This window comes from Paenibacillus sp. JT22N1 (assembly GCF_059692155.1).
This window is the reverse complement of sequence record NZ_JCAUAW010000001.1, coordinates 519042-749727: the sequence shown is the minus strand read 5'-3', so window position 1 is coordinate 749727 and position 230686 is coordinate 519042. Positions and strand designations below refer to the sequence as shown.

General features: G+C 45.3%; 159 protein-coding genes, 8 pseudogenes and 1 riboswitch (2 of these 168 only partly in view). Of the genes and pseudogenes, 23 read left to right on the top strand and 144 right to left on the bottom strand.

Annotated features, from left to right (window positions below; translation table 11 throughout):
• The 9 genes from AC58UU_RS03255 to AC58UU_RS03215 all read right to left on the bottom strand — a co-directional run.
• A protein-coding gene (locus AC58UU_RS03255) for an SGNH/GDSL hydrolase family protein (protein WP_497312908.1) crosses the window boundary here: on the bottom strand, positions 1-640 show its 5' portion. 470 nt of this gene lie to the left of the window's left edge; 640 of the gene's 1110 nt are visible here — the first part of the coding sequence; its start codon is at positions 638-640; its stop codon lies off the left edge, out of view.
• A 164-nt stretch (positions 641-804) separates the two neighbouring features.
• Positions 805-1572, bottom strand: a complete 768-nt coding sequence (locus AC58UU_RS03250; protein WP_497312906.1) for a Cof-type HAD-IIB family hydrolase — start codon at positions 1570-1572, stop codon at positions 805-807.
• 169 nt (positions 1573-1741) lie between these two features.
• Entirely contained in the window at positions 1742-2068 is a 327-nt protein-coding gene (locus AC58UU_RS03245; protein ID WP_497312904.1) for an ROK family protein, read from the bottom strand.
• Positions 2069-2328: 260 nt separating this feature from the next.
• Positions 2329-3381 (bottom strand): Gfo/Idh/MocA family protein, encoded by a 1053-nt coding sequence (locus AC58UU_RS03240; protein ID WP_497312902.1) that lies wholly within the window; start codon positions 3379-3381, stop codon positions 2329-2331.
• On the bottom strand, positions 3381-4361 hold the full coding sequence (locus AC58UU_RS03235; protein ID WP_497312900.1) for a Gfo/Idh/MocA family protein: 981 nt from the start codon (positions 4359-4361) through the stop codon (positions 3381-3383). Before AC58UU_RS03235 ends, AC58UU_RS03240 begins: the two co-directional genes overlap by 1 nt.
• 38 nt (positions 4362-4399) lie before the next feature.
• Positions 4400-5572 carry an ROK family protein gene (locus AC58UU_RS03230; protein ID WP_497312898.1) on the bottom strand — a complete coding sequence of 391 codons (1173 nt, stop codon included), beginning with the start codon at positions 5570-5572 and terminating at the stop codon, positions 4400-4402.
• Between the two features lie 47 nt (positions 5573-5619).
• Complete coding sequence (locus tag AC58UU_RS03225; RefSeq protein ID WP_497312897.1) at positions 5620-6462, bottom strand: carbohydrate ABC transporter permease; 843 nt, start codon at positions 6460-6462, stop codon at positions 5620-5622.
• Between the two features lie 27 nt (positions 6463-6489).
• Complete coding sequence (locus AC58UU_RS03220; RefSeq protein WP_497312895.1) at positions 6490-7437, bottom strand: carbohydrate ABC transporter permease; 948 nt, start codon at positions 7435-7437, stop codon at positions 6490-6492.
• A gap of 63 nt (positions 7438-7500) precedes the next feature.
• A complete protein-coding gene (locus tag AC58UU_RS03215; RefSeq protein WP_497312893.1) occupies positions 7501-8952 on the bottom strand; it encodes an ABC transporter substrate-binding protein in 1452 nt (483 codons plus the stop codon).
• Between the two features lie 310 nt (positions 8953-9262).
• On the opposite strand from AC58UU_RS03215, the gene AC58UU_RS03210 reads away from it, so the two are divergent.
• Positions 9263-10435, top strand: a complete 1173-nt coding sequence (locus AC58UU_RS03210; RefSeq protein ID WP_497312891.1) for an ROK family transcriptional regulator — start codon at positions 9263-9265, stop codon at positions 10433-10435.
• Between the two features lie 125 nt (positions 10436-10560).
• Here AC58UU_RS03210 and AC58UU_RS03205 read toward each other — a convergent pair whose 3' ends face one another.
• From AC58UU_RS03205 to AC58UU_RS03195, 3 genes and pseudogenes are all read right to left on the bottom strand, one after another.
• Positions 10561-14607 carry an FIMAH domain-containing protein gene (locus tag AC58UU_RS03205; protein ID WP_497312889.1) on the bottom strand — a complete coding sequence of 1349 codons (4047 nt, stop codon included), beginning with the start codon at positions 14605-14607 and terminating at the stop codon, positions 10561-10563.
• A 605-nt stretch (positions 14608-15212) separates the two neighbouring features.
• A complete protein-coding gene (locus AC58UU_RS03200) occupies positions 15213-16376 on the bottom strand; it encodes a DUF4317 domain-containing protein (protein ID WP_497312887.1) in 1164 nt (387 codons plus the stop codon).
• 421 nt (positions 16377-16797) lie between these two features.
• A pseudogene (locus tag AC58UU_RS03195) lies at positions 16798-17004 on the bottom strand (transcriptional regulator); the annotation flags it as partial.
• Between the two features lie 502 nt (positions 17005-17506).
• Positions 17507-17606, top strand: a riboswitch (cyclic di-GMP riboswitch).
• Positions 17607-17797: 191 nt separating this feature from the next.
• Here AC58UU_RS03195 and AC58UU_RS03190 point away from each other — a divergent pair.
• Complete coding sequence (locus AC58UU_RS03190; RefSeq protein ID WP_497312885.1) at positions 17798-20875, top strand: polysaccharide lyase family protein; 3078 nt, start codon at positions 17798-17800, stop codon at positions 20873-20875.
• 535 nt (positions 20876-21410) lie between these two features.
• Here AC58UU_RS03190 and AC58UU_RS03185 read toward each other — a convergent pair.
• Positions 21411-21890 (bottom strand): hypothetical protein, encoded by a 480-nt coding sequence (locus AC58UU_RS03185; RefSeq protein WP_497312883.1) that lies wholly within the window; start codon positions 21888-21890, stop codon positions 21411-21413.
• Positions 21891-22238: 348 nt separating this feature from the next.
• Between AC58UU_RS03185 and AC58UU_RS03180 the strand changes: the two genes are divergently transcribed.
• The 3 genes from AC58UU_RS03180 to AC58UU_RS03170 all read left to right on the top strand — a co-directional run bounded on the left by AC58UU_RS03180 (position 22239) and on the right by AC58UU_RS03170 (position 24539).
• Entirely contained in the window at positions 22239-22547 is a 309-nt protein-coding gene (locus AC58UU_RS03180) for a cytochrome P450 (RefSeq protein ID WP_497312882.1), read from the top strand.
• A gap of 352 nt (positions 22548-22899) precedes the next feature.
• Positions 22900-23658, top strand: coding sequence for a phytanoyl-CoA dioxygenase family protein (locus AC58UU_RS03175; RefSeq protein ID WP_497312880.1), 759 nt, complete (start codon positions 22900-22902; stop codon positions 23656-23658).
• Positions 23659-23696: 38 nt separating this feature from the next.
• The gene (locus tag AC58UU_RS03170; protein WP_497312878.1) at positions 23697-24539 is read left to right on the top strand and encodes a helix-turn-helix domain-containing protein; all 843 of its coding nucleotides are present in this window, start codon (positions 23697-23699) and stop codon (positions 24537-24539) included.
• Between the two features lie 62 nt (positions 24540-24601).
• On the opposite strand, the gene AC58UU_RS03165 is transcribed toward AC58UU_RS03170, so the two are convergent.
• The 19 genes from AC58UU_RS03165 to AC58UU_RS03075 form a co-directional block, all read right to left on the bottom strand.
• Complete coding sequence (locus AC58UU_RS03165) at positions 24602-25429, bottom strand: carbohydrate ABC transporter permease (protein ID WP_497312876.1); 828 nt, start codon at positions 25427-25429, stop codon at positions 24602-24604.
• A gap of 15 nt (positions 25430-25444) precedes the next feature.
• Entirely contained in the window at positions 25445-26326 is an 882-nt protein-coding gene (locus tag AC58UU_RS03160) for a carbohydrate ABC transporter permease (protein WP_497312874.1), read from the bottom strand.
• A gap of 101 nt (positions 26327-26427) precedes the next feature.
• Positions 26428-27777, bottom strand: coding sequence for an ABC transporter substrate-binding protein (locus AC58UU_RS03155; protein ID WP_497312873.1), 1350 nt, complete (start codon positions 27775-27777; stop codon positions 26428-26430).
• Positions 27778-28584: 807 nt separating this feature from the next.
• The gene (locus AC58UU_RS03150) at positions 28585-31383 is read right to left on the bottom strand and encodes a glycoside hydrolase domain-containing protein (RefSeq protein WP_497313150.1); all 2799 of its coding nucleotides are present in this window, start codon (positions 31381-31383) and stop codon (positions 28585-28587) included.
• 230 nt (positions 31384-31613) lie between these two features.
• Entirely contained in the window at positions 31614-32957 is a 1344-nt protein-coding gene (locus tag AC58UU_RS03145; RefSeq protein ID WP_497312871.1) for a sialidase family protein, read from the bottom strand.
• Positions 32958-32975: 18 nt separating this feature from the next.
• Positions 32976-34697, bottom strand: coding sequence for a type 2 periplasmic-binding domain-containing protein (locus AC58UU_RS03140; protein WP_497312869.1), 1722 nt, complete (start codon positions 34695-34697; stop codon positions 32976-32978).
• A gap of 45 nt (positions 34698-34742) precedes the next feature.
• Positions 34743-35615, bottom strand: coding sequence for a carbohydrate ABC transporter permease (locus AC58UU_RS03135; protein WP_497312867.1), 873 nt, complete (start codon positions 35613-35615; stop codon positions 34743-34745).
• 18 nt (positions 35616-35633) lie between these two features.
• Positions 35634-36590: an ABC transporter permease gene (locus AC58UU_RS03130; protein ID WP_497312865.1), complete on the bottom strand. Its 957-nt coding sequence runs from the start codon at positions 36588-36590 to the stop codon at positions 35634-35636.
• A gap of 128 nt (positions 36591-36718) precedes the next feature.
• Positions 36719-39433, bottom strand: coding sequence for a sensor histidine kinase (locus AC58UU_RS03125; protein WP_497312863.1), 2715 nt, complete (start codon positions 39431-39433; stop codon positions 36719-36721).
• Between the two features lie 70 nt (positions 39434-39503).
• The gene (locus AC58UU_RS03120) at positions 39504-41072 is read right to left on the bottom strand and encodes a response regulator (protein WP_497312861.1); all 1569 of its coding nucleotides are present in this window, start codon (positions 41070-41072) and stop codon (positions 39504-39506) included.
• A 294-nt stretch (positions 41073-41366) separates the two neighbouring features.
• On the bottom strand, positions 41367-41837 hold the full coding sequence (locus AC58UU_RS03115; protein ID WP_497312859.1) for a NanQ anomerase/TabA/YiaL family protein: 471 nt from the start codon (positions 41835-41837) through the stop codon (positions 41367-41369).
• Between the two features lie 33 nt (positions 41838-41870).
• Positions 41871-42725, bottom strand: a complete 855-nt coding sequence (locus tag AC58UU_RS03110; RefSeq protein ID WP_497312857.1) for a MurR/RpiR family transcriptional regulator — start codon at positions 42723-42725, stop codon at positions 41871-41873.
• A gap of 65 nt (positions 42726-42790) precedes the next feature.
• A complete protein-coding gene (locus AC58UU_RS03105; protein WP_497312855.1) occupies positions 42791-43675 on the bottom strand; it encodes an ROK family protein in 885 nt (294 codons plus the stop codon).
• Positions 43676-43678: 3 nt separating this feature from the next.
• Positions 43679-44368, bottom strand: a complete 690-nt coding sequence (locus AC58UU_RS03100) for an N-acetylmannosamine-6-phosphate 2-epimerase (RefSeq protein WP_497312853.1) — start codon at positions 44366-44368, stop codon at positions 43679-43681.
• Between the two features lie 26 nt (positions 44369-44394).
• Positions 44395-45237 (bottom strand): carbohydrate ABC transporter permease, encoded by an 843-nt coding sequence (locus tag AC58UU_RS03095; RefSeq protein WP_497312851.1) that lies wholly within the window; start codon positions 45235-45237, stop codon positions 44395-44397.
• A gap of 13 nt (positions 45238-45250) precedes the next feature.
• Complete coding sequence (locus AC58UU_RS03090; RefSeq protein WP_464645915.1) at positions 45251-46126, bottom strand: carbohydrate ABC transporter permease; 876 nt, start codon at positions 46124-46126, stop codon at positions 45251-45253.
• A gap of 75 nt (positions 46127-46201) precedes the next feature.
• Positions 46202-47617, bottom strand: coding sequence for an ABC transporter substrate-binding protein (locus tag AC58UU_RS03085; protein ID WP_497312848.1), 1416 nt, complete (start codon positions 47615-47617; stop codon positions 46202-46204).
• 203 nt (positions 47618-47820) lie between these two features.
• Entirely contained in the window at positions 47821-48732 is a 912-nt protein-coding gene (locus AC58UU_RS03080) for a dihydrodipicolinate synthase family protein (RefSeq protein WP_171645633.1), read from the bottom strand.
• A 138-nt stretch (positions 48733-48870) separates the two neighbouring features.
• Complete coding sequence (locus AC58UU_RS03075) at positions 48871-49143, bottom strand: NAD(P)-binding domain-containing protein (protein WP_497312846.1); 273 nt, start codon at positions 49141-49143, stop codon at positions 48871-48873.
• Between the two features lie 575 nt (positions 49144-49718).
• Here AC58UU_RS03075 and AC58UU_RS03070 point away from each other — a divergent pair.
• A complete protein-coding gene (locus AC58UU_RS03070) occupies positions 49719-50063 on the top strand; it encodes a helix-turn-helix domain-containing protein (RefSeq protein WP_497312844.1) in 345 nt (114 codons plus the stop codon).
• A gap of 300 nt (positions 50064-50363) precedes the next feature.
• Here the strand turns inward: AC58UU_RS03070 and AC58UU_RS03065 are convergent, their stop codons facing one another.
• The 23 genes and pseudogenes from AC58UU_RS03065 to AC58UU_RS02955 form a co-directional block, all read right to left on the bottom strand.
• The gene (locus tag AC58UU_RS03065; RefSeq protein WP_497312842.1) at positions 50364-51884 is read right to left on the bottom strand and encodes a glycoside hydrolase family 43 protein; all 1521 of its coding nucleotides are present in this window, start codon (positions 51882-51884) and stop codon (positions 50364-50366) included.
• A gap of 78 nt (positions 51885-51962) precedes the next feature.
• Positions 51963-52613 carry a helix-turn-helix transcriptional regulator gene (locus tag AC58UU_RS03060; protein WP_497312840.1) on the bottom strand — a complete coding sequence of 217 codons (651 nt, stop codon included), beginning with the start codon at positions 52611-52613 and terminating at the stop codon, positions 51963-51965.
• A 221-nt stretch (positions 52614-52834) separates the two neighbouring features.
• A complete protein-coding gene (locus tag AC58UU_RS03055; protein ID WP_497312838.1) occupies positions 52835-53905 on the bottom strand; it encodes an alpha/beta hydrolase in 1071 nt (356 codons plus the stop codon).
• A gap of 176 nt (positions 53906-54081) precedes the next feature.
• Positions 54082-58239 carry an endo-1,4-beta-xylanase gene (locus AC58UU_RS03050; RefSeq protein ID WP_497312836.1) on the bottom strand — a complete coding sequence of 1386 codons (4158 nt, stop codon included), beginning with the start codon at positions 58237-58239 and terminating at the stop codon, positions 54082-54084.
• A gap of 314 nt (positions 58240-58553) precedes the next feature.
• A complete protein-coding gene (locus AC58UU_RS03045) occupies positions 58554-59546 on the bottom strand; it encodes an endo-1,4-beta-xylanase (protein ID WP_497312834.1) in 993 nt (330 codons plus the stop codon).
• 334 nt (positions 59547-59880) lie between these two features.
• On the bottom strand, positions 59881-61386 hold the full coding sequence (locus AC58UU_RS03040; protein WP_497312832.1) for a response regulator transcription factor: 1506 nt from the start codon (positions 61384-61386) through the stop codon (positions 59881-59883).
• A complete protein-coding gene (locus AC58UU_RS03035; protein ID WP_497312830.1) occupies positions 61379-63202 on the bottom strand; it encodes a sensor histidine kinase in 1824 nt (607 codons plus the stop codon). The genes AC58UU_RS03040 and AC58UU_RS03035 overlap by 8 nt, the downstream gene beginning before the upstream one ends.
• A 25-nt stretch (positions 63203-63227) precedes the next feature.
• Complete coding sequence (locus AC58UU_RS03030; protein WP_497312828.1) at positions 63228-64745, bottom strand: response regulator transcription factor; 1518 nt, start codon at positions 64743-64745, stop codon at positions 63228-63230.
• 126 nt (positions 64746-64871) lie between these two features.
• Complete coding sequence (locus AC58UU_RS03025; protein WP_497312826.1) at positions 64872-65783, bottom strand: carbohydrate ABC transporter permease; 912 nt, start codon at positions 65781-65783, stop codon at positions 64872-64874.
• Between the two features lie 13 nt (positions 65784-65796).
• Positions 65797-66771: an ABC transporter permease gene (locus AC58UU_RS03020; protein ID WP_497312824.1), complete on the bottom strand. Its 975-nt coding sequence runs from the start codon at positions 66769-66771 to the stop codon at positions 65797-65799.
• Positions 66772-66843: 72 nt separating this feature from the next.
• Positions 66844-68520 carry an ABC transporter substrate-binding protein gene (locus AC58UU_RS03015; RefSeq protein WP_497312822.1) on the bottom strand — a complete coding sequence of 559 codons (1677 nt, stop codon included), beginning with the start codon at positions 68518-68520 and terminating at the stop codon, positions 66844-66846.
• 334 nt (positions 68521-68854) lie between these two features.
• The gene (locus tag AC58UU_RS03010) at positions 68855-69118 is read right to left on the bottom strand and encodes a hypothetical protein (RefSeq protein ID WP_497312820.1); all 264 of its coding nucleotides are present in this window, start codon (positions 69116-69118) and stop codon (positions 68855-68857) included.
• A 219-nt stretch (positions 69119-69337) separates the two neighbouring features.
• Entirely contained in the window at positions 69338-69466 is a 129-nt protein-coding gene (locus tag AC58UU_RS03005; RefSeq protein WP_497312818.1) for a hypothetical protein, read from the bottom strand.
• A 136-nt stretch (positions 69467-69602) separates the two neighbouring features.
• Positions 69603-71927 carry a glycoside hydrolase family 95 protein gene (locus tag AC58UU_RS03000; protein ID WP_497312816.1) on the bottom strand — a complete coding sequence of 775 codons (2325 nt, stop codon included), beginning with the start codon at positions 71925-71927 and terminating at the stop codon, positions 69603-69605.
• A gap of 31 nt (positions 71928-71958) precedes the next feature.
• Positions 71959-72300: pseudogene (locus AC58UU_RS02995) on the bottom strand (beta-xylosidase family glycoside hydrolase); the annotation flags it as partial.
• Between the two features lie 280 nt (positions 72301-72580).
• On the bottom strand, positions 72581-73378 hold the full coding sequence (locus AC58UU_RS02990; RefSeq protein WP_497312814.1) for a helix-turn-helix transcriptional regulator: 798 nt from the start codon (positions 73376-73378) through the stop codon (positions 72581-72583).
• Positions 73379-73535: 157 nt separating this feature from the next.
• The gene (locus AC58UU_RS02985) at positions 73536-73730 is read right to left on the bottom strand and encodes a hypothetical protein (RefSeq protein ID WP_497312812.1); all 195 of its coding nucleotides are present in this window, start codon (positions 73728-73730) and stop codon (positions 73536-73538) included.
• Positions 73699-74088, bottom strand: coding sequence for a hypothetical protein (locus AC58UU_RS02980; protein ID WP_497312810.1), 390 nt, complete (start codon positions 74086-74088; stop codon positions 73699-73701). The genes AC58UU_RS02985 and AC58UU_RS02980 overlap by 32 nt, the downstream gene beginning before the upstream one ends.
• 17 nt (positions 74089-74105) lie before the next feature.
• Complete coding sequence (locus AC58UU_RS02975; protein ID WP_497312809.1) at positions 74106-75656, bottom strand: carboxylesterase/lipase family protein; 1551 nt, start codon at positions 75654-75656, stop codon at positions 74106-74108.
• Between the two features lie 150 nt (positions 75657-75806).
• Positions 75807-77606, bottom strand: coding sequence for a type 2 periplasmic-binding domain-containing protein (locus AC58UU_RS02970; protein ID WP_497312807.1), 1800 nt, complete (start codon positions 77604-77606; stop codon positions 75807-75809).
• 42 nt (positions 77607-77648) lie between these two features.
• Complete coding sequence (locus AC58UU_RS02965) at positions 77649-78617, bottom strand: carbohydrate ABC transporter permease (protein ID WP_497312806.1); 969 nt, start codon at positions 78615-78617, stop codon at positions 77649-77651.
• Positions 78614-79537 (bottom strand): ABC transporter permease subunit, encoded by a 924-nt coding sequence (locus AC58UU_RS02960; RefSeq protein ID WP_497312804.1) that lies wholly within the window; start codon positions 79535-79537, stop codon positions 78614-78616. Before AC58UU_RS02960 ends, AC58UU_RS02965 begins: the two co-directional genes overlap by 4 nt.
• A 664-nt stretch (positions 79538-80201) precedes the next feature.
• Positions 80202-80336: a hypothetical protein gene (locus tag AC58UU_RS02955; RefSeq protein ID WP_497312802.1), complete on the bottom strand. Its 135-nt coding sequence runs from the start codon at positions 80334-80336 to the stop codon at positions 80202-80204.
• A gap of 38 nt (positions 80337-80374) precedes the next feature.
• On the opposite strand from AC58UU_RS02955, the pseudogene AC58UU_RS02950 reads away from it, so the two are divergent.
• Positions 80375-80653 (top strand): annotated as a pseudogene (locus AC58UU_RS02950) (DDE-type integrase/transposase/recombinase); the annotation flags it as partial.
• A gap of 284 nt (positions 80654-80937) precedes the next feature.
• On the opposite strand, the gene AC58UU_RS02945 reads toward AC58UU_RS02950, so the two are convergent.
• Complete coding sequence (locus AC58UU_RS02945; protein ID WP_497312801.1) at positions 80938-81081, bottom strand: hypothetical protein; 144 nt, start codon at positions 81079-81081, stop codon at positions 80938-80940.
• Between the two features lie 113 nt (positions 81082-81194).
• Positions 81195-82172 carry a glycoside hydrolase family 43 protein gene (locus AC58UU_RS02940; protein WP_497312799.1) on the bottom strand — a complete coding sequence of 326 codons (978 nt, stop codon included), beginning with the start codon at positions 82170-82172 and terminating at the stop codon, positions 81195-81197.
• A 404-nt stretch (positions 82173-82576) separates the two neighbouring features.
• Between AC58UU_RS02940 and AC58UU_RS02935 the strand changes: the two genes are divergently transcribed.
• Entirely contained in the window at positions 82577-82702 is a 126-nt protein-coding gene (locus tag AC58UU_RS02935) for a hypothetical protein (RefSeq protein WP_497313165.1), read from the top strand.
• Positions 82653-82817 carry a helix-turn-helix domain-containing protein gene (locus AC58UU_RS02930; RefSeq protein WP_497312797.1) on the top strand — a complete coding sequence of 55 codons (165 nt, stop codon included), beginning with the start codon at positions 82653-82655 and terminating at the stop codon, positions 82815-82817. Before AC58UU_RS02935 ends, AC58UU_RS02930 begins: the two co-directional genes overlap by 50 nt.
• 167 nt (positions 82818-82984) lie before the next feature.
• Here the strand turns inward: AC58UU_RS02930 and AC58UU_RS02925 are convergent.
• From AC58UU_RS02925 to AC58UU_RS02915, 3 genes and pseudogenes are all read right to left on the bottom strand, one after another.
• Positions 82985-83056, bottom strand: a pseudogene (locus tag AC58UU_RS02925) (RNA polymerase subunit sigma); the annotation flags it as partial.
• Positions 83057-83369: 313 nt separating this feature from the next.
• Positions 83370-84713 carry a NosD domain-containing protein gene (locus AC58UU_RS02920; protein WP_497312796.1) on the bottom strand — a complete coding sequence of 448 codons (1344 nt, stop codon included), beginning with the start codon at positions 84711-84713 and terminating at the stop codon, positions 83370-83372.
• A gap of 322 nt (positions 84714-85035) precedes the next feature.
• Complete coding sequence (locus AC58UU_RS02915; protein ID WP_497313148.1) at positions 85036-85266, bottom strand: ROK family protein; 231 nt, start codon at positions 85264-85266, stop codon at positions 85036-85038.
• A gap of 225 nt (positions 85267-85491) precedes the next feature.
• Between AC58UU_RS02915 and AC58UU_RS02910 the strand changes: the two genes are divergently transcribed.
• Entirely contained in the window at positions 85492-85596 is a 105-nt protein-coding gene (locus tag AC58UU_RS02910) for a helix-turn-helix domain-containing protein (RefSeq protein ID WP_497313146.1), read from the top strand.
• Positions 85597-85671: 75 nt separating this feature from the next.
• Here the strand turns inward: AC58UU_RS02910 and AC58UU_RS02905 are convergent, their stop codons facing one another.
• The 4 genes from AC58UU_RS02905 to AC58UU_RS02890 form a co-directional block, all read right to left on the bottom strand.
• Entirely contained in the window at positions 85672-87171 is a 1500-nt protein-coding gene (locus AC58UU_RS02905) for a glycoside hydrolase family 32 protein (protein ID WP_497312794.1), read from the bottom strand.
• Between the two features lie 39 nt (positions 87172-87210).
• Entirely contained in the window at positions 87211-88056 is an 846-nt protein-coding gene (locus AC58UU_RS02900) for a carbohydrate ABC transporter permease (RefSeq protein WP_497312792.1), read from the bottom strand.
• A gap of 16 nt (positions 88057-88072) precedes the next feature.
• Positions 88073-88954, bottom strand: coding sequence for a carbohydrate ABC transporter permease (locus tag AC58UU_RS02895; RefSeq protein WP_497312790.1), 882 nt, complete (start codon positions 88952-88954; stop codon positions 88073-88075).
• Between the two features lie 68 nt (positions 88955-89022).
• Positions 89023-90402, bottom strand: coding sequence for an ABC transporter substrate-binding protein (locus tag AC58UU_RS02890; RefSeq protein WP_497312788.1), 1380 nt, complete (start codon positions 90400-90402; stop codon positions 89023-89025).
• Positions 90403-90733: 331 nt separating this feature from the next.
• Between AC58UU_RS02890 and AC58UU_RS02885 the strand changes: the two genes are divergently transcribed.
• Entirely contained in the window at positions 90734-91615 is an 882-nt protein-coding gene (locus AC58UU_RS02885; protein ID WP_497312787.1) for a helix-turn-helix domain-containing protein, read from the top strand.
• Positions 91616-91954: 339 nt separating this feature from the next.
• Here AC58UU_RS02885 and AC58UU_RS02880 read toward each other — a convergent pair whose 3' ends face one another.
• The 19 genes and pseudogenes from AC58UU_RS02880 to AC58UU_RS02790 all read right to left on the bottom strand — a co-directional run bounded on the left by AC58UU_RS02880 (position 91955) and on the right by AC58UU_RS02790 (position 120646).
• On the bottom strand, positions 91955-94012 hold the full coding sequence (locus tag AC58UU_RS02880) for a methyl-accepting chemotaxis protein (protein ID WP_497312785.1): 2058 nt from the start codon (positions 94010-94012) through the stop codon (positions 91955-91957).
• 17 nt (positions 94013-94029) lie between these two features.
• The gene (locus AC58UU_RS02875) at positions 94030-94995 is read right to left on the bottom strand and encodes an ABC transporter permease (RefSeq protein WP_497313144.1); all 966 of its coding nucleotides are present in this window, start codon (positions 94993-94995) and stop codon (positions 94030-94032) included.
• Between the two features lie 8 nt (positions 94996-95003).
• Entirely contained in the window at positions 95004-96560 is a 1557-nt protein-coding gene (locus tag AC58UU_RS02870) for a sugar ABC transporter ATP-binding protein (protein WP_497312783.1), read from the bottom strand.
• Positions 96561-96661: 101 nt separating this feature from the next.
• On the bottom strand, positions 96662-97660 hold the full coding sequence (locus AC58UU_RS02865; protein WP_497312782.1) for a substrate-binding domain-containing protein: 999 nt from the start codon (positions 97658-97660) through the stop codon (positions 96662-96664).
• Positions 97661-98250: 590 nt separating this feature from the next.
• On the bottom strand, positions 98251-98802 hold the full coding sequence (locus AC58UU_RS02860) for a hypothetical protein (protein WP_497312780.1): 552 nt from the start codon (positions 98800-98802) through the stop codon (positions 98251-98253).
• 174 nt (positions 98803-98976) lie between these two features.
• Complete coding sequence (locus AC58UU_RS02855; protein WP_497312778.1) at positions 98977-100194, bottom strand: LamG domain-containing protein; 1218 nt, start codon at positions 100192-100194, stop codon at positions 98977-98979.
• Positions 100195-100604: 410 nt separating this feature from the next.
• The gene (locus AC58UU_RS02850; protein WP_497312777.1) at positions 100605-107573 is read right to left on the bottom strand and encodes a GH32 C-terminal domain-containing protein; all 6969 of its coding nucleotides are present in this window, start codon (positions 107571-107573) and stop codon (positions 100605-100607) included.
• 118 nt (positions 107574-107691) lie between these two features.
• The gene (locus AC58UU_RS02845) at positions 107692-108690 is read right to left on the bottom strand and encodes a substrate-binding domain-containing protein (protein WP_497312775.1); all 999 of its coding nucleotides are present in this window, start codon (positions 108688-108690) and stop codon (positions 107692-107694) included.
• Positions 108691-108959: 269 nt separating this feature from the next.
• Positions 108960-110738, bottom strand: a complete 1779-nt coding sequence (locus tag AC58UU_RS02840) for a sensor histidine kinase (RefSeq protein WP_497312773.1) — start codon at positions 110736-110738, stop codon at positions 108960-108962.
• Between the two features lie 12 nt (positions 110739-110750).
• Positions 110751-112355: a response regulator transcription factor gene (locus tag AC58UU_RS02835; protein ID WP_497312771.1), complete on the bottom strand. Its 1605-nt coding sequence runs from the start codon at positions 112353-112355 to the stop codon at positions 110751-110753.
• A gap of 39 nt (positions 112356-112394) precedes the next feature.
• Positions 112395-113402 carry a substrate-binding domain-containing protein gene (locus tag AC58UU_RS02830; RefSeq protein WP_497312769.1) on the bottom strand — a complete coding sequence of 336 codons (1008 nt, stop codon included), beginning with the start codon at positions 113400-113402 and terminating at the stop codon, positions 112395-112397.
• A gap of 460 nt (positions 113403-113862) precedes the next feature.
• A pseudogene (locus tag AC58UU_RS02825) lies at positions 113863-113970 on the bottom strand (sugar ABC transporter permease); the annotation flags it as partial.
• A gap of 130 nt (positions 113971-114100) precedes the next feature.
• Complete coding sequence (locus AC58UU_RS02820; protein ID WP_497312767.1) at positions 114101-115105, bottom strand: LacI family DNA-binding transcriptional regulator; 1005 nt, start codon at positions 115103-115105, stop codon at positions 114101-114103.
• 456 nt (positions 115106-115561) lie between these two features.
• Positions 115562-116230, bottom strand: a complete 669-nt coding sequence (locus AC58UU_RS02815; RefSeq protein WP_497312766.1) for an ABC transporter ATP-binding protein — start codon at positions 116228-116230, stop codon at positions 115562-115564.
• A gap of 59 nt (positions 116231-116289) precedes the next feature.
• A pseudogene (locus tag AC58UU_RS02810) lies at positions 116290-116646 on the bottom strand (sigma-70 family RNA polymerase sigma factor); the annotation flags it as partial.
• A gap of 2 nt (positions 116647-116648) precedes the next feature.
• Positions 116649-116885: pseudogene (locus AC58UU_RS02805) on the bottom strand (heterodisulfide reductase-related iron-sulfur binding cluster); the annotation flags it as partial.
• 154 nt (positions 116886-117039) lie between these two features.
• Entirely contained in the window at positions 117040-117237 is a 198-nt protein-coding gene (locus AC58UU_RS02800; RefSeq protein ID WP_497312764.1) for a hypothetical protein, read from the bottom strand.
• 22 nt (positions 117238-117259) lie between these two features.
• Positions 117260-119320 carry a hypothetical protein gene (locus AC58UU_RS02795; protein ID WP_497312762.1) on the bottom strand — a complete coding sequence of 687 codons (2061 nt, stop codon included), beginning with the start codon at positions 119318-119320 and terminating at the stop codon, positions 117260-117262.
• Between the two features lie 78 nt (positions 119321-119398).
• Positions 119399-120646 (bottom strand): hypothetical protein, encoded by a 1248-nt coding sequence (locus AC58UU_RS02790; protein WP_497312760.1) that lies wholly within the window; start codon positions 120644-120646, stop codon positions 119399-119401.
• A gap of 135 nt (positions 120647-120781) precedes the next feature.
• On the opposite strand from AC58UU_RS02790, the gene AC58UU_RS02785 reads away from it, so the two are divergent.
• Positions 120782-121591 carry a helix-turn-helix domain-containing protein gene (locus AC58UU_RS02785; protein WP_497312758.1) on the top strand — a complete coding sequence of 270 codons (810 nt, stop codon included), beginning with the start codon at positions 120782-120784 and terminating at the stop codon, positions 121589-121591.
• Between the two features lie 405 nt (positions 121592-121996).
• On the opposite strand, the gene AC58UU_RS02780 is transcribed toward AC58UU_RS02785, so the two are convergent.
• The 5 genes from AC58UU_RS02780 to AC58UU_RS02760 are packed head-to-tail and all read right to left on the bottom strand — an operon-like array spanning position 121997 to position 127622.
• Positions 121997-122668 carry a hypothetical protein gene (locus AC58UU_RS02780; RefSeq protein WP_497312757.1) on the bottom strand — a complete coding sequence of 224 codons (672 nt, stop codon included), beginning with the start codon at positions 122666-122668 and terminating at the stop codon, positions 121997-121999.
• The gene (locus AC58UU_RS02775) at positions 122665-123549 is read right to left on the bottom strand and encodes an amidohydrolase family protein (protein ID WP_497312755.1); all 885 of its coding nucleotides are present in this window, start codon (positions 123547-123549) and stop codon (positions 122665-122667) included. Before AC58UU_RS02775 ends, AC58UU_RS02780 begins: the two co-directional genes overlap by 4 nt.
• A 29-nt stretch (positions 123550-123578) precedes the next feature.
• On the bottom strand, positions 123579-125513 hold the full coding sequence (locus AC58UU_RS02770; protein ID WP_497312753.1) for a DUF8034 domain-containing protein: 1935 nt from the start codon (positions 125511-125513) through the stop codon (positions 123579-123581).
• A gap of 13 nt (positions 125514-125526) precedes the next feature.
• Entirely contained in the window at positions 125527-126672 is a 1146-nt protein-coding gene (locus AC58UU_RS02765) for a glycoside hydrolase family 88 protein (protein WP_497312751.1), read from the bottom strand.
• A 17-nt stretch (positions 126673-126689) separates the two neighbouring features.
• Positions 126690-127622: an aldo/keto reductase gene (locus tag AC58UU_RS02760; protein ID WP_497312749.1), complete on the bottom strand. Its 933-nt coding sequence runs from the start codon at positions 127620-127622 to the stop codon at positions 126690-126692.
• Between the two features lie 429 nt (positions 127623-128051).
• Between AC58UU_RS02760 and AC58UU_RS02755 the strand changes: the two genes are divergently transcribed.
• Entirely contained in the window at positions 128052-128942 is an 891-nt protein-coding gene (locus AC58UU_RS02755) for a helix-turn-helix domain-containing protein (protein ID WP_497312747.1), read from the top strand.
• A gap of 360 nt (positions 128943-129302) precedes the next feature.
• Here AC58UU_RS02755 and AC58UU_RS02750 read toward each other — a convergent pair whose 3' ends face one another.
• From AC58UU_RS02750 to AC58UU_RS02725, 6 genes are all read right to left on the bottom strand, one after another.
• A complete protein-coding gene (locus AC58UU_RS02750; RefSeq protein ID WP_497312745.1) occupies positions 129303-130439 on the bottom strand; it encodes a glycoside hydrolase family 88 protein in 1137 nt (378 codons plus the stop codon).
• Positions 130440-130469: 30 nt separating this feature from the next.
• Entirely contained in the window at positions 130470-132248 is a 1779-nt protein-coding gene (locus tag AC58UU_RS02745) for a hypothetical protein (protein WP_497312743.1), read from the bottom strand.
• A 79-nt stretch (positions 132249-132327) separates the two neighbouring features.
• On the bottom strand, positions 132328-135189 hold the full coding sequence (locus AC58UU_RS02740) for a right-handed parallel beta-helix repeat-containing protein (protein WP_497312741.1): 2862 nt from the start codon (positions 135187-135189) through the stop codon (positions 132328-132330).
• Between the two features lie 190 nt (positions 135190-135379).
• A complete protein-coding gene (locus AC58UU_RS02735; protein WP_497312739.1) occupies positions 135380-136879 on the bottom strand; it encodes an ABC transporter substrate-binding protein in 1500 nt (499 codons plus the stop codon).
• 73 nt (positions 136880-136952) lie between these two features.
• Complete coding sequence (locus AC58UU_RS02730; RefSeq protein ID WP_497312738.1) at positions 136953-137846, bottom strand: carbohydrate ABC transporter permease; 894 nt, start codon at positions 137844-137846, stop codon at positions 136953-136955.
• A gap of 21 nt (positions 137847-137867) precedes the next feature.
• Positions 137868-138788: an ABC transporter permease gene (locus AC58UU_RS02725; RefSeq protein ID WP_497312736.1), complete on the bottom strand. Its 921-nt coding sequence runs from the start codon at positions 138786-138788 to the stop codon at positions 137868-137870.
• Between the two features lie 200 nt (positions 138789-138988).
• Here AC58UU_RS02725 and AC58UU_RS02720 point away from each other — a divergent pair, with 200 nt between their 5' ends.
• Positions 138989-141364: an AraC family transcriptional regulator gene (locus tag AC58UU_RS02720; RefSeq protein ID WP_497312733.1), complete on the top strand. Its 2376-nt coding sequence runs from the start codon at positions 138989-138991 to the stop codon at positions 141362-141364.
• 95 nt (positions 141365-141459) lie between these two features.
• Here AC58UU_RS02720 and AC58UU_RS02715 read toward each other — a convergent pair whose 3' ends face one another.
• Positions 141460-142914 (bottom strand): hypothetical protein, encoded by a 1455-nt coding sequence (locus tag AC58UU_RS02715; RefSeq protein WP_497312731.1) that lies wholly within the window; start codon positions 142912-142914, stop codon positions 141460-141462.
• Positions 142915-143089: 175 nt separating this feature from the next.
• Between AC58UU_RS02715 and AC58UU_RS02710 the strand changes: the two genes are divergently transcribed.
• Positions 143090-143959 carry a helix-turn-helix domain-containing protein gene (locus AC58UU_RS02710; RefSeq protein WP_497312729.1) on the top strand — a complete coding sequence of 290 codons (870 nt, stop codon included), beginning with the start codon at positions 143090-143092 and terminating at the stop codon, positions 143957-143959.
• A 117-nt stretch (positions 143960-144076) separates the two neighbouring features.
• Here the strand turns inward: AC58UU_RS02710 and AC58UU_RS02705 are convergent, their stop codons facing one another.
• From AC58UU_RS02705 to AC58UU_RS02610, 20 genes are all read right to left on the bottom strand, one after another.
• Positions 144077-145513: an ATP-binding protein gene (locus AC58UU_RS02705; protein ID WP_497312727.1), complete on the bottom strand. Its 1437-nt coding sequence runs from the start codon at positions 145511-145513 to the stop codon at positions 144077-144079.
• Between the two features lie 49 nt (positions 145514-145562).
• Complete coding sequence (locus AC58UU_RS02700; protein WP_497312725.1) at positions 145563-146330, bottom strand: sugar phosphate isomerase/epimerase family protein; 768 nt, start codon at positions 146328-146330, stop codon at positions 145563-145565.
• A gap of 14 nt (positions 146331-146344) precedes the next feature.
• Positions 146345-146545 (bottom strand): hypothetical protein, encoded by a 201-nt coding sequence (locus AC58UU_RS02695; RefSeq protein WP_497312723.1) that lies wholly within the window; start codon positions 146543-146545, stop codon positions 146345-146347.
• A gap of 25 nt (positions 146546-146570) precedes the next feature.
• The gene (locus AC58UU_RS02690; RefSeq protein ID WP_497312721.1) at positions 146571-149984 is read right to left on the bottom strand and encodes a type 1 glutamine amidotransferase family protein; all 3414 of its coding nucleotides are present in this window, start codon (positions 149982-149984) and stop codon (positions 146571-146573) included.
• Positions 149981-151246 (bottom strand): Gfo/Idh/MocA family protein, encoded by a 1266-nt coding sequence (locus AC58UU_RS02685; RefSeq protein ID WP_497312719.1) that lies wholly within the window; start codon positions 151244-151246, stop codon positions 149981-149983. The genes AC58UU_RS02690 and AC58UU_RS02685 overlap by 4 nt, the downstream gene beginning before the upstream one ends.
• A 55-nt stretch (positions 151247-151301) precedes the next feature.
• Positions 151302-152492 (bottom strand): glycoside hydrolase family 88 protein, encoded by a 1191-nt coding sequence (locus tag AC58UU_RS02680; protein WP_497312717.1) that lies wholly within the window; start codon positions 152490-152492, stop codon positions 151302-151304.
• A 179-nt stretch (positions 152493-152671) separates the two neighbouring features.
• On the bottom strand, positions 152672-153547 hold the full coding sequence (locus AC58UU_RS02675; RefSeq protein ID WP_497312715.1) for a carbohydrate ABC transporter permease: 876 nt from the start codon (positions 153545-153547) through the stop codon (positions 152672-152674).
• A gap of 41 nt (positions 153548-153588) precedes the next feature.
• Complete coding sequence (locus AC58UU_RS02670; protein WP_497312713.1) at positions 153589-154560, bottom strand: ABC transporter permease; 972 nt, start codon at positions 154558-154560, stop codon at positions 153589-153591.
• 81 nt (positions 154561-154641) lie between these two features.
• Positions 154642-156273 carry a type 2 periplasmic-binding domain-containing protein gene (locus AC58UU_RS02665; RefSeq protein ID WP_497312711.1) on the bottom strand — a complete coding sequence of 544 codons (1632 nt, stop codon included), beginning with the start codon at positions 156271-156273 and terminating at the stop codon, positions 154642-154644.
• 241 nt (positions 156274-156514) lie between these two features.
• The gene (locus AC58UU_RS02660; protein ID WP_497312709.1) at positions 156515-158893 is read right to left on the bottom strand and encodes a helix-turn-helix domain-containing protein; all 2379 of its coding nucleotides are present in this window, start codon (positions 158891-158893) and stop codon (positions 156515-156517) included.
• Positions 158894-159363: 470 nt separating this feature from the next.
• Positions 159364-165060: an endo-alpha-N-acetylgalactosaminidase family protein gene (locus AC58UU_RS02655; RefSeq protein WP_497312707.1), complete on the bottom strand. Its 5697-nt coding sequence runs from the start codon at positions 165058-165060 to the stop codon at positions 159364-159366.
• A gap of 1074 nt (positions 165061-166134) precedes the next feature.
• Positions 166135-167004: a metallophosphoesterase family protein gene (locus AC58UU_RS02650; protein WP_497312706.1), complete on the bottom strand. Its 870-nt coding sequence runs from the start codon at positions 167002-167004 to the stop codon at positions 166135-166137.
• A gap of 216 nt (positions 167005-167220) precedes the next feature.
• Positions 167221-168015, bottom strand: coding sequence for a response regulator transcription factor (locus tag AC58UU_RS02645; protein ID WP_497312703.1), 795 nt, complete (start codon positions 168013-168015; stop codon positions 167221-167223).
• Entirely contained in the window at positions 168002-169804 is a 1803-nt protein-coding gene (locus AC58UU_RS02640; RefSeq protein WP_497312701.1) for a cache domain-containing sensor histidine kinase, read from the bottom strand. The genes AC58UU_RS02645 and AC58UU_RS02640 overlap by 14 nt, the downstream gene beginning before the upstream one ends.
• Before the next feature lie 55 nt (positions 169805-169859).
• On the bottom strand, positions 169860-170732 hold the full coding sequence (locus tag AC58UU_RS02635; RefSeq protein WP_497312699.1) for a carbohydrate ABC transporter permease: 873 nt from the start codon (positions 170730-170732) through the stop codon (positions 169860-169862).
• Between the two features lie 21 nt (positions 170733-170753).
• On the bottom strand, positions 170754-171722 hold the full coding sequence (locus tag AC58UU_RS02630; protein ID WP_497312696.1) for an ABC transporter permease: 969 nt from the start codon (positions 171720-171722) through the stop codon (positions 170754-170756).
• A gap of 77 nt (positions 171723-171799) precedes the next feature.
• Complete coding sequence (locus AC58UU_RS02625; protein ID WP_497312694.1) at positions 171800-173326, bottom strand: extracellular solute-binding protein; 1527 nt, start codon at positions 173324-173326, stop codon at positions 171800-171802.
• Positions 173327-173708: 382 nt separating this feature from the next.
• Positions 173709-174587, bottom strand: coding sequence for a sugar phosphate isomerase/epimerase family protein (locus AC58UU_RS02620; RefSeq protein WP_497312692.1), 879 nt, complete (start codon positions 174585-174587; stop codon positions 173709-173711).
• A gap of 1 nt (position 174588) precedes the next feature.
• Positions 174589-175446: a sugar phosphate isomerase/epimerase family protein gene (locus tag AC58UU_RS02615; protein ID WP_497312690.1), complete on the bottom strand. Its 858-nt coding sequence runs from the start codon at positions 175444-175446 to the stop codon at positions 174589-174591.
• Positions 175447-175480: 34 nt separating this feature from the next.
• On the bottom strand, positions 175481-176545 hold the full coding sequence (locus tag AC58UU_RS02610; RefSeq protein ID WP_497312688.1) for a Gfo/Idh/MocA family protein: 1065 nt from the start codon (positions 176543-176545) through the stop codon (positions 175481-175483).
• A 125-nt stretch (positions 176546-176670) separates the two neighbouring features.
• Between AC58UU_RS02610 and AC58UU_RS02605 the strand changes: the two genes are divergently transcribed.
• Positions 176671-177525, top strand: coding sequence for a helix-turn-helix domain-containing protein (locus AC58UU_RS02605; protein WP_497312687.1), 855 nt, complete (start codon positions 176671-176673; stop codon positions 177523-177525).
• A 543-nt stretch (positions 177526-178068) separates the two neighbouring features.
• On the opposite strand, the gene AC58UU_RS02600 is transcribed toward AC58UU_RS02605, so the two are convergent.
• The 14 genes from AC58UU_RS02600 to AC58UU_RS02535 all read right to left on the bottom strand — a co-directional run bounded on the left by AC58UU_RS02600 (position 178069) and on the right by AC58UU_RS02535 (position 207009).
• A complete protein-coding gene (locus AC58UU_RS02600; protein WP_497312685.1) occupies positions 178069-179841 on the bottom strand; it encodes an S-layer homology domain-containing protein in 1773 nt (590 codons plus the stop codon).
• A gap of 102 nt (positions 179842-179943) precedes the next feature.
• The gene (locus AC58UU_RS02595; RefSeq protein WP_497312683.1) at positions 179944-184725 is read right to left on the bottom strand and encodes an Ig-like domain-containing protein; all 4782 of its coding nucleotides are present in this window, start codon (positions 184723-184725) and stop codon (positions 179944-179946) included.
• Between the two features lie 104 nt (positions 184726-184829).
• Entirely contained in the window at positions 184830-187916 is a 3087-nt protein-coding gene (locus AC58UU_RS02590; protein ID WP_497312681.1) for an efflux RND transporter permease subunit, read from the bottom strand.
• 98 nt (positions 187917-188014) lie between these two features.
• Positions 188015-190603: a beta-propeller fold lactonase family protein gene (locus AC58UU_RS02585; RefSeq protein ID WP_497312679.1), complete on the bottom strand. Its 2589-nt coding sequence runs from the start codon at positions 190601-190603 to the stop codon at positions 188015-188017.
• Positions 190604-190872: 269 nt separating this feature from the next.
• Positions 190873-190959, bottom strand: a complete 87-nt coding sequence (locus AC58UU_RS02580) for an SMR family transporter (RefSeq protein WP_497313142.1) — start codon at positions 190957-190959, stop codon at positions 190873-190875.
• Positions 190960-191068: 109 nt separating this feature from the next.
• On the bottom strand, positions 191069-194554 hold the full coding sequence (locus AC58UU_RS02575) for an S-layer homology domain-containing protein (protein ID WP_497312678.1): 3486 nt from the start codon (positions 194552-194554) through the stop codon (positions 191069-191071).
• A 407-nt stretch (positions 194555-194961) separates the two neighbouring features.
• A complete protein-coding gene (locus AC58UU_RS02570; protein WP_497312676.1) occupies positions 194962-196068 on the bottom strand; it encodes a HupE/UreJ family protein in 1107 nt (368 codons plus the stop codon).
• Positions 196069-196213: 145 nt separating this feature from the next.
• A complete protein-coding gene (locus tag AC58UU_RS02565; RefSeq protein WP_497312674.1) occupies positions 196214-197272 on the bottom strand; it encodes an Ig-like domain-containing protein in 1059 nt (352 codons plus the stop codon).
• Positions 197273-197298: 26 nt separating this feature from the next.
• Positions 197299-201648 (bottom strand): S-layer homology domain-containing protein, encoded by a 4350-nt coding sequence (locus tag AC58UU_RS02560; protein WP_497312672.1) that lies wholly within the window; start codon positions 201646-201648, stop codon positions 197299-197301.
• 263 nt (positions 201649-201911) lie between these two features.
• Positions 201912-202253: a DMT family transporter gene (locus AC58UU_RS02555; RefSeq protein WP_497312670.1), complete on the bottom strand. Its 342-nt coding sequence runs from the start codon at positions 202251-202253 to the stop codon at positions 201912-201914.
• A complete protein-coding gene (locus AC58UU_RS02550; RefSeq protein WP_497312668.1) occupies positions 202243-203037 on the bottom strand; it encodes an HAD family hydrolase in 795 nt (264 codons plus the stop codon). Before AC58UU_RS02550 ends, AC58UU_RS02555 begins: the two co-directional genes overlap by 11 nt.
• Positions 203038-203072: 35 nt before the next feature.
• On the bottom strand, positions 203073-204773 hold the full coding sequence (locus tag AC58UU_RS02545; RefSeq protein WP_497312666.1) for a putative 2-aminoethylphosphonate ABC transporter permease subunit: 1701 nt from the start codon (positions 204771-204773) through the stop codon (positions 203073-203075).
• A gap of 14 nt (positions 204774-204787) precedes the next feature.
• Entirely contained in the window at positions 204788-205822 is a 1035-nt protein-coding gene (locus AC58UU_RS02540; protein WP_497312664.1) for an ABC transporter ATP-binding protein, read from the bottom strand.
• Between the two features lie 92 nt (positions 205823-205914).
• Positions 205915-207009: a putative 2-aminoethylphosphonate ABC transporter substrate-binding protein gene (locus AC58UU_RS02535; RefSeq protein ID WP_497312662.1), complete on the bottom strand. Its 1095-nt coding sequence runs from the start codon at positions 207007-207009 to the stop codon at positions 205915-205917.
• A 355-nt stretch (positions 207010-207364) separates the two neighbouring features.
• Between AC58UU_RS02535 and AC58UU_RS02530 the strand changes: the two genes are divergently transcribed.
• On the top strand, positions 207365-207865 hold the full coding sequence (locus AC58UU_RS02530) for a GbsR/MarR family transcriptional regulator (RefSeq protein ID WP_497312660.1): 501 nt from the start codon (positions 207365-207367) through the stop codon (positions 207863-207865).
• A gap of 464 nt (positions 207866-208329) precedes the next feature.
• On the opposite strand, the gene AC58UU_RS02525 is transcribed toward AC58UU_RS02530, so the two are convergent.
• Genes AC58UU_RS02525 through AC58UU_RS02515 form a run of 3 tightly spaced genes read right to left on the bottom strand, consistent with a single transcriptional unit; the run spans position 208330 to position 212133 of the window.
• A complete protein-coding gene (locus tag AC58UU_RS02525) occupies positions 208330-209442 on the bottom strand; it encodes a GerAB/ArcD/ProY family transporter (RefSeq protein ID WP_497312658.1) in 1113 nt (370 codons plus the stop codon).
• Between the two features lie 17 nt (positions 209443-209459).
• On the bottom strand, positions 209460-210599 hold the full coding sequence (locus AC58UU_RS02520; RefSeq protein WP_497312656.1) for a Ger(x)C family spore germination protein: 1140 nt from the start codon (positions 210597-210599) through the stop codon (positions 209460-209462).
• A 25-nt stretch (positions 210600-210624) separates the two neighbouring features.
• The gene (locus AC58UU_RS02515; RefSeq protein WP_497312654.1) at positions 210625-212133 is read right to left on the bottom strand and encodes a spore germination protein; all 1509 of its coding nucleotides are present in this window, start codon (positions 212131-212133) and stop codon (positions 210625-210627) included.
• Positions 212134-212432: 299 nt separating this feature from the next.
• Here AC58UU_RS02515 and AC58UU_RS02510 point away from each other — a divergent pair.
• Positions 212433-212594, top strand: a pseudogene (locus tag AC58UU_RS02510) (D-alanine--(R)-lactate ligase); the annotation flags it as partial.
• A gap of 219 nt (positions 212595-212813) precedes the next feature.
• On the opposite strand, the gene AC58UU_RS02505 reads toward AC58UU_RS02510, so the two are convergent.
• The 10 genes from AC58UU_RS02505 to AC58UU_RS02460 all read right to left on the bottom strand — a co-directional run bounded on the left by AC58UU_RS02505 (position 212814) and on the right by AC58UU_RS02460 (position 222327).
• Positions 212814-213062 carry a hypothetical protein gene (locus tag AC58UU_RS02505; RefSeq protein ID WP_497312652.1) on the bottom strand — a complete coding sequence of 83 codons (249 nt, stop codon included), beginning with the start codon at positions 213060-213062 and terminating at the stop codon, positions 212814-212816.
• Between the two features lie 472 nt (positions 213063-213534).
• Complete coding sequence (locus tag AC58UU_RS02500; RefSeq protein WP_497312650.1) at positions 213535-214257, bottom strand: hypothetical protein; 723 nt, start codon at positions 214255-214257, stop codon at positions 213535-213537.
• 349 nt (positions 214258-214606) lie between these two features.
• On the bottom strand, positions 214607-215119 hold the full coding sequence (locus AC58UU_RS02495; RefSeq protein WP_497312648.1) for a CBO0543 family protein: 513 nt from the start codon (positions 215117-215119) through the stop codon (positions 214607-214609).
• Positions 215120-215716: 597 nt separating this feature from the next.
• The gene (locus AC58UU_RS02490; RefSeq protein ID WP_497312646.1) at positions 215717-216550 is read right to left on the bottom strand and encodes a sulfurtransferase; all 834 of its coding nucleotides are present in this window, start codon (positions 216548-216550) and stop codon (positions 215717-215719) included.
• The gene (locus tag AC58UU_RS02485) at positions 216543-217391 is read right to left on the bottom strand and encodes a MerR family transcriptional regulator (RefSeq protein WP_497312644.1); all 849 of its coding nucleotides are present in this window, start codon (positions 217389-217391) and stop codon (positions 216543-216545) included. Before AC58UU_RS02485 ends, AC58UU_RS02490 begins: the two co-directional genes overlap by 8 nt.
• Positions 217392-217422: 31 nt before the next feature.
• On the bottom strand, positions 217423-218184 hold the full coding sequence (locus AC58UU_RS02480) for an ABC transporter ATP-binding protein (protein ID WP_497312642.1): 762 nt from the start codon (positions 218182-218184) through the stop codon (positions 217423-217425).
• Positions 218185-218195: 11 nt separating this feature from the next.
• Entirely contained in the window at positions 218196-218948 is a 753-nt protein-coding gene (locus tag AC58UU_RS02475) for an ABC transporter permease (RefSeq protein ID WP_497312640.1), read from the bottom strand.
• A gap of 232 nt (positions 218949-219180) precedes the next feature.
• Entirely contained in the window at positions 219181-220332 is a 1152-nt protein-coding gene (locus AC58UU_RS02470) for a phosphotransferase enzyme family protein (RefSeq protein WP_497312638.1), read from the bottom strand.
• Positions 220329-221252, bottom strand: a complete 924-nt coding sequence (locus AC58UU_RS02465) for an ABC transporter substrate-binding protein (protein WP_497312636.1) — start codon at positions 221250-221252, stop codon at positions 220329-220331. Before AC58UU_RS02465 ends, AC58UU_RS02470 begins: the two co-directional genes overlap by 4 nt.
• Positions 221253-221316: 64 nt before the next feature.
• On the bottom strand, positions 221317-222327 hold the full coding sequence (locus AC58UU_RS02460; protein WP_497312634.1) for an ABC transporter substrate-binding protein: 1011 nt from the start codon (positions 222325-222327) through the stop codon (positions 221317-221319).
• A 202-nt stretch (positions 222328-222529) separates the two neighbouring features.
• Between AC58UU_RS02460 and AC58UU_RS02455 the strand changes: the two genes are divergently transcribed.
• The 3 genes from AC58UU_RS02455 (at position 222530) to AC58UU_RS02445 (ending at position 223977) form a co-directional block, all read left to right on the top strand.
• The gene (locus AC58UU_RS02455) at positions 222530-222742 is read left to right on the top strand and encodes a hypothetical protein (protein ID WP_497312632.1); all 213 of its coding nucleotides are present in this window, start codon (positions 222530-222532) and stop codon (positions 222740-222742) included.
• Between the two features lie 334 nt (positions 222743-223076).
• Complete coding sequence (locus AC58UU_RS02450) at positions 223077-223250, top strand: hypothetical protein (protein ID WP_497312630.1); 174 nt, start codon at positions 223077-223079, stop codon at positions 223248-223250.
• Positions 223251-223284: 34 nt separating this feature from the next.
• A complete protein-coding gene (locus AC58UU_RS02445) occupies positions 223285-223977 on the top strand; it encodes a helix-turn-helix domain-containing protein (RefSeq protein WP_497312628.1) in 693 nt (230 codons plus the stop codon).
• Between the two features lie 215 nt (positions 223978-224192).
• Here the strand turns inward: AC58UU_RS02445 and AC58UU_RS02440 are convergent, their stop codons facing one another.
• Complete coding sequence (locus AC58UU_RS02440) at positions 224193-226817, bottom strand: adenosylcobalamin-dependent ribonucleoside-diphosphate reductase (RefSeq protein WP_497312626.1); 2625 nt, start codon at positions 226815-226817, stop codon at positions 224193-224195.
• A 420-nt stretch (positions 226818-227237) separates the two neighbouring features.
• On the opposite strand from AC58UU_RS02440, the gene dat reads away from it, so the two are divergent.
• Positions 227238-228068 carry a D-amino-acid transaminase gene (gene dat, locus AC58UU_RS02435; RefSeq protein ID WP_497312624.1) on the top strand — a complete coding sequence of 277 codons (831 nt, stop codon included), beginning with the start codon at positions 227238-227240 and terminating at the stop codon, positions 228066-228068.
• Between the two features lie 101 nt (positions 228069-228169).
• Here the strand turns inward: dat and AC58UU_RS02430 are convergent, their stop codons facing one another.
• The gene (locus AC58UU_RS02430) at positions 228170-229009 is read right to left on the bottom strand and encodes a lipoate--protein ligase family protein (RefSeq protein WP_497312622.1); all 840 of its coding nucleotides are present in this window, start codon (positions 229007-229009) and stop codon (positions 228170-228172) included.
• A 717-nt stretch (positions 229010-229726) separates the two neighbouring features.
• Between AC58UU_RS02430 and AC58UU_RS02425 the strand changes: the two genes are divergently transcribed.
• A protein-coding gene (locus AC58UU_RS02425) for a DEAD/DEAH box helicase (protein ID WP_171691787.1) crosses the window boundary here: on the top strand, positions 229727-230686 show its 5' portion. It continues 831 nt past the right edge of the window; 960 of the gene's 1791 nt are visible here — the first part of the coding sequence; the start codon lies at positions 229727-229729; its stop codon lies beyond the right edge, outside the window.

Sequence of the window (230686 nt, the reverse complement as noted above, 5' to 3'; positions counted from 1 at the left end):
TTCGGCTCAAAATGTTCGTATAAGCCATGCCAGGCCGCGAGGCGCAGCCGCCTTGCGTAATCGAAGTACCATAGATGACTACTTTCTTCCCGGAAGCGTAGCTGGGGGGAGCGGTTACGGTTGCGCTCTCATCCAAACCGATCCATATCTCCTCCACCCCCTGATAGAGCGGCATGTTTAGGACGATATTACGCATCGAGGCATTCCAATTGGTAAATAACGCACATTCGTACTCGGTGAGAGTGAGGTCATATTTCGTTGTGTTGACGTACCGCAGGGGAAGGAGGGTGTCGGGAGAACCCACGTAGCAATCGACGCCGCATTGTCCGGTTGCCGGCATATGGACCATATTGGCTTTGCCTTTCAGCTTCACCTTTACCGATAGAGAAGAGGAATCCGACTGAAACCGGATTTGTCCTCCTGCAGTATGATTGGCTAAGCGATCGACGGCTTCCGGAGTAGCTCCGGATGGCAAAGTCGGCAATCTGCGATAAATTTTTTCTTGCGCAAACCAAGCCAACCCGGAAATTTGAAAAGGCTGCTCCATAGGGGAATACCAATGAATCGAGCCATCGAACGTTTCATTGGGACGCATTCCGGGATCGTATAGCTCTATCGGATTCTTCTCTTTTTTTTCCACATTACCATTCCTTCCATAAATATGACCCCAATTTTCACTACAGGAATCAGTGTATGCAAGTTTCAGCTGTACTTTGATTCCTTGAAGGGAGCGGTGAAGTTTACGACTCTGTTTTAGACCCTACCTTTATGCCGGCACCAACCCCCGGCTCGCGGGGCCAAGCCTTATACAATCGATCGGCACTCGGCTATGTCCAGGCCGAAAATAAATTTTTGCACCGCCTTGGCGACGCCTTCCTCGTTGTTGGACGCCGTGACGGCATCAGCAATCGCCTTAACCTGCTCCTCGGCGTTGCCCATCGCCACGCCAAGCCCGGCCGACCGCAGCATCGAAATATCGTTCTCGCTGTCGCCGACCGCCAAGACCTGCGCCATCTCGACGCCGAGCAACCGGCAAACCTCCCGCACGCCGCTTTCCTTCGTGATCCCCTCGACAGAGATCTCCACATTGACCGGAGCGGAAGAGGTAATCTCCAGCTCACCCCAGCCGAGCAGCTCCTCACGGATACGCGCCACTACCCCCAAATCGTCATGCTTCATGCCGAATTTCATCCAATCCTTTTCGAACAGCTCTTCGCTCCAATTGCCCTGACCGGACAGGCTCTCCACGGAATAGCCCCAGAAATGCGCATCTTCCCGGAGAGCCAGCTCATGCAGCCTTCGAACCGTTTCGCGGGGCAAATAGGTGCGAGCCATCAACTGGTTCGGACCTTCCCAAATCTCCGCTCCGTTCAACAGAACCATAGGCGAATCGAGCTCCAGCTCCTCCCAAAAAGAGCTTGCGGTCTGCATCCCCCGGCCTGTAGCGAACATCACGGTTACCCCATGATCCACAGCTTTCCGGAGCCACTTCTTCGTTTCTTCCGTCACCTGCTTATCGTCGGTAAGCAGCGTACCGTCCATATCCAAAGCCAGCAATTTATATTCAGGCATTCCCTTGATCTCCTCCACGCTCTCTTTCCGATTACAACGACAGACTCGCGCTTCAACACCAAGCCTGCGGCCAGAGCTGATTCGTCCTGTTTCTGCCGCATGTAACTTAGCCGCACTCCACGGCACGTTTCCGGCATGTTCGCTATAATCCACTCGTCAATGATCGGGATCAGCCGATCACCCAAAAGCCGGCGCGAACGCCTTCAGCGAACTCATCCAGCGTCAAGCCGACATTGTTCGACAAGCCCACAAGGCTGCCGTGATTATTTTCATTGATCGCCAATAAATTAACGTCGTTCTCCAGGTAGAAGGGCATATCGTACTTATTCTCCAACCGCTCCTGCAAAGGAAACTGGCCCCACCCTAATCCGGCAAGCCACATGGCGATCCACTGTATGCTCAAGCCAATCCCCTTGATCCTGCTTCGTTCCGGCGCTAGCTCCAAAAGCTCCTCGATTACCTCGCACACAGTCGGAAGAATGTGATCTTCGTTCAAGTAGCGGTCGCCTGGCTTCGCCTACAAGATCGTAGCGGAAATTGTGCAAAGCCCCCTGACATACAGAGAGCTCAGATTCGTAACATTGACGGTCAGCGGAACCGACTTGCGGCCTTCGCTGCTGGGTCAATCCCGTTAATTCGGCCAATTCCACCCGGGATATCGGTTCTTCGTTAAAAATAAGGTGCAGCACCTTTTGCTGATACCCACTAAATCCAATAATTTCTGCTAAAATGATTCCTGCGACAGCTTATTTCCAGCTAAGCCTTCACTCGTCCACTTTCATCCAAAGTAACCGGCTCACCCCGGCGAACAGACTCGTAAGCCGCTGCAGCGACAGCAGCCGACCGAAGGCCGTCCTTGCCGGTAATCGGCACTTCCCTGTTGTTTCTTATCGCATCGATGAAAGCCTTCACCAGACTGCGGTTCATATCGTCTCCCCAGTGGCTCCACTGGGCTTTCATTCTCTCGTCGCTGTAGACCTCGCTCTTCTGGCCAAAGGCATCGACGGTAAGCAGACCGTTCGTTCCTACAATCTCCATCGTAACATCGCCCCAGTAAGGAAAGGACTTCGTGCGCGACCAGCTGGTATCGATCGAAGCAAAAGCTCCGTTCGCGAACTTCACGTGCAGTATCCCGGCGTCATCCACTGGAATCTCATGAAACAGGGTCGCAGCTTCAGCGTACACCTCCGTTACAGGACTGTCCAACATCCAGTTGAGCAGATCCATGACATGAACGGAATGGTCCAGTAGGGCGCCTCCACCCGACAGCGCAGGATCAATGAACCAACCTCCTGGCATAGTGCCCCGGTTCGAGCCTTTTACCGCAACGACCTCACCAATCTCGCCACGGTCGATCGCGGCCTTGGCCTGCACGACTGCAGGAAGGAAGCGGCACGGAAACGCCGTCATCAGCCGGACTCCGTTCTTCTCGCAGGCAGCTACCATCTGTTCCATTTCTTCCACGTTCAAGCCGAGCGGTTTCTCGCACAGCACATGCTTTCCCGCCTCCGCTGCGGAAATCGTGAGCTCCGCATGATGAACGTTCTCCGAGCAGATGACCACGGCATCACAGCCGCTGCTCAGCAGCTCACGGTAATCCGCAAAATAACGGATTTCGGCATCCTGCTGCAAATACGGCTCCACCCGGGCACGGTTCTCATCCGCTATGCCCGTTACCTTCACTCCCGGCAGCCGCCGGAGCTGGTGATAGAAGCCGGCCGCATGGCCATGGGCGAAACTGATCATACCTATCTTTACAACATTCGTTAACTCAGTCAATACGTCTCTCCCCTTCCTGTCCAACTTCATCACTGTATACGTACCGGACGACCTGTGGCGGCGGATTCAATCGCGGCAAGGCCCGTCTGCAGCGCACTTCGGGCGTCAGCGATCGTTATGTCCGGCTCGGCGCCGGTCTGCAGACATTCCACGAAATGAGCGAGCTCCAAGTAATACGGATTATACATAGAAGGGCTTTTGGGAAGCGGGAGAGCAGGGGTCTCAGGCAAATCGTTATTTACTTTGAACATCTTGAGCGAAACGGCTTCCTCACTATTAAAGCGGATGACACCTCCACTGCCGGCCAGTTCCACGCTCGTCGTGAAAGGGCCCGGAAATCCCCAATAGCCCTCGAGATGCGCAATCCCGCCATTCTCAAAACGCAGGGTAGCCAGGGCATAGTCGAGACCCTCGTGCCTACGGTTCATTGCATACACGGATACGGCCTTCCCGAAGATGCTTTGAGCAAAATCAATATCGTGAATCATTAGGTCGAGGATCACTCCGCCGCTGATCTCACTATTGGTGTACCAAGTCTTCGCAACACCCGGATTACCGCCCATACGTCTTGTATGCAGCACTCCGGGCTTCCCGACTACTCCATCTGCAGCCTTGCGGCGAATATCGGTATAGCTTGGGAAGAAGCGTACCACATGACCGATGAACAGCCTTACTCCCTGCTGCTCGCAGACAGCAGTCATCTCATCCGCTTCCTCGAGCGACAAGGCGAATGGCTTCTCGCAAATGATATGCTTCCCGAGACGGGCGGCCCTGAGAACAAATTCCTTATGCATGTGCGTTGGTAAGCAGATATCTAAAACCTCCGGACACGCCTCCGACACCATTTGATCGAAATCCGAAAAAGCCTTTGTCTCCAACCTCCCGGCAAGCGCCCGAGCTGCTTCTTCCTGCATATCACACACACCGACAAGCTCAATACCGGGCATTCTAATCCATTCGGCCCCATGGGTACGGCCCATTGTACCGCAGCCGATTACAGCAATCTTCATGCAGGATTCTCCTTTTCGCAAAACAGCCTTAACCCCCGTTAAATGACGGATAAATGTATCGTCGGAACGTCGAAGAACCGGTTCATGACTAGCCCAGCCGCCAGAACCGAATCGTCCGGTGTCTGCTCCAGCCGAAGAAGTCGGACCTTACGGCAGGATTCCGGAATGTTCTCCAGAATACGCTTTCTAAGCGGGTCCATCAGATAATTTCCCGTATGGTCCAGCACCTTGCCGGTAAACAATACATGATCTGGGTTCAAGAAGGTAATCAAGTTACTTAAGGCGGAGCTTACCGCCTCGGCCATCTTTGCAAGCCACTCCCGCGCAACTGGATCCCCTTCCCGAATCCGATGCCCGAACTCCTCCAGCGTAAATCCCAGGTTGCGTTTCATTCCGCTTCCAGAGACCAGCGTAGTCAGGCAGCCCTTGGCTCCGCAGTGGCACGGCATGGCTTCGATGCCGAAGAACGTTTTACAATGCCCGAGCTCGCCCGCCACATGTCCAGCCCCCGAATTCAGTTGCTTGTTCATCACATGAGCTCCGCCGATGCCGTAATCCAATTTTACTGTCACGTTATGATTCGATGCAGCCAGGCTTCCATTCAAATTTTCCACAAGCGCAAGCAGGTTCGCATCATTCTCCAGATAGACCGGCAGGTTGTAATGCTGCTCCAGCCTTTCCCTTAGCGGGAAATTCCGCCAATGCAGACCGGAAGAAAGCAGCACGACGCCGTCCGTGGAATCGACCAGCCCCTGGATACTACATCCGATGCCTTTGAGCTGGTTCATCTTCGGCACCCGTTTTAGCAACTGGTCGATCACCTTAACGATGCACTCGACCTTATTCTCATCATGGTCTTCATTAGTGTCGGAAGACATCGTTTCCGTGACTTCACTGATGGGTACATTCCGGAAATCCACCAGTGTGCCCCGCACATATTTCACCGCAACCTCAATGCCTAGTGCGTACAGCTCCTCGCTCTTGACCACCAACGGAACGGGCTTGCGGCCCACCCCGTTTTCCAACGGCACATTTTCGTGCAAAATCTCTTCTCCAAGCAGCCTGTTTACAATGTTCGTAATCGTCTGCGCGGTCAGTCCCGTTTTCTCCGCCAGCTTTACCCGGGAGATTGGCCCTTCTGCATAAATCAGTCGAAGCACCTTTTGTTGATTTACCGACTTCAGCCATTTACTGCTTGTGTTCTCGTTCATTTGTGCACAAGACAGCTCCTTCCTATCGCTATCCCTTATCTCTCTACTTAGCCCTTAACCGCACCTAAAGTGGCGCCCTGCATAATCATCCGCTGGAACAGCATGAACACAATGATCGAAGGCACCATCGCAATCATCACCCCTGCAAACAACGTAACCCAATCCGCCGTAAACTCCATCATTTTATTGGCTTGGTACATCTGCACCGCAATCGTGTATTTCTCGGGATCGCTCAAATAGATGAACGGCCCCATAAAGTTGTTATAGTAGCCCAGGAATTTAAAAATCGCAACCGTAACAATGCCCGGAGTGGACAAGGGAACGATCACCCGCCAGAACACCTGGAAGATCGAAGCGCCGTCGATATGAGCACTTTCCTCCATGTCCTTGGGCAGCGACTTCATAAAGCCTCCGAGCAACATTAGATAGAACACGCTCTCCCCCAGGGAGGACAATAAGATTAACCCCGTTAAGCTGTTCGTCAAATGCAGCTCCCTCATGATCACGTACTGCGGCACCAGGGCGTTAATCCCAGGCAGGAACAAGGAAAGCATAATAAGGCCCCAGATCAGCTGCCGTCCCTTAAACTCCATCCGGGTCAAGGCATAAGCGTTAAGTGTAGTAAAGAACAAGCTGACTACAAGGCTTCCGCCTACATAATAAAGCGTATTTAGCAGCGAACGACCGAAGCCATATTCCGTCCAGGCTGTAGTGTAATTGGACCACTGCAGCTTTTTGGGAAGGCTCCAGATGTCCTTGAAAAATTCCGGATTGGACTTCAGAGACTCATAGAACACCCACACCAGCGGAAACAGGATTGACAAAGCCCACACATACAGTACCAAACGCCACACAACGTCCATAAACGTCATTTTTTCCTTCAATTTCATCTTCTCCCCTCTTAAAAAAATATGTTCCTAATACTCTACGCCCCGGTTCGGAAGAAACTTATCCATCAGCAGTTTGGCCGTGATCAAGATGACAAACAGAATCATACCGACAGCGGATGCGTAACCGTAGTTGATGTACTCTTTACCGAAAGCAAGGTTGAACATATAGAGACCGATTACATCCGTGGAGCCGGATGGGCCTCCATTAGTCATAATCAGAATAAGCTCGAAAGTCTTGAGCGTGCTGATCACGAGGAACAGCGCGCTGACCCGGACGACGGGCAGAATGAGCGGCAGCGTAATCTTGAATAACCTCGTCATATGTCCTGCGCCTTCGATAATAGCCGATTCATACAGCGACTTGGGAATGCCCGACATAGCATTTACGAAAATGATGACATAGAGCCCGACGCCTCCCCAAACCCATGGTGGAATCAGCGCCCACAGTGCCGTACTATCGTTGCCCAGCCAATAAAAATGGTTCATATCGATCCCGAGCAGCTTCAGGCCGCTGTTAAGCAGGCCGTATGTGCCGTCATATATGAACGCCCATAATAAAGCAACGACGACAATCGATAAAACGTTCGGAAAAAAGAACAGGATTTTCAGGAACTCATTTTCCACATAACTCTTGTATGTAACCAGATAAGCAAGCAGTAAGGAAATGAGCACGACCAGCGCCGGTACCGTCGCCATAAAAATAAGATTGTGCTTAAGCGCCCGCCATACATACTCGTCCTGAATCGCGGTAACAAAGTTGCTGAGCCCTACAAACTTGGAATCCGTGAGTCCGTCCCAATCCAATAACGCATAGTAAACGGATAAAACATTCGGAAACAGCGTGAACAGCAGATAGCCCCCGAACGGCGGCACGACAGCCAGGATGAGAAAAATCCACTTCTGAGTCCGCGCTTTATCCAGTCCCATGCGGCCGGAATAAGAGGGTTTAACTTTCACTACATTAGGTTCGGACAAGGGAAGTCAACTCCTATCAAGGGAAATGGAAAAGCGGAGAGGATCCCCTCCCCGCCTATAAACTTATTTCTTCTGAGCTTCTACGGCTTTCTTGAGCAAAGCGTCTGCTTCTTCGAGAATCGGCTTCGGATCCTGCTTGCCTAATACGATCTTCACCGTGGCTTCTTCCATCATCTTATTGGCTTTGGCCAGGTTCGGATCGGAGATGCTAACGGTTCTGTGCGGCTTATACGACCGGGCATCGTTATCCTTAATATACTTTAGAATCGCCTGCGCAGAGGTGGAAAGCTTAACGACTTTACTCGCATCGTCAATCAAGTCTTTTCTCATCGGGAGGGCGCCCGCTTTTTCTGCGGCAAACTGCTGGTTATCCAGCGTCATCAGCCACAGAATGAACTCCTTGGACCACTTCTTGTTCAGATCAGGCTTGCCGGCCCACATGTATTGGAAGTTGGTGATTCCGCTTCGGATCCAAAGCTTTTGTTCCACCTTATCCCTGAACGGCACCGCCATAAAGCCCCATTTGAAGTCTTCCGGAGTGGTCTTCTTCATTTCGTTCTCCACATGGCTTCCTGTGGAAACCATCGCGGCCTGGCCTTGAATCACCTGCATCTGGGACTGGGTATGGTTTAACGCCGGCAATCCTTCCGGGAAGTATCCCTTCTTGCCAAGCTGATACAGGCGGTTCCAGTGTTCCAAGCTTTCCTCGCTGGTAAATTGAGGACCATTGTACGTTTTATAGTTCTCGATTACCTTATCTGCGTTTCCTTTGATATCGGCCAGCTCAAACAGCTTTGCAGGTCCAAAGGCCCAGTCATAGTAATTAGGGTAAACTCCCGGGAAAGTAATCGGAGCAAGGCCGTCCGCCTTAATTTTGGCAAGCATGTCGTTAAACTCGGCCCATGTCTTCGGATTCTGGTTCCAACCCTTCTGCTCGAATAGCGTCTTATTGAAGAACAATCCGCCGTAAGAGCTCGAGGTGGCAAACTCGTATACCTTTCCGTTCACCTTGGTGAACGATTCGGCGAGGCCCGGCATCATGAGTTCTTTCATTGCTTTGCCCGGTACGTCCGGAAGCTTTTTGTCGAACATGTCATCGAAAGGCTCGAGCTTACCGGCTTCCGCCAGGGAAATGATGCCCTGTGCTCCGGACGGCGGCGTGGTGTTGAAAATGTCGAACATGTCGTTATCGTTGCCTGCGGAAACTTTCGTTTGAATCATGTTCTTCATGTCCGCAGATGCTGTAACGTCGAAGGAAACGTTCGGGTATTTGGCCTGGAAGGATTTTACGGCATAATCGAACCATTCCCTTCCATAGCCTCCCATGAAGAAGCCGATCTTCAGCGTCACTTTTTCCGTCTTCGACAGCCCGTTTTCGTAGACATCTTCTTTAGTCTGATTCTGAGGCTGACTCGCGGAAGGCTTTTCCGTTTTTCCTGTACACCCTGCAAGCAGAGAACCTGACATAGCAACTGCCAAGCTTAAAGCCGTCAGCTTTGCAAAATTCTTTCTCATACTTAAACCCCCTCGAATTAATAAAGAAAATTGATTTATTAAATCAAATAATACAGTGTAATTGTTTGGCGATGATTATCGTTTTGTAAGGGATCTGTTAAAAATCGCTGATTAACGAGGTATGAACACGTTTACAATTTACACCCAATTAATAAATCAATTTTATTTATTATTATCCTACCTCTTTTTTCTTTTTGATACAACAGAAATCTTTCGACAAAATCGCTGTCTTTACCCAGTAATGACCTGCGTGGTAAACTAATTTCTACTAAGAGTATAAACGTGTTCAGTTCAAGGAAGAGGTCGACTTATGTCCACATTGAAACATGCAAGCCACACGCTGCTTAAATCCATAAATCAGCAGAAGGTGCTGCATCTGATCTATTCGGAATGTCCGATCTCCCGTGTAGAGTTAGCTAGTAAAACCGGACTTAGTCAGCAAACCGTCACCAACATCGTCAACCGGCTTCTCGAGGATCAAGTGATCGTCGAAGGCGAACCGCAATCTCTTGAGAGCGGCAGCGGCCGTAAGCGCGTTCCCCTGCTGCTTAACGGTTCCCGATTCAGTGCGATTGGCATTGAATTGTCAGGCACATCGGCACGGGGAGCAGTATATAATTTTCAGCATGTCCGCTTGGCGGAAGCTGAAGTGAAGGCAGACCGTTACGAGTCCGAAGAGGACTTGCTCCGGGTGATCCGCAGCGTGATCGACAAACTCATGGGCCAGATCCCTGACCCTACCTGCCTGAAAGGAATCGGCTTCAGCGTCCATGGACTCGTTGACTCCTCCGAAGGCATTCTGCTTCGCTCGCCGGGGCTCGGCTGGAAGCGGATACCGCTGGCGAAGCTGCTCGAGGATGAGTACGGGCTGCCCGTCTTTCTGGAGAATGACACCAATCTGCTTGCGCTCAACGAAAATATGGGCGGAAGTCTGATTTCCTCCAAAAACAATGTGACGCTTAGATTAGCCAGAGGCATCGGGGGCGCCATCGTCGTAGAGAAGCTGCTGGTCACCGGCTCCTCCTTCGTAGCAGGCGAGGTTGGCCACTATAAGGCGTTTATGCCGCCCTACGATTATGAGTGCTACTGCGGCGGCAGAGGGTGCCTAACCACATTGGCTTCCTCCAGGGGCTTGCTGCGGACGCTCGGTCGGAGTTGGGAGCAGTTCAACGAAGCTGTCCGCGCTGGAGACCCCGAAACCGTTCGGCTGAGCGAGGTGGTGAGAACGGCGATCGTTTACTCCGTTGCCAATATCGTCACCCTGCTCAATCCGGACCGGGTTTTGCTCACCGGGTTTATGCTACCAGTATGGGGGGACTCGTTCGTCGACGAACTCAAAGTTCGAGTGATGGCCCAAGTGCCGGAAACGTGCCGGAATGTAGAGTTCCTACATCTCACCGATGTGGAGGACGAGACTGCACTGGCCGTCGGGCTTGTCCTGCAGAGCGTGTTCAAGATCCCGCTCGACAGCTTGTCGCTGTAACTCGCAGTCACCCTTCAGAAAACTGGAAATACAGGGTTATGGACGATATTTTCACAACGAAAAGCCCCTGGAAGGGATGAGAAATCTTCCAGGGGCTTTTCGTTTATTAGCGCATTGCAGGCAGGTTATCGGCCCCAGATGCGAAGTAGGGCCTCAGCTTTATCATTCAGCCACTGCTGAGCGTCCGCAGCAACCAAATCTTGATGTGCTTTATTAGAGAGGTGCATCAAAAAGTCCTCGATCTTCTTGGCTGCCTGATCCCGCTGTCCCTTCTGCATATGGTTCTCCGCCTGGCTTAGTACATTCTCCAGCTGTTTGGAGAGCGGATGGCTAACCTTGCCGGAAGCAATGAAGCGCTGCAGGCCGTTCTGCAGAGTAGGCAGGTCGATCGATGTCTTAAAACTTACCGGCTCGCTATGCACAGATACCGCTCCCGACGAGTGTACAGCCTTGACCTGGAACGTATACACCGTATCCGGCTCCAGTCCCGTCAAATTGTACACCGTGCCGGTCACCGTGGAGATGGCCCCATGACTACCATACACCTGGTAGGTCACGCTGCTTCCGTCGGATGCCGTTATCGGGGACCAGCTCAGCTGCGCCGAACTCGCAGTCACGTTTGCCACCTTCACGCCTTGCGGCGCTTCAACGGTAACCCGGGTGCGGAAGGACCAAATATCCGAGTACGTCCGTCCGCCGAAGCTATCCTCCGCCAGTGCGTACCATTCGTAATCCGTGCTTCCTTTCAGGTTGTTCCAGTTGACCATGGCTGTGGAACCGCTGGCCGCCTGCGCCAATCCAATCGCATCGTTAGCGTATACTTTTACCGTCATCGCGTCGGTCGCCACTCTTTTCACCATCGGCTTCAGGTCCACCGAAAGCTTAAACTCGTCCTTGCTCGGATCGTAATAATTGTAATCGTCCAAATACGGCGAATACGTATTAACATAGACGGTATCCGTCTCCGTATCGAAATGCAAAAGCTTCAAATATCCATTTCCGCCGTTCGGAATGCCCTGATAATCATTAAGAATCTGGTACACTTTGCGATCCGGCTGTCCGTCTTTGTTATCGTCAAGCTGGTCGGTACGCAGTGCACTTCCGGTGAAATGACCGCTCATGACCATCCATACGTTAGGATTCGGAACTACTACTTTCTGGTAAATCTCGTTGCCAGTTGCGGATCTCGTTGCGTTATTTTGCAAATAATTATGAACCACAATGGCCGCTTTACGATCCGGATACTGCTTCAGAACGCTGTTCATCCAGTCCATATCCTCATCATTCATACCCCAGCCCATGTAGACGAAAATAAAATCGTTGCCGCTTGCTGATATCAGGTCATAGTGACCTTTGTTATCTTTGTAAGACTCTCCGTAGTAAGGCTTATCCTTAAAGCGGTTCTCTCCGAAATACTTCGAGAATTCCGAGTAATCCGGCACTGACGTCGCTCCTCCGTCGAACACGTCATGGTTGCCCGCGACTAAACCCCAAGGAATTTGGGCGTCTTCCACCACCTTCATAAACTTATCCGCACGTTCCCACTGTCCTTTGATGCCTGCGGAGTTTACAATGTCCCCCACTTGCATCACATATTGAATATTCATCGATTCTTTGGCATCGCGCAGGAAATTGACTTGGGACTCAAAATACTCCGGTTGAATTTCCGCGTAGATCTGTGTGTCCGGGATAGAGGCAATGGTAAAATCGTACTGCTCACGGCGCGGAATCTCGTCCTGAATCAGGACTTGGACTTTGCCGTTTCTTGCATAATTGCCGCCGTCCACCGCCGCTGAGAGGTTAAAGTCTTCCTCGGAAATGGCCACTGTGGACGCTAGGGAATCCCACTTTGCCGCAGGATAATTCCATGCGTACAAACCTACTTTACGACCCTTGAGCGAATGCCCTTCCCAACTTAGCTCGAGACGATCGCCGGCGCCTGTTTCCGCCATCACTTCCACTTCAAAGCGCTGATAAGGAAACTGTTCAGTAGAGTCATTAGTGACGTAACGGTCATCGGAGGCTCCGGCGGCTGTTTGTTCTTCGGCGGTCAGCTGCGTTTCTCCCGGACTCGTCAAGGTCAAAGGAGGCTCTACATCAGCCGCATGCTTGTAAGCGGTCACTCCCGCGTCCGCGGCGGTGATCTTTTGCCCTTTAAAGAACTTCACGTTCAGCGGGTCGCCGGTCGGATCGGAAACCGATACCTGCAGGCTCACATTCGTGTCCGTATCCTGTGCACCGTCCGCCGGCGCCGCTAGGAGCGGCTTACCCGGAAGCTCTGCAGGCGTTGTGAACTTGATTGTTTTCTCCGTCGATTTGCCCCCGGCGTCTACAGCCTTAAGCACAAGATTATGCTCCCCCGGAGTGAGAGCTGCAGAGGAGGTGGAATACGGAACCTCAATAAGCTTACCATCCAGATTCACCTTGAAGGATTTGACGGAGGAAGCCGCATCCGATGCGGAAGCTTGTATCTCAAAAGCCCCTTTGTAAGTACTGCCTTCCGTAATATTCGCAGTTACAACCGGACCTTGATTGTCTACCATCACGCTCGCTGTGTCCTTGCTGCCGTCAGGCAGAGTCACCTCGACCCGATGAGGTCCGTCAACGGCTGCTGCGGTGTTCCATCGGTAGGAGATCCCGTCCCAATAGCGCTCGGGAATCGTGAAGTTGAAGTACACAACCGGAAGGAAGCGTCCGTTATCTCCCATGTCCAGTATGGTGGCCGGATTCGCATATTTCGGGTCGCGGATGACCGTACCGTCCGCCAAAACAAGCCGGACATTGCGGATATTGAAATCATCCAGGCCGGGCTCCGGCTGGTTCTCATAATAAGGTCGGGTTGATGAACCCGCTCGCAGGGCAATCGGATTCGCCTGACCGTACTTGAACAAATCGGGCCGTACCGGCACTACCATGGTTTTGTAATCATTGGTTTGGAACGGAATCAAGTACAGCGTCTCGCTGCCCATGGTGGTCACGTTCTGCCCTACATTTATGTCGTCCGCTTCAAATACAAAATAAGCCGTTTTCTCCATGGCTCGTTCCGTTGGACTGACCGGCTGGCCGTCGATCGACAGCGACATGGACCCTGCGGTGTTAGACGAACCGATCAGAACCCGCTCACCAGACAGAACATCGCCATCAAGAACGTTCAGCGCAGGGCTTTTCTCATTCCCGGCCAGGCTGATCGTTTTCGGAGCCGTTGACGTTGTGTTGAAGGTATCGGATGCTTGGAAATAGTAGTCGAGTGTCGGGCTCCCGAACCATTCCATCATCTCCAACGAGTAGCGGAAGCGTCCGTCGGCGCCGCGCGGCGAGGTTACCATTTTATAATTCGTCGTCTTGTTGGATTTATAGTATAGATTAACGGACGCAAGAAGACGATCATCTGCCGCTTCGGCCATCAGCTCAATCGGCTTGATCAGGTCAATGCCGGAGTGATCCGAAAGATCCTTTACCGACGGCGGGACAGGGTCGTTCACAGTGAGGACAGGTTCCGCGGGTACGTTAGCCGGGTTGAAGGTTCCCGGGGAGGCCGGCAACGTCTTGGAGCTGAGCTTCTTCATATCGAGACTGCCGGCGTCTGGAACGCCGTACTCGATACTCATATCCGCAGCTGTATCGATCACGCCTGGATTAAAGCTCGCACGTACAATGTCGGTTCCTGTATTAGTAGCTACCACGAGGGTTCTTTCCCTCAGGTTGTTAAGACCGCCGGGAATCCGGACAATGTCTTTATTTTCAACGAGCGAGGTTTGAAAATGCTGATTAAAGTCAGCCACCGTCTTGGGCTCCCCTGACGCCGTAACCGCCCAGAAAACCATAGCCTGCTTAGGCTGGATGATAATCTGTTTATCGGTGTAAGGCCGCCAGAATAAATCCTGGCCAGGCTCCCCCGGGTACCTGTATAAAATAGAGTAGTCCTTGAAGTCAATCGATTGGTCGCTGTTGTTATAAACCTCCAGGTACTCGAAGGGATCCTCTCCCAGCGCATCGTCTCCACCGGAGTCAGGGACCATTTCAGTAATGAGCATGCGGGGGATTCCAGCTGCCGCTTCGATGGCGGCTGCGCTTTCTGCAGCTGCAGGGCTGCTAAGATTCAGCAGAGAGCCGGCGACAAGCTGTGTGACCATTAGGCAGGTGAAGCAGCGGGTTAACAGTTTCTTTTTCACTTGTTAGTCATCTCCTTGTTATCAATTTACACAATGATTTCGAAGTACAGGAAACATCTCCATCCTAGTAATTAATTTATAAAACTATTTGATTTATTAATTACTGATAAATATCATTCGCTATCAAGGCCACGTTTCCTCTTTGTTTTTGTAAAGGTTTTTTTAAGATATGGCGATGGGTTTTAAGTGAGGGGTGTAAGCAGAGCCATAGCATTCTTTGACAGCGGAGATTTCAGTTAAAGCTGCGTTGACCGCAAATGGGGTACAATAGTTTATTCTTCATAGATTACTACCTTGCAAAAAAGAAGCCGACAACTGAGAATCATCAGAAGTCCGCTTCTTTTTGTATATTTATTTAATTGTATAAAAATGTTTTCAAAGTATTTCTAAAACAAAACAACAATTGTTGTTCCAGAATGATTAGAATTTTCTATGCACCGTGGCGAAATTGACGGTTTGTTGCATCTGGCATGCCGTAAATTTCATGCATATAAGCATGGGCTGAGTTTCACTTCTTTACCAGAGCGGACTTGTCGGTGTGACACCCGCCCAATTTAACAAAACTGAGCACGCCAATTGCGCCGTCTGCGTAAACGTTCCCTACTCTACAACGTCTCCGTACTGAGCGTAAATCCTTCGATCACGACGTCTTCGTCGACCTCGATCAAGATACATCGTTTTCCTTGATAATTTACCTGTCTCACGTACTTTAAATCTTGAGGACTGACCGAAATCGTGGCTATCTTCGTATCAATTTTAATCGATTTAGAAGTGAACTTCGGCATGACGCTGCTTGCTTTGAGTTCATAGTTTTTGTCGTCGACGACATTTTGGAACGCTCGTTCCACCTTTTCCATCGTCACGCCCTCTACACCACTGACCGACAGCATGTGTTCCACATCTTTATAGTCCAGCTTTGGAGGTTCTTCATCCTCGTTGGACTCGATGACCCGATGAATTTCCTCATACACATGAGCGATCGTAGCGGCATCAAGTTGATCGCCCGCCACTTCCTTCACGATGTCCTCAAAAATGGCTCTCTCTTCTAACGCTGTCACGGTCTTCTCTGCATTTAAGACTTGATCGATGAAATGCCAATTCGGTTCATGCGCTCTCCCCGAGCAATACAGAATGCGATTCACGTCGGAATAGTTGTCTGTCACACTAGGGTAGAAAAAACCTTGTTCCGGCGTGTTCAATTTGATGATCGGATCTACGAAAACGTTATACTTAAATTCTCTCTCCACATAGTCAAACATGAGCGTTTTCTTCTGTTGTTCCGTAGAATTCACGCTGCACAGAATGAATAGATTCGCGAACATCTCGTTTTTTTCGCTCTCCATGGCATCTTCGTTCCTACTCTTAGTCGGCCGTGAATATTGTCCGCGAACGAAAGTAATCACTGTATCCTGTTCGTATGTGGTATCCACCAACATTTTTTCCACCAACAAAAGCATTAGATCTTGCCATTCTTCCGCATTACCAGTCACTAAACCTTGATGGAGAAGCACCTGTGTAGGCTGCTCCGCTTCCTCCTGAAACTTTAACTCATACATCTTCTGATCTAATTCGCCGGTCAGCAGTTTTTTGAAATTGAGCATATATAGTTCCTGCTTTTCCCTGTCTACTAGGGCGAACGGTTGGCGCTCATAATGGTAGATCTCGTTGCTTTCCTTCATGATATACACGTTAAAAATATCGTGGATTTTAAGCATTTCGTTATCCAATTTAAAATGCTTGCGAATATGCGCGATTTCTTTCTTTATCATGGTCCTTCAGACGCTCCTATGAAGTAAAATGGCCTTACTAGTACTAATGATTGAATTAGAAATTTGTAACGGATGATTTGCCTTCCTGCCTGCTGGATTAGGATCTCTACTTCGGCTACGGCACTTTAAAGGGTAAAGTTACCGAGTGGATTTGAACCACTTAGATTGTGCGACTGTGAGGCACACAAACAAAAGCCCTTCATGAGAAGGGCTTCCACCGTTACTTCCCTTTATTTCCGTTCCAAACTTAGAGTGAATAGCACTCCACAGGTCTCGTAATTGGTTTAATAACTCTACTTTTGAAGACTTGGATAAACTACTTCCTGTATGTTAATGCATTATTATAGATTTCTCAACTATTTTGAGAATCTATCCTCACTAATTCTGAAAATTTTCTCAAAAATTATGACAACACATCGCCACGCCTTGTCGGGGTAATGAAATCGACCCGGTCCTTCATGCCGTCGATCCGGTCCCGGACGTCTTCAGGCATATGAAGATAGAACTTATTCAGCGCTGAGGCGGATTCCGCTTCGAACGGCAGCGAGGAGTAATGGCGCAAAGCATGCACCGCAAAAATAATCGCTACAGCCTCTACCTCAGTGAATGCGATTGGAGGAAGCACCCTCCTACCATTCGCACCATGAAACCATCACCGGGTTGTTTTGTTATTTAGGCTGCTTGTCCTGATTTACAATCAAATCCGCTGCAACATTTTGTAACTTTATGTCAAAATTTGAAGTAACTTCTACTCCAAATCATCTCCGTTACCGTTCATGCTCCGGGATCTGGCAATCATGTTTTGACTATTCGGATCCTTCGCCTGTCTTTCAGCCCAGTGAAACGAGAGATTAATAGGCATTTAAACCCACTATATCTATTTCGACCCAGTCAATAAGGACCATTCCTTCTTACATACTAACAAATCATCCCGGCCGAGACGATACTATTATTAAACCGCTGTAAGTTTTATATATAGGTTGACTTGGCTATCATCATTCCAAAAAAACACAACTTTTTACCTACCATTCTTTTTCTCACGCCAAGCAACCGCAGCAGTTTTTGTATAAATTTGTCGACCGTCACTCTGGTCCCAATTTCCCATCTTATGCTTCAAACAGCTTCACCCATTGTGACAAAGGCAAACTTGTCGAAAGGCAAGGACGCAAAGCCATAGGGCCTTCTTCGTCTCTGCATTCGGAGAACGAGGGTGGCAGCCGTGCTGCCGGAAAAAAGAATGTCCTTTGAACGCTACGCTCTATACGGAGCGCGGCACTCAGACGTTCCGGGGGAAGAGCTTTTTGAACGATTGCCGCCGTTTATGAAAAGTTGTTCCTCCTCCGCCCAAGCCGGGCGCCGGTTTGCCTACCCAAGCAAACCCGCGGCGTAAAGGGGTATTTTAAACCGGAGGAGAATTTACTATGATCAGCAAATGCAAAAAAAACGATCGAACCGTCCCCGAATTACCTGGAAAGACCGCAAGAAAGGCTTCACATTCCCTTTACCGTTTCCTCGCCAAAATCATCGCCTCTCTCATGGCGTTGTTGCTTGCCATCGGCAGCCTGTCCATCCCGGCCGACTCCACCATTGCCGAAGCCGCTATGCAGCCGCCTGCCGGAACCGTCTGGACCATCGGCGTCCATGACGGAAGCTCCGCCGAATTCTCCGATTTCAAAGCCATGACCGTTTCTTACGCCGTCTACTTGCCGTATGCTGCACCAAGCGACTGGAAGGTATTCCCGAAAGGCATGAAAGCTAGCGTCAACAAAACGCTTAGCATCGATTACACACTGTCCGCGCTGCCAGCATACGGCGTGGAATTCGACGTTCACATCCTGAATGCCTATATTTCCGTTCCTCAGATAGCGGTTTATTCGAACGGCAGGATGGCGGGGCTCCTGCAGATTGCCGGAACCGCCGGCAGCGGCGGAGCCTATGCCTACCGCGACCTCTACCGACTGTATATACCGAACGAGCTGCTGATGGCCGGGGAAAATACGCTAAAGCTGGAGGTGTACGCTGGGTCCTATTCCAATACTTCGGGGGATGCAAACCTGTGGTACGAGTGGGACGAGTTGTCGATGACCGCGCTCTCCGCCCCGGCGTCCGAGCCGATCCATGGCCGGTATGTGCATCTGGGCACCGCCGTCACCAATTCATTTGCAATCAACGACGATGTAACCCGGCTCCTGCCCGATTTGATGGAATGGCTCGGCATTGCCTACAGCAGGAATATGATGCGGACGGGCTTCTATTCTGACACGAGGAAAATGTGGCAGGACGGCATCGTCTCCTACCTGAAGACCATGAAGGACCTGAATCTGCAGCCGGTGGGAGGGATCTTCGGCACGGACTTTATGAACGGCCCAGACATGACCGCCGGCCACATGCCTGACAGCATGAAGACCTATTACCGCCAGTTCATGGCCGATTATGGCTCCTATTTCACCTATCTGGAAATGGACAATGAACCCGGCGTGTTCAATCATAACCAATCCTCGCTCGTGGAGCTGGCTCAGTTCCTGAAGTCGGAACAGCAAAGCACCCCTTGGGTCAAGATCGTCGCTCCCGGCTGGGCCTACTGGCCAACCAAAGGAACGCCGTACGGCTGGGAGCGGGATCCCGCGCAGCGGCGGCCGATCGAAGCCCTGTCGGACCTGACGAACGGCCACAGCTACGGGCTGTCCGGACTTGCGCAGGCGCGCGGAGGCGCCCTGAACGAGAATCTGCTGACCTATAACGGCGGCACGGAAGAAGGATTGCCGAAGGAAATGGTCATGACCGAAACGGGAGCGAACGATATGCACGCCGACCAGAGCAAGTTCGGTGCTTCAGCGTATAAATTCGCCGCTGTCTTCGACCGGGAATTGCGCGGGGACATCGGCTACGCGGACCATATCATGCAGCATACCGCATTCGATTCGTCCTCCCCGAACTATGCGCTCTTTGTTCGTTCCGCCAATTGGAGTACGCACCGGGCGGCCGACACGGCGGCTTGGGCGGCCAATTCGGCGGAAGGCGGCGAAACCCGACTGCGGACCTTCCGCCGACTGGCGGCAGCCTATGCGACGCATGGTGCGCCGCTGCCCTACACATTCCTCAGCGGCGACGAATCGGCCGGCCGTAAGATCTATGTCCGCGCCGTCGATACGCGCGCACTTGGAACGTCTTTGGTCGGTGCCTCGTCCGACAAGCGGATCATCAGTGTAGTGAACTTCGAACCGGTCGGCACCCCGGCACGCCATGTAAGTGTCCGGGTCACGCTGCCGGAGAGCGGCATGTACCGGGTGGAGCAGTACAGAGACGGCAGCACCCTGAACGCTTCCTATTCGGTCGATGACCGAAGCGTGTCCCCCAACCTGGATCTCGACCTGACCATAGCCGCAGGAGAAGCGGTTCAGCTCTATTTGACGCTAAAGGAAAACCAGGCGCCGGAGAAGCCGGTCATGGTTGGCGCGGCCATGGCGACATGGAATTCCGCATCGGTTGACTGGAACGAAGCAGCCGACAACCGGAAGACTACCGGCTACCGCCTTTACCGCGATGGAGAAGAAATCGCGGTGCTGCCGTCTTCAGTGACGAAGTACACCGATACGACTATCGCCTACGATCGCACTTACTCCTATACGGTTCAAGCGCTCGACGATTCGGGCAACATCTCCGCGCCGAGCGACCCTGTTCTGCTGACCGTGCAGGATATGCCGGTTACTCCTGGGGGCCCGCTGTATGAGGCCGAGAAGGGCCAGCTTGGCGGCATCGCTAAGAAGGCCGCAGACTACGCCGCCTCCGGTGGCAGCTATGTTCGCGACATGCACGGCAGCGGATCGAGTATCAGCATCATTAACATCATGCCGGGCTCCGGCGATTATTCACTTCGCATCGGTTACGCCACTTCGGCGGACGCCACGTTAAATCTTTATGTGGGCGCTAAGATGATTAAGAAGCTGACCTTCGTTTCAACCGGCAAGAACACGGGCACCGGCGCCTACAAAAGCATAACGGCCGATATCACGCTTGTAGAAGGGCCAAACACGGTAATGCTTCGGCATGACGGCAGCAATACAGGAGGCGTAAATATCGACTATGCCGAGCTCATTCCCAAACAGTCGTTAACGACGGAGTCAGGCTGGCACGATTACGCCTTTAACGATCCGGGCGTCTATTATTCTCCGGGCATCCAGACCAATGACAACGGAAGCTGGAACGAAACCGAATCGCCGGGAGAGGTGGCCTCCTTCGGTTTCACGGGAACCGGCGTCCGCTGGCTGTCGAACGTGCAGAGCAATCTGGGCAGAGCGGATGTATATATCGACAACGTGCTGCAGGGCACGATTGACCTGACCAGCGCCGAACTCGAAGGCTACAATAAAGTTGTATTTGAGAAAAACAATCTGCCGGACGGCGACCATACCCTTCGGATCGTCAACGTGGAAGGCAAAGTGACCTTTAACCGCTACAGCGTAAACGGTCCGCAGCAGACCCTGCGACAAACGAACTAGACGTTTGTAATCACAGCTTTGGCGGGCCGCTTCGCGACATCTTTATATTGATAGCACCTTTTCGAATCCCGCCAGTTAACAACAAATAACCCCGGTCCGATACTTATTCGGGTCGGGGTTATGAATATCTTGCCTTATTCGACCATGTCCTCAACGCCTCGACCATGCAGTGATCAAAACGTAGCCCGAAAACCCGCGTCTATATACAGTACATGTATAAATATGCAATACATGAGGAGGTGGAAGGAAGATCAATAACGGTCTCTAAATGATAAAAACTACATTGAGAAGAAACTCAATTTAGCTCTTTGAATTATTGATGTAGGTTATTGTTCTAATTTAACCGTCCAGGTTCTTTATTCACTTAAAACTTAGTTGTGCCACTGTAACTTTCACCCATTGCCTGATAGTGGGACGCCTCCTGTTAAATATCATAAACGCATTATGTCATTATTTTACAGCATAAAAAAAAGAGTAAGCCATATGATTGGCCTACTCTATTCAGACTACAGCTACTGATTTAAGGGTGTCTAATCTAGCCGCAGACTTTGCCCTTGATGGCAGCTTCCGCTTTCAATCCCGGTTTAATGTTCTTCATATCCCAGCTTGGGCCTCCTTTTAGACCATCCAGTTTAAATTTCCTGCCGGATTTACTTGGATTCAATAGATCAACACTGTAAGGGCCAACATCGGCTTTCAAAATACCGCCAAATTGAGGGCAGTTCCCGTCAAAATTTTGCTTATACTTGATCCCTCCGCTAATGCCTCCCGCAGGCGTTTTAAGTTTCGCTGTCGCTTCTACCGATACGCCGTCATCCGCTATATTCTCGAACGGATCTACTTCCAATCCGCCGCCGATCCCAAACCCGGCTTCACCGCAAGCGGATACCCCTTTTTCATCGACACAAAGTTTGGCGCCGGCACCCAAGCCAGCGTAAGCCGAGAAACCGACGCAGAACAGGCCGGCCATCCAATCCGGCAGAATAGTTCGCGATTGCTCAAACCATGCATCCAAGTCGTCTCCCCCATAGCGGATGTCATTCCCTATGATGCGGCTGTAGATATCTGCTGTCGCATTTCCTGTCAGCGGATCCGGACCGTAAATCGGGTATTCTTTCCCTTCATAACCATCCCGAAGGATCGCATTACCGCAGCATCCGCAATATCCCTTACTGCTACGCGATTCAACCCGTTAGAACCAATCGGCTGCGGATAAATTTGGTGATGGAGTACCGCCTCCTGATACCAGTAATCGTTCTGAAAGAAGTTGTTAGGACGGAGAATGGTGTATGCTACCCTTGACTGACGAATAGCCTCTTCAACCGGAACCCCATTAATAAAAAAGTCCGCGGTTTACGGGGACATGATTCGGACAATGTTCTTGTCATCCGACAATGTTGTTTGTTTGTTCGACGAGCAAACTGTAGATGAGCGGCAGTATACGCAGTCGGAGGAGCTGGATATTACTCGTAAAATCAATCGTCATCTCGCCTTTGGACAGGGTATCCATATGTGCTTGGGGGCGCCGCTGGCCCGCGTGGAGGCAGATATTGCGTTTACCACTCTGCTAAGGCGAATGCCCAACCTGCGACTGCGCATTCCAAGGGACAGTGTCAACTGGCAGTTTACGTTGAGCTCACAGGGGCTAGCTGACCTGCCCGTCGCTTTTTAGATTGAGAATGACCTGTGTATCTCGCGTAAAAAAGACTACTTCCTTCTAATTAGGTAGTAGTCTTTTTGTAATTACGGGGGCTATATAAAACCTTATTTTTACACCCATTAATATTTCTCAATCATATTAGGTAATGATCTCATTTAAATCAACTCATTTCTATAACAAACAAGGTAATACCCACAATAGTGTGATACATAACTTTTAGCGACATGAAAATCATTTTAATATTATCAATTACAGACACAAAATTTTGAATCCGCGTGCATTTTATTCCCCTTTTAAATCAACTAATATATAGATATGAAATGGAGTTACACATCAGTTTAATACTAAAAAAGGAGGCTTTTTTATGAGCATTCAAGTTCAATCGGAGAGAGTAAATCCGCTAACACCAGAACAGATCAAGCAGTACCACGATGACGGATATATTATCATTAAAAACGGCTGCAGCGACGATCTGATCGATGTCTTTAATTCGCATATTCATTCTATCCGTTCCTCCGATTCTATGCCCGAATGGGCAAAACCAAGAAAAGGCGGAACCGTGGTGGACGACAAGGACCGCTTTTCCCTCCGGTTGTTCAATCCTCATCTGCATGACGGTTTTTCTCTGCAAATGATGAAGTTGCCGATTGTACGCGGCGCGCTGGCCCAAGTTCTGGGCGATGAAGCTACCGGCGTGCAAAGCATGTACTTTTACAAAGAACCCGGTTCCCCCGGACAAGCGGCGCATCAAGACTATTACTATATCAAGAACGATCCGAATACGTTGACCGCCGCATGGGTTGCCATGGAATATACGAATGAAGAAAACGGTTGCCTATATGTTATCCCCGGCTCGCAGAAGCTCGGAATTCTGCCCCATGGAGATGTGAAAAATTTACAGGAACATGAGGCTTGGACCCATGAGGTGGAAGACATCGACTTGAGCAGGGAAATTCCGGTTATTTTGGATAAGGGGGATATATTAATTTTTGACAGCAACCTTATTCACTCTTCTACACGGAACCGTTCTAACCGTTGGAGACGATCCTATGTATGCCACTACATCCGTCATGACTCAACAATCGAAAGAGAAGATTTGAAAAAGAAAATCCCTCTAGTATAATGAAGGAAAAGGCTGTCCGAGAGGGATGGAAAGATCGTATGGAAACAGAATCCAAGGTGGAAGTCATTCCACCTTCTTTTGTTGTAACCAGTGCCTACGCAGGTACCGTGGTCTATGGCCCCGGAGGGAAATACGGACCGCGCATTCAGATGGATCTGCAACTTGTCCTGTTACATAGCGGATCCATGATTGTAGAAATTGACGGCGTCCCCCACTCAGTTCCTCCTGAGAGCATTGCGCTGCTCAAACCGGGACATGAGGAGCTTTTTCATTTTAATGAAAAACGTGACACGTGGCACCGCTGGATTGCTGTGAGTGTCGAGCCACTATTACCGGATGCATCGGCTTATTTCGAGTCGCTACCGCTATACATCCCTTTGACGGCGCGACTAAATCAATTAACGAATATGCTAATGTCATTGCAAAACGACGGATGCACTTCTGGGGATGAAGTCGCAAAAGCCCTGGGCCGGTCCGCTGTGTGGTTGTATGCGACGGAGCATTTGCATTTGGGACTGAATCATCTGAAACATCCGGCTGTTCTCCTTGCAGTGAAAACCATACACGAAAGATTTGGTGAAGAGCTCAGCCTGAGCGAATTATCCAAAATTACCGGAAAAACGCCCGAGCATATGATCCGCATGTTCCATCGCGATGAGGGGGTAACGCCGATCCAATACTTATGGCAATACCGGGTAAAAAAAGGCTTGGAATTACTGCGCAGTACAGGCCTGAATATCGGTGAAATAGCCGAACAGTCCGGCTTTAAAACCTCCTACCATTTCGCCCGCACCATAAAGCGCCATACCGGTCTGACACCCAGCGAAATTCGTAAGGAGCACTACAACAAGCCCTTTCGCTCTGAAGAATCGAAATATTAAACTTTTTATTATGCATTTAAAGCCCGGTTAGCGCTTACTAAGCGCAATGCCGGGCTTTTTTATTATCCTTTTACCGCTCCTGCCGCAACTCCGTTGATAAAATATTTCCTGCCCACAACACTCAGAAGAATCAAAACGGGAACCGCCATTAGAAACGCTCCAGTAATCGGCGTAGCATAATCCTCTTTATAGGGATTGTTCATGGTCGAAATGCCTACGGAAAGCGTCATTTTGTGCTCGGAGGTTAAAAATATCAACGGGCTTAAATAGTCGTTCCACGAATTCATAAAGTTGAGAAGCCCTACAATTCCGATACCGCTCATGGACAATGGAACTGCGATGCTCAGGAACGTCCGCCATTCCGTACTGCCGTCCACCCGTGCGCTTTCATACAGCTCTGTTGGTATCGCCATCATCACTTGGCGTATCAAGAAGATGTTAATAGCCGATATGGCTCCCGGTAATATTAGAGGAAAGAACGTATCCAACCAGCCCCACTGTTTGAACATAATGAAGCTTGGAACCAGCGTCATCTGCGACGGAATCAGAATTGTTGCAATCACAATGGTAAACAATACATTTTTCCCTTTAAAGTCATACCGGGAGAAGCCATAAGCAACCAGTGCATTACCAACCATTGAGAGCACAGAGACCGCTACGGCAATAAAAACTCCGTTGAAAAATTGTGTCCAGAAGGGTATTTTTTCAAACAACAAAATAAAGTTGTCCAGAGTCGGATGAAGCGGGAACGGATTCAACGGGGAAGCAACGATATCATCATAGGTTTTAAATGACATCCCTATCATATAAAGAAAAGGGAGACTGAATAATAAGCTCAATATAGCCAAGGCAGCATATACAGCTATACGGTGAACTCGGTTTGCTGTCATTGTAGCATTCCCCCTTTACTTTTTTTCCTGAAACAACCGGATTTGAATAATGCCTACGATCAGTAATATGACAGTAAACACATAACCTACTGCAGACGAATAACCGAAGTTTTGCAACCGGAAGGCTTGCTGGTAAATATACATGGTCGGGAATAGCAGCGATTGCTCCGGTCCGGACTGACCGGGTCCGGCAAGCACAAACGGCTCGGCAAACATGGTAAATGACCCGATAATCGCCTGAAAGACGATAAAAGTCATAATAGGTCTCAATAGCGGCAATGTCACATACCACACCCTTTGAAACGCGTTGGCCCCGTCTATTTTGGCTGCCTCAATAAGCTCTCGAGGAATATTTTGAAGGCCTGCCATAAAATAAAGGATGTTAATGCCCAAATATCTCCATGTTAATAAAATGATCAATGCGGGAAGAGTCCACTTCGGATTTTCCAGCCAACCGATTGGATCGATGCCAGCAAAAGCAAGCAACGTATTTAGAAAGCCGAAAGATTTGTTGAAGATGAATCCGAAGATGATCGCTACCGCAACAGACGATGTAATATTGGGAGTAAAAAAGAAGGTCGCAAACCACCCCTTCTTCCTTTCTACGAAAGGCTGGTTAATTAGCAACGCAACCATAAGAGCAATGGGTAATATGATAAAGACACTGCCCCCTGACGCTTTCAGCCCGTTCCACATCGATTTCCAGAAAACATCATCATTCATAACGAGCAAGTAATTTTTAAATCCTGAGTAGGTCAGCTTACTGACACCTTGGTATAAGCTGAGCCAGAAGCCGTACAGAGTCGGATATAAGCTAAACACGGCGAAGTGAATGAAAAAAGGACTAATGAACAGATACGGTGCAAGCTTAAACCACTTTGACTGTTTGATTTGCAATGTTCAGCCCTCCTTAAGCCCAATGTCCAAACCTTATAACAAGAAGAAAGGAGAAGCAGGTTCCCCCTCATCTCCTTTGTAGAGTTTAGTCCGCCTACCGTTTAACCGGCAGTTTCATTTTTCTTAATCAGTTGCTTCAGCTCATCATCAACCTTTTGCAGAAACTGCTCGGGAGTCAGCTTGCCTTCCTCCAATTCAAATCTATACTTATTCCAAGCATCCGCGAACAAGGTCCGCCACCACGCCTGGTTCTGGTTCGGGGCTACAGCTACCAGCTTACCGTACAGATCTCCCAGATCCTGACCGCCGAAGTACTTCGTATATTTGCTTTGCTCATGCAAGCCCTTCTCCTTGACGGAAGTGAGAAGCGCAGGGAACAGGTTAACAACTTGGAAGCGTTTGACCGAGTTTTCCGGAGTTAATTGAGCAAGCTTCAGAAACTCCCAGGCCAATTCTTTATTTTTGGAAAACTTGGAAATCATCAGCCCTGTTCCGCCCCATACGGTAGTCGGAACTGATTTGGGGCCGCCCAAAGGCATTGGAACAGCCGCCCATTTTCCCTCCAGCTCCGGTGTGTTATCCGCTAGCAGATTGACCCACCAATCCGGACCAAAAGCAGCTATGTAATTCCCTTTCTTGAATTGATCCCAATATGCCGGGCCGTCGTAATAGTTTTTATCCATGATGCCGTCTTTTTTCCATGCGTACATCCGCTTCAAAGCTATTTGGCCTTCTTGTGTATTAAATCCGGGGTGGCCGTCTTTGGTGACAATATCTCCGCCCTCTTGTTTAATGAACAGCTCGAAATACGTTTGGTCTCCTCCGGTTTTCGTTGATGAGTTTCCGGGGAAGATATATTTTTTATCGCTGACTAATTTTTTGGCTTGCTCCGTAAATTGATCCCACGTCTTTAGCTCGGCTACGTTAATTCCTGCTTTATCAAATAAATCCTTACGATAATAAAGAGCAGAGGCGGTTGCAGCATGCTCGATCCCGTACTGCTTGTCGTTAATGGTATACAGCGCCTGCCGTCCTTTGGACATCACTTCGGTCAGGTTGTTGCTTTTTAAATAGTCGTTCAAAGGCACGAAGGGGATATCACTGCGAATAAATTTAGGAAACTGTGATTGCTCGATATCGATAAGATCCGGTGCGCCATCTCCGCCAGACTTGGAAATAACTAAGTATTTATCGACAAGAGCTGTACCTTCCATTAAATTAATCTCAACCGTAACCTCGGGCTGTTTTTTCTTAAATTCTTCCTTTATGGCCTCAAAAAACCGTTTATGGGGCTCTGCAAACACCCATAATGTTAACTTTTTCCCGTCAGTATTTGTTTGCTCCGCTTTTTTATTTTCGACAGAAGCAGGTTCTCCGACATTAGGCGTACAAGCAGTTAACGTAAATGTTAAAGCAATTGCTGCAGAAATCGATGACCACTTTTTTCTCACTATTTATACACCCTTTCCAATTTCAATAATTAGTAAGACTGTCTATAATTCAAATCATAATGTATGCGTTTACAATTGGGAATGCACGAACATCCATTAAATTGTGTCTGAGATTGATATCTAGCGAATGATTGAAGCAGCATGCTCTGATTACTTTATGGGCTTAATAGCTAGTGTCTCGAAGCTACCTTCCCCCGCATTCTCCGTTCGAATGCATCTGCGATCAGGTAATCCATCTTACAGGTCTCCAAAACCACTCTCGGATAAACGGTGTAGAGCTTCCTTTTTGTGTTTGTGGTGTAGTTGTCATTGGCCGGGGATGGGAGCAGGAGCAGCCGAGGTGTGGAAGTTCTCGTCGCAAAAGAACGACAAGAATATCCACACAAAAGCAAACAAACCTCGATTTATCAGGGTTTGTTTGGAGATATTTTCATGTCGTTAGACTCTGCACTTGCAAATTCTTTGACCATTATTCCGCAGCCTTTAACGCCAAAGCGAATGATTACAATAAAAAACACGAGCTCCTAGAATCAAATCTAGAGCCCGCATCATTTCAATTAGTCTATGCTTTTAACCTTCGATATCAATCAATCTCGAGTAATGATGCTTCGGTCAAAATTCCACTAGCTGTGTTCAACCGCAGCGTATTGATTGGATAAAAGTGTTGCTTGCCCAGCCCCCCCAAAGTCGCCCTTTATTTCAGGCTTTTGAATGGTACAGTGTTTGTGTCGCCGAACGCTTGCTCGAATTTTCATCAAGGGTAATGTATTGTGGAGAGCGATCGTAATCGATCGGCGGAAAGTTGGGCTAATTGTTCATACGTTGATCTAGTTCACTTAGTTTTACGCGAACCGTCATAATATAAGGCGCTCTCGTATCCTGTGAATCAAAATAACCATACGATGTCAGCACATAAGTGCCATCAGCCAACGCGACATTTCCGGCGTACCCGGTATCTCCACTTCTGATTGAAGGCGTATAATCCTCCATTAACCTCACACGATACTGGCCTTCCCTGAAATGAACGAGGTCATCATAGGTGCCGACCCATGCAACCCAATCTCCTGCTACCCAATCATCCAAATTAGTAGCACTTCTTCTAATGATTTCGCGGAAAGTGATTAAGAGTCTACCTGACACCGGATCATACTCTGCTTTGTGTCTCTCGCCCATTAATGCACCTTGCATTTCCTTCGGCTCGGTCCAAGTATTTCCTTCATCATTGGAGAATACTATCATCGAATTGGTCTTTTTAAACTGTGCCCTTGCCAGCAACGCGAGCTGCTTTCCGTCAGGCGACCTGATCACTTCAATTTCGCAAAGCCCCGCATACTTCTCAATCGCGTCATGCTCGGCCAGTAGCCTCACAGGAGTACTCCACTGTTCATTTCCATTCGCATCGAACGTAAGATATGTTTTCCAGTTGTTATACGAAAAGTCGTGGAATATGCCCATCCAACGATAGGCCCAACTATCGTCTGGGTTTTTAAGCCTTGTTAGGCTTGCCAGTGCAACAATTCCCGCTTTACCTTGATCTTGAAAATAAGGCTTAAGCTCACTCCATGTTGCTCCATTGTCTTCAGAGTAAGCGGTTTGAAAGCCCACATTTCCATCTCTAACTAAACCGCTAATCAATTCGAGTCTTATTTTTCCGTCCGGTTTTTCAATTTTATAAACCGTAGGTGTTTCCTGACTCGTTGCCCAACTTGCAGTTGTGCTAAGACGTTCACTCCAAGTAAGGCCACCATCGCTGCTCTTTTTCAAGATAAGCGGTCCAATACCATGACCTTTCGGATACACGGTGTATATGGTTCCGTCATTTAAAAGCACAGAATCCGGTTGTCCCAGATATTGGCCGGGTTCTCTGTCCGTAAGTACCTGCTTTTCTTTCTCGGTTGACAGATCAATAAAAGGTATTGTATATCCTAAACGAATATATGGAACTCCGCTACAGGACTCGGCAATTTTACGGTTGATTTGCTCCCTTTTCCCAAGAAGCCAGTCGGCATCGTTCGGATAATCGCTGAACGTGATCGGCTTCTCCAAGCCTTCTTCCAGAAGTAGGAGTACAGCATCCCGGCCGATTTGGCTTTCCAGCAGTTCAAGTGCACGTAAATCCTGAATGGCTTCGTAAAATACTTCCAGGCGAAGCGATTCAACGGGTCCCTGCTCCCTAGGATAAACGAGGAAGGCATCTCCGGATGGGAACCCTTGACCGGCATCGGTTACGCGGAACGGATCGATCGCTTTTTTGGAATACTGTGAATACCAGAAATTGTATCCCCAATGCAGGAAACCGGCGATTTGGAATTTATACAATTGTAAGCCGAGCACCCGATTCCGGACCGACGGGAATACGAAAAAGCGGTTCGCAACATCACGATACTGCACGCAGCAGTAGTACGTCCACAAGTTCGGCACGTTGTTCTCGAGGAACGGCTCGATGTGATTGTTGGCCGGTATTGGATATTCCACAAGATCTTTATCATAAAAGTCGTAATCTGACAAAGCGTCGATCATCGGGAAGCCTTCCAGAAAACCTTTTATTGTCTCGCTAGCGCTTCGGTACGACTCCAAATGATCCAAATTGGGTTCGTCGGATACGTGGAAATAGCTGCGTTCATTCAACCCGTTTGCCCGAATAAAGTCGACGAGCGCCGGCAAAAATTGGCCGAGAAACGATTTGTACGCCTCGCCGTGAGCATCCGTTTCCCAACCGAATATGCGTTTGTATTCGCCGTTCTCGATCGCCATAATTTTTGGCGCGTTCTTCGCCCCCCATTGAGTAAACAGATGAGAAAACTCAAAATATTGAATGCCGGCGACAGTTGCCATATCGACCCAACGTTTGAGCCTATCGAAGCCGAATCGGTACGTTCCTCCGTCCTTCTCTACGTCGACGAGTTGCACCGTCGGGCGCTCCCCGCCTACTGCGGTGTCAAGCGGAGGAGTAAACAGCGGGGTCAGCAGCATGTTCATCCCGTGACAGGCCGCCGTTTGCACGAATTGCCCGATACGATGCCAATGTTCCTCGCTAAACACCTCAACGCCATAGTAAGTGGCGATACAGTCCGTATGAAACCATTCCGTATGAACCAATCGCTGCTTCGGCAGCGATACCGGCACGACGTCCAGCTCGAACGTTTCACTTCCGAGTAAATCGCCATTTTCTAGCGCAAAACGGATTTGAATCGAATGGATGCCGGAGGCTATCTGCTGCGAAATGTCCAAGCTCACCCATACCGAACGCCATTGATTCGGCAGTGCATTTACGCCATCCCGGTCAATCGGAAAAAGCGGGTCCGGGTACAGCCCCGGCGTCGAACGCAGTAAATTGCCGTCATGGTCCGCATACATCGGAAATTCCGAAGGAACAAGACCGACCGTGCGAATCATGATGGAATCCGAAAGATCGGATGCGGCAGATACTTGTATATTTTTGTATGCAGCATTCGTGCGGTATGCAACCTGGAACGCATACGTTTCATTATGCAAAACAGTAGCGCGTGAAAACGGCGATTCGTTCAACTCGGTATCGGCAAACACTTTCACAAGCGAATGCAAACATCTGGTTTCAAACTTCGGTTCATAAGTTGGATTGGACATCGGTCTCTCCTCTCGTTCTGTAAAGCGGCTGTACGCGAACAGCAGGCGGTCATCCAGCAGCTCCAAGAAAGCTCCTTCGCTATTTCTGGGATTCCACTTGCCTGGAGGCAACAACATTTCTACTCCTCCTAACGAATTGAACAGCAAATGTAAAGGAAAAAGCGAGGACCGTCTGATCCCCGCCGAAATTTGATCAGCTCTCAACAATGGACGTTCCAGTTGGGCTCTTGTCAGGATGACGAGATCCAATCCAATGTGAACTTTGTGAATTTAACCGTTATCGGTTTATTTTCTGAAAAATCAAAATCACTTTCATATAGCAGCGCAATGTCCCCATTAACCAAAACCGTCAAACAACAATAGGAGAACGTATACTCATCGATCTGCTTGGCATACTTCCAGGTGCTTCCCCCATCCTCGCTCAGTCGAATCGTTCCGCTAGTCCGCTTGCGGGGATCCGCAGGGTTTGCAAACAAAACCCTTGTTTTCCCGTCTCTCAAATCCGGGTATGTCATCACGCTGGATTGGCATGTCGGGTCGGGCAGATCCTGATCATACTCCGGCTCATTCCAGGACTCTCCGCCATCCTTGCTCACTGACACTGCGGTCCGCTGTAAACCGGCGTGGTTTCTCAAATAAACTCGCAGCTCGCCATTCGGAAGCTCAATCAGCTGCGATTCGGTCAAATCCGCACCATCCGCGCTTAACGTCTCGGCGGAAAGAATCTGTCCGTTGAAACGTCTTCCGTCATTAGGAGAGGTGCCCCTACGCCAGCTTTTCCCATGATCATCGCTGAAAATGACGGCACATGACATTTTTCCATTGGGATTCGAAAAATAAATCGGGAACACAAGCCTTCCCCGGTAAGCGCCATACTTGAGCTGAACCCCTCTTCCAGGGCCCGACCCGATAAATTTCATCCATGCTTCTTTAACCTCGGGGTTTAACTCGATCGGCCTGGACCATGTCAACCCGTCATCATCACTTTTGATGATTTGCAAGAAGGATGTTCTCGACTCCAACAAAGTTTCTTCGGGATCTACGCCTTTTTTCAAAATGATATTGCCCTTTCTTACCCCGTCAAAATGGACGTTCCCCTCTTCATCAACCGTGTATGGGGTTAAATTTCCTTGACTGTTGGCAACATGACCATTCGGAAGCAGGATATAGACGTTCCCGAGGCCGTCAAACAAAAGCCTGTTTGCATGCTCATCGAACCCTGTGCCTTCTTCGGACGCCCATAAGCCGATGCCGCCGGGAGTATGTGAAAACAGCATCCAAATCGTTCCCGTTTCTTCGTCCTGAAGCAGGGCGGTATCGATCGCCGCCGCCCCATCCAGTCCTTCTCCCGGATAAGACACAAGCTCCTGCACAAAGCCCCATGTTTCTCCGTTATCAACACTACGGCGAATTACGGTATTAATCTTGTTGGGATTATCCTGCATGTGGCTTATTCTCGCATCGATGCCGGCGATAATCGTTCCTTTAGCAGTCGTAATCATGGATGGGATTCGATATGTCGCCGATCCGGCCAAACCCGGATAGAACAACGTAATGGCTTCGCTTTTTTTCATGAGATACACACCCTGTTTTTATTTTTGATTCAACAAATCGGCTACTTTCGGCGCTTTGTCAAGTTCGGCCAAAATTTCTTTTCCGCCGCTATTCAAATAGTTTTGCACGTATTTATCCCATTCCTTATCGATATCGATTTGCCCGGCAATGGCCTTCAACCGGAATTCATTCACAATCGTATCCAATTGGCCTTTATATTGTTTGTTCAGATCGGCATATTTCGTTTGGTTCATCAAATCCCATTTGAAAGGTCTGATTTCCATCTTCTTCAACACGTCCGGTTTGCCGAAGAAATCACTCTTCAACTTCGTAGTTGCTTCGGAGGTCTGATATGACGCCCGTTTGTCATCGTACGATCTGAAGTTATATGCCCAGAAGCCCATATTCCCTTCGTTCTCCGGATACTCCGGCTTGACTTTTATCTCCGACTTCTCCGGAGTTCCCTGCCATGTGGATTGGGTACCGACTTCTCCGTAAAGTGTCCAGCGGGAATCGTCATCAAAGTTGATATAATCGAAGATTTGCAGAATACGCGCCAGCTGCTCATCCGTCACCTTCTTGGAAATGTAGAAAGCATCGCCCAGCCTGTTGACTGGGGTGAAGGCGCCTTCCCCTTGCTGCCCGTTCGGGCCTATCTCGGGCGCGGTCACGAGCAATTTAACGGCGGGGTCCTTCTCCACAATGTTCGCCGGAGCGCGTCCCTTCGTCCAAGCGTCCATACCGACATAAGCAGGTTGCGCCGGATAATAACCGGCCTTGCCAAGCTTGTATTTCTCCCAGCTCTTGTTCACGTCGATCGTCGTCCACTCCGGATCGATCAAGCCTTCTTTATTCCATCTCGCCATCATCTTCAAGAACTCTTTGTACTTAACGGAAATTTCAGCGGCCGTCAGCTTGCCGTTCTCTTCCAGGTTGTAGCCGCTAGCTACCCCGTATGCCCCGAGCAGGGTGCTTCCCCAGGAAGTAAATGCGTTGTTGAACGGCAGCATGCCATACGTATCGTTTTTGCCGTTGCCGTCCGGGTCCTTCTGGGTGAAGGCCTTTAGGATTTCTTCCGTCTGCTCCAGCGTATACGCCTTATCCGTGAAGTAGATCCGTTCCAGGCCGCCGCTTGTTCCAATAGGCTTAATGTCGCCCGGCGGCTTGATCCCCAGTTTCTCAAGCCAATCGAGCCGGAAGGTCGGAGCCCAAATTAAATTTTTGGTATGTCCCTGATACCCGACGAGAGTCAAATATTCGTCTTTCTTGCCCGGCGCCAAATTCATATCCCAGCCTGGAACATTCTCATCCAGCATTTTGGAATAACGGGGCGCGTATTTCTTCAACATTTCTTTCGGGACCGTTCTCGTCAGGCCGTTTTCGTAAAATTCCGATGCCGACAGGGACTGAGCCGTAAAGGCAAACGTATCCGGCAAATCTCCAGATGCGACCATCAGCTGCACCTGGTCTTTGTTAAACGTGTCCACCTTCACGTTATTGATTTTGATGTTGTACTTTTCCTCGAGCTTTTTCTGCACCCAGTTCCCGTCTTCGATTTTCCCTCTTGTAAATGACCCGGATAGCTTCAAGTCCAGCTTCTTGGAGAAGTCCCCCGGCGCGGGCAGCCCCGAAGCTTTGTCCCCTTGAGCCGGGCTTGTGGAATTAACGTCGGATGCATCCTTCTGACTGCAGCCTGCCGCCCCAAGAACTAAGGATCCGGCTAGCAACGCCGAATATAAAACCTTTAAGCGAATTTTCATATGAACTGCCTCCCCTATATTTGTCATATCTGTAAACAAATGAAATCAACCTTTTAACGAGCCGATCATAATTCCCTTGATGAAATATTTCTGCGCGAACGGGTAAATGAGAATGATGGGACCTATGGAAATCATGACCGTCGCAGCGCGGACATTGCTGAGAAGCAAATTCGTGTTCGACATTCCGCCGCCGCCCATTTGTGTCTGCGACAGATCCAGGGCGACCATCATTTCCCTGACCACCATCTGCAGAACTGTCTTCTGAGGATCACGGATATAAATCATGGCATCGAACCATGCGTTCCAATGCCCCACCGCCGCCCAAAGCGCAACAGTCGCAATAACCGGTTTGGATAAAGGGACGATGATCTTGGTCAAAATTTTAAAATAACCGGCTCCATCTATTAGCGCTGACTCCTCAAGTCCTTTATCGATCGTCATCAAGAAATTACGCATAATGATAATCGAAAACACATTAACAACTCCAGGTAAAATTAACGCAAGGCGATTATCGAGGAGACCTAAACTTTTAATTAATAAGTAATTGGGAATCAATCCCCCCGAGAAGAACATGGTGATGAGGAAAAAGGCTGTGAAATAATTACGGTAAGGCAAATCCTTCTTGGAAAGCGGATAGGCAACCAGCAAGGTGAAGAACACAATGAGCGCGGTGCCGATTACGGTTCGTAAGATCGTATTGAGATAGGCGGAAATAATATTTTGATAGCTAAACACAAACCGGTAAGCAACCGCCACCCATTGTTCCGGCCATAGATGAAAGCCAAGCGTTGACGCGCCATTAGCATCCGAGAAAGAAAGAACAAGTGTTTGCCAGAACGGATATAGGACTGCAAGCGAAAATAAGCTGATAAAAAATACAATCAACGTATCAAAAATGGACAATCGTGTTTTGAGCATTTCCCTGTTTCCTCCTTCCTACCAAATGCCATGTTCGCTTCGTTTGCGGATTATCGCATTCGCCCCCAAAATGAGGATCACGCCCACTACATTTTTGAATAAACCGACCGCGGTCGCATAGTCCAACTGAAACTGTTCAAGGCCTTTCCGGTACACGTACGTATCGATGATGTCGGCGACCTCGTAAACGACCGGATTGTAAAGGTTTAGAATCTGATCGAAACCCGCATTCAAAATATTACCCAGGTTTAGTATAAACAAGATGACGATCATCGGAACGAGCGACGGAACTGTAATATGCAACATCTTCTTGAACCGTCCGGCCCCGTCTACATCTGCCGCTTCGTAGAGATCAGGATTGATCGAAGAAATGGCCGCCAGATAAATGATTGCCCCCCAACCGATCTCTTTCCATACATCCGTCAAAATTAACATGGGAACAAAGTAATGGGTGTCAGATAAAAAATTGACCGGAGTTCCCCCGAGCGCATGGATGAAATAATTGATGATCCCCCTTTGAGGGGAAAGCACCTCCCCCACCATGGACCCTAGGATGACCCAAGACATAAAATGCGGCAAATAGGAGACGGATTGCGCCACTTTTTTAAACAGTACACTCTTGACTTCGTTCAGCAGCACAGCCAAAACAATGGGAGCCGGAAAAGCCACGACCAGCTTTAACAAACTGATAACCAAGGTATTTTTAAAAGCTCGGATAAAGAGGGAATCATGAAACAAGTTCTTGAAGTGCGCAAAATCATTCCATGGGCTCTTCCAAATCCCCAAACCCGGTGAAAACTTCTTGAAAGCCACCAGAATACCGTAAAGCGGAACATAATGAAAAATGAATAACAAAATCATCGGAAGCAGCATCATGAGATAGAGCGCTTTCATTTTCTTTGCTCTTATCCAGTTTATATTTTTTTTTCGGACAGATCGAATTTCGATTTCGGCTTGCTGAAGGGCGGTTTCCATGGTTAAGCTGCCCCTCCTTTCCTTGGTAGTTTGGTAACGCTTACACCCCAATTATAAGGAAGAGCAGCTTCGATTAGTGGTACGATCTTTAGATGTTGTACCACAATCTTTATATGTTTCCGCTGCTGTTATAGATTTGCCGGAAAGAGGATGGTTACAGTCGTACCTTCTCCGTAACTGCTGTCGATGTTCAATCCGTAAGCTTCTCCGAAATTCAATTTGATCCGTGCATTCACATTATAAATGCCCGCCTTCTTCACCCCAGGGTCCGCAAGCTGTTTGCGAACCTCCAATAATTGTTCCTCCTGCATACCTAATGCGTTATCCTTTACGACAACACGAATGGTTTCCTCTTGCAGCAGGCAGTAAATTTCAATCGTCACATGTTTTCTTATGTTCCGCGCCCCATGATGAATGGCGTTTTCAATAATCGGCTGCAGGATCAGCTTCATGGTGCCGCACGCCAGCACGCCATCATCGATGTGCCACATACATTGAAAATTATCATACCGACATGACATGATGCCTAGATAGGTTTTGGAATACTTGATTTCATCGTTCATTCGAATCATCTGTTCGCGGTTCGTAATATAACGAAATAACCGGCTAAGCGAGTTGATCATTTCGACTGCTTTGTCCACATCTTTCGTCTCGACAAGATAAATGAGATTATCCAATGTATTGTACAGAAAATGCGGATTGATTTGTGATTGTAAGGCGATCATTTGAATTTCTTTCTTCTCGTATTCCAGTTTGACTCGTTCTTGGCCCGCAACAAGCGTCTCATGAACCAGATCATCTATTCTTCTGACCATTTGGTTGAAATTGCGGCTCAGCAGGTCCACTTCGTCAATTCCGGATACGCGTTCCAAAACGATGCGATGGCTTTCTCCCAACTCGTAATCATTCAACATCTGGTTCAGTCTACCGAGCGGTTTCAGCATGCGCTGCGACATATAAAATGAAAACAGCAGCATGAGAAGGAAAATGAGGAAGAATAGATACGAATTGCTTAAAAACAAGTCGATGACCTGCTGCTCCACATCCGAATAGTTGTACCTGGAAATGAATGTCCAAGGAACACCGCTGATTTCCTTCGTGAAGTCATAATATTTTCCCCCGTAGGATCCCTGCTGCATATGGCTTCCACTCGAAATCGGCATATCCAACACCCTTCCGATCTGCCCGGTAACAGGATGGGATACAACCCGGTATTCCCGGTCGACGATAAACATCTCACTACCGTTTTGCTTAAATTCGCCATAAAGATTGGAAAGGTATCCGCTATCCAAGTCCACCGTAATATAACCTACAATTTCCGGATATTTCTCCAGCGATATAATCGGCATTCCCAAGACAATTGAAGCATTACCGAAGTCGTCTTTGGTCAGATGATAACTGATTACCCTGCCTGATGTTTTCATTTTATTGTAAAAAGCAGGGTCCAGCTCCCCGATTTGTTTATATCGATTTGAAAATATCAAGCTGTTGGAGCGGTCATAAATACTGATGACATCCCGATTCAATCCCAAATCATGATTCTCATAAAGCAGTTCTTTTTCCAACGTTTTGGTATCCTTCGCCACGATATCATCCTGAACTGCCGTATCCAACGAAATCCGGGCCATCAGCACTTCTTTTTGATTGATATCATGTTCTAAATAACTGGCCGTTTTCTCAAACAACGAATAATGGCTCTTTTTCAAATCTTCAACCGCAATTTTGGAGGATTGCCAATAAAAGATAACCATATAGACAATAAGCGGCAGCAATATGGTGATGATAAAATAAAGCAAAAAGCGGTCTCTAAGATTTAAGTAGCTTTTGTTCGTCGTTAATTCCCCGTATTCATTCCATTTGTCTTTGGTAAAATCATAGGTCTTGAATAATTTGATGACCTGATAAACCGGTTTCAGGATTTTGATTGAAATCACCCTGGAGGACACTAGAGCAACGAATAAGGCCAACAAACAAGTGGCGGCCGTTAATTTTACCATTAAGATGAGCTGTTCATGATAAAAGTCCATCCGGTCCACATAGACCAGCTGAAACTCATTAAAAGGGATGGTCGTATAATGAGCTTCAAGACCTTTTTCAGTGAGAAATACGAAGCCTTCTTTGGGGGCCTTTACACCTTTCAACTCATCAACAACAGATGGCCCAACCTCACCTCCAGTGAAAATCAACTGGCGGTTGGCGTCAAACAGCGATATGTTCTCGTTGTAAGGAATGGCGTCCTTCAAATAATGAGGGTTAAGCAGAATCAATATAACCCCATTATTGACCCCATCTCTATCCATAATATTTGCGGCAAAAAACATTTGCTTATCCAACTCTTTTATCGCATTCGTCAGTCCATTTCTAGGTTCGGCCCCAGTGGGTGGGATGAGGCTTTCGGCGGCTTTCTTCAGAAGCACCAAATTACGCTCCTTCTCCAACTGGCTTCCCACTTGGATCCCGTTAAGATCGAAATCCAAATATTTGTGGTCGGAACTGAATTGACTTTGGGAAGTAATCACTAATATAGAGTCGATGAACTCGTTTTCTTGTCTGCTGTTATACAAATATTTTTCAAAATCCTTGGAAAGACGGTACTTATCGATGGAATTTGTCTCGTGATTGCTCAATTCATGAATATAGTCAGTAAGCCGCTCATTCGTCGTTAAATGGTTTAACATAAAATAAGTGTTGCTAAGGCTCGTGTTTAACTCAAAGGAAATTTGGTTCATTCGAGTGCTGATGACAAACTGCTTTTTTTCCTCAATAAAATGTTTGATTTTAACAAAAAAAACACTGCTGAGTAACAATAATAAAATGAGCATAGCGCCTAAAGAAAACAACATAAGAAAATTCCGAAACGAAATCCTCCGAAATCCATTCATCATCCGATACATAATAAGCCCCCCCGTGATGTTAGCAAGTATGGTTGGACCGAAATACAAGAGGTTTGACGCCCATCACTTTCTTAAAAATCTTATTAAAATAAGAATGGGTAGGGAAACCGACCATAACGGAAATATCCTTTATCTTACAATCATTGTGTTTCAACAATTCCACGGCCTTACGAACCCTGACTTCATTTACATAATCGATAAAATTATGTCCGGTTTCTTTTTTGAAAATCGAACTGAAATAGGCCGGATGAATAAATAATTGCCCAGCCATCTCTTCTAGGGTGATTTTTTCGGAATAGCGGTTGTGGACGTGTTGTTTGGCAAGCTGTACGTAACGATTTTTATCACTCTCCTCGACAGGAGCGTCCAAAATTCTTTCGATTGTTTGTTTCAGCCATTTTTTCAAATCACCGAGGGAATGGGCGGCGTGTATAAACTCTAATGCCTGCTTCTTATCCAAAGAAGGCATCGGCAGCCCTTTTTCTTTGGCTTTCAATGGAAGAGACAGGATAACTTCCGAAAAGGCAATTCTGATTTCTTCTATTTTTAAACGTTTGCCTTGCTCCACAGCATCAAAAAAATCCCGAAGACTGGAAGAAATTTCATTATTTTGGCGGGAAAGGACGGATTGCATCAATCGATCCATGATGATGTTTAAATGCTCATTTGCTTGCTCCTTGGCGTGTTCATCTGAACCTGCTACTAATAAATCCTGGTAAAAAAGAATCGAATGATGATCATCGAAGTATCTATAACTATTGGCATAGACCGCTTGATTGAAGGAAGTAGAGATCTGATCCGGTTCCTTGATCATATTGCCTACACTGATCGACAGCTCGCACTCTTTTCCAAAGCCCGACATGATCGACGCTTTCAGCAATTCGAAATAATCTTCAAGTTTCCCCTTTAGATCATATTTGCTGATCGGCCGTGTATCGTGTGCAAACAGAACTAATTGGTTACCGTAAAATAAGACCGAGGTATGGCTTTCCTTCCAATATACCATCGTCCTTTCAGTGATAAAACTCCGAATGAACAACCCTAAGTCTTTTTCAAACCATTTTCCGAACGAACAAACGATGATCCTCATATAATCCCGAAGCCAAGGTTCATCGTACTGATTGACGTTTTCGCCTTTGACCAGGTCAATCAACATCGATTCTTCTCGTGCACCCGGAATCCCTATCTTTTTTCCGTACTCTATTTCTTCATCTTTCTTTAACTCGATGGCGAGGCCACTCATAACGTCAACAATCTCGTCTTTCATGACAGGCTTCAATAAATACCCTTTTACTCCGAAACGTATGGCATCCTGGGCGTATTTGAAATCATCATAGGCCGAAAGGATAAGAACTTTAATATGTGGATACGTTTCCTGGATGGCTTTGGTAAGCTCCAGACCATTCATTTCCGGCATCCGAATATCCGTCAAAACCACATGAGGAACATGCTGTTCAATAAGCTCAAGCGCTTCCTGACCATCACCGGCGGAGCCGACGACTTGAAATCCGGTTTCATTCCATGGAAACGATGTGACCAATCTTTCCCTGATGTTTTTTTCATCATCTACTATTAGAACTTTATACATAGGCTCGCCCCCGTGTCATTACAGAAAATATCGTACATTTTTCCTTATTCCTGATAGACATACAAGCGTACAATAAAGAAACCGCACAAGCCGATCCTGCTGCGGCGCGTACGGTTCTCCCTGATCTAATTTTTTATGGCTTGACTCGTAACCAGGATTGCTCCTTAAGCGAGTCCATTGCGGCCTCTGCGGCCGCGATCGAAGAACGCGCTGCGGTCCCGTTCTCCGTAATGGCTGATTAGCGGCAAGTGGCATCTTTGCCGATGGTCTCGTTTCGTTAGCAAAGGGTGCGCACTATGGATGTAACAGCCCCACATGAACTTTGACTACTGCTTTCTTGATTTTCGATGATTGCCCCATGCCAGGTCTGTGAATATCGTTAGGGAAAAAGACGGCGAACATGCCAGGCTTGAGATGAAGTAAAATCTCGTCTGACGAAGGATCATACAACGCATAATCCTGTTCACTATCATAGGCTCTAACCGCTTGGACATCTTCCCGCTGCGAAGACCAACCGATCGTCTCTTCGCCTTCGATCAGGTAGTGGATATCAATATATGACTCGTGCTTCTCCGCAAGTTGCTCATCCATCGGTTTAGCATCGAATTCCATAAACGATACGTACATCTTATCATCGTTGATCTCAACTCGACCTTCAGGTGAGTTTCCTTTAAACAGTAGATTAAGTTCCTCTAAGGCCGTTGCGATAACTGTATGCTCAAATTTACATTGCTTTTCCCACAATGACATAGTACCTAAAATCATGGTCCATTCCCCCAGTTGTACATGTGTAATACCTCAAAGCAATTTCACGACCACGGACTCCGCCGTACTTTCCTTGTTCCTAATCGATTCCTCGTAGGATCTTTTGAAATATTCAACATATAAGACATCTAACAAATAGAGCTGCGAAATTTTCGCCGACAAGGAACCACCTTGCAGAGGACCTTCATTTGCGCCGCATAACAGCGTAAGATCAGAATACGAAGTTAATGGAGACTTTACAAAGCGTGTAATCGAAATTACGGTTGCCCCGCATTCCTTTGCCTTTTTCGCCACCTCAATCGAATCCTTGGTTGAACCGGAGTACGAGATGATCACAGCGACATCCCGTTTCGTCATCAATGCCGCCGACATCATCTGAAGATGTGAATCGATTGTGCATTCCGTTTTGTTCGTGATGCGCATGAACTTAATTTTCGCTTCCATAGCCGTCATTAATGATGAGCCTACACCGAAAAATATAACTTTTTCTGCTTGGAGTAAAAAGTTAATGGCTTCATCGATTTTGGAGCTATCAATTAAATTAAACGTTTCGTTCAACGCACTGATGTTGGTTGACAACACCTTGGAAGCAACTTGTCCGATTGAATCATTCATCAAAACCTTCTCAGTCAGCTGCGGAATTTCATTTTCCACAGTGATGCTATGCGCCAGAGCAATTTTGAAATCTTGGTAGCCCTTATAACTCAAGGACTTGCAAAACCTGAATATGCTGGATTCGCCAACTCCACAAATATCTGCGAGGTCCGTAATCGACATATAGACAACACTGTTCAAGTTCTCCAGGACATAGTCCGCCACTTTTTTTTCCGTATTTGTCAGGTTGTTATATTTAGAATGAATGGTTGTAAAAATATTGATTGCGCGCAAACTGTCACCCTCTTTAACCCCAAGATTCAGACATGATGCGCAGTAGTGATGCTAATGCGCCTCTTTCAGCGTAAGAATAATGAGGCCGCGCCCAATAAACCAGCCTTATTTCCCAGGGAAGCTTTAAGAATTTTCACGTCTGCAAAACTTTCCATGATCAACTCTTGCGTTTTTACCTCGACTAACCTAACTAGCTCATCTTGCTCCATCACACCGCCCCCTACAATGATCGCCGAGGGATTAAAAATATGAATGAGAGAAGCTAGACCTATGGCTACCTCAGCCGTCCAAGCATGTAAGATTTGTTGTAATGGTTCGTTTCCTAATCTTATTTTACCAAAAAAAACCTTCCCGTCCACACATTCCGGATCCACTTGTTGAGCCATTCGAACCAATGCTGTCGCTGAGGCGTAGGTTTCATAATAAGGCTTTCCTTCCCCATCGCTCTTTCCCGATAACGGATGAGTAACGATATGGCCGAATTCCGCCGCCACCCCGTTAGCTCCTCGATATATTTGACGATCGATGACGATAGATCCGCCGATACCGGTCCCGAACGTAAGACATAAGAAATCCTGAAACAATTCCCCTACGCCAAAATAGGCCTCGCCCAATGCTGCCGCGTTGACATCATTTTCAACCATAACAGGCTTATGGAAGCGATTTTCAACAATCTCCCTAATTTTCATTCCTGTGTAATTGGGAATATTGTCATTCGCATACACAATATACCCTTCATCGGAATTGACTTGTCCGGCTGTGCTAATCGCGATGGCATCGTAATCCGCATATGCCGCCAGCTCGCTAAGCAATTTTTCGATGACATGTGGGCCTCCCATCAGGCTTTCCGTGGGATATTCCTTGAATTGTTCGATATTTCCTCGTTCATCGCAAATGCCCATCTTGGTGTTGGTACCGCCAATATCCGCCGCTAAGATTTTCATTGTCATGGGTTATAGGATAGCCCTTACGAATTTTTTGGTAATTTCCATCGGTCTCGTAATGATTGATCCCACAACAGCCGAATAGATTCCTAGATCAAATAATTTTCTCAATTCCTCGGGTGTCGATATGCCACCCTCTGCGATGACGGGAATGGATAACATGGTCACGAGTTTCTCAACCAATTCGAAATTAGGCAATGATTTGTCTTTCGTCGCTTTGGTATAACCACATAACGTTGTACCCACACAGTCAAACCCAAGCTCAGCAGCCCTGACAGCTTCTTCATAGGTGGAGCAATCCGCCATAAAAAGCTGATCCTTGTACTTCGCTCTTAGCCCAGGAAATAGCTCCGATATCGTAGAACCATCCGGCCTTATGCGATCGGTCGCATCCATCGCGATCATATCTACGCCTTCCTGATAAAGCGCTTCTACTTCCTTCAGGGTAGGCGTGATAAAGACATCGGAGCCTTTGTACACTTGTTTGATGATCCCGATAATCGGTAAATTCACATGTTTCTTGATTTCTTGAATATCCTCTACGCTATTTGCACGAATCCCCGAGGCTCCACCTAAATATGCCGCATAGGACATTCTCCCCATAATAAAAGGACTATGCAGCGGTTCTTCCGGCAAAGCTTGGCAAGAAACGACCAATTTTCTTTTTATCATATCCAGAATAGTTTTATTTGTATCCATCCGGTTCCAACTCCACACTTAAATTTTTATTCCTTAACTGCACCGGCCGTCATTCCTTGGGTAAAGTAACGCTGGAATAATACGAAGATTAACAGCATTGGAATTGCAGCGACCGTAGCTCCCGCCATTTTATATGCGAAATTCGGATTAAGATCCTGCATTAAGGTTGCAGTACCGACCATTAACGTTTTCATGTTTTTCTCTTGTCCAACGACGGACTGCCATAAGTAATCGTTCCATACTTGAACGAAGTTTAAGATAAATAACGCACCAATACCTGGTTTAACAATAGGAAGCATGATTTGAACGAAAGTCTTCCATTCCCCTGCTCCGTCAATTCTAGCTGCTTCTCTTAACGCATTTGGAGTCGCATCGAAAAAGCCTTTTAACAAAAACACACCAAATGCAGTGGCCACGTTCGGCCAGATCATGCCGCTGTAACTGTTAACCATCCCGAATTGCTGCGTGATTCGGAATAAAGGGACAATCATGATTTCTTTAGGAATCATCAAGCTCGAAACAAAAATGATGAAGATGATATTGCTGCCTTTGAACGTAATTTTCGAAAAGGCGTAAGCAGCCATCGCTCCGACAGCGATCACAAGGACCGTGGTGACGCCAGAAACAAACACACTGTTGAATACCCATCTTAAAGCCGGTTGACTTTGAAACACGTCCGCATAGTTGGAGAAAGTGATCGTGGTCGGCCACCAGTCAGGCGGCATTTTCACAACATCCGAGCTGTTCTTAAGTGAACTTGTAAACAACCAATATAATGGAAACAAGTTAAAAATCGCGAAGATGAAGATGATCACATTCGATATGAGATCAAATCGCTCCATTTTCTTCTTGTTGTTAGACTTCGACATGCTGAATACCCCCTCACTTCTCCTTGATTAAGCTTCTTAACTGAGGCACGGACAACAATAGCGTAATCACGAACATAATAACCCCAACAGCAGAAGCCATGCCGAGTTGATTATATTTAAATGCGTTATTATAGAGATAGTACATCAGCGTCACGGAAGAATTATTCGGCCCCCCGCCTGTTAAGAGCTGAATAACAACGAATATTTTCAAAACAGCAATGATGTTGATGATCACAATATACACCGTTGTGGATTGGACAGAAGGAATTAATATTTTGAAAATAACCTGCCATCTGCTCGCGCCATCCACTTCTGCCGCTTCAAACAAATCCTTAGGTACACCTAGCATCGCGGCGATATAGAGAATGATCGCTTGCCCAACGTTTGTAGCGAATGTTACGAATATAATAACCGGCATAACCGTTGTTGTTTTCCCCAGTAAATTAACAGTGCCTAGACCCATTTCCTGCGAGAAATAAGAAATTAGCCCATTAGCAGGATTCAGTAAGAAACTCCATACCATACTCATGACAACCATAGAAACCATTACGGGTACATAGTAGCTACCTCGAATGAATGAAACATACTTGGCATTCTTGTCAAATACAGCGGAAGCTACAAACAACGCGAATCCGACCGTAAGAATAACGATAAAAACAACGAACACAACCGTGTTGATGAGCGCTTTAAAAAATACAGGATCGTTAAACAGCGCCACGTAATTGTCCAGTCCAACAAACTTTTCAGATTGATAATTGATCCTATACAAGCTAAGTCTAATACCTTCAATAATCGGATATACCAAGAAAACTAAGAAAATCAGCATCTGAGGAGAAATAAACAAGTAACCGGTGATACTATCTTTGATGGATTGACTACGTATTCTCATATCGGTTTTCCTTTCTAATTATTAGCCTTAGGATCGCGTTGATCCTAAGGCCGTTAATCGTTTATTGATTATTCATTACTTCGTTTGATAAATAACCGAGTTTTCTTTATTGGATTGAATGACCTTGTTGCCTTTGGTTTGATAATCCTTCACCACTTGCTCAGGTGTTTTGGCACCTGTATATAGGGCTTGAAGCTCTGGATAAAGAACTTCTCTTAACTGACTGTAACCTGGAACGTTGCCGCTGAAATTAAACACATACTTGGAGTTTGCATCGTATGCAGCAAAGAGTGGGTTTACGTCCTTAAGTTCTTTGGAAACAGAACTTCTTACAGGGATACCATTCTTGGACGCCTTGACCAATTCCGGATCCGTGGAGAAGAATTTAACAAAATCTTTGGCTACTTCGACTTTCGCTTTGTCTTTATTTTGGAAAACGCTCGCTCCTACTACGTACGTAAAGGATAAAGGATCTCCGCTTTCGGACGGAATGTTAGCCAGACGTGCATCGAACTTGGTGCTTTTGCCGCTAGCCATATCCGCTTTGGTGTTGTTGAACAAGACCGGATTCGTGAAGCTAATCGCTAGCTGCTGATTGCGGAACATGCCGTTCGCATCATTGGATGATACCGATTCAGGTCCCGGATTCGTGTAACCTGCATCCCTGATTTTCTTCAACCAAGACGCAGCCTTAACACCGTTCGCATCATCTAGCACGATATTCCCTTTATCATCAAAAAATTTATTGCCAAACATTCTCATATACGCAAGGTTCCATGTATCCCCTTGATTATTGACAGCATAAAGTGACATCGGATAAGCATTGGAGTATTTGTCTTTCGGCAGGTTGTCTTTCAGACCTTTCAGAATTTGCTCATACTCCGCTAATGTCCATGTCTTAATATCGTTCGGTCCACCGATGAACTTCTCTAGTCCAGCTGCTTTGAGCATGTCCGCGTTATAGACCAAAGTTCCTGGATTATGTTGGAACGGATAGAAGTAAACATCTTTACCGAAGGTCACCGCATCCCAAAAGTTTTTGGAAATATCGGCTTTGGATGCATCATCCACAATATCAGTTAACGGTACCAAGGCACCGCGGTGAACATAATCGCCCATTGCAAAAACGCTTTCAAAAAATACATCTGGCGCCGTGCCGCTGCTTAAGTTGACATTGAGAAGCTGATCGCGTTGGTCGCCTGCAATAACTTCTACTTTAATTTTGGCATCATACTTTTTGTATTGCGCCGTGAATTTGTCAGCCGCGGCTTTCAAGAAGCTGTCATAGTCAGCGCCTGGTTCTGTGGAATCCATAACACCTTTCCACTGTGGTGTCAGCCACACTTTCAGCTCCACCTTTTTACCGGTAGATTGTTGTCCTGCATTGCTAGTATTAGTAGCTTCTTTATTACCGCTTGTACAGCCTGCAACAATCGAAGCCAACATCGTCAAAGCCAAAACAGCTATAGGAAAGCGTTTGTTTTTCATCATAGATCTACCCCTTGTCTAATATATTTGTGATGTGTCTCTGTATAAATTTCGCCATCTTTCGATGACCAGCCGCATCCAGATGCATATAGTCAATGTGAGGCGAGAAGGCTCGTCCATCTCGTCTCCTCATCGAATCTTGCATCCGTTTCCGCGTTGTAGCCCCACGTATTGGAGTCCCCAAAGCATACAATGGTTTTTTTTCATCATTTGCAGAATTGTTGAGTCGCTTCATCGATCATAGTAATAATGTTATCGATTCGTCCCATATCTTCGTTGCTAATTCCTTCGAGCGGCCCTCTAACGCTGCCAATGTTTACGCCTCTACGATTCAGGACTTCTTTAATAACGGCATACATGGACCCATTCAGCGAGCATAGCGCGATAATGATGTCATTAATATGGCTTTGAATACGTTTCGCTTCTTCAAACTTGCCTTGAAGGAAGAATTCATTCGCCTGCAAAAATAGTTCCGGCATAGCCGCGTAGGTGCCTCCGATTCCGCCATCAGCGCCCATAATTCTTCCTGCGACGTACTGTTCATCCGGGCCATTAAATACGACGACATTGTCTCCGCCGACTCTTTTGAATCGTTCGATGTCCATCGTTGGCATCGATGAGTTTTTAACTCCAATAACTTTAGGATTGGCAAGAAGTTTCTCGAATAGCGATGTCGTCAACGTATAACCTGTCGTTTGAGGGATGTTATATATAATAAAATCTAGTGGAGTTGCTTCGATAATTTCATTCCAATATTTATAAACCGAGCTGTCCGGCAGCTTAAAATAAATAGGCGGAATTGCAGATAAGGCATCATATCCCAAAGCTGCTGCATGTTTCGCCAATTCAATGCTGTCTCTTGTAGAAGGTGCCCCCACATGGGCGATTAACGTCATTTTGCCTTTCAAACGGTTGGCTACATAGCTAAGCACCGCTTTACGTTCGTCTAGGTTTTGGTAGATACACTCACCAGAACTTCCTCCGACATAGACGCCGTTAACCTTTTTTTCATACAAATAATCACATAATGCGTTGGTTCGGGCTTCTGAGATATCTCCTTGATCGTCATAGCATGCATAAAAAGCCGGTATGATTCCACGGAACTTTTCTAATCTCAATGAATTCCCCTCCTAATGTTTATAATGTTTGGCAAGATCAAGAGTATCACATAAATTAAATACTGTAAATTAATTTCACCAAATTCTAATTTATAAAAAAAATTTCCACCAAGTACTTCCTCCAACAACTGACGATAATTAACTATACTTCTTGCTAAAGAGAGGCAATTCTTCAACAGCATAATCTGAATTTTCAGCTACTTCTTTAATGGAATCACAACAGATAATACCTTGTTGTTGTAATTTTTCATAAATGCCTTGATTAAGATCGTATGCAAATACCTGGAAACCTGACTTTTGTAAATTTAAAGCCATAGGTAATCCCATTTCACCTAAGCCTACAAAACCGATTTTATTAGCTGCCCCAGTAATTACAGACTCCTTGTTGTTCCCATTGAGTACACACCTCAAATTAGTATGAGTATAATGAATGAAAGGAATACAAATTATATATATATTTCATAGATTGGAGATTACATTGATGGACATACGTCACCTCACTTCTTAATTACTAATTGTTCAAAAAAATTTAGTTTTATCTCCAAATTAAGCACGATTGTCCTCCCCATTAACTAAAAATACCTAGTCTTGGTTAGGTACCAGACTAGGTATAAATGAATTATTATACATTGCACAAAAAAAAAAAAAAAAAAAAAAAAAAAAAAAAAAAAAGAATGTGATGTTTCATAAATAACTATAAAACGGAGCCCGCAAACCCGCGTGGCTCCATTTGTTTTGTTTCACAATAAATTGAATTTTGCCTTTTCTCCTCTTCTAACAATCCCTTAGTTTCAAAATTATTTGGAACAGAGAAAATGCATTTATACAGTATATGCATAAATATTCATGTGAATATATCTAAAAGTCACAGAAGTGATAATAGCATAAAAAGTTCATCGTAACTGCACCAATTTCAGATTCTGATATAAAACAACGTATGTCTCTTCTTTTTTTCTTTGTCTACACTTCTTATAAGAGGTGTATAAATGTCTGATCACATTTTGAAATATATTGGATCTCGGATACGGGATTATCGGAAGGAAAAAGGACTTTCCCAAGAGCAACTTGGTGAAATTGCAGGGTTCCATTTCTCTTATATCGGTGGTATTGAAAGAGCTGAGAAAAATATTTCCATGCTTAATTTAGCAAAGATCGCAGATGCGTTAGATATCGAAATCCACGAGTTATTCAGTTATTCTAAAAATATCAAAACCAAATTAAGTGAAAAAGAAGAGGAAATTCAAGAAATTGTAGATATCCTCTTGCGGCATAATATACGTGATGTGAAGAAAGCGAAAGTTATTATTAAAGAAGTATTTAAAGAAAAATAACCCCATCCTCAAATTGAGAATGGGGTTATTTTTTATTTAGAATTTTCAGTACTTTCTTGGTAAAATTCTATTCAACTTTATAGACGGCGTTGCTTGTTGTACACAACCTCTTGACATTGTGGACACGAAGCAACGTAGATTTCTATCGATAGAGCGACTTCCTTTAATTAAAAACGACAGCTCATAAATTGCTGCCAGTAGACAGCACAAAGCCCCAATCCTGCTAAAGCAGAATCAGAGGCTTGATTAGCTAGTATACCAATACCCTGCTTAGCATGTGCATGGGACATGGTCATCTCACTATACGCTACTATCCACCTTTGTAAATCGAAAAAAATCAAAGTCAGCATACCCACCAACATGTTTGGTTGCATAGTTAAACAACCCGATCCGGTAGCCCATAAAATGATCCAGCGTATACTTCATCTTCAAAGGACTTCCGATTTGCTTCCATTCTTCACCATCAGCTGAATAGTAAAAACTTGTAAGATCAATGCTATTTGCAAAATTGAAGTGAATTTTCAAATAAATCAGGCTCTCCTCATATTGAAGCCGCTCGACCGTTTCTTCACCGCCATCTCCTCGATTGATACACATCGCAACATAGCGGATGCCGTTTGCTGCAACTTGAATACCGACAGTCCCGAAATGATTTTGCAATGCAACTAATCCTGCGTAATCACCCGACTTCATATGTGAAACATCCATCGCCGTAATTCCGATGCATACCGGACCTTCCGTCCGTTGCGTCAATGTATTGCGGGCCAATAAGACACTACTGGTAATATATCCTGTCTCTAATCGCAACCAGCCCGGGCGCGCGGTCACAGACCAAAGCCGGTTATCCGGATTATGATTCCACTGCCAATTAAGCAGCAATTTATTTTCGTTATACTCGAACTCATCGCTAATTACCAATGGGGTAGGTGCCGCGCTTGGCAATTGCGCTTTGAATACCAATTGCGCTTTTCCATCCATCCCAATGACCGGCCAATCATTCACCCAAGAAACTGGAAGCACAATAGGAATTCTCCCCACAGCATCATGATCTTGAAATAATACGGCATACCACTCATTCGCCGGCGTGTCGACAATGCCTCCTTGAGCGATGCCGTTATTACGGTAGCCCATGTCGTCATCGAGAATTACTTTATGTTCGTAAGGACCCAGCAGCTCCCTTGAACGATAGCAAAGTTGTCTGCGACGGCCGTTTCCGGTACTAGGCCATTCAATGAAAAACAAATAATAATAATCGTTCAGCTTATACGCATGGCATCCCTCGCATCGCAGCATGATACCGTCACGCTCCGTCTCGAAAAGCAGTTGATGGATGCCGCCAGATTTTACGGTCATCACATCAGGCGTCAACTCTGTAATACGAATACTCCCGTTGCCGTAAATGACATAAACGCGGCCTTCGTCAAACAGGAGACTCGGATCATGATGAATTCCTGCAATTACAGAGCGTTCCCAACTCCCGTTCTCGATATCTGCCGTCCAGTAAAAGTAAAACTGGTTCATATCATTACTTGAGAAGCACACATAAAACTTGCCATTATGATGGCGTAAACTTGCGGCCCATGCCCCTTTGCCGTAAATGCCTCTCCCATCCAGCAAATTGTGTGCGTCATTATTCTCTAAGATATCGTAAACGTAGTTCACGATTCTCCAATGCATCAAATCCTCGGACTTCATGATCGGGCACCCGGGCATCGAATGCATGCTTGTGCTAACCATATAGTAAGCAGTTCCTACTCTAATAACACAAGGGTCCGGAACATCAGCCCAGATGATCGGATTCGTTATCGTCACATTTCCCATCGCTATCTCTCCTTTTACCCAGAAGCAGATGATGCCTAAATCCTTATTTCCTTACAATCTCACGATATTCCACAGGAGTCACGCCGGTAGATTTCTTAAAAATCGAGTAAAAGAGTGCGGGGTTTCATAACCTACCTGCGCGCCCACTTCCGCAATCTTCAGCTCGTCTCTCTTTAGCAAATTTTTGGCTTTTTCCATTCTAACTTCATCAATATATTCAGATAGATTGACTCCACTTTCCTGTTTAAAAAGCCGCGATAAATAGGACGGGTTGAAGTGAATCATACTAGCTAAACGTACGAGAGACAAATCCTCGCCCAGATGATCCTCAATATACGACCGGACTTTCTCTATCACTGCAGCTGCCCTATTCCGTTCTACACTCAATCGCAGATCGAATAAGGACTCTGCGATTTGTTTCAAAAACTCGAAACTATTTTGCCAAGAAGAATGCCTATCTCTTTGCATAAGCCCGGTTGTTCCAACTTTTTCGTGCAGCTCCCAACGGTTAATGTAAGATAAGAAGAATAGCGCAATCGTATAATACAGCTCCAAGGCAAAAGGTCCCCCATTTCCGCGTTCATCGAAAGCCGTTTCCGTCAGTTCGTTGAACAGATGGAGAAATCCCTCTCTATTTCCACCTTCAAGATGAATCGCCAAAGACTCCGCCTTTTCTCTCAGCGTCCTTGAGTTGGCCGCGGTTTCAATCGTTTCAAAGACATAGAACAACGAATATTAGCAAGACTCCTTAAACAGAAATAGCCGGTTACACCCTTAGCGTGGTGAAAACTGGCTATTTTTATGCCAGAACTCCTTAGCGTTGTAAATCCACGTTTTGCTAGCGTTACCCCTAGCATGAAAAACGCCAAGCCTTGGACAAGACCCAGGACTGGCATTTTTTCAAGAGCATTACACGGAGCTCGCCCGTTCGTGTTGCTCTGCTAACCTCATTAAAGTGTTTTCCTTACAACATGGGACCTTACAGGATCATCACAATTTCTGAATATCAATTGACTAAAATTGTAGGCACCGTTATTCCAAACATGGAAATCATGCAAACCATCCTTAATCCGAATTTGATAAAAATGATTAAGATGATTCCCCGATTGATGTATAAGCCCATCTATAGATTTAATAAAGCTGCCATTTGCTACTCCGTCTGCATCGCCGCAGGTGGTATATAGCAAATGAAGATTATGGACGCATGATGTGAGACTGACTCCAAGAGTTTTGCCATCACTCGACGTAGGAGCGTTTGAAAAAGCTCCGACATAAGCGAACAAATCTATCATGCCTGGCGCGAGCACAGTCTTATCCAACCCATTGTTCCAGGGACTCTCTGTGCCAGTGATTCGCGTCGAATCATGTCGGTAACCGCCGAGGATCAGATTCAAGGCTTGCATTCCCCCCATCGAAAGCCCGGCGATCGCTCTGCGCGTGCGGTTATATATTATTCCCTCATGTGAAGTGACTGTTATATCTGCGTAAGTTTTGTAGTTTGATTCTATAAATGGAATCAGATCGTATCTCAACTCATAATCGAAGTAATAGAATCCCAGCATATTGGTTCCTTCGGAATTGAAGGAGCTATCCGTCCAGTCGTACGCGCTTCTTCCGTTGGGAAATACGACGATCAGCGGATCGATATCGCCGTTTACAATAAGATTGTCAAATATATTGCAAATGATAAATCGTCCATCAACCTTACCGTTGCTGCTTAACCACTCATGTTGATCCCCGCCTACTCCATGAAGCAAATACAATACATTGTATCTGACAGTAGTGTCGTTTGGGTCATAACCCGCAGGCAAGTAGACGTTGCATTTCTTCAATATGGCATCTCCCGCAACGGTTTCTCTTCCTGCTTCACTGATCTCGATGTTCCGATCCGTTACAAGCTGTCGAGACAAATGAATATAGTTGCCTAGCTTATAGGAAACCTCCTGAACCGTACCTTGAAGCTCTTCATTAACTGACCTAAGATATTCGGCAGGCACAGACGTCACATTTATGCTTCTCATAGATCATTATTGTCCCTTCGGATATATTTTTCCACATTAAGATTAAGGAATCCCTTAGAATTATAAACACGGCTTAATTTACGCCACAAGGTTAACCCCTCTCCGGAAGCCCCAAAACAAAGCTGCCGCACATGAAATCCACGTGCGGACAGCCTTCCTTCTATTCCTTGCTGGCGTTATTGCACCTGTTGAGCATCCAAAATCCTAATGATGATAACAGCCGCTTCTGCGCGGGTGCTGAATGCCTTCGGCTTCAGCGTACCGTCTTCGTAGCCCTTCAGCACACCCTTGGCGGTCAAAGCCATAAGCGGTCCTTGAGCCCAGGCGGAGACGTCGCCGCTGTCCTTATAGTCCAGTCCACTGTTGGCAGGTGCCAAATGTGCGGCACGAGCCAGGATTGCGGCCATTTGTTCCCGGGTGATGTTGTCATACGGGCCGAAGGTTCCGTCCTCATAGCCGACTACAATCCCTAGTGCGGATGCTATTGCAATTGCATCCTTCGCCCAGTGGCTGCCGGTATCGGAGAACCCAGCTCCGCCTGTTGCCGTCAGGTGGAAAGCTCTGACGATCATGGATACGAACTCGGCTCTTGTTACAGCTGCTTCAGGCCGGAATGAACCGTCTTGGTAACCGTCGATCACACCGGCCTTCACAAGGGCTTGGATCCCTGCTTCGGCCCAGTGTCCTTTAATATCAGTTAAGGCCGGAACCTCGACAGGCGCGGACTTTTCTGCCGCCAATACCGCAAACTTGGTGAAGTGCGTCACACTGCCGGAAACGGTACCTTTCTCCCGGTCGACCTTAATGTCGTCCAGTTTGACCCACTTGCCGATCTCTTCATTGTACCAGTACAGTGCCACCTCATGCTCATCATCCAAAAAGCTAGTGTTGAACGGAAGGGTAATCGTGACTGATTTCTGGAACGGTCCTGCCACGTCCTTGGTAATCTCATACACATCTCCGGCCAGCTTCAAATTCGGGTCGGTATTCAGCTTTGAGGGATCGCTCAGCTTTTTGACGACCACGATAATATCTTTGCCACTTGCTCCGGCCGGCAAATCAATGATCGCCCCATTTTGTTCGACCTTGCCGCCCTTTTGGTCGTCCATTTTAAAGAATCCGTCCGGTGTGGGGGTCGAGGTAGAACCGCTCTGGGACGGTGCAGGCTTCGGCTCAAGCGTCAGAACGCCGAATCTCGAGGTATTCTGATAGGATTGACCTGTCGGGTCGTTCCATGAAAATACGCTTTCCCGGCTTCCACTGTCCTGAGCATTATTGACTTGGAGGTCGAATCCGATCATGGTTCCTGCAGTAGGAGTGATCGTATCCAGCGCGATTGCCGTTTCTAAAACGTAGCCTCCATCAATGAGTTTGGTGGCCGATGTATAGTTGTCTTGGGTTGCATGACCGCCAACGGTCTTCACGTTCTTGAAGTTGATTCGGTATTGGCCGTCGTCGATTTGGTAGCTATCCGTTTTTCCGTTGTTTTGGTCAACGAAGATTTCAATCGAATCCTGCTCCCATGGGTTCGCGTTAGCATCGTTCAATTTGCTATCTTGCACGACGGCATAAACATAAAGTTTATGTTCATCCCACATCGTACGGATTTGAGCTTTGGCGACTGCGTTGTTATGTTGTTCTACCATGACGTCGGTGGAATAAACCGGTGCGTCCGCCCACGTGCTGTCCAGTTCACCGTCGATGGTGGGGGTTCCGTAAACAGCTTTTCCCGCCTTGGTAGCATCGATATAAGTCAAGACCCCGTAACCTGCTGTATCGCTGTCTTGGACGTTCCGAGGATCGCTCCAGGAAACGATGACGCCGTTGCTGCCATGCTCTGTACCGTCATTAGTTCCCATGTCGGTCACTCTTACGTCAAACTTCACTTGCTTTCCTAAGGTGCCTGCCAATGGGATCGATGCTTGCAGTACATAACCGTCGATGGTTTCGGTAATATGAGCATCATTTCGTGCGAATGTATACTTCTGGATTCCATTGTTATCTACGAAGAGATCGATTTTATCCGTTGCGGTTTTGGTACTGTCTTTGACCGCTACACGGGCATATAGGTTATGGTCATCCCACAACGTTTTCACTTGAGCCTGCAGCGTACCTGCTTGTTGGGTCTTGATTGTCGGAATCGTATTCCAAACCGAATCCGAAGCATTTGCAGGTGTGCCTTGAGCCGTAAGTGCTGTTTGTAGAGTTATGGGAAGATGGGTAGGCGTCAGCGTCTTTACTGCCTCAATCATTCCCCAATAAGCATATTTGGCTTGATACTGTACGTCGAACGGAAGTGGGGCATCTTTACGGATGATATTATTGAAGTTGTCCAGCCAGGTATGATCGTCTGCAATCCCCCATAGCGTAACATTGCTGATCCATCCGTCAGGATTATATGCTGAAGTGTTCGGGTCGGCATGTTTGCCCTCGTTGTCCAGTCGAACCAGCTCTTGGAACAATTGTTTGTAGCGGTACCCTTGTTTAATAAGCATGTTCTCATCAAAGCTGGTTGTTGAGCTATCCGTATAAACGGAAACGTCAAGCTCTGTGATCTGATTGTCGAATCCGGCTTCTCCGAATTTCCGGATGGAATCGGAAACTTGTTCGATAGAGGGGCCGCCGATGCTGATGTGCGTTTGATGGCCTACACCGTCAATCGGAACTCCTTCGCCTTTCAGCTTCGTCGCCAAATTAAACAAGAAATCGCGTTTGACTGGATCCTGTGTACCGTAATCGTTGATATACAGCTTTGCGTTCGGGAACTCTTGCCGAGCAACTATGAAGGCTGTACGGATGAAGTCCAGGCCGGTCAGATTATACCACTCGCTCTTCCGCATGCCGTCCCGCTGTCCTGGGTCGATGACTTCGTTGACGACGTCGATGGCATTGATCGGTACTCCCATGTCAGTGAAGTGACGCGCAACGGTTTGGATATAAGTCGTGAGACGCTCAAGCACCAGCTGTTTATTCTCCGGTGTTGCTGCAAGCGGCTGGCCTTGGGCGTCCTTAAACATCCATTCCGCAGCCTGTGAATGCCAAGCAAGAGTATGCAACCGGAAATTCATATTGTGATCCTTGGCATACTGTGCAGTCTTGTCTGCTTCCGTCCAGTTCCATTGCCCTTCTGTCGGTTCCAGAGAGCCCGGCTTTGTGGCGTTCTCGGCGACGATGGAACTGTAGTGATAATCCAGAAGTGTGTGGACATCGGAAGTAAGCTGGTCGCCAGCCACCGCAGCACCGATCTTGAAGTTATCCGCATAGACGTCCTTCAAATGATCAATATCCGTTTGAATCGGCTTTGGTCGGGCTACTTGGCCCACATTGGACAAATCGAAATCGTCCATATAGAAGGATCTTGCATCGCTATACTGGTCGGCTACTTCCACGTATGCATTTAAAACAGTCGGAGTGCTTGTTAATGTGAACGTGCCGGTCAACTGTACCCATTGATCAGATGTCACCGTCACGTTAGATGAAACATTGGCATAAGAACTGTCACCGCTTTGTACAGAGAGCCGCAATGCAGTGGGGGACTGCCCCGAAGCCATTTTTACCCATGTGGACAAATTGTATTTGTTGCCCACAGACATTTCCCCCAGGACGTTAAGCAAAGGTCCGTCATATCGTTCTGTTACCATGGTCAGCAAGCTCGTGGAGCCGCCGACGGTGTGATTGTCAACCGACGATATGCCGATATTGCCGGATCCGTTCCTACGTACCCATTCCCCCTGCCCGTCTTCAAAAGTAGATTGGATCCCCGGCTGATCAATCGACGTGGCGTCCGTTAGCGACACTTCATCAATATAGAGATCCTCCGTCGTGGTGGAATTATTCGACTCAACCCATATTTTGAACCCCGTGGTATCGCTCGGGAGCTGGTACCCCTTCAATTCAAAGGTGGTCCATTCTGTGGAACTAACCGATTTATCCCCTACCAGCCAAGGATATTGGTTAGTCAGTGAGGCGGCGGCGACATTAGAAGCGATATGAAAGGTGTCGGTTCCTGCTCCGAGTTTAAGCTTCAGTGATAAATCGTACGTATGGCCGGGTTTCGTCAACGAAGTCAAATCCAAGAACGGGCTGCTGTTAATTGCAGCACGGTTCGTCATCGCCAAGGACTTGGATCCTTCGGAATATGTTGCAGACGTTACGGCAATGCTTCCGTCCCCCATCCAAGGCACCTTTACCCAGCCGCCTGTTTGGCCATCTTCAAAGCTTTGGGACAAAACCACCGATCCGCTGGCTGCTGCCTCCAAAGGCGCTAGCAGCTGGGGGGCGATCATCCCAAACAGCAGCACGATTGCCATCCATACATTAATTTTCTTTCTCACAAGCATCCTCCTCTTTCTTGCAATCGCTTACAATCTTATTTCAATTTCATTTTACAACTTAGGTAATTGGCTTCACATACTCAAAATAAAGAATAATCCCCCCTCAATTATGGCGTAGAATGTATTAAAAATTAGTTCTCTTACTAATAAAAAGAAATCGTCCCAAAAGGTCATAAATTGACCTACGGGACGCCCCCTTTGTCGATGACTTACTGCTCCGCCTTGCTTAATTCCAACAGCCGGCTGACCGTCACAAGCTCATAGCCCTGGCCTTGGCCCCCGGAGCGGCGATGACGCTCCAGATCCAAAATTGCTTATCCGATTACACGCCAGAATGCTTGTTTAGGCTGAAACTCCCCATCGAACAGAAACGGCCAATTCTTTCGGCCACGAACTGGGAAGTTGTCCAACCAGGTATAGTTGTCAGCCGCTCCCCAGAACGTTACCGACGTAATGACATCCCGATATTCCTTAAAAAGCCCGAAGATTTCCTCGTACCGCTGCTGCTGCAGCTCCAACATTTGCTCGGTGGGCACCGTCAGATCGGTCCGTCTATCGTCAAAGTGGAACATGGAAAGATCCAACTCAGTGATGTGAAGCTCCAGATCGAGGGATGCGTAAAGCTCGATCGCTTGCCGGATTTCATCCAGGGAAGGACCATGGATGTTCCAATGTCCCTGCATGCCGATTCCGTGGATCGGAACCCCCTTCTCCTTCAAGGAACGGACGAGATTATAAATCTTATCCCGCTTGACCGGCTCTGTTTCGTTGTAGTCGTTATAGAACAGAAGCGCATTCGGATCGGCTTCATGTGCTGCCTCGAAGGCATGGCGGATATAATCCTCACCGAGAATCTCCAGCCATTTGGTACTTCGCATCACCAGTTCCGCCTTATCTTCGATCGCCTCATTGACCACGTCCCACGCATAAACCCTCCCCTTGTAACGACTGGCTACCGTACGGATATGCTCCTGCATCCGTAAGAGAACCAGTTCTCTGCTGGCTGGACCGCCGGAAGGGCTTTCAAACACCCAATCGGAGGTTTGATTATGCCAGACCATCGTATGCCCCCGGACGGCAATCCTGTTCTGCAAAGCAAAATCCATTATTTCATCCGCCGCCTCAAACGTATACCGATCTTCCTCAGGATGGATCTCCTCGAACTTCATCTGGTTCTCCGCGGTAATGCTGTTATAATGCCGGGCGATGAAATCCCCCTCGGATCGGATGGTCTTCGTGCTAACGGCGGCCCCGATTCTGAATATTCCGTTAAAAGCATCGTGCAAATTCGGTACCTTGTTGTTCATGGATTGGCAAGCCTCCTCATCATATCCTGTTTAAACAGGCCATCTATGTTATATGATATAGAATCTGAATACACTTACCATTCACAGATTAAAGGTCTCTCCCCCCTATTCTTAAAAAGCATTAAAAATTGGATGCAATGTTTCCAGTCACACTCATACAAGGATAAACGACTCCGTCGTCCTTCTAGGACGAGCGCGTTTGTCAAGGTAGATGCGAAGCAAAAGTATAAAACTTATACTTTCTTATCTACGCAAATAGACGTGTATCTCTTAGAAAAGAAATACACGTCCTTCGTAGAAGCGGTACAGACTATAGGATTCACTCCCTGTTCTTTTAGGCTTTGCTTAATTGTCTATACACGGCGGGCTTGTCGGACACACGTTTTTCAAACTCTTTGAGGAAATGATGATAGTTAGCGTATCCGATCTGCTCCGCGATCACGCGAATCGTTTCATCCGATTCATACAACTTTCGCTTCGCCTCATGAATGCGCAGGTCATGAATATACTCAATTATGCCTACGCCGCACCTCTTCATGAACGCTTGGCCTAAGTAAACCGGGTTCATAAAGAACCGTTCTCCGATATCTTTAATCGTTAGCGTTTCCCGATAATGTTCTTGGATATAACGCTCAATAACCCGAAGGGGATGGCCCGAGAATTTGTCTTTATGCTGCTTCAACTGGCTCAAATACTGCTGCATATATACCTGCAGGGATTCCTCCACTTCTTTTAAGGAACGATGCTCCCTTCTCAAAAAATCGCGAACACGAGGCAGTGCCTCTGAATCGATGCCCATCTCCCGCATGACGGCAGCGCTCTTCAGAACAATGCGGATGACCAACAAATGGACGACTTCCCGAGCCGTTTTGTTAGCAGACAGCATCACAAACATTTGTTTAATCAGCTCGCCAATCCGTTTCACCTGAAGCGCCTCGATCGCAATGTGAATGTCGTCTACGATAGAAACCGCATGGAGGTCATAGCTAATTTGCGTGAGATGAATCGTTTCGTAATCGAGTGGACCCCCTGATACATGAAAGAAATGATGCACGGATGCCTCTAGAGCACCTGTATACGAATCTGCAATATGTCGGAGGGAGTCCACGTGTGGTCCTATCGAAAGACAGCATTCGATACCGCGCTGACGAAGATCTTCATATACATGTTGAGCCCACTCCTTGATATCAGGGACAGACGGCATGACAAGCCCCTCCTGATTCCCAAATAAGTCAATGGGATAAACTTTCTGCGACTGTAAGTACCTCGCATCCAGTTCCTGCTCTGTGCCGCTCAACCATTCGAAATGGATATACCTCCATCCCTGATCTCCTATTACCAAAGGATTCAGTATCTCACCTACGGTCTCGTCCGTTGCCGAAATTTCTCCCCTAATTATCTGAGCAAGCATAGTCGGTACAAGACGATTAGCAACAAGGTCATTTCGTACCTTTTGCTGTTCTCGGTGCTGCAGCTCCTGAATAACAAGTTGAATGATAGCATCCCATTCCCTATCTAAAGCTGGTTTAAGCAAATAATGCTTAACCCCGTACCTTAGGGCAGATCGAGCGTATTCGAAATCGTTGTACCCGCTTAAAATAATGAATACCGGATCACTGCCTGCTTTTTGCACCCTTTCAATCAATTCTAAACCGTCAATCACCGGCATCCGAATATCTGTTACCACGAGATCGGGCTTGCAGGCTTCAATACAGGCCAATGCTTCTTCGCCATTCTCGCACATTCCCACAATTTCAAAGCCAAGCTCTTCCCACTCCATCATGAGCCTTATCCCTTCCAAGGCAAAAGGCTCGTCATCAGCAAAAATAACTTTATACATGTCCAATAGCCTCCTCCTGGTTCTTGATGAGACTCAAAGGGATTTGAATCGTAACACTTGTCTTTTCGAAGGGGATACTTTCAATATGGAAGAGAGAACGTTCTGCGTAAAACAGATTTAAGCGGCGGTACACGTTGCGAAGTCCGATGTTCTTGCCGTTGTCTTCTCCCTTAAATAGACTCTGAACAATCTCATCCAGCTTCGCACTGTTCATACCGATTCCGTTATCTTCGACCTTCATGAGCAAGTTCATTCCTGCTCTCTCTACAGATATTCGAATCCTGCGATTCCCTTTAACCGATTGAAGACCATGTTTGCAAGAGTTCTCTACGAGCGATTGAATACTCATCTTTGGGATCCGATACGCGAGAACAGATTCGTCAACGGACAATTCATAGTGAAACCGATCTTGGAATCGGAATTTCTCGATCTGGAGGTACATTTCGGTAAAGCTTAACTCTTCTTCTACAGTTACCAAGTCCTCTTTCCAGCTTAGCAGCCTTCTCAGAATTTGGGACAAGTTTTGTATGATTTCCGTCACATGCTCATAGCGATATTTCTTACAGACGACGAGAATCGCGTTTAACGTATTGAACAGGAAATGAGGATCTACCTGACTTTGCAAATATTTCAGCTCTGCCTGCACGCGTTCGAGCTCCAAATCTTTTTTTTGAATTTCGAGTTTGTATACGTCATTGATTAAATTGCGTATTTTCCCTGTCATCAGATTAAAGCTGCGAAGAAGATTGCCGATCTCATCTTTCCCTTCATACATCGTGATGGGTTCAAACCTCTCGTTTTTCACCAATTGCATATGTTTGGAGAGCTTTCTTACCCGGAAATTAAAGGAATGCATAATGATATAAATCAATATCGTCGGAATAATCGTAGAGATGAGTGTCAGCCATATAAAAAAGTGGATAACCCCTTTCCTCTCCTCCGCGATTCGACTTCCCTCCGGAATCCCGATCAGCCGCCAGTTAAGCATGTAACTGGCGGTACTGAGAGGACTGACGAAGCTATTCCCAGGTAAGCCTGCCAGCTGATTATCGCTAGATACAGGCAGGATCTGCAACAGAGGGTCAACACCTTTAAATGTACCTGCTGATTCCAAAACAAGCTGATTTTCCTCATCCACGAGCTTGATTTGCAAGTAATCGTGTTCTTTATCAAACAGCTCCAGCAGCTTATCCATCCGAATATCGATGCGCAGATATTTGGAGAATGCCATAAGGTCAGGGAAATTGTCCAGCTTCCGACTAATGCTGACATATACCAATTTCTCCTCGGGATTCATGGGATTCGTATCCAAATAAGCGGTCACTGTCACCTTATCTTTCTTTTCGTTCATCTTCTGGTACCATTTACTCTGCAGATCACTGGGCTTAAGCACAAAGTAACTTCCACCATTGGATAGTGTTGGGTTAGAGGTATACACGCCAATCCAAGATATATATGGGTAAATATTCGGATACTGACCCAATTTATCTCGGAGGTAACGATCGTATTCTTCGTAATAGGCGACACTATCAGAGTACGTATACTCAAGCATTTCATTAAAGACACGGTCAGCGGCTACGGCGTTGCCAATCACGACACCTTCGTTCACCATCTGCATGATTTCACTTCCGACCCGATTCAGGGAAATTCGCAAGTTATCTATCTCTCTACGTTCCGTGTTTTTGCTATCCTGCATGTAAAATAAACCGTTTATACACAAAATGGGAAGCAGCACACACATCAAGTAAATGATCAGAAACTTGAATTTCAGCGGAATATCATTAACTATACTTAACAGCTTCCATCTCCGGCTCATATGCGATCTCCTTGTCAGTTGTAGGTCATCCCTTTTTGTAGGCAGAGGGTAACAGGCCGGTAAGTGCCTTGAACTTGGTTACGAACTGTTCAGAATCTGAGTAGCCGACACGATCAGCGACATCGGATATTTTCAGTTCTTCACGACGAAGTAATTTTTTAGCCTCGTCAATTCGTACGACATGTAAATATTCATTGAAGGTGAGGCCAACTTGTTTCTTGAACCTCTGGCCAAAGTAGGCCGGATTCAGCCGAAAATGCTCTGCGACATGCTGGAGTTGCAGTTTTTCGCTGTAATGCGATTTGACGTAGTCTTCCGCTGCGGATATGACCGCATCTTGCCCTATGCCTTTCTTCTGGCCAATCCACTCTGCAGCTTGCAGGAATTCCTGCATGACCTTGCGTTCCAAGAGGCCAAGATCTGTTGGCACGTATGATGCAAACCAATTCGGCGCTAACACATGCTCACCTCCGGATTGGGTAACAACCTTAAGAATTTCAAGCTTAATGTTGCCTAAATAAGCGCTCACCCAAGATCCGGAGACGGACTGCCTCGAAAGAGCGATGAATAGGTGGTGCACGTGGGTTCGCACCGTTTCTGGACACCCACTCCCGACGGCAGCTAGGATGGATTCCGTCATTCCAACAAAGGCAGGCAGCGTCTCCGCTGACCACTCTCCTTGATAGATGTAAATCCCTTCCGTTCCAGAAGGGAACTTGCACATTTCGGCCAAAAGTCCCTCACGGAATGCTTCTTTTAACGCATGCGGTCCCTTGTGTTCGCCGCTTACTGAAAACGAGAGCGCTCTGCCCCAATTATTTCGTACACTGGCAATTAGCTCTGTAATCATTGCGGGAGAAAGATCGCGCTCCTCTGGCCCCGAGACCAGCAAGAATCCATGTCGTTCTTTGCCTACCCCAAATGGAAGTAAAGTCGCTTGAGGAAGCTTGATCCTATCCACAATAACCTGTATCAGGTCCGATTGGACATGAGCCTGAAAGTCAGGTTCAAGTAAGATGCAGCGGAAGCTTGAATATTCATGAAGATCTAACAAAGCATTCGCTTGCTCAATCCATTTCTGCCTGATTTCTCCCTGCAATAACCTTGAAATCGTTTCCAATCGTAAGCAATCCAAGGCAGCGCTTTCGTACTGGCTGTGAGCTTCACGCTCCTGGATCGTATTCGCGACCGCTTCCACCGCAGCTATAAGCTCATCTTCAATTAAAGGCTTCATCAAATAATTGGCCACACCATGTCGCATAGCTCTTTTGGCATATTCGAAATCCGCGTATCCGCTCAAAATAATAAATTTCATTTCAGGATACAGGCAGGAAGCTTGTTCAATCAATTCCAAACCATCTATGACAGGCATTCGAACATCCGTCAGCACCAAATGAGGCAGGGTCGACGCCATCATGGCCAATGCGTCTTCGCCATCCGGCGCTTCCCCGCATATTTCAAAGCCTAGCTTATTCCAATCAATCATTGACCGCAATCCCTCTAGCATATAGGGCTCGTCATCGGCAAACATGACCCTTAACATGGGAAACACCTCATTTCAGGGAGTAGATATGTCTATTATAAAGGAAAGGATCGGCCTAAATAAAGCAAAAACCGCCCCAGCTCCGAGCTGAAACGGGAAATGATTATCCTCATAGTTTATTCCTTCCTACTCTTTGACGCTTCCAAGGTTCATGCCGACGATAAAATACTTTTGCAGAAAAGGATATACGAATAGAATCGGAACCGCCGCCACAATCGTGATCGCCGAACGTATGGAAGCAGGCGTAACCATGGCCTTCGTTTGATTTGTGTTTGCCCCTGCCATCAGACCGGGATCGTTGTTGCTGCTCATCGTTGATCCAAGCAGCTTCATCATTTCGTACTGAAGTGTACTCAGCTTCAAATCAGACGAAGCATATAGGAACGTATCGAACCAGGAATTCCAAGAGCCAACTGCAATAAACAAGGCGATGGTCGCTAGTACAGGCGTACATAGCGGGAATATGATGCGTATAAATATGGTGAAATCACCGGCTCCGTCCATTTTCGCAGACTCAACCAAGCCTGATGGAAGCGTTCGAATATACGTCCGAATGACAATGAGATTAAACGCATTCACCATTCCTGGGAGCACATACACCCAGAAGTTATTCAGAAGTCCCAGGCTTTTGATCAGAAAGTAGTTAGGAATAAGTCCTGCATTAAAATACATCGTCAACACAAAAATTAAACCGATGATTTTACGAAAGATATAGTGAGGCTGTGCTAGTGTATACGCTAACATGGTGGTAAGGAATACACCTATCACCGTCATTGTAATCGTACGAGCGACTGAAATCCACGCCGCATGGTAAATCGTACCGGAAAGGAAAATCGCCTTATAATTTTGCAATGACCATGAACGTGGCCATATATAGATGCCTCCCCGAAGCGCATCATTGCCCTCATTGAATGAAATCGTTAGTGTATGGAGGAACGGATATAAGGTTACTATAGCAAGAACGAGCATGAAGATGCCGTTAATCGTATGGAACAGAATCGGCTCCATCCGAATTCTGCGTGCAGTCGTTGTTCCCATCGTCATCTCTCCTTTATATCAACCGCTCTTCACCAAGGCGCTTGGCGGTAGAATTTGCAATTAGAATAAGGATTATGCTTACAACTGTTTTGAAAATACCTGCCGCAGTGGCCAGCGAATAGTTGCCTTGAGCAATCCCGTACTTTAGAACGAAAATATCAATCGTTTGCGACCAGTCGACGACCAATCCATTGCCGAGCAGGTACTGAATTTCAAAGCCTGCATCCAGAATATGTCCGATGTTCATGATTAATAGAATGATAAATGTCGACTTGATCCCAGGCAGTGTGACGTAAAGGATCTTCTGGTAACGGTTTGCACCGTCGATCCCAGCAGACTCATACAGCGACGGATCGATCGAGGTGATAGCTGCAAGGTAAATGATGGTATTCCATCCCACCTCTTTCCACACATTAGACAAGCCCACAATCCCCCAAAAATATTTGCCCTGACTAAGCCACATCACAGGTTCATTAATGAGGTGCAGCTTCATCAACAACTGATTAATGATACCATCGTCGACGGATAGCGAAGTCGCTACAATACCCGCAGCAATGATCCATGACAGAAAATGAGGCAGATAAGAAATCGTTTGGATGGACCGTTTCCAGAAACGAACTTTAATTTCATTCAGTAAAAGAGCTAAAATAATGGCTGTTGCAAAGCTAAGAACCAAATTGATCATACTCATGGCAAGCGTGTTGCGAAGCACGGTCAAGAACGTATCATCTTGAAAGAGAAATTTAAACTGCTTCAACCCCACCCACTGCTGTTTGGAAAATTTCAAAGCCGGACGATAATTCTGGAACGCCATCAACCAGCCCCAAATCGGTACATAATTGAAAATCAGAATATAAATCACGATGGGAAACGACATCAGCATTAACTGCTTCTGATTTTTGAGCGTCTTCCAACTTAAACCGACGCCGATTTCCGGATCAATTTTTTGCTTTTTCGTTGGTCTTTTGGACAGTATGGTCTCGGCCATCGACATTCCCTCCTAGGAAGTAAAGCGGAGAAGACCCTGAATCTCCCCCACTCTACTACATGTTCTATTTTCTTATTTGCTGCCCCAATTCTGAATACGCCAGTTAATTTGTTCATTAATACGATCTTCGTAGGCTTTGAAATTGCTTTTGGAAATCTGTTCCACATATTCCTTCCATACACCTTCAAAGTCATCCGGTTTGGCCATAATAGCTTTCGGCAAATATTTTATGGCAAGGTCATTCAGCTTCGTATTGGCCACTTTGGCTGGTGAACCATCCACCAAATCAATGCTCCACGCTGGGTAGTATACGGGATTTTCTACAGGTGATTTGAAGAACTCTGCCCATGTCTTATGGTTGTATGCTTTCAGCACTTCCTGATCCTGCGGCTTTAAGCTGTCAAAGAATTCCTGTGGCTGTGATCCCGGATCTGTTGCATTTCCGTCACTATACGTCCCTTGCATCTTAGGCAGGCCACCAAAGAACCCATCCGCTTTATTCGCTAGCTTCCATGTATTATCGTCTGCTTTCGCGCGCTGTTCAGGCGTACGGTAGAACTTGCCATCCTTTACCTCATAATCCTCGCCTTGAATACCCCATTGGAGTGTCTTCTGCCAATCTTCGGTCATTAGTGAGTCAAGGAATTTGATGATTTGAACCGGATCCTTGGCTTTCGTCGAAATCCCGAATCCGCGGTTGATGTTCAAAACTGGACGGTCACGATAGTACTCTTTGGCACCTGGATATAAGAGCGGGAACCCTACGTATGTGCTGCCGAATTTACCTTGTGATTTCAAAGAATTTTCTCCATCGCCAAAGTTCCAGTGCTGGTCGAACATCCCAATGACGCGGCCACTGGCAATTTTAGCTAAGTACTGATCGTAGTTCTGTACCAGTGCCTCTCTATCCATCAAACCTTGCGCATTGATCTCATTCAGCTTCTTGTAATAGGTCTTGGCAATATCCTTGTCCGCAAAAATTTGCGCTTTCCCGTTTTCGACGATAACACCACCGTCATTTGGGTGACCAGCTAAATGCTCAGGCGGATTAAGCAGCGGGAAGTTTCTCCAGTCGAAGCTCAACGTCTCGAACCCGATCATATCTGGATGTTTCGCTTTGTATTTCGCAATGATATCGAAATAATCGTCCAACGTTTTAGGAGTTGGATAACCCATTTCCTTCAGGACATCCTTTTGCAGGTAAAAGCCTGGTCCTTCATACGAAGTATCGTTAACTTGACCACTGAACACGCCGTAAGCTGGCAGAACATAAAGGTGACCGCTTGCAGGATCCTTGGCCTGATTCAACACGGAGGCATAGTGCTTCTTCAGATTCGGTGCGTACTTGTCAATCAGGTCCTCGAGGGGAATAAAAGCACCGGCCGCAATTAGTTTATCATCCCCAGACATAATATCCGCATAATCACCGCCGGCAATCATAACGCCCATCTTCTGCTGCAGGTCACCGACCAGAAACTCCATTTTTAGGCTAACGCCAGTTTTATCTTTTATCATCTTGTAGATCTTGTTGTCAGGAGTCGGCTGTTGACCAGGTCCACCAATGAACACAGATAATGTAACTGGCTTGACCGCGTCGGTTTTCGTTGCTGCCGGACTTGTCTGACTACCGTTAGGTGAAGCGGTGCTGCTTGCCGCATCCTTCGAGTCGCTGCAGCCTGTCAGCGTTAATCCTAGAGCCAGAACGGGTACCATTGCAGCTAAAGCAGGTCGTTTTATTTTCTTAACCATTTTTCTAGTCCTCCCTTATTGTCTCCATGAAGATGCATGATCCTATAGGCCAAACACTTATTTACTTACACTATTTATTATACCTCTCAAGAATACGCTTACAATTCACAAAATATAGGTCTTACCCCTACGAATTACAGTCATGTAAATCTAATGTTCGACTAAATAAGTCAACCCATCTACTGGCTGTTTACTTCAAGCAAGGTTGTCCGTCTGCACCTACAAGGATCGGCCTCCCACCATTTTGAGCCTATTTAAATCATTCGTCAACAAAGGCAATGATTGAGCATTTCCCTACAGCATCGACGAAGTTATTGGCAAGAACAAAATTACCCTACGGGTGAATAAACACTTCTAGCCGACGATTCATCCAACCCTTGGCTTTTCCTTTCTTACCCGTTCCATTACATTCTGGGCAAAAGAACTTCGGTTCCTCACCGTCCTCATCTCCCCATGTACATTCATACACAATGAAATCAGGAACCTGGTCTATGCACCCACATTCTAGACACACATAATCAATAAAAACTTTTGGATCATTCATTCCGAGCCAATCTTCTATCGTACCTTTCATCCCTTTGGCTGGCTCATCCTGCATGCCAAATAACCACCAGTTGCATCCTTTGCTTGCAACAAGGTCACCCCAGGGGGTTGCTGATCCCACGCGGGTTTTAGAATTACAAAATCGGTAGCCTTCTATAAAATAAGATTTAGACTGACTCCAATAAAAGAAACAGCGACAGCCATGGACGAGAAAATAAAGTCCTAGACTATCGCTGTTTGAAGAGTGGAGGACAGGTCCCCCTGTCCCCCCTCATCAAATAGCACGAGCGGTTTTCCCGCATACGGCTTTCCGATGTTCTTCACCTTGTGCAATATTGAACGTATTGAGCGTTTCTTCTTCGAATGCGCCCAGATAACCGTTTGGCTTGGCACACCTCACCATGATATCGACGATCTCATCCGCCTTGGTTTTCCTACGAAATGTCCTCGGTCAACCTTACTTCATTCATTTTAAAATTGGCAAACACTCCGAACACCTCTATTCTAAGGAGTATTGGTTAAACGATAATACCGAAATCTCAATTCGCGGGCTTGGATTCGGGCTTAGCAAGTACATGAACCGCAGTCCCTGCCTCCGTCTCAAACGAATAATTTGATGCGTCGAGTTGCGTTGGCTCGTAAATCTCCCCTTCAATCCATAATTGGATGGGCAGATTGCAACGAATACGATACACCCCTTTATAATCTGGCTTCAGTACAGCATGCTGTAATTGACCATCCTTCCATGCCATATCTACCGTTACCGCACCGCGGGCGCGAAGCCCCGTTACTTCACCATTGGACCAAGCTTTAGGGAGAGCTGGTAACAAATGAATGGCGTCAGCATGGCTTTGTAGCAGCATTTCCGCGATACCCGCAGTCCCGCCAAAATTGCCGTCTATTTGAAATGGTGGATGGTTATCGAGCAGGTTGGGCAATGTGGAGTGCGTCAATAGGGCAGTTACATTTTTGTATGCTTCTTCCGCATCTCCAAGCCGAGCCCAAAAATTCACAATCCAGGCGCGACTCCAGCCTGTATGTCCGCCTCCGTTTGCAAGTCGTCTCTCAAGTGTCCGGCGAGCAGCAGCACTTAGGCTTGGTGTCTTCTCTGGGGTGATCTGTGTTCCCGGGTGCAAGGCGAACAAGTGTGAGATATGACGATGTCCTGGCTCCACTTCCTCATAATCTTCAATCCACTCCTGTATTTGTCCATGACGCCCAATCTGAGGCTGTGGCAGCTTATCCATTGTAAGTTTAAGCGTTGTCAAGAAGTCCATATCCGTCTCTAACTGTTCACCTGCCGCTAGACATGCGAGAAACAATTCACGAGCAATCTGGGTATCCATGGATGGCCCATAGCAAAGCACGCCCGTTTCCCCATTCGGCAATCTATATGTGTTTTCAGGTGAGACAGAGGGGCAAGTGACAAGCTCTCCACTAGGAAGTTCGACCATATAACCAACAAGAAAAGCAGCCGCTTCTTTCATCATCGGGTAAGCACGTTTCAGAAAAGCCTCATTCCGCTCGAATTGATAATGTTCCCAAAGATGCAGACATAACCATGCTAGACCAAGGGGCCAATATGTCGAGGGTAGATAAAGATCCTGCGGTGCGGTATCCGCCCAAATATCAGTATTGTGATGGGCAGAACTGCCACCACACCCATACATGACTTGAGCGGTTCGGCGACCGTTTGGAATCATCCGTTCGATCAATTCAAAAAGAGGCTCATGGCATTCGGGTAAATTGCAGATCTCAGCCGGCCAATAGTTCATTTGCGCATTAATGTTAATGGTAAATTTGCTGTCCCAGGCCGGCAACATATCCTTATTCCAAATCCCTTGCAAATTCGCAGGTAAAGATCCTGGTCTGCTTGAAGCAATAAGCAGATAACGGCCATATTGAAAATATAAAGCTAGAAGTCCGGGGTCTTCAGTTCCAGCTTTCATCCGTTCCAATCGTTTGGAGGTGTCTTGTTCCACAGCATTGAATGCAGCATCAAGCCTTAACGATGTCCGCTCAAACAGTTTACAATAATCCTCATTGTGGGCCGTTAATAAATCGGTATACGCCCGTGATGCAGCACACTTGGCATTCGCAAACGCTGCGGATTCAGGGTCGGACTCTCGAAAATCCGTGGCGGCGGAAATGACCAATGTGACAGCATCGGCATTGGTCACGACCAAGTGCTCCCCAATCGTACGCATTTGGCCTCCCTCTGGTTTGCACATCAACACACCGCAATAGTTAACACCTCCGCCACTATTGCCGCTCATCATGATCGAATTACCTTCTTCTGTGCGGATACGGTCAACGTATCGGAACCTTTCCCTTCCCATTCTTGCCGTAAAGGAAATTTGGCCCGGCGTATCAGCCGTCAATCGAATCACAATCGCGCCGTCCGGATAGCTCGCAAAGATCTTGCGACGATAATGAACCTTACCCGCCTTAAAGGAAATACTGACCACTGCTTCTGATAAATCGAGCTCCCGTTCATAATCGATGACTTGATTATCGTCTAATGTTTGGAAATGAAGAAACAGATCGCCGAGCGGCACATAATGACGCTGGGTTTCAGGGATCGCAGTTAAGGCAAGCGAAGCGAGGGACTCGGCTTCTTTGAGCTTTCCTTCAAAAATGAGGCGGCGAATTTCCGGAAGATGTGCCAAAGCATCCGGGTTATGCCGATCCCTCGGCCCTCCATACCATAAGGAATCTTCATTAAGCTGCAATCGTTCGGAGCATGGCCCTCCGAAAATCATAGCTCCCAGCCGTCCATTGCCAATCGGAAAAGCTTCGTCCCAATGCTTGGCTGCGGAGCGAAAAAATAGTCTTTCTTTGTACTCTAAACGTGCTTCACTCATGATGATTGCTCCCTCACTTTACAATCGTATTCTATTTATAATCAGCAGGCTTGTATTCGAACCAATCAAATGCCGCAGGTACGATATGTTGTGGAGGCTTCGATTCGAAGCCGCACACATGCAGAGGTCCTAGCGATGGAGGAAGTTTCATCATGGATGGATCCCACTTGCTTGCGAAGAAATAATTCATTTCGACCCTGACGTGTTTCCGCATGCCCAAGGCATAATGATGACGTTCATTCATAAACACGGAAATCCCGGCTTCTTCGCCATCCGTAACCGGCATAAAGTCGAGAACCGTCTTCACCGAACAAGTGAAATGTTGATGGCGTCCCACGAAAGCTGGGCTGTCCGTATCGTTGAGCGTGACAGCTGAACCGTTTAATAGTCATGAACCTTGCATCTCAGAAAGAGACCTGTCAGAACATTTTTGTTACTATAATATTCTCTTGCCCGCCATCAAGCCCGTCTGATGACTGTTGCCGTCATGTCCACTACGATTAATTGGAACAACTTCAAGTCTTCATTGATAAACTTAAACAGCGATCAGAACTTTATGCTGACTTCGTCCAGGGGATCACCGTTTCGGGATTCAATGGTTCATGCAACCACGTAGGACGTTTGACGAAGAGTCTCCTGTTTTGTTGTGTAAGTTACGGTTTGGCGGCCCTCTCAACAGACGCGCCTTCCATCTGCTTGTGAAACTTTCTTGGTGTAAAGCCCGTAATCTGCTTGAATTGACGGCAGAAGTGCTCCACGTTGTTATACCCGCAGCGTAAAGCGACCTCCGCGATGGATAGAGAGCCGTGCAACAAATATTCCTTGGCTTGGCGGATGCGGCTTGTAATCACGTCATCCATACAAGAAATCCCGAAAGTCTTCTTGTAAATTGTCTGCAAATACCCAGGACTGATGCGGATAGAGTCGGCCATTCTCGGAACCGCCCAGTCCTGGCTAGGATTACTGTAAATGGCGGTCCGAAGCGATAACAAGTTGTAGTATTTGGGCGTAATTACTTCTTGAAAGTAAGATTCCAGCAGCTTGTTAAACAGGGTTCTCAGTAAGCAGTCAATGGATGATTCTTTATAATCTTTTTGAAAAGAGTGTTCGCTGACGAGGAGTTGGAATATTTTGTGGCAGTATTCAGGGTCATTCAATGAAAATGGCACTCCGAATGGAAGCGATGTTTCCGTTACGTACGATTCGTTAGATTCGAAACGAATCCAGTCGTTCTTATATTGTTCCGCGCAGGCCCGGTAATAAATTTTTTGATGGGGATGGTATAAAACTCCACTGTGTGCTGGGTACTCCTTCAATTCTTCATTGACCCAGAACAGGGCAGGTGTATGGGTCACGACGAGCAGCCAACAGTTATGGCCCTCAGGGATATCGAACACAAAATTGCTTGCGTGAGCGGCATCATACTCAACATAGAAAATGTTGGTCATCATGATCCTCCAGTATCAAAAAAATGACAATACATCAATTATTTAATAGCATATATTACTGTATGAAGACAGTCAACGAAGCAAAGGAACGACGGCTCGTTTGGCACTCTTGTCTAGATCGAAAACTAGATGTTCATCGAAATGGTAAAGGCGCAGCTGATTATGGTGATAGCACTCGATAAGAACAGGCGAGGTTTGCATATTCCCTGCGCTTTAAGTCACCATCATGAATGATAACCTGTTTCTCTTTCAACTCTTGCATGGCTAAATCTCCTCCCTGCAGCCTACGCTCTGGTTGTTCGATGTCATCAAAATGAACACCATCATCGTGAGCGTCCGAAGCAGTGATAGTCATGGACGTCATCCGATTCCGCAATCGTCAAAGAGACCTTGGTTGAAAAACCAAGGTCGTCTCCCGCTTTCAGCACCTTGACATTCCTGCTTACCTTGAACCCTGCGTCGGCAGCTTCATATACGTCAGTGAAGGAAAATCCCGAGCCTGTCGGCACGGTTAACGTACCTTCAGCCACGATTTTATCACCGGAAGCGGTGATGTCGGCGTAAGCTTGGTCGTAAAACTCGTTGACGGCAAAGGCGGTCTTTACCGTCACGAACATCGGCCGCTTGTTGAAATAGAGAAGTTTGCCGTTTTTTTGAACCTCAATGCCACCCTCTTTGGAGATCAGGATATAGTTGCCGAATTCCAGTTTCATGGAACTTCCTCCCCTTGTCAATCTAACCTTCCGCATACGAATTCAACGGATATTCTCTTGAAATATTGTCTCACGAGGAGCTGCATCATATCGCTGGGTTGTTCTCTGGAAAACTCGGCTTGATCCACGAATCGCATGCCGTACGGTGCCTTTGGCGTATAGGGCTCCCACCACGGCAAGTCCTCTCCCGTAGAATCTTTGCCGTTCGGATCTCCACAACGAATGAAGTTCGCCCAGTAATTGCACATTTGGCGGGCAAGATCGTAATGTTTGCCGACGAACGGCCTCCAGCATTTGGCGAGGGTCTCGAAGAAGAACCAGAGATCCACCGAGTGGAACGTACCAGGGTTATCCCAACCTGGGATTTCCGCATCGAAATTGTAATAGTACAGCGGGAGATTGGCGCCGGTATCCGCATTGGCCTGCCCGGCAATCCTTATTGCGTATTCGATGCCACTTACCGAAGCTTTTTTCAAGACCTCATCGAAGTTGCCTGACGAAAATCCGCAAATTTCAAGAAATTCATTGGCATCATCGCCGAATAGGTCGACGGCCAAGTTCTTGATTTCGTCCAGCGAACCGGCCTCCGGAGCGCTGAAAAACTCGGATGACGTATGGCCGAACATCACCGGTACCTGCAAGCGCTTGTTTTGAAGGAACAATTCGAACGCGTTGCCAACACTGAACTTATTGTCGACGACGGTGCCCCAGAACGCATTGTATTCCAGCATCTTGTCTCGGAGAGAAACCGCATCAAGCTTCCGCGCTTCCACAAGCGAGGAAATGCCGAGAAATTCGAAGAATTGAACGCCTTCCTGTTCGGCTTCCCTTATATCGCGCAGAAACCTGGGCGTGCGGGCTCCCGGGTAGAGCTCCGTGAATACCCCGCTCTGCACGATCGCTCTCTGAAAGAGGCCGTTGTTCTGTGGTGAAGTGAGCTGGCTCATGACGCTGCCGCCGCCGGCAGATTGTCCGCCGATGGTGATGTTGTCCGGATCACCGCCGAAAGCAGCGATATTGCGTTTGACCCATCTTGAAGCAGCTTGTTGGTCAAGGTGGCCGAAGTTCGTGGGAGCTTCCGGCGATTCCGCCGTGATTTCAGGGTGGCATAGAAATCCGAACACGTTCAGACGATAGTTGATCGTGACTACGACGATGCCTCTTCGGGCGATGCGTTCCCCGTCGAACTCCATCTCGGCCGTACGACCGACCTGCAGACCTCCTCCGAAATACCATACGTACACCGGCAGCTTTTCATCGGTACGGTTAGCTGGGGTCCAAACGTTAAGGTAGAGACAGTCCTCGTCCATGGCGATGTCTGGTTCCACGGCCCATTCCCGGGTATAAATATTGTTGTCGTCGATTTCTTGTCTGACCTGCATCGAGACCGGCGCGAATTCGTATGCTTTGAGCACGCCCTCCCAATCATTGACGGGCTGGGGAGCACGCCAGCGGTTCTCTCCTATGGGCGGAGCCGCAAATGGAATCCCTTTGAAGCTCGTGATGCGGGGATCAGCTGCTGATTGCCCTTGCACTAATCCGTTTTCTACGTTAACGACTCTAAGCATGCTTGATTTCTCCTTTCATCAGGCGAACTATTTCGACGAAAGTGCCTTTGCCAGAACTGAGGAATATCAACGAAGGATGGTGTATTCGCCTAGAATTAGAAAATGAATAAGGGATATATAAGAACATACATATCCCTCATTCATTAAAATTTACTTTTTAGCTAGTGCATCGGCACGCATTTTAACAATCTTTTGCGCTTTTTCCGTATCCGAGGCAAAGACATCATTCCAACCTAGGCCTATCACATCTTTCTTCATCATTTCCCAAAGCTTGTCGAACTCTGCTTGATTCTTTGCAAATACTATTTTCCAGGACGTGTTCTTTACATAGTCAGAAATCTGGCTGCGTTTGTTTTTAATATCTGATGAATCGCTTCCTAAACTTGTATTGATATTGGGGACGATATCGATCATCTTATGTTTCATGTAGTAATCTGTTGCGTTTTCTGCATTATAGGTGTTCTGCCAATCCGTCGTTAGCGCTGTCTTGTTCGCTTCAATTGTTGCGGCCCAGTAATTGCTGTTATAGAACTCCCCTGTCTTTGGATCTTTGGCAAAATCGCTTATGATCATCGTGTTCAGTTTGCTTTGTCCGTCCTGGTATCCGCCGCCTCCGTACTCATCTGGAACAGGTGTATTTTTCTGGAATGCGGTTTGACCCACCTCGGTCAGCTTAAATTTACCGTCTGCCGTCTTTTCGTAGTTGAAGCCTTCAAATCCATTCACATAGTAGCGCAGGCCTTCAGGAGAAGCCAGCCAATCCATGAATTCCATGATCCGATCGGGATCATTGGCTTTGGAACCGATAGCAAATACTCTTCCATTGCCGTAATAGGCATCGCTTGCCTGAATGATGTGCGTGTCAGCGATCGGAATAGCAACATTCCCGTCACCCTTTTTACCTCTTTCAATCGTATTGTAGAACCCTGTTTCCCATGAGTACCACAAGAGGAGTACCTGCTTGTTAGTCAGCTTTTCCGATACTTTGTTCCAATCCTGGGTTGGTGAGTCAGGGTCAACCAAACCCATCTGATTTGCTTTAAAATAAAATTGCAGAATTTTCTTATACATACTGTTGTCATCGATGAGTGGAACGATGTCGCCTTTTGCATTCAACTGGATGGTCGTGGTACCTTCTGGCTGCTCATAACCGTACCAATTGCTCAACCAACGTGCATTTTCCATAGTGCCTCTGCTGTCCCAATCCTTCCACAAGGTGATCGGAGCTATCGGTTTACCATCCGGCGTCTTCGGATATTTCTCATGCATAAGTTTCAGCACATTCAAAAGATCATCCAGATTGTTCAGCTTGGGAGCCCCAACTCCCTTGAAATAATCCCAAGGCATTATTGGGCTTGAGTAAGGGATTTGCTCCGAGTATGTCGTTGGTGAAGTATCTGCCTCAAAAGTCGGCAAAGCATAAATCTTGCCATCCGGATTTACTTTTTGGAATGCTGCATTGAAAGGTTTGAAATGATTGTCCACATATTTGGACAGGTTCTGGGTATTTTTGATCTTACCCGTGAGATCCATAATCAGACCGGCTGGAATTAATTCTTCCAACTGATTGTTATTGACGATCAGGAGATCGCCCAAATTTCCTGCTGCCGATCTTGTCTTGTATAGCTGATCGCCGGCAACCTGCGGAGCAAGAATGTTCAATGTGATATTGAACTTATCCTTAATAAGCTTTCCATACCACCCTTTCTGCTCGCCTTGATAATTTGCTGCATTGTCAAAAACGGTAATGGTCAACGGTTTACTGTGATCTATTGCTGTACTAGCCTTGGATGTAGCTTCAGTACCGGAGTCTGGTGACTTACTTGGTTCCGTTGATGCAGCCTTATTGTTAGATTCGTCTCCACAGCCGGTCAATGCTACCGAAACCATGAAGAGGCTAGCAAACAATAACAACATCGGTTTTTTTACTGCTTTACTAGATTTACTCATACTCAACCCCCATATTCTTTCAATTTATTAAACCGGTGCAAGTTATCCTTTCACTGCACCGATCATAATCCCCTTAACAAAAAACCTTTGGAAAATCGGATAAACCAGCAAAATAGGCGCTACAACAATGATGGTCACCGTCATTCGAATTGACGTAGTGGTTTGCTTTGTTGCCAGACTTGCGATCGCTGTCGAACCGGCATTCTGCAGGTTTACCATGCTGGATATGGAACTTGCCTGATTAATATAGTTATATAGAATAAACTGTAAGCTATAAAGCTTGCTCTCCGTGACCAACAACAACGTGTCCTGGAAGGAGTTCCACTGATCCACTGCAGCAAATATGGCAACTGTTGCCAATATGGGCTTACAGATGGGCAACATGATTTTGAAAAAAAGGGTCATGGTCCCGGCCCCGTCGATACTTGCCGCATGTTGCAATTCCTTCGGCGTTGATTCCACGAAAGTCTTTACAAGAATGATGAAAAACGGAGCTACGATTGTCGGCAGAATATAGGCCAAAAAATTGTTTGTCAGATGCAAAGACCTCATTGTCAAATACCACGGAATAACCCCGGCATTAAAAAACATGGTTAAAACCGTATAGCGATACCATAATTTTCGCCTCCACATATCCTCCTGGGTAAACATGAATCCCAGGAAGGCGGAAGCCCCTACCGTCAAAGCGGTTCCAATCACGGTCCTTCCTACAGATACAATGGCTGCATCCCACAAACCCGGTATTTTAAACGCATCCACGTAGTTATGAAATTGGATATTTATCGGGTAAAAGATAACATCACCTTTGGCACTGATATCGTTTGCGCTTATGGTATTAATAATGATGGAGTAAAAGGGATATACACATATAAGCGCATACAGGGAAAACAGCCCATATATTAATACAGTACTCATTTTGTCTGTTAGGCTAACTTGGACTTTCATTTTTCTGGTGAGATGGCTGCCGGGCACTTTATCATTCGGCGCCAGCCCTGCTGCTGTATCACTCATACAATACTCTCTCCCCTTAATCTTTTTGATAGTCCGTTCACAGAAAAGAGAAGCACAACACTAATCAAACTCTTTAGCATACTGATCGCGACGGACACTGAATAGCTGCCGCCCCCCATTGCAAGGTTGTAAACATATAAGTCTAAAACCTGTATGGAATCCTTGTTAAATGCATTTTGAAATACGAAATATTGCTCCAAGCCATTATTCAGAAAACTCGCAATTTGCAGCATCAACAAAACAAAATAGGTCGGCACCATACTCGGCAATACGACATGCCAGATTACGCGCATTCTTGTCGCGCCATCTACATAAGCCGCTTCGTATAGAGAATTATCTATCCCCATAATCGCAGCTATATACAATATGGCTGACCAGCCCAATGTTTTCCAGGTCGTCCAAATCCACATCATAATCCAAACATGGTCGGAGTTTTGAAGAAGTAATATAGGGGAATCGATAAATCCAAGTTGTTTCAAAAGTCCGTTGACTATACCTTCACTAGAGAACATTGAAAATGCCAATGAGTAGACCAATACCCAACTGATGAAGTTCGGCAAGGTTGTTACCGTCTGTATAAACCTCCGGAAACGTACGGATTTGATCTCAGTTAGGAATATGGCGAAAATCATTGGAAGCCAGGAGAATAGCAGATTCAAGCCACTCATCCCAAACGTGTTCTTAAGTATTTGAAGGGTTTGATCGATCTTTACTTGGTTTTCGACCAAGGTATGAAACCACTTCAGACCAACAAACGGCGATTGGGACAGCGGAATTGGCGGCGTGTAGTCAAAGAATGCATAAACCCAACCATATAGCGGGTAATATGCAAAGATACCAAGTAAAATCATAAAAGGAAGTATATAGAGAAATTTTCTTATTGAACTGCTTGTCATGCTGTTTTTTTGTATTTGCACCATGTAACGCTCCCTTTTTAATGGTATATTCAACGTATTTATTGACACATAACGATATCCAAAAAAAATATGGAGTGCCGAAATGGCAATTTCACTCTACTCCAGCGCAAAAGGTCATCGATGAATTTGAGGACGCACCTTGTGTTGATAGCGTTTTCATTCGGTTTCATTAAAGTTATTATAAGATATCATTTTTTTCAAAACAATGACCTATTCTCATCGATTATTGATCTATTCTCATATAGCTCGGTGAATCACAATGATGGCATCTATGAACAGTGGAGAAAAGAACAAATATCCATATACAAGCAACCACAAGCTATAGCTGAAGAAAGCCACATATGGTTTAATACGTGAAAAAAGCCCAGATTTCTAACATAGGAACTCCGGGATTCTAGAAAGGATTGGAGTTGTGTCCCTTTTTGTTCTTGTACCTTCCACAGAAAATCGCCATCAGCAAATACAGTACCTTGATGCATTATTGAGGTGTATTGCTTCTCCCGAGCATCCAATCGTACTAACTAAAAGCCATATTCCTCATCGCACAACCCATATTCGTAAATATTAAGTCTAAATGACTGAGATGGACTAAACCCAACCATCAGATGTCTAACCACTTCCGAATTTGGAGACATGGCTAATTTAAAATCAGCACGGACAAATTCGTTTAGACCAAAAACAGGATGTTTAGTAATCCGTTCGACTTGCTGATCTCGAATATTCCCTTTATTTCTTTTCCTTCTGGTCGATCCTTTACTCCAACAATAATGAATTTATCCCCTTCATAGCGTGAATTGGCCATAGCCCTAATATCTGTAATCAAGTCCGCATTTTTTTCTTTTAATACGAGCAAACGGGATCCGCTCGAAAGTGGTAAAGAAATATAAAGCAACAACAAATTCAAGCCACCACAATCTGCCTGTCGCTGATAACATCGTGAACCAGAACTTTACAACGAGTAAACCCAATGAGAAATGGTTGAGTGACATTACCTACATAGCGACTGCAGAAGGCTGGCTCTATCTTGCCGGCGTGCTGGATTTACATGGCCGAAAACTTGTAGGTTGGGCGATTTATAGTCGTATGAAAACGGAGCTTGTCTGTACTGCTCTAAATTTGCACACCTTGTACAGGTCCCATTACTACAATCCTCACCTTTTTTTATTATTAATTTGTAAGTAAGGATGAAATAATCTATTCTTCTTAGCTAATCTCCCGTTAGCGTAGTTCCCGCTCTTCTTCCCCTACAAAAGGGTCAAGTTCTCGCGTCCACAATAGGGTCAAATTCTTGCCGTCCGACAAAATAGGTGCACCCTGTTTCGGCAGAATCATAGAATACCATGGTCAGTCATGAAAAAGAGGTGTATTTGAAATGATATTTAACAGAGTAAAACGGAGAAAAATCATCGAAGCACGTTATGGTCAAAAAACGGTCGGACCCGATTACGTGTTTTGTACTCCATGTTTCTGCAGCCGACCAGCTGCGATTTCGCCAGGTCTTTAATCGACTCCCAGTTGTCTTGTATATCTCCCGTTGACCGGCACATGTGGGCACCCGATTCGCGGATCCATTGGTATACGTTGTCGGCTCCCCAATTGCAGGCGGAGAACAGGATGTCCCGCCCGCAGTTTTTAAGAGCCAAGGCCAAATTTTTTTTCGTTAATAAGGAGCGATCGCCCGAATCGTACCATCTTCGTTATAGTATAACTCCGTATATTTGACGCAACGCTTGTGGTTAACGCCTTCGGATAAAGAACTGTCGTGGTAAAATAAGTACCATTTGTCTTCGAACTGGACAATGGAGTGATGAGTTGTCCAGCCGATAACCGGAGTTAAGATCGTGCCCTTGAAGGTATACGGTCCCAACGGATTCCGGCTGACGGCGTATACTAATTTATGGGTGGTGCCCGTGGAGTAGGACAAGTAGTACCAGCCGTTATATTTGTGTACCCACGGTCCTTCAAAATAGCGCCTATCCTCGTCTCCAGAGAGAATCGGGCCGCCGTTTTCGTCAACAATCGAAATTTCTAATGGAGCGGTTTGAAATGACAGCATGTCCTCGCTCAGCAGAGCGACCCGAGGACCTATCGCAGGCGCCTCCGCCGCCGGCCCCACCGCTTCCGGCTCGAAAGTACTGGTCTGCCATTTTTCCAATTGGCCACCCCAAAGACCGCCGAAATAAATGTAAGCCCGATTGTCGTCATCAACAAGCACGGCTGGGTCGATACTGAAGCTTTCCTCGATATAAGACGGTTGAGGAAGAAAAGGACCGGCCGGCGATGAGCTGGTCGCCACACCGATTCGAAAAATCCCATCATGATCCCGGGCAGGAAAGTACAAGAAATAGGTGCCGGCCTTAAAAGCAGCATCAGGAGCCCAGAGTTGTTTGGAAGCCCAGGGAATATCTTTTAGATGAAGGACCTGGCCGTGGTCGATAACGGGGGACTCGAAGCCATCCATGGATAGAACATGATAATCTTCCATTGCATATTGATCCCCATTGTCATTATCAGTGCCGTCATGATCGAGATCGTGTGACGGGTAGATGAAAATTTTCCCCTCAAATACGTGCGCCGAAGGATCGGCAGTAAAGATATGGGTGACAAGCGGGTGATGAGGTTTCGGTAGATTGTACATACTTGCGCTCCTCTATTTTATTTATTATGGTTGTTCATTTACTTTTTGGTTGGTTAACATGCGGCTGATGCAAGCGACATGGATCCTCACAACTTCTTTTTCGTGCCCCCCCCATTTTTGCTTCTCCTTATAGATTTGATTTTCTCTTACACCTTTATTATGAGACCTTGTATGCGATTACAAAATAAATAGATTAAAGATCTATCCCCCCTTTAATAAAGATGCGGGATAACGTTTTAGAACAACTTGCATAAAATAGCACCTCATTGTCAGTTAATTACCATCCGACAAGGAGGCGCTGCTCTTTTAATATTAGTTCACATGTATGTGATTTGGCTTCCGTTGGACCAGCTTTTAATCCGCCATTTAAATTTGATTGTTCATGCTGTCCTCGGATCCGATTAATGTCGAAAGCGGAAAACAGCCACTTCTCCCGCGTCTTTAAGCAACTGACAGGAATGGATGTGACCGACTATGTGAATGCTAAACGACTTATCCGAGCCAAAGAGGTTGCTTCTATCGACGGATGACAACGTCGAAACTATAGCGCTAGCCTGCGGCTTCCAAGGAATGCGCCATTTTTATCAAACTTTTAAAAAGCTGACGGGATTAACGCCAAGAGCCTACCGTCTTCAAATGAAATAGTGAATGTTTCCCTTAGCTTTAAAATCTTGCTCTGAAAGTGATCATAATAAAAAAAGGAGCTGTCTACAAGGTTTACACAGCTCCGTTTCAACACGAATACGTTATACGTTAATAATTCATAGTAATTACTTGATCTCATAATAAATGAAATATGCGATTCCTGATCCTCACCGCTTCGCCTTATAAAACTCATGATACAACTTCATGAGCGCCCGCTTCTCAATCCGCGACACATCGCTTATTACCATAAAGGTCCACCCTTTTTGCTCACAAAACATTTCACCTACTTTGAACTTAATCAGATTTTCTTCATCATGCAATCTGTTCGAAGGTTTAACTTGACATTTTCTGGCAGTCTTCCTAAAGAAACATTCCTTTTTTCTGTCTACTTTATTGGCATTTATCCAAATATGGGAACCACTATAAAAAGAGGCACTTCCATCGCTAGGAAGCACCCCAAAAATTAAATGACAAACGAAATAATTCAAGTGTCCGACTTGCAATTGAAACTTTGGAACAAAAACTACACAAAAACATAGTTGAATATATTATTTATGCTCCTGGCGTTGGAGTGGCTCTGAATGCATTTACAATCTTGTCCATAACAACCTGTGCATCACTTCCCGAATCAAGAATCGTATTTTGAAGCGATTCTTTTTCTACCATTACTGTTGTTACGGTAAGCGGCTCTGATGCTTCGGTAGTCAACAAAGCGTCTACTTGCGCAGAGAAACAAGAATCACTTATCTTGGCATGAACCTCCGTGGCAACAACATGATTATTAGAAATATAATTTCCATTACCCGAAACAATACGTATGATTACAGGTGTTGCACCTACCGGCTTGATGTTCTGAGTATTAATTCCTTCAGAAAAGTGATTAGCAATTACAGAATTATTATTGCCACTGATATATAGGAGACCATACAAATCATCTAAACCATTGTCTATTCCCAGAAAAGGGGTCCAAGGTTCATGGTCACGTAAAAAGTGATTTGAAGAAACCAAGTTTTCCGAACAATTTTCCCTGAATACCACCATTCCTGGATAAAATGAATGAAGTCTATTATTTGTGATACTGGAACGTGTCACACCATCAAAATAGACACTGCTCGCACCTCGTGGAAAAACATTATTCGTTGTAATCAAAAGTCCACCAAAATTTTGAGCGTAAATTGAATATCCTTTAAAACCGGCTCCTATCAAGTTATCGGTTATTTTTGAAGCCTGTCCCCAACCTCGTAGTTCTATACAGTTACCACATTCAGCTATGAAATTATCATGTATAGTCAGTGCATCTGCATGATAAATAGTAATTCCATGCTCTAAATACACAAACCCCATGCCTGTAATCCGAAATGAGTCACAAGCACTTGCAACATAAATACCCGTTTTCCCGTTAGTGTATGTGTTTTCCGGATTTGTTTCTCCTGAACCATCTTCAATAAAATGCAAACCATCAATACAAAAGTCAGAAAACTCTACCGAACTTATTCGGGGATTTCCACTTCGTTCAACATAAAATGCAGCTCCTTTATATTCCTCGTCATTTACTTCTAGGGGAATATCTACGAGTATGCGACTTCCTCCCGGCCACAATTCATGCAAATCCGCCCATTCATTCTCAGAAGTATTAAAACGAATACTCGAAGATGTAAACCCGTGTCCAGAACCCATAATTTTAAGATAACTGATGTCTATAACTACTTGACTGCCAAGATGATAATCTCCCGGTGGAATATAGATAACCGCACCCGGCTTTCCGCCTTTATTCACATCAGTGTCCGTTTGCCTACTTTTAATATCTGCTATAATGCTATTGATTACCTCACCAATATCCTCATACGGATTACCGACAGGCCACTCTGTTACGTCGTAATAATTTTTACTAGCCATAAATAAATTCTCCTATCAATTTAGTGTGTTTGTTCATAAACTACTTTTTCCTTGATATAGCTGGAAGTAAAGCCTTACGAATTCGTGCTTTTCCTGCCTACGCAAACTGCGCTTGCAGGGCCTAGCCGACGCTTACTTACGGCAGCTTCAAGATCCACGAATGAATGAACTATCCTTTGAAGAACGTTTCGGTTTATTGGTCGATTCCGTAGACTCGGAAAGTTATAAATCCTTATATGGTCAAAAAGATCGCTAATATCCTTGCCAAGAAGGCAGGATGAGGCGATTTTCTTACTTTCACAGAAACAATAGGCCATTCGGTTTATTCGTTAGATGTTTTCAACGCCTTCAAACCAAGCGCCAACGCCCCGCACAGTCCGGCATTATCCCCTAATCCCGGAGGAACGATGTATTTATCGATATTCGTAAGAATGGCTTCCGCACTAACGTATCCGTTTAAATTTCTCTGCACCTCGGTTCGTATCATCGGAAGCAGTTGCTTCTGTTGCATAACGCCGCCGCCCAAATGTGTAAGTATTTTTCTTCGGTGCATCAATGGCCGTTCGAAGCAGACGAAAATCCGGGTTTGAACGCCTTCGGCTTGCAGCTTTATTAAATCCGGCTGTAACCAGTTTCCACAAAGATTACACGGCCATCTAAATTAGCAAACATTACTTGGTTCGTCTCTTTCAAAAAGCGTTTAGTATGAGTCCGATTCAATACCATGCGTGTGCATGCAGCACGCCATTTGATCCAATTTACCACCGACCCGCTTACCATTATCGCCGAGAAGATGGGCTTTCCAAGCATTCATGCATTCAGCAGCAGATTTTTTAAAATGGTAGAAGGAACAACCCCATCCTTCTACCGTAGAAAAAGTTAGGTGTTCGCTAACATCCCATAAAAGCTGTCTCACATTGGGATCAGAAGAATTCCATACACATCATACTACTTAGGATCACCGCCAAATCGATTCGAGTTTCCAAACGTTTAATGAAAGCATTTTAACCTTTCCTCCACGGCAAAAAATATCAATCCCCGTACTCGCTGGATCAGGATAGATATTGTTTGACATCACGGAGCGCCCTTCATTTGCATAGATTTCTATACATGTAGTATCAACAAAAATTTGCAATGCTACCAAACCATTAGCCGTTGTCTCGAGCGTGCACGTTCGTACGCCTTCACTAAACGAATCTGAACGGGATCTATCAAACCGGAGTACCTTGGAGTTGACATCGTAGGATATCAAGGTTTCTTTACCGTCTTCAGAACATCTCAATCGCAATCCGAATTCTTCCGCATCGCAATCTTCCAATGAAAACTTCACCATGATCTCCAAACAATCGCCATTCATTTCTTTGGGAACGGGTCTTCGTCCTTCCTCAACCAACACATTCTCTACTACGTAATGCTCTTTACGCAAAGTTTGCAATTGTTCAACCGGAAGAAACTTCAAACGTCCGCCTGTATCCAATTCAACCGTTCTCGGAAGAGACATGGCCCCGCACCAATAGTTTGCTTTTGTCGGACCGAACGACTTAAACCACGGCATCCAATCCCAAGCGTTCAACCAACCTATAATAATTCGTCTTCCATTATCATCAAGGAAGGATTGAGGAGCATAGTACTCGAACCCGCAATCCACTTCTCCACAATAATCCCAAGTAAATTTCCCACTACTATAATCTAATGAACCAGTTAAATAACTCGCTTTTTTTTCACCCATTCCCATTGGGGAGAACATTAGTACATAACGATCGCCAAGCTGAAAAATATCTGGACATTCCCACATCGTACCCATCGTACCGTCACTCTCAGCCAATACACTTACATACTCCCATACATACAGGTCATTCGAGCGATAAAGCAAAGCTCTTCCTTTTCCATCTTTACTTGAACCTACGACCATATACCATTTATCTTCGTGTTTCCATACTTTCGGATCCCTGAAATCAGAGGAACTCCCTTCTGGAGGAACAGAGATAACCGGATTTCCTACATATTTTTGAAATGTCACGCTATCGGTACTGGAAGCTATACATTGGGATTGAATGACACGCCCTTCCTTTATAGTCGTGCCGGTGTAGATCAAAGTCAATATCCCGTTGTCATCGACGGCGCTTCCGGAAAAACATCCGCCTTTTTGGTCAAGATCATAGACTTCACTTGGCGCAAGTGCAATAGGAAGGTGTTCCCAGTGAACCAAATCTTTACTTTTTGCATGGCCCCAATGCATCGGACCCCACTCGGCTGAATAGGGGTGAAACTGGTAAAACATATGATATTCTCCTTGATAGTATATAAGCCCGTTAGGATCGTTCATCCAATAGGCGGGAGGCATAAAATGAAACTTTAAGCGCATAGGGTCTTTACCCACATGGTCCTTTATAGTTGCAGCCGATTGTTCTGCTTTACCTAACATGAGATTATGGAACGTATGGTGATCATATTGCATCAATATTTCCTCCACTCTTTATTTCATCATTCAAATTCTCTATTCTTTAACAGCACCCATTGTCATTCCGCGAACAATGTATTTTTGCATTACAAACGAAAACAGCATGACAGGCACGCTAAATATGGTTGCCGCAGCCGTCATGGGGCCTAGATCCAAACCGTAAGCTGTTAAAAACTCTGAAATTCCTACTGGCACCGTTCTGGCTGAAGTGCTTGTTAAAAGTAATGCGAACAAGAAATCATTCCAGGAAAGCATAAAGCTAAAAATTGAGGTAGTTGCGATTCCAGGCAGCGAGATCGGTAAGATAATACGCATAAAAGTTCCAAACATCCCGCATCCGTCGACACGCGCAGATTCATCAAGCTCTTTTGGCAAATTGTCAAAAAAACCAATCATCATCCAGATAACAAAGGGAATGTTTATGCTGGTATAGACTAAAACTAATGCTAATTTTGTATCCATTAAACCTAATTGCCCAATAATACGATACATCGGTATTGCAACACTAATCAGAGGCGTCATACGAACACCCAAAGTAAAAAGTAGAAATAAATTCCCTAACTTTGATGCAAATCTGGTTAAGCCATAAGCAGCTAATGAACCCAGAAAAACACTCAATAGTGTACCTGACATTGCAGTTATAAGACTGTTAACAAAATATTTGCCGATTGCCAGTTGATGAAACAAGGCATTATAATTGGCTAAAGTAAAAACAGAAGGCAACAACGTAGGGTTTGTGGAAATCACTTCCCTTGGCGGTTTAAGTGAAGATAACACAAGGTACGCATATGGAAATAAAGTAACAATCAAAAAAATACATGAGATGACGAATACAAATAAACCGGCAACTCTAGATTTTTGTTTACTCATGGTAATAACCATCTTGCTGATCTCCTTCCTATCGAACCGCTTTCTTATTTGGGTTCCAGAATTGTTTAAAAAAGAATGAACAGATTGCCAGCAAGATAATCATAAAGATTACAGCCATTGCGCTTGCATATCCTTCTTGATTGTATCTGGCCACCGATTTATAAATTAATGTACTTACTAACGAAGAGGATCCGCTAGGACCACCTTGTGTCATAACCCAAATAATATCAAATGATTTAGCTGCATCAATCATACGTATGACAACTGCAACTACAATGACGGGTTTTAAACTTGGCAGTGTGATATGCAAGAAGTTCTGAAACTTATTTGCTCCGTCAATGCGGGCAGCTTCATATAAACTTTCAGGTATACCTTGTATGCCCGCTAATAATATCAACATCATAAATGGCGTTGTAAGCCATACATCGGCAATCATACAGGACAATAACGCGAACTTGCTGTCAGATAACCACAAAATACTTTGTGGGTTCTTGATCAAACCCATTTTGTAAATAATGACATTTAAAATACCAAATTGGTCGTTCAGCATAAATTTCCATATTAAACCGCAAACCAAAGGAGAAATCATTAACGGACTCAAAAGCAAAGTACGAATGATATTGGCGCCTTTAAACCCTGTACTTAGCAGAAGTGCAAGAAACATGCCCAATATTAACTCAATTGCAACTGCCCCTATCACATACACAATTGTATTGTTTAAGGATTGGTAGAATGTGTCCGAAGTTAAAGCGTGAGAATAATGCCGAAGACCAATAAATTTTGAAGGATCTTCATCGTCAAAAAAACTATCTTTAAAGAGCAATATCATTGGGTAAACAAAAAACAAGATCATGAAGACGAAAGCCGGAAGAAAAAATAGGAAAGAAAGCTTCTGATCTCTTAGGGACATAACCATCATCCTTCTGCGTGAATTAAATTCGGTTAAAAAGGGGCTCGAACCTGAGCCCCCTTTTCCATTTATTTCCCTTGTATCTCATTAATTTTTGCTGCAGCTCTGTTTAATGCTTCTTGCGGCGTTTCCTTTCCGGCGAGAGCTACTTGAATTGCAATGACTAATGCTTCATTTTCGATTTCGTTCCAATGGGGCAATATTGGACGATTCTGTGTTTGACTGGCAGCCAGTGTAGTTTCAAGCGCTTTCAGGTGTGCATATTCAGGTTTTTGGCCGTATTTGTCAAAGACCGATTTTCGTGCAGCCACTCCTAATGCTTTCATAAACAATTCATTTTTTTCATAAATAAATTTCACGTATTGTTTTGCGATATCTTGTTTTTTGGAAGTGCTCGGGATCACTTGATACCAAGGTCCTGGTACAACCCCTACCCCGGATTCTCCGGCAATCATTGGCGCCGCCCCCACTTTCCCCGCTACTTTCGATTTGGCTGGATCGTTAGAAGGGACAAAGAAATGAGCCCACTCAAGCATCATAGCCATTTTTCCATTCCAAAACATTTCAGAAATTTCAGAAGACGCCATGTTTAGTGCACCTTCTGGCGCAGACTTATCTTCACGTAAAATCTTTGTTTCAAATTCCAGAGCTTTTACATATGGTGCCGAGTTGACTAAGGCTTTATTATCTTTGCCCACAACCAACGGTTTGGCTCCTGCTTGCGCGGCATGATCCAACCAACTGGCAACTGAATCCCCGTTATTCATTCCTAATACGCCTGTACCATATAGATCAGTTGCCCCATCATTATTCGTATCACGAGTAAAGAACTTGGCGACATCCCTGTATTGCTGCCAATTCGTAGGCGGCTTCAAATCATATCCATATTTAGCCTTAAATGCATCTTGTTCCTTCGGATCATTAAACAAATCGGTTCGATACAATAAAATTTTTGAGTTCGTCCAAACCGGCATGCCCAAAATTTTACCGTTCACTTTACCGCCATCGACTACATTAGGTACAAAATCATTTTTGACCTCATCCGTCATTAAGTCATCCATAGCTACCAAGTTTTTTGCCAAAGCAGGAAACCACAAGATATCGATCGTGGCAACATCGTATGCTCCTGAGTTAGCTTTCATTTCTACATTCAATTTGTCATAGACACCGATGTAGGGAACCGTTTCAATATTCACTTCATAGCCAGTCTTTTGCTTAAATTCTTCCGCCGTTTGGGTAGCGACCGTGTTCGCCGGACTTCCGCCCTCAACCAGAACCGTGATGGATTTATCCGACGAGCCAGATGCTCCTTTCTCAGAAGTTTGTTGTCCTTTATTGGACGCAGAGCTTTCAGGGTTCTGTTCATTACTAGAACATCCAACCAAAATCGCTGAAAAAGACATGCATAGTACAAGAACACCAGATAATAATTTACCTTTTAATTTCATAAAAAGTTACCCCCTCATTATTATTTAACAAATGGCAGTCCCCCTAAAGGACTATTAGGTTGTCAAGCGTTCATAGTAAGTTCCTCCATCATTTTCATTTGTTTTGTCATTATGCTTTCCAATACCCTCAAACCAGGAATCCCCCCAAGTAAATAGAAAAGATTATCAAAAATTGTGTTTCTCGAAAACCGTTTGATTTTCTCAGAAAACGTTTTCTTTTCTCAGTTAAACGTTTTCTTTTCCACAAAACCAATGATATACTAATAATGAAACATTGTCGTTGGCTTAAATTTTGATTAATTTGTCAAATATTTTGGTTGGAGGTTAATACTTGAACTTACACAATCTGTCTCCTTATTTACGAATTGCTATGGATAGCTACGTCTCATTTCCTTGGTTTTTGGAGGAAAGGGTATTATTTGACTATGAAATCCTTTATCTCAAAGAAGGCAGATTAAAAGTTACTGTAGAGGATGATGTTTATTTTGGAGAACCAGGTGACATATTTTTCTTTCGCCCCAAACAAAGGCATTCGATTAGTAAAATTGGAACTGATTTAGTTCGACAGCCCCATTTGCATTTTGATTTGTTCTATCAAGAAGATAGTCCCGATGTTAAAGTTTCTTTTAAAACATTAGAAAATATGACGAACGATGAAATGAAGTGGTTCCGAAGCGACGAGATTGACAGATTAACTATTCCTCTAGCTAGTCATATACGGTTGCGGTATCATTTAGCTATAGAAAAATTACTTTATGAAATTATAAGAGAATTTCAAATGAAGCTGCCATTTTATGAATTAAATATTAAGGGATTATTTATTCAATTATTCACCGCATTATTGCGCGAAAACTATTGGAACAGAAATCCTCACTTATTTTCCAATATCAATGAGTTGGAGCAAGTCAGAATTTTCTTAAAGCATAACATTGGTCAAAGGGTGACTTTAGATGAACTTGCCAAAATATCTGGAATCAGCAAGTACTATTTGATCACCCTGTTTAATCAAACATTTGGAATGAGTCCTATCCACTATCACCAATTAATGAGAATAGAAAAAGCAAGAGAGATGATCCAATTCACTGATGAACCTTTAAAACGAATTGCGGAACTTATCGGATTTCCGGATATTCATTCTTTCAGTAAAGCGTTCAAAAAAATAGAAGGCGTTAATCCTTCTTTTTATCGGAAAAAGAAACCATCTCGCTCATAATTACATGTCCTCACGGCATTACCACCTACGATATTGCAACGGGTTGGGAGTAGGTGCTGAACTGACCCCTTGTGAGGGGAAGTGCCTACGATATCTCTTAGAATAAAGGAAATAACCTATCCAGCTGGTAGATCTGTTTTCTTCGCAGTATGCCGCATCCCAACCCATTATTAATGTAAACGCTTACATCTAATGACAAAAGAAGGTCTGAATAGCTATTCCTAGGTTATTTGAGATTTCCCCAAATTGCCTATCAGCTGAAAGCAGACCACCTGATGTTACTATTATCACGTAAAGTCAATTAGTCTATGTATCGCTTAATCACATCCGATTTACAAATCACTTGAGTTTAAATGAAGCTACAGATTGCTGTAAGACCTTAGCCATATGGGCTAATTCGTTGGAATAAGAAGCAACTTCTTGGATTGCCGCTGTCTGTTCCTCTGTCGTTGCCGAGATGTGATTGGTTGAACTTGCTGAACTTCCGTAGAGATTAGAGACTACCTCCATGTTTTCAACCATTTTATGCATATTCATTTGAATCATTCTAATCTCATTGGTCATTTCGCCCGCTTGCCCAGATACCCCATCGACTAAGTTAAGAATCGTAGTGAAGGAATCTCCAGCATTTTTCGTAAGCAGCTTCCCTTCTTGAATTGATGAATCTCCATTTTCCATCGCTTTCACTACTTGCGAGATATCCTCCTGGATCTCTGTTATTAATGTTTCGATCTCACTATTTGATTTACTAGAATTTTCAGCAAGAAGGCGAATTTCACGAGAAATCACCGAAAATGTTTTTCCATTTGATCCAGCTTCGGCGGCAATAATACCTGCATTTAAAGCAAGCATTTTCGTTTGCTTGGCGATAGTGGATAGTAGGGTCATAATATGATTGATCCTTCTGGACTTATCTTCTAACTGTCGGACTATCCCAACCGAATCGAGAGAGTTTCTTGAAATCAAATTGATCTGATTTATTGCTTCCACAATATCCGCTTTCCCTTCAATGGCCGTTTGCAGCGCATCCTTTGCTGATTGGCTTGCAAGTTCAATTCGTTGCGTAATTTTTTTGATATTCACAAACATGTCTGTTGTTTCTTCAACAGCTTCATCCGTTAATGAAAGTTGTGTATGCGTACCACTCGCTACTTCTTGAATCGATTGTGCAATTTCTTCTGTTGCTTTCGCGGATTGTTCTGCATTACCAGATAAAAGAACAGAAGTTTCAGATACGCTTTTCGCACTTGCAGATACTTGTAATAAAATGGACTTCAAGTTACTTGCCATTGTATTTAGATTTGTGCCCATTTGTCCAAATTCATCGACCGTTCTTACAGGTATAGTCTGTGTTAAATCTCCGCTTGACATCGATTGAGAAAAAACATTTACTCTCTTAATGTTATTAGTAATATATAAACTGTAGAAATAAATCACCATGATAAGAAAACATATCAACACAATGATAATCATAAGCGAGATGATAAAATAATCGTTTAGCTTCTGATAAAGCTCCTCCTGCGATATGACGATTGCCAGTTTCCAAGATGTATCCGGAACTGTCTGAAAATACACGGTATTGGAACCTCTATCGTCGCTAAAAATGGCATTTCCTTTGTTATTCGACAGTATATGTTGGCCAATTTGCGCCAAACTGACATTAAAGTCATCCATGATTTGATGATTGGTGGAGTTCTGGTTATCTTTATTAGCAATAAAGTTCCCATTACGATCCAACAAAAATGCCCATCCACTTTTTCCAACATGAATGTCTGAAATCTTCTGCTGCAAGCTAGTCAAATTGATGTTGGCTGTAACTACCCCTTGAAATTTATTGTTATTATAAAAGGGAACCGCCGTTGTTAAAATCATAGCGCCCGATGTTTTATCAAAAAATGGATCCGTCCATACCATGGTTTCTTTTGTGTTTTTACCAAGCAGATACCAATCTTTTTCAGGATAGTTATATTCCTTCGTATCATAATCATTGGAAAATAAAATGCGACCGTTATCCCGATAAGCATAGGAACTGTAATATTGCAAATAGTTTTTATATTGATAGGGCTCATACCATATTCCAACTCCAAAGGTATCCGGGTTTGTGGACAACAAACCTTGAATAATTTGAAAATATTTACCCTTATCAATCTTGTCACCTACAGGTTCAATCGTGCGTGCTAAGCTTTCAGGTATTTTACTGTGTGCTGTTAATATGGTTTGCATATTGTTGATCGTTGCATTTAATTGATATTCCATTTTATCTTGAATTTCTGCATTGATGATATTTTTAGAGTAGTTGTAACTTAACGCAGACAACATAAACATGGATAAAATTAACCATGGTAGAATCGTGACTAGTGTGCGGGTACGTAATCTTTTGAAACGAAATATCACCATATTAACAGCCCTTCCTCTTACTTATCGCTGCGGAGACGATCCAAAAGTACCGCAAGTACGATAACAACACCTGTAATAACGGTTTGCCAAAAGAAGCTAACATTTAAAAGTGTCAACCCATTTCTAATTACGCCTAAGATTAACACACCAATAATAGTCATCTGAATTCGCCCAATTCCCCCTGCTAGGCTCGTGCCTCCGAGAACAACGGCAGCAATAGCATCAAGCTCGGCCATGCTTCCAGCATTCGGCTGACCGGAAATTAAACGCCCTGCAAGAACTACACCAGCTAATCCCGCACATAAACCACTAATGGCATACACATTAATTAATGTCTTTTCAACCTTAATACCTGTTAATCTCGCTGCCTCTTCATTTCCCCCAATCGCATAAATATGTCTGCCAAACATCGTGTATTTAAGTACGATAAACATAACAATATACACACTGAGCATAATGTATATGGGGGTTGGAACCGATAGTATCTTCCCTGATCCAATAAACTTAAACGGTTCCGAAGCCAGTATGGTAGGTAATCCCCCGCTAATCACAAAAGCAGCGCCTCTTATATAAGTCATACTGCCTAATGTAACAATAAAGGATGGAAGTTTGGTTCTTGCAGTTAGAAAACCATTGATCCAGCCTGCTGCATATCCCACCGCAATCCCAGCGAACATGGCAATAATAGGGTTAATTCCTTGTTTTGAAAGCATGACGGAAATAACGCCCGAAAGTGCGATCGTAGATCCCACAGATAAATCAATCCCGCCAGTCAGAATAACTAATGTCATACCCGCCGCAAGAATTCCGTTAACGGATGATTGTTTTAATATATTGAGAATATTCCCCGTATCCGTGAAATTAGGTGCAAAAATGGCGAGTATGATACAAATAGCAACTAACACAATTAACATGCCTAGTTGATTCCAAATTTTTCTCATGGATAATCCAACATTATGTTTTTTATTAACGATTGCTTCCATTGCAGTGCTCATTTGATCTCCCCCGTTGCATAATACATGATTTTTTCTTGCGTCGCGTCTTCGCGTTGTAGGTTTGCCCGTAATTTACCCTCATGCATAACAAGTATACGATCACTCAGCGCTAATATTTCTGGCAGCTCAGAGGAAATAACTAACACAGCAAGACCGTTTTTGGCTAATTTACAAATAACTTTATGAATTTCAGTTTTGGCGCCAATGTCGACACCTCTTGTCGGTTCATCTAACAAAAGCACTTTAGGCTGGATGGATAACCAACGTGCAAGCAGCGCTTTTTGCTGATTTCCTCCGCTTAAGCTGACCACCTTTTGTTCTTTGTTTGCCGTTTTAATGCCTAATTCTCTTATATACCTGTCAGCTTCATTGCTTATTTGCGACCAATCTAAGAGGGCCGCCTTTCGATATTTATACATTTCAGCCATCATAATATTTTCTTTGACAGACATATTCAGGAATAATCCCTGTTCCTTACGACTTTCCGGAACATGAGCAATACCATATCGTATAGCATCCTCAGGAGAAGAGATTCTCACTGGTTGACCGTTAATCAGAATTTCACCTGATGATATGTCCGATAAACCAAAGATCGCTCTGACTAATTCTGTTCTTCCAGCCCCTACCAATCCTGAAATCCCAACAATTTCTCCTGAATGCACCTCTAGCGAAATATCCTTTACATTTTTGTTATCAGATAAACCTTTAACCTCTAAAACCGGCGTTTTATCTTTAATCCAGCTCGTATGTGAAGGCGGTTTTTGAAATAAATCGTTTAATTCACGGCCAACCATTGTCTTAACCAGATGCTCTGGATTGGTTTCGGCGATAGGAATCGTTGTAATCCACTCTCCATCACGCAAAATGGTACAACGATCAGAAATTCCGAAAATTTCATCCATACGATGTGAAATGTAAACAATCGCAACACCTTTTTGTTTTAGTTCATTAATAATAATAAACAGCTTATCTATTTCTTTATGTGTTAACGAAGCAGTTGGTTCATCCATCACTAGAACTTCTGCTTCTATAGATAGGGCTCTCGCGATTTCCACCATTTGTTGTTGGGCAACACTTAAGGTTGAGACATATGATCTAGGATCTAAATCAGATCCGATTGATTTTAATAGCGAATGGGCTCGTTCGTGAACTTTCTTCCAGTCCACCATACCGAACTTATTTTTCGGGAATTTGGTTCCCATTAATACGTTTTCACCTATGGTTATATTCGGGGATAGATTCAGCTCTTGATGAATGACACTAATGCCTTTCTCGCGCGCTTCCATGGCATTATGCCATGTAATCAATTTGCCTCGATACAATATTTCGCCTTTATCTGGACGATATATCCCTGCCATAATCTTCATAAGTGTTGACTTGCCGGCACCGTTCTCTCCCATTAAAGCATGTACTTCACCTTTATGCAGATCGATATTTATGTTTTTTAATACGGTAACCCCTGAGAAAGACTTGTAAATCGCTCGCATGCTTAACACTTGTGACGACGATTCAGAGGAACTGTTTTTTTCAATTTCCGCTTGCACAGCTTCCATATTCTCACTCCAACCAATTTAATAATAAATATCATTTATTGACGATTGAATGAATACGATGTGACACCCGGGTAGAGAGTAACCACATCGCAAGAATAAAACTACCAGCCTTTATAGTCTTTAACGTTTTCTGTCGTAATGAAGTCAGTTGGAAGTTTAATTAATGGTTCCACTTTTTCATCAGCAAGAACTTTAAATGCCGTTTCAACCGCAATTGTAATCATATTAAATGGATTTTGTGCTGAGCTCCCAACATAGCTTTTGTTTTCTTTAAGTGTCGTCACTGCATCCGGAGATCCATCCACACCAACGATAAACATTTCCTTGTCGCGACCAGCTTGCTCTGCAGCAATTTTGGCGCCAATACCTGTTGGATCATTAATAGCAAATACGGCGTCGATTTGTCCTTTACCGTTTGCTTGTAAGATGGTCTCCATCTTAGCAAGCGATGTTTCACGATTACCGTTACCGTTTTGATTAGCAACTATCTTAATTCCCGGAGATGCTTTGATCGCCTCCTTAAATCCTGCAATACGATCTGTTACAGCGGATACTGGAGGACCATCTAATACGGCAATATTTCCTTTTCCATTCAACCGTTTAACCAAGTATTCACCTGCTATTCTTCCTGCTTGAACGTTATCAGAAGTTACACTCGCATTAACGCCTCCTTCAGAAATAGTATCAACAGAAATGATTGGGATACCAGCTGCTTTAGCTTGACCGACTGCTGCTGCAATACCTTTGGTATCTACGGAACTTAGAATAATCATACTTACTTTTTTGGTAATAAAATCTTCGATTTGAGCGGTTTGTGTAGCCAAATTATCTTCTGCGCTAACTGCGATTACTTCACCACCATGTTTCTTAGCAGCTTCAGCTGCACCTTTGGACATCGCTACGAAGAAAGGATTGCTTAAGTTTTGCACGGTCAAACCGATAACTACTTTTTTTCCGGGTGTCGGATCTGCTGCTTTAGCAGCTTTAGCTGTTTCCGCTGGCGCCCCAGTTGCTGCTGCGGGTTTGGTTTCCGCTGCTTTACCACAAGCCGAAAGTGCAAATACAACAAAAAGCAATAAGATCATTTTCATGTTTTTCATATTCAAATTCCTCCGAATTATTATATTTTTTTTATTAAATAGGTTTGGCGAACAATAGGAAGATATGTGATAATTAAAGTGTAATTGGTTTTTCTATGAACATGTTTTAGAGTCCAATTGTCTATCACGTTTAGCGACACAAATAACCAATTGTAAAACTCTTTAGCATGTTCTTTTCTCCCTCCTTTTTTTTGGATACAACCAAATCCCCCAAATGAAGTCAAGCATGATTGACACTAATCACTTACCTAAAAGAAACCTCACCTCCCTAAAAGAGTGGATGGTTGTTTTCTGTGTCTTCATCATACCTGTGATAAATACAAAAAATAATAGAAAATTTTCTCGCAACTGTTGAAAATTTTCTATTATCTTCGTTCAGATATGAGAAAACCTCTATCGAGGCCATTCAAAGATGAGCGATCGCGTTTAGAGGTAGGTTTTATCGCCAATAAGAAAGCGGTTTTCGGGAACCGAAAACTTATACTTTCTTATGTGGTAAAAAAGACCTAGCATGATATGGAATCAGGCTAAGTCTTTAAGTCTTGTTTGCTTCTATCGGAATAGAGTCAGACGGTCTTGATCAAAATCATTTAAGGGATTCTAATTGGAACATTCACATCATCAACATTGATATGGCCAAAGCCACCCATCGCATTGTCGACCATCTTAATGTAGCATGTCGTTCCTATATATGCGGATGCATCCCAATTCTTTCGAGTATACGCCTCATTATTTAGTCCAGTTTCTTTGAATAAGATAGCGTTGTCGGAAGCCCGGACAAGAGCAACGTACAAGTTATTCAAGTCTTGCCCTCCCCCTACGAGAAGGTCGATCTGTCCGTCCCCTCCAAGCACAAAATTGGTGGATTGCATCGAGCCGACCCGACCATCATCTCCATTATTGAAGCCCCAATAGTGATACGTACCTTGTTTGTTGAAAGATTGCGGCGGATTCCAAAAAGTCGATGCGGAGCTCACGTCGCCGTCGGTGAATGCATTGCCGTTTGTCACGTTCCAACCGCTTAAGTTGCCGAATTCAAAATCGTGGTTCGCCAACTGGCCTATCAGAGAACCGGGTTGAACAGGAACATTCACGGCATCGAGATTGATATGACCAAAACCTCCTGTCGAATTATCGACCACTCTAATTCAATAATGGAGGCGATGATCGAGTTGGTGCGATGAGATCCGTAAGCTTTGTGCTTGGAGGGAACGGATTAATCAACCTTCGCGTAGGGGGAGGGCAAGACATTAATAACTTGTACGTTGTTCTTGTTCGAGCTTCCGACAACGCTATATTGTTCAAAGAAACGGGACTTAACAACGAGGGATATACAGTAAGTAACTGGGATGCTTCAGCTTATATTGGTACAAGATCGCATCGTTACCCGCCGTGAAAAACAGCGCTGGATTCCCACTGTCATCGATAACCGAACTGCCCGTCCAATCGCCGTCCGGATCAACTTGGAAAAGTGAAGGCGCGAGCGCAGGGGGAAGATCCCTCCAATGCACCATATCCATGCTGACCCAATGGCCCCAATGCATATTGTGCCAGTAAGGCCCTTGCTGATTAAATTGGTAGAACAAATGATATTGCCCGTTAAAAAAAAAGTGTGCATGTGGCTCATTCATCCAATGCTGGGGCGCAATGGCATGGTAGGTCGGTCGGTAATTATCCCCGTTATAAACGCTCCGATCAAAAGACAAATCGGGTGTTGGCAAGTTGCTACCAAGGTTGGTCAAATACGAGTTGTACGAATTTTGGACTTCAGTTGCTGTCAAAGCGCCGTTATAAATTTTCAACTCATCAATTAGTCCGTTAAATGTATGATACGGAAACAAGGATGGACTAGCGCCGTATGTACTTTCGTTATTAGTCCCAATCAACAAATTGTTCGCGGATGAAGTAATCAACGTATTGAGTGGCGTTCTTTTCGAAGCTACCTGCTTGCCGTTCAAGTAAAGCACAGCCAACCCTCCCGTACTATCGTAAGCGCTGTCATAAGTAGCTACGATATGGGACCATTCGAATTTAGGCAAGGACTCATAGGACCATACATCGTACCAGGTACCGTTCGAACCGAATTGGAAGGACCATGTCCCATAACGATACATACCTAATAAAAACCCTTGATTTGCGCTTTTGGATTGCTGATTGACAATAGCATCTAGCTTGAAATCATCACCCCATGTATAAGCCCGCGGAGCAACCCAGGTTTCAACGCTTATTTTGCTCTGTGGAATGGAAATGGCAGGATGCGATACCCATGTTGAATAGCCGTCAAAAAGCAGAGCGCTACTGCTAATGCCATCTGTTTTCCATTCCGGAATAGCAGGTGCAGGTTTAAAATAATGGATCGGATCATTTATCTGGGAAATTTGCTCCTTCGTCACATTCCCCGTCCCTTCATTGAAGCTCCATTGAGCGACAACGCTTGAAACCGCTTTTGAAACCGGGGAATTAATGACTATACTTGAAGTAAAAATAACCATTGTGAAAAACAGGACCCGCAAATGTAGCCATTTAATTTTCATGTATCAGCTCTCCTTATATTTTCTGATTGTTAGTACAGCAATTCATTATTTCACCTTCTCTCCACAAGCTATTTCATTCACGACATGATATCACCCCCTTAACAGATTATTGATGGCAAGTGGCAAACACGAAAAAAACAACCTTTGGCTCCGAATGATACAAGAATAAGTCTGTTCCCGTAACGTTGCCACATGTTGTCATGTTGTCGATTTGCCTCGCACTCCCTAAAAGAGTGGATTGTTGTTTTTTTCACCTTAATCATACCTGTGATATATACAAAAAATAATAGAAAATTCTCTCTCAACTGTTGAAATTTTCTCACTTAACAAAATAGCCCTAGCCTGTTATGACAGGCTAGGGCTATATCTTGTTACTTCTCTTCACACCAACACATTCGTCTTAGCTGCGCTTATTCCTGTAACAATAATCGGTAAAGCACTACAGCCGTCTCAGCCCTCGTCGTATGATCGAATGGATGAATCTTCCCATTATTTCCTTCAATAATATGGGATTTAACAAGAGAAGAAACACTGTCAATCGCATATGACGAAATATCATTACTATCCTGGAATACATTCAAATCCGATTTTGCACCTTTGGCAGCATCGCGTTTCGCTGTAGCCATCGCTCTATTCAGCATAACTATCATATCCTGCCTTGTAACGGAAGCATTCGGGTTAAAATGACTTCCATCTATGCCATTGGTAATACCTAGCTTTTTGGCGATGCTGACCGCTTCATAATAATAATCATCAGAGTTAACATCATCAAAGCTGGAATCCGCTTGGGCCGTTAATTCAAGTGCGCGTACAAGCAGCAGAATAAAGTCTGCCCTTGTAACATCCTTTTGCGGAGCAAAAGCTGTCTCTGTTGTGCCTTGAATAATGCCTTTGGATGCAAGGAGTTCGACCTGTTTTTTAGCCCAAGCATAATCATTAAGATCATCGAAGGACTTATTCACGTAAGCAATTGCATAATAGCTAAAATGGATCGTTTTAAAGATCATTTCACCCGTTGCTTTATTAAATTTGGCATTTGGAACAGGCACGATGCTGCCGGATGGATCCAGATACCAGACAACTAAATGATCTGTATTGTTCATTTCTTCTGCTACAGGCGTGTAATTGATAGCTACCTGTACAGGAGCATCCGCATTACGCCATGGAATAACTTTACCATTCAAAGTGGCAATTAATTCAAGAACCGGTCTTGCTCCGATTTCAGATTGTTTGCCGCTACCAGCCGCATCACGATCAACAAGGGTCATACTTAATACAATGTTGTCATTCTCATTGAACGCGCCTTCGGTAAACATCTGACTCGATAAAGTCATCGTGCCTATTGGACTACGAATTTCAAATTGTCGATTAGCATGATTACTCGATAAGAACGTAGATGGTATCTCGATGCTATACCCTTTAACATCATCCGCTTTGTCCAATTCGATTGTAATCTTTTTGGTGCCTTTAGCGTCAATCCTTGCGGCATCCAACGCTTTATTCAACGTCTCTTTCGAAACTATACCCACAGCAATTTTATTAAGTACACTAGTCGGAACAACAAGTCTGCCCTGATTGTTTGGCGTTGTGCCCGCCCCTGTAGTTACTGGGGTTTCTGGCGTAGATTCTGAATGAGATTCATTTGATTGAAAAACAGTGACAGAAGCTGTTGTCACATGTCCTTTATACGCAGCTGTAATCAAGGTTTGACCTGGTCGCTTTCCGTACACTATGCCAGCAGCACTCACAATGGCTACAGAAGGATCAGAGCTTTTGAATACTGCTTGGTCCGTAACAATTTTTTTGCTTGTTAGATCGACATATCCATATACCGTTAATGGCATACCCTGCAAACCTCCATACACGATTCCCGTTACAGAGTTGTTTGCATCATGAATGGCACCGCCATATACCGCTTGACTTACAGTTTCAGTCATTGGCCTTAAAACAAGAGCCGATACAACGGTTGAGTGGGTTCCATTCGTTTCAAGCGTGTAGCTTCTTTTATCCATTTGAAGCTTCTTGATCGACCTATCTGCCCAAATGCTGTCAAGCTGATAAATACTTAAAGAGTTGACGTTCACTTCCCCATTTTCAGCATATAGCTCAAGGCCCTTACTGTTCGAATCAGGGAATATTTGATCTGTGAAAACTTTTCTTCCATCATTTGCAAACACTTCAAGGGTATCCTCATCTACGAAGATATGAAGTTTGATTTTGTTATTTTCCGGAATGAGAGGAGCTTCTTGTCGGACAGGGACAATATCACTTACGTCAGGCCCTCCAGAATGTGTACGGTCCACAAACACTTTTTGACTTGACGTGTCATACCCGATCACTGTCTCCTGAGAGTTGGACTTACGAACCTTGAATCCAAATTCTGATGCATCCTGAATACCAAATTCCGCGACAATTTCCATTGTACTTCCATATACGGCTTGCAATACATTATTATCCTGTTGAACTTGGAAATTGGTCCAATGCAGAACCGGCTTTCTTAATTCTTCCAACTGCTGAACCGGCTCCTGAATCAGACGGATTCCATCCGTTGTCGTCTTAAGCTCAACCGTACGCGGAATGCTCATTCCACCCCGCCAAGTACTTGTAGGCGTATTGCTCGCATATCTCCAGTTACTCATCCAGCCGAGCCATACGGGTCTTTCTTGCTCATCCCGAATATTGCTCCATGTTACTGCTGCATAGAAATCTGAACCATAGTCAAACCAATTGGATTGATCAGGAGTTGGCCGTTCATCCGGTGTAAAGGTTTTGCCATCGAACGTGCCGACAAAATACATCATACCCGATCCTTTGCCAGGAGGCTGAGGGTCAACATCTCTTCTGTTTCCGTTACCATCACCGATACTAATGATCATAACCCATTTCTTCTTGGTTGGATCTCCATCGACGGGCAATTCGATCAAATCAGGGCACTCGTAGATGCCATAATGTGATCCAAGTCCGTCAGTTCCAAATGAGTTTTCATAAGTCCATTCTTTTAAATTGGGCGATGAATAAAACTCGATGTGATGACCTACCGCTAATAACATAATCCATTTGGAAGTAGCCTCATGCCAGAATACTTTAGGATCCCTGAAATCCGGCGCAGTTCCGTTAGGTTCCCTTAAATCCGCTGCAGCTTCCGGCAACAGGACAGGATTTCCTGTATATTTCGTCCAGGTTCTGCCATTATCCTTACTGTAAGCGATACTCTGCACCTGCTGTGATCCATTTTGAGTATAGAACGCTACCAAACCGGAGCCTTCCTCATTAAAAAATCCGGATGTGTTATGCGCATCTACTACAGCACTGCCTGAGAATATGGCACCATGTTCATCAGGCGCTATTGCCGGTGGAAGTTCTTTCCAATGGGTAAGATCTGTACTTACCGCATGCCCCCAATGCATCTTATCGAAAGCAGGGGATGTGGAAAAAGGACTATACTGGTAAAACAGATGGTATTCTCCATTATAATAGACCATACCGTTTGGATCATTCATCCAATTTTTTTCAGGTGTGTAATGTAACTGTGGTCTGTATGGTTCTGAATAGTTTTCACGCGGAATACTCAATTGAAAATCATCTACATTGATATAACCAAAAGCGCCTGAGGTCTTATTGTCCACGACTTTAAAATATACTTCTTCCCCTAGGTAAGCTGAAGCATCCCATGTAACATCCTGAAATATGTCTGAGTCCGATCCCGTGGCACTAAACAGCTCCATATGATCAGAAGCTCTGACTAGGGCTACATGCAGTTGATCAGCATCCTTGCCTCCAGCGACCAAAAAACTCAGAATACCAGTCCCTGTCAATTGGAATACTTTTGATGACAATGTACCTGTCAAGGCAGGGTTACTCGCTTTATTCCCGTTCACATAATACGTTCCATAGTTTCCATTCCCGGCTAAATTTGAGATAGAATCTACGAATGCTTCACCATCCAGTGTCCACCCAGATAAATCGCCAGTTTCAAAATCAGGGTTTTCCAATTGTGAAACAGCATTCACCGTTACAAAGCGATCTAGGTTGATGTGTCCCCATCCGGCAGTTGTTTGATCCACAATCCGGAAATACAGTTCTTCACCGGCATACGGGGTAGCGTCAAAAACATGCTCTGAATATTGTTCATCACTATTGCCTGTAGTCGTGAAAAGAATCTCGCCTGTTCGATCCCTTACTAGCGCAACATATAAGTTATCGATATCCGAACCGCCGCCCATCAGGAAAGTTAATCTTCCCGATGTAGGGATATTCTTATCGCCCAAAGCGATGAAATGACTGGATTCCATAACTCCCTTTCTGCCGTCTCCACCGCCTTGAAAGCCCCAAAGATGATACAGTCCATTTTGCTTAAATGGCTTTGTTCCCCAGAATTTATCTTGCGTTGTTACCGTATTATCAAAAGCGTTACCCTCAACGATCTTCCAACCTCGTAAGTCTCCGCTTTCGAAATCGCCATTCATAACTTCATGAGACACATAATAGTTGAAATCATCGACATTGAGATGACCTGTCGCCACATTGTCGACAATGGAGAAATAAAGCTCTTCGTTTATAAATTTCGAAGCGTCCCAAATAACGGTTTGATAACTGTTAGAGTTGTGAGCTGTTGCTCTAAACAATTCTTTATTGTCGGATGCTCGAACTAATGACACATAAAGATGGTCAACGTCTATATCTCCGCTAATTTTAAAATTAACAGTCCCTGTCCCTGCCAGCCTGAATGTGCTGGATGTTAAAGTGCCTGTCGCTTCGTTATTTCCAACAACATGATAATTGCGCTGTTGCCCGTAGGCAATTCCCGAAGAATCAGTGTCCTGATCAGAAACTGAAAAAGCGTCGCCACCTACTGTCCATCCAGATAAATCTCCTTTTTCAAAATCTTCATTATTCATCACATAAGAGGGAGAACCTGTATTGCGAACATGGAAATCGTCGACATTCAAATGTCCTATTAGGCTATTGTCCATAACTTTCAAAAACACCTTTTGCCCTAAGTAGGCTTTGGCATCCCAAACGATCCGTCGAAGAGATTCAGGGTTTACCTCACCATTTGCCGGTGTCTCACTGAATAGGATTGAATCGTCTTCCGCGTTTACTAACGCAACGTATAGGTTATTCGGATCATGATTACCGCTTAACATAAAGTTAATTTCACCGTTGCCGCCAAGTTTAAAGACTGACGATTGGAGAGAGCCTGTTCTTGCATTCGCATTACCCGAACCGGCGCCAGCTAAGCCTTGAATATAGTAATTGCCTATTTGGTTGATTGGGTCTTCACCCGACATTGTCTCAGCGGAAGCAGTTCCTGTAAAAGCATCACCTGCAGCTTGCCAGCCCTCTAAAGTGCCTGTTTCGAAGCTTGGATTCAAGATATCGGCTGGATCGTTGTTGAATACATGAATATCGTCAAGGTTAATATGCTGCCATCCGCCGCCAGGCACGCTATCCACTGCTTTCAGATACACTTCCTCACCTGTAAATGCAGAAGCATCCCACACAACTCGATCATACCCCTCAGAACCTGCATGAGCAGTATGCGTGGATTTGATTAGTTCTTTCCCGTCAGAAGCACGAACAAGCGCAACATACTCCGTTTGGGGGAAATTACCTCCGCCTAGCATGAAACTAATTTCACCATTACCGCCAAGCACAAACTTACTTGATTGGATACTGCCTTCCTTCCAATCAACACCCCAGAAGTGGTAATTACCGACTTTATTAATCGGGTCAGGATGCCAGTAATTAACTTCAGAAGTAACCTGACCAGGCGCCTCGCCACTCGTGACAGTCCAACCCGTCAAGTCCCCGGTTTCAAAGTCAGGATTCAAAATGTCATGAGGCAGATTATAAACATGGATATCATCAAGATTCACGTGTTGCCATCCGCCTGCTGCTATCTGGTCCACAAGCATTAGATAGACTTGCTCGCCTAGGTATGCCGAAGCATCCCAAGTCACTCTTGCATACGCCTCCGAATCTGCAAATTGTGTATTATTTGCTCTCATCAGTTCCGTATTGTCAGAAGCACGCATTAAAGCAACATACTGCGTATTGAGATTTCCGCCACCCATCATGAAATTAATCTCGCCAGTTCCACCAAGGATAAACTCACTGGATTTGATAGATCCTTGCTTCATGTCATCGCCCCAAAAATGGAACTGACCTGTCTTATTAATCGGATTTTCATGCCAATAATTTACGGTTGGCGAAACTTGACCGGGTACTTCTCCGGATACAACGGTCCATCCTGTTAAGTCGCCCGTTTCGAAGTCAGGGTTTACAAGGTTATGAATTGTATTATATACGTGAAAATCATCTATATTGATGTGTCCTTGACCCAGATCAACAGCTTTCAAGTAGACCACTTCGCCAAGATGAGTGGAAGCATCCCATATCACTCTTTTCATGGATTCGGGACCGTCACCTAGAGAAGAACCGGTTGCTCTATATAATTCTGTATCGTCGGACTCTCTGACTAGAGCAACATAAGTATGATCCATATCATTCGTTCCGCCGATAAGAAAGTTTACTTCGCCTGTTCCTTCTAGCTTGAACGAGGTAGACTGCAGAGAACCTGACTTTGCTTCTGCACTTCCGGCATCACCGGTCAAGCCCGATACAAAGTACTTTCCTTTTTGATAATAAGAGGTTTGATCCTCACCATAAGCTACCGTGTTTGAGACTGAGAAAGCATCGCCCTCAGCGTTCCAACCACTCAAGTCTCCCGTTTCGAAGCTTGGATTGTCAATACTATTCGTTACATTGTATACATGGAAATCGTCCACATTAATGTGCTGACTTGTGCTATTGTCCACAACTTCAATATAGAGATCTTCCCCTTTGTAATCTTGAGCTTGCCAATTCACTCGTACATATCTCTCAAATTGATCCGGCAATGCGAACCCCGCGCTTTTAAACAAGATTGTATGATCAGAAGCGCGAACGAGAGAGACATACAAATTGTCGATATCATTGCCTCCGCCAACCAAGAAGTTAACCTCGCCATTCCCAGAAAGCCTAAACGTACTCGATTTCAACGTTCCTGTTCTGGAATCTGAGATGTTTTTGCTGCTATCGCTGGGATCTACTGCCTCCGGATTCCATCCCCATGCATGATAAGTCCCGTTCTGTTTAAAAGGATGGTCTCCCAAAAAATTCTGGATAGATGAGGGCAGATCGCTAAATGCATTCCCGGTTGTCATCCATCCTGATAGATCGCCAGTTTCAAAATCAGGATTCTCAATTATGACAGGATGTTGTAAATCATTCGCGGCTGTTGTTATTCTGCTAAAAGCTAGCACATTAGAAAATAACATAAAACTAGCTAGACCTAACGCAACATTACTTTTTACCTTTCGGGCGCTAATCGCCATCTTTGTAACCCCTTTCATAAAATAATGGTTCGATTGTTATAAATATCCTATAGGAGCATACCTATGTTTCAATGTGGTACCCGCTAGCAGGTACCACATCGGTAATAATGACTCAATATTACCAGCCTTTATAGTCTTTTACGTTTTCTGTCGTAATGAAGTCAGTTGGAAGTTTAATTAATGGTTCCACTTTTTCACCAGCAAGAACTTTAAATGCCGTTTCAACAGCAATTGTAATCATATTAAATGGATTTTGTGCTGAGCTTCCAACATAGCTTTTGTTTTCTTTAAGTGTCGTCACTGCATCCGGAGATCCATCCACACCAACGATAAACATTTCCTTGTCGCGACCAGCTTGCTCTGCAGCAATTTTGGCGCCAATACCTGTTGGATCATTAATAGCAAATACGGCATCGATTTGTCCTTTACCGTTTGCTTGTAAGATGGTCTCCATCTTAGCAAGCGATGTTTCACGATTACCGTTACCATTTTGATTAGCAACTATTTTAATTCCTGGAGCTGCTTTGAGAGCTTCATTAAATCCTGCAATACGATCTGTTACAGCGGATACTGGAGGACCATCTAATACGGCAATATTTCCTTTTCCATTCAACCGTTTAACCAAGTATTCACCCGCTATACGTCCTGCTTGAACGTTATCGGAAGTTACACTCGCATTAACGCCGCCTTCAGAAATTGTATCGACAGAAATGATTGGGATACCTGCTGCTTTAGCTTGACCCACCGCTGCTGCAATACCTTTGGTATCTACAGAGCTTAGAATAATCATACTTACTTTTTTGGTAATAAAATCTTCGATTTGAGCCGTTTGTGTAGCCAAATTATCTTCTGCGCTAACGGCGATTACTTCACCACCGTGTTTCTTAGCAGCTTCTGCTGCACCTTTGGACATCGCCACGAAGAAAGGATTGCTTAAGTTTTGCACGGTCAAACCGATAACTACTTTTTTTCCAGGTGTCGGATCTGCTGCTTTCGCAGCTTTAGCTGTTTCCGCTGGCGCCCCAGTTGCTGCTGCGGGTTTGGTTTCCACTGCTTTACCACAAGCAGTAAGTGCAAATACAACAAATAGTAACAACAAAATCTTCATGTTTTTCATTTTCAATTTCCTCCGTATTTTTATAATTTTCATCAATAAGTTTCTTGCTAAATCCCCCAAGTGAAGATAGGCATAAAGACTTTATTCACTTACCTAAATGAAACCTCACCTCCCTTAAAGAGTGGATGTTTTGTTTTCTGTGTCTTAATCATACATTCGATAAAAACTAAAAATAATAGAAAATTCTCTTGCAAGTGTTGAAATTTTTCTACTGAACAAAAAAGCCCCGGCCTGTTATGATGAATCAGGCTAGGGCTATATATTTACTTCTATTCTATGACTGGCAGCCAAATATTGACGGTAGTTCCTTTCCCGAATTCACTCTCGAAATGCAGCCCATACGGCTCGCCAAAATGGAGCTTGATTCTTTGATCCACATTTTGCACGCCGATACCACTACCTTTCGCATTCGTACGATCTTTTTGGTATATGTTTTGGATCTCCTCTGGAGACATTCCAATTCCATTATCGATGACCTGAAGAAGAATACGGTCCCCCTTACGTATACCAGTTATTTGAATATTACCTTTCCCCGCATTATTTCTTATTCCGTGATAAATGGCATTTTCTACTAGAGGCTGTAAAATAATCTTGATCAGCTTATAGGAAAGAATACTCTTATCCACATTGATTTCAAAATCCAATTTAGATTTGTACCGCATTTTCTGGATCGTCAAATAGTTTTTGATATGCTCGATTTCGTTAAAAATAGAAAGGAATTCTTGTCCTTTACTAATGCTTAAACGGAATAACTTTGCTAAGGAAGCTGTCATAAGGATAACCTCTTTCGACTTTCCAGTCTCTGCCATCCATATAATTGAATCCAACGTATTATAAAGAAAATGAGGATTAATCTGAGCTTGTAACACCTGCAACTCGCTCTTTCTTTTTAACTCCTGTTCCTTCACATTTTGTAGCATCAGTTCTTTGATCTCTGTCGTCATTCGATTAAATCGATTACTTAAGTGCCCGATTTCATTGGAGCTTTGAATATCAACCTGAATGTCGAAATTTCCCTTCTCTACCTCTTTCATCGAACTTTCAAGATGTTTAATGGGCCTTGAAATACGTAGGGATAGAATAATAGAGAGCAACACTACGATGATAAGAAATCCTATACCTCCAAAAAAAGTATACATTTGCAACTCATTCTTATTGGAGACTAATTCGTCCACATAAGTGACTCCGACAATTTTCCATCCGGTGCTTTGCGATGTTTTAATCGTGTACATCCGGCTATTTTTACCTTCTGAAGTCACAAAGCTGCTGCCAGGAGTACGCATAACTTCAGAGATCAATTCAATTTTCTGATTGTTGTTAATCATTTGCTGTTCCGGATGATAAACAATGTTTCCATTTGCGTCCACAATGAAAACATATCCCCTATTTCCAAGTTTAATCTTATTGCAAATATCGTTGATGACACTATAGTTCAAGTCTACAAGCAGAACGCCAAGCTTTTCATTCCCGACATCACTACTCAGTTCACGACTTAAGGATATCACTGAATTATAGTCGTTAAGAATCATATTTTGTACATGTGAAGAAGAAATAACGACTTTCCCCTTCGCTTCAATTGCCTTCTTATACCAGCTTTGTACCGTTGGATTCACTTGTGGATTTAGTTTAATATTTTCATTGTAAGGAATAATCTCTCCATTTGTACCAAATATAAGAATCGACGAAATATCCTTTCTTGTATTCAACACTGTATTCAGTTGGAAGGATATTTTCTGTTTCAAATCTTCCTTGCCGATTGCACCAAGATATACCTGCTTCAAGAGGTACTCTTTGATATCATAATTGGAAAGAACCATTCGTGAAATATTGTCCATATAATTGATGTAACTATCTATATTCGAGCTTACTTGTCCCATGAGTTGGTAGGTATAGTCCCGTGAATTTTTTTTCACTGCATCTGTGGAAAGATGATATGACATCCATGCAATCACCGTAATCGTGACCACAATTAAGCATGAAAAAGCGACAGCAATGGTTGACTGGATACTTTTGAAACGAAAAAAGTGCCTGATTCGATTTCTTACCATGTTTACGCCCCTTTACACCATTCTGCGATACACAGTCGGGGTCATACCCGTCGCTTTTTTGAAAATTAAATTGAAATAATGGGGGTCAACATAGCCTATACGATTTGCGATTTCGTAAGTCTTCAAATCCGTACATTTAAGCAATTCTTTCGCCTTTTCCACACGAATCCGAGTTAGATAACTTATGAAAGTTTCTCCGGTATGGTTTTTAAAAATAAGGCTAAAGTAACTTGTGCTTAGAGCCAGATACTTACAAACCATATCCATGGAAATTTTCGCATCCGCATAATTTTCCTTTATATATGCTTCCGCCTTCAAAGCTTGCATCTTGCAAAAGTTGTTTCTTGTTTCGAGGATGGCACCCGTGGTATGCAAACAATAATTTTTCAGCCAATCTTCAACTTCATCAAGTGTTTTTAACCCGTAAATTTCGGTCAATGGGCTTGAAGATGTGTTATGAAGTGTTTCACGAATCTCAAGCTCGTCCAAAACATCCAAAATCGAGACGATTATTTGCTGTATGTGAATATAACAGCGATCCATTGGCAGATAGGATTCCTTAAGATTTTCAATGATTTTCTGGGCGATCAATTCTATCTCTTGCTGAGTTCCTGACTTTAAGGTAGTAGCGAGCTTTCTTTCCCAATGTTTATCGTAAGGAATGCTCTCACTCATTTCCCCTTCAATGTCCCCGACATGTATGATCCGATTCTTTCCAAGAAAAAAGCGATAATCAAGAGCAATTGAAGCCCTTTTATGAGAATGATGAATTTTATTTAGAGAAGCGCAAATATCTCCAACACCAATTGACACTGTAAACTTCAGATACTCTCTTACCGATAGGTTGATCTCTTCGAAAATTTGCACGGCCTCTTCACGGAGCGTTTCCCTATTCTCGCCAAAGAGGATTACAATTGTTTTTTCATTATTGTTTTGGAACACGATTCCCTTCTTTTTTCTTGTAATAATTTCCCCACTAATATTACACACTGCAAAATATAGCAGTTCGCTCTCGCTTTCGGGATAAAATCTTTGCAGTTCTCCATGATCATCTACATCAATCACTGCGACTAAATAATGGCTTCCCGATAAATTAATATCCAAATAGGCAAGCTTATCCTCAAGCTTACTTTCTCGTCGTTCTCCTGTAACCAACTGATTCAAGAACCTCTCTCTGACGAGAGGCAAACTCTCTCTAAGCTGCTGCTTAAGCTTGCTTAAATCCTCCACCTTACGATTCTCATCATCAAGATCCGCCTTTACTCTGGAGAGAATTTGAGATAATTCATCAGCCGTATTCGGCTTCAAGATATAATCATGCACCTTCAGCTTCAAGGCTTGCTGGGCGTATTCAAACTCATCGTAACCCGTAAGAATAATTATTTTGGTCTGAGGATAATGTTCAAAGAGATAGTGTGACACTTCTAAACCATCCATCAAGGGCATGTTGATGTCGGTTAAAACGACATCAGGTTGAAGATGTTTAAGGGATTGGAGCACATCACGTCCATTTTCAAAGTCGCCAACTACCTCAAATCCCAGCTCATCCCAGTTTAGACTATCTCGTATTCCCTCTCTTACGTTGTCTTCGTCATCCGCAATGATAATCTTATACATATTTCTCACCACTATGCTTTCGAAATTTTATTGAGAATACTACCAGCCTTTGTATGTATCTACATTATCTTGAGTAATCAGGTCAACAGGAATTTTAATTAACGATTCTACCTTTTCGCCTTTTAGAACTTTAAAGCCTTCATCCATTGCCAATTTAATCATTTCAAATGGATACTGTGCTGAGGTTGCAACAAAGCTTTTCTTTTCTTTAAGCGCATTAACGGCATCTGGCGCTCCATCTACACCAACAATAAACATTTCTTTGTCGCGACCTGCTTGTTCAACAGCAATTTTAGCACCAACTCCAGAAGGATCATTAGTTGCAAATACAACGTCAATCTTTCCTTTTCCTTTGAGTTGCAAAATGGTTTCCATCAATGTAACCGATGTTTCACGGTTGCCATACCCATTTTGTTTAGCAACTACCCTAATTCCTGGAGTAGCTTTAATTGCTTCTTCAAATCCAGTGATACGATCTGTTACAGCAGATACAGGAGGACCATCAATGACAACAACATTTCCTTTTCCATTTAAGCGCTTAACAATATATTCCCCAGCTAATTTTCCAGCAAGAAAGTTATCTGAGGTTACAACAGTGTTCACACCTCCATCTGCACCTACGTCAACTGCAATGACGGGGATACCCGCCGCTTTAGCTTGACTAACAGCACCTGCTATACCTTTGGAATCTACAGCATTTAGAAGAATCACACTTACTTTTTTTGTAATAAAATCCTCGATTTGAGCTGTTTGCTTAGCCAAATCACCTTCTGCACTTACTATGATTACATCAGCACCATGCAGCATAGCACCTGCAGTAGCGCCTTTGGACATCGCAACGAAGAATGGATTACTTAAATTTTGTAAAGTAAATCCTACCACTACTTCTTTCTCTTTTTTTGCCGGTACTGCTTTTTCTGTTACTAAAGGTGCAACCGTTTCTTCAGATGTTTTTGAAGGTTCCGTTATTTTACTTGAAGAGCATGCGGTAAATGCAACCAAAGCAACGGCAATTAATATAAATGATAATACTTTAATACTTTTCATATTAGACTATCCCCTATTTTATGGCTGTATCACATCGAGCAAACCACCAAATAATGATGATAAGCGAAACCTAGAATAATCATTTACCCCTCAGACTTATCCCAGGAGTAAAGCGTGATGAAGTAGTAATAGAAAAAGCCCTCGATGTCAGAGGGCTGCCAAAAGCGAACGCCGAAGCGAAGGCCTCCCCTGGTCGGAAGTCGAGCTTGGAACTTCCGTATTGCATCTAACGTCAAATTTCCCTTGGTCGTAAAATCATCAAAATTGTTCCCGTAAACGCCCCACCGTTACCGCGGACAATTGTATCTGTAACGATTATATATACGTTTGCACAAATAAACGGAAGACTCGAGATAATCGCCCGAACGAAACGAATCAATGATTATCGCTGTGGACCCTGCCAGTTAAAAAACAATAAAGGACGATGCTAAGTTTTCTAAGACTCTGATTAAACAAAACCCCCTTTCATCGCGATGAAATCCTTAAATGCGATTTGGCCCCCGTACATCGGCCAATATTTAAAAATAATGAAATAAATCACAGTTGGCAAAATGAGAAGATACAGCTCTTAGTTGGCTTTGATCTGTTTGAGAGGTTCTTTGAATGTGCTCATTATAAATGATACAACCCCTTTCTTTTTTCAGAAAAACGTTTACGCAAACGTTTTTCTGAAAGTCAAAAAAAGCCGGATCAGCTTTTTAACATGAGCCTCGCAGGATTAACGAGGTTGGTAGTCTGTATTCTTTGCTAATCGTACCTGGTTTCTCAATCCGCTCTAACATGATCTCTGCCGACTTCACGCCGATCTCATAAGAAGGCTGCCGGATAACCGACAACGGCGGGGAAGTAATCTGAGTCCAATCGTAATCGTCAAAGCCAATAATGGCCAGCTCGGCCGGGATTTGAATCCGCCGTTCTTGCATGTATTTCATGGCGCCCATTGTTAACACATTATTAGCAATGAACAACGCAGTTATTTCCTGCTCCACAAGCAGATCTTTAACGCTCTCGTAACCGCTCTCAAGGTTGGATTCCGCGATCCTCACAATAGAAGAATCAAATGGAATGTCGTGATCTGCTAATGCTTTTTTATATCCCTCATAGCGCTCATTGCTCGTTGTAATACCAAGTTCGCCGGTTAGCATCCCTATTCGACGGTGGCCTTTTAAAATAAGGGTTTGGACTGCTTCATAAGCGCCTCCGATGCCGTCAGCCAGCACACAATCCCCAATATAACCGGCAGGTTTACGGTCGATAAACACTACGGGATAATTCGAACGCACAATATCAGTTAAATAACTGACATCTTCAGCAATAGAAGCAATGAACAAACCGTCAATCAACTTGGAATTAAACAATTTAATCTGTTCTTGTTCATCTTCAATTTGTTCCGTTGTATTGTTGCTCAGCAGCAAATGATAGCCGTGCTGCTTCAATGTATACTGAATCCCCTGCGCTACCATCATAAAGAAGAAATTAGAGGTATCCGAGGGGAGTACCGGCACAATAAGGCCGATAGTATTAGATTTCTGGCTGCGCAAACTTCTGGCTGCTGAATTGGGACGGTAATCAAGCTCTTCCATCGCTTGGTAAACCTTGCGCTTAACTCCATCCGATACATAGCGGGTGTTATTAATAACATGAGACACAGATGCTATTGAAACACCAGCATGTTCAGCTACCTGCTTAATACCCGAACGCATAATTATTGCCCTCATTTCTCATAAAAACGTTTACGTAACCGCTTTCTTAATTATAGGTTCCCTTTATTTAAGTTGTCAATGTTTTTACAGGGATTTATAGCGGTTTGTTTCTCATTTGCTATAAGGATCCACCAGTTACACATGCCTATCTTATACCATGTGTCTAAGTTGGATCTATCCATTGGACGAAATCCCGCAAAATCTACAAAATCAGAGTACAGGACCCCGAAACATTAACTTCCATGGATATAAATTCTTTTATTTTATTGAGCTGCCTTGCATTTATCTTTTTACTACCAATATACATTAAAAATAAACCCGCGCAATTTTGCACGGGTTTTACAGAGTAAGAACGAATTTTGATATTTAATGAGCCTCTAACCAAATAATTGATCAAGATTACTTTCACCATTACCTACAATTGCTCATAATACCCAATATTTTTTCATTCCAAACTCAATGCAACAACCGCCCATCCCGAAACCTCACAACCCGCTTCGCCTGCTCCGCAACCTGCCGGTCATGCGTAATCACAATAATCGTCCTACCCTGCTCATTCAACCGCCTGAAAATATCCATAATCTCCGCGCCTGTTTTCGAGTCCAATGCTCCTGTAGGTTCATCCGCCAAAATAATCGGTGGATCTCCAGCCAACGTCCTAGCAATAGCAACACGCTGCTGTTGCCCGCCAGATAACTCTGAAGGAAAATGCTTCCTGCGATCCAACAAATCCACTGCTTCCAACGCTTGCAAGACTAATGGCTCTCGTTGTTTTCTCGTCATCCCGCGATAGATGAGCGGAAGCTCCACATTCTCATAAGCACTTAATCTCGGCAGCAGGTTAAAGCTCTGAAATACAAACCCGATCTTCCGATTCCGAATCTCGGCAAGCTGTGAATCCTTAAGCACGTTTATTGCTTGACCATCCAGGTCATAGATACCTTTATCTACAACATCCAAACACCCGATGATGTTCATCAGTGTGGATTTGCCGGAACCTGAAGGCCCCATGATGGCCACGAACTCTCCATGATCAATATCTATCGAGACATCATCTAATGCTTTAATCGTTTCCTCGCCCATTGTATAATACTTACTGGCATTTTCGATATGAATTAACGTCATAATCTTCACCTCCATTACTTGCACAATGTCCAAATAAATGAAGTATCCGATTCGCAACCTTACCGCTTCGCCTTATAAAATTCATGATACAGCTTCATGAGCGCTCGCTTCTCAATCCTCGACACATAGGAGCGACTGATGCCGAGCTCCTTCGCAATCTCCCGCTGCGTCCGCTCTTCCCCGCCAAGCTCAAGCCCAAACCGCCCAACCACGACTTCTTTCTCCCGATCATCCAATATCTCCAGATTACGGTAGATTTTGCTCTTCTCTATCTTGAGCTGTACCTTATCCACGACATCATCGGCCTCCGTGCCAAGTATGTCGATCAACGTAATCTCATTCCCCTCTTTGTCCGTTCCGATGGGATCATGCAAGGACACGTCTTTGCGCGTTTTCTTCAGCGAACGCAGATGCATATACATGAACCAGATGGCGATATGACAAAATCACTGTCATCAAAAGCCTCAAGTAGTGTTAATGCCGCACCCCTCGCTTCATCCCAGTAACCGCTATTGAAAGCTGGCTGACCGCAACATGTCTGCCCCCCAGGAAAATTCAATTTCACTCCGTATCTAGCCAACAGCTGAACCATGGATTCACCAACAACTGGATATACAAGGTCGCTTAAACATGTGATAAATAAAGAAACTTTCATAAGTTCTCATCCCTTCCTAAAGCGACTAATCATTTAAATATTTATAAAAAAGCCATCCCCAGCACGATGGAGCTCGTACTGGGGATGGAAGAAGTAATCGACTTTACTTAATTGCTTTATACTCAAATAATTGAAAAAGCACATCCCCTTCTCGTTACTTGCGAGCTAACTTGGTAATACGGCCGAATTGCGTCCACTCCGCCACATATACATTGTGCTGTGAATCGACGCAAATGCCATGTGGTGAGTTGAACTTATCGGATCGGAAATAATCAAGCGGTAGATTTGGCCAACCTGTTTGCTTGTAGGCTTGTTGATCTTCACCGAGATGAGTAATCAAGCGATCTTTCAATTATTTTCCTCCTATTTTTAGATTATCCCTGTTCTAATGAGAAATGAAGCTTGATTTCCTTCTTCGCATCCTTGCTAATCCATTGAGCGAGACGATAGTTGCCATTTCGATTCGGCATCAACCCAGGAAGAAGCTCAAGTTCGACATCGCTAGATTCACCATCAGGCTGAATAGCATAGATGGCATTCGAATAAAAGACGAAAAGCTTATTCCCTTTCACGCGGATGACTGTCTCATCGGTTCCGTTTGACACGAGAACCGGAACCGTTACACCAATTGCGGATAATTCCGTGTCCTCTGCTGCCTCCACCGACCATGTCGTTGTCACGCCTTCTCGGGCAATCCGATAGCTTTCCGTGATCGCCTCTATTCCTTCGATGCCAGGCCTAGGCAGTATATCAGCGACAGCTCGCAAATAAGCTGGGTGCAGATGATCATCTGGTATACGCAAGTCCATATCGTTTAAAAGCTGAAGTCCCGTAGACTCGTAACGTATTTTGAAGGATAGCCCATCATCATCTACATCCCCACTTTCAAGCAAAGCATTCCAATGCAGCTTTTCAGGATTTGTTGGCGCCCCGCTCTCATTCAAAGAAGCAAACGTTTCGTGCTTTCTTCTGCCAAAGCCAGCTAACCTGTGCCAGGCACCGTGTCCATCCCTCCAAGTCAGCCCGATAGCTGCTGGCGTATGGGGGCGCGGAATGATTTGTTTGGCCACAAAATAATTCAAGTGAATATTGCCGCTCAGCCCAGCTATCCCCATTGAGAGCGCCGTTTCCTCCAGATAATCCGCTTTGTGGAGCCGCACCCATCCAGTTGCGTCATGACCCATTTGCGCGGCAGTATCCATTACGAGATGATAAGCTCCTTGCTGAGGTCCCGTAGTAGCATAAATCCGGTTGAAGGACTCTATCGGCACGACATATCCGCCCAAATCCGAAGGCGCTGCCTTCTCGCGTATGCTTTCGTCAGCACCTTCAAAGCATGAAGCTGCAATTTGAGCAGCATACAAGCTGTATGTCGAATAATAGGCATAGAACTCCCAACCGTTACGGAGACCGCTATCGAACCTATTTTTCAACAACCGAAATTCGGTGGGATCCTCTATCCAGCGCAGAATGGATTGTAGTGCTTTGCGTGCAGCTCGTTTAAAGATACCTGCCCATTCTTGATCTCCTTCTTTGGCATAAAGCGAGGCTTCCCGTTCACACAGATTGGCAAAGGTCAGTTCATTCCAAATAATCTGGTTACTCCTGCCTCCGCAACTCGTTCCCCCGGTGGTAGACTGCATAAACAGCATCGTTTGAGCACCTTTGCGAAGCTGCCTTTCTAGAAATGTCTTCCATTCGCCGTTATAACCGGCATCTATTAACCCGCTAAGTTGTTGACGCGCAGCCAAATCATAAGCGACCGGAATATTCGGATCGCGGTATAGCCCTTCACGCGTAAAACGCGGCATTTGCGGTTTCAAATACTTATCAATGAAAGCCATAGAGTCCGTGAACCCTTCATTAAGCCTCATCATTTCGCCATGCATCGCATAAGTAGCCCAGTTACGGATGGTACGAATGTCTGGAAAACTTCGAACCGTTTGGCAATACGTTACCTCAGGCTCAACGTTGGACAAACTCGCTTTCCAAGTATCGCTCCGATCTCTATCTACCATCGGCGCCAGAATCTGATATGCCCGAACCAGCATGTGAGTCGTGAAATCCGCATGATCGTCAGGGACTTTATTCTCACCCAAACAGGTGCTGGCCCAATCCATCGCGAGCAAAATCTGATCTTTGAGATCCTTGCAGCGATCGTTTGCTAGTAGAATAGCTCCGGCTTTTACAAATGCAGCGGTTGCATATTCGTGTTCTTTCCCATCGCCTGGATCCAGCATCCCCCCGTATTCACTTAAAAATGGGGCGAATTGACGAACTCGCGCTTCTGAAAAGTCCAAATATTTGTCACGAGTTATTCCGGTCTCTTCGAGATCATCTAACTTGCATTTTTGCTTAAACGCGTCGATGTCTTGCTGAATAGGGTTTAACCCGGATAAGCTTTCTAAATAGTCCAGTTCGTTTGCTGTAAACATGCTGTACCTCCGATAATATGTCCTGTCATCTTAACAATCTCAATAGTCACCGGCAAAAAAGTTCTTCGTTTCCTTACCTTAGTTCGCATAACGAGCCATAAATGCGTTCCGCTTTTCCGAAGTGAGGTCGGCCGCTTGCTGAGCTTGCGTACTATCTCCATTATATTGATGGTCAATGACCCATTTCTGTCCAAAGCCGGCATGAACGACTTCATCCGCCCAATCAAAATCCTGAAACGTGGTCATTAAGGAGTCCTTCACAACGTCACGACAAAATTCCCATTCCTCCCGTTTCCCCGGAGGATATTTCATCGCTGATTTTTCGATAGCAATCGTTAAATGGGTATAAGCCTCCTCGATGCTAAACAGATTCTTGGTCATATCATACCAGCCTGTCCAGTTAGCTGACTCATAAATATTGAAACCGTGGATTCGCAGTGCAGCTTCTCCAAACCAGGAATGCCGGATTTCATCCCATAAATGACGAGCAGTATCATAATAAAATAACCATGGCTTCCCTTGGGAAGCAAAGTGAACACAGGCTACTGCTTCAGCTGGTGTCATTTCATTAAATCGGGTAAACATCATCCTTTTAAACCGTCCTGCATCACTATCTTCAAAAGTAACATCCGTAAATTTGGCAACGGTTTTTTTGAAACGACTGTCACGCGTACTCGACTCCGGTAATTCAAACGAAGTGGAAGCGACTTCAAGTGTAGGGTCCAGTTCTTTACGCTCTCCCAGACCATTTACACCACTGGCAGCCAGCAAGTAATCCTTCATACAAGCTTTCCAATTCTCTGCCTGCGTGCGTTCTTCCTCATTTGTCTGCTTGGAGATGGCACGAATGGCTTCGAGCCCCCACTGGACTTGATTTTCTCGATCCATCAGTTGATGTCTCAGCATATGAATGGTTGGATAATCAGCGATTGGCTGAGCTAGAGAGAGATAATCTTGAATGGCTTCGATCTGCGCCGGTTTGATGACCTCAAACATCGCCGCGAGCAAAGATAAGGTATTTCCTGAATCCAGCAATTTAGTCATAGTACGCTCAAGAAACGGATCTGGACATTTATCAAAAGCAACCGTACTCATACGCATCTGCTTGCATCGATTGCGAAATTGATCATAGTGGCTGGCGTCTTCCCAGACCATTCTTCCTAAAGCGCCTTTGATTTCATATTCAGGCCTCGCGATCATATGACCCGCTTCAATTCTCATCAATTGCCGATCGATATAAGCAATTCTTTGCAATCTTTTCGCCGATTCAGCCACAGATAATCCTATTCTGTCCCAATCTTCGATCTCCATAAACGGTTTCAACATATATGATAGCCCCCAATTTATTTATATTATTTTACTTCAATATACATTCAGTTTATCTGAAAAATATGATAAAATAAATGCATTATACCAGTAAAACATTTATACTATACTACATAAACTTGGAGGTGGATATTTATGACTATAATGCATTTATCTCTTGAATTAGGTGTATCCTTTGGCAAAATCACTTGCGAAGATTCGTGGAAATGGGATAGGATCGATCGCCCCTTCGAAGATTGCGATTTGTGGTATGTATGGAGCGGTGAAGGCGAGATGCTTCTAAACGGGCATACGTATGCACTTTCCCGGGGCAGTTGCTTTCTGTTTCGTCCGGGTGACCTTACTTTGGCCAAACATAATCCGCATAAACCGCTAACCATCACATATATTCATTTTCCGTTTCCATCCTTAGAAGTCGATTTGCCGGATGCTTACCGGATCGTTTCGGACTCCTTTATGTTCGAAACCATGTTGAATCGATACGTGGAAACGCTTCTCAATCCAAGGTTTGGTAGTACAGAAGAAGCCAAGCTAATGTTAAATTTGCTGCTCATTTATTTACATCGTGACGATCTGGATGGTCAATCAAAGGAATCTTCGGCGAGCCATCATCTTGAACAATCCATTCGGGAGGTAGCTAGTTTTATTCGGCAAAATCCCAGCATGTCACATTGCATGGAAAATCTAGCTGAACGCGTCCAACTATCTCCCCGATATTTTTCCATCAAATTCAAAGAAATCATGAAGGTCACATTAGAAATTTTCATCATTCAGACGAAAATTGAACGTGCCGAACATCTTCTGCGTTTTAGCGGTATGAAAGTGACGGAAGTAGCGGAAGCGTTAGGCTACCGCAACATTTATTTCTTCAGTAGACAATTCAAACAATTTACAGGAAAAAAAGCTTCAGATTTACGTAAAAGTACATTCCATGAACTCCCATAAACTGTTGGCATCAAAGGATTTCCCCACGTACTATGACCACTTGTGAAATCTGACCATCGGTACGGATTTGAGCCCCACCCTTATCGTACTTCATAACTTGGCTGTAAAGTTTCGCTGGTTTTCACGGTTTTGTTGATATTTTGCACATATGATCCTTAACGTCAAAAAGCCGGACTGGAGTAGGAAGACTCCAATCCGGTTTTCACTTATTACTGGATATTTACATCATCAAAATACGCTGTGTTCGTATTTCCAGACCATAAATCTCCTATCATTATTCTGTTGAAGTTAGTCACGCCAGTCGGCGATGAAACAAGTGTACCATCGATGTAATAAACGAAATCGAATAAGAGCTTAAAATAGCAACTGCCGGTTAAGAGTCACTTGACTCATAACCGGCAGTTGTCACATTAGCCGCTCCATTTTACGCCACAGATGCTGCCCTTCTGGTGCTTCTTCCCATGGCTCAAAATGAGGGTACATCACCTCGTGCCAATTGTCCGGAGAATGCTTCGTGGTCAGCAATCCTTGACGTTTTAATGGACTGACCCTAGAAGGTAACTCATGATAGGAAAATAATAACCTGCCAAAAGAACCGATCATGTAAGTTTGATTAAAGCTGTCCGGGGACTCTTCTTGCTTTTGATAATGATAATAGATATAGCTCGATACCATATCCGGTTTCAATCTGGCAATCGAGCCTACTCGCTCCTCGACCCGTCCGCTACCGAGCCAGGAATCAGTGTCTACCGGCAACCCGTCATGAAAAACGTCTATCATTGGGATCGCAAGCCTGTGCAGTGTTTCACTAGAATAAACGTCATGATCAGGTTCAGTTGGCCATTTCTCTAGGTATTGTTCGAAAGACATCGGCCAGTCCCATACTGGTACACTCGGACCATTAGATGCCTCAGCATACACACAAACATATAGATCGCAAGAGAAAACGGAGACATTCGATAGCCCTAACGCTGCCCATTCTTTACGCAGCGCGTTGGTATCTTCTTTCATGATGCGTTGAAATTCGCTAGCCATTCCTTTGCGAAGTTGGGAGTAGTAGAGGAGTCTATGTATCATCCTTCACTCTCCTTAATCCCAAAATAAAATGCCCTGGCATTGTTGACGCGTACGCTTGCTCGCTCCTTGTCATTCCACTGCTCAGGCAGCAGCTGCTCGAATAATTGAACAACATCGTTATAGCTTCCTGCCATCAAAGCTACCGGCCAGTCACTACCGAACATAATACGGTTGGGTCCAAATTGTTCCGCAGTGTGACGAATAAACGGTTTAAGTAGATGCAGATTCATCCCACCAGCGGGTGTGATCATGCCGGACCACTTGCAATACACATTAGGGAAGCTGGATAGCTCGTCGATGTATGCTGACCAAGGTTCTAAATCACCACTCTGAATAGGTGGACCACCTAGATGGTTAATAACAGCTTTTAAGTGAGGTACGTATTTAAGGTATTTAAGTACGGTTGGTATCTGTTCCGGTCCGATCAGCAGGTCGATGGGAAAACCATCTTCCTCCAACAGGCGAAGATGCGCGATTAGACAATATGGCACTTGCTCTTTGCACTGCTCGAAGACGGAACGGTCCAACCTGATCCCAACGAATTGCGGGTTGTTACGTAAACGTCTATATTCGTCAACGAATGAATCTGCGAAAGGATCAAGCCATCCTACAACACCGAGGATTCGATCATTTTCACGTGCCAGTTCAAGTAAAAACTCCGTCTCTGCCACTGTCGGTGCCGCTTGTACGGCGATAATTCCACGTAAAGCATTAGCATCTTCAAGACCAAACAGATCCGATGGTACATAATTTTGATAAAGAACCGGATTACTCGGCTTAAGCCAATGATAATCGCCACGCTCCAGCCTCCAGAAATGGACATGGCTATCGAGATAGGCATGGTTAACATCTCTAGTAAATGATTGACGAATAGATGTCATGGATTACATACTCTCCTCGTTCTTACGCCCTATACTTGATTACGGCCTCGGATAAGCTTCGCCGTCCCCCCTGCCACTTCTGCACTCCACGGCGTCTCATAGGTCGGTTGATTCACATAACGTTTCATATGAAGTTTCAATTGAATTCCTGCTCCTGGAGCAAGGGTAACCGGTAACCATTTCCCATCGAGCTCTCCCTCGCCAACCTTCTGGCCGCTTTGATTAAAGCTCTCCATATAGGTAAACTGGTGCTCACCGAAGCTGCCCGCTTGTACGATTAATTCACGTTCCTTGAACGCCGATAGGTTCACAAGCGTTAAGGTGACAAACTCATCACCAAGCGCTTCCACCATAGCACCGATGTCCTCTGGAAGACCGCAGCGTTTAAGGTCGGCATCGAAATAACGCACTCTGGCATGCTGTAATCCACCGTGAGAAATGTGCATAGGAGCGCCTAACATCATTTGCAGTAAGCCTTCGAAGTAGACAGGAGAAAATTCCTGCCACTCATGAATACTGTAAGGATGATCCCAATCCCAGCTGGTTGGATCCCCCTTAGGAGAGCGAAGCTTCTCCAATTGAATCGCGATTAGCTCCAGATTTTGCTGCAAAATACGCTCTGGATAGTCAGGGAACTGCCCTCGCATATATAAGTACCAAGGTACTGTATTTGCAATGTAATGCTTGGTTTCCTTGCGTGTAGCCGGATTTCTACCAGAAATCGTGGGCATATCGATCAACCGGAAATGATCTTCATAGGGAATCCGGTCTACACGTGCCGCATCTTCCTCAGCCATCGATATCGTCCATAAATAAATCGGATAGGTTGGAACTTGGATTCGGTAGTCTGTCCAGCCGGAATCAAAATGCTTATTCGGAACATGCCATTTCCCATTAATCTCTTTACCTAAGTCCCAATTACGGTCCAATTGCGAACGTGCCAAATCTAACTTACTCCGATCACCAGACAGAAGCACAGCGTTCATGCCTGCATTGGTTAGCGGTTCGATGATAGACATGAAACCGTGCGGCCAACGGTAGCCGTAATAGCCACCCCACCATTTGCCATCGTTGTACTCCCCAATGATATCGTTTAATCCGACGTTGTCTGGAATTAATCCGCCGTTACGAAGCGTACGCTCTTCCCAAGCGGACAAGTAGTCTAACACCCACTGCCTGTACGATTCATCGCCCGTGTACATAAACGCATTCGTGATCAAGCCGGTTGCGTTCAAATTCAGCGGGACATCTCCCTTGGCTTTCCGTTCGTTCATTCTGCTTATGATTTCACTGTAGATGTTATCATCTGACCACTTGCACTTCCCGCTTGCGAAGTCTACACCTGGAATGTCCTCGAATGGTGCCAAATAATCATCGAGCACACCTCTATGGGTTACCCAGTCCTCTTCCGTCATCTGGAAGCGCGGTCCCTTACTGCCCGTAATTGGTGAGCGCATCAGCTTTCGTTCTGCATCATAGTTAGGCACTTCCGGATTCTTACCCGTGTATAACTCAGCAAACTTAACAGCACGCTGACGATTCTTCAACAAATGCGGATCGGACAAGCCAAGGAAATAGAAATATAAGGAACCCTCGCCGTGATGCATCCAGTCATAATACGCATCAAATTCATTATGAATTTGACCATATTCAGTCCACTGCCAAGTAATCGCATCAAACATAAGGCGGGACAAACGCAGAATCTCTTCATTGCCGCCGAGTGCGTAAAGCAGGGATAAATTCATGAACGCTTCATAGGGATCATCCGATCCGTCCATTCCTGGCCAGTCTTCACGCCAAACGATCGTCCCATCTTCTCGTGTATATCTACGTACATATTCCACTGCGGCCTCGTTCAATGTATCGATTAACTTCCGCTCCGTGAGCGCCCAAGTTGGCGCTGTCCATGAATCACTCGCATAGATGGCAGCGGTAGTGGAATTGGATTTGTTAGTTGGTGTCATTGGATGCTCCCTCCTACCAGAATGTATCATGTGCGCCGCGTAGCTTGCAGACTGCTTCAGCGAAGAAATAGTCGCCATAGATCATCGGTACGTTCACGTGAGTTTTCTTAGGTCGATTGGCAGTACCCATCAGAAGAATCGCTTCCTCGTTCGGATCATCCCAAGTCGTATATTTTGCATTTAATTTAAAAATTAGGTTCTCGGCCGCACGGCGATAGAGCTCAGATTCGCCCTCAGGGACTAATAAGCTCAATTCCAGCATGCCGCTGGCTGCACAGGCGGTCGCACTTGAGTCCATCGCCATTCCTTCTTCCCAAGGAGCTCGGAAATCCCAAGGCGGTAATCCATCTTCGGGAACATTGGCGAGGAAAAAATGCGCTGCACGTTTAGCTGCATCGATATAACGTTGATCTCCCGTGTAGCGTGCGCTAAGGGCCATGCCGTATAACGCCCATGCAGTACCGCGGGACCATGCTGAATCCGGTGAATAACCTTGTCCGCCAAGCGCTGTTTCTCTCTCGCCGGTTTCTGGATCGAAGCACACGATATGGTGTGACGAGCCATCCGGACGAAGAAATTCACGCAAAGTCGTGTCCGCATGAAAAGCCGCCACGTGCTTAAAACGCGGATCTCCTGACTCTTCACTTGCCCAATAAAGAAGCGGCAAATTCATCATGCAGTCAATAATCGCCCAACCAACCCGCTCCGGTTGGTTCCAAGCCCGAATGAATTGGCCTTTCGCATTGAAACGCCCAACCAGATGACTAGCTGCCGTCATGGCCCGCCGCTTCGAAAGCTCACAGCCAAGCAGCTTGTACTGAGCCACGGAAGATAAGCTCCACATAAACCCAACGTCATGATGCAGCGGATAAAAATCGGCAAGCACAGGGTCCATCAAGGCTTCAATCTGTATAGCTGTCTCTTTAAGCTGCTCTTCCTTGGACTCACGATAAACCAGCCACATCAGGCCTGGCCAGAACCCATTCGTCCACCAATCGGCTTCTTCACTATTATATTTTCCGTTATATGAGATATATGGGAAATCAGCGCCAATGGTCTCGCTCATTCTTCCTACTTTGCCGATGATTTTATCCCAAATTTCGTCTACCCACGGTGCACGCGATGCATCCGTTTCAATGCTTGCATTTACGTTAGACATTCTTCAACATCCCCCTATTACCATGTTATTGGCTGACCTGGAAATAAAGTAAGCAGCCGATCCAATTCATCCTGAGGTAAGCCTACTCCGTCACTATAACTTGCATTAAGGGCAAGTGAGCGTAACGAAGTCGTTCCAGTTAATGTTACTGTAATGTCCGGACTAGAAAGGCTAAACCGCATGGCAGGCTCAATCAACCCCTTGGGCTCCGATTTCCGAAGGAAGGCTATCTCTTGGATTCGACGCTGTGCTTCTGTAAACATTGGCGAATCCTGCTTTATAAATGGCGCTGGATTATCCGCAAGAAGCCCCATTCCGAGAACGCTTCCATTAATAACGGATACGCCATGCTCTCGGGCAGTCGGCAGAAGCTCATCCATGGCCGAATAATCGATAAGCATATAACGACAGAATGTCTGTACCGAGTCGATATGTCCTGAGCGAATAAAGGGTAGCAACAGCGCTGGATTAAAAGCATTTACTCCTATGGCTCGAATCTTCCCCTGCTCCTTCAGCTTCAGAAAGGCGGGAATAGTTTCGTTCATTCCTATTTCCGTGTTCATCTCCGAAAGTTCGTGCATTTGAATGAGATCCAGATAATCCGTCCCTAGGCGCTTAAGACTCTCCTCCACAGAACGAATCGTATTGTCGTACGAATAGGACTCCCCCCGCATAACAGCTTTGCTCGCAAGAAATACTTTCTCCCTCTTGCCCTGCAGCGCTTTCCCAATACGGCGTTCGCTTTCTCCTCTTCCATATAACGGTGCTGTATCGATAAAGTTGATCCCGAGATCCAACGCCCGATCGATCACCTCTGTTACTTGCTCATCTGTAACCGGACCGTAATCCCCGCCAAGTGGAGCACCCCCAAGACCCAGCTTCGAAACCCTAGCTCCCGTTTTGCCAAATGTCGTGTATTCCACTTTGTTCACATCCTTATTTATCTTCATTCATTGATATTACTATTATAATTCATTAGGTCATTTTTTAGTTTTGCTGTATGACACTGAAATGTTGTTATTTTGCACAACCCACAGGTGTTACATGGATTACGTATAGTTGTGAACATTTTCTTTTTTACTTTACTTAAGCTTAATTTTTCGCATCCTTATATGTTGTAAACCTTATATATGGTGGATAAATCCTAGTTAATCTGTAGGGAGCTTATACGTTCCTTGATAGACCACGATAATGCAATCCTGTAACAAGAGATTCCTTCCGGACATAACAGCTTTCCTGTCAAATAACTCACCCATCCGATCCATTGTTCCATTGTCTACCTTATAGCTCAAAGTTACACTGTCTTGCATGGAATTGTTGTTTTCTTGTCATGATTGATTAGGACATGTTACACTATTCTGAGCTAATCATCAGGAGGCATGCAGACGATGAAATTCCTAGAAGATGTAGAACTACATGAAATCCCCTATCGCTTCAGCTATCGCAAGATAACGACTGAGAATTATAAAGGATTCTACCATTGCCATCAGGGTATGGAATTTTTATATGTGCATCAAGGCACTGGGCAAATTGTAGTAAATAGCAAAGTCTACACGATTCATTCTGGCAACTTCCTCTACCTGCAACCATATCAACTACATCACATTCAAGTTGAAGTTCATCCGGATGCCCCATTCGAACGAACGATCATCTCCTTAGAGCCCTCTATATTTGAACCCTATTTCGCTTCATTTCCACACTTGAATGCTTATTTTCAGCATTTATGGAAAAATGAACTCGAAGAGCAGGTGCTCCAGCAAATTGATAATAATAGCTTTATCAGCCAATTATTTCAGCATCATCATACAGGGTTTTCCAAATACCAGCTCGATGCCAAACAGCAAAATTTCGCTTTACTCCTGCTGCAGATTTTTCAATTTCTCTATGCAAAAGGATTTGGAAATCCAATTGAAAATGGAAATGGATTAAATCCACAAAGACAGCTTCGTTATTCTGAAAAAATCATGAATTGGCTAGAGGGACATTATTCAGAAGAAATTTCACTCGATACGTTAGCGGATCATCTGCATATATCCAAATATTATGTATCTCGTATCTTTAAACAAGAAACCGGCGCTACTTTGATGGATTATATTCTCGCCAGACGTATCAGACAAGCCTGTCTGTTATTAATAACAAGCAACAAAGGAATTGAGCAGATCAGCATTGAGGTGGGGATGAACAATTTCCCTTATTTCTGCCAGGCTTTCAAAAAGCTTGTAGGCACGACACCAATGAAATATAGAAAAAAACTACAACAGCAAGATTAATGAACAAACTCTCAAATTCATTTACGCATTCCCATCCAAGGAGTATTTTCTAGTCACGTCTGATTTAAGCTAGCAAATACCCAAGATGATACCTGCCATCCACGGGAATAATGGCACCATTCACCCATGATGCTTGCTCACTACCATCAACCTTACCGCTTCGCTTTATAAAACTCATGATACAGCTTCATCAGCGCGCACATGTGTCCGCAGTGCCGAATCATCAGGTTTGTCGTCGAAACGAAACCCGCTCGCTCCAATAAAGTGAAAAAATAAAACAGGCCACACATTGGTACAATTAACCGTTGTGTGACCCAACTTTAATACACCTTATTGATTATATTTGTTACCCCGCGCTGCCTACCATAGCACTTCCCTCTGGCCTTTCAGTTTGGTCAAAGCCTCCACAAAGAAGAAGTCGCCGTAAATGATCGGAACATGATTTGGATAACGTTCAGATTTGTAATAAATAGTTCCCTTGGTAACGAGACCTTCTTCCTCGCTATCCCAAGCCCCGTAATTTTCGTAGAGCGATCTAATGATACGTTCTCCTGCTTCTCTATATAGGGAGGCTTCGAGTTCCGGAACCCAATTCGCAATTTCGAGAAGACCACTCGCTGCACAAGCGGCTGCTGATGTATCCACGCAATCCTGTTCTTCCTTCGGAGCGCGGAAATCCCAGTACGGCACACTGTCCTTAGGCAATGCAGAAATGAAAAAATGTGCAACACGTTTCACCGCATCCAGATACCGCTGCTCTCTCGTATAGCGATAGGAAAGAGCGAGTCCATGAAGCGCCCATGCATTCCCTCTCGACCATGCAGAATCTTCCGAATAGCCTTGTCCCGCCCGAACATTAACTCGCTCCCCCGTAAAAGGGTCAAAGCAAACAATATGGCGCACAGAGCCATCTTCGCGAACAAATTCACGTAGCACCGTGTCAGCATGGGCCATAGCAATGTATTTGAATCTTGGATCGTTAAGCGTTTCGGATGCCCAATATAGGATTGGCAAATTCATCGTACAGTCGATTATAGCCCATCCCGTGCGACTTTCCGTTGCATTGTCAGGCCAAGCACGAATGAAGTTTCCCTTCAAGTTGAATCTTGCAGCCAAATGACTTGCTGCAATCAACCCACGACGCTTCGATTGATCATTGCCCGTAATTTTATATTGGGCTACTGCTGACAAGCTCCAAATAAACCCAATATCATGATCTAGTTTGTAATAATCTTCCAGAACAGCATCCAGTTGCTCTTCGCACGAAGCGGCGTATTCCATTAATTTCTCGTCTCCGGTTTCCCGGTACATCAACCACAGCAGACCTGACCAAAAGCCGCTGGTCCACCATTCCGCCTTCATGCTGTCATACTTCCCATTTACTGAAATATGGGGAAAGGTCGCACCAATCCGTCTGCTTGTTTTACTGACCTTAACAACCGTACGCTCCCACGCCTCGTCTATCCAATTTTTAGTTGGTGTATTCAGTTGTGTCATTGTTTCTCTCCCCTTATTCATATGTATAAATTACACTTTGCTCAATGAAACTCGGTAAGACGTCTTATTTCCCTTTGTCGCATACATGAGGGAACCCAACTTGCCATTTCGGGAAAGACCGCTTCGCTCGGTCCAAGCAAGTCCTTCGTCTGTAGGTTCAAGAATCTCCACTTGCTGCATTTCGTCACGAAGCCTCACCTGTGACTGACGGTCTGAAAGAGTAACCTCCGACTCATCTCGACCGTCGAACAATAGGATCGGAATTTCCTCGTGGAAATTCATCGAGCCTTCATCTTCAACGGTTACACCGGTCTTATCCAAGGTAATCTTACGTTTCCAAATATTTACTGTTAGTCCACCAATATACGTAAGCTGAGCCACAACTCGGTCAGGCTGTTCTTCCAAAATATCTACTTTCACTTCATCCAGATCGCCACGTGTCATATCCGCTGTACGCTGCCATTTCTCACGGTAGTACGTGCTGATGGCATAAGAAATGGCCCCTTCGTCCGGATTTCCCTCAGTTGCAACCATATCCGCCGGCCCAATCGGCAGTGTCAATCCACGCTTTTGAATACGAATAATGCCCGTGGGATTGTAGTTCCTTTCACCCTTGGTTTGGATTACTGCGTAGTACCCGCCGCCGTTTAGCACAAGTTTTCGAAAGTGCGGCTCAATCCATAGGGCATAACCGCCAGTTTCGGTGGGACAAGCCTTTTCAGGAATAGCTTCATCGGCCTGCGCATAGCAAGCTGCCAGCATGAAGGCACATAACAAGTTGTACTGGGAATGGAACGAGTACACTTCATAACCGACACGTTCGCTTGGGTCATACCAGTTTCGTACAATATTCAGCTCTCCACTCGGTCTAACCCAACGAGTGATAGAAGCAAGTGACAACTTGGCAGCCCGTTTGAACGCGCCCGCCATCGCTTGGTCGCCAAGCGTTTGATAATGCTTCGCATACGTCTCAAACACATAGCACTGCTCCGCTTCGTTCCATTGATGCTGAGCACTGCGGCCACCCAACAGAATCTCGCCTGTCGGGCTCTGCATAAACAAGGATGTGAGCGCACCCTTCAGCGATGTCTCTTCAAGAAAATCCTTATGTCGTCCGTTATAACCATGATTCAACATCATTTGGAAAAACAGACGAGAAAAGAAATCATAAGACAAAGGAGCGTTCGGATCCACATACATGCCAAGATCGGTTACAAGTGGCACTTGAATATCGAGATTTGCATCAATCTCTTCCAGATTTCCACCAATCCCCTGCTCCAAACGCATCACTTCCCCAGCATTTGCGACAACAGACCAGTTATGGAAAGCTTGCCGATAAGCAATTTCCGACTTGACACGTGCGAACATGCTCTTCCATTTCTCCACTAACGTTGGTTGGGCAATGTCCTGAAGCCACGAATAGGCATGAACGAGCTGCGTTGTGTAGAAGTTGCCGTGGTTATCGCACTTCGCATTCCCTTCTATTAAACATTCCAAGCTGTACGTCAAGGCCCTACACGAAGGATCCAGCAAATCCGTTCTTCCCCGAAACTTCACCAATGCTGCTGTAGTCGCCGCAAAACTAGGTGTGGAATATTGCCTCTCCTCACCGACCACAGGATCCAAGATCGCCCCCTTGTCATCCTGATGTCCTTTGAAGAAGTCAACAATTCCCTGAACCAGATCCAAATACGTCTCACGGTTCACACCTGTGTCGGGGTTCGCTTCTATTTTTTCCTGCCTTGCAAGAAACTCCGTAAGCTTAGATTCTATATCACCAAATGTAGTTACTTTAGAGACCTGACTCATATGTCCCATCCTTTTCTTTAGAATTTCTAACAATGCCGGACCTGGAGTATGATCACTCCAAATCCGGCTCTTACAACTTTTATTGAACATTTACATCATCAAAATACGTTGTGGTCGTATCTCCAGCCCAAAAATCTCCTATCCTTATCTTGCTGAAGCTAGTCACGCCAGTCGGTGATGCAACGAGTGTTCCATCGATATACATATCCACTTTAGTACCTGAAGTATAGTCAAACTTGAACTCATGCCAGCCTGTGCTTCTGGATATGGTTGTTGCCGTATGTGTACCGTCTACCCGATATGAGTAATGATCTGGATCTTGCGGGGTATAGACCTCTAATGCCCGACTATTTACACCGTCATCCACAAACGCTGAATTTCGCATGGTTCTAAAAGTGACATCGTCATAAAACCACATCGTAACCACTTTGTTGTAGCTAGTGTTGAATTGTTGATAGATGTTATCAATATCTTCATTGACCTTATAACTGTGGCCACCTGAATGGTTAATTACACTTAATGATGGAAAACCTGCTGCTGCCACCCAATTACTAAATCCACTTTCAAAGCCGTCAAACGAATATATGGTTTGGTAAACATTTGGATCAAGCACTAGCCCTGCATCATCGGCATAAGCTACCCCGTCTCCAGTAGAAGTTTTCTTGAAGTAAATGGTGGCGCTTGTATTCGCTGCCCCTGTCTTAAAATTGACCTTAACAAAGGTCCAGGTGGAACTGGTAGATGGGGTCGACACATCGGATCCACCATAGTTTTTGACACCTAACACGGCAGTTTCACCGGCGGGCGTTCTGAGCCAGCCTCCAGCAACATAATTCGTATTCGGTTGCAAGCCTGTAATCGTCTGAGCCACACCGTCAACCCCACCGCTCAGCTTTACTCCATAGAACTGTGAACGAGTTTGGCCTTGCGTTTCATTTTTACCCCAGTGATTCTCATTTACCAATACAGCATTTCCAGCGTCCGTTGTTGACCAGCCGGTAAGGTCCCCTAGCTCAAATCCCGCGTTCGTAGCCAAGTTCATATTAGGTGTATTAGGAGTAGAATAGGTCGGACTAGGCGGTGTCGTAAAATTGTGACCTGCTGTCCAATTGGTTCCTCCGTACTCATATGCACCAATATCAGGAGCACTGCCCACATAGCCATCTGTAATGCCAGGAATGACGATCCCTGCATCTTTGGCAGCTGAAGTAGAAAGCAACTGATAATCATGACCGGCTTCATTTACAAACCCCGGGGAGCTCGTGAGATTGTAGCCGTTAGTTTGATTCGCTGCAACTACTTCTGCTTCTAACCCTTTAATGATGTTGTTAAAGATCCGATCCCCGTACATATCCTTATTCCAAGCAGCAGTATTAGCATAAGTATTAATTGTAGTAGCACCGGTCCACACGGTATTATTGTAGATCAGGTTATAGCTCGAAGGCATGTTCAGCTGAATGCCGACGTTATTCCAAGTCACATTATGATGAATGATAAAATTGCTGGTGACATTATCCAGATAAATACCTAAACCTAAACTAGGAGACTTGGTATCATGTACCCAATTATGATGTATCTCCGTATTCCCTCCATCTGTATTGGCACCATAGATCATTGCCAGGTCAGTGCTTAGCCAGCCTGCATTATAAATGTCGTTATATTCGATCTCATTCGCGCTCATTCCGGCAGAGAAGGCAATGGTAGATCTGCCTGCATCACGCACGGTATTATGGCTAATCAAGCTTTTTTCCCCTTTAAGGTTCACTAGCCCGTCCCAATCCGGTATATACCCCGCGTCATGGATATTGTTGTTAATCACTTGGTTCGAGGTGCCTTTAACCGTAAGAAGGCTGCCGGAGCTATAGGCAAGCTCGCTGTCACGGATTACATTGTTGGTACCATCCAAGATGATTCCTAGGTTGATTTGTTCCTTGGCTGTTGTATTCAGCTTATTATGAGAAATATATGTACTAGTGATGCCTTGAAGCACACAGTTATTGGTCGAACCATCCATTTTAATTGTCGAAGCTATAGTCTGAATTCCTTTAACATCTACATAGCCTTTTCCCGATAGATCGAAGGCGTCCATTCTTTTTTTTGCTTCAACTGTTTGGCTTGACGGGGTTCCACCACCTGGTGCCCATAAGTAGAGCATAGAGTTGGCTGAATCATGCCACCACTCCTTCTCTACATCCAAAGCACCTTTTATCCCTGACAAATAAAATCTGTCACCCAATCCTGGAACGTAAGCAGATCCCGGATACCTTAAAGCATCAAATGTCAATGTATGCGTTGCTGCAACATAGTCAGTAATGGTTGAAGTCAAGGCAAGCCATCCAGTTCCGCTTGTCGTCCAAAGTGTGGCTCCGTTCCAGAAATCATCTCCTCCGGGAAGAACCGCATCTACGATATGTGTGGCATTAGAACCACTATCTGCAGTTGCTCGGGTCGGCTGCAGCAAAGTACCTGTTTGATTAGGCCAACGTGCTTCATCCATCATGGCACCATTCACAAACACTTGGTTACCTGCCCCTAAGGTCCAATTCATAGGAGCTTTATAAATATTTCCACTGTCCTGCGTCCACCCTGATATAACATCATTTCCACTTACGATAACGGGTTCACCCGAATAATTCTGGTAAGTAATCTTGTTTCCCGCAGTGCCAGAATTAGCTGGGGTAACTGTTTCACGATACGTCCCACCCCTCACATAGACCGTATCCCCAGCTTGCGCCGTGAGAGCAGCCTTTTGAATCGTTAGAAACGGGGTGCTTACCGATGTTCCATTATTGGAATCGCTTCCATTTGTTGCCACATAAAAAGTGGTTCCTGCGGCCTTCACTTCAGAGCTTGGGGCTGCTACAGACAATGGTGCAATAATTAAGGCACTCAACAACAATTTCGATAATCGACTCTTCCATCGATTTGTGTTCACTTTCATTTGTACTCACTCCTCTTTGATAATTTTGTGTTCAATTATCCAGATCAAAACAAACTTCTAGAGTCTTAAGCTACGTTTCTTATTCTTAACTATTGCCTCCTTTCCAGTAAGATCCATCTATATGCCTTCTTTAAGAAATATATTGGAGGGAACCGATGATACTGGATCCCCCCTACACCTTAGTCAGAACTTATTTCTGTGTCTTTCTCCATTCGTCGACTTGCTTTTGAATCTCAGCCAGCACTTTATCGTGACCAGCTGCTTTTCGTTTATCCATCATGGCCTTCATCATTTTATCTACATCATCAAGTCCATTTGAAAGAACAAGCGCGTATTCTGTCGTAATGGCATTCAATTGTGCGACCTCATTCTCAACATTTTTACGATCAAATGTGAATGTGATGGAAGGGTCAATCACAGCGGAATCATTCAGCTTCTTTGTTTGCTCCCAAATGTCATCCGGCTGGCCAGGCACGACAAAGCTATTAAATTCGTTACCGAACAACCAGCCTGGTAATGTATAAGCGTTAGGTTTGATTTCGATTCGATTTGCAGAAACCTTCGTATAATCTTGCCCCTCGATGCCATACTTCAGCAAATTGAACAACTCTTTATTCGTATCAATCAGGTTGATCAACATCATAGCGCGGTCAGGGTTTTTGGATGTTGTGCTAATTGCGTTCAATGTACTGATTACAGAAGCTTTCGTAATCAAAGGTGGACCTGAAGGGATATTCACAACATCGTATCCATAGAGTGCTTTAAGTTCTGGTTCGCTTCCTGGTTTTTGACGGTTGTATCGGCTGAATACTTTGCCTGCCTTGAATAAGGATAACTCATCCTTAATCGTAGCAACGTCTTGCGGGAAGAAGCCCTTCTGATACCATTCTCTCATCAACTTGAACTGAGATGCTAACTGCTCGGTTTGGTAGAATACTTTCCAAGTTTTCGTATCTAGTGCAAATCCTCCAACTTGTGCAAGAGAGACCTGTCCTTCAATCGTTGGAGTAGGCTCACCGAATGAAAGCGGAATTCCTTGTCTAATAGCGGAAACGCCTGGCTCACCATCTTTAATTGCCTGGAAGACCGGTGTCAGGTCATTCAACGACTTCACTTTGGTCAAGTCCAACTTATACTTATCGACAAGATCTTTCTTCAACCACATTCCTGGCTGGTCGGCCATGATTTGGTTGTTCGGAACCGCATACGTTTTCCCGTTGACCTTAAGTGCTTCCCAAATTTCTTTCTTGAACATGTTTTTCAAATCTGGGTACTTAGCCAACAAATCGTCTAGTGGAATATAAGCACCTTTATTGACGTTATTTAAATAGTTATTCACCCAGCCTGCAGTGAAAGAGATATCATATTCTTCCCCTGAAGACATGACTAGCTGCATCTTTTTCTCATAATCGCCTGGATTGATAAATTTGAATTCAACGGTTGCGTTGATTTTGCTTTTGATAATTTCGTTTGCTTTCTCCACAACAGAAGCATAGTTTTTAGGCTCTGCACTGCGCATATACCAAACTAGCTTTACAGGCTTTAATTCTGGTTTTTGGGTTACATCTGTTTTGGCAGTACTGGTGCTGCTACTCGGAGTTTCTGTCTTTGCTGAACAACCTGTTAATAGTGCCCCTACTGTTATAATTGAAGTCAAAACCACACTCATCTTACGTTTTCTACTATACATAAACAACCCTCCATGATTATCTATTTATTATAAAACTAGAATTTGAAATTCTAATCTTAATTCGTACTCAGGGCTAACCTTTTACCGAACCCACTGTTAAACCTTTGGCAAAGTACTTTTGAAAGAACGGAAAGACAAAAAGCATCGGTGCTATGGCTAGCATACACATGGCCATTCTCATGGATTCAGTCGGCAGTTGAGCTAACACTGTAGCATCGACCTGCCCGCCACTTGACATATTCCTCAAAATTTCTTGAATGTTACTCATCATAACCTGCAGTAAATATTGAAGAGGGTACAAGGTCTGATCATTGATAAATAGAAGTGCATTGAACCATGAATTCCAATAAACAAGCAATTGCATCAAACCTACTGTTGCTAAGACTGGTGTTGAAAGTGGAACAATCATCGTCACGTAAATTCTCATCTCACCAGCACCATCGATTTTGGCCGATTCAACTAGAGAATCTGGCAGCGCCTTGAAGAAAGTTCGCATCAGAAACATATACCAGATATTCCCCAATAAAGGAAGAATCAAAGCCAGATACGTATTCTGCAAATGGAGGAATTTCGTCATTAGAATATAGAATGGAACAATACCTCCACTGAATAATGTTGTAAAAAACAAGTAGAAGGTAATGAATCTACTGTATTTAAAATCCGACCTCGACAAGGCATAGGCACACATGGAGATCATAAGCACGGACAAAAGTGTTCCCACTACTGACGTGAACAAAGTAACTTTGTACGCGTTTACAATGGTTAACGGATTCTCGAATATGTAGCGGTAAGCTTGAAAATCAAGCTTAATCGGAATTAAGCGGTAACCGAAGCTCGCGATATCGTGTTCATTGGACAATGATATCGATATGATGGACCAAAGCGGTATAAGAAACAAAGCAGAAACAGCTATGAAAAACAAATGAATCGGCAGCATGGACAGCCGGTATGACCTGGCACGAACCATTCCCTCTCCTCCCCCTTTTATCTAAAATAACGAATTATCGGCATTTATTTTGCGAACTAAAGCGTTCGTTCCGAGAACAAGCAGTAACCCTAGAATTGATTTCGTCAGTCCGGCTGCGCTTGACATCCCAATATTGCCAGACTCCATTAATGCTCTGAAAATGTAGGTGTCGACAACGTCCGTCGAGCTGTAAATGGTCGGTGAATTCATAGGAAGCTGGTAGAACAAGCCAAAATCGGCAGTAAAGATATGACCTATCGCTAAGATCGTAAGAATCGTCATTAGTGGATACAGAAATGGTACAGAAATCTTGGTAAGTATTTGCCACTTGCTCGCTCCATCGATTTTGGCCGCCTCATAATAGGTAGGGTCAATGCCTAAGAGTCCGGCATAATAGATGATAGCGCCGATACCGATCTCTTTCCACATATTAGCGATTGGCATGATATAGATCCAAGGACCCGTCATATTGTACCAATCAACAGTTCCTAAACCGAGATCGGCTAACCATTGATTTAACATCCCTGATCTTGGATTTAGAAAAGCGTATGCCATGTAGGCAATCACTACCCACGATAAGAAATGAGGATAGAACATGATCGACTGATACACTTTGAGCATCTTCTTACTTGTTATCTCATACAAGAGTAAGGCTACAAAGATGGATCCCAGCAAATTCAGAACAATAAACGCTGAATTGTATCCAAGCGTATTACGAACAATTCGCCAAAGATCGGGAGACTCGAATAAAAACTTGAAATTACTTATGCCTACCCATTCGCTTCCTAAAATGCCTTTGTTGAACTGGTATCTTTTGAAAGCGACAATCGCACCAAACATAGGTAAATAACTGATAATAAATACATAAATCACGAGTGGTAAAGTCAAAGCAAGTAAAACTTTGTTTTTGCTAAAATCCTTCCACATTTCTCTGAGCTGCATAATTCGAATCACCTCCTTCTGGCATTTATCGTAACAGATGGAGTTTCGAGTAAGATAGATACAAAAACGAAGAAACGGTTTAAATAGGGGGTTTAAATTATGTGAATAAGTTCAATCTAGACTAAATCAATTCCAAATTCGTTGTATTTCAACTATAATAAATACCATACAACCAGATTATTTCACAAAGGGAGATTCGCATGAAGAAGAGATTTTTTTATACTGGCCAGTTATATTTCTATAGCATGTTTACCAAAATCACCTTTCTACTTACTTTGATCATGCTCGCTCTCTTATTGTTTCTTCATTTCAACTTTACGAACTACAGCATACGGCTCATCAATTCGTCTAATGAGAAATTGATGAACCAGATCTATCAGAATGCTCTGCAAATCAATAACTACGTGAGAACATACGCAACCTCCATATTTAATAACCCAAATACAGCGAAATTAATGTATGGCGAAGACATTCCCATTCTAGATGTGCGTAACAGCATGAATATCATCGATACCTCATTGGGAAGTGCGCCCTTTATTTATTCTGCCAATGTTTATAATGGAAGAACGAACACGTACTATACGATTGGACCGAATCCAGTTATTAGGAAAGATCAGTATTTCGATACGGAATTGGTTCAAATGTTTAAAGATCCGAAGGGTTTACTGCCGCTCACACCTACTCCCAGAAAAATTCCAATTTCAGAATTGGAGCCAATGAAGTTCGAAAATGTATTTTCCTACACATTGCCTGAATATTTTTCTGATAAAAGGTTGAAGAATGCGCTTGTCATCAATGTCCGAATGGATTGGATATTTAATACCCTGGCTTCCTATCAAGAAAACGATTCCTTAAACGGCAATAATATCTTGATCATCGATCATAACGGGAAAGTCATTGCGAATTCAGATCAAGAAAAAGACTTATTCTTAAGCAGCTTATCCGATGAACCTGTGGTTTCCCAATTATTAGCATCACCTAACAAATCAGGCGTTTTGAAAGCTGATTTTAAAGGCACTTCATCTATCATAACTTATATTTCTTACGAAACATCGCCATGGATTCTGGTAAATATTACACCTTACAAATATATTGCCGGAACCGTAAGCAAGCTGAAAGCGATTACAATATCAATAGGTCTGGTTATGCTCATAATCTGTCTCATTACGGGCTTTTTACTCTCCAAAAATCTCTATGATCCCGTACGAAATCTCAGAAAAACAATTGGACGTCTGAATAAAACACAGGTTCCGAATCGGGAGCATAACAATGAATTCGAATACATCACGGATTCCATTCAGACTACCCATTATCAGCTGACTTCTCTGGAGGATTTCCGAAAAACAAATCTCTTCACGTTGAAACAAAATTATTTGAATGATCTCCTCTTGAGTAAAAACGTGAAAGACGTAGATTATGCAGCGCTTTTCAAACAGCACAATGTACATTTTGATCCAAAAAGCAGTATCGCTCTTATTCTGTTTAAAACAGATCAATATGCAGCCTTTCATGCCAATTACAGCTCGAAAGACCAATCCTTATTGAAATACTCACTGCTTAATATTGCTAACGAAATCATAAATCCGTATTATCATTGCGAATCCATCGATGCGGGAAGTGATCACGTTGTTACCTTATTAAATATAGAGATATACAGCGAGGACGAACAGAGTTCCATGGCTCAAACCGAACATTTGACGAGTTTAGTACAAGAAATTCAGAATGTATATGCCAAATACTGCGCCATTAGTGTATCCGCCTTTATTAGCGAACCGGTTGCATCGATTATGGATGTTCGCGCCTTATATGAAACGACACTGGAGCTTTCCCATTATCGTATCAAATACGGTCATGCGTGCCTTTTAACACAACAATCTATAAATAAGGAAAAATGGTCCGATTTTAGTATCAATACAGCTGCGGTGCAGCATTTTCTAGATTGTATTCAGAAAGCCAAATTAGAAGAGGCCAAAGCAGCCTATTGGGATCTGATTCAGGAATTGACAGACTGCAGCTTCAATACCATCATGTTTACGTTATCTTATTTATCCTCAAGCATCTTTAATATGGTGAATCTTATGGAGAAAAATGGCACCATATCCTTTGGTCTAGATTTCGTTTCTTTTGATAATAAAATTAAATCTTTTGAAGTATTCGACCAGATTAATGCTGAATTTATTGCCCTTGTTGGAGCTATTGTAGGCAAAATCGAACAAAACCGTACCGAAAAATCGGATATTGTCGTTTCCAACGCCATGCGATTCATTGAAACGCACTATATGGACAGTTCCTTATCCTCCAGTATGGTAGCTGATCAATTTAAGCTAACTCCTGCCTATTTAGGAAAACTATTTCGTGAGTATTCTTCTCGATCTATCGCCGACTACATATCAGAAATCCGTCTAGTCAAAGCTTCAGAAATGCTCAAGGACTCCCCTTGGATTGTAGATGAGATTATCGAAAAAGTTGGTTGGGAAAACAAAAAGCATTTCTTCACTTTATTTAAAAAACGTTTTGGGACAACCCCCACGGAATATAGACTTAAATCAAGAGTAAGTGACATTCAGGAGATTTAGCAGTAGGTAGTAAAAAGAAGCGGCCTTTTCTCTTATTCGAGAAGGCCGCTTCTTCTATTGTACCTGTTGTGGAATTGGATCTGTTAATTCGTGTCTTATTTCCAGACGCCGGCGTATGGAATGTCCGCCGCAGAGGATAGCTGCAGATCGGATTCCTCCCATTGACCAGGCATTAGATAAATTCCCTCTTTTGTTTTCATGAATGCAGGCCGAGGACCGAAAGCGAAATGGTCCGGCAAGGTTCGTTCCCCGCCGACCCAGCTCATATCGCGTCCGAAACGCTCTTCATCTTTCCGGCCAAGGAGCTGATATACGTCCCGGCCAAAATAATCCGTGATCGTCCAATGCTGATCCCTCTCCATCCACATGCAGCCATTGCCGAGAAGTACCGATGTTCGACTGCCTGCTTCTTTATCGTTCAGATCGGTCCAAAATGTCTCATCCGCCCCATGACGCGCTACAAGATAGAGAAGATCATGCGTATGCCAAGCGGTCGATGGAGCGACATCTGCTTCATTGTCCCAGCCCGTCGCAGAAGCGAAGTAGCCTCGCGCATTTTGATAAGTGGCATAAGTACAGTCGGAACCCACTAAGTATTCGTTGAGTTCGGTATCTGGTACATGCCGGATATATTGATCCACCGCGTACAAGGTCATCCCCATTCCGGCTATAAGCATCGGCTCGTCCAGCTTCGCCCAAAGAATTCCTGATTTGTACCAGACCCGATGCATCCTTAGCCACCCTCTGCTGTCGTTCCAAACGCTTCTGACAACGTGCCGGCAAAGCGCCCCTGCATGCGTCATGTACCGCTCATCCCCAAACAATTCGTAAGCTAAAACGAGGGGGCCGATCAACAAACCGTAATATTCGCCGGGTTCTGTGCTAGTTTTGTCTTTATCATAACGGTAAGACGCCTCGCAATCCATGTCCGGTAGCCCCCGGAAGTGAAACTTCTCGATCATATAGTCCAATTGCTTCCTGAGTTCTTCGCGTCGCTCCTCGCCCCCGCCGAACGCTCGAAGATGCAGCAGTTTCCCCCAGATACGGGCATATTCTTGGTTGCTGATGGCTCTTCCCTGCTTGTACATAATGCCGAAAGGATATATTCTGTCGATCGCTTCGAAATTACGCTCCATCGCAGAACGGATTTCCGTCTTTATCTCGTCGCTCAGAAAGTCTTCCCCGTACTTCAAAGTAAGACCAAGAGAGACGTTGGCGATTCCATTATGGATTAAGCCGAATTTGGCGCTCTCCCCAATCTGGAAGCCGATATGGGCATATTGTCCGTCTGCCTGGAAGCTGGATGTCTGAAAGCGTATTAGTTGAAGAAGTTGATTCTCCAGCTCAGATTCTCGTCTCTCCTTAATAAGCATCGACAAAGCAGGCATCAACGGACTCCCCCATGTACTGTGGCTGCTGGTGAAATCCCCCCAACGATAAGGATTCGAGCCCCATACAGAATGATTATGAAATCCATGAATTGCACCGCTCGGCTGCACCCATGACAGCAGCCAATTAGCCAGTTTTCCAGCATGTGGACGTTTATTCATCGACTGTTGACTCCTTCATTAATTGATCTTCATAGCTAATACAGCTATTTTACAACAACCCGCTGTGACAAAGTTTAGCAGTATTTCACCGAAATGTTGTAATCGTGCACAAAACAGGACCCTATGCTAAAATATTGTTAGAAGAATTTTTATCGGAACCGGAGTTGTCCTACTTATGAAGCGACTTGAGAATGTCAGCCTCGCCTCTACGCCTTATCGGTTAAGCTACCGCCGTTATACGGATCGTGACTTTACCGGCTATTACCATTACCACCAAGGCATGGAATTCCTATACATCTACAACGGAAAGGGTCATATCACCGTTGGCAGACAGATAATTAAAGTGGAACCAGGTACTTTGTTTTTCTTCCAACCGTTCCAGCTTCATAGAATTCAAATGGACGTCTCTCCTCAGCACCCCTATGAAAGAACAATTATTTCATTTGAACCGACTATATTTGATCCTTATTTCGAAGCATTCCCTCATTTACGACAATATTACCGCCGATTGTGGCAGGATGCATTGCCGATCCAGATGCTTCAAGGATTAGCAGGGGAAAATGAACTATCGCGTATGTTTGAGCTGTTTCACAGGCGGTTATCGCAGATCAAAGGCAGCAACTACCTGCATGAATTCGCCCTTTTGACGGTTAGATTGCTGCATGCTCTTCAGGATATGGGATTTGGCGATACAATAATGGAGGAATCAGGCGAGGCTACAGAAGCAACGCGTCCTAAGCGTCATTCCGAATCTATTATGGCGTGGATTGAGGAGCATTATCATGAGACTTTCAATCTTTCACAATTAGCTGATGCGTTGCACTTGACAAAGACGTATATCTCACGTATTTTCCGCGAGGAAACCGGTAGCAGCCTGATGGAATATGTAACAGCCAGAAGAATTCGCCAGGCAAGCTGGTTGCTTCATGAAACCGATCTGCCAGTGGAGCACATTGGGGAAAAGGTCGGGTTCCCGAACTTCTCTTACTTCTGCCAAGTGTACAAAAAGCATATTGGCACTACACCTAACCAATCTCGCAAATAAAAAGGATTAGTTTCCGCCCATTAAAATGACATCAATATTCCCTGTCATATTGCTGCCAAGCGCACAAAAGGCTGTCCCAAAGTCATTTAGACTTTGGGACAGCCTTTTGATGTAGGATCAGACATAGGGAATGACGATTGTAAAGGTGGTTCCATGACCATTGGATGACACTCGGATGCTTCCCCCCATATCGTGAATAATTCGCTGGCACACGGATAACCCGAGTCCTGTTCCTGTAGCTTTGGTCGTAAAAAACGGATCGAAAATTTTATCGATGATAAACACTGGAATACCCGAACCTGTGTCATGAATACCTATGCAGACGTTTCGCTCAGCTGTGTCCACTTTCGCTGAGATCGTCATTACTCCTCCATTCGACATGGCTTCGATGGCATTTTTGCATACATTCAAGAATACTTGCTTGAGCAGTTCCTCATTCGCAATAACTTCTGGTAAGTGATCGGATGCCTCATATTGCTGATGCACATTATATAGAATTGCTTCATTATTGATAATCGGCAAAATCCCTCGCAGCACCTCAGAAATATCGGTGAGTCCATAGGAAACATGTTTAGGTTTGCTAAGCAACAGAAACTCATTCACCAGCTCGTTAATCCTATTAATTTCGTTGAGCATCAATTCGGTGTAGCTTTGCTCCTTGCTCATGCCCTGTACTTCAAAGGTGCGTCTAAGCACCTGAAGAAACCCTTTAATTGATGTCAACGGGTTACGAATCTCATGAGCGGTGCCCGCAGCAATCTGTCCGATCATCGCAAGTCGGTCGCTGCGTTGAACCATTTCCTCCAAAGAGCGCATATTGGTCACATCTTTGAAAATGATGTAGGCGCCTACCGTATTCCCTTGATTGTCTTTGAGCAAATTGGAATCGAGCAGCAGCTCAAAGCGTTCATGATTATTCGTCCACGAGACCGCATGGTTACGCACAACTATACCATTCAAAATGGTACGCTGAACTAATCGGTGTTCACAGGGAACTGCAGCAAACACCTCATCCAAGGACATGTTCAGAATCGGATCGCGTTCCAAACCAAGAATTTGGCATGCCATATCACTAATATCAACCAATGTGAAGTCCTTACTAATTAATATGACACCTAAATTAATATCCTTCAAAAAAACATCCGAAAAACGCTGCAGCAAATTTAAGTGTGAACATTCTGTCCGGTTCATCATGACAATTAAGTACACTAACTTCTCATCACGAATGAGTTTAACCATCGAAAATTGATATTGTATAATCTCGCCACTCTTGCTCACCATGAAACCATGGGGGCATTCTACTGAGCCCGACTCACCGCCAAAATATAATTCGTATAGCTCTTGAAGCGAAGTCTTCACCTTAAATAGCTGGGAGAACGGTATGCTCGAAATCTCCTCTGCCGAATAACCCGAAAATTTCAAAAATTGGCTTGTTGCAAGGATAACACGTTCCTCTTCATCCACAACGAGTATACTGCTGTGTATGCTTTGATTTAGCAGGGTTCGCACTTCTTCTATGGATACCATGTAATGTTGAGTGTCATGAATAGACAATTCAGCAGCACTCCTTCTCTATCAAACCATTTCGCCATCGCCGGGAAAATTAAACATCCACTCCAAGGTTCTTCAAATTATTGAAGCTGGTCGCCAAGCATTCAAATGGATCTCGGCCATAACAGTCGTCTTGTTCAACCGGGGCCCATTCAACACCAACTTGTTTACACGCCTCCAAAATTTGGGCGTAATTCATATTACCTTCACCAATCTCGGCAAATCGCTGTTCGCCATCACTCATCACTGCAAAATCTTTCAAGTGAACGAGTTTCATTCTTCCTTTCAATTTGTTTATCCATTGTATCGGGTCCGCTCCGCCAGATTGTACCCAGAAGAGATCAAGTAAGAATTCCACTGCTTCTGGGGCTGACTCCTCAATGAGGATTTCCAACCCGCTTTTCCCACCAAATTTTGCGAACTCAAAAGAATGGTTATGATAGAAGAATTGCAATCCTGCCTGTTTTAATTTTCTTCCAATTTCCGATGCTTCTTTTGCGAAAGTAACAAATCCTGCTTTGCTGCTGCGATTTACCAGCGGCATACCTCCTAATCCCACATATTTGCAATCCCAAATCTTATGCTTTTCAATAACAGCATCTAAGTTATCGGTTAAATCCGCGTATGGAATGTGGGTCGCACAGATTGTCAGTTGTTCCCGGTCTGCAATTTCTTTCAATTCCTTATTATCGATAGGACCTATACCTGAAACTTGAATGGCATTATAGCCGATTTGTTTAACCTTTCTAAGACTGATTGAGATATCCTCGGGAGTTTTCAAAAAATCCCTTAATGTATAGAGCTGTGCTGCTATTTTCATTTCATCACTCGCTTTCATAGATAATTTCTTTTATTTCTTTCTTGAACATCCCCCTGGTAATTAACAGGTAGTTGTGTAGTTTTAGCTAAATAAAAAGCAAGGTCTATAGCGTCTTCCCAAGTGGTTCGTTTATCCATCACAAATCCCTTACCTGCATGCACGAGAGAGATGGCATATCCCGGATTCAGATCTTCAATACGAATCTCATCGTTCATACGAATACCTCCTGATGTATGACTCTCACACTTCCAAACTCAGTCTGATAATCTCAGAGCCTGTCAGATGGACGTTCAATTTCCACGTATGCGGGAAGCATTCGCATCGAATCGGCAGCGATTCTCCCGATTCGGTCTCTGCAACCAGAAGGCTATTTGAATTATTCGATCTGACGAACACAGTAAGTTCTGTGTCTCCGCTACCTTGAACCGTCAACTTAGCTCCCTGTTCGTCTTCACGCAAATCAATGACGTCCGTTTCATTGTCAGCTGTCATTATTCCCACATTTGTTGACAAGGTGATCATATGCATGTCATCCCGGTTGACGGACACTTCAATCTCCTGATCTCCCCATAGCAAGGCTGTTCCAACAGGAGATAAGCTTTCTTCCCACCAATTGATATTAAGCGTGTAAATCACACGCAAGCCGTCTTCCCTATCATAAACCGTAAACCCGATGTCCGAGCTACCAACTATCCAGCCTCGCTCACGTTCCCTTTCTATAACGGACGCCCCAAAGCCATGCAACAACTGTTCATACCATCCCCGAACCCGCTGATCTGCAGGATACGCTTTCGCATTCACATACAGAACCTTTCCTTTTCCCAACTGATGCTCCAGAATCAACGGGTCTCCGTTGGCGCTTGCCGCTAGGACAGCGGCAGTCAATGTCTCTAATCTACCGATTTCGAGCGTTTCGCCTGTATCCAGCTTCGTGCTTTGATAGCCTGTAATCTCGGCGCCAATCAATTGCTGAATGTCTGGGGAATCAACCAGAGCTGGCGCTTCTCCATAAGCATCCGAACGACTTTTGGACGCGTACAGATGCGGCAGCCCGATGAGTAGCGTTCCGCCTTCCCGCACGTACCTGATCCATTTTTGGATTTGCGCCGCATCCGCCGTATTCCAGCCAAGAAAGGCCATGTACGCGTAGCTTCCAAGTATCTGATCATCCGCCTCAACGGGAACGATGTCCGCGATGCCATACGGTGTACCGGTATAGTAGCCGACCGGTTCAGAGGGGCACGGATGTCTGTAAATTGGCGAAAGAACCGACCGTGGATAAAAGACATTTAATAGATCCCAGCTTTCTTCCGGAGCGGAAAACGCCCATTCATCCCCCTGTTGGGCCCATACATTCCTGCGACCAAAACACGTCCACCCGTCATTCTGTCCATGCAAAAACGCCATCGGCCCGTGCAGCCTGCCCCTCCGGGTATGCGTACGAACAAACCTGTAGAAATTCCGCTGTTCGTCCGTATGACGGCGACAAGCCACGCTGAACCTCTCCAGATCGGCAAAACGCTCTTCCAGTCTCCATAGGCCTTCTTCCGTATTGATCTGATCGACTCCGTGCATGTAACACAAATATAAAGCAAGCCGATACCGCCGATAACGTTGTTCAGTATCGTGTGGCGTCGTTGACCATTGTACTGCCAGATGCGCGCCGAAACTGTCACGACCGTATGCACGAGATGCCCCTCGAAGCGCTGAAATAATGACTTCATGCGGACCGTACATCAATTCCGCTCCTTGCCAAGAAATCCCGGCCTGGTATAAATATTTGAACAAGACGGAAGGTCCTGTGTGCCTCGACGCGTAGTGCGGAACGAGCCCGACGTTCTTGACGAACTGTTGAGCAGCCTGTTCCATGTCCATCGCCGCCCGCGGATCCAAATTATAGTAAATGCCATGCGATGTTCGCACAGGCGTTTGGAATACGACATTCCCTTCCAAGCGCGACATTCTGTTCAGCAAGTCGCTATATAGCTCCCGTTCGGCGCCAGAACGTGCCCCCCAGTAACTAGAAAATCCATCTCGTTCATGCGCTTGACTTCCCAGATAGTTAGGACCGTCTAGCGTCTTTCTGTCCGGATTAACACCGCATCCAGACAACTCTCTGCTTTCGACGATCAGGGCGTATTGCAGGCCAAGTTTTTCGCATAGTTCCTTCGTTTGCTTCCAATCCCGCTCTCTGAGTGATCTCGTACCCGACCACCGGTAGACAGGACGGAATGTGGTCATGTTGCCGATCTGTTGGTTCATATACCAAGTAAGGAAATATGCCATTTCGTGGGTATCCGTTTCGATGTAAACGGGGTCGGATGTTCCGGTCAGCACATGATCGTCGTCTCGTTCGACGGCACGTTCCACTGTATCACTCCACGTACCGTATTCGGTGCACAGCTCGATCGTCGCTCTTCCTCCGGTACGTTCCGCGAAAAAGCGGATCTCGTTAAGTCCTTGGCATTCCGTTATAAACTCGCTTTGTTCTGGCTGGATGTGCGATCCACCGCTCACCGAAACTTGAACCTTGATACCCGGCTGCCCCGCTTGAACCCATACGCCAAAAGCTTCGCCGGCGGTTACGATGTCCGGGCATGACACAATACCGAAATCACCAGGCCGACTGACAAATTCGACCGATCTCAGCTTGTAGGGAAGCGGTTCCCGATAGTCGGATTCAAGTGTGATCGTCATGTCATGATCCCCCGAATGAAGGACGCCATGAGGAATATCGAACTCGGACACCGGCCAGCGGTAATCCCGTTGAAAACATTCTCCCTCACATACAGTCTGTCCATTGATATTCACGCGGAACTTCGCCCATTCTTTTTTGGACAAGTTCCGTCCCACCCAGGAAAAAGAAGTGGAAAACGGCACGGAAGGCGCAAACGGGGGAAGCAGATTGAGGGATCCCTCCGCTTTCAGGCATGGATCTTCCAACCAGACGTTTCCAGAATAGTGGCTTCCGGTAACGTGTACGAGCAAGCAGGCGAGCTTGCCTTCGACCGGGATTACGACGCTTTTTTGCTCCCAACCGCACGTGCCTGCACCAATGTCGATCCGATAAATCGCATCCGGTGTTTCGGAAATATCCCGTGGATGCTTCCCTTCCTTTAGATAAAACACTTCCGCCACCATCTCGAGTGATCCACCCGGCAACAGCTCCACTTGTTCTTTTTTGCACCAAACCGACATCCCTAACGATTTAACTCCGGCATTCCTTACTTCTGGGAATTCACCTTCGACCTCGTTCCAGACTACTTTGGTGTAAGCTTCCCGTGGATAATCCTCACCTGTACTTCTCAAGTCCAGACTGAATCGGCTATGGTGGGTGACAGGTTCGCACAAACTATCGTCGATCAAACGGTAAAGCGGAGGAAAGTGCTGTTCCGTCATCCAAATGGGGGGCAGATCAACTTCCCCGGTGAGCCTTAATCTGTAGTTCCGGCCATCGCTCGGGAGCCATCCGATATCGTTTCCCGAAAAGCGCAAAGAAACGCTTTCGCCAGCCCTCAGGTATCGATAGCCCTCATGCGTGATTCCATCTCCAGAGAAGCACCCCTCCGGCAAGTGATACAACCGCTCAAAGCCGTAATCACTATGGCCTACTTCTTCAAGAGATCTTACATTCTTTTCTATAGATGGGTTCATTGGTTATCTCTCCAATCACTATCTAGCTTTTTATAGAATGCATCTAAATTAATAGATTCGCCATTATTTAATCGGGATTTTTCCGCTGCAAACGCCATCAGATGACTGCGTACCGAAGCGGCTGCGGATGTAAGGCTCTCACTGCCATTGTAGTCGCGTACTTCCTTCAGGAAGCTACGGACAATGCTGCTGTCTCCGCCCCCATGCCCTGACGTCTGTTTTGGGATTTGAATCTCGATGTTTTCATGAGTAAGGAAATCCATAACCGTAATTTTGTCTTCTTCGCCGCGAATCTCACCCTTTGTACCCATAATCTGAATGCGCCGTTCCTGGTGTCGAGTGAATCCGCACATACTGAATGTTGCCGTGGCGCCGCCCGCGAATTCCATGTTGACGACTTGATGGTCCACTACATTGTTATCACTCTTGTAGACACAGCGACCGTAATCCGTTTCCTTCAAGCCCTTCACAATGTTTTCCCGCGTAAGCTCTTCGGTAAAATGCCGCGCCCAAGCTTTCCCTTCGCCAAAGTAAAAGCGTGGCGCCGAATATGGGCACGTTCCTTCCACTGCACAGCTGATGCAAGTATCCGAAGAGCCCTCTGGCGCGTTGCCGGAATGGAAATGCTTCAGAGAGCCGTAGGAGCTGACGCGCAGGCAAGATTGATCCATCAGCCAAGATAAGACATCCATATCGTGACACGATTTGGCTAGAATCATTGGGCTTGACTTGTCAGAGTTGTTCCAATTCCCCCGTACAAAGCTATGTGCCATATGCCAGTAACCGACGTTTTCGTTCAGCTGAATGGAAACAACCTCACCGATACGGCCTTCTGTAAGAAGGCGCTTAATTGCCGACCAGAACGGCGTGTACCTGAGCACGTGACAGATCGTAAGCAGCCGTCCGTTCGCTTTGGAGGCCAATTCCATCTGGATACATTCCACAGGATCTGGAGACATCGGTTTCTCAAGCAAAACATGATATTTGTTCTTTAACGCTTTTAACGTTGGCTCATAATGCATCCGATCCTGTGTAGAGATGATTGCCATATCGGCCAGCTGCGGCTCTTCGAGAATTTGCTCCCAAGACGTATATTGACGCTCCGCCGGAATGCCGTGCTGCTCCGCGAATTTGGCCAACCGTTCCGGATTCGTTTCGGCCACAGAAACGAATTTCAATTCATGCGGATAATCCAGCGCATACTGTGCATACGCAGCTCCTCTGGCTCCTGCACCTATCATAATTGCTGTTAGCTGTTTCATTAGACATTCTCCTATTTATACTTTCGAATTTCCCGGACCATGTGTCCGTTTTCGTTCACCAGTACAATTCCCAATTTTTATAAACCCTTACAAGCGCTTCAAAGTAAAAATAGTCCCCCCAAATGCAGCATTCATCGATACCGTTGCCAGGGAACGGCTTGCCGTAAACGCCATGCAGCAATATACCATTGGAACACGGATCAGTCTTGGCCGTATACCCGTCAGCCAATGATTTCAGGATAAGCAGCGAGGCATTTTCGTAAGTGCGCTTGTTTATGTTCGACAAGGGTAAATGCTTGGCAAGCTCCAGCATACCGCATGCGGCGATAGCCGCCGCAGAGCTGTCTTTCTCTTCGTCACCCTCGGTGAAAATTAAATCCCAGTAGGCCACGTAATCGTCCGGAAGTCTGTTCAAAAAGTAATTCGTCACTTTTTGCCCCATGTCGAGCAATCCGGAATCCCCTGAGTAAATGTAGCTGAGTGGAAAACCGTACATCGCCCAAGCCTGCCCGCGCGACCAGCATGAATCATCGGAGTATCCTTGCGCTGTCTTACCGTATTTCGGTTCACCCGACTCCACATCCATGTAGAACGTGTGGTAGCTGGATGCGTCGTCTCTGATCAAATAAGCGGCGGCCTGCTTGACGTGATTTTCCGCAGCGCTATAATATTTCCGTTCACCGGTCATTTCGGAAGCCCAGTATAACAGCGGCAAATTCATGCAGCAGTCGATGATCATGCGACCGCGCTGGGTTGGGTTGTCCAGATTTCCCCAAGCCTGGATGATTCCCGCTTTCTCGAAATACCGCTCAAGAAGCAAATCAGCTGCTTGGAGTGCCGTTCTTTTCGCTTCCTCGTTACCGGTTAGCTTGTAGGCGGAAACACAAGAGAGCGTATAGAGGAATCCCAGATCATGAGTGGCTGTATGTTTTTTATCCTCTAACCGTTTCCGGTAGCTTTCCAACTGCCCTTCAGCTGTTAACCGATATTTCATATCTCCTGTAACTTCATAAGCCAGCCACAGCATCCCCGTCCAAAATCCTGGGGTCCATTCCATATTGTCCCATGGTTCGTATACGTTGTTTATGCTGGACGGCGACGGAAACTTGTCTGTAAACGTCTCCAGATTCCGATCGATTTGCGATAACACGTATTGAATCGCGTCTTCGCAAAAAGATTTAGTCAGAATAGTAGCTTCGTCATATTTCCTCATATCTCGTATTCCTTCGTCTTTAACCCTTAACATAAGAGCTCTCCTCCGAAATTCAACTAAAACTCTATACGAGTTTGCGAGATTAACACTAACCCACATAGCTTTCAAGTATTTGATCATCCCATGCAAAAAACGCCATCGGCCCGTGCAGGCTTCCAGACGTTTATGTATGCTATTGGGATTTAAGCCCTAAACAATGGGAACCCCTTCCTTTACTCCTTGATCGCCCCGATCATGACGCCTTGGACGAAATACTTTTGCAAAAACGGATATAGACAGAGGATCGGTAACGTCGAGACGATAATCGTCGCGTATTTGATGGTTTCTCCAATGGCATATTTGTCATCGCTTGCAGAACCTGCCGATAATGAATCGGTGTTATTCGAGATCAAAATATCGCGGAGCACGAGTTGGAGCGGATACATTTCGGTGTTCCGCAAATAAACCAGTGCGCTGAAATAGGAATTCCAATGTCCGACCGCATACCATAAAATCATGACAGCAATGACCGGCATCGACAGCGGAATAATGATGCGAAACAAAATCGTCCAATCGTTTGCTCCGTCCATTCTTGCCGATTCCTCTAAACTAACTGGAATGCCCTGGAATGCGGTGCGCATGATGATCATGTTAAATGTATTGATCGCGCCGGGTATGAGAAGCGCCCACATTGTGTTCATCATGCCAAGCTTGTCCACGAGTAGGTAACTCGGAATTAAACCGCCCTGGAACACCATCGTTATAACAATAAAAAACATGATGATATTTTTGAAATATAAATTCGGTCTGGACAACACGTAAGCGCCGATCGACGTCATGAAGAGATTGATTGCCGTACCGAGCACCACGTACAGCAGCGTGTTCTGGTACCCTTTCGCGATCATCGGGTTATTGAATACGGCTTTGTAGGCGTCAAGATCGAAGCCTGCCGGACGGAGCATCAGCCCGCGATGCTGCAGCAATGAGGTTGCATCGCTGAGAGAGGCGAACAGCACGTACAAGAACGGGTATAAGGTGACGGTGCAAAGGCCGATCATCAACAGCGTATTGAAGTAGCTGAACGTTCGTTCCCCAATCGTTAGTTTCATGTGCTTATTTCCTTTCTAATCACTTAAAGATGAATATATACCTACCACAGCTTGTTCTCGCTGAGCCGCTTGCTGATGCTGTTGGCGGCTACGATCAGAATCAAGCTGACAACGGAGTTGAAAAGCCCGACGGCCGCAGTAAAGCTATAGCTCGCTTCCAATACCCCTTTGCGGTAAACATAGGTCGAAATGACATCCGCTGTTTCATAAGTGAGAGGATTGTACAAGAGAAGCACCTTTTCACTGCCAACCGACAGCATATTGCCCATTTGCAAAATAAACAAAATGACGATCGTGGGCATGAGACCGGGAATCGTGATGTGCAGCGTCTGCTTCCAGCGGTTAGCCCCGTCCATACGGGCGGCCTCGTACAGCGTCGGATCTATGGTTGCCAATGTCGCCAAATAAATGATCGAACCCCAGCCGATTCCTTGCCATATGCCAGAGGAAACAAACAAGAAGCGGAACCAGCCCTGTTCCTTAATGAAGTCAATCGGTTCGATGCCGAATGAGCCAATGATTTGGTTAATGAGACCGGTGCGGCCCAAAAAGTCGATCATCAAACCCGCAACAACGACGATCGAAACAAAATGCGGCAAATAGGAGATGGACTGTACGACCCGTTTAAATATACTATTGCGAATCTCGTTGAGCAGCAGTGCCAAGATGATTGCAGCAGGAAATCCAAATATAAGATCGTATATACTAATCAAAACGGTGTTCTTGATCAACCGCCAGAAGTAAATTCCGTTGAAGAAGCTTTCAAAATGTTTGAAGCCGATCCATGGACTCCCCCAAACTCCTTTCACAGGAGAAAAGTCTTTAAAGGCAATTAGCAAACCGTACATCGGTCCGTAATGGAAGATGAGGTAGTAAGCGATAACTGGCAAAGCCATTAAATAAATGGCCCAATGACGCTTCAAATCGGCACGAATAGTTTGCCAGACGGTCGGATTTCGATAAATTTTGGTTGAGGTTCTGCTTGCCTGAACGGTTCCGGTATTTTGCGTCATCGTCTCTCCTTACCTTTCTTTATAGATACGATATAAGATCTGGGAGATGAACCTATCTCATCTCCCAGTCCAAACTCTCGATTAACGCTTGTTGAAGCGTTCAAGAGCCGCTTGTTGAATTTTGATTCCATCCTCGATACCCATGCTCTGAATCTTATTGACGTATTTATCAAAGTTATCAATCGGCTCCACGCCCATGATGAACTTAAGAAACATTTCGTCTTGATACGTCTGAATATCCGTCATGATCGAAGCGAATTTGCTGCTCTCTTCCTGCGTTGGCGTAACGAGCGGCATTTTGCGCTCGGCTGTCGGTTTGGACCAAATTTCCAAAGCACTCCTCTGCTGTGGAAGTGCGAGATATTGCAATTGGAAATTGTCACTGAGCACGAATGGTGCGCTCCAGCCCGCCCGGACGTACTTCGCTACCGATTGCGAGAGGGGAACTCCAGCCGGAGGGTTTAAAACTTCTGGCATGAATACAGCTTTACCATTCTCCGACTTGTAACTAACACCTTCTACGCCGTAGTTGAATAAACTATTACCTTTTTCGCCGTAAGCGTAATCGAGCCATTTGACTGTTTCAATGGGGTTTTTGTTGCTTGTCGTGATTACGGCTCCGACGCCGTTAGTAGCAAAGTCTCTTTGCCCCCAAATCGCTTTGTCCCCAGCTTTCAATACCGGATATGGAGCAGCGACAAGTTGGAAGTTCGGGTCTTTCTCCTTCATGAGGCCAGCGAACTTGCCTATGCCTCCTCCGACGAAATTTGCGGATGCACCCAAGAGGTTCGTCGTCATTTTGTTATCGAACAATTTATCGTTCGGAGCTGGGAAATCCCTGTCAAGCAGACCTTCCTTATACCATTTGTTCATCGTTGTCAGGAATTCCTTATACTCCGGCTGAATTGGGCCGTATTTAACTTTGCCACCGTCTTGATAATAGCTGTAATTGATTCCCCATGCGCCAAGGAATGGAGCATCGGATTTGAACAACTCCTTATCAAGGTAAATTGGGATTTCGTCCGCTTTGCCGTTGCCGTTCGGATCTTTTTCTTTAAACGCTTTCAACACGGTATACCATTCGTCGATCGTCGTCGGCATTTTCAGCCCGAGCTTGTCTAACCAATCTTGACGGATCGTCGGTCCAAAGAACACTCTGACCTTGTCATCACCACGAATAAACGGAAACATGTACATGCTGCCTTCGTCCGTCGTGACTTGCTTTTTCCAGTCTGGGTGTGCGTCCAACAGTTTTTTCAGATTCGGTGCATACTTATCGATCAAATCGTTCAGCTTTATAATTTTGGCGTCTTTAATCGCTCTTTCAGGTCCTCCCGGATAGTACGACGTCCCTGCAGTCCAGTTCGTTTCGAGAACGTCCGGCAGTTGACTTGAGGCAAGCATCAGGTTGAACTGTTCTTTGGCCTGCTGGACTTCAAGCGGTGGATGCTGGAATTCGACCTTCACGCCGGTTATTTTTTCAAGCTCTTTGTACATTCCCATTTCAGCGTAGGTTTTCATTTGTGATGAGGCTGCAGTGTTGTTAGCTACCCAGTAGGTCAGATTCGTCAGCTTCGGCGGCTGCGATTCTTTATTTGACTGCGGTGACGCTGATGGCGTCTCCGCCCCATTTTGCTTGCTGCAAGCCGCAACCGAAATCGTGAGCGCGGAAATCAGTATGATGGAACCTACTTGTTTCAATTTTTTCTTCATCGTTTTTGCCTCCCTTTTAATTGTCAACCGTTTGCTGCTGTTTAAAACCAAGCTATTGTTTTCCTAGCTTCTGGTTCCTAGTGTAGCCTCACGAAGCCGAAAATGAATAGGCTCTTTATTTCATTTCCTGTGTATTTTCGTAAGAAATGCAGGATAGAAGTAAAGAAATCACTAGATATTAAAAATCGTCAGTATATACGTCCATAATGAAATATGGGCAGCCCGCGAAGAGGCTGCCCTTTTATATGTCTGAACCTGTTTTGGCTGGCATCATCGTTTCACGGTATTTGCCCGGCGTAATGCCCTCCAGCTTTTTGAAGGCGCGGATGAATACGACATAATTATTATACCCGAGCTTTTCCGCGATTTGCGCAATGGTCAGATCCTTGCTTCCCAGCAGTTGTTTGGCGATTTCGATCCTCTTATGCGTCACATAATCTAACAGATTTTTCCCCTGATTTTTTTTGAAGAAAGTAGAAATATATTGCGGAGTCATCCCGAAATGATCCGCGATATGCGCTAGTCCGAGGTTCGGATCATCGATACTCTGGTCAATCAGGGTAATAATCTCCTGCAGCAGTTGCGTATTGTGATCGGATCGGTCCACATTGAACGTACGGGTAAGTGTGTCATACAGCTCCTTCGTTTTCAGGTGCATATCTTGCGCCGTCGGATAGCTGAAAACCGCTTTGATCGGATCGAAGTCCGCTCCAAGCACTTCCTCCTGGTTCATTTTCGTGGAGTTAAGGATTTTTAAAAACGTGCTCGTTACGTTAAAGAACAGGCATTTCCCAAGCTCCGGCGTCATGTGGCTTGAATCGAAATTCATGGAATAAATCTTATCGAGCAGTTTCTCAACATTGTCGGTGTCGCCGCTCCGAACGAAATTGGTGAGCTGTATTTCGATTTCAAGCGAATAATAGTAGTGCTGCTTGGCATCGATAATATCTTCGAAATGGATAATGGCATTTTTCCCCACAATGAGTCGATATTCTAGAGCCGCCAGCGCTTCCGGGTAAGAATTGCGAATCGCTTTGGGACCCTGGTGAATCCCTCCGGTCGCCACTGTCATGTCGATTTTGAACCTTTGCGAGATGACGTTGTAGAGTGACTGAGCGATTTCCCGAATATCAGTTTCGGCGAATTGATCTCGACCCGCCTCCAGGTTGACAAGAAATACGAGCCGATCACGGTCAAGCTCGACTGAGAATCCCTTATGATTAAGCTCAATCAAATCAATGCCGATATTCGACACAATAAACCTTACACACGCCCATTCCTGTTCGGATTCTTCTTTGGTAAAGCCATGAATGTCCTCGATCTTGACAAGGAGGATGGCAAAACGATCGCTTACAAACGCTAGCTCCATATAGCTGAGCGTATCTTCGCTTTCCGCAGAAACGTCAACGTCCATATAGCCCTGTAAAAGACGGGATAAGTAGTTGGCCCGGATGAAAGGGATTTGCTGCGCCAAAGTGATTCGCAAGTTTTTCTCTTCGTGGATTGAGCCTTCGATCGTTTGCCGGATAAACTCATATTCGTTAGAGGATGGACGCTTGATCATGTCTTTTCCGTGCATAATCGCATTCACTGTTTTTTGGAGAGGCTTATAATTCCGGTATGCCCCGACAATTACAGCAAACAACCCGGCAATCAAACAGAGGACGAATAGCCCAATCGACCATTTTTTAATTTGATTGACCTGCTGCATAAAAACGTCGTTTGGCGTTATGGAAACATATTTCCAGCCCGCTTTTTGCGAAGCCGTAAACGACACCATTTGATCAGCTCCAGCAAACCGATATTCGAAAGGAACCGTGCTTTTTTCCATGCGACTTAGTAAATCGGACGGAAACGGCGTTTCACTGGTACCCATGATCGTTTTCCCTGTATCATCAATGATGTAAATGATGCTATGGCTTGCAGATTCAAGATTGGCGAACATTTGTTTAATCTGTTCGACGTCAATTAACACGATAAAACAGCCTAAATTGTCAGATTGCGAAAGGACGGGCAGCGATTGCATATAGGTAATAACTTCTTTTGGCATATATTCGATGTTTGTATTCGGATCGACACTAGTGGAAAGTGAAGCAACAGGTAAGTAGGACATCTTATGCTCTTGTTTCAATAGCATTCGCCAATGATCATACGACATGTTTTTCATGGCGTAATAGGTGGAATAAAACGTCCGCGAATCAGTCAACAAATCGGCCTTAACAATCGTATCGCTGCTTGCGAAATAAACGTAATAATCAAAGATAAAACTGCTGGTCATACTCCCATACCTGCTCATCTTATCTCGCATGAATTCAACGAACCCGTATCTATCAACATCGTTAGCATTGGCAGGGATTTTGAGCAAATAATCCAGCTTTGGGTCGAGCGTAACCTGGCGCATTAAACTATCCACTTCTGACAATTTATTGTCCAGCGACATCTTCAACTGCTCGAGCATCGCCGCATTGGAGCGATTCGTGCTCTTCTCGAGACTTTGTTCCACTTTGGAATATAAAAACAGCCCCATTGCAAGCGGTATCAGAAGTATGAACAAATTGGTGGCGATCATCGTCGAAAGTGCGCTTTTTCGACTGTTGATCAGACGTAAAATCAGAGGCATTTTCAAAACAAGACACACTCATTTCTCAGATTTATTTTTTATTAAATATTGTAACCTACCAATTGAAGAAGTCTATATGATCGGGCAATTAAATCCTCGTTATAGTCGGATAGAAAATAAGGTGTTTTCAGTAACTGCAGCAGATTATTCTGATTCGTCTACTGTTTATTATCGACATTAACGAAAGCAGATTTCAGAAAATTGGCTTTATTCACTTCAGCTATATACTCTAACCGACAACACCTGTCGCATGCAAGGCTTAATTTTCGAATGAAATATACTATTATAATAATTAACTATTCTCCATAAATTCAAAAAAAGAGAATGCTCCCGCGTCTGCGCTGGGCAACATCCTCCAAATACTATTACCAATTATAAATTTATACACATACGCGTTTAGGACTATCCCCCGACCGATTCCGTTCGGATTCGGAGGATAGCCCTCGCAGATGGTTCACCTATAGACTTATTTACTGCTGAAATACAACCGTCGGATTGGTAGATGTATCAGTCACGCTTTCCTTGTGTGCCCCCCCGTAGGAGATCCCGAACGTATAAGAGCCGGGCAGCAGCTCCTTGCTTACCTCACCGCCGCTCGTGCTTCCGATAGTCCGCCAACTGCCTGCATAATAGGAGGCAACACCACCATTAAGCGGATTACCTTGACTGTCCTTCAGCTGCACCTTGACGTTCACCGTCTGGAAGCCGATGACAGCGTTCGTCGACGTATCCTGCATCTTCTCCTTGTATGTGCCTTCGTATGTCATCGCAAATGTGTAGGACCCAGACAGCAGCTCCTTGCTAATCTCGCCGCTGCTTGTGCTTCCGATCGTCCGCCAACTGCCCGCATAATAGGAGGCCGCACCACCGTCAAGTGGATTACCTTGACTGTCCTTCAACTGAAGCTTGACGTTCACCGTCTGGAAGCCGACGACGGCGTTCGTTGACGTATCTTGCACCTTCTCCTTGTACGTGCCTTCGTATTTCATTGCAAATGTGTAGGACCCGGGCAGCAGTTCCTTGCTGGCCACTCCGCCGCTCGTGCTGCCGATCGTCCGCCAGCTGCCGGCATAATAAGTGCCCGCACCGCCGTCAAGCGGATTCCCTTGGCTGTCCTTCAGCTGCACCTTGACGTTCACCGTCTGGAAGCCGACAACGGCGTTGGTACCGGTATTTTGCACTTTCTCGCTGCGTGTCCCTTCATACGTCAACGCGAATGTATAGGACTTTTTCGGCAGCGATTTGCTTACCGATCCGGAAGCGTCTGTGATGCCGAAATCTTTCCAGCCGCCGTCATAATACATCACGTTGCCGCCGCTAAGCGGATTGCCGTTGCTGTCTTTGAGCTGCACCTTGACTGCGTTCGTCGCGAGCGTAAAGCCTAACAGCTGAGGAAGCTCGACATTTCCCGCTTTGTCTGTAGACTTGTAGAGCAGGTTATAGGAGCCGTTTGTGTCGAACGTAACGGGCGCCGTATACAGCTGCCAGGAAGTCCCGTTGTCTAGGCTGATCTCGGTTTTGGCCACACCCGATAAGCTGTCGTAAGTGACCAAGGTGACCGTGACCGGATTCACGTATGTGCCGTTCGGGCCGTCTGGTGCTGCCGGCGCTGCGGTAGCTGTCGTCACAGGCGGCGTTGTATCGATCGTTACAGGCGGCTGCGTATCGATCGTTACCTTACTTTGGCCCTTAACGCCGGAATTGTCAGTCGCTTGAGCGACTACAGTTACGACTCCGTTTTTATGAGCGGTGAGAAGACCGCTCGCATCAATAGTCGCCGCATCGGTAGTCGTCCCATTGTCGCCATATACAGCCCATGTAACCGCCTTGTTGGCGGCGTTATTCGGCTGCACAGCAGCGGTCATTTGCAGCGTTCCGTTCACCTGGTTGATTAAAGTTTTTCCGTTCTCGCCGCTAACTGCAATGGAACGGACGAGAACATCATCAACCTTATAGACATTAATTTCTGCTGCTGAGGCGTAGTCGTTCACTCCCGCGATCGCCTCCAGCTTGATATAAGCTGCTGAAACCGGAGCAAATACCGCTTGCTTCAAGGTCGCATTCGCATTCCACGTTCCGCTTGCTACCTTGGTATAGTTCACATTATCCGTACTCGTATAAATATTGTAGGACGTAATGATGCCGTTCGTTTGTCCATCTTGTCTGGGCAAGTAGCTCAGCTGCGTGACTTTGGAAGTTCCGCCCAAACTCAACGTGATGCTCTGAGGCATCGGATCGACATGGCGCCAACGGATATGCCAAAACGTATTTGTAATGCCGTCTAATACGTTTGCTGCGGCATTATTGGCACTAATAGTTTCTTGACTCGTCGCCGTTGCCGTCATTTGTGAATGTGGAATCTCGACCGGCTCAGGAAGCTCGTCCGACGGCGTCGGCGTTATCGGCGTAGAGCCCGATGGTGCGCCCAGGTTTCTTAACGTCACATTATCGATGGAAACGTTCGTCCTCTTTTTGACGTAGAATCCGGTGCGTCCAGCTGTTGTTTTTAGCCCCGAAATATCGCCGTCATAGAGCAATACTTGATCAACCTGGAGCTTATAACGGCTGCCCGTATACGTCAATTTCACCAAATGTGGGATGCCTTGGGTCAGATGAATGCCGTTGTTTTCTCCCGGAGGGGGATCGTTTAATGTTCCCGTGTGCCCTTGCGGATCCATATAGAACCAACCGCCTGCAGCCGTATCATAATAGATTTTGGTATAGCTGTCCGGCCCGGTGTAACGGATGACGGCACCCGCTGTATTGCCGGATTGCGGCGTGATCGTGAACGTCATTTCGCCGTCTGCGATATCTGGCGTATTCTGATCAAGCGCTATCGTACTGTACTGACTCGTATTCAAGGATAGCTGCTGGTTCAACACCTGGAGCTGCCCATCGCCGTATCCGGCGATCCATCCGCCCAACTGTCCGTCGTCGAACGTCTGATCCGCTGTCTCGACCGGCGTCACTGTGCCTGCATCCACGGTAAAGTCATCGATGAGGAGCTCCTGATTGCTATCCAAGCTCAATCCGCCGGATTTTTTGGTAATGCGGAAGCTGTAATCATCTGCACTGCCCGTCGTAAACGTCTTGCTGTAGAAGTATTTACCAACGTCGAGTGTATCGCTCCACTGATCAACGGCGCTCGATCCGTAGCCGCTGGTTAACGCAAAGCTGTAGCTGTTCGCATACTGCACTTTGTACGGGAAGCTTACCGTGTAGATCGTATTCGGCAGCAATTTAAGATTCGTTGGAATCGTGCGAACGATTTCACCAGAGGCGTTATTGCCAGCTGTCAATTTAAACGAATAGTTTCCGCCCAGCGTATTGTAAGTGTATCCTGCATGCAATCTCGCGATTTGATGAGTCCCGCTCATATAGACGAACGGCGTGAGACTTTCCTGGTTGCTTTCGAAATCTTCGAAGAAGTAATGACTGCCTTGCGGTGCCTTATTTACAAGCTCGACCACACGAATATCGTCCAAATCCGCTTCCGCTGTTGTCGATCCGGCAACCGCGTTCGCTTTCATGTAGAAGGTTGCGCTTGTAGAACCGGCCGGTACGGTAAAATTGACCAAGATCCGCTGCATATAGCTATTTCCGGACCAACCTCGGGGCGTATTGTATTCTTTGTTCGGAATGTTCGACTTGGTGAGCGTATTGGTCATTTCCGCACCGCCATAGTCCTTCACTCCGATCGTCAGCGTCCGACCGTTCTTGACCTCCGCATATACGGATGCCTGGTACGTTTTGCCCGACGTTAAACCGGTTAGCGTCTGGGCAATGGTTGCATCGGTGCCGTTGTTCCCTTTCACCTGCAGGTACGTTCCCCCGCCTACATCCGTCTGGATGGACACATGACTTGTGCTGCCGCCGGTTGAAGTGACGTTCCAATTATTCAGCATGCGGCTGTCGAAACCGGGATCCTTGACCAGACCGCCGTAACCGAAATTGAATTGGGATGCCGGGGTGATCGCATCCGCTTGACCGCCCTTATAGACAACATAAGGCGTATTCGCGATCGCGTTGATGGTGATCTGACCGGAGGTCACCGGCAAGTTCGTCACCAATACTTTACCGATATCCGTAAGCTTATACAGATCCACAGTCGTTACGCCTGCCCAACTAGCAGGAAGTGCCCACGTCGTATTACCGCCAACAGAGTTCCAGTGGTACAATTTGGTCTCTGTTTGTGGATCCCATGGAAGCAAATATTGAGTCAGCTGAGGCGTCACAGTCTTACCGTGATAATTTGCATCGGTGGTTGGTACGATTTTCTTTTTAAACTCTTTTTGGTACGTTGCGATCAATGCTCCATTCTTCCTCAATTCAACTTTAGGATTGTTGGTAACATTCGTCCCGTCATTCGTTACCGTGCCCGGAGTCACGACTTGACCGGTCAAACCTCCTTGGAAGGTAACACTTGTCGATTGATTCAACGTCTGATCGATGTTCATCTTCATAATTTCGTGATTCTGCATGTATTTATAGAGCAAGTTATTCGTAAAGAAGATTTTCATCTGATCCTGGACAGTTAAGTTACTATCTCCCTGATCTTCGCCTCCATCGTCTCCATATGACATGGAGCCTGCATGACGGCTGCCAAGCAAAATCGGATCGTACATGAATTCATCGGTCACATGGTTTCTGATGAACCTTTCCACCTTGCTTTCGTTCTGTACAACGTGATTCCAAATGCTGTAGCGGTCGAGTGCGCCACTGAATTCCGTGCCGATCATAAAGCCGTTTTTGTTCAATTCGTGCGCCAGCTTCCACTGAGCGTAACCATTACCGGTATACACATCGAGGTACGTCCATTTCAAGTCGGGTACGTTCTGGCGAATTTCAGCGATTCTGGCAGCCAAACCGGTTGGCCCGTTATCGATCGCATCATCCCAGCGCTTTATGTTCTCTATAGGGGCAATACCTTTCCAGTCTAATGTCCCTTGAGACTTATCTGGGCTGTAGTAATCCGCTGCGCGATTTAGTTCTTTATGATTGATATGGATGCCTACATATGCATTTAACTTGAGTGCTTCCGTCGCTAATATGTTCAGATCCGTCTGTCCGCCAGCTTTTGAGTCGAAATTCCTACCATAATCCGGCTGAAGATTATTCCCTTCCATCTGGCCTTTAGCCTCAAAGAGCTGTCCAAAGCCGTCCGAATACAGATAAAATTTCTTCAGATTATCAAGCACACGCAGGAATGGCCATTGCGTCAGCATTCTGGTGTGGGAAATGTGCGGCGACACTTTCGGGATGATGTCGGAGCCGTAAGGAAGCGTCATAATTTTCCGATAGCCGATACCGCCATCCTGCCAGTTCACGACTCCGTCCGAATTCGCATCGGCGTTAATAGCAACCTTCACGTAGGGGAGCTCAACGGTGTCTTGCTTGCTGCCGTAAATTTCCCGGTATGTCCAAGGATGGCTCCAAACGCCCAGTTTCTTATAGCCGTTTTTTGCCACAGTCTGGTAAACGTAATGTTTCTCGTACTCATTGTATGTCGGGCTGATTTTTTGGTCTTCAGGCACGAATTCGAATGCGTTGCTGTAGACCGATGCCGCAAGCTCATTCGTATTCAGGATCACATACGATTTCCCGACCGGGGCGGTATCCAGCGCTTTGTTCGCAAGCAGATTGTATTCTTCCTTCGAGCTGTTCCATGACCGCACGTCGACGCCCGTTTCCTGCGCGCCTGCTTGCGTATCACGGACGGAGATCAGACTTTGGTTCGGAATTTCAACTGTTCGGACCAGCGTGGAACCGCTTTCTGAAATGTTCGTCACTTTGAAGCTGAGCACATTATCGACAACCTCAATCTCGACGGTTAGCACAACATTAATGCTAGCGAAAGTAAGGGTATAGTTTGCCTTATTAGCAGCTATTTTCGAGAACTGTACCGCTGGCGTATAAGAAACGCCATTGATGTTTACCGTAGAAAGAGCGTCCTCTTGACCGTACATGATTTTTCCGTTGCTCAGCCATTCGTATTGAATGACCCTTGGAAATTGGTCGTCAATCGTAACTTGCATGTCGGCGGATTGAACTGTAGCCGAAGCAGCATGAGCTGTAGGAATGCCTAAATCCACCGTCTGTGCGGCCATGAGGAGTGTCGCGAATAATGCAGCGAACTTGGTAAAACGGAAAGATTGCTTAGTTTTCAATACTTTTACATCTCCTTTTTTTTATAAATCGGAATGACTAAATAACTCGTCTGGTACCGTCCGGAAATACATCACCCCCTTTACAAAAAAATTCGGGTCGTAGCCGAAATCAACACTTCTCATGAAATTCGACCTTCACGCCGGTTACTTTCTCCAGTTCTTTGTACACGCCCATTTTTGCATGCGTTTTCATTTGTGAAGAGGCTGCATGTTGATTGGACACCCAATAGGTCCATTCATCAGCTGCTATTCTTTGCTTGACGACGGTGACGCTGATGACGTCTCAATTGTCAACAGTTTACTGATGGTTAAATTTTCCTGGCTTCTGGTTCCAAGTGTAGCTTCACGAAGTCGAAAATGAATAGGCTCTTTATTTCATTTCCTGTGTATTTTCGTAAGAAATGCAGGATAGAAGTAAAGAAATCACTACGACATTAAAAATCGTCAGTATACATGTCCATAAACAAATATGGGCAGCCCACTAAGAGGCTGCCCTTTTATGCGTCTAAGCCAGTTTTGGCTTGCATCATCGTTTCACGATATTTTCCCGGCGTTCGTTAAAGAAGAAGGACCGGATTGAACGATCCGCCCATCTTGGTCTCCTCATAGTTCTACGCTTGCGGCTATTTTCTCATTTCACTGAAAACGCCGAAACCCCCAGATTATTGAAAATAAATTCAGGGTAAGAAGCAAAAAATTAGACCGTCCCTCATCCCCCCAAAGACGGATAAAGTTAATACTGCAAACTCCTCTAATCCCTAAGGATCTGAAGCTAACTTAGCCAGGCGATCATCGAGAAAGATCCTGCCTGCTCGGATACGAATCCGGAAACCGGCAGGATACCCGACCCGATAGCCGAAGGTTGAAGTGATCTACTGAACAAGAAATTTAGAAATATGAATCAAAAAAAGCCCCCGTGGCCGCCACAGGTCGCTTTACGGGCTATCGCTTTATCAACTGCGATTTTCGAATCAGGATTGTTCATCCGCCATATACGCATTCCGACTAAAAAGATAAGGGCGCAGAGTAAACTACCCCGTAAGCGGTTCTTGCTCTTAGAAATAAACGCAGCCCTTAATCGAGCGGATAAATCAGCTGAACCCGAGCCGCCTCTATCCAGGCTCCCCGTTCGAAATCCCTTCCTCTTACCACTACGCGATCGCTGTAAACCTCGACGTAATAACCTTGGCTGCCCTCCTTTCGCTTGTCATTGTCCGTCCACAAATAGGCTACGGATGCCGAGTTGAACATGGGAGGCAGCGTCGTCTCACCATCGTAGAAATGACGCGCCGCCTCCATCTCCCAATGCGTGTGACCCGTGAAAAGAATGGCTTGACGGCAATGCTTCGACAGGACGGTTTTAAGCTCCGCGTCCTGCGTCACTCCGTTCCATTTCTGCGCTTCGAGCGAACCGGACACCGTATTCAGGAGCGGCTGATGTAGAAATACGAAAGCCGGCCGATCCGCTGACGCCCCTTCCTCCAGTTTGGCATCCAGCCATTCCAACTGCTCGTCAGATAACGAGCAATAACATTCCAGTCCCACTTCGGTACCCAGGAAAATGAAATGGTAGCCGTCGATCCAATGATCGTGAAAGGCTCCTCCCATTCCGGTCGCGTTAAGAAATTGAGACAGGCGGGACTCCCACTCACCCAGTCCGACATCATGATTGCCCATCGTGAGGTACAGCTTGGGCAGCCCCTTCTTGTTCTCGTTCCAAATTCGGCAAAACTCCTCGTATTCGCCCGGAAATCCGTGATCAGTAACGTCCCCGGCATGCATGATCCCGCGACTATCGGGGGCGTTCTCGGCAATGTCCTTAAGCGCCCGCTCCATGCGGTGATTGTAAGAGTGCTCCGGATCGGAGTTAATATGAGTATCTGTAATGACCTGGAAAGAGAGAAGTGGTTTTTCCGAACGCTCGTTTTTCTCATTAGTTCGCATATTCCTCATGGCCTCCTTGGGCTAATTTCCATTATTGCTTATTTTCAAGCCGATGACTCCTATCCATAGCCGTAAAACCCCCGCAGCGTAGATACGGAGGTAAAGGATGTACTTTCAAACATGTTGCTATATTGAATTCTTGTCCTAGATCGCTATTATCCTTAATATTGACGAATAAATTCGATGGCCTTCATCATTTCATGCTCCGGTTTTTCGTCAACTTCCCTCTTTACGGGTGATGGCTTGCCGGTATTCACTTGGATTCATGCCGACAATCCGTTTAAATATTTTATTGAAATGCCGGTAATTTTCCAGTCCAACCCGCTCGGCGATTTCGTTTGTTCGAAGATTCGTGGTGGATATCATCTGCTTTGCTTTGTTGATCCGCAGCTCCATGATATATTGGGTGAACGTCCGGCCAGTCGTTTTTTTGAACATGGAGCTGAAATAAGGCATGCTGTAGCCGGCTTGCGCTGCCACTTGTTCCATTCGATAAGCCTTGCTCAAATCAGCTTGCAGCTGCCGGATGACATTTTCCATGACGCTGTTCGGATGAACGTGGATGGCGTGTCCGCTAATGGACGAGTGCTCATCCATATTGGCGGCATCATAACCGCGACCGTTCAGCTTCGGTATCAGCTGCTTAAGCGTGTCGGCAAGCAGCGAATCGTACGCCAGGCAGTCTTCCTTCAACAAATACGACGAAGCGCCCAGCTCGATCGCCTTCTGCGCGTAGTGAAAGTCTCTATGGCAGCTTAAAATGACCATAAGCGGCATCTCCCGCTCCAGTTTGGCCAGCTCCACCATCATTTCGATTCCACCCATAACCGGCATCGTGAGATCCGTGACCAGAAAATGGGGTTTGTACTCTATAAACAGCTGCAGCCCTTTTTCCCCGTTCGGCGCCTCCCCGACAAGCTCGAACAGACCGCTTTCCTCGGCGATCATCTGCTTATACACTTCCCGGGCCGGCTTTTCGTCTTCGACGATCAACACTTTATACGGTGCCATATAGCGAACGATCCTCCTTTTCATAGTCCAGTCTGCCGCATGGCAAGTGGATAGATACGACCGTTCCGTTCCCCGTGTTTTCGATCTGAAACTCCGCATGCTCGCTGTAGAGCAGCCTAACCCGCTCCCATACGTTTTTCACGCCAATGCTTTCACCCGGCAGACCGCGCGCCAAATCGCTGCGAAGCGCTTCCAGCCGATCCGGATCAATTCCTTTGCCGTTGTCTTCGATTTGCAGCAGAACTGTTTCTTCCGTAGTCTGGATAGCCCGGACGATGATCAATCCTTCATCGTCCTCCTTGGCCAATATACCGTGGAACAGCGAGTTTTCGATCAAAGGCTGCAGCAGCAATTTCGGAATGAGCATGTCATTCAGAGACTCTTCGATTTCCAATTGCAGGTGAATCGGGCGATCGTACCGAAGCCGAAGCATATTCACATAATCGGCGATATAATTCAGCTCGAGTGAAAGCGGAACGAGCTGCTCGTAGTTTTCCATCGAATAGCGCAGGATCGAGATCAGATTGTGCATCATCATTTTGATTTTTTTGTAATCCCTGAGCGTGGCGAACACGCTGATCGTGTTCAAAGTGTTGTACATGAAATGCGGGTTGATTTGCGACTGCAGCACGCGGATTTCATTGCGGCGCTTCAAATCCTCCGATTTTTGCAAATCCTCAACAAGCGATTGCAGGCGGAAACCCATCTTGTTCAACATAACGCCCAAATCGCCGATTTCATTGTTCGGATAATTGGTGAAATGCGTCGTGAAATCGCCCTGCTGGATAAGCCGCATATGACGTTTGAGCCGCTGCAGCGGGCTGTATAGGCTGTATCCTACTGCCAGCGAAACGATCAGACCTAGCAGCATCAGCGCGAACAGCACGACCAAGGCGGTTTTCGTTATAAAATGCGTGCTCTCCGAATACTGACTGTCCGGGATTTCAGAGATGACAATCCATTCGTGAAAATATTTCGATTGCTTCACAGATACGAGCGAGTGCCCAAGCGTGAACTGATCGCTCCGTTCCCTTTGTTGCCAGTTGTCCAGCAACTGTCCGGTATGCTTGATCAGGTCAAAGGAACCTTCACTGCTGGTCGTGGCGATCACTTTCTTGTCCGGGGATACGATATAGACCGCGCCTTGCGGTCCCAAATCGATATTTTGAATCGCTTTCTTCAGCGCATCGTTCGGCAGGGTGATCATAAAAACGCCTTTATAGCCGGTTCCATTGGAATACGGCACTTTTCGCATGAAAAAGCTGTTGTTTTGCAAAAAGGAATCTTCGGTATTCCGATCGTCAACCAGTAAAAAAGGCTTGTTCGATTGCTCGAATCGTGCAACGAGATTGGCGTAACGCGATTGCGTAAGCGGAGCAATCGGATCGAGCGAAGTGATCACTTCCCCGGACTCGACCGAATAGATTCCAATATCGTCGATGTCCCCGATTACCGCCTTGCCCGTATCCAAAACACGCTGCAGCTCCTGAATTTGCACGACATAATTGAAAAAGTTTTTTTGCGAATCCATTAAATTGATAATGCTGGGCGATATCCCGTATTGGGAGCTTACCTGCTGCATGCGCGACATCGTGATGTCGATGCGTTCCATGACTTGGTTCACGACCTGCAAATTGAGCTTCTTGACTTTGTCCATGACCGTTTGATTGGAGACGGTTACCGTCAAATAAGCGAAAATAAGCAGAGGAATGACTGAAACGAGAAATAAAATAAAGATCACTTTCACAAAAAAGCTTCTTTGTATAAAGCTTAGAAACGACGCTCTCATCCTGTCATCGCCGCCTTTCAGCTACATTATACCTTATGCCGGGAGCATACATGCGCTATTCTTTGATCGATCCTACCATGGAGCCCTGCGCAAAATATTTTTGCAAAAACGGATAAATCGTTACAATCGGGATCATAGCGATGATGATGGCCGCCATTTTGATGCTGTCGCCAATCTGAGAGGCCGTTTTCTCAGCCATGCTTAAATCATTGATATCTGCTGTGCCAACGATAATCATTTGCCTTAACAGCACCTGCACCGTCCACATACTGCTCTTGCTCAAATAAATGACGGCTCCGAAGAACTCATTCCAGTGGCCGACCATAAACATAAGTCCGAATGTTGCCATAACCGGCATCGAAAGTGGCAGCACGACCGACCATAAGATCCGTACTTCCCCCGCTCCGTCCATTCGAGCTGCTTCGTCCAAGCTTTCTGGAAGCCCTTGGAAAAATGTTTTCATCACCATAATCGTGAATGCATTTGTAGCGCCCGGCAGCATCAGCGCCCAGTAAGTATTCAGCAGCCCAAGCGATTTCATCAGCAAATAATTCGGTATTAACCCGGCCGAGAACATCATCGTGAAAAAAATGATCAACATCATTGCACGCCGGCCCGGCAAAAACTTTTTGGACAATGCATAGGCAAGCGTTACAGAAAACAGCAAATTAATGGCCGTTCCGACTATTGTGATATAAATCGTATTGCCGATCGCGTTTATGAATCGATTCGTCGATAGTAAATACTTGTATCCTTCCAGCGAAAATTCTTTCGGTACGAGAAAAAAATTTCCCCCCAACGATTCTCCACCGCCGCTGAACGAAACGGCCACGATGTACAGGAACGGAATAAACACAAGCAAGCTGTAGAGCAGCATGAACAATGAATTCGTTGCATCAAATAAAGTAAATTTATCTTTTATCCGCACGTTTGTTCACCTCGATCCGGCTTAAAATACACCGTCTTCCCCCGCTTTTTTGGCAAAATAGTTGCTGACGACAACCATAATCAATCCGATTACCGAGTTGAACAATCCGGCTGCAATCCCGTAGCTGAATTGGGAGTTCGTCAAGCCTACCCGGTAAACATACAGATCGAGAACGTCGGAGACGTCTTGATTGAGCCCATTGCTCATCAGAAATACCTGCATGAAGTTCGAATCCATAATGCTGCCGACGCGAAGTATTAACAAAATGATAATGGTGCTCCTGATGCCGGGAAGGGTAATGTGCCAAATTCGCCGCCATCTGCCGGCGCCATCCATCTTGACCGCTTCATAAAGCTCAGGATTTACGCCTGCAATCGCCGCCAGGAAAATAACCGTTCCCCATCCCGCTTCCTTCCAAATCCCCTGAAAAACTGCGAGCGACCGAAACCACTCATTGCTAGTCATGAAAGCGAATTCCTTGCCGATCGTGTCGGCCAAATAATGGTTAATGACGCCGGACGGCCCGAAGAAAATGAGCGTAATCGCCACGATCACGACCCAGGAAAGAAAATGCGGCAAGTAGACGACCGTCTGAACGATTTTTCTCATCAGTACAGAGCGCAGCTCGCTCAACATAATCGCCAATAAAATGACAAACGGAAAATAAAAGGTCAAATTATAGAAGCTTAACATCAGCGTGTTCTTGAGTAGAAGAAAGAACGATTCATTTGTGAAAAACTCCTGAAAATGCTTAAAGCCTACCCATGGACTTTTCCAAAAGCCCAAAAACGGGCTAAAGTCCTGAAAAGCGAGCAAGATGCCCCACATCGGAAAGTATTTAAACACAATAAAATAGATCATTCCAGGAGCAGCCAGCAAATAAAACCACATGTATTTTTTTGCATTTTTCTTTAATATAGACTTATCCGTCGCCTTAGTATAATGCGCTTTCAAATGTGGCCCCGATTGTTCGCCCTGATACAAAGCCATCTGCAACGCCTCCTTCATTCCGTATAAGAAAGAGAATTGCCCTCCTGCTTCCGGAAGACAATTCTCTTGTATCCGCCTTACTTTTTCTGGGCGTTGTACTGCTCCATATACTCTTTGGCAATCTGGTCGCCGTACGTTTTCGTCCAGCTGTCGATTTCGGCCTTTACCGCGTCGAGCGTGCCTTCTCCGATGACGTATTTCAATGCGGCGGTACTAAGCTTCTTCAGATTGTCTGGATTTTTGGCATTCGTTTCCGAAATCATACCGCCGAATGGATTATCGATGCCTACTTTTCCAAAACTGTCGGTGATTTCTTTCATGACTTGTCTGACCGGGACAGAAGCGTCTGCGTTGACGTATAAATAGGGATCATAACGATTTTCCAGCACCCAGAGGTTCGGCTGTTCTTCCTTGAACTGCTTCAGCTGCTCAGGTGTCTGTTCCACCTTGCCATCCTTATAACTTGTAGAGTGCATGCCGATTATCCCTGCTTTCATGAACGCTTGATTTTCCTCGTTAGCCGAGAAATCAAGGAAATCGACGATTTTTTGAACCTTGTTTTTTGGCGTCGTGCTCGGAATCGCCAATAAACCATAATAACCGGCACTTGTGAAGATACCGCCTTTTCCATCCGGACCTTTCAACAAAGGAATGATAGCTAATTCCGCCTTGGCATCGGCTTTACGAATTTTGACCAGGTTGGCGCTTGGGCTGTCATTCAATTCCTGTACATTCGCCGCTCTGGCCCCGCCAATACCTTGAAGATATTGATCCACGGCCTGAGAGGATTTTAATACTGGGGCGTTTTTGTCGAATAGTCCAGCCGCCCAAGCTTGCTTTACCCAATCCAGATACTTCAAGTATTCCGGTGTTTGGATCGCATATTTAGGAACGCCATTCTCGATTCTCCATGCATTAGGCATGCCTAATGCAAACTGAACCGGTGAAAGCCAACCGAAAACCGAATAGGAGTTTGTAGGGTAGGTGACGATCGGCACGGTCTTCCCTCCGCCGGCCGGATCCTTCTCCTTGAAAGTTTTCATCGTTTGTGTATATTCGTCCAGTGTCTCCGGCATTTTCAAACCGTACTTGTCCAACCAGTCTTTACGGATCGATATGATTCCCTGCGCATCATACATTTGACGCGGGCGGGGGATACCGTATACTTTATTGTCAATCTTCGTTTGGGTCCAAGTGATTTCAGGGATCAGACTTAGATTCTTCTTGTCTTTCAGATAGGGTGTAAGGTCATAGAAGGCGCCCTGTTTGACGTAGTTGGCAAACACGGTATCTTTTCCATTGTCAAACAAGATGAGGTCGTAGGATGACGAATTCGCCATCGCCAAGTTGACTTTATCAGAGTATGTATCATAGGCAGCCAGTTCGAGATCAAGCTTGACGTTGCCGCGTTTCTCGATATCTTCCTTCGCTTTGTTAAGATCCGTCTTAACCTGGTCCCCGATGAGCAGCGCCTTGATTTTGGTCGGCTCATTGGAAGCCGATGCCCCGGCGGACGGTTTCGGATTCTCGGAAGCGCCGCATCCGGCCAATACCCCCGTCGTCAATAAAACCACCAGAGAAACGATCATATGTTTCTTTTTCATCCTACTTTACTCCTCTCGTTTTCCCTCTATAGTCCCTTTAAGCGAAGACTCCCCCTGCAGCAACAAATAATGCGCTTACATTTTTGTGCTACCAGCTGATATCGTTAATCTTACAGACATTTTGATTACGTTTACATGTTCTATGTTAATGGAAATGTATCCTGATTTACGGTAATTGAGGACTTCCGACAAAAAGAATATCGATCGTCTCTGTATAAGAATGTAACATCATTAGTTCAACTTATATAGACGTAAATTATTATAGAGGACTTGATCTTGGGAACAACAAGTTCATAACAAAAACCCCCGCAGCGTTAGATACGGAGGTAGAGGATGTACTCTCAAGCATGTTGCTATATTGAACTCTTGTTCTTGATCGCATTTATCCTCGATATTGACGAATATATTCGATGGCCTTCACAATATCATGCTCCGGATTTTCGCCAACTTCCCGTTCAATCGTCAAATAACCAGAATAACCAATGTCGTTCAAAGCCGTGAAATAACGGGTGAAATCGACATGCCCCTCTCCTAAAGCCAGCTCGCGGTATGTCGCTCCCGTTGCCGCAGCCTCTGCAATACTTTCATGGCTCATAGGTTCATAACCAAGCGCTCCGTATACCTCGCGTGGATCAACTTCCCTTAGACGGATGCCGTCCTTCACATGCGTGTGAACGATATAATCCTTCAAGGTGTACACCCCTTGAACCGGATCATCTCCGGTAACCATCACCATGTTAGCCGGATCAAAGTTGACGGAAACCCCGTTCGTACTGAGAGAGTCTAAGAATTGTTTGAGGTGTGCAGCCGGTTCAGGCCCGGTTTCGATGGCGAAGTAAGCGCCCATGCTCTTCGCGTACACGCCTAGTTCTTCGCAAGCACGCTGCATGGCTTCATAGATGGGATCGTTCACGTTGTTCGGCACAACGCCGATATGTGTCGTCACAATCTTCGTACCAAGCTCAACGGCTAGATCCAATATGCGTTTTGACTTCTCGATCTTGAGCGGATTGGCCAGCTGATCCTGGAAGCCATGTCCGGCAAGGTCACCGCAAAGTGCAGAGATGTCTAAACCAAGTGAATCGATGTAAACCTTCAGTTCCTTGCGCGCCACTGGGGACAACTTCGCTGGATCCATCTCGCCATTGACTGCATAAATTTGAACACCGTCAGCACCTAGTTCTTTGGCTTTCTTCAGCCCGTCGCGCACGCCCAATCGTAAGCTATCGACCATAATACCAATTGGATTCTGTATCTTCATGCTAGACCTCTTCCCACAATCTTCTGATGTTGTCGAGACCGATCTTCGTGCCGACTTTGCATTCTTCCATTCCTTCGAATTCAAGCGAGATGTACCCGTCATAGCCTGAGTTTTTGACCACACGAAGTACTTCCCTCATATCGATGTCTCCGTGACCGACAATGGCACCGCGCAAATAATTGCCGCTTATGGTCTTAAACCAGCCTTCACCCGGATTCAGATATGAAGGACGGATATAAAAGTCTTTCACATGCACGATAGAAGCATATGGCAGGTTGTTCTTCACAGCCGCCACCGAATCTTCATCGACGCACATGAAATTGCCGACATCCAGCGTTGTGCGGAAGTTCGGACGATCGACTGCTTGAACCAGAGCCTGCACCCGATCACTTGCCTGTATGAAATAGCCGTGGTTCTCGACGCTGGTCACGATGTCGTACTGTGCAGCGTAATCCGCAATTTGCCTGCATGCCTCTACTAAACGATCCAACTCTCTGTTAAAGCTGCCTATGGAATTGTCGCTGCTGCGCGCGACGTCATGCCGCATCCGCTTAACACCTAGTCTCGCCGCAAGATCGACTTCCTCCTTCACACGCGCAATCTCCTGCTCATAGGCTTCCTGCGTGTCGGTCACAAAGTTAGCCCCGATCGCATAATTCGATAGATCGATTCCACGCGATTGCGCCTTACTCCGAATCGCATCAGCTAACTCTGGCTTACCTGCCAGTTCGAATCCGGACGGCACGATCTCAACATGCTCGCCTCCTTGGTCGGCAATCCAATCGATCACACCCAGAATGTCCATTTCTCCAGATTTCAAAGCACGGACCAAACTATATGTACTGACGCCTAGCTTCATCCTCTTCACCCTCAATTTCCTTATGATTGGTTGGTTACAGCTGAATCTCTATCCCTTTGTCTGCTGATTCATAGATAGCGCATAACATTCTCATCATCGTAACGCCATCCTCAACCGGACTGATCGGTGTACTCCCCGTACGGCAGCAGGAGACGAAATGACTAACTTCGTTATAGAACGCTTCCGAAACATTGATCGATTTATCATTTGTCTGCGGTGATACATTCAAAATCGTGTCATGCTTCTCTGTAATGAAAATCAGTTCTGGCTCCACCTCTACGCCACCTTGATCTCCGTATAATTTCACAGTAGACTCACCTTTATTAGCGTGCAGCGTAAAGCTCACGTCTACGAGCAGAGAGGCCCCATTCTCGAAACGGATCAACGCGTTTGCCATATCCTCAACACCGTTCGTGTTTGGATCGTAGTCTGCAGCCTTGTAGAACGACAGGTTTCGAACATGAGCGCGATTACCCAACTTCTTGTATGTATTGCCACTGACAGAAACAGGCTTCGGCCGCCCCATCAAATACCAGCACAGATCGATAAAATGTACGCCGATATCGATGAGAGGTCCCCCGCCAGAGCGCTCTTGATCCGCGAACCAACCTCCCGGGTTACCGAGCCTGCGGAGGGAGGAAGCCTTCGCATAGTATATTTCTCCCAGCTCGCCGTTGTCGATAAACTGTTTCACGAGCTGTGCATTTGCATCGTATCGGCGCACGAAGCCCACTTGAAATGTCTTGCCAGTCTCACGCACCGCCTCTTGAATCTGAAGCGCTTCCTCGACTGTACGGCACAATGGTTTCTCTACCAACACATGTTTACCAGCGCGCAGAGCGGCAATGCTGATCTCAGCATGCGTATTGTTCCACGTGCAAATACTAACCGCTTCCACTTCTGGATTAGCCAGAAGCTCCCTGTAATCCGTGTACACATGAGAGATTCCGTATTTCTTTGCTTTCTCCTCCGCCCGCGCTTGATTCAAATCGCAAACCGCATACAGTTCCACTTCTTCCAACTTCTGATACGATTGCAAGTGCAAGCCGGATATCGATCCGACACCAATGATACCAATTTTCGTTTTCGATTTGATCATGAGTGTACATCCTCCTAATATAGGGATCTTTGAACGTAGAAAGTCTCTCCGCTTTGGTTGCTTTGATGGGCATTCGCATTATACAATCAGAATAACATGCAACTTCTGGAGGTAGAATAGCCATTATGACCACATACATGGACTATACGATCAGTTCGAAACAAAAGCGCATTATTGACCGCTCTACCGATAAAAGTAAGCAGAATGTAAAATCACTTGCCATGATCAATGTCGGCCATCTGCCTAATCGTACGCTGTATCGGCACAAGGCTGTCTTTAGGCGTTATGCGGTCGTCTACATCGCTGGAGGCTCTGGCACCTATCGGGTGAATGACGGGGAGAAACAGACGGTTGGGAAAGGCAGCTTCTTCCTCTTCTTCCCCGGCGCTACTTTCGACTATGGACCCGCTAGCCATGAAACGTGGGACGAGTTTTATTTCACGATTGAAGGATCGCGCATTGGGGAGTGGCTCGACACTTGGCTGACTGAACCGGACCGAGTTCGGCAAGTGGGCACAGATGACGCGCATCAAAGCAAAATCGATCGCATCTTCATGTTGATGGAAAGCGGCGACCCCGCCAATCTGGACCGAGCTTCCTTCCTCTTGGAATCACTCATTTACGAACTCGTACTGAGCAGCCAGCCACGCCTTCAAGCCCAGTCTGATGACCCCATGGCTACATTATTAGATGACATTGCCGCCTCCATTCATCAACCGTTTGAAGCCGATGAGGTTTGCGATCGCCATCATATTTCTTTGTCAACGCTGCGTCGAATGATTCACAAGGCTACAGGCTACTCGCTTCACGAATATGTGCACCGGCTCAAAATCTCAGAAGCCAAAAACATGCTGCTCAACACCCATCAATCCGTGAAGGAAACAGCGGCTTCGCTCGGATTCAAAGATGCATTCTACTTCTCTCGCTTGTTCAAAAAGTATGTTGGGGTTTCACCCCAGCATTTCCGCGCTAACGTATAGAAGAAATGCAATATAAAACTAATGACGGCCTTAGTTTTCAATTTCGTCTACTTTGAAAACGATCACCTCCTTACCTCTTAGTAATTTTTATTTTATGGTTGGCGTCTCTTTAAATACAAATCCTCTATATTCAGTTTCTAACTCGATTACCTTGTTGCCAATTGGGAGCCTGCTTGCTTCCCACGTGATTGCCTGTGATCCGTTGTTTGAGTCAATGTTGTCATTTAGCCTCCATCATACTTGTTGGCCAAGTCATGGTCATCTACCTCTACATGACTTACAGTTGCCCTTACGCAGAAACACCCTTTGTACAAAAGAGCCGGACCACCAGGCCCCAACCTCTACATAATAAATACTCTGAACAACAAAAACCCGAGGCTGCGGCCCCAGGGGTTTATTTACATTCGCATCACAATGTTAATATTTCTGAGCCTATTTCTCCCATTTCACTTTCAATGCACTTTTCACTCCGGCAAAAGCTTGCTCCGCTTGTTCAGCTAGTAACATGAACAAGCGAATGTGAAGCTTTTTCCACGTAGATGTTTAATAATTGTAAATACTATACATCAGTGCAGCCGATTCCGCTCTAGTCGTTGTATCCTTGGGGTGTATGCCATTGCTATAGCCATTCACTAACCCAGATTTCACTAGTGCAGCAACACTATTAGCTGCGTAAGTCGAAATGTTGGATACGTCGTTAAATACCACTAAATCAGCTGCCGATACGTTGATGTTCAGCTTATTCGCTGCTCGAAGCGCCCGCTCCGTTAACACCATCATATCTTCTCTTGTGATAGGAGCGAGCGGGTTGAACAAATTATCTCCACTGCCATTCGTAATGCCTTCCCCTCTGGCAATTCTCAATGCTTCATCGTAATATGCGCCCTCTTGAACATCGGCAAACGGGCTTCCTAGGGTTCCTTGGAGATCAAGCGTTCGAACCAACAGAGCAATGAAATCGGCACGGGTGACTTGCTGAGTCGGATTGAATTCTCTGTCTGATGTGCCATTAATAATCCCTTTGGACGCCAACGCCTCAATTTGTTTTTTCGCCCAATCCACCGAAAAGATATCATCAAATGTCTTTTCTACAAACGAAACGGCGTACGAATTGAAATTCGTCGTTGAGAAGGTTACTTTTCCAGTTGAAGGATCATACTTCCCGTTGGGTACTGCGTTGATTTTTCCTTTTCCGTCTATATACCAGACAACAATATGCATAGGGTTCTTCAGTTCTTCTACGGTAGGCACATAGGGGACACTCACTATCACTGGTGCTTTCGGATTATTCCAAGAAATCGTTTTATCTCCTGCTTGAACATTAAGATCAATCACCGGATGCGCTCCGACTTCTTTCTTCTTGTTAGCATCCCATGTGCTGGTATCTACTTGAGCTATACGAATGCCAACCTTTCCATCAGGCAAGCTTTTCCCTTCGAACATATTATCCGGAACGACCACGGAGGCAATGGCGGTTTTAATTTCTATTTGAAACGTTTTCTTCTTGCTAGAAATCGCATCTGAAGGAAATTGCTGTATATATTGTTTTGCTCCCGCTACCACTTCCACTTCAATACTAATTTTTGTTTTCGCGGATCCATCGGATTTTGCTTCCCGGATCGCCTTATCCCAAGCAACCGAATCAATAGTAGAAGTGACGGTATTCGTATCCTTATCGAAGCTTACTTTTGGCTTAACAACAATTGTATGTATGTTATTGTTGTTGTTCCCGTTGTTGTTGTTGTTGCCGTTACCGTCACCGTCACCGTCACCGTCACCGTTACCGTTACCATTACCATTACCATTACCATTACCATTACCGTCACCGTTACCATTACCATTACCATTACCGTTACCAGTAGATGTTTCTATATTAGCCGACACCTTCGCACTGCTTGTCACTTCCTCAGCAATTTCCCTTGAGTTTACAAGTGTCACACTTGAAAGTGCAACTTCGGCGGAGCCCTCTTTAATCGCTTTAAAGGTGATTGTAGCCAGTTTCGCCTCCCCATTTTGGCCAGTTGCATTGCCTAGTAACGAATGAGCGATTTGAATCTTATTGCCCTCAACCTTGGGATCCATTGCGAATCCACCACTTTCGCTATCAGCATCCACGTACTCCAAACGGTTGGTATCGTATGTTATATTGATTTCATATCCGTATAGATCGGTTAAATTCGTTCCATTGACCATGACTTGAAATTGATCACCAAGGGATGGATTTCCTTTAGTCATGGACATTGAAAAAGCAGGACCTGTATTTGCGTTTAAAACGCCCGCAGGAATCAAGGATACACTTAACAGTAAAGTCAGCATGAAAACAACTATTTTTCTTATCATTTAAATCGATTCACCCTCTCGGAAATATATCTGACATATAGTTGAGGAGGATAGCATCTCTGCTATCCTCCTACATCGTTATTGATTTAAAATCTTTTTAGCAATGGCTACGAGGTCGATAATCGAAATCTTGTTATCTTGGTTGATATCATATCTACGAATATCTTTCCAGTCACTACTAGCAGATGTTAATCCATAGTGAGAGGATATGAAGGCCAAATCACTAATATCTGCGTTCACATTTATTACTCCTACAAAAGTCTGTATCGCAGCATTCAGCTTAACAACTTCCTGGTTCACACCATTTTGGGTAGCATTGGTATCACTAGATAACGCACTTGCACTATTAATGGCTTCATTGAGAGCTTTGACTGCATTTTCTGAATATTGTCCCCACATAAAACCAATCGACGCAGACGCTGCCTGAGCTTGCGCCTCCGCAATCTTCGCAATCAGCATCGCTTTATTAGCAGACAATTGCAGTCCAGTTATTGCTGTTTGAAGATTCGTTGTCGCTGTATCCACTTGTTCTTGTGTAGCATTCACATCGTTCTGTAATGTGATTGCTGATCTTAGCGCCGTCTGCAGTGCCGCCCATGTCGACGCTGTATAATTGGCGCTATTCAGCGCTTGAGCAGCCGTAATCAAGGTGTTCAAAGCTGATTTATCCACGGCAAGAATTTGTACGACAAAGGTAGATCCGCTGTTCAACTTCGTCTTCTGACCGTTTGCATCAGCAATAATGACATTGCTTAAGTAAACAGAACTAGTAACCGTCTGAACAACAGGAAGAGCTTGGAAATGCATGTTCAGAATGTTTTCCGTACCTGTCAACGTGCCGTTTGGATTCGTGCTAGCCATAAGAATTCTCACTTTCCCCGGCGAATCCAGTTCACCTACAACCGCGAAACCACTGATTAAAGAGTCGATGGCATTTAATTTTAATTGCGTCGGATCATAGTTAACTGTCAGTTCCTTCGCGTATACAATTTGTGTGACATTACTCATTCCGTATGTCACATCAAACGACTGACCAGAAATGACGCTTGTAGCTCCAGTTAATGTCGTTTTAGGTGCACGTGCAACAGAGTATTGCTGAACGACTTCACGTGCTTTTAACGTTCGATTGAACATTTGTAGTTCGTCGAATTCAACTTTTGCATGACCAGAAAGATTCCCTTTTCCGTCTATACCCAATTTCGTAGTCAACCCGGAATCGATCGATCCCACACTTTTGGAAATATCAACGCTTGCGATCAATTCTCCATCTTTATAAAAATCAGCGTACCCATCATAAGTTCGGTCATGGGATATGGCGATAAGATGCCATTTATTATCCGCTACGTTCGGTATGACGTAATCTAACGGCACACTGCCTGAAGTCTTATAGCTCCAATGCAAACTGCCACTTTCAAGCCCGACAGACCAACCTGTATTGGCAGGATTGGAACCGTCTTTATTGGAAATCAGCACTCGATTATCTGTTGATGCCGCTGATTTTAACCAGAACGACAAAGCAAAATCCTTAGAGTCGCCGAATTGGGTGTTGATCAGATCCAGATATTGATCAGGCGCGTCGAGATGCAGCGCTTTGCCGGCTATTCCGGAAACATATGTCGGATTGCCGTATACAGCTGCGCTAACGCCCCTTGCGATATCGGTTACGTTATTTTCAAAGCTCATCATTAACATTGCCGGTTTTTGTCCCGCGATGTCGTCAACAGTAATGATACATGTGTCTGTGAAGTTACCGTCTTCGGTTCGAACCGTAACGATAGCAAAACCGGGATTCAGTGCTTCAACAACAGCATCTGTTCCCTCCGGCAAACCCGTTACTTGTACGATCGTCGGGTCGCTGGTTTCCCATATTACTTTTTGATTCGTTGCAATTAATGGGGAAATGATCGCATGAAGATTAGCTGTCTGGCTTTCCCGAATTTCAAGAGTCGGTGAGCCCAGTTTAACTCCACTCACCGGGTTCGACGGACCGGTAACCGTAACGTTCGCGATCGCCTGGAACCCTCCATCGGCTGTGGTTACTGTGATTTTCGTTGTCCCCCCGGACACAGCCGTCACGATTGCTGTTCCATTCGGGCTGCCAGTAACGGACGCAACGTACGGGTTGCTACTTTTCCATGTAACATTCGCATTATCCGGATTAAATGGAGCAATAATGGCATTAAGCTGAGTAGTATCTCCCTTGTTCAAAGTAACAGCCGTTTGATCGACGGCAACTCCTGTGGCAAAGACTTGTCCTTCCTTAAATAAACCAGCCGCTTCCTCAGCCGTTACGGCTTTTCTAAAGAATCTCAACTCATCGAGGATGACGTTGGATTTGCCTAACAACTTTCCTTTCCCATCGGCTCCGATTTTTGGCGTAAACGGAGTGTCAATGTCCCCCATGATCGAGCTGATGTCGTAAGCTGAGATTTCAACGCCGTCCCGATAAAATCTGGCCATTCCATCCCGTTTGTATGAAAAAATCACATGGTGCCATTGGTTATCGACAACACCGTTCATATTCATGACCGTACTCGTATTACCAGATGTGGTGTAGCTGGCTCTGATTATATTTCCAGTGGCGGAAATATTCCAGCCAGTGTTCGCACTATTGCTTGAATCCTTGTTGGAGATAATGGAATTTCCCACGTTATCCCTGGTTGGAATTTTTATCCAAAAGGCAATGGTAAAATCAGTGTTTCTACCAAATTTGAAAAATTGATCCGAGTTGGCAAGATCCAGATATGTCGCATCGGTTACGCTGGTTGCATTCAGCTGCAGCGCTTTGCCAAACTTGCCGGGCACATATACAGGAGAAAGCCCGTTAACCTTTATTTTCGTATTCAATGGTGAAGTATCGGTCACATTATCATCGAACTTCAAGTGAAGCAATTCTTCGCTCGTTGGTTGCTCCGTTACTTTTACCATGCAATCCTGCGTGAAATTACCATCCTCGGTACGTACGGTAATTATGGCCGTCCCAACCTTTAAGCCAAGAATATTAGCATCTGTCGTACTGTTCATACCTGAGACCTGCACGATATTCGTATCGCTGGATGACCAGATCAAGTTTTTATTCAACGCATCAGCAGGGGATACAGTAGCATGAATCGGTACTGTTTGATTCGTCATCAATTGCATATTCGCCTGATCAAGTAGGATTCCGTTAACGGGCACATTGACTGTAATATTTGAGACGACAGTATATCCCGCGTCGTCCACTGCTGCCGCTGTAATAGCCGCGATTCCACCGTTAATCGCTTGGATAGTCGCAGTACCATTCACACCTGCCGTGACCGTAGCTACGCTTGGATTACTACTTGTCCAAACGACATTGGGATTAGCCGCATTCACCGGCGCAACTGTTGCCATCACTTGTGTCGTTTGGCCTTTCCCGAGTGTTACAGAAGGTTTGTCTATCGATATCCCTGAGACTCTGATATAGTCAGGTGCATCCACTCTAACATTCGCAGATGCCTTGAAACTACCATCATAGGTTGTGGATGTTACTGTCGCCATTCCAGGACGATTAGCGCTCAGTGTTGTGGTTCCGCCCGTTGCGGTTACGGACACGACAGTAGGGTCGCTGCTTGTCCAAGAAACTCTGGGATCGTTCGCATTTGCAGGTGAAACAACAGCCGTTAATGCTTTGGTTTCACCCTGCGACATTCTTACGTTCGGCTGATCGAGAGTTACCCCGGTTACTGGGACACGTGTAATGACTTGGAATGTCTTGCGATCCAGCACCGTATATCCATCATTGAACAGAAGTAGAGCATCATAAGTACCTTGGGCCAGCGCATTGTCTAAACTAACTTTACCATCCCCGGCTTTTGCATAAGTCCATACTAACGATGAGCCGGAATTTGGAGGTATAGCCCCAGTCTTGTAGATGCCGACCCAATCCTTTCCATTGACTGCGGCTCCTGTGTACGATAAGGTGATGGGTTCTCCTACTGTATACTGGAGTTTGTCCATCGTGATTCCGTTAACAGGATTGACCGTAACATTCGTTACTGCAGAATGTCCACCGTCCGATGATACCGCAGTAATTGCAACCGTTCCGACGTTTAACGCTTGGATCGTTGCCATACCATATACACCTGCAGTAACCGTAGCTACACTCGGGTTGCTGCTTGTCCACAACACGTTGCGGTTACTCACATTCGTCGGTGTGACCGTAGCTGTTAGTTGCGCCGTTTGGCCTTTCTTCATCGTTACGGCAGGTTTGTCTATCGTAATCCCCGTTACATTGATATTTTCTGATGAGACTGTAACATTTGAAGATGCTACAAAATTGCCATCATAGGTTGTTGTAGTCACTGTTGCCGTCCCGCTACGATTGCCGGTCACTGTAGCAATACCGCCTGATGCGGTAATGGACACGACAGTAGGGTCGCTACTAGTCCACGAAACTCTAGGATCTGTCGCATTAGCGGGTGTAATAATAGCCGTTACTACGACAGATTTGCCTTGAGTTATACTTACGCTCGGCTGATCAAGAGTCACACCTTTTACAGGAACGACGACTTGGAATGTCGTACGAGCCAACTCCGTATAACCGTTATTGGATAGAAATACAGCATCATAAACACCTGGTGCCAGCCCTTTGGTAAAACTCAAACTACCGTCCCCAGCTTTTATATTTTTCCAATCTAACGATGGATTAGAGCTAGCAGGTGTAACTCCAGTTCGGTAGATACCTATCCAATCCTTCCCATTGAGGGCAGCCCCTGTATACGCTAGGGTAATGACTTCCCCTTGCATGTATTGGGGTTTGTCCATGATTACAGACCGACCAGCGGCTGCACCAGCGCCATGAACGAAAGATGCAGCGAATATGTTGAAGATCAACATCATGATTAAAGAAAGACAACCGGTTCTATGCACCGTTTTTCGGTATCCATTTTTGAATAATAACCCGTTTAGTAAGGCAACCATGTTGGCAACACCTCGTTTCTATTCTAATATAGGGATCTTTGAGTGGAGCTCAAAGTCTCTCCTTTTTTATGCATCCACTTATAAATAACAGGTATAACAAGCAAACTAATAAACGTTGAACTGAGCATTCCACCCACAACCACGACCCCAAGAGTTTGGGAAATTACCGTATCCGTTCTCGAAGAAAGAGCCAGCGGAAGCAACGTCAAAATTGTGGTGAATGCTGTCATCAGGATAGGACGCACTCGGGATATTGTCCCCTGTAGAATAGCCTCTTCCGGAATCATCCCGCTTGCCATGTTCCGCTCTATCTTATCGACAAGTACAATGCCGTTGGTGACCACAATCCCCACGAGCATTAAGATCCCGATAAATGCGGCAAGATTCCACTGCATGCCGAATACAAGCATTCCCCATACCGAGCCAATGATGGATAGTGGAATACATACGAGTACCGAGAGAGGAGCCTTCCATCCCCGAAAGACCATGCTCACAATCAGGAGAACGAGAATAATCGAAATAATTAATGCAATAGCCATTTCCATGATCATTTGCTGCACCTGTCCGGAGATCCCTCCGAAAGAATAGTTCACTCCTCTTGGAAGCGTTAATCCCTCGAGAAGACTTTGCGTTTGACTGGTCACCTTTTCCACATCATTAGATATGATATTGGCTGTAACCGTTGCAAAAGGTTGACCGTCTCGATCCCGATAAACGGATAATTCGTTATTTGGAGCGAGAGAAGTAAGCTGCTGCAAGCTGATTGATTTCCCATCCTTCGATTGAAACGTTTCAATAGATAATAACGATAGGACGTCTTTCCCGGATTGTTTTGCGGTAGAATCGAGATCCGTGTTGATGATCAATGGTATACGTTGATCGCCCGCGGCTGCATCTATCCTTGTTCCCTGAGATATATACGGCTGAATCCGATTAAGAATGTCCTCTACGTTGATCCCATGGCGTTTGATTTGATCTTCGTTAAGAGCTAAATGGTAGGCGGGGCCGCTTTCCGTATCATTCTCAACTCCCTCTACACTAAGTCCCGGTACGAACGCCAGTTTACTACGGATTTTCAGGGCAACAGTATCGAGTTCATTGGCGCTTGCTCCTGTGATGACGATCTTTAACAGCGAATCATCGCCCGCTATATTCCGATTGGTTACTGTAAACCTGGCCACGCTTCCCAGATTCCATAGTTTTTTATTAAGTTCCGTTACAACGGTATCCAGATTAGCGTTTGCTTTTAAATTGGCAATGAGATTGGCTTCCTTCGATGACTGGATCCATCCTCCACCCTCGTCAAATACATCGTCAAACATCGGAATAAAAGAGGATCCTATGGTTGAAGAAAAAGTATCGATTTGCGGATCCGATTTCAACAAATCCTCGACCCTTTTCACTTCGGTATCGACGGCCTGCACAGAACTTTTCTCCGGCAATGCTACCTTAATAGAGATTGCGCCCGGACCACTTGCAGGGAGAAAATTCACTGGAAGAAAGATGGCCTGAACAACCGTACCGATGAAAATAACAACAACCAAACCCACAACCCATTTTTTTCTTGAAAAAGCCCATTGCAGGATTCGATTCACAAGGGGCTCAGCCGTTCGAGCATTCACTCGAAAATCCTTCCACCATAGTTGTGCAAGAGCCGGAATAACAAAAATCGAAACCAAAAGCGAGACGATCAACGCAATGACGACTGTCCAAGCAAAAGAGGCAAAGCTGGATTGAATGATTCCTCCCACCAACAGGATAGGGAGAAACACGACGATTGTCGTCGCCGTCGACGACACAATAGCGGGCATCATTTCACGAACCGCTCCAGCCAAGTGATGAAGATAATCTTTACGATCCGACTCTTGGATTCTTCGATACATATTGTCAACTATGACGATCGAATCATCCACGACTCTCCCCATCGCAACTACCAAACCGGATACGGTAAGGATGTTCAAACTGATTCCCATCCCTTTCAGCATAGCTGTTGTTGCCAACAGGCAAATGGGTAGGGAGAGGGCGATCAATAGCGTTGCCCTAACATTTCGAAGGAACAACAGCACACTAAGCATCGAAAACAGACAACCTAGGAGCCCTTCACGCAGAAGCCCTTTAAGGGATGCCTGAACATCATCAGCATGATCGAATGGGATCGAAAGCTGAATACCGCTTGGTAATGTACCCTGCAGTTCATGGATTCGTTGATGCACCCGCTTCGATACATCAGTAATGTTAGACGAAGGACTCTTCAGCACATCCAGGATAACACTTGGTTTTCCATTCATACGAGAAAGTGTCTGCAGATCGACCATCGACGGGGATACTTCTGCTACGGCAGAAAGAGGGATCGTTTTCCCGTCAGCCCCCTTAATCCGTAATTCGTTGAGATCTTGAGCGCTAACCCCCCAACCTGTGACTCGAACTGGAATCGTAGTTTGGTTGCTGACAATCTTCCCTTGAGGAAAGTCCGTTCTTGACGATGCAAGAGATCGTTTGACATCTTCCAAAGTGAACCCCATCATCTCCAGATCCTTCATCCGAATCGTCACCGCAAATCCGTTATTTCCCCCGCCGGTCACACGTATTTCATTTACCCCTGGCACACTTTTCAAATGATTAACCAGTTCGTTTTGGAGCGAAGTGCGGAGGACATTTTCATCCGCTTGATCAGACTGGCTTGTCAGACTAATCCTCATCATCGGGAAGGAGCTGGTACTCACCCGAGTAACAAGGGGCTTGTGCACGCCGGAAGGAAAAGTAAGACCGGACATAGCCTGCGTGACCTCATCTTCGGCCTTTTCCATATCAAATTGAAAAGGAAAATAAAGGCTGCATAACAATCCGCCGTTGAAGGAACTGGTCTCCACCGACTCTAATCCATTAATGTCGCTTACCGCCTGCTCCATTATTCCCGCTAAACTTACTTTCACTTGAGCGGCTTGATAATTGTCTGCGCGCACACTGATCATGAGCGTTGAATTATTGATCGGAGGGAGGTAATCACGTTCCATCTTATAGGCGGATATTCCACCCCAACCCAAGATGAGCAAAATGGATACGACAACTAAAACCGAACGTTTCATAACTGCTTCTATCATTGGTTGCATAATAGACCGGGCTCCTGCTTAAGGCCCGTTATTCACGCCCTTTTTTTAGTTTGAAAAGCATTATAATGACCGGCCTAGAAGATACGGCACCGATGATTCTACCAGAGTAACTTGCCCTTCTTGCTTCCGGTGTTTTCTTCATTTTCGCCGCCGAAGATATGGTTCTTTGGCGCAGGCATAGGGACATTCGGTCCCTTGATGGCCCTCCAGATCTCCTCGTTGAGCTTCTGCGAGTCAACCTGGTCAGGCATTCCGGACATGTGCTCAGGCTTCATGACCGACTCTGATCTAGACGATGCTTCTACGGAGGTAGAAGCTGCGTCCTGATTGACATCGTAGGCAACTGCCATTGGTGCCGTAGACTCGGTCGCGACTGCTATAGACGGAGTCTCCACTGTGTAGCTGGCGAAATTCGGCTTGTCCCCGAACGAGTAGATCATCGGCATAGCAGCGGCATCAAACTGGGTGAGCGGGCCCAAGCCTACGAGCAGCTCCATGGTTCTCAGCATCGACACTTGGCTGTAGAAGTGCGAGTCGACGATGCCCCGCTGCGTGTAGGGACTGATCACCTGAGCAATCGTGCGATGAGCGTCGACATGATCCGCACCGTCCTGCGCGTCATCTTCGACGACGCAGATCGCGGTGTCCTTCCAATACTTTGAGTGCGTTACCGTGTCGACGATCTTGCCCAGCGCCAGATCGTTGTCCGCAACCAGCGTCTTCGCCGTTGCCCCTCCCGAAGTGTGGTCGCGCGGTAGGTCGATGAACTGCATCGTTGGCAGATTATCATTAGCGATGTACTGCTGGAACTCCTTGTTCCACTCTTCGTACCGCTTAACGTCGGAAATGCCCATGTCGAACCAAGGGTAGTTTTGGTCCGTATTATCGTTGAGCAGCGGTTCGTAGGCGCAGTACTTGCCAGCCTGGCACTTCACCTGGTTGTTGGAACCGAACCAACTCGAGGGCAGCGAGTGCATGCCGTAATGGCGGAAGGTCAGACCAGCCGCTGCGACCGCGTTCCACAGGAAAGCGCGGTTCGGGTCTGCATTGCCCACCGTTACCTGCGAGTCCTTGTAACCGGAGGAGTCGTAAGTCGCACCGTTGCCACCGTAACCCTGGTGTGTGGCGAGCTGGTTGAACGGGTTCGAGTTAGCCTGGGTGGCCCAATTCCAGCCGTCCTGACTCACCTCGCCATCTGCGTAGAAGTTGTCCAGCGTCACGAATTGCTTGGCGAGCTTGTGCTGGTTCGGGGTGATGTCTTGACCGAAAAGCGTCAGTGACGGATCGCCATTTCCGCGCGGCGTGCCGTCATCATTCTTGAGGTCACCGAGCACCTGGTCGTAAGTACGGTTCTCTTTCACTATATAGATGATATGCTTGATCGGCGAGCTCTCACCGGGGCTGCGCGGTATGATAGTACCGGGCGTCTTGTGGTGCTTATCGAACCCGACCACCTTGCCGTGCTGGTCGAAGCCATTGTTCTCTCGCACCATCCGGGTGTACGTCGCCAACTGGGACTCGCTCGGCGTCGGGATGATCGACAGGTAGCCCTGCAGCAGCCGCTCGATGTAAGGAATGTCTTTACCCTTGTTAGTCCCAGTGCCCAATCCCTTGGCGCTGGTAACAAGCAGTTTGCCGTCGGGCGCCACCTGCACGCCGGTTGGATACCAGCCAGTCGGGATGAGTCCCTTGATCCGGCCGAACTCCCCTTGGTCAGAAACGTTTACCACTGCAACGTCGTTGTTGCCGGAGTTGGTGACGTATAGCGTGCCGTTGTCAGGTGACAGGGTCATGTTGGTCGGCGAGCTGCCCGCTGGCGCACCTGGGTACGGGGCCATCGAGATCGTGTTCACGACAGCGTTGCTTACCGTGTCGATAACGGATACCGAGTCGCTGTCGCCGTTGGTAACGTACAGCCACTTCCGATTGGCGTCCAGTAGTAAGCTATTCGGGTGAGTTCCGACGGTAAGCTTGCTTGGCGGAGAAAGCGTGAGCCCGTCAACGGAGAAGACCGACAGCATGTTCTCGCCCTGGTTGCTGACGTAGGCCGTGTGCCCGTCCGCTGACAATGCAACGCCATACGGGTAGGAACCTGCTGGTGCCTGCGCGGTCTTACCCGAGGCGACGTCGATCGCGACGAGCGTGTTCTTATACTGGCCAGTCACATAAACGGTCCTGTCATCCGGTGCGACCGCAACACCCTGCGGGTACGTACCCGCAGGCAGCGCCAGCGTTTTTTGGAGCGTCAGCTTACTAGCAACGCTATCCCAACGAAAGACGACCACCGAGTTCCTGTTCGCCGTCGCCAGGTACACGTAACTGCCGTCGTGGCTGAACGCCAGACCGGGTGCAACCCCCTTATCCGACGCGGAAAGCTCAAGCTCCTGGATGAGGCCGCCGTCCTTGGCGTTCAACACTTGAACCGCCTGCTTGCCGTTACCGTTCTTGATAATGTCTGGAACAAGCACCGCTTTACCGTCGGGCGAGAGCACGGCATTGGCCGGGTAGAAGCCCGCAGGCTTTTGTACACCCACAGGCGTCACCCGCCATCCGGATGGTGTGTAAGCAGTGCCATTTGCCTGGGGTCCTGCTACCAAATTATAGGCGGCATAAGCGGGTCCTGAACCCAGAATGAATGTTGCCAGGGCAGCTATCGCTATTTTCTTACTTAGACTCTTTTTCTTCATCCTATTTCCCCTCCAAAAAATTTTTTTGATCATAACCAATATCAAGCAGAACAAGCATAAACCTGCCATATTTTCGTACAAAAAAAATTTGATTCTTTTACATTACATACAAATAAAGCTTTTATTTCATGTTCGTACAAATAATACTGTACAATAAACTCACATCCATTAGGGTTAATTACGTGTAAATTATTAATGTTTTTTTTGTAAACATGAACGTCGCTGCAAGCCAAATCAAAACACCTTTTTTGAAAGGTTAGTTCGTTGATTTAATGAACCTTACCGCTTAACTTCAAACCAATGATACCGACGCCTGACCAAATCGCGTAAGCAATACCAACTTCAATGTAAGCCAGTGTTCTTACTCACAAGCTTAATCTGGATTAAGCTCATCCCCTTCGCCTCCATGCAAAAAATGCAGATCTGTCCAAGTACCAGACAGATCTGCATAGGAATGGGTAAAGATTAGTTCAAGTTATCCAAAAGCGTGTTTACTTGAGGGTTAAGGTTCAATGCATTCAGAATGACCGTAAGAGCCTCCGCACGTGTGGAGTTGCCCTGCGGATCAAATACGCCATCATTCTTGCCGCTGATGATGCCAGCTTCTGCTGCATCCTTGATTAGATTAGCTGCATAAGAGCTTGCGCTTGCCATATCCGTGAAGTTGCCTTTGGAAGCATCTTTTTCCACTTTACTTAAGTTCACAATACGAGACAGGATAATGACCATTTCTTCTCGGCTGATCGTTTGGTCCGGTTTGAATGTTCCGTCTCCAAAGCCAGCAAGTACCCCTGCACTAGCGAGTTTCTCAATAGCGTCTTTAGCCCAGTGACTGCTAATATCATTCAGTGCAACGGAGTGATTAGCACCACCGCTGATATTGAATACGCGAGAGATGATCGCTGCAAACTCCGCACGTTTGATTTTGTCATCAGGATGGAACGTGCCATCCCCATATCCTTCGATAACGTGCAGTTTAACGAACGTACCGATGGTCTTTTCAGCCCAGTGCCCTTTTGTATCAGCTAGTTCAACCTTAACATTAGATTTCTTAGCATCCGCGACTTCGGATTCAATAGCACTAACCAAGTTTATTACATTAACAGCGTCGCGATTGAATACATCAACCGTAGGTTTTGTAGGTTCAGGTGTCGGTGTCGGTGTCGGTGTTTGCGTTGTACTGTCCGTCGACGTATCACCGTCCGAACTTTCCGTAGTCGCCCGATTCACAGTTACCGTATACGTCTTCTTGCCGGTTCCGTCTTGAGCCGTTACGTTAATCTGTATCGGGTTCACGCCCACCTGTAAGTTGTTGGCGATATACGTATACACATTGCCGGTTACGGAGCTGTAATCGGCTCCTGAAACAGCAACCGTCGCATGGGAATCCTCTGTGGCAAAAGAAAAATTGCTGCTTGAAACGGAATTAGCTACATCCACGCTATAGTTCAGATTTTCTGCCGTAAATGCTGGCTTCAATGTCCCCTGATCCACTAACAAGCTGGACAACAACGCATTTGATGACAGACTAGTCGCCCTTGTCACAGTTACCGTATACGTCTTCTTGCCGGTTCCGTCTTGAGCCGTTACGCTAATCTGAATCGGGTTCGTACCCACCTGTAAGTTGTTGGCGATATACGTATACACATTGCCGGTTACGGAGCTGTAAGTCGCTCCCGAAACGGTAAACGTTGCAAGGGAATCCGCTGTGGCAAAAGAAAAATTGCTGCTTGAAACGGAATTAGCTACATCCACGCTATAGTTCAGATTTGCTGCTGTAAATGCTGGCGTCAATGTCCCCTGATCCACTAACAAGCTGGACAACAACGCATTTGATGATGCCGGTGGAGCTGTCTTGTCGATGTTAGCCACAGTAGCTATTACCGAACCTGTATTACCCGCTGCGTCAACAAAATTAAAGGTAAAGCTGCCATTTTGCGTAAATGAGAAGCTAGTTGAACCGTTATTATTGGTAATCGTTACATCTTCACTTGGTGTAATGGTTGCAACTACATCTTGGTTGGTTGGCATTGTTGTATTGTAAGCAACTGTTGCCGTAGGCGCAACTTTGTCGATGTTAGCCACAGTGACTATAGCGCTACCCGTGTTAAATGTTGCATCAATAAATTCAAACGTGAAGCTTCCGTTCTCACTAAACACATAGTTAGGAGATCCGCCGTTGTTCGTGATGGTTACCGGCTCGCTAGGGGTAATAGTTGACACAACGTCTTGGTTTGTGGGATTGACATTGCTGTAGCTTACAGAAGCCGTCGGAGCAATGGTATCCACGTTATACACTGCAAAATCCCAAATAGATGGAGCATCCGCAGCACTCGTAATGTAAAGCCTAACTTTACTCGCCGTCACTGGTTCGAAGGTATCGGTCTCTATAAACAAAGGCGTACCACCCGTAAAGGCATTCTCCCATTTGGAACCATCCCAATATTGAATCTTGTAGCTCGTTATCCGATTTTTACCCGCTTCCGTATATTCCTTAAAAACAATTTGATTGAAAGTCGTATTGGCTCCAAAATCCACGTCCAAAGTCGCACTAGACGTCCCCGTATCTGTTGCCCACCTTGTTTGGGAAGAACCATCCAGGGCCTTTGACGGGCTGTAAGTCAGATTATTTTTATAATAATTACTTGCCGTTACTGTTTTGTTTAATGCCAAATTCACTGGCGGCTTAATATCGCCTGTTGGTGCAACGATTGTAAAGGTCGTGCGGGCAAGCTCTTTATTACGGGTCTCATTCAAGTTGCTATATAGCAATACGGCATCATAAGTTCCGGGAGCCAGATCGGCAGAAGTGAATGTTAATGTGCCTTTGTCCTTCCTCGCATACTGCCAGTCGATTGATTTACTATCGGGCTTGATCGCAGTCCCCGTCGGGTAGATCCCTACCCAATTGTTCGGGCCGAATAAATCAGAATACTGAAGGGATAGGTATTCGCCTTTCACGTATTTCGACTTAACCGTCGTTAACGAAGTTGCCAAATCCAATTTTCCCGGCTTCTGCGCCAGCTCTGTACGGAAAGTGGATACGACCGAGCGGTGGTCTGACGGCCATGGCATAATCTTGATGTCCGTATACGGCCCGTCCTCACCTACGATTTGACTGTTCACCGTAACAGAAGGTCCCGCAGCATAGATGAAATCGATTCGATCGTGTACCTCATTTTTGGAAGGGACAGGCGTCCATGTAAAGGCCGGATACGTGACCGGATCCGGATGCTTTTCACGGTAAGTATCGCGGAAATCCAACTGTTCCAGTTCTTTCGATACAGGCCATGTTACCGTTGTATCAAAATGGCTAGCTTTGGTACTTTCAATCCAATCCAAGTGTGACGCGCCGTTAAAATCGCCCGTCAGGAAAACAGGGATTCCTTCCTTTGCCAGTTTCGGCAGCTCTTTAAATTTGCTCTCCATTTCTTTCATATGATAGGTTCTTTCGTTCTGCATGACGTACTCAACACTCTTTTTAGCCCGAATATCATAGGGTCCGTACGGGTAAGCCAGTTGGTGTACATTACTCACAGCCACAACCTTGCCCGGCTCTACTTCGATATAGACATAGTCAGGGTGCCCCGAATCAATAATGGGATAACGGCTAATAATCTCCTGACTTTCATCGTAGTTGAAACCGAGTTTCTCGGCGAGCTTGGGAATGTTTAATTGTCCTTCTTGAATTCCGACGACATCAGCTCCGGCAGCCTTAATGGCCTCCACTGTTTTGTCAAAGGAAACTTTCCCCCCCCCTAAATAGATGTTAAATGTCATAATTTTTAAATCAACCATGTTCCCCTGCTCTTTAGGAATGGAATGATCTGTGGACGCCGCCGGTCCAGTAAAGCCTGTCATAATGAAAAAAGCCAAACAAGCAATGAATAGGATGGATGTACGGAATCGGTTGTTGTTCTTCAGAAAAGTTTCGAAAGGATTGGAACTCATTTTCGCTCACCTCATTATAATATTTTCACATCTAATAACTCTGAACTTACATTAATCCTCTTTTTTTTGATTTTAATAATAAATGATTACGAAACGTACATCATCGAGGCGATCCAGAACAGAAAAGCAGAACGAGGAACATGATGACGCTCACTCATACGTTCAATTATTATTGATCAAACCAATAATATTCTCGATACAATGCCAATATCGTTCGATTTTCATCTATCGTTCTAATAAAATTGTACACAAACTTATACTACAATTCATCAACACACTGTAAACTGCACATTAAGATATTATGAATTATTGGAAACCTTATTGAGATGGGACTACGATTTCTTATGAATAAAAAAAGAGCTAGCATAAATACCGCTAACTCTCGTATTGATCAATTAAGGGCCTAATTACAATCTTTGAATCAACCAATAAAATGCCAGAACAAAAATAAGGCAAGACGTTGAAATCATCATTTTACGATACCACGGGAACCTTCGCAGCCATATCAAGAGGGGCAGTAATAGGCATAAGACCATCAGTTGGCCCGTTTCTACACCTAAATTGAACGTCAGGAGCGTGCCAATCAGATTGCCCTTTGGAAGTCCTGTTTCAGCCAAAGCCCCGGCGAAGCCCATACCGTGAATCAGGCCAAATATGGCTGTCATTACCCACCGCCATTTCGCCTTTTGAACAAACATATTTTCCACAGCCACGTAACAGATCGTCACCGCAATCAACGCTTCGACCCAAGACGAGATGACATGGAGGCGGCCCGACGCCACCAAGAATAGTGTAATGCTGTGGGCGATTGTAAAAGCAGTAACAATTTTCAAAGCATCCTTGAAGCGAGATGCGATTAATACTAAGGATAACAAAAACACCAAATGATCATAACCTGTCAAAATGTGTTCGATTCCAAGCTTAAAGTATTTCCACAAAACAGCGCCAATCTTAGGCTGGGGAAGGTTGATCGGATTTTCTCTTTTAGTGCTATCATTATCCTGCTGGGAATGCTTAGGAAGGTTGATCAGAATATCTCTTTTCGTGCTATCAATCAAGTCCTGTTGGACATATTCCCCTGCATGGACCAAGAGTCCACTCGTATGAGCAGGTACATCGTCAAACGCCAGGTCGTAATGAAGATTACATTGTTCGATCACTTTATCGGCGGTAAACTTCAGATGAAATTCCACGCCTCTTTCGGTACCCTTATTCGCCATGTTCATCGAAAGCAATTCCATCGTTAAGGGTTTCGAATCCGCATCTATGCGAAGACCTTTCTGTAGATAGGATTCGATTTTTTGCGAGAACTGTTCCTCGTTCACCAGATTATCTAGGTTGGTACCGAATTGCGGAAACAAATCTCTTTGATCAAGAAAAAGTTCATAGAGAATCTCGTTCTCTTCAATGTTTAATACCGAATAACCCATACTTCCGGCATGCGCAAGTGAAGTTGTGGTAGTCCCAAAAAATAATACGATGATTAATAAGGAGAGGAAAATTCTTAAGTTCATAGCTGCTGAACCTCTTTTCATAAAATGGACCTACGTTTGTAAGCTCATTCATAAACGAAAATTCACTGGCTTTGTTACCGCCGGTAACAAAGCCAGGAATCAACATTACATCCGGAATTTCATCTAAGCATTTGCAAAGTAATTTCTATTGCAGACTCGCTTTGGCTACGATTACAAGGTCTACAATATCAACCTTACCGTCATGATTCACATCCGCTTTTTCATTCCAGCCCTCTTGACCTTGTTGTTTGCCGTATGCCCCTGAAACAATGGCCAAGTCTCCAACAGAGCGTTTTCCGTCTCGATTGACATCTGCGGTGATTCTCTGCTTGTCAAACTCTTTAATGGCCGCTTGCAATGCCGCTTTCGCACTACCCACCTGCTCCTGAGTAGCATTCGAATCGTTTGCTGTCGCATTTGCTGTATTGATAGCCAACTGTAATTGAGCTCTGGAGCCAGCCGCATACAGACCATCTCCGTTACCTTCCACTGCTGCATTGTACTTATCCTGAGCGCTTGCGATTATGCTCTGTAACGTCAGTCCTGGGTTTACTGTCACATTCGCGGTAGACATAAAATTTCCATCATAAGTTATGGCCGTCACTGTTGCCTTCCCAGGACTAATGCCGATCAACGAAGCGCTGACGCCTGTATAGGTTACAGATACTACAGTAGGGTCACTGCTTTTCCACGAAACTTTGGTATCGTACGCATCATCCGGCGTAACCGTAGCCGTTAATGTTCTGGTTTCGCCTTCAGTCATGATGACGTTTTGTTGATCAAGCGTCACCCCTTCAACAGAGACGCGTTCAACGACTTTGAATGTCTTGCGATCCACGATCTCATACCCGTCATTGATCATGAAAATCGCATCATAAGTACCTGGGGCCAGCCCATTGCTGAGACTAGCTTTCCCGTCTCCAGACTTTAAATAATTCCAGCTCAACGATACACCGGCACCTGGAGGAACTCCTCCAGTTTTGTAGATGCCGACCCAATCCTTCCCGCTTGCGCCAGCCCCTTTGTACGACAGGGTGATGGCTTTCCCTTTGAGGTACTGGAGTTTGTCCAGTGTTAACGTCTGGCCAGCAGCTGCTTCAGCGACAGGAATGAAAGATCCAACAGTCAAGTTGAAAATCAACATCATGAATGACGCAAAATAACCGATTAGACGAAACGTTTTTCGGTTTCGTTTTTTGTTCATTTGCCAATCCCCATTTCTACCATTTTTTAGTTCAAGCCTTCCAATAGTGTTTTCACTTGAGGGTGAAGGTTCAATGCATTCAGAACGATTGTAAATGCCTCCGCACGTGTAGAGCCGCCTTGCGGATCGAATACGCCTTTGTCTTTGCCGCTGACGATACCCGCTGCTGCAGCATCTTTGATTAGATTTGCCGCATACGGGCTTGCGTTTGCCATATCCGTAAAGTTGCCTTTCGAAGCATCTTTGTCCACCTTACTTAAATCCATAATACGGGACAAAATGATGACCATTTCTTCACGGCTGATCGTTTTTTCCGGCTTGAAGGTTCCGTCTCCGTATCCGGCAATAACTCCTGCGCTTGCAAGTTTGTTAATTGCGTCTTTAGCCCAATGACTGTTAATGTCGTTCAGTTCAACCACATGATTATCGCTGCCGATGGCATCGAATACGCGAGAGATGATCACTGCAAACTCTGCGCGTGTGATTTGACCGTTCGGATGAAACGTTCCATCCTCATACCCATCGATAACTTGTAATTTCACGAACGTACCAACGGTCTTTTCGGCCCAGTGTCCTTTCATGTCAGCTAGTTCAACCTTTTTATCAGCTTTCTTGGCTTCCTCTACTTTGGACTTGATCGCTTCAATTAATTTTTCTACATTAACAATCTTGCCGTCGAATACAGGATCTGTCGGCTTTGATTCAGGTTTTGGTTCAGGTTTTGGCTCAGGTGTTGGCTTAGGTGTTGGTACTGGAATTTGCTCCGACGACGTATCACTATCGCTATCGCTATCGCTAAGAGTGCTTACAGTTACCTCTGTACTCCATTCACTAGCTCCTGCCGCATTTTTAGCTTTCACCTTATAGGTATGGCTTGTGTTTGCTGCAAGACCTGTGTGTGTGAATGGATTTGCAACATCCGTTTGAATAACATCATCCACCATCAAGTCATAACCCGTTGCGTCTATTGAATTCTTCCATGTTACGTTTATCTGTGACGTACTTGCTGCTGTTCCTGTCAATTCTGTAGGTACAGCTGGAATTTTGCCAACTTGACCGCCTTTCTCGGACACGGTTACCTCATGGAAGGCACCAGCTGCCTGCAGCTCTTTCCCTTGTTCGTTTGCAATTACAACATTATCGATCGATACTGTCGTCTTAGTAGAAGCTTGCGTTGCAGCTTTGGCTTTAAATTTGAATGCAAGCAAATCGCCTTGGGCAGGCACGTTCGCACCCACTCTGGCAGCCATAATCCGGATTTGTCCCGGCGCTGTCTCCTTTTGATCGATGACTTGGAAGCCGTCCTTCAGTGATGCAATCGAATCGAGCTGCAAAATCGCCGGATTATAGTGAAGCGTCAAATCTTGGGCATACAACGACTGGTATACGCTTTGCGTAACGCCGGTCAGTCCCACTCTTAGATTGAACATTTGGTCTGTGTTCACCTTTTCCGGTCCGGCTAACACCGTTTGCGGCTTATCCGAAGGTGCCGGTACCGAATCCAGAAATACGTTGATCTCCGAAGCCGAAGCATATCCGTTGACGCCCGCCGTTACTTCGAGCTTGACGAATGATGCATTTGCCGGTGTAAAAGTTGCAATTTTCTCTTTAATGTCGTTTGCCCAATTTCCGCTTGTAACCTTTGTAAAGGTCACCCCATCCGTACTTACATAGACATTGTAGCCTGTAATATTTCCGTTACCGAGTGATGGCATCGGCAAAGCCGTGACTTTATTGATATTGTAGGTTCCTCCGAGGTTTAATGTAATGGACTGAGGAAGAACATTGGATTTATCCCACTTTGTATGCCAAAACGTCTGTGGGTTTCCGTCAATCGCCATGGATGCAGCATTGTTCATAGACACCATTTCTTGGCTAGTTGCTGTAGCTGTCATTTGTGACTGAGGGAGTCTATTCACAGTTACGTTAATGCTTGTTGTCAATGGAACGCTGTTCGGGTTATCGACTCCGTAAGGCAGGGTTACGGTTCCAGGCACCGTGAAGGTCTGCACCGTCTTGATCGCCGGATCGTAGCTAATTCCGCTTACATCCCACGTTACAATTGCGTCCACATTTCCTCCATCAGTTTCAAGAGCAATTTTTCCGGGCAATCCAAGAGCTGTCACTGTCTTGTCCGTTCCGATAATCGCAGATACCGATGCAGGCGCAGTGATGCTGTTTAATTTAACACTGTTAACATTAATTTCAATGTCCTGCGACGAACGGTTATACACGGAATCGTCGGCGAACACCCTGATTTTATATGGAGTACCCGGCGACAAATTTGTAAACTTATATTGCCTGTATACATCGTATGGTTTGTCCATCGGATACGAAAGGCTGTTAAACGATTTGTCCACTTTCCCCGTGAGCTTGTTGATAAGCTGTATATTATATTCCATACCCCGCACATTGTCATTTGCTTGCTTTATTGTAAAAGCAACTTCGTTGGCATTCAAGGAATCGATCTTAATGCCCTCATCAAACTGCGGAGCTATGAGTTCTCTTATATCTTTCTTGCTATAGCTAAAGGCATCTTTGCCTTCGCCAACGTTGACTACACGAGGTATGCTTACAAATTCATCTGTAGCTAAATTATACTGCTTGAGGATCAATTTAGTACCGTAAACCTCTATGAAATTCGAGATGCGAGGTGTGGTATGATAGCTTCCATACGCGCCTTCTATATATCCGCCGAACGGACCGTCATCTTGATAACTGGAATAGTTCGAACCACCGGAATCGAGAAACGAAGCCGCACCTTGATAGAGAGAACGTTCGTCGGTCGGGTCATATTGCGTATGACCTGACATATAGAACACCTGCGAAAAATTATTGTCGGCAATAAATTTACCGAAATTATTACTTGCACCGCTGCTCCATGCCGATCCCCACACGGTTCCGCTTATCGGGTAGTGAGACATTGCAAATATGGGTTTTGTTGGATCATAATCCGCTTCACTTTTGATTTGGTTGAGGTAATCCTTGGCTTTTCCCACCGTGCTGCTGCTGTTAATATTTGCATCAAAACCAATCAAATTATATCCTTTTATCTTTACCCTATAAGCACTGTTATAGAAATCGTTATCGTACGAATTCGTAGATTCGTTCCACGCGCCCGCCGTACCGACAGGTATTAAATTTTCGGTGCCGTTCATATCATGGTTGCCTTTTACAATATATAACTTCGTAGTGTTAAATAAGCCCTCAGCTTTAAGTTTATTGTATACTTTTGTAAGATCACCCATCCACAGATAATCTTGGGCATTGTTACCGGCGGTAATGTCGCCAGGCTGCACCAATACGTCGGCCTGCGGGAATACTTTCAAGGCTTTTCTATAATCTTCTTCCACGCGCGCGACTGATCCGGGATGGATTTCCGGGTCGCTGCTATCCGCTATATTTAAATCGGCTGGAGTTAATGTTTTATTGCTTTTTTGATAGATGAATATGGCGTTGTTTAGTTCACGTTCGTAATAATTGATGGTTTCCTGTGTATATAATTTTACTTTTTGTGTTGTTGCAACCGTAGCTGCCGTATTCAAAACCTTTTTCAAATAATCAAAATCGGTTTGGCTGAAGCCGCTGCCGAGACCGCCTGCCATGAGTGTATTTGCTTCTGATATTGTGTCGTTAAGTGCGTTCATATCTACTTTATTTAAACCGTAACTATTATAATTAGCTTGAACTACATCACTGCTAATTGCACCTTTCCAAACCTTCAGATCAGCGATATCGAATGAATTACCACCATTGCCGCCCACTCCGTCGCTGCCTATATTTAATGGGTTCGATGTATCTAAAGTTCCGACCCCCAGCGAAGTTTCAGCCATTTCGTAACCATCAATATACAACGACCCGAGCATTTTATCTCTGTCTACAACAAATGTCACGTAACGCCAAGCGGAAGCATTAAACGTGTCGCGCCCAAATTTTACTGATGTGGTCGGGAATCCTAAATTCATATTGACCGAATTGGCTGATGTATAAATCGCCCAGCCTGCGTTAGAGCTCTTACTAAAATCTTTGTTCGATACTATTACCTGATTATCCTTAGTGTCGCCCTTATACCAGAAGGATGTGGTAAAACTGCCATTACCAACATTCAAGCTTTGCGTCGTACTGACATAATTGCCGTTTCCGCTTTCTAAGTGCAGAGCTTTGGTCCCGGGTAATACACCGTCTACATAACTATAATTTCCATGTACCATCAACGATTGCCCTTGATTTGCATCGTCGTTTAAATTATTATCGAATTTTATTGATGCCATAAGGGGGTTGGCATTTAATACGTCACTCTCTGCATTTGCTGCCGTGTTCGATAACGTACCGATTAACATCATTGATGCGAGGGTAAAGGATATAACTCTTTTCACTACAGAAAACCTCCATACTTTAGTTTTTCAAACAAACAATGATGATCGAAAAAGTCTGATGCGATAAATAAAGGCATTTAAATCCGTAAGCACCACCTCACAAAACGTTCAATTTTTTTTTTAGATTTGTAATTCTCACATTAAAAGATCTGTTATTTCATATGTGTACAAAAAATACTGTACAATAAACTCGCGATCAATAGGTTAATTACATGTAAAATGCGGGTTTATTTATTGTAAACATGAGGGTGCAATCCGCCATATCAATGAACCTTACTGCTTAACTTCAAGCCGATGACACCGATAATGATGAGCGACATCCAAGCCAATTTGGTTATATCGAATGATTCCTTGAAAAGTACAAATCCTACAAGCGTAATTAGAACTATACCAACGCCTGACCAAATCGCGTAAGCAATACCAACTTCAATGTAGGTTAGTGCAAAGTTAAGCAGAGTAAAGCTGCAGCCATATAAAACAAACATCAATAGAGACGGCCAAAATCTAGTAAATCCTTCGGATAGCTTCATTGCCGTTGTTCCCGATAATTCAAACAGGATGGCAAGTATGAGGAATATCCATCCCCAACCGCTCTCAATCTTCATTTATGGATGCCTCCAAGTAAAGATAGGAGAACGTGGAGACGAGCACATCGGCGTCTTTAAGCCAGGGTTCGTTCGACTGTTCAACATCTTTACGCCCAAGTCCTATGGCAACTGCAACCCCTGCTGATTTCCCCATCTGCATATCGCTATTCGTATCCCCAATCAAGGCAACCTGATTTGGTGCTACACCGAGCTCTAAGCAAGCCTTATGTACCATTTCGGGAAAAGGCTTCCCCTGTTTCACCTGATCGTTTCCGATAATAACTTTAAACAGCTGGCGGATTCCCATCCATTGCAGGTGTTTTTCCGCTTCCGCTGTCTCATCAGCAGTAACAATCCCAATGGGTATTCCTTGATCCTGGCATCGCTTCAAAAAGTCAATAACGCCTGGTAGCGGATAAGCCGGACGAACCTGTTCCATTTCTTCATCCGCCAAGCGCTTACTTTCTCTTGCAAACCTCATGGATTCACTCCAAGGAAGTCCTAGTCGGTAACCTTGCCATGCCAATATGGCGAGTAGGTCTCCAATCGATCCCATGGCGAGTGGACCGTTTCTACTGTAATCAGAGATATGTCCGTTGGCATCATGAACCGTTCCCCACAAAACCGAGATGGGATCAATGACCCCAGTTCTTCCAACAGCCAACACTTTACTTGAATAATGACGGTATAACGACTCGCTCCAATATCCCCAAAGACTTATAAAGTCAAGCAGTGTCCCATCCTTATCAAATAAAACCCCCTTTACAGAATAGCTTCTCTTGTTAACAATCAAATTCGACATTTCTATCGCTCCTGTGATCCTCAATTAGGTGAATACTAACTATCTTTCCTAACCAGTAGTGCTTCCGTTCGCCGACGTATCCTCCCAGACAACAACATCACAACTGTTCGCATAATCAGGTTTGCCAGTATGATAAGCAGCGACATGGCCGCCGCCTGAGCTGTATCACCTGAATCCTCCATGTTAACAATCGCCACGGCTGCCGGTTTCAAGTCCGGCGCATACAAAAAGATGATCGCTGACACCGTAACCATGCTGTTGATGAAATAATACATAAAGATCTCCAAAATACTCGGCAGAGACATCGGTACCGTCACCCTGAGCAGGGTCCGATACCACGGTACATTCATCGTTTCTGATGCAGCCTCAAACTCGCTATCAAGCTTCTTAAGCGCCGAGGTCATCGTTAAAAACGAAACCGAATAAAAATGTACTATATTACATATGATCACGATCCATATGGTACCGTATAGCCCATTTAAGGGTTGGTTCGGATTGTTAAAGTAGAATACATAAATGAGACCTAGCACCAATCCCGGCAATGCGAGCGGCAGCATTGATAAAAAATAAGCGGCATTGCGCAGTAATACATAACCACGCGACTTTTCAATGAGATAGGCAAACATAAATGTCACCACAGTGCCAATCAACGCAGCACCAGCCGAAATGACCAAACTGTTAACAAACGGTCCCGTCCCGTCAAAAAAACCATCATAATGAGAGAATGAGAATTGTAAGTTATAAGGCCATACTTTCACTATCGACCCATAGATGGCCACAAGGATAATGCTAAGAATGGCAGCTGATACAATTGAACAAAGCATGTATAAAAGGCCGTCACGCAGCTTGTTTTCCTCAATTCGATAGGGCATTGATTTCGCGCTGAGCCACCCACTCTGTTTTCGTTGTGAAATTCGGTCTATAACAAACGAAAAAACGGCAGGAATTAACAGCAGCACACCAACAGCAGCCCCCATTTGCATGTTTTGTTGTCCAATCACTTGCTTGAACAAATCGGTTGCAAGAACATTGTACTGTCCACCTACAACCTTGGGTGCCCCAAAATCTGTAAACGTCAGGACAAAACAAACAAAAATCGTGCTAATGAGTGCAAATTTGGTACCTGGCACGGTAACTGTCCAAAAGGTACGCCATTTCGAGGCACCCAGGGTTTCCGCTGCTTCATATAATCGATAATCCGAGCTCGCAAGAGCAACCGAGAGGATAAGAAATGCTTGTGGAAAGGTATATAAAATTTCGGATAAAACAATCCCTATCTGTCCATAAAGCTCAATTCGAAATTCAGGCAGCACACCGAAGAACCCGGTAGAAATCAATCCTTGATTACCAAATAAATAGATTAACGCTAATCCGTGCAGCATCGAAGGCGCAAAAAGCGGCAGCAGCGCTATCGATCGAAAAAACCATTTCCCCCGGATCCCGCTTCTCTCAAGCGCATAAGCAAACCCGAATCCAAGCGTCACTGCGATTACGGTCGTAATCGATGAAACTTTAATGGAATTCCATAACGAAGTGACTAAAGACGGTGTCGAGAAGTATTTGGCGAAATTGGCTAGTCCAATAAAATGTCCTTCTTGATTACTTACGGCTTTCATCACGAGTTCCCCAAGAGGTAGCAGGATCGTCATTATTAAGGTGAATGTCATTATTAAAATGAACCCGTTTTGACTCCATGTGTTAGAATTCGGTCGTATTCGTTTTAACCACATTTGCATGACCAATTACCTCCTTATCCAACCGCACTATTCGATACCGCATCAAACCGAATAACATGTTCATGTGGTAAGTTAAATGTTACCTTCTGATTAGGTTTGATATTAAAGGTCACCATAGCTTGCGTTGGCAGATCAACGGTAAGGAATTGCTGAAGCGGAGTATCCTGATGATCTAATAATTCTAGAACCAAACGGTAGTGAGTCCCTCGATATTCGAATTCCCGTACGATACCCTGTCTGCCCTTCTCATGGCCTTCCCGAACCAATTGAACATGCTCTGGACGAATAGCCAATATAGCGTTTCCTTGTTTTCCCTTATCCGTTTCGATAAAGCTTACTGCTCCAATAAAATCAGCAACAAAGGGACTATTAGGGCTTTCATATACTTCATTTGGAGTGCCAACTTGAATGATTCGTGATTGGTTCATGACCACAATGCGATCAGCCATAGTTAAAGCTTCCTCTTGATCGTGCGTCACCATAATTGTCGTCATGCCGAATTGTCTATGCAGACGGCAAATTTCACGTCGCAGCTTGACACGAACTTTGGCATCAAGAGCGGATAATGGCTCGTCCAGCAACAAACAATCTGGCGAAAAAGCAAGCGCCCGTGCAAGAGCTACCCGTTGTTGTTGGCCTCCCGATAATTGAGCTGGTACTTTATGGTGTTGATCTCTTAACTCCACTAATCCAAGCAGTTCATCTACACGATCCCCAATTTGAGACTTGGTTAAACGATTGCGAAGTCCATACGCAATATTCTCGGAAACTGATAAGTTAGGGAATAAGGCATACGATTGAAACATCATGCCGAAGTTCCGTTTTCCGGCCGGTACAGAAGTGATATCTTTTCCTCCAATGGTCAAAAGTCCCCGATCCGCTTTTTCTAGCCCCGCAAGGATACGCAACAGCGTTGTTTTGCCGCAGCCGCTTGGTCCTAACAGACAGATAAACTCATGTTGATTAATATCTAAATTTATTTCCTGCAACGCAGTTTGCTTCCCGAAATGTTTGGAAAGATTACGCAGCGATAAATATCCTGGCTTCATCACAAATGCCCCTTTTCAACTAATTTACCTAACGAAAACTCAGAAAATGGGAAGGATGCCTAACCTAGGCATCCCGTAATAATAAATAACGTTTACTTTTTCGGCTCCGATTTGGAATCGTATTTCTTTGCCCAATCTGCCAGCACAGATTCACGGTCTCTAGCAGCTTGATACAAATCCAACTTGGTCAATTGCGATACCGGATCTTTACTGTAGCCATCTGGAATTTTGTTTCCTTCTTGTTTAATACTTAAGATAGCGTAATTTTTATTGTATTCCTTCATCGGCTCAGCACTAATCGCCCAATCCAAGAATAACTTTGCTTCCGGTTTAATGTCTTTCTTTTTCACTAATGCATTGGCTTCCATATCCCAGCCTGATCCTTCTTTAGGGAAAATGACTTCAATCGGGGACCCTTTTTTCTTCTCCAGAATGCCGCTGTATCCATATGAGATACCAATAGGAACTTCTCCTGAAGCTGCCATTTTCGCCGGTTTGGATCCAGAATGAGTATACACCATCATGTTTTCATGCAGCTTGTCCATAAAAGTCCACGCTTTATCCTTGCCGTAAAGTTGGATAAGTGCATTCACGGTTAAGTATCCCGTACCTGAGGATGCAGGATTTGGCATAGCGATTAATCCTTTGTATTCCGGTTTAGCCAGATCCTCGTACGATTGGGGAATGGCCAAGTGGCGTTTTTCCATCTCCACCTTATTTACAATGATGGCTGTCTCCCAGATATCAATACCGACCCATTTTGGAATACTCGATTTATCTTTAAATTCAGGCAGCACCTGATCTACACCTTTAGGCGCATAAGCCTCTAACATTTTTTGATCATCCATAACTAGCAAGCTTGTTGCGGCCAAACCCCAGATGACGTCCGCTTGAGGATTTTCTTTCTCTGCAATCAACTTGGCTGTCATGATCCCTGTCGAATCACGAACAATGTTCACTTTAATCGTAGGATTCTGAGTCTTAAATGAAGTAAGATAGGTCTTAATTTGTTCTTCTTCCATTGCAGAATAAACGGTGATTTCCGCTGGTTTGTTTGCAGTCACAGTTGCTGTCGGGCTCGGTTGACTGCTGCTTGAGGCTGCGCTATCTGGCTTCGCTGTACCACAGCCTGCCAATACACCAGTAATAAGTAACATAGACGCAATTGATTTCCATTTCGTTTTCATTGTTGATCCCCTTTACTTGATATAATAGTTTTGATAACTAATCCACAAAATTCAATTTATATTTAATTATGTGGATTTAAACCAAATTTCTTTCCATATAACTATTCTGTACAATATTTATTGTACATTAAGAATATATTTTTTGTGTCAAACGACCGTTAACTCAGTGTAAAGATTATGTAAATACAGAAATTCTTTTCTTTTGTCTTAAACAAGTAGTTTTTGCTATAATAGTAGTAATTCAAACAAAATCTATTGAATCTTTCAGTCGATCTGAAATAGGGAAGTGAACATTCTAGTGTCTCAAAAAGAGGAAAAGAACACATCAGAACAAAGGTTGCGTATCAGACAAGACATGATTGATGCTATTGCAGATACGATGGATTTGTACGGTGCAACTCATTCATCCGGTCAATTGTATGGGATTATGTTCTTTGAAGATCGACCAATGACTCTCGATGAGATGAAAATTCGCATGAATATGAGTAAAAGCAACATGAGCTATGCGGTTAGATCATTGGTAGAATCCCAATTGGTAAAAAAGTTAGAGGAAAAGCAGGAGCGAAAAGAACTGTATGCTGCGGAGGTCGATTTTTTTCTTGCGTTTCAAAACTTCTTCACGCACAAACTCCAACATGAAATCAATGTAATGACAGAAGCCATTAGTAAAGCTCTTCCTGAATTGACAGAATTGATTCTTGACGAACATATAACAGACCAAGAGCGTAATTTTGCTCTTCAAGATTTATATAAACTTCGGCATGGGCAAACATATTACGTTTGGCTCCAGCAGTTTGTCGACGCCCTGAAGCGAGGGGAATATTTTAATAATCATTCTTCACCAATTGATTGCTGATTTTTCACATCTGTACACAATCCCCATCGTCGAATTTGATGGTAACCGATATTGTAGCCCAAGCGATGGAGAATAGATATCCGATAATGATCAGGGCTATGCATTCGATCCTATTGACATGAACGTTTCCGAGAATCCAAGGAGTTATTGGTACCTTGCCCTCAGTACGTCTGAGAGAGCCACCTCGGCGGAGGTGGCTCTTTTAATTTGTGGCGGCCAATTTATTTGTTTATACTATAATTTGTTTGTAGTACAGCATTATTTTGCTTTGTTGACATTTTAGAAAGTAACAGATCACAACTCTCTTATCCCGACTGAAACAATATCATATCTAAGCTTAAATCAAGGGGATGAACGACAGTAATGTATAATTATTCATAATAATGCATTACACTAAAATCCCATCCTGGGTAGCTAAATTTAATAATCAGACGGCCCTAAAAAGTCTCAGGCTGCCTGCTGTTTCAGTATTCTGTTGATGTCTTTCGGAGTTTGAGTTTATGTTTTATCGAGACGAATAAAAACAGGATTATAGGGTAAATCATCCCAGCGTATATACCGTAATTCGTCATCCAAGCATTCAAGGTTTTCCTTTGTTCTGGTGTTACCACTAATATGCTAACCGTTAGGATAAAAACAGGAACCACTTTCAATGCTGATTTCTGCTTTATTGATAGCACATGTTTTAAACCACGTGATGCTACCCACAAACTGAATAGGAGATTCGGGAACATATGAAACAGGAACATGGAGACCACGAGGAAATCAATGCGTTGAAGAAAAGGCAGCTCAACTTCAGTAAACAATGACAAGGTGGGATACTTATTATTTATGAGCTGGTGCAAATCAAAGTAAAGAAGTGTCATGATCACAATGATGACATAGAGTAAAGTTGTAGTCAGCAACGCCAATTGGGAAAAAAGAGAGACCTTCTCTTTTTCCTTCACGAAAGGATACACAAAATAGAGAATTTCATATCCGTAGAATGAATATTTGATTTCAAAGGCTCCGACTAACAAATCAGAAAGTTTGGCATTCATAATTGGTAATAAGTGATGCCAATCGGTAAATTGCATAGCAAAATAAAGCAAAGAAAACAATGAGATGGTGATGATAATCGAAACAAAGCAGAAACCAATAATAACGCGAATCCCACCTCGAACCCCATAGATACACAAAGCAAGTATCACAGAATTGAAAGCCCATCGGGGTATGTCTGGAAATAACCATGTTTGTATGATTTCTTCAAAATGAATGGTGATCGTACAACCAAGACCGAAGAAGTAAATGATATAGAACATATTTGCGAATTTCGCTAACCATTTGCCATACAAATCATCGTGAATTTGATATAAATCCTTTGCCTGATAATACCGTAGCGTTTTGATCATCACCCATACGATAAGTTGAGTGACAAGCCCGGCGAAAATAATGGATATCCAGGCATCATGCCCAGTTATCTCATAAATATCTTTACTAAATCCCGAGGAGATGACTCCAAATTGATTAGAAATGATGATATAGAATAGCAAAAAAGCGTTAAAAGCCGTATAGTTTTTTCTTTGTTTTTCGTTCAATGTTTTCATCACCTCCATCATTCCATTGCCCCGGTACCTAGTATTTTTACATCCAAATGAACAGTGAATTTCGCCTTTTTATACATCTCGTGCCATTCTTTGCTTGACAGTTTTACACCGCGCACTGAACTTTGATAACGTTCGCCAAAACCGATTGGATCACTTCCCACCTTTTGCAATTTATGCAGAACTTCTTCAATTTCTCTTTTGATAGTTATCGCGAGGAGCTTCTCCAATTCTTTATTCGATTGAGGCTTCGACAGGTCAAGTCTGGGGGAAAACTCTTGAATCCTTGCCATCATCCGTACTTTTATTATAAAAGCAATCTCTTTTGGACTTGTCAGAGTGATGTCGCTTTTGCTTGAAATATTATCAAGAATGACTCGAATAAATTTTCCGCGTTCCTTCCCTTTCACTTCTTCTTTCCAATCTGCACGTTTAATGGAAAGTTCGATGGTACCCCTTTTTAAGCGATCGCGAACGAGCATTAAGTGAATGCTCTTCCGAGCGGGAAGTTCTCCGACCATACGTTCATCTTTAAATAGGGCAATGTCAGACAGATGGATCTCGTTTCCTACTCGCCGCACCACAGGGACAACAGGATCTTTCCCTGAAGAATAATAGTCGTGTAAGAATTCATGGAGAGTAGAAGAAATGATCTTCTCTCCCTGCACATTCTGTGTCACGTTTTTATTGAGAAATGAACCGACATTGCTCATTTCAGGAAAACGATGTATCAAAATATCCTTTGCTGTCCCTTTGCTGACTAAAACAGAGAGTCGATTGCCTATGGTTACGTCACGGCTTAATGTATCAATCAAATTGATGATTCCATTGGCTGCAAGCTTGTCCTGAACAACGACTACTCGCAGTTGTCCCGATACGATTTTTTTGACGGATTCTCTATTTGAACTTTCCCATATGCCCTTTGAGGTAAAGGCAGTGCTTGCGATTACCGTAGCACGTTCTCTTGCCTCCTTATCAAATTGATAGAGCACACTTGTTCCAAGTATGCGATCATTTCCGAGATCATCATACCCCACTGCAATCGGCAGCGCCAATCTATCCAATATATGCTGCTCCACACACCCGACAGTTATGGCGGCACTAAGGAGAATAAGCAAAAGCAGGTACCCCGCCTTACTCTTTTTGCTCATCATTCATCCCCCTCATTATGACTCCCTATCTAACGTTGTTCTCAAATGGCGATTCGTAAATATCTTCATCTGGTTTATAGTCTCTTTTGAACTGCTGCTTGTCTTTTGGTCGAGTATAGGATGTTCGTTTAGCCAATAAATCAATGGGAAAACGGATGAGATCATTTTTCATATCAGAGATTCTTGGTGGATAGTACGGATGCAAGTAAGGGAATCCAAGACTTGTTTGGCGTAATAAATGGAGAAGCAAAAAGCATGCTCCCAGCGTGACTCCTAGCAGTCCCCATATTCCTGCCAAGATGATCATAGGAAAACGAATGATCCCAATGGCTGTACCCATCATGTGGATGGGTGTTGTAAACGATGACAATGCTCCCAAGGCAACGATCATAATGAGGATGTTGCTTGTAAAACCGGCCTGTACAGCTGCCTGACCTATAACGATACCACCAACTATACCCATGGTTTGTCCTACTTTTGTCGGTAACCTCGCCCCAGCTTCCCGCAATAACTGGATGATAAATTCCAGAATCATTGCTTCAAACAAAGGGGGAAACGGCACTTTGGACCGTGATATAGCCAAAGAAACAAGCAGTGCGGGTGGAATCATTTCATAATGGTAAGTAAGAACAGCTACGTATGCCGACGTAATGAAAAGCGAAATCAATAAACCGAATAAACGCATCAGTCGGATAAATGTCGGTATCTGCCAGCGTAAGTAAGTATCCTCGGTAGATTTCAAGAAGTCGAAGAATGTACATGGACCAATGATAGCAAATGGACTGCCGTTCACAAGAAGGGCTGCTCTGCCTTCGAGCAGCGATGCAGATACACGATCCGGGCGTTCTGTTGTGATAAGACTAGGAAAAATGGATTTCGAATTGTCATCAATGAGTTGAATCAATACATGAGAATCGGTAACACCATCGATTGTCAAATTCGTTATGCGCTGCCTAATGGCAGAAATGGTATGTTCGTTGACGAGATCCTTCACATAAAAAAGCGTTACGTCTGTCTTTGTTCTTCTTCCTACAGTAAAAGATTCCGTCTCCAGTGCCGAATTTGGTATATAGTTGCATAGAATGGCTGTATTGACTTCCAGCGATTCGTTAAAAGCAACTTGCGGTCCATAAATTTGCACTTCTACTTCAGGTGTTGACAAGGATTTTTTTGGTATTTGGGAAGCATTGAGAATGATTCCATGCGATTGACCGTCGATATGTAAATAGATCCAACCTTTAAAAATGTATTCAATAATTTGATCGATCTCATCGATGATGTGTAATTCACCGATATGGATTTGCCCAATCAGTTGTTCTGCATCGCAAGCATTCCATTGATCACTTTGCAAAGGAGGTAAAATATCTCGGTGCAAAAGCGTTTTGTCAATGAGAACATCAAGATAAAAAAGAACAAGCGTACTGTTGGTATCGCGAAGGTATTTCACCTGAAATCCTTTACGATTTTGAAATTCGGCTGATAAATGCTTTGCCATTTCCTCTGCAGTTGTAAAAAACGATTGTATTGCAGACATAGAAGGCCCTCATTTTTCAGTGAAATTCATAAGTATTTTTTTCCATAAGTGAAGTATGAGCGGATCGCTGATGTTTTATTCGTCAACTAAAGGTGAGCGTGCACTTGGCACCTCCATTTCGGACTACTAGGGCATAGACCCGTAGAGCCATGGGATGGTGAACCCACAAGGAAATTGTTGAGTATGCGTGCAGAAGAATAACATACGACCAGAACAAGGTTGTTTATCCACAAGTAAATCAACTAGCAGGATATGCAGTGATTCACCATCGATCGTAACATCCAGATGGCCGTTGTCGAAGCTGTCTCCTCGCCCTCTTGTCTCCCGACCGTTCAATGAAGGGCTTGATTGAGCTTGTCAATCAGGAATACCGCTTTACCCCGCTGGATTTCGTCTTTCCCGTGCTGCACGGCCAAAACGGAGAAGACGGCACCGTGCAAGGGCTGCTCCAGCTTGCGAACCCCTTCCGTTGACTAAAAAAACACCAAACAAATAGAGGTTCCCCCCTATCTGCTCGGTGTTTCTTACGGCATCACCTAATGGCTTTTATGCCATTAATTTAATTATTTAAATTTTTTCTTTTTTACCTCGTTTGTTTATCTCATGCAGCAGCCTAACAATTTCACTGAAACCTATAACAAATATACCGAATACAATACTATTGCCCCACCAACTAAATGCTATGTTCCACATAAAACATGTATCTTCTTAGAGTAAAGAATACTGTCTGTAGGGAAATGAAGATTTGCCATAATAAAGCCGAGGATTATTCCTACGATAATTTCAACTAACCCGATGATCTTGAGTGCTTTAGCAACAGAATTCTCACTTACATAAATTGAATTTGAGGTACTGCTAGTCTCACCATAAAACTTTCTTCTAGCCTCTTCTTGTTGTCTCTGTTGTCTCTTCAGATCATCATCTTCCATTGTCACACGTCCCTGTAATAAATTTCAATTATTACAAAATAAAATAGAACTGTGATGTTTCATAAATAATTATAAAACGGAGCCCACAAAAGCAAGCTCCTCAACTATCGTTACCCGTTAGCTTAATCAGAACACAGGTTTCAGTTCTCCCACTCTTTCCAGAAATACCATTCACCACTGTTATTTAGTGCAAAAAGTGATTTGCATTGCTTACATCTTAAAATTGCACCAGAAGGATATTTGGGGTTATCTTTATATAATTTGGGTAGACATTTCTCGTATCCACATTTAGGACAAACTTGGCGCATATCTTTTCGAGCTTTCATAATATAACTCCGTGTCGTCGGTTTGTTCTTATTTTATATATTAACATTCTATTCAGCAATCCTGCCCTTTAGTTGAGAAGGCTGCCGTTCAAAATGCTATCGGCAGCCTTCTCTTTATGTCTATTCAGCTATAGTATCCCGTTAGCTTAATAGGACCAATCTAAATTCACATATTCAACTTTCTTTGCTTGATACATTTTATCTTTATATTCATAAGCAATCACAATCGCACCGACGAAGACTCCAGATGATATTTGCCCAAGAATAGAAGCCATTAATTGATCGTCTATAACACCAAATTTAACAATATTACCGAAGAAAACATCAGAGAATAGGTTCTCTTGTTTAATATGAAATTTCTCAATCTGTTCTACCGTTTTCGTGTTTCCAATGATTATTTCTGCTATACTCGCTGTCAATCTTGTCTTTACGTTCTTTAATATTATTGATAATGGGTTATCCACCAACACTTCTTCGTAAATTCCATCAATGGTAGTCTGAGTCGATTGAAACACATGTACCTCTGTATTCAAAACACCTGTGCCATAGTCTTTTGTTAAAACGATAATGAGTTCCTTTTTACCATCATGATTTATGTCGTTGTAAAATAACCTTGGGGCATATGTGGGATTATCTACGTTTTTCCAATCATGAAAGGATCGAGTAACTCCATTTATTTGTAATTCAAATTTATCAAAATAACCTTCTCTTTCGGTTGCATAAAGAGTAGCTTTTGCTTCCGATAAAGTGGCAACAGCATGTTTTTTCGACTCAGCCTTATTCGATATAGGTGTTACGGCAAATGCAACAGAAACAATTGAAATAAGCATAACAAATGTAGCAGTGAGTACCATGAACCATCTTTTCATCTAATCAAATAACCCTCTTTCCAAGTTCTCCCGTATATTGTCTTACCTAGTTTGTCATCCGTGTTGTTCCGCAATACTGCCCGTTTAATGACGCTTAGTCAGTCCAATACTTTATTTTCACGGTCTAATTTTTAGTCTTAAACTTTCATTTTTTCCTCACAGCTCAACTATAAGTACCGACGGCAAAGAAATGCTTCAAACTCGATAAAAAAAAGAACCGCGGCGGCAGTTCCTATTACAATTTATTCAACTATCGTTCTCCATTAAAGTAATGACTTATTTAAGGTGTCGCCTGCAATTGCACGGCGAACTGAAGTCGTTGCATAATGTTGAAAAGAAGCAACGAGTGTTACTCCAACTCCCTTAGAGGCACTTTAAAGTACCATACAAGCAGCACAGTTGCAATGGCGGATAACATATAACAAAGCAGTGGCCTTAAGTAATGAAGCCTTGAAAAGGTAAAAATCGCAATGTTAAAAACGATTGACCACCCAAAGTTCCATCCGTTGTAATAAGAGAATTGTCCAAGACATATACTGCACCATTCCAGTACAGACCATAAAGCAACCCAGAGACCGATCCAGCCAATCTGTTTGAACCAGCCTGATGGAAAACGTCCCAAATAAACAAGCAGCATGCTTGGGTATGCAATAAACATGACGAACAAGTTTATTAATGTATGGTTGGGAAAAATGGCGGTAGGGGTATATTTCCACAGAGGATAATGATCTGTAAGCACATTATAGAGCAGATCGCAGCTAATGAAGTAAAGGATGGTAGCGTGATAGCTACGCCAGTTTCGCCAATCGCCCCAGCGCCAGGCAACAACAATATCGATCAATGTCACTATAATATTGAACATGCGACTCCATCCTTTAAGTTTGATTGGGCATATTATTGGTATTTTTACCATCAATCATACAATAAGTATTTGAACACGGAGGGAAAGAGCATCCATGTGCTCATTCCTCCAAATATCAATTTGTCCGGCTTTTATATAAGTACCGACTGCAAGGTAATGCTTCATAAATGGTACTGACGGCAAAAAAATGCTTGAAATACTTCTATAAAGAAAGAAATTGCCGTAAAACCAAAGGTTTCACGGCAAAATTATGCTTCAAACTTTGGCAAAAAATTAATTCAAGTCACAGAAGCATATCTTTGCCGCAGCTGCATGAAAATGCTTCAAAGTACTCGCGGCAAAGTAATGCTTCCAGAATCACAATTAACGGGATCCGCAGCTGCAGATCCCGTTTCAATTCATTGAACTATCGTTCTCCGTTAGTTCAATGTGCACATGTAACATTTATTGGGATAAAGCACATCGGATTGTCATTTCCTACCACATTTCAACAAGCTTCTGTTGACTCCTTGTTGACTTGGAGCAGCTAGAGAGAATGAACCTACAGCACTTTGTGGTCTGTATCCCAAGTGCCCGTCGGACGCGGTCTTACGCCCCCTATTCCTCGCCCTTCGCAACCGGGTTATCCTCATACGAAATCCAGTCGCTCCAGCTGCCTACGTAAAGCTTCACATTATCGTACCCAGCTTCCGTTAGAGCTAGCACGTTAGGGCAAGCAGTGACTCCTGCACCACAGTAAACGGTAATCTTCCGGTCTGACGGAATAGCCTCAAAACGCTTACGCTGATCGGCCGCACCAAGGAACACGCCGCCGGGAGATCCCTCCTCCCAATAATGATTAATCGCGCCTGGAATATGTCCTGCTTTGAGATACTTCGTTTTATCCTCGCCTGTATAGCGCCTGCTAATCCGCGAATCCAACAGAACCTGATCGTCCTGACCGATTCCAGCCTTAACCTCGCTCATTGTCGCGTGCAAACTCTCATCCAACCGGGGCAAAAACCGTTTAACTACAGGTCGAGACGGCTCTGCCGTTACCGGATAACCACCTGCCAGCCAGCCTGAGTAGCCATCGGACAGCAGCTTTACTCGCTCGTGTCCGGTATATTTCAGCATCCACCACAACCGCGAAGCAATACTACCTCCCTGATCGTCGTATACTATCACTTCACTGCTCTCATCAATACCGGCCCTTCCCAGCTTATCTGCGAACGCATCCAGATGGGGCAGCGGGTGCCCGCCTCCGTGTGCTTCCTTAGGACCTGAGAGGTCCGTATTCAGATCAAAGAAGACTGCCCCGGGAATATGGCTCAGCAAATATGAATCGTAACCGGCTGACGGTTCGCCTAACACGAAGCGGACGTCCGTAAATACGGTGTTCGAATCATTGAGCCTCCTGAACGCTTCAGATGAGTGGATTAAATTAGACATGGGCACTTCCTCCAATTGGCAAAATGATCTCCGTAATATAATTGTCGCTGACCGTAGTGCTCCAGGGATCGATGATACACCGCTCATATGAAGCCCCTTGCAATGGAATTTCCTTCTGCTTCGCCCATTCCTTGAGTTTGCGGTACGTGTCAGAGATCGTTCGGTAATCTCCCTTGTGCATGACGCTTAACACCTGGAACCCCCCAACCTCTGTCGTAAGCGCAGCATTCGTCTCATCTACAATAACGGCCGTGTAACAGTCTACGCCTGTGAATGTATGATTGATGCGCTGATCGAAATCGTTAAAATAAAGCATAAACGGCCCATAGGCAAATATATTATTCCGACTGCATAATTCGACGAGAAGATTGCTGTAAAGAACCTCTATGTCCGCAGCTTGATGATTCTGGATTTCGTAGCGGTACTTCATCGTCCGGTAGAGCGGAAAGCTCGCAACCGCGATTTTGCTACTCTCCTGCGACTCCTCGAGAAGGGTTTCTCCTTGCTCCAGAAGCTGCTGCCATTCTTTAATGGCGAAATGCTTCTTCTGCAACTCAGCCATTTGCTTCTCGACAATCAGCAGCTCTCTGGCCATGTAGTCTTCCAATACATCAAAGTTCGGTCGCTCCAGCATTCGGCTAATACTTGCGAGCTTGAAGCCAAGCTGCTTGTAATATTTTATTAGCGGAATTTTCCGTATACTTTCCATAGAGTAATACCGGTAATTGGTTTCAGGAACAATTCGGTCAGGCGTCAGCAAGCCGATATTGTCATAATAACGAAGCCTCCGAATCGGAATATTACATAGCCTCGAAACTTCTCCAATGGTATACCATTCCATGCTGCGCCCCCTTTCACTCCATCATCCTGTACTACAGCAGATCCTTAATCGCTTTCTTTATGATCAGAAGCTCAGGATTGATTAGTCTCTCCCGTTTGTTCCCGTGGCCAAAGTCTAACCGAATTTCCTCCTTAACAACACCAGGTCGGAAAGATAGCACATAAATCCGGTCAGACAAGAAAATTGCCTCTTCGATATCATGCGTAATAAAAAGAATCGTAACGCCCAGAGCCTCCTGAACTTCCAGCAGCCAAGCCTGCATACTCTCTTTAGTAATTGAGTCCAGCGCGCCAAAGGGTTCGTCCAGAAGCATAATTTCACCCGTAGCAAGGAAGGTGCGCAAGAAGCTCGCACGCTGTTTCATTCCTCCGGATAACTGGCTTGGATAACAATGCTCATACCCCCTCAGCCCCACCCGGTCAATTAACGAATCCGCCTTGGCCCGCGAAGCCTTTTTATCGAAGCCCTTCAAATCCAATGGCAGCACAATATTGTCCAGCACGGTTCTCCAAGGCAGTAACAGGTCCTTCTGCTGCATATATCCGATCTCTGCGTTTACTTGCAGCGTTCCCCCGTCTGCCGGCACCAGACCCGTTATAATGTTGAACAATGTACTTTTTCCGGAGCCGCTTGGCCCAAGAATGGAGACGAACTCCCCTTTGCCTATATTCAGGGAGACATTCTTCAAGATCTCAGTGGGACCGTAGGACTTGCTGATACGATCCAGACGGATCAAGGCGTCCTTATCGCCGGAACACGGTGCAGTCTTTTCCAACAGCGCTCTATCTTGCATGGTAACCTCCGCTATTTCCAGTGTGTCGTTTTTTTGGCAATAAAGTTGATCAGATAAATGAAAGTAACACTGATGATGACAATGACCAAAATCGCCGCAAACACTTTATCGAGCGCGTAAGCATTCTTGGTGCGCACCATATAGACGCCGATCCCCTTGATTCCGCCCTGCCATTCTCCGATAATTGCCGCCATGATCATATAGGTTGCCGCTATTTTGAGTCCGGAGAAGAAATTGACGAGCGCATAAGGAAGCTTCAAATGAATGAACGTCTGTAGCTTGGATGCCTTGTATGAATGAAACAGGTTCAGATAATCTTTGTCCACCCTCTCAAATCCGTCCACAAGACTAATGCAAATTGGAAAAAAGCACACCATAACGATAATGAGAATTTTCGGCAAAATGCCGAAGCCAAACCAGACGATGAGCAGTGGAGTAAGGGCGATGGTCGGAATAGTCTGGGAGACGATCAGGATAGGATAAAGTGACTTCTTCACTATAACGAAGCTGTCCATCAGAATGCCCAGCACAAATGCTAACGAAATCGAAAGTGCAAACCCGAGGATGGACTCATAAAGAGTCATGCCGACATGACCTGCTATCGTACCAAAGTCGCTGGTGAGCGCATCCACCGTATCGAGAGGCGAAGGCAGAATATATATAGGTACATGGGCCAAAGTCACGATCAGCTGCCATACAATTACTGCAAGAAGAAGAGTGGCAATCGGATACAGCCTTTGATCCAGTCTTTTGAGCCTGTTCATGGGTAGTCACACCTTTGCATTTATCTGCGGTTTCAAGTAGAAATGAGATTCCGCTATTCTTTGATTAGGAAACAAGAAAGAAACCAAACACCAGATCATTGGTGATATGGTCCTTTATCACTAAATCCGCTAATTCATTCTAAATACTATAATTCCGATAGATTTTATATGATATTAACAACATCCCGTTATTCTGTCAACTACTAATCGGCAGCCTACTCCAAGATCGGAGTTATCTTTTTTTCAAATATGCAAGTAAATCTCGTCCTGCCTGCCCTTCGAACCACTTCGCGTGCCCCAGCCAGAAGCTCTCATAAGCTAGATCGGCATTGGCAGCCGAACGAACGACACCTGCAAAATATTCAATCTCGGACAGGGCAAATTCCGCATGCACTAGAGGGAGCATCGCCGCGAGAGCCGCCGACTCTTTATCGCTTAGAGGACGGATCGACTCATACCCGGACAGCAAGGCTTCAAGCTCCTCATAATGCACAATGTCATGCCGCCCGCTTTCTTCAATCGCGAGCCATTCAATGGTATTGCGCTCGATGGCCGTAGCCAGATCATAGACGGCATTCGTCCGGTCCGCGAGCCCAAAATCAAGAATCGTCTCAACGCTCGAAGTTCCGTCACGGTCATCCCACAGCAAATTCGAGGCATGCCAGTCGTTATGCGTCCACAGTGAGCGCAAATCTCTAAGCCATGGAGCAAGGCGGGCATGAAGGGGCAAGAAAATCGTCTTCAGGTCCCTCTCCCAAGGACGATTGCGGATGTAATCCGCTAATGCCTGCCGCTCGGCGATATATGACGACATCGCTGCATGAGGATCTGTAGAAGCAAAGATTGAGAAGCTCGATACAAGCGCACGGACCGGCCTTGGAGGAGCGTCGAAGTTTTCCGCGGCAAGATGCATCCGAGCAAGCGCTTCACCAGCTGCGTAGGCATGTTTTTCGGAGAGAAAAGGGCTCCATGAGACAGCATCGCGGTATAAATCAAGTCCCTTGGCAAGCCGGTGCACCTCATACGTCCATTCGTCCATTTCGAAGGCCGTCTGACCCCCAATTCCGGCAAGAACATCGCTGACCGGAATCCCCTCATTCCGCAGATGCCTGATAAAACGATGCTCCTCCGTCAATCCAGATACATCCCGTACAGAATGATGGTGTCTCTTCACAAATAGACGCACTGTAGATGTAACAGCAATTGTGGCGCTGGAGAATGGACGCGGACTATGCCATATAAGAGTCGAAGCTTCCTCCAAGTCAGGATAAAAGCTGAGAAGGCGGTTAGCCTCCTCCAACGTAATCGGCGCCCAATCCGGCCGGACAAGCGTCGTTCCCATCCCGTGAACCTGCACCTCTGTCATGTTCGTTTGATCATTCATCTCATATCCCCCTGAGGCAGGAATTCATTCGTATAAGCGGTCTTCCAGCCGTCTCGGTCCTGCAAAATGCCATGGTTTGCTAGCCACTCTGAATAAGGAGCGAGCAGCTCGGTTCTTTGTACGCCCCAGACACCGTCATGCAGCCAAGTACTTGCAATAAGCGGCAGCGAGCGCTCAACGAGTTGAGCCGGGAAGTACGGAATAAAGCGTTCGAAGATTGGTGCGGCCTTGAGCGGGTCCGCGGCCAAAGTTCGATAGCCTCGTTCCGTAGCAGCCAAAAACGAACGTATAGTCTCAGGGTCCCGCCGAGTCTCCTCCTCCTGCGTTCCCAGCAGGTAGCTATGGTAAGGCGGCGCCCCGATCTCATCCACAGGCCATACGATTCGCTCCTCTTCCGGAACGGCGGTGTCCATCAGAATCTCCCATGCCCAGTAGCTGCCGAAAGTCGCATCCACTTCCCCGGCAGCAATCGCATCAGGACTCAGTTCCCGCGTGCCGCGGTCGACCACAATGATCCCATTCGGATCTCCGCCGTCGGCGTGAACCAGTTGTCGGATCATAGCAAGCCCCCGTGGGGTCGGATTCATGGCTACCCGCTTCCCGCTCAAGTCAGCCGGACGCCGAATTCCTGTACTTCGCACGGTCTGCACCGTCTCCATTCCCCTATGATTAATAGCGGCCACGCCAATGACGACGGGCAGCTTCTCTCTTTGCACCAGCAGTCGATTGCTAGGGAAGATACCGAAATCCGCATCCCCTGTTGCGAGATACGCGAGCGTGTCCCCCCGTCCGGGATCATACACCGTAAACTCCACATCAAGACCGGCATCCCGGTACCATCCCTGCTCACGCGCATAGTAGAATCCGGCTGCATTGGTCCAAGGGTAAAAGTATTCCAGCATTACCTTCACATTTTTCATCAGGTCAACATCCTTTTCGTTAGGGTCTGTTTTCTTCTGCACTGCTAGGTTGGTGAAGCTGTCCTCACTTAGGAAGCAATTCGTTCGTGAAGGCTTCCTCCACATTCAAATCCGACTGTATCAATCCCTTGCTCTTCAAAAACTGCGCATATCTACTCCATACTTCCGCCTTCATCTGCCCCCATGCCGGAGCGTCGGCGATATATTGGGCTGCCAAATATTTCTGGCTCTCCACTGCCAGATTCTTGTTAATCTCCGGCGCATGCCTCAGTAACAGCTCTGCACCTTCCTCCGGATGATCAATCGCGTAGCGATAGCCCTTTTCCGTTGCCTTCAGGAACTTGCGCACCTTGTCAGGCTGATTGGCAATTGTCTTGGTCCCCGCGATCAGAATTGGCGTGTAGTAATCGAGTGCCGGATCAAGCTCCCGAGCCGGAATATAGGTCAGATTTATGCCTTTGATTTTGGCCTCAATTCCAGTCCAGCCTTCAAAAATCCAGGCAAAGTCAACATTTTTCGTCGTAGCGGCGAAGAAATCGTCGTTACCAATATCCACATGCTTCAGCTTGCCGTAATCGGCCCCGTTCTTCTCCATGACAGCTCGAAGAATTGCTTCCTCCGAGGGAGAACCCCAGCCGCCGTAAAACTTGCCTTCGAAATCCTTCACACTCTTAATATTTTTGCTCTTGGGTGCAGCAAAGCCGGAGGTGTTGTGCTGAATAATGGTTGCGACTGCCTTGATCGGCAGGGGATCCTTCCCTGTTAACGCATAAGTCACATCCTCTTGGTAGCTGACGCCAAAGTCGCCTTTTCCTGCGGCAACCAAGGTGGACGTCGTTCCCTCGGAAGGTTGAACAATTTGAACATCCAGTCTTTCATCCTTGTAATAGCCCTTCTCCAAAGCAATATATAAGCCGGTGTGGTTCGTATTCGGAGTCCAGTCAAGTATGACTCTGGTTGGTTCCATACTATCTCTTCCCCCGTAGCCTTGCTTTCGATCATCGCTTCCGCACCCGGATAAAATCACTGCGGACACTACTCCAATACTCAACAAAATCAATAAGCTTCGTTTCATAATATGGATCATTCTCCTCCTGAAAACACTCTCTCGAAATTATATATTATAATTCCGATGCGTTTACTACGTTATTAAAATAATAACCCTACAGGTAACTGGAGGGTCAAGCATTTTATTTCCTTTTATGCGACTATTAAAGAGAGGTTGTGTTGGACCTCATTATTTCTGCATTAACGCTGCAGGCCTGGGAGGAAAGAACATGTATTATGCATTGATTGATTGGGACAATACGATACATCAGGGGTATACCATTTATGGATTAGCCGATCATCTGCTTGAGAGAAAGCTTGTCTCACAACAACTGCTTCACACCTTCAAGGAGTTGGAGAGCCTTTATCAGACAGACGCAATTTCATACGCTGCTTATACGGAGCGCACCTGCGAATCATTCGCCCAAGCTTTGGCCGGCTGAGTTTGATCCAACAAAAATGTGAAATTAATAAAAGCGATAAGACAACAATCGTTGAAACGATTGTTGTCTTATCGCTTTTATTAGGTTATAGAGAGGTCACAGAAAAGTATCAGGATCAGCATTAAATTCGTATCTATCTCATAATACTGCCCGTTAGCGGGGAAAAGGCAGCCTCTTGATCTCGGCTGCCTTCACTGGTGTTTTATTGAACTAAAGTTCCCCGTTAACATTCCTGTAGGTGTTAGTAGATTCAATTTGCAGAAAAACGGACGCCTCGTTAGGATGAGTATGTACTGGGTTGCAGCCCTCAGAACTCACCTTAGGAGGCGTTATTATGAAGTCTAGATTAATTAAAGTCCAAAATCAACGTGTTGAACGTATTTCCACTTCCACTCTTGTCATAGGCATCGACATTGCCAAGGAGAAGCACGCATTAATTTCCGAGGTATTGTCCTCACCAATCGCCCCATCATGTTTTCAAATGAGCATGCCGGCTTTGAGCATTTAAAAAACAGCATTCGTAAGTTACAAAAATGCACAGCATGAATGACGTCGTTGTGGGAATGGAGAGTACTGGCCACTACTGGTTCAATATCGCCAATTGGTTGGTGAAACAGGGTATTTCTGTTGTCCTTGTCAATCCAATGACTACCAAACGCAATAAGGAAAACAGAGATAACTCCCCTTCAAAGAATGACCCCAAGGACGCATTGGTCATTGCCGATGCAGTGAGTCGTGGGTTCTACACACCTTTCTCTCCAAAGGAAGAAGCTTTCCGCAAATTTCGACCATGCGGTAGAAAAGAAGGTATAGGTCTATATTGCTATATTTTCAGTAGAGTTGATAAAAAAATCGCATTACGGTCAATGCGGGAAGAAACTTTGCTAAATGTAAAAGATGCGGCTGCTCTACTCGGGACCAACGAGAATTTGACATCTGGCTGGATAAGAAAAGGATTTATTCCTCACGAAGTTTTAAATGGTAATATAAAAATTAAACATGAGTATATAATTGAATTTCAGAAAACATATATAACTCTTGTCGAAATTATTAAACTTACAAATAAGTTTGGCCAAAAGTTAGTAAAAGAATTAGCTTCTTATGGGGTAATTGCAAAGACAGGTCTTTCTATAGATGGTGGTACTGGATATTTGTATTTACGATCCGAGGTGTTACTTGTAATTCCTTGTAAAACTGAGCGTTTCTTATCAATAATTGAGGAAAGCTGTGAATGATGTTGTTAGGGCACTGATAGGACATAAACATACAAAAAAAAGACAGTGGAAATTGGATAATGGCCACTGTCTCTTTTTTAGTTTCCTGATGTATAATTATACATTTTTATGCATAATTGTTTTAATGAAACAAAAACTACAACAATTTTTGAAACATTTACAGTTATTTATGAAAAATAAATAACAAGAACCAGAGCTCCCGCCCTGGTTCAATCCTAATTACACCTGCTGTACCCGCAGTTGACGCAATTCTTACACCCTTCGCTGTTCACCAGCGAAGCGGATCCACACGACGGGCACAGGTCCTTCGGCACAGCGCTAGCCGCGCTACTGCTATGACCCGTGTGCCCTACTTCCACTACTTGTGCTGGCGCATCCAGCACTTCACTCGTCGCGGTCACGTAGTTCCGCGCGTCGTCTTGCTCGTTCATCACTTCGTCGTGCTGCTCGAGCGCTTTGGCAACCGCGTCCGCGATGGACTCTACGCGGTTGTTGCCGAAGCCAATGGCGCCGGAACCGCCAATGCCTTTCAAGTGCTTCACGAGCAGCTTCACTTTATCGCCGTGATCGCCATAACGCAGGAACAAGGAGCACACGCGGCCGAGTGCTTCGGACATTGCGAACACGTCGGAGCCTGCTTTTCCTACGTTGAGGAAGATTTCACTCGGCGTACCGTTCATATCATTAATCGTGATATACGCCATCCCGAATGGTGTATTCACTTTATACGTTGCGCCGCGTAGAATTTGCGGGCGGCGCTTATATTGTTTATCGAATACTTGCTCCGTCTTCGCATCCACATCTACAGCTAGTTTGCCTGATAGATTAGTAAAGCTATCTGCTTCTTTCACGGCTTCAGCGGCAACAGCCACTGGAGCTGCTTCTGCTTTCTTCTCTTCCTTTTTCTCAGCGCTTGTACTCAATACTTGCACATCACGGCTGCCATCACGGTAGATGGTTACACCCTTACAGCCTAGATCAAAAGCCAATTCATACAAACGTTTCGTTTCTTCCACGGTGAAGTCTGAAGGACAATTCGCTGTTTTGGAGATCGAGCTGTCTACCCATGTTTGAATCGCAGCTTGCGCACGGATATGATCTTCCGCAGTCAATGTCATGGAGGTTACGAAGTAGTCCGGCAGATCTTGACCCGGATTCGCATCTTTCCACTCCTGTGCGATCGGTACATATTGTTTATCAAAGCCAAGACGGCTTTGACGGAAATATTCAAAAGCAAAGTATGGTTCAATGCCCGTCGAAGTACCGACCATCGTCCCCGTACTTCCAGTAGGTGCTTGAGTAATTACTGTTACATTGCGCATGCCATTTTGCTTAATCGCTTCGCCAACTTCAGGGAATACTTTCGTCATGTTTTTCATAAAGCCGCTCTCAAGGAATTTATCTTCAATAAACTCTTTGAAAGACCCTTTTTCACCGGCAATTTCAGCCGATGCCAGATAAGCTTCTCTAGCCATAAAGCCATAGATTTTGTCCAAAAACACCAGAGATTCCGGACTTCCGTACCGAATTTTCAACTTAATCATCAGTTCAGCAAGACCCATAGTACCTAATCCTACGCGGCGCTCGCCTTGTTGGTTCGTCCGATTTTCTTCAAAATGATAGGGTGTCTTATCGATAACATTATCGAGAAAGCGAGTCGAATAACGAACCACTTTACCCAAATCTGCCCAATCCACATCATGATTATCAGCGTCATAAAACTTAGATAGATTAATAGCAGATAAGTTGCAAACGCCCCAAGCTGGAAGCCCCTGCTCCCCGCATGGATTCGTACAAATAATCGGATTGAAGTACCAACTGTTGGACATTTGGTTGTAGTATTCCAAGAATACGACACCCGGCTCAGCTGATTTCCAAGCAGATTCAATGATTGTATGCCAAACATCACGTGCTCGTACAGTACGATAAGGCTTGACGGCTTTACCTAGTTTTTTCCAAGCTTCTAAGTTGCCATCCCATTTATCATTGTAATCAGGATCCGTCGTATCCGGGAAAACAAGCTCCCACTCGAGATCTTCCTTAACGGCTTTCATAAATCCATTGCTTACACAAACGGATAAATTTGCATTCGTAATTTGACCCATCGTTGACTTCACAGTGATGAAATCCTCAAGATCAGGGTGCCAGTCGTTAATCATGAGCATAAGTGCTCCGCGACGGCTGCCTCCTTGTTCAATTAAGCCTGTTGTATAGCTAAACAGACCTCCCCAAGAAACAGCACCGCTGGATGATCCATTAACACCTTTCACAACGGAACGGCGTGGACGAAGCGAAGACAGATTGATACCGACTCCACCGCCGCGAGACATAATTTCCGTCATTTCCGAGAGTGTGCTCATAATTCCGCCTCGGCTATCGTGTGGAGACGGGATAACATAGCAGTTAAATAGGGTCAGTTCATCACTTGCGTCGGCACCAGCAGCAATACGTCCACCTGGTACAAGCTTCCAATCATCAAGAATATATCTGAATTTATCTGTCCATTCTTTACGTTTCTCAGGGGTTGCCTCTACGGATGCCATTGCACCTGCCAAGCGGTCCCACATTTCTTCCGGTGTCTTCTCAATATTTAAAGTGAGCTTTTCAACTGCGGATTCAACAGTCTCACCGCTCCGTGTTTTTACTTTAACGGTATCGCCAACACGACTCACAATTTCGCCAACTTCTTTGGCTGGGAATTTGGGGTCATCCTTCGTCAAAACGAGAACAGTATCCCCCACCTTGGCGAAACTCGTATCTGCATTTTTGAGTGCATAACGATCCAAAAATATTTTCTCGCTTAAACCATCCAACCTCTTATTCGACTCTACAATCCCCATGCATAAGTCCCTCCCAATAAGCTACAGATTCAGCTACAACTAAAATTAAAGTTACTTTATGAAGTTTATGTAAAATTACAATATGTGGTGTGCGAAATTCATTATACCTCACTATATATTGATCTTCTAATAACTAAAGAACCAAATTTCGCTATTAAGACAACCCGTAATCATATTAGCTAATCCTTACTTACTAATTCTCTCTTTTTCGCTCCCAGAATAACCAAATATAATCATCCAACCAAGCAAGATGAGATAGGTCATGCAGCTCGTTTTGACGATCGTTAATTCCTCTGCTAACCTATTACTTAGGATAACACATTTCATTTCTTTTTAGAACATTTGTTCGTTTTTTTTGAAAAGTCTGGATAATTTTTCAATGCTAGTTTTCATAAGAAGATGCTTAAGGAGATGTTGGATATGTATTTCTTTAAAAATGAATTCGTCAACAAGAAGGACGTTCTTCTTTCACCAGATGATCGTGGGTACTATTTTGGAGATGGGATATATGAAGTATTCCGAGTATATAATGGGAAAATTTACGAGCAAGCTGCTCACATGCAGAGACTCCAAAGAACCGCAAGTGAAGTGCGGATAGAACTACCTTTTACTATTGAAAAAATGGGTCATATTCTCACGCAGCTTATTGAAAAGAATGGTCTCAATGAAGGCACTGTTTATATGCAAATCACCAGGGGCGAAGCTCCACGGGCACATCCCTTCCCCGCTCAAGTCGAACCCATTCTGCTAGCCTACTGCACAGAGGTTCGCAGACCCATTAATACGATACATAATGGCATTAACGCAATCACGTTGGAGGATATCCGCTGGCTGAGATGTGATCTCAAAACGCTCAATCTTCTCCCAAATGTCATGGCCAAACAAGCAGCACTCGATCACGGGGTGCAAGAAGTCGTGCTGCACCGAAATGGCACTGTCACAGAATGCAGCGCCTCTAACTTGATGATGATCAAAGATGGCGTGCTTTACACGCACCCAGCTAACCATTTGATTCTTCATGGTATTACTCGGGCTGTCGTTTTGAGACTAGCTCACTCACGAAATATCACAGTTAAAGAAGAACCCTTTACGACGGAGCAGCTTCTGTTGGCTGATGAAGCTTTTATCACAGGAACCACCGTGGAAATTACACCAATCTTACAGATTGATGGCAAAGCAATTGGAACCGGCGTGCCAGGTCCGATTACTCGCAGTCTACAGAGTGAGTTTGAACGTACTTTTGCACAATAATGTTTGAATAAATATATGATGTCCCAAATGCCTAAACAAAAAAAGCACGATCCTTTCTTAGAAAGGTCCGTGCTTTTTTGCGCTTTCGCGCGCTCTTTCACTTAACGACGCAAATTCCATTCATCCGTACCATATTTCTCACGCACAAGACGATCAGAAAGCTCAATTTCATAAGGTGTCAACGATTCCTCAACAAGCTCCACGCCAAGCCCCAGAGCGATCTCACGACGAAATGCTTCCTCCACCTGACTGAGTGTTACCGCATCTTTCCCTTGCGCCCGAAGCAGCTCATTAATCGCCACAGCTTTCTTCAAAAAGCTTTGTTTCATTCGATCCGCAACCTTCTCATTTGAGAAACACAGCATCCGAAATAGCTGATCGGTATCCATGTCGAGCAGGATGGAGCCGTGCTGCAGCACAACATTTTTTTGCCGAACCTGTGCACTGCCGGCGACTTTACGTCCCTCAACAACCAGCTCATACCATGAGGGGGAATCGAAGCAGGCCGCTGATCCAGCGGATGCGTACTTCTCCTTCTCCTCATCACTCGCGAGCTGCACCATTTCTGCGCCCAGCCCAAACGCCCGAAATCCTTGCAAAAGCCCTTCGCTCAGCACGCGATAGGCTTCTGTCACATTACGCGGAATGCCTGGATAATCCTCGGCAACGATAATGCTATACGTCAGTTCCTTATCGTGCAGCACAGCTCTCCCACCGGTTGGACGCCGTACGAAGCCAATTCCCTCCCTTGCTACCGCTTCCTGATCGACTTCCGATGCCTTTTGGAAATAGCCGATCGACAGCGTTGCCGGATTCCATCCGTAGAAACGCACCGTTGGAGGAACGATTCCTTCACTGTGAGCGGTCAATATTGCTTCATCTAATGCCATATTTTCAGCAGGAGAACGATCTCCTGTATGTATAAATCGCCATGTCGTCATCTCATTCTGCACCCTTTCCCACTTTGCTATCCGAAGACAACCTATATCATATCATAAAATCGTACATACTTACGATGTTAGTATCGGTGGAGAGCCGCTGCTGTTTGCTAATGATATCCGAAACAAGCACATAATACTCCTAATGCATAAAGCTAGCTACTCTGAGTAATCAAATCTCCACACGGGGAGCTACAATTAGACGTTTTTACGGTAGCGTTATGAATGTCATGGACTTCTGTCTACTTATAAGTAGATGCAAAATGTGCAGCATATCATCATCCATGTTCACTTATTTAGTAATTATCATGCATTTTGTGCAGCAAATATCCGAGTTCCAGCGCAAAAAGAGCAGTAATTGCCAGATTAACTGCACTTTTTGCAGCATTTCTTCCAAATACGCTGCTACAGGCTGAATTTGATGTGCTTTTTACATCATTTCAAGTTTCGCGCCACTTGGTGGACTTTTATCTGCGATACAGTTCACATCAACTTCCAAGGAAAAGTTATGAAAGCGCCTCTTCTGGACATACTAACACGTATTCGACGTAAAACTGATGAGCTTGGAGCTATTTTCCGGCTCTGACACCCAGTATTGTTTCATTCTCAATTATCTAACGAAAACTCAGCTCATGCTTACGAAGACAGTTTTGCTACGCAAAACTCAGCACACGCTTACGAAGTTAGTTTTCTAACGAAAACTCTTAGGAGGGCACATCGATGCGTCAACATGAACAGCAAGAGAACATTCGCCCCATTCATAATCAGCTTGATATGCACTTTGAGAGGGACTGGTTTACTGAGCTGGATAATCGTGTGCGCGGCGGTGGTCCTTGGGACGACTGGACGCTGTACCAGCTAGCCTACGAATCGGAAGAATCGGGGCTTATTTCTACGTTTGACGAGATGCAGTGCCTCGTTCATCTAGGGCAGCTTGAACCTATGGCTCATCAGATTGATACGGCGAAACGTGTGCTTAACGAGATGCGTGGCCGTGCTATTTTGGCAGATGAAGTTGGACTTGGGAAAACGATTGAGGCTGGTTTGATTTTAAAAGAATACATGATCCGCGGCCTGGTCCGCAAAACGCTCATCCTCGTACCCGCTTCCCTTGTACTGCAATGGGTCCGGGAATTGAATAGCAAATTCGGCATTCCAGCTGTAGCGCATAAAAAAGCCTATATGTGGAAACAAAGCGACGTCATTGTGGCCTCCATGGACACCGCCAAACGTGACCCGCATCGCGAAATTGTCATGGGTCTTGAATATGACATGTTGATCGTCGACGAGGCCCACAAGCTCAAAAATAAGAAAACGACCAATTACACCTTCGTGAACGAGCTGCGTAAAAAATATTGCCTACTGCTCACCGCCACGCCGGTGCAGAACGATCTGAAAGAGCTTTTCAATCTCATTACCCTGCTCAAACCAGGTCAGCTCGGGATTCATAGCAGCTTCAAAACCAATTATGTAGTTGGCAAAAGGACACCGAAAAACGAGGGTCAGCTTCAACAGGAGCTATCCAAGGTTATGATTCGCAATCGTCGCGGCGACGGCGGCGTTCATTATACGAAAAGGGTTGTTAGGAACATTCCTCTCACGCTCTCAAATGATGAACAGGCACTCTACGATGGGGTAACGAATTTCGTTCGAACGCGTTATCAAGAGAGCGCCGGTGAT

Coding starts and splice junctions, on each gene's coding strand:
- AC58UU_RS02480 (WP_497312642.1), bottom strand. CDS start 218,184: ATGCAAGATAGAGCGCTGTTGGAAAAGACTGCACCGTGTTCCGGCGAT.
- AC58UU_RS02875 (WP_497313144.1), bottom strand. CDS start 94,995: ATGGAAGCAATCGTTAATAAAAAACATAATGTTGGATTATCCATGAGA.
- AC58UU_RS02575 (WP_497312678.1), bottom strand. CDS start 194,554: ATGAGTTCCAATCCTTTCGAAACTTTTCTGAAGAACAACAACCGATTC.
- AC58UU_RS03010 (WP_497312820.1), bottom strand. CDS start 69,118: ATGCAGGATGAGCCAGCCAAAGGGATGAAAGGTACGATAGAAGATTGG.
- AC58UU_RS03250 (WP_497312906.1), bottom strand. CDS start 1,572: ATGCCTGAATATAAATTGCTGGCTTTGGATATGGACGGTACGCTGCTT.
- AC58UU_RS02675 (WP_497312715.1), bottom strand. CDS start 153,547: ATGAAACTAACGATTGGGGAACGAACGTTCAGCTACTTCAATACGCTG.
- AC58UU_RS03040 (WP_497312832.1), bottom strand. CDS start 61,386: ATGTATAAAGTTATTTTTGCTGATGACGAGCCTTTTGCCTTGGAAGGG.
- AC58UU_RS03030 (WP_497312828.1), bottom strand. CDS start 64,745: ATGTTAAGGGTCATGTTTGCCGATGACGAGCCCTATATGCTAGAGGGA.
- AC58UU_RS02730 (WP_497312738.1), bottom strand. CDS start 137,846: ATGGTTCGTGCCAGGTCATACCGGCTGTCCATGCTGCCGATTCATTTG.
- AC58UU_RS03165 (WP_497312876.1), bottom strand. CDS start 25,429: ATGACAGCAAACCGAGTTCACCGTATAGCTGTATATGCTGCCTTGGCT.
- AC58UU_RS02540 (WP_497312664.1), bottom strand. CDS start 205,822: ATGAAGCCAGGATATTTATCGCTGCGTAATCTTTCCAAACATTTCGGG.
- AC58UU_RS03235 (WP_497312900.1), bottom strand. CDS start 4,361: ATGAAGATTGCTGTAATCGGCTGCGGTACAATGGGCCGTACCCATGGG.
- AC58UU_RS02795 (WP_497312762.1), bottom strand. CDS start 119,320: ATGTTTACAGCAAACGAACTGGACTATTTAGAAAGCTTATCCGGGTTA.
- AC58UU_RS02745 (WP_497312743.1), bottom strand. CDS start 132,248: ATGAGTCAGGTCTCTAAAGTAACTACATTTGGTGATATAGAATCTAAG.
- AC58UU_RS02645 (WP_497312703.1), bottom strand. CDS start 168,015: ATGGCACCGTATAAAGTGTTGATCGTCGAAGACGAAAAGCCGGCCCGG.
- AC58UU_RS03125 (WP_497312863.1), bottom strand. CDS start 39,433: ATGTTGTTTTCTTTAGGCGCTATGCTCATTTTATTATTGTTACTCAGC.
- AC58UU_RS03070 (WP_497312844.1), top strand. CDS start 49,719: ATGTCTGATCACATTTTGAAATATATTGGATCTCGGATACGGGATTAT.
- AC58UU_RS03025 (WP_497312826.1), bottom strand. CDS start 65,783: ATGGGAACAACGACTGCACGCAGAATTCGGATGGAGCCGATTCTGTTC.
- AC58UU_RS03015 (WP_497312822.1), bottom strand. CDS start 68,520: ATGGTTAAGAAAATAAAACGACCTGCTTTAGCTGCAATGGTACCCGTT.
- AC58UU_RS02440 (WP_497312626.1), bottom strand. CDS start 226,817: ATGGGGATTGTAGAGTCGAATAAGAGGTTGGATGGTTTAAGCGAGAAA.
- dat (WP_497312624.1), top strand. CDS start 227,238: ATGTATTTCTTTAAAAATGAATTCGTCAACAAGAAGGACGTTCTTCTT.
- AC58UU_RS02590 (WP_497312681.1), bottom strand. CDS start 187,916: ATGCAACCAATGATAGAAGCAGTTATGAAACGTTCGGTTTTAGTTGTC.
- AC58UU_RS03065 (WP_497312842.1), bottom strand. CDS start 51,884: ATGGGAAATGTGACGATAACGAATCCGATCATCTGGGCTGATGTTCCG.
- AC58UU_RS02775 (WP_497312755.1), bottom strand. CDS start 123,549: ATGACATCTATTCGTCAATCATTTACTAGAGATGTTAACCATGCCTAT.
- AC58UU_RS02585 (WP_497312679.1), bottom strand. CDS start 190,603: ATGAAGAAAAAGAGTCTAAGTAAGAAAATAGCGATAGCTGCCCTGGCA.
- AC58UU_RS02685 (WP_497312719.1), bottom strand. CDS start 151,246: ATGAAACAGCTAACAGCAATTATGATAGGTGCAGGAGCCAGAGGAGCT.
- AC58UU_RS02545 (WP_497312666.1), bottom strand. CDS start 204,773: ATGCAAATGTGGTTAAAACGAATACGACCGAATTCTAACACATGGAGT.
- AC58UU_RS02945 (WP_497312801.1), bottom strand. CDS start 81,081: ATGTGCCGGTCAACGGGAGATATACAAGACAACTGGGAGTCGATTAAA.
- AC58UU_RS02965 (WP_497312806.1), bottom strand. CDS start 78,617: ATGAGTGATACAGCAGCAGGGCTGGCGCCGAATGATAAAGTGCCCGGC.
- AC58UU_RS02595 (WP_497312683.1), bottom strand. CDS start 184,725: ATGATGTTGATCTTCAACATATTCGCTGCATCTTTCGTTCATGGCGCT.
- AC58UU_RS02975 (WP_497312809.1), bottom strand. CDS start 75,656: ATGCTTAGAGTCGTTAACGTAGAAAACGGATTAGTGCAAGGGCAATCA.
- AC58UU_RS02690 (WP_497312721.1), bottom strand. CDS start 149,984: ATGAACCCATCTATAGAAAAGAATGTAAGATCTCTTGAAGAAGTAGGC.
- AC58UU_RS02565 (WP_497312674.1), bottom strand. CDS start 197,272: ATGAACAAAAAACGAAACCGAAAAACGTTTCGTCTAATCGGTTATTTT.
- AC58UU_RS03225 (WP_497312897.1), bottom strand. CDS start 6,462: ATGAAATTGAAGGAAAAAATGACGTTTATGGACGTTGTGTGGCGTTTG.
- AC58UU_RS03090 (WP_464645915.1), bottom strand. CDS start 46,126: ATGAGAATACGTAGTCAATCCATCAAAGATAGTATCACCGGTTACTTG.
- AC58UU_RS02755 (WP_497312747.1), top strand. CDS start 128,052: ATGCAGACGATGAAATTCCTAGAAGATGTAGAACTACATGAAATCCCC.
- AC58UU_RS02970 (WP_497312807.1), bottom strand. CDS start 77,606: ATGAGTAAATCTAGTAAAGCAGTAAAAAAACCGATGTTGTTATTGTTT.
- AC58UU_RS03100 (WP_497312853.1), bottom strand. CDS start 44,368: ATGGATACAAATAAAACTATTCTGGATATGATAAAAAGAAAATTGGTC.
- AC58UU_RS03020 (WP_497312824.1), bottom strand. CDS start 66,771: ATGGCCGAGACCATACTGTCCAAAAGACCAACGAAAAAGCAAAAAATT.
- AC58UU_RS03120 (WP_497312861.1), bottom strand. CDS start 41,072: ATGTATAAAGTTCTAATAGTAGATGATGAAAAAAACATCAGGGAAAGA.
- AC58UU_RS02790 (WP_497312760.1), bottom strand. CDS start 120,646: ATGTTGAAACCGTTTATGGAGATCGAAGATTGGGACAGAATAGGATTA.
- AC58UU_RS02845 (WP_497312775.1), bottom strand. CDS start 108,690: ATGAAAAACATGAAGATTTTGTTGTTACTATTTGTTGTATTTGCACTT.
- AC58UU_RS02940 (WP_497312799.1), bottom strand. CDS start 82,172: ATGTACAATCTACCGAAACCTCATCACCCGCTTGTCACCCATATCTTT.
- AC58UU_RS02990 (WP_497312814.1), bottom strand. CDS start 73,378: ATGATGACCAACATTTTCTATGTTGAGTATGATGCCGCTCACGCAAGC.
- AC58UU_RS02735 (WP_497312739.1), bottom strand. CDS start 136,879: ATGTATAGTAGAAAACGTAAGATGAGTGTGGTTTTGACTTCAATTATA.
- AC58UU_RS03140 (WP_497312869.1), bottom strand. CDS start 34,697: ATGAAAATTCGCTTAAAGGTTTTATATTCGGCGTTGCTAGCCGGATCC.
- AC58UU_RS02555 (WP_497312670.1), bottom strand. CDS start 202,253: ATGAAGATTGAGAGCGGTTGGGGATGGATATTCCTCATACTTGCCATC.
- AC58UU_RS02785 (WP_497312758.1), top strand. CDS start 120,782: ATGACTATAATGCATTTATCTCTTGAATTAGGTGTATCCTTTGGCAAA.
- AC58UU_RS02880 (WP_497312785.1), bottom strand. CDS start 94,012: ATGGTGATATTTCGTTTCAAAAGATTACGTACCCGCACACTAGTCACG.
- AC58UU_RS02485 (WP_497312644.1), bottom strand. CDS start 217,391: ATGGAATGGTATACCATTGGAGAAGTTTCGAGGCTATGTAATATTCCG.
- AC58UU_RS02520 (WP_497312656.1), bottom strand. CDS start 210,599: ATGAGCAAAAAGAGTAAGGCGGGGTACCTGCTTTTGCTTATTCTCCTT.
- AC58UU_RS02820 (WP_497312767.1), bottom strand. CDS start 115,105: ATGCGTTCGGGTATTAAGCAGGTAGCTGAACATGCTGGTGTTTCAATA.
- AC58UU_RS02660 (WP_497312709.1), bottom strand. CDS start 158,893: ATGCCTCTGATTTTACGTCTGATCAACAGTCGAAAAAGCGCACTTTCG.
- AC58UU_RS02780 (WP_497312757.1), bottom strand. CDS start 122,668: ATGATACATAGACTCCTCTACTACTCCCAACTTCGCAAAGGAATGGCT.
- AC58UU_RS02610 (WP_497312688.1), bottom strand. CDS start 176,545: ATGATCAAATCGAAAACGAAAATTGGTATCATTGGTGTCGGATCGATA.
- AC58UU_RS02495 (WP_497312648.1), bottom strand. CDS start 215,119: ATGTTCAATATTATAGTGACATTGATCGATATTGTTGTTGCCTGGCGC.
- AC58UU_RS02620 (WP_497312692.1), bottom strand. CDS start 174,587: ATGAAGATACAGAATCCAATTGGTATTATGGTCGATAGCTTACGATTG.
- AC58UU_RS02490 (WP_497312646.1), bottom strand. CDS start 216,550: ATGTCTAATTTAATCCACTCATCTGAAGCGTTCAGGAGGCTCAATGAT.
- AC58UU_RS02915 (WP_497313148.1), bottom strand. CDS start 85,266: ATGCACCGAAGAAAAATACTTACACATTTGGGCGGCGGCGTTATGCAA.
- AC58UU_RS02765 (WP_497312751.1), bottom strand. CDS start 126,672: ATGTCTAACGTAAATGCAAGCATTGAAACGGATGCATCGCGTGCACCG.
- AC58UU_RS02750 (WP_497312745.1), bottom strand. CDS start 130,439: ATGACACAACTGAATACACCAACTAAAAATTGGATAGACGAGGCGTGG.
- AC58UU_RS02455 (WP_497312632.1), top strand. CDS start 222,530: ATGTATTATGCATTGATTGATTGGGACAATACGATACATCAGGGGTAT.
- AC58UU_RS03180 (WP_497312882.1), top strand. CDS start 22,239: ATGATTCGGACAATGTTCTTGTCATCCGACAATGTTGTTTGTTTGTTC.
- AC58UU_RS02855 (WP_497312778.1), bottom strand. CDS start 100,194: ATGAAAATTAAATGGCTACATTTGCGGGTCCTGTTTTTCACAATGGTT.
- AC58UU_RS02815 (WP_497312766.1), bottom strand. CDS start 116,230: ATGACGTTAATTCATATCGAAAATGCCAGTAAGTATTATACAATGGGC.
- AC58UU_RS02570 (WP_497312676.1), bottom strand. CDS start 196,068: ATGAACTTAAGAATTTTCCTCTCCTTATTAATCATCGTATTATTTTTT.
- AC58UU_RS02625 (WP_497312694.1), bottom strand. CDS start 173,326: ATGAAAAAGAAACATATGATCGTTTCTCTGGTGGTTTTATTGACGACG.
- AC58UU_RS02605 (WP_497312687.1), top strand. CDS start 176,671: ATGACCACATACATGGACTATACGATCAGTTCGAAACAAAAGCGCATT.
- AC58UU_RS02670 (WP_497312713.1), bottom strand. CDS start 154,560: ATGACGCAAAATACCGGAACCGTTCAGGCAAGCAGAACCTCAACCAAA.
- AC58UU_RS02710 (WP_497312729.1), top strand. CDS start 143,090: ATGAAGCGACTTGAGAATGTCAGCCTCGCCTCTACGCCTTATCGGTTA.
- AC58UU_RS02430 (WP_497312622.1), bottom strand. CDS start 229,009: ATGACGACATGGCGATTTATACATACAGGAGATCGTTCTCCTGCTGAA.
- AC58UU_RS03005 (WP_497312818.1), bottom strand. CDS start 69,466: ATGGTGAGGTGTGCCAAGCCAAACGGTTATCTGGGCGCATTCGAAGAA.
- AC58UU_RS02630 (WP_497312696.1), bottom strand. CDS start 171,722: ATGGCTTTGTATCAGGGCGAACAATCGGGGCCACATTTGAAAGCGCAT.
- AC58UU_RS02550 (WP_497312668.1), bottom strand. CDS start 203,037: ATGTCGAATTTGATTGTTAACAAGAGAAGCTATTCTGTAAAGGGGGTT.
- AC58UU_RS02475 (WP_497312640.1), bottom strand. CDS start 218,948: ATGAACAGGCTCAAAAGACTGGATCAAAGGCTGTATCCGATTGCCACT.
- AC58UU_RS02715 (WP_497312731.1), bottom strand. CDS start 142,914: ATGAATAAACGTCCACATGCTGGAAAACTGGCTAATTGGCTGCTGTCA.
- AC58UU_RS03210 (WP_497312891.1), top strand. CDS start 9,263: ATGTCCACATTGAAACATGCAAGCCACACGCTGCTTAAATCCATAAAT.
- AC58UU_RS02830 (WP_497312769.1), bottom strand. CDS start 113,402: ATGAAAAGTATTAAAGTATTATCATTTATATTAATTGCCGTTGCTTTG.
- AC58UU_RS02535 (WP_497312662.1), bottom strand. CDS start 207,009: ATGAAAACGAAATGGAAATCAATTGCGTCTATGTTACTTATTACTGGT.
- AC58UU_RS02935 (WP_497313165.1), top strand. CDS start 82,577: ATGTCGAAAGCGGAAAACAGCCACTTCTCCCGCGTCTTTAAGCAACTG.
- AC58UU_RS03150 (WP_497313150.1), bottom strand. CDS start 31,383: ATGTCCAATCCAACTTATGAACCGAAGTTTGAAACCAGATGTTTGCAT.
- AC58UU_RS02760 (WP_497312749.1), bottom strand. CDS start 127,622: ATGAAGATAAATAAGGATGTGAACAAAGTGGAATACACGACATTTGGC.
- AC58UU_RS03035 (WP_497312830.1), bottom strand. CDS start 63,202: ATGAGCCGGAGATGGAAGCTGTTAAGTATAGTTAATGATATTCCGCTG.
- AC58UU_RS03230 (WP_497312898.1), bottom strand. CDS start 5,572: ATGAACGAGAACACAAGCAGTAAATGGCTGAAGTCGGTAAATCAACAA.
- AC58UU_RS03215 (WP_497312893.1), bottom strand. CDS start 8,952: ATGAGAAAGAATTTTGCAAAGCTGACGGCTTTAAGCTTGGCAGTTGCT.
- AC58UU_RS02530 (WP_497312660.1), top strand. CDS start 207,365: ATGATTGATGCTATTGCAGATACGATGGATTTGTACGGTGCAACTCAT.
- AC58UU_RS02865 (WP_497312782.1), bottom strand. CDS start 97,660: ATGAAAAACATGAAAATGATCTTATTGCTTTTTGTTGTATTTGCACTT.
- AC58UU_RS03145 (WP_497312871.1), bottom strand. CDS start 32,957: ATGAAAAAAAGCGAAGCCATTACGTTGTTCTATCCGGGTTTGGCCGGA.
- AC58UU_RS02725 (WP_497312736.1), bottom strand. CDS start 138,788: ATGCAGCTCAGAGAAATGTGGAAGGATTTTAGCAAAAACAAAGTTTTA.
- AC58UU_RS03085 (WP_497312848.1), bottom strand. CDS start 47,617: ATGATGAAAAACAAACGCTTTCCTATAGCTGTTTTGGCTTTGACGATG.
- AC58UU_RS02505 (WP_497312652.1), bottom strand. CDS start 213,062: ATGGAAGATGATGATCTGAAGAGACAACAGAGACAACAAGAAGAGGCT.
- AC58UU_RS03055 (WP_497312838.1), bottom strand. CDS start 53,905: ATGAGAAGCATAAATGTGACGTCTGTGCCTGCCGAATATCTTAGGTCA.
- AC58UU_RS02720 (WP_497312733.1), top strand. CDS start 138,989: ATGAAGAAGAGATTTTTTTATACTGGCCAGTTATATTTCTATAGCATG.
- AC58UU_RS02600 (WP_497312685.1), bottom strand. CDS start 179,841: ATGCTGACTTTACTGTTAAGTGTATCCTTGATTCCTGCGGGCGTTTTA.
- AC58UU_RS02650 (WP_497312706.1), bottom strand. CDS start 167,004: ATGCGAACTAATGAGAAAAACGAGCGTTCGGAAAAACCACTTCTCTCT.
- AC58UU_RS02695 (WP_497312723.1), bottom strand. CDS start 146,545: ATGAACGATGAGATTCGTATTGAAGATCTGAATCCGGGATATGCCATC.
- AC58UU_RS02770 (WP_497312753.1), bottom strand. CDS start 125,513: ATGACACCAACTAACAAATCCAATTCCACTACCGCTGCCATCTATGCG.
- AC58UU_RS02680 (WP_497312717.1), bottom strand. CDS start 152,492: ATGTTAAGGGTTAAAGACGAAGGAATACGAGATATGAGGAAATATGAC.
- AC58UU_RS02960 (WP_497312804.1), bottom strand. CDS start 79,537: ATGGTGCAAATACAAAAAAACAGCATGACAAGCAGTTCAATAAGAAAA.
- AC58UU_RS03105 (WP_497312855.1), bottom strand. CDS start 43,675: ATGACAATGAAAATCTTAGCGGCGGATATTGGCGGTACCAACACCAAG.
- AC58UU_RS02465 (WP_497312636.1), bottom strand. CDS start 221,252: ATGAAAAATGTGAAGGTAATGCTGGAATACTTTTACCCTTGGACCAAT.
- AC58UU_RS03240 (WP_497312902.1), bottom strand. CDS start 3,381: ATGAAGTTGGACAGGAAGGGGAGAGACGTATTGACTGAGTTAACGAAT.
- AC58UU_RS02615 (WP_497312690.1), bottom strand. CDS start 175,446: ATGAAGCTAGGCGTCAGTACATATAGTTTGGTCCGTGCTTTGAAATCT.
- AC58UU_RS02500 (WP_497312650.1), bottom strand. CDS start 214,257: ATGAAAAGATGGTTCATGGTACTCACTGCTACATTTGTTATGCTTATT.
- AC58UU_RS02895 (WP_497312790.1), bottom strand. CDS start 88,954: ATGTCCCTAAGAGATCAGAAGCTTTCTTTCCTATTTTTTCTTCCGGCT.
- AC58UU_RS02640 (WP_497312701.1), bottom strand. CDS start 169,804: ATGAGAGCGTCGTTTCTAAGCTTTATACAAAGAAGCTTTTTTGTGAAA.
- AC58UU_RS02840 (WP_497312773.1), bottom strand. CDS start 110,738: ATGGTAAGAAATCGAATCAGGCACTTTTTTCGTTTCAAAAGTATCCAG.
- AC58UU_RS03135 (WP_497312867.1), bottom strand. CDS start 35,615: ATGCTCAAAACACGATTGTCCATTTTTGATACGTTGATTGTATTTTTT.
- AC58UU_RS02890 (WP_497312788.1), bottom strand. CDS start 90,402: ATGAAATTAAAAGGTAAATTATTATCTGGTGTTCTTGTACTATGCATG.
- AC58UU_RS03095 (WP_497312851.1), bottom strand. CDS start 45,237: ATGTCGAAGTCTAACAACAAGAAGAAAATGGAGCGATTTGATCTCATA.
- AC58UU_RS02920 (WP_497312796.1), bottom strand. CDS start 84,713: ATGGCTAGTAAAAATTATTACGACGTAACAGAGTGGCCTGTCGGTAAT.
- AC58UU_RS03115 (WP_497312859.1), bottom strand. CDS start 41,837: ATGATTTTAGGTACTATGTCATTGTGGGAAAAGCAATGTAAATTTGAG.
- AC58UU_RS02850 (WP_497312777.1), bottom strand. CDS start 107,573: ATGGCGATTAGCGCCCGAAAGGTAAAAAGTAATGTTGCGTTAGGTCTA.
- AC58UU_RS02470 (WP_497312638.1), bottom strand. CDS start 220,332: ATGAATGATCAAACGAACATGACAGAGGTGCAGGTTCACGGGATGGGA.
- AC58UU_RS02985 (WP_497312812.1), bottom strand. CDS start 73,730: ATGACTATCACTGCTTCGGACGCTCACGATGATGGTGTTCATTTTGAT.
- AC58UU_RS03200 (WP_497312887.1), bottom strand. CDS start 16,376: ATGATAAAGAAAGAAATCGCGCATATTCGCAAGCATTTTAAATTGGAT.
- AC58UU_RS02980 (WP_497312810.1), bottom strand. CDS start 74,088: ATGAAACTGGAATTCGGCAACTATATCCTGATCTCCAAAGAGGGTGGC.
- AC58UU_RS03130 (WP_497312865.1), bottom strand. CDS start 36,590: ATGGAAACCGCCCTTCAGCAAGCCGAAATCGAAATTCGATCTGTCCGA.
- AC58UU_RS03170 (WP_497312878.1), top strand. CDS start 23,697: ATGGAAACAGAATCCAAGGTGGAAGTCATTCCACCTTCTTTTGTTGTA.
- AC58UU_RS03175 (WP_497312880.1), top strand. CDS start 22,900: ATGAGCATTCAAGTTCAATCGGAGAGAGTAAATCCGCTAACACCAGAA.
- AC58UU_RS02870 (WP_497312783.1), bottom strand. CDS start 96,560: ATGGAAGCTGTGCAAGCGGAAATTGAAAAAAACAGTTCCTCTGAATCG.
- AC58UU_RS02955 (WP_497312802.1), bottom strand. CDS start 80,336: ATGGCCAATTCACGCTATGAAGGGGATAAATTCATTATTGTTGGAGTA.
- AC58UU_RS02930 (WP_497312797.1), top strand. CDS start 82,653: ATGCTAAACGACTTATCCGAGCCAAAGAGGTTGCTTCTATCGACGGAT.
- AC58UU_RS02515 (WP_497312654.1), bottom strand. CDS start 212,133: ATGTCTGCAATACAATCGTTTTTTACAACTGCAGAGGAAATGGCAAAG.
- AC58UU_RS02665 (WP_497312711.1), bottom strand. CDS start 156,273: ATGAAGAAAAAATTGAAACAAGTAGGTTCCATCATACTGATTTCCGCG.
- AC58UU_RS02905 (WP_497312794.1), bottom strand. CDS start 87,171: ATGCAATATGATCACCATACGTTCCATAATCTCATGTTAGGTAAAGCA.
- AC58UU_RS03045 (WP_497312834.1), bottom strand. CDS start 59,546: ATGAACAACAAGGTACCGAATTTGCACGATGCTTTTAACGGAATATTC.
- AC58UU_RS02740 (WP_497312741.1), bottom strand. CDS start 135,189: ATGAAAGTGAACACAAATCGATGGAAGAGTCGATTATCGAAATTGTTG.
- AC58UU_RS02450 (WP_497312630.1), top strand. CDS start 223,077: ATGAAGTCTAGATTAATTAAAGTCCAAAATCAACGTGTTGAACGTATT.
- AC58UU_RS02460 (WP_497312634.1), bottom strand. CDS start 222,327: ATGAAACGAAGCTTATTGATTTTGTTGAGTATTGGAGTAGTGTCCGCA.
- AC58UU_RS02835 (WP_497312771.1), bottom strand. CDS start 112,355: ATGTATAAGATTATCATTGCGGATGACGAAGACAACGTAAGAGAGGGA.
- AC58UU_RS02900 (WP_497312792.1), bottom strand. CDS start 88,056: ATGGTTATTACCATGAGTAAACAAAAATCTAGAGTTGCCGGTTTATTT.
- AC58UU_RS03000 (WP_497312816.1), bottom strand. CDS start 71,927: ATGAGTGAAGCACGTTTAGAGTACAAAGAAAGACTATTTTTTCGCTCC.
- AC58UU_RS03190 (WP_497312885.1), top strand. CDS start 17,798: ATGATCAGCAAATGCAAAAAAAACGATCGAACCGTCCCCGAATTACCT.
- AC58UU_RS02700 (WP_497312725.1), bottom strand. CDS start 146,330: ATGAAAATAGCAGCACAGCTCTATACATTAAGGGATTTTTTGAAAACT.
- AC58UU_RS02445 (WP_497312628.1), top strand. CDS start 223,285: ATGAATGACGTCGTTGTGGGAATGGAGAGTACTGGCCACTACTGGTTC.